The sequence below is a fragment of the Parabacteroides sp. ZJ-118 genome (genome assembly GCF_011038785.1).
Taxonomy (GTDB): domain Bacteria; phylum Bacteroidota; class Bacteroidia; order Bacteroidales; family Tannerellaceae; genus Parabacteroides.
This window is the reverse complement of sequence record NZ_JAAKDT010000002.1, coordinates 1-210,047: the sequence shown is the minus strand read 5'-3', so window position 1 is coordinate 210,047 and position 210,047 is coordinate 1. Positions and strand designations below refer to the sequence as shown.

The following is a 210,047-nucleotide window of genomic DNA, read 5'->3' as shown; positions in this document are numbered from 1 at the left end:
TCAAGTACTCGTTACGAACATTCTCAACGAATGCCAAGCATTGTGCGCTATCCGTTTCGCTCTCACCCAAAGCCTTGATGTTGAAACGACGATACAACGGAGCGTCATCGATCTCTACAGCGAAAGCGGAGTTACGAGCCTCGTGGCTGCTTGTTATGAACTTATCATCGATGTTACCGTTTACCAAATCCAACGTGTTGTCATCAACAGAGACCTTCACTGAAGCGTATTGCCAAGAGTACCTTTGATCCTCACCTGCTTCCTTCAACGCGATCTTACCATCAACGTTCTGATAAGTGTAGAAGTCTACCTTACTACCATCAACTACCAATGGCTTGCCGTCTTTATCATAGATCGGAACATCAACAAAGTCACCATTTGGATCAACCAAATATTTGGGTGCGTCCTCACCTTCCTCAGCCTTATATTCAGGGTTTTTTCCTCCATAATACTCTGCGATAGTCGGTGCGTCACCTACTTTCATACCCTCACACCATTTCGGATACCATGCCTCTGCTTGCGTCTGCGTCACTTTTACGTAACGGAAGTTAGCCTCAACCAAAGTATAATATTCTTTTCCTTCGACATCGTTATTCTCTTTCAAGAAATACACACCATAAGCACTTTTTGACAAGACATACTTCTTCGTCTTTGAATCATAACCTAAGCGACGTCCCCAGTTATCAACAACGCGGTATACATTTCGAACCAACTTGTCGTCATAACCATACTTATCATCTTTTACGACAATCTCCAAACGGAAGTTAGACTTCGCACCGTTCTCGTCTACACGTACGATAGAATCCTTATCGCTCGGTACGCTCAAGAACTTATCGTCTGCCAAGCCGTGCAAGTAGTTGAACAAGTAACGCTCTACATCTGTATCCAACTCCGTCACATACTTGTAACCCAGCTTATCGTTCTCTGCGCTTTCCTTAGATACCTTAACGAACTCCAAGGTGTCATTACCAGCGAAGAATACGTTATCCCCAGCCTTGAACAACTGGCCACTAAACTCCTCACCCCCAAACTCACGGTTATAGACCTTCACGGGAGCTGTATCGGAAGAAGAAGCCTTCTTCACCACCCACTGAGCGGCCGGCATGTGATCGAAGTTCTGATTCTTCTGCTGCGGCATATAACCACATGCACCCGCTAAGTTAGCGATGTAATAATCGCCATCGGCTTCGTAAGATCTCTTAGATCCACTCTTACCATAACCAGAAGTACGCAGCTTGATCATATAAATACCCTCAGCCAAAGTTGTCGGAACAAAAGTATTTGTGCTTACGCCGATAGTAACTTTAGTCAACATACCGTTCGCTTTGTCATCAACTCCGTCCGTCGCTGCAGTAACATCTTTTGAAGCGATCGTCAACTCACGAGCCGTAGTCAAAGTAGCCAAACGCAAGTAGTAGTTATCCTTCTCCCCTGCCTCTTCATTCCATTCCGTATAGGCACCAGCTACCCCGGTGGAGACATCAGTCTTATCTCCTTTTATCTTATAGTTCTTCACTTTGATAATCAAACGCTCATCGCTAGGAGAGTAATCAAAGTCGAACTGATAAGCATCCTTAAGACGAGCTATCTTACTAGCACTCTTACCCTCGCCCTGTTCGTCCGCATTGGCATAAGTAAACTTAACCAACTGACCTACAGACTCAGTTCCTGAATGATAAACCGTATCAACCACGATAAAAGCCTCCTTGTCATAAGCCTTCTTATCCTTAGCCATCAACATTACATAGTCCGTATTCTTCTTACTGTCTCCCGTACCCTCCGTAACCTGCACAGCTTTCAAAGCCGTATTAGCAAACAGGTTAGAACCTTCAGAAGTTACATCTTTGTCGAAAGATAAGTTGAACCAACCCTCAGGGGCCGTACCCAATTGTGTATTCAATGCATACGCATCGATATTTTCAACCAAAGCAGCCTCATAAGGAGCTACTTTGACAGCTTTATCAGCAAGATCAGAAGCATTAGCAAGCGCTTTTTTAACAAGCAAATCCTTACCATCTTTAACGTTCGAATCCTTACTATCAATTTCCAAATAAGCTACTGTATTAGCGTCCAAATAAGATCTCAAGACCTCAGCCGTCAATGTCTTGCCAGAACCTGCGTCTGTCAAGACCGTATTTAACCACTCTGAAGTCGCGCCACCAATAACTGCCGGAACAGAAGGAGTCTTGTCATCCAATTTACTAGCGTCAACCGCCAAAGTCAAGCCAGTAGCCTTGTTCACATAAGTAAACTTAGGGGCGTTACCATTCGCTCCTTGAGTAACAGCTACAGACCACAAAGAATTACTTGTGCTTTGGATTGTTTTATTAACGTCCTCCGCTCCTAAAAGCACCAATTTCCCATAGTCCTCACCGGGAGTAGATACAACAGAAATGAAGTCCTTACCATCACCTAACAAGTAAGTCTTGTTAGACTCATACTTTTGAACCGCTTGAGGCTTTGGATCCTCTTTTTGATCCTCTTTTTGATCCTCTTGAACCTTTGGATCCTCTGGAACCTTTGGATTCTCATTCTGTGCCCCTACTGACATAGCAGATGCCAACATTAAGCCGACAAGCAAAGTAGAAAACTTTTTGTTCATAATCTAAAATTTAATATTAATAATAGTGTTAATTAAGTACTTATCCACTTCTTCGATCGCCTTACCGACTTTCGAAAATGGCGAGTCTAAACGATCGTTTAAATTCGTCATTTGCAAAGGTACGCGTTTCTTTGATTCCTGCAACCCTTCCGTGTTATTTTTTTTATTCCTTATCCGCTTTCTTATCAATAGGATAGCCTATCGCTGACAAACCCGCCGCTTCCTCTGACAAACCCACCCTTTTTCCCTTTCGAAAACGCAAGATTTAAACGATCGTTTAAACTCGCCGTTTTGTCCCATATCGTATCATTCAATGTACGTGTACATATATATAGCGTAATTCCCATCGTAACGATACTCCCTCACGGCGCTTTCATTCAGGATCCAATGACCCGGACCACCTCCGGAGCCGCTCGCTTGTCGCTCCTTACAACCCTAAACTCCGTTATCGATAAGACATCCAAATCGCCCTTTTCCTTTCTTTCTGATTCGTTTTATAGGCTAATCGTGACAGCGGCGTTCCTAAGATCGGCTAAACGGGAAGCCAAGAGGTGCCGCGAAAGGCGCTTTTGGGTGGGAATATTACCGTTTTCAAGTACAAAAGGGGGCAAAAGCCTACGCGTATAGCCGCGCCGGGCGGCACAAATGCTGCCGCCGGGCATTATAAACCATCAAGAATAGGGTTGTAAACCGCCGTGAATAGGCATTGTAACCTCGTTAGAATCCAGTCGTAAGCCCATGAAATCGCCCAAACAGGTCAATGGATAGGCTTTCGGATGAGTGATTTTCGCTGGAATGAAAAGGCGTTTTTCGGTATCCGGCTAAAGATGAATTGATTAAATATATTTTAACGTAGAATTGAAGGTGCCTTGTCCCTTGACCCGAAAGAATCGATTCTCCGGGACTTCCGTTTACAAAATGTCAGAATGTCAATTCCCCATCCGCGAGCGCCTTAGGCGGGTAACAACGAACAAAGGCACCGATAATCGGATGATTATCGATGCCTTTTATCAGTCGGGATGACTGGATTCGAACCAGCGACCACACGCCCCCCAGACGCGTACTCTAACCGGGCTGAGCTACATCCCGCCTCTATTTTACGGGTGCAAAGGTAGTCTTTTCCCGTTAAATGCCAAAACTTTCACGATAAAAATCGAGAGACTCCAAGATTTTTTCTTTGGTGACCGATTGGTTGATACGTACCTCCCCCACATTTCCCAGCAGCGTGAAGTTGATGATACCGCCCTCATTCTTTTTATCATGTGTCATCAACTCGTACAAGGTATCGTAGTCCGTGCAGTCAAAGAAGAACGCCGGATAATAGGTTTTTATATAATAAACGACCTGGCTCAATTTCTCCATCGGGAAGCCACACAGCTTATGCGAGAGGTAAAGCTCGCTCACGATACCCGCCGCTACCGCGTGGCCATGCAAGAGCGGACGCTCTTTCCGGAACGACAAGCTCTCGAAAGCGTGGCCGATCGTATGACCGAAGTTCAATGCCTTACGAATACCCCGCTCTTTCGGATCCTCCGCCACAATCCGCTCTTTCACGGCGACAGACTGGCCCGCCAGACTATTCAGATACGAATAATTCATGGTGTCGATATCATAAAGCAGGACGGATGTGTAATGCTCGATCGAACTAATCAGGCCATGCTTGATCATCTCCGCGTAACCGGAAAGAATATTATCACGATCCAACGTACGCAAAAACGCACAATCAATGAAGACACGCAAAGGGGGATAAAAAGAGCCGATCTCATTCTTCAATCCATTGAAGTTAATCCCCGTCTTCCCGCCTACGGCAGCATCGACAGACGCCATCAAGGTCGTAGGGATATTGATCGTACGGATGCCTCGCTTGAAGGTAGCGCCGGCAAAACCACCCATATCCGTAATCATACCGCCGCCCAGATTCACCAGCAATGAGTTGCGGGAAGCCCCTCCATCGGACAAGGCCGTCCATATCCGGGCCAAAGCGGAGAGCCCCTTATTCATGTCACCCGCCTCGGTCACGAGGAGCGGAGCCTTCTGGAAGGCCGCTACCCCCGCCACCAAGGGAAGACATTTCTCTTTGGTATTCGTATCCGTAAGGATGAACAGCTTATCGTATTTCAGAGCGGAGAGAAAATCCCGCAGCTCCGATCTCAAGTCCTTGCAAACAACCACTTTTTGCGCTGACATATCTTTCTTGTTTATTTCTTCCGAACCGGTTTTACTGTACTCCGACAGCCTCTTTCATCGCGCCAACGGCAATGGAAAGGCCCTCCATATTCTTACCTCCGGCCGTAGCGAAATGGGGCTGTCCGCCACCACCGCCTTGAATATGCCTGGCGGCCTCTTTTACGATCTTACCGGCATGCAAGCCCTCTTTCACCAGATCATCGCTTAGCATAAGCATGAGCGTGCATTTGTTATCGTCGGTGATACCGGCGACAAAGACAAAGCTGTCGGCCGTCTCCGCCTTGATCTGGAAAGCCACGTTCTTCATAGCGTCCGGGTTCGCCTTGCCTATGAATTGCATCACCTTGATGCCGTTGCTCTCCGAGGCTGTCGCCACGATCTCCCCTTTCAGACGCATAGCCTTCTCACGGATATAATCCTCGATCTGTTTCTTCATCTCCGCGTTCTCCTCGATAGACTTTCTCATCGCCTGCGTCAAGTTCGGCATATGGTTCATCAACGCACGCAACTCGCGGATCAGATCTTGCTGGGCATATACGAATCGATCGGCTCCCTCGGCCGTAACCGCCTCTATACGACGGACGCCCGCGGCGATGGAGCTCTCTCCTACCACACGTAAAAAACCGATCATACCGGTTGCCGGGATATGCGTGCCACCACACAGCTCCACGGAGCTTCCGTATTTCACGACACGTACCTCTTCGCCATATTTCTCACCGAACAGCGCCATAGCCCCCATCGCCTTGGCCTCGGCGATCGGCATATCGCGACGCTCTTCCAGCGGGAGGTTCGCACGGATCTTCTCTCCGACCAATATCTCCACCTTGCGGATCTCCTCGTCGGTCACCTTCTGGAAATGAGAGAAGTCGAAACGTAAGGAATCGGGCGAGACATAAGAACCCTTCTGCTCTACGTGCGTACCCAATACCTCGCGCAACGCCTCATGCAAAAGGTGCGTGGCGGAGTGGTTGCACTCACACAGGATACGCCTTTTCTCGTTGATCTTCGCGGTAAAAGTAGCTGTCACATCTTTCGGAAGTTTCGCTACCAAATGAACCGGCAGGTTATTCTCTCGTTTCGTATCGATCACGTCGATCTGCTCGTCGTCGGCGATCAGCCACCCCGTATCGCCGACCTGTCCGCCCATTTCCGCGTAGAACGGGGTTTGATCCAGGACGATCTGGTATAATACTTTATTCTTTTGCTTGATCTGGCGATAACGCAAGATCTCCGCCTCGCATTCGAACAGATCATACCCCACGAACTTACAGGCGCCCTCTTTCAGCGCGATCCAATCGCCGGTCTCGATAGCGGCGGCGTTGCGGGCACGCTCTTTCTGCTGTCGCATCGCCTGGTTGAAGGCCTCGATATCGGCCTCCATGCCGTTCTCGCGAAGGATCAACTCCGTCAAGTCCAACGGGAATCCGTAGGTATCATATAGCGTAAAGGCATCTACGCCATCCAAGACCGTCTTACCGGCGGCCTTCGTCTCCTCCATTTTCTTGTCCAGCAAGCGGATACCGGTCTCCAAGGTACGAAGGAACGATTCCTCCTCCTCCTTGATAACCTTCTCGATCAAGGTTTGCTGGGCGATCAATTCCGGATAAGCGTCGCCCATCGTCTCGATCAATACGGGCAAAAGCTTATACATAAACGCCTCCTTGCGATCCAAGAATGTATAACCGTAACGAACGGCACGCCGCAAGATACGACGGATTACATAACCGGCCTTAGCGTTGGAAGGCAACTGCCCGTCCGTGATCGCGAAAGCGATCGTACGGATATGATCGGCGATTACGCGCATGGCGATATCTTGCTGTTTATCCGTACCGTAAGTCGTACCTGCCATCCCCGCGATTACCTTGATAATCGGTTGGAATACGTCCGTATCATAGTTCGAGGTCTTACCCTGCAATGCCATACACAGGCGCTCGAATCCCATACCGGTATCGATTACCTTGGCGGGCAGCGGTTCCAAGGAGCCATCGGCCTTACGGTTGAATTGCATGAACACAAGATTCCAGATCTCGATTACCTGCGGATGATCCTTATTTACCATAACGGCGCCGCTGACCGCCGCACGCTCCTCGTCCGGACGAAGGTCGATATGGATCTCGGAACAGGGACCGCAAGGACCCGTATCCCCCATTTCCCAGAAGTTATCATGTTTGTTACCGTTCAGGATATGATCTTTCGGTAAATATCGCTCCCAATAACCGGCAGCCTCGTTATCACGATCCAAGCCTTCAGCGGGGCTTCCCTCAAATACGGTGGCATATAAACGCTCCGGATCCAGCTTCAATACCTCTACCAGGTATTCCCAAGCCCAGCGGATCGCCTCTTGCTTAAAATAATCCCCGAACGACCAGTTCCCGAGCATCTCAAACATCGTATGGTGATAGGTATCATGTCCCACCTCTTCCAAATCGTTATGCTTGCCGCTGACACGAAGACATTTCTGAGAGTCCGCGACACGAGGATACTTACGGGGCACGTTGCCCAAGATAATATCTTTAAACTGATTCATTCCCGCGTTCGTAAACATCAACGTGGGGTCACCCTTCACCACCATTGGAGCGGAAGGCACGATCTGGTGCTCCTTGGAAGCGAAGAATTGCTTGAAGGATTCACGGATTTCTTTTGCTGTCAACATAATCTATTTATATAGTTCTCGTTAATATTCTGAAAAACAATTTGCAAAAGTACGGCAAATTATTATTTTCGCGTACATCCAAATAACAAAAATATAGATGAGACTCTTTAAAAACCGCAAGACATACTACTTATATAATCCGAACACGCTCAATTACGAGCGTGTATACCCATCCAGCAAAGACCGGCTGTTCGCCGTTCTCCGCCATTTAAGCACCGGGATAGCATTCGGCGTGGCCACTTTTTTCGCCATGATGCATTTGGTGGACTCTCCGATGGAATCTCAGTTACGTAAGGAGAACCGCCTGCTGCAAACTCAATACGAGGTGCTTTCCCTTCGCTTGAATAACGCGTTGGAGGTATTGGATGATATTCAACAGCGTGACGAGAATCTGTACCGGGCTATCTTCCAAGCTGAGTCCATTCCCGAATCCGTCCGGAAAGCCGGATTTGGAGGGACAAATCGTTACGAGCATTTGATGAGCCTGTCCAATCCGGAGCTTGTTGTCTCCACGACCCAAAAGATGGATATGCTGCGTAAGCAATTGTATATCCAATCCAATTCCCTGGAAGCACTGATCGCCCTCGGGAAGAGCCAAGAAGAGAGGAGTAAATGTATCCCGGCGATCCAACCGATTTCCAATAAGGATCTGCGTCGTACCGCTTCCGGCTATGGTGTACGTATCGACCCGATTTACCGCACGCCTCGTTTCCATTCCGGAATGGATTTCTCGGCTAAAGTGGGGACGGAGATCTACGCGACAGGCAATGGCGTTGTTACTTTCGCCGCTTGGAAACAGGGATACGGGAATTGTGTGATTATCGATCATGGCTACGGCTATCAGACTTTATACGGTCATCTGAGCAAGTTCAAGAAACGTGTCGGACAGAAGGTTTCCCGCGGGGAGGTGATTGGCGAGGTTGGAAATACCGGAAAGTCTACCGGCCCGCACTTGCATTATGAGGTAATCGTACGAGGGAAGTATGATAACCCATCCAAATACTATTACATGGATCTCTCACCTGAGGAATACGACCGTATGATCCAGATCGCCGAGAATCATGGTCAGGTCATGGATTAAACTTCGTTAGCGGTATGAGCCTGAAAAAGAATAAAGATCTCAAACTCTATTTTTCCATCAGCGAGGTGGCGCAGATGTTCGACGTGAACGAGTCTACCCTTCGCTTTTGGGAGAAGGAGTTCGACATCATCAATCCAAGGAAGACGAGCAAAGGTACCCGTTTTTACAGGCAGGAGGATATCGACGCCGTACGCCTCATCTACCATTTGGTGAAAGAGAGAGGGATGACCTTGGCCGGCGCACGGCAAAAACTGAAGGATAACAAGGAGACAACGATCCGCCAAGAAGAGATCGTAAACCGTCTGAAACAGATCAAAGAAGAGCTGTTAGCCCTGAAAGACGCATTCGATGCTTTTGCCCCGAAAGTGTGATTGCGCTGTTGATAAAACCGAAACAAAACCGTACCTTCGTCCCCAATTAAATAAAACATAAGTAAATCATAATACAAGACATGGAAATTGCAGGAAAAATTATTCAGGTCCTACCGGAGGTAGGTGGCATCAGCAAGGCCGGAAACGAATGGAAAAAACAAGAGTATGTATTGGAGACACACGACCAATATCCGAGGAAAGTATGTTTCCAGATTTTCGGCGCCGATCGTATCGCACAAGCGGCCATACAACCGGGAGAGGAGGTTACGGTTTCTTTCGACATTGATAGCCGCGAATATCAAGGCCGCTGGTTCACCAGCATCAACGCATGGAAAGTAGACCGTCCGACGGTGACAGTTCCTCAAACCGCTCCGGCTTCCGCTCCTACGGCTCCGGCTTCATCCGCGCCTGATTTCGGCCCGGCCAACCCTATCGATGACTTGCCATTCTAAGACGGATGATGGATATCGTATTACTAATCGGCGGTTTGCTGTTAATCTTAGTCGGAGCCAACGCCTTGACGGATGGTGCCGCCTCGGTAGCCAAACGCTTCAATATTTCCGGCTTAGTAATCGGGCTGACGATTGTGGCGTTTGGAACTTCCGCACCGGAATTAACGGTCAGTGTCGTATCTGCCTTGAAAGGAAGCTCGGATATCGCGATCGGTAATGTGGCGGGAAGCAATATATTTAACGCCTTGATGATTGTCGGCTGTACGGCCGCTATCGTACCGATCAGCGTCACGAAAGGTACCTTAAGCAAAGAGATTCCGCTTTGCGTACTTGCCTCGATCGTATTGTTTATTTGCGCGAATGACGTTTTGATCAACGGCGCGTCGCAAAACAGCATCAGCAGTAGCGACGGTATGTTACTATTGTGCTTTTTCGCCATTTTCCTTGGCTATACGTTCGCGATCGCACATAATGGAGAGGTAAACGGGGAGGGCGCGATTAAAACAATGCCCGTTTGGAAAGCGAGTTTATTCATCATCGGGGGATTGGCCGGTTTGATTTACGGAGGACGATTTTTCGTGGATGGAGCTTCCGGTATCGCCCGCGGACTGGGTGTCAGCGAGTCTATTATTGGTTTGACTTTAGTGGCCGGAGGTACCTCTCTTCCGGAGTTGGCGACTTCCGTCGTGGCCGCGTTAAAGAAGAACCCGGAGATGGCGATTGGAAACGCTATCGGTTCCAACCTCTTCAATATATTCTTCGTATTGGGTTGTAGCGCAACAATCACGCCGATGAACATACAAGGCATTACCAATCTGGATCTGGGTGTCATGATCGGTTCATGTGTATTGCTTTATATTTTCGGGCTTTTCTTCAAGGAACGGACGATCACCCGACCGGAGGGAATCTTATTGATCGCTTGTTATATAGCTTATATAACGTATTTGATGGTCGGCTGATAGCGCTTTTATACAATTGGGTGTAGCGAAACACTTCGCTACACTCAATCCGCTACACGTCCGACAGATTTGATATTCCGTATCTTCGACAAAGTCACGCACATTTTCTGGATATCTTCTACGTCATGAACTTTCATCTTTATCCGGCCTTCGAACACGCCGTCTTTCGCCTCGATCAGCAGGCGCATGATATTCACGTTGAAATCCTCGGAGATCGTTTTCGTGATCGTATTCAATACGCCTATCGAGTCTATGCCTTTCACCTCTAGCGTGGCCTCAAAAGAGGCGTTCATGTGGCTGCTCCAAACCGTATTCAAGATACGTTCGCCAAAGCTGCTTTTCAAGCGCATGGCGATCGGACAGGAACGTTTGTGAACCACTACGTTACCATCGTCATTGATAAAGCCTAAAGAATCATCTCCCGGAATCGGCTTACAACATTCGGCAATCACATAATTGCGCTCGAAAGCCTCTTCTTTCAATAGATAAGGCCTTTTCTTATCATATTTAGGTTTCTCTTTCTTGGCCTCCTCCTCCTCGGTTTGTTTCATCTTCTTGGAAGCGACACCCAACGCCTGTTTCACGTACTTAAACAAGACATTATCCGTCTTCTCCCTCAACAGCTTCTTCAAATTCTCGGGCAAAACCACATCCCCCTTCTCCACCGCATAGAAGAACTCCTCGCGTTTAGAGAATCCAAAGTACATGCCCAATTTATCCAGATGGGATGTGTTCGCCTCAAGCTCCGAACGCTTGAAGGCATCAAGGACTTTTATCTCTCCATGCTTAGCGACCTCTTTACGGATGCGCTTTAATACGGCATCGATCTTCGCGCGAGCCCTAGCGGTAGTCACGAAATTCAACCATTCCGGTTGAGGCTCCTGAGAACGGGAAGTCAGGACCTCCACCTGATCTCCACTGGAAAGCGGATGGCTCAAGGGCACCAAGCGATGATTCACCTTAGCGCCAATGCATTTATTACCGATATCGGAGTGAAGCGCATAAGCGAAATCCAAGGCGGTAGCCCCTTGGGGCAACGTCTTTATATCCCCTTTCGGAGTGAAAACAAATATCTCGGAAGTAAATAAGTTCAGCTTGATCGTATCCAGGAAATCCAATGCATTCGGGTCCGGACTCTCCAAGATCTCGGTAATGGTTTGTATCCATTTATCCAATTCCGTATCCTCCTCCACGTTGGATTCCTTGTATTTCCAATGGGCGGCGAAGCCTTTCTCCGCGATATCATCCATACGGCGGCTACGGATCTGGATCTCTACCCATTGTCCGTCCGGCCCCATAACGGTCAGATGAAGCGCTTGATAGCCATTCGCTTTCGGACGGCTCACCCAATCGCGAATACGGTCGGGACGAATCCGGTAAATATCCGTAATAACCGAGTAGATATCCCAACATTGGTTTTTCTCGTCCACCCCGGGAAGCGGATCAAAAATAATGCGAACCGCGTAAATATCATAAATATCCTCGAAAGCGACCCCCTTGCTTTCCATCTTATTCCAAATGGAATAGACCGATTTCACACGGGCACGCATCTCATACTGAAGCCCCATCGCTTTCAGCTTCTCGTCCACAGGAGTGGCGAAACGCTCGAACAATTTATTACGGTTCTCTTCTGTCGCTTTCAACTTAGCGCTGATGAAGTCGTATTCTTGCGGATGCTCGTATTTAAAACTCAAATCCTCCAGTTCCGTCTTGATCGAGAAGAGGCCCAGACGATGCGCCAGAGGGGCATACAGATAAAGCGTCTCGCCCGCGATCTTAAATTGCTTGGCGGGAAGCATAGACCCCAAGGTTCTCATATTATGAAGACGGTCTGCGATCTTGATTAGAATCACTCGTATATCATCGCTCATAGTCAGCAGCAACTTACGGAAGTTCTCAGCCTGAGCCGAGGCTTGTTCCCCGAAAATGCCGCCGGATATCTTCGTCAAGCCATCCACGATCTGGGCGATCTTGTCTCCGAACATATCCCGGATATCCTCCACCGTATACTCGGTATCTTCCACGACATCGTGTAATAACGCAGAGCAAATAGAGGTAGATCCCAAACCCATCTCCCGGCACACGATACGGGCCACGGCGATAGGATGCATTATATAGGGTTCGCCGGAACGCCGTTTCACTCCGGCATGCGCCTGATTGGCGAAATTAAAAGCTTTCGTGATCCGTTCGACCTTACGGCGGTGGTTTGATTTCAAATAATCGCCCAACAATGCATTGAACCCATCTTGTATCATTTGTTCGTCCGCAGAGCGTGCGGAGACGGCCTTGCCCGTTTCTTTTATATCTTTTGTGTCCTTTGTATCGTCCATGGTTTTACACCTCCCATATTTTATACTGTGTAGCCACAAATATATACAAATATTTGGAAGAAAAACCTGACAAAAGACAAAAATAGGATACCTACGGCTTATTTACGTTCTTCCATGGAAGTATACAACTTGAAGAAGTCATCATTAATCTGATCCCGGATACGACGGAACTCACTCATGATAAACTCATAAGAACCCTGGGCCTTGGAAGGATCCTCATAGCCCATGTGCAATTGATGCTTTACCTTACCGTTAAATAGAGGGCAAGTCTCTTTCGCATGATCGCATACCGTGATCACGTAATCCCAATCCTCATTCAGATATTCATCTACCTGACACGGAGTATGATCACTGATATCGATCCCCATTTCCCGCATCACCATGACGGCTCTCGGATTTACTCGTTTCCCAGCACTTACACCACCTGAATAGACCGCCAGATCCTTGCCATAAGAAGCCAAGAAACCATGCGCCATTTGACTACGGCATGTATTTCCCGTGCATAAAATTAATACCTTGATGCCATGCTTGCCATTTGTCCCAGTCTCGCGAGCCTCGAGATTCACCCCAAAAAACAATATGCCTAATAACGCCACCCAAATGCTTAATCCTGACTTTTTCATCTTTCCTCATTTATCTAAAACGTGATTAAGATCCTACAATCTCCGTGAAACGATGCGTCGGGCTCGGACGACCGGGTTGCAAGAAACGCCAAGCCACGACCTCCTCCTTATATTTACCGCCTATCGTGAGAAGCAACACCTCTCGTACCATCTCGTCCAACCGCTCCGGCGTAGTCTCCACCCGGGCATTTACGATCAATTTGAGATCCTCTCCCGCTCCGGCAGAACCTCTCAATGATAGGGTATCTTGTTTACCAATAAGATTTCCCACGGCGAAACGCTTGCCATTCTCAGCGATCACCTTCACATGACCTACGGCACAACCCGTCTCATCGAATTTAGCGGCAAGGCCAACCATCAAGGACTTCAAGAAATCATCCCAATTCTCGCTTGCGCCATGCAACAATAGTGTTCCGTTCAACCAGCCCAACACAGCCTCGCCATGCGCGTAAGTATCATAATCAATCTCCAGCAAACGCTTGCCCGCATCCTGGCGATTCAAGACGGCATCTATCCATTCGTCCAACCCCTCGCCGCCTGTCAGTGCACTAGCCGACAAGACCGTAGCGGAAGGAAAAGTCGCAGATAAACGGCGTCTCATAGAAGCGACCTCCTCCGCTGTCAATGTATCCGACTTACTCAACAAGATGATATCACCCTCCTCCAACTGTTTCTTATAAATATACGCCGCGTCTGGATGCAAGCCACTATTCCCCTCTTCCAAGATGGAGGCCACGCGATTCGGGTCGGCCAAGACCGTCAATGGAGAAATTCGTAACTCGGCGTTCCAATATTGCTTTAATGGTTGTATGATCGTAGCCGATAAATCCGCGCAACTGCCTACCGGCTCAGCGATAATCACATCGGCGGATACCTCGGCACGGATTGCCTTGATCGCATCCGTAAAGCCATTGAAGTTACAGCAGAAACAACTACCGCTCACCTCCGCCACCCGTAGATCGGACAACTTCAGCAATTCACTGTCCACCAACTCCGGCGCTTGATCGTTCGTGATCAAGCCCACACGCAACCCTTTCTCCATCAATCGCAAGGCGGTCTCCCATAAGAGCGTAGTCTTTCCAGCTCCCAAGAAGCCTCCTACTAAAATCAATCTTGTTTGTTTCATATCCATTTCGTTTATTACGGTCATTCTATTTTTGTTCCTCACATTCGCATGAGCTGCCCTTCTTACCAATCAGAGGCTCTATCACATAGACAAGCGCATAGGCCGCCACCACCCCACCTACAATCGGAGCTAGAATATAGACAAAGAAGAAACCTCCGCAGGCATCCGGGAAAGCCGCTCCTCCCCAACCCGCCAGCCAAGCGACTAAACGAGGGCCAAAATCACGGGCGGGATTCAAACCTGCCTGTGTCAATGGGGCGACCAAGCAGATAATAGATGATACCGACAAACCGATAAACACCGGTGCCAGGGCGTCACTCGGACGACCTACATTGCAACCTTCCGTCAAGGCAAAAATAAACATCACTAAAAGGAAAGTACCAAATCCCTCAGCCACCATCGCCAAGGGCATGGAAACCACAGCTATACCATCTCCGGGATTTGGATAAAACTCGCCGAACATGCGAGCCGTATCAACGGAAGCCTCCGTCCCGCGTACAATGCCATGTGCCAACTCATAAGCGGAAATAGTAGGCGACAGTAATCCGTATAATACGGCTCCCGCCAAGAAGGCACCCACAAACTGAGCCAACAAGTAGGGAGCCAACTTATTCGCCTTCATTCGTTTGCTCAACACCATAGCCACCGTGACGGCCGGATTCAAATGAGCGCAAGATAAATAACGGGTTAAATAAATGGCCAACGTTACCCCGATGCCCCAAACCAGAGCGATCTGAAATATACTGCCATACTCTCCGAACAATACGGCCACGGCCACAGATCCGCAACCAAACAGTGTCAATACAAAAGTTCCGATTAATTCTCCTACAAATGCTTTCATCTGGTATCTTTATATTTCGTTAGATAATCATAATGTAAATTCAACTCAAATATAACAGATCGATATAAGGGAGGAACCTAAGTGTTCTTTAAAACGAAAATAACGGATGTAATCACGAAATAAACGATGATCTTAAATATGGATTCCATACGCGTGCTTCACCTCATCCATCACGAAAGTGCTTCTCAAGGAACCAAGGCTATCGATCGTGCCTAACACATTCAAGATAAATTCTTGGTAATATTTCATGTTGGGAGCATGTATTTTCAGCAAATAATCGTAGTCGCCGGATATATTATAGCATTCCGTCACTTCAGGGATATCTTGGATAATGCGGGTGAACTCCACCGCGATATCCCGGTTTAACCGGATAAGCTTCACGCTGCAGAATACGACAAAGCCTTGATTCAGCTTCTCGGCATCCAGCACGGCTATGTATTTTTTTATATAACCGTTATTCTCCAAGCGTTTAAGACGCTCGAACACCGGCGTGGAGGACAAACTCACGCGAGCCGCCAACTCCTTGGTCGTCAGCCGGGAGTTCTCTTGAAGAATCCGGAGAATCTGCAAATCGATCTTATCCAGAGTGTCCATGGAAAAATATTCTTTTATGAGGTTCTTTTTATCTTTCTTTTACTCGCTTTATTCTTTATAAGCGTTCAAATATAGAATTATTTCCCGTATTTCCCTAATATATTGTTTGATATTTCCATCTCCTATACTTTTGCCGGAAAATAATTCAAGAACAAACAAACTATTAAAGCATACGATCATGGAAAGAAAGAATTTGCATTTCGAGACTTTACAGCTTCATGCCGGACAGGAGCAAGCCGATCCGACTACAGATTCGCGTGCGGTACCTATTTACCAAACAACCTCTTACGTATTCCATAACTCGGCTCACGCGGCCGCTCGCTTCGGTCTGCAAGATCCGGGGAATATCTACGGACGACTGACCAATCCCACGCAAAGCGTCTTCGAGCAACGTGTCGCCGCCCTTGAGGGAGGCATAGCCGCATTAGCGGTAGCATCCGGAGCTGCCGCCATTACGTATGCCTTCGAGAATATCACCCGCGCGGGCGATCATATCGTAGCCGCCAAGACGATCTACGGAGGCAGCTACAACCTGCTGGCACACACGTTGCCGGCTTATGGCGTGACGACCACGTTCGTAGATCCGAGCGATCTCTCGAACTTCGAGAAAGCGATCCAACAGAATACCAAGGCGGTCTTTATCGAGACCTTGGGTAACCCGAACTCGAACCTCATCGACATAGAGGCGGTAGCCTCGCTCGCACATAAATATCATATTCCATTGATCATAGATAATACCTTCGGCACACCTTACCTGATCCGCCCGATCGAGTATGGAGCAGATATCGTAGTCCATTCGGCCACCAAGTTTATCGGCGGCCATGGGACCTCATTAGGTGGGATTATCGTAGATTCCGGCAAGTTCGACTGGGTAGCTTCCGGCAAGTTCCCGCAACTGACCGAGCCAGACCCGAGCTATCACGGCATACGTTTCGTAGATGCCGCAGGCCCCGCTGCCTATGCGACTCGCATCCGTGCCGTATTGCTACGTGACACCGGGGCGGCAATCAGCCCGTTCAATGCCTTTATCTTATTACAAGGCTTGGAGACTCTCTCCTTGCGAGTGGAACGCCATGTAGCCAATGCCCTTAAAGTAGTGGAATTCTTGAAGAGCCACCCGAAAGTAAAGAAGGTAAACCATCCGGCCTTGGCCGATCATCCGAATCACGGCCTGTACCTGCGATATTTCCCGAACGGGGCGGGATCGATCTTCACATTCGAGATACAAGGCGGACAAGAGGACGCGCATCGCTTTATAGATAACCTGGGAATATTCTCCCTGTTAGCGAACGTGGCGGACGTGAAATCACTGGTCATCCACCCGGCCAGCACCACCCACTCGCAACTCAACGCAAAGGAACTGGCAGAACAAGGGATCTATCCGGGCACGATCCGCCTTTCCATCGGGACAGAGCATATAGACGACTTGATGGCGGACTTGGAGCAAGCGCTCACTAAAATATAGCGTATCAATCCGGTGACACCGATAGCGCATGTCTTTGATTATCGGTTAGGCGATCATCCACCAACTGTTACATGACCATCTATCAGTTGATGGATGATCATGTAACAGTCGTTAGAAGATCAGCCTCTCAAGAAGAGAACGCTAATACATAAAGGAGGGAATGCTAAAGATTCCCGGTCAAAGAGCTAAAAGCCTTTACTCTATTACTTCACCTTATATGCCATAAGAGCAAACCCGTGACGGATATACAACACGCCATTCACGATAACCGGATGCGCCCAATGCGGTCCTACGCCTTTCGTGATACGGAACTCGCTGACGATATCGAACTTCGCAGGATCCGGACGAACCAACGCCACGGCACCCCGGCGCTCATCATAGCAATACAACATGCCGTCGGCGGCGATGATGGAGCCTTTGCCCTTGCCTCCCGACCAAGTGGTCTCATAGCCTTTCTCTCCCGTATTCCAATCGATCGCGCACCAGTTGCCTTGGTTGTTGTTGATCCAGTTAGAACCATAGATTGTGCCGTTCACCTCCACGTAACCGCCATGGTGTGTGTCCAGTACGTCCGTGCGCCAAACGACTGAGACACTTTTCAGATCTTCGCTCAGCTGGAGCATGACACCGTTGATATCATAACCGTGGCAGAAGAAGATTTTACCATCCTTGAACAGCGGGGTGTTCGGGGCGATATTGGCCCATTTACCCTCTTTCGGACCCCAATCAGCGAACGACCACTCGACCGTTCCGTCATCCGGGTTCACGCCAATCACATGCTTTGCCGTGGAGCCGATGATCTGACGTTTCCCCTTATAACTGATCAACATCGGGGAGACGTAAGCCCCCGTGTCGCCAAACGACTTGGTCTTCCAGATCAGCTCACCGGTGTTCTTGTTCAAAGCCACCATCGTGGTTTGATCACCGGCCGGGGTATAAATCACCTTATCATCATAGACTAAGGGACATTCGGAAGTTCCCCAATTGCCGGTCTTACGGCCATAAAGCGTACCACCGTCTACTTTCCATACGATCTTACCCTCCTTAATATCCAGACAAACAATCTCACCGGAGCCACTGATCACATACGCCTTATCGCCATCGATAGCCGGCGTGGTACGAGTCTCCGGATAGGTATCGTCCCAAGGTGCGCTATAGGGCACCTCATACACCTTCTTTCCATCCAAGGTATAGGCGGAAAAGATCTCTTGAGTCTCATCCTCGTTCATACCCGTGATATACAAGCGATCGTTCATGATCAGCGGGCTAGAATAGCCTTTACCGGCATCCATCGTTTCCCATAACAACTCCGGGCCGCCCACAGGCCATTCTTTTAACAACCCCGTTTCCGGATAGGTACCGTTCCGTTCCGGCCCCCGCCAGCCATAAGGCGATTGCGCCTTCACGTCCGTAAGGGCAAGGCAAGCCATGACGATGCCTAGACCATACCATCTCATCTTTTTCACTGTAGTCATATTCATCTATTTTTATATTTGTTATTTAATCTTGAAAGCCATCAACGCATTGCCATGACGGATATAAAGGATGCCCTCATGGATAACGGGATGCGCCCAATGAGGACCTACGCCCTTCGTGATACGGAACTCGCTCACCACGTCGAACTTCTCGGGGTTAGGGCGAACCAAGCCCACCGTTCCCCGGCGCTCGTCATAACAATACAACATACCGTCCGCCGTGATGATAGAGCCCTTTCCCTTGCCTCCCGGCCAAGGCATATCATATTTGGTCTCACCGGTATTCCAATCCACGGCTACCCAGTTGCCGGAACCGTTGTTGATCCAGTTGGATCCATAAATCACACCATCCACCAACACGAAGCCACCATGATGCGTATCCAAATCGTTGTTCCTCCATACCAGATCCGCCTTGGTAGCATCTACGTTCAAGCGCAACATAAAAGAGCCCATGTTATAGCCGTTACAAACGAAAAGGCGACCATTATGGTAAAGCGGGGTATTGGGGGCGATCGACTCAAAACCTTTCGCCAAGTCTTCCGGAGAACGTCCCCAATCACGGAAAGTCCACTCGATCTTACCCGTTTCCGGATCCACGCCGAAAACGCTCTTCCCGGTCACGCCCACGATCTTCATCTTTCCGTTATTCATGATCAAGAGCGGGGAAGTATACGAGCTATGCTCTCCCAAAGGCTCACTTTTCCACGCGGTCTCTCCCGTCTCAGCGTCCAAGGCCACCATAGTAGTCTGAGTTCCTCCCGGCGTATAAATCACCTTGTTATCGAATACCAACGGACATTCAGACGTACCCCACTTCCCGGTCATACGTTCGAACTTCTTGCCGCCGTCTACTTTCCAGACAATCTCGCCATCCGCCGTATCCAAGCAAACGATCTCACCCGATCCGCTTATCAAATACGCTTTCCCATTCTCTATGGTAGGGGTGGTACGGGTCTCCGGATAGGAATCTGCCCAAGGCGATCCATAGGCGGTCTGATACAATTTCTTCCCGTTCAGAGAGTATGCGAAAAAGATCTCCTGCGTTCCTTCGGCATCCATACCGGTAATATACAAACGATCGTCCACGATCACCGGGCTGGAATATCCCTTCCCCAGCTCCATCGTTTCCCATAACAACTCCGGGCCGCCCACAGGCCATTCTTTTAACAACCCCGTTTCCGGATAGGTACCGTTCCGTTCCGGCCCCCGCCAGCCATAAGGCGATTGCGCCTTCACGTCCGTGAGGGCAAGGCAAGCCATGGCGATACACATGCCTCCTAAACTTATTCTCCACATTCCATTCTGTCTCATTTTATATCTGATTTAAGTTACTAATAATTCCTTTCATTAAGCACACTAGCTTTAGGCGCCTCTCCATCCATATCCAGTTTCGATCTTCTTACCTCCTGCCTCACCAGCCTGCGGACAAACCCGATGACGCATCCTACGAAGAACAGCGTAAAGCAGAAAGCCAACAGCCAAGCAGCGCTCCCTGCGTTCGGAAAATTGACGCCCACGCTGCTCAAGGCCCCGATAACTCCCGCCAAGATCGCATATAACGGGACGAGGATGTTCTCCTCGCAAAAGATCCGTTCGATCACCCGATCGGGGAAACCCAATATACGGTACAAGCGAATCTCGTCACCACGCATCGCCAGATTCTTGCGAATGACGATGATGAAACTAAAGATTCCCAACAGCAAGCCTAATCCTCCCAACGTCATGAAGATAGTCAGATAGGTATCCGTTACCGTATTGAATTGCCGTAAGCGGTCGTTCGTGGTCGTTACCTGCACACCATATTCGCTCAAGGCTTGCGAAAGGAGCGTCTTTACCTTTTCCTTCCGAGATTCCCCGATCTTTAGCAAGAACACCTCGCTACCGGTTGTCTCTGCCCAGATCTCGGAGAACAAGGCTTGGTCTATCAAGACATTCCCTTGGAATACAGAGTTAGACAAGGTACCCACCAACCGTATCGCGACCGATTGCCCCAGATCTCCCTTATAATATAGTGTATCTCCCAGATCCATACCGATACCCCAAGTCAACACCGTAGCATCCACCAAGGCCGGGTACACGTCGTCCGTACACTCACGCATCCGTTCGAAAATGAGCTCGCTTTCTCCATAAATCGTTTGCTCAATCCGGAAATCACTATTCGACAACGCTTTCATATCTACCCCTAGTACCGTAGGGGTCGTTACCTTGTTCAAGTTTAGGCAACTGGCATCATCTGCGTTATAGCGCAGGCATTGCAGGATCTCCGTATCCTCCGGTAAATCGGAAAGAGATAATTTCGCCTTACCCTCGGACGTAGACAAATCGTAATAGACAGGAACGCTACTCTCGCACCAAAGGCTGTATCCTCCCGTACCGGCACGTATCTGTGAGCTATCCCCGAATCCCTTCCGGTTCAAGCCTACCGAAAACACGATAAAGGTTCCGATAGAGAGCGCAAAGAAAGATAACAGAGCTTGTTTCCTGTTCGCATATATAGTACTCCAAACCAATTGGCTTCGGTTTAATACAGAAGAACGCTCGGATCCTTTTCTCGCAACCCAATAGTCGCCTCCTAACGCCGCCGTCACGATCCATGCGGCACCGATAAGCATGAAAAGAGGAACAGAACGCAGGAGCCATACATTTACGCCGATTATGGCGATCGTCAGCATACTCGCCACGATCACCCCGATTCTCTTCTTCCGTAAAGAGGACCGGGGCGGACAGACCTTGCGGCTTCTTTCCCGCAACGCCCGTACGATCGCCCACCGGAGGAAGCCCAAGGAGAGCCCGACGCTCACCAACGTACCGCCCACGAGCGTCCACATGCCGGGGTAGACCTTAAAGCCGTCTGTCTGCGTGACCCCTTGCCATACTCCCCCCAGCAGCCACATGACAAGCCCCGTATATAAGAGTCCCATGACCACACCCACTACGGAGACGAGCAGCACTACCGGGGCAGACTCTTTCCACAGCATATCCACAATACGTTTCCGGGAATAGCCTATCGATCGCAGCAAGTCGATCTCATGACGGCGCTGATACAACATTTCCGACAAGGGATTCAACATAAGCAACACGGCAGATACAATGATAAAGAACCCCAAGGCAAGGAACAATCCGGCGAAGTCCACCCCATTACGGGCGGCATAGATCCCCGTCTCCCGGGGATGCGTCAGCTGGATACCGAACATATCCGGATGAAGGCCCGTCAAGTCGGCGCCCGCTCCGGAGATACGGATCGCCGTAGCGTTGCCGTAGGCGTTCGCCCAATCGGTAGAGACGGCATCGTAGGCCACGATCGCTTTCGGGGCGCTACGGTATAGGTTCCAATAGCGTTCATCCTCGTCGGTGATCCGATCCATATCGATGGGGAGATCGCTATCCCAGTCCGTGCATCGCTCCACGTCGGAAAGGCCGGGAAAATCGGCGCTCAAGGAACCGTCGGCCAGCCATTCGGAGAGGGGGACGATTTGTCTCACCCGTAGCCGGAGGGTATCTTCGCCCAGCCGCTTCAATCCCTCCGATTTATAATAGCTTATCCGCAAGGTATCGCCCGGCTGCACGCCCAAGCGACCGGCGGCATAATCGGACAGCAATACCTCGTCCTTCCCGAGGGTATGATTCTTATAGCGATCCATGGCGGTAATGAAGGAATAAGGGATCGAGGCAACACCTTCCCGCTCTATGGAATTGGCCAGGTAGGAGAACAGGCGGTTCGAAGTTGGGTTATCCCGGCAGATCGTTTCCACGGCCTGCCCTAGCAAGAATATCCGGTCGGAAGAGATCTCCGTAAAGTCCGCTTTTCGCCGTATCTCCAGCCCGGATAAGCCGGGATTCCATATACTGTCCAATTCCGTAGAGGATACCTGTCTGTCCGTCCGTATCAAGTTGATCTTTCCCTCCACGTCCAGCGCTTCCGCCAAGAACTTCCGGCTCACGAAGACGTTAAGGGGGAGTGTTTGCTCATTCCTAAAACTCAGGTTGCCGCCCTCTTCCACCGAGAGGATCCCCCCGTTGAACAAGCGCAGGCTGGTCGTATAGTTCTTGGTCACAAAAAGAGAGCCAGACGGAACCATGCCAGTAGCCGGCAGGCGAAGCACCAGATCCTCGGAAGCCTCTAAGTCCAGCTCCTCCGACAAAGCCGGGTTGATCTTGGCCGAGCCTTCCGGCAGCGAAAGATCATCGACACCCCATACGGACACGGGAACCAACCTGCCGCCACGGGAGATAAAACCGTCGGTCAGCAAAACTCCCCGAGCTGATTCTCTCAGTGGGGAAGCGGAAAGGATCAAGTCAGATATAAAAGAGTTACGGGAAAAGATAACCGTCTCGGTATCTCCCAAGCGCTCCGTAACCCGCCGGACCAACGTCATGCGAACCGAATCACCGACGACCAGACTGCCTACGATGACGGCCACGGTGATCGCCGCCGCCACGGCCACCAAGCGGTAATAACGGGCGAAATAGCATATGTTCCGATACAAAAGCTGTCGTTGCCTCATCGTAAGATTCCTCCCTCCAGCGTTAGGATACGGCGGGCGAACGACGCGGTCTCGTCGGAGTGTGTCACCATTACGATGGTCGTCCCCAAGCTTCGGTTGATCTCAACGAAGAGGGATACGATGTTCAAGGCGTTCGCACGGTCGAGCTGTCCGGTAGGCTCGTCGGCCAGTAGCAACAGGGGTTTACGTATCAAGGCCCGGCAGATGGCCGCCCGGCTTGCCTCGCCTCCCGACAAGGTGGCGGGATATTGGTCGGCCAGCGCAGATATATGGGTGAGTTCCATCAACCGACGTGCGTATTCCACCTCTTCCGGACGGCTCTCGTCGGCGGTGGCCAAGGTGGGAAGCAGGATATTCTGCAACACCGTGTATTGCGGCATCAGGCGATAATCCTGAAAGACGAAGCCGATGTCCTTGTTACGCACGATGTGCAAGCAGTCTAGGTCTCGCACCTCCATATTCCCCATCCGGTAAGTGCCCTTGTCCGGAAGCTCTGCGGCACCAAGTATCCGCAGCAGGGTGGTCTTCCCCGAACCCGAAGCTCCCTTGACGGCGATAAACTCACCATCCTCCAGCTCCAGATTCACACCTCTCAGCACATGGTTCAGACGATTCTCGCCGTCCCGATAGCTTTTCTCTATTCCCTGTAATTCTATCAATGCCATATATCCTCTTATTTTACACGTCACTGCCCGCCATATGTTTAATTATTTCCAAAACAAAACAACGTCCCCTTCGCTGTGAGGATGAAGAAATGATCCTTGATGATAGCCGGAGAGCCTATGATCTGCTCGCCCGTATCATATTCCCATTCCAACACTCCACTCTTTGCATCCAAGATGGAGACGATGCCCGTCTTCGTGCATACAATCACCTTGTCGGAGCACACTACCGGTGAGCTTTCCCCGACGCGACCCTTCAAGAGATACTTCCAGCTCACCGTCCCATCGATCCTGTCGATCGCATATAAATGACGATCGCCAGACAAAACATACAGCCTGTCGTTCGTAACGGCAGGCACCGAGACGAAAGAGCCTCCCTCATCCGTCGCCACGAATACCTTTCGTTGCCGGGTAATCTTTCCGCCTTCCAGGTTTAACTCATAAATGTCCCCCGCATAGTCGCCCACATACGCATAGTCGCCCCGGATAGCGGGCGAGGCCGGGACATAAGCATCTATCAAGAGGGAATCTGTGCGCATACCGGTCTTGCAATCAATGACCCGTATCCAGGAGTCGCATCCCCCGAACAGCACATGCTTCTTCCACAAAGCCACCGCCCCGTTCAAATAATAGCCAGACTCAAAGCGGTTGATCTCTTGTCCCGTCCGCTCGTCCACACAATACAAGTAGTTATCATAGCTACCGAATACGATCGCCTTCCGTCCCTCGAAACCCACCCGGTTCGGGGAGGCAGAGATCTGCCCCATCGTCTCGAAGTTCCATAGCGTGTCGCAGGTCTCCAGCGAGATCGCACTCATCCATCCATCCATCCGGCCGATATACAAGACCGAGTCGTGCACCATCGGAGTAGCCTCCACGGGCGAGCCCAAGTCGTAAATAAAAGTCTCTTTCCCCTCCAAACCGATCCCCCGGACTTGCCCTTTCTTGTCGCACCAATAGGTAGTTCCCCCATAGACGATTGGGGAAGATACCGTACGAACTCCGCTCTTATAACTCCATAGCAAGGAAGGATTCCTTGGAAGAGACCGATCCGTATATCCGCTCAGGGAAGCGTTGCCACGGAAAAACGGCCAGTTCATGCCATCCCCACCGTCCATCGTATCCTCGCCCTCCACACAACCGGCCTGCAAGCCTGCCATACCAATCAATAGACATAACCACTTCATGATTGTCCCCCTTCTCTTAATCCGTTAGATATAAAGCACCCGTAGGACACAGTCCGGCCAACTCCTCGTTCACGTTCACCCGGCTCTCCTCCGGGATCACCACCCGCATGCCAAATCCCCGATTCCTAAAAGTAAAGCCATCCTCGCTATTATAGACGCAAAGGCCACAACGGATGCACTTGGCCGGCTCAAACCACATCCGACCCCTCACGTGTATCCTCTCCTTCACCGGCAACAAAGAAGACGCCTCGTACCGCGGACGCTTGATGCCCACCCCGGTAGCATGCCTGCGGAGTTTGCAGTCCGAGCGCCCCGAACAAGCGCAATGCAAGCACCGGGAAGGTGTGGTGATAGTCTCTTTCAGCCATTCCTTCTCGGTCGGAGTGAAACGACCCAAACGGGAGATGAAGCTGGCTTTGTCCACTTTGCTCTCCAACGGAACCTCTACCAGCAAATCTTCCTTGGCAGCCAGTTCCTTGATGATCGCACGGATCTCCACCGCCCGATCTACCGTGCCCCGGCGGCAAGCCTTCTCGCAAGGGGCCTTGCATGTATCGCACCCCACTTCTGGCAAAGGAAAGACAGAAGCCAACAACGCACGGGCCTCAGCAGGACGAGCGGCATCGTAGAGATACAATACACGCTCCACGTCCAAACCCTTCGGACAGACGACTGAGCACGGAGCCTCGCAGTCCGCCCGGTGGTCGCTCAATAAAAGTTCCAACGATAAGATACGAAGCCGCCTCACCTCCTCGCTATCCGTCTCGATACGCATCCCATCTGTAGGATATGTGGAGCAAGAAGGGAACATCCGGCCCGACACGCTATCCCTCACCACGCACACCATGCACGAGGACTTATGCTTCGCCCCTTTCGCATAACACATGGAAGGTATCTCAAAACCCGCCCGGCGAGCCACCTCAATCAAGGTCTCCCCCTCCAATACCTCTATCTCTTTATCGTTAATCGTTATTACCATAACCTTCTGATTTTAATGACACCTTCCGTATAGCGTCGTACTGACATTCCTCCATGCATAAGCCGCACAAGACACATTTCGCCACATCAATGGAATGCTTCTCGTAGGGCGTATAAGGGATTGCGTCGGAAGAACAGACTTTCGCACATTTGGTGCAGCCCACGCAATCGTCCGTGATCACTAGTTTCACCATGTCCTTGCACGTTCCCGCACGACAGAAACCCCGTACGTGCTCCTCATACTCCTCCCTGAAATACTTCAAAGTAGCCAGCACTGGATTCGGCGCCGTCTTGCCCAGTCCGCAAAGAGCCATCTCTCTCACGCTCAACGCCAGCTCTTCCAGCTTATCTATATCGGCTATCTCCGCTTTCCCGGCACACAGCTTATCGAGAATATCCAGCATACGGCGGATACCTACCCGGCAAAACGTACACTTTCCGCACGACTCATTGCATGTGAAGGAGAGAAAATACCGGGCCACGTCTACCATGCAATTACTCTCACCCAGTACGACCATTCCCCCGGAACCCATGATGGCGCCCATCTTGGTAAGGGCATCGAAATCTACTTCCGTATCACACAGCTCGGCCGGGATACAGCCCCCCGAAGGACCTCCCGTCTGGACTGCCTTCAACCTCTCGCCTCCTTCCATACCACCACCGATCTCCTCGACGATCTGATTCAGGGTAGTACCCATAGGTACCTCGATCAATCCTCCGTGGCGTACCTTACCCGCCAAGGCAAATACCTTCGTTCCCTTGCTGTTCTCCGTGCCGATCCGTCGGTATTCCTCGGCTCCATGGGTAATGATATACGAGATCTGGCTCAGCGTCTCCACGTTATTGATCAGCGTTGGACATCCGAACAATCCCTCCACCGCCGGATAAGGCGGGCGTTGCCTCGGGAACCCCCGCTCCCCCTCAATGGAAGCGAGCAAGGCAGTCTCCTCGCCACATACGAATGCCCCGGCTCCCTCGAAGATGGAGATCTCGAAAGAGAAATCACTACCGGCGATATGCTCGCCTACTAGATTTCTCTCCCGGCACAGCTCGATCGCTTTCCGTACACGGATCACGGCCTGCGGATATTCCGCACGGATATAGAAGATTCCCTTATTGGCCCCTACCGCATACCCGGCAATCAGCATGCCCTCGATCACCCGCAAGGGATACGACTCCAACAGGATACGATCCATGAACGCCCCCGGATCGCCCTCGTCACCATTGCAGATCACGTATTTCTCCGGCCGATCCGAGGCAGCTACCAGTTTCCACTTCCGTCCGGTGGGGAAACCGCCGCCTCCCCGCCCGCGCAGTCCGCTCTGCAAGACCATGTCGATAACCTCCCGCCGCCCCATCGAGGCAACGGCCTTCCGCAATGCCTCAAAACCGCCCCGAGTAACATACTCGTCTATATCCAAGGGAGATATCAAACCGTACCCCTCCGTGGAGATCCGCTTTTGCCCGGCCAGGAAGGTATTGATGGCACCAGTACGCTCTTGTTCCGATTTCCAAAGGATATTATCCCAGGTCGTATCCGTATGGAACATGTCGATATGGTTCAAGAGGGCGTTTTTCAATCGCCTTAACCGGCTGGCCGGACGGAAATGATGCAGCAAGATCTCCTTGATCTCCTCCGGCCTCACGTTCGGATACCGCACGATAGAGCCATCCGGCAGTGCCACGTCGATAAGGGGCACTTGGTTGCACGCACCGACACATGATACCGGTTTTATATTCACGTTAATCCCCAATTCATCACAAGCCTCGTTCACCGCTTGATAAATTCCAGCGGTTCCGCTGGCCTGACAGCAGTTCTCCATACCCAAACGAATCTCTCCCGCCGCCTGGCGGGTAGAGTTTTTCTTCTCTTCCTGTGCCTGCTCTTGGCTGAACGCCTCAAACTCATCAAGCACCTCGCTCACCCGCCCAGGTTGAACATGCCCGTATATCTTCTCGTCGATCTGCACCACCGGGGCCAAGGCGCAACATCCTAGACAGGCGATCTTCTCGATGGAATACTTTTGGTCACCTGTCGTAACACTATCCTCCGCAATGTTCAGTTCCCGCCTGAAAGCATCGTACACGTTGTTCGCCCCCTTCACGTGGCAGGCCGTACCGGTACATACCTTGATAATATGCCTGCCGTAAGGGATGTGGCGGAACTGGGAATAAAAGGTCGATACGCTGATCATCTGCGCCCGGTCGATCTCCGTCCGCTCATATACTCTATGCAAGGCATCCGAAGGCAGATAGCCGAACTCATCCTGTAAAGCCTGCAACAATGGGATGATAAACCGCCGTGATGTACCGACCCGGTCGATGATCGCATCCACCCGTGCGATCATCACCGCCAAGGCCTGCCCTTCGTTATTTTTACAATCATGACATGCCATATCACTTCGCCGCTACACAATAAATACTCTTTTCCGTACGCACCACGATCTTTCCATCCGTAAATGCGGGAGTGGCCATCGTACGTTCGCCGGTCTCGAAAGAGGCCAGTAACTTGAATTCCTTATCCGTGGAGAAGATATGCATCTTCCCGTCATTGCTGAAAAGATAAAGCTTACCTTCCACGATCATCGGAGAAGAATAAAACTCCACGTTCAACTCATGCTCCTTCACCAAGGCTCCGGTCTTGGTATCATAGGCCGCCAAGACACCATAACTTGTCGCTATGTAAAGAAGATCTTTCGTCGCCGCCGGACTAGACACCTCGGGCAGATAGTCCGAGCTTTCCCATAATATCTTTCCGTCCGCACCATTGATAGCCACCAGCTTCGCATACTCGTTTGCTCCGAATATCACGCCGTCAACGCTACACGGGCAAGAGCAAACCTCACCACCCATGCAATCCACCTGCCATAATTGCTCTCCAGAAGCCGGATTATAAGCGGTGATCGCAGGATTCCCCATCAAGATCAACTGCGGTTTCTGATCTACGTATGCGATCGCAGGCGAGCTCCAGCAACTCTTACCCGCCCGATTCTTCACCCAGCGCTGGTTGCCGGTAGCCACATCCAAGGCGATCAATTTCGGATCCGAATTATTATCATACTGTATGAAAAGCGTATTACCCCAAATAAGAAGCGAGGAGGCGAATCCATAATGATTATCGGGAACCCCGAGATTCTTTCCCCACAAACGCTTACCCTCCATATCAGCGCAAATCACGTCGCCAGTAGCAAAAACAGCACAAACTCGTTCCCCATCGGTCGCTACCGTGGAAGAAGCCAATCCAGTATCTTCCGTTACCTTCGGCAGAACAGAAGGCGAGCCGGGAATATCGGTAGCCTCCAAACTCCACTGGGGTTCACCGGTTGTCAAATCATAGCAATACAGTTCCCGAGCCTTATCATCAGCCCCTGTAAAGAACACATGATTACCATTGATTACCGGAGAATTATAGCCTTGACGGGGAACCTCTTTCTTCCACGCGATATTCACTCCACTCCCCAGATCCCATTTCACAGGAATACCCTTGGCAGCGGAAATACCATTCGAGTTATTTCCCCGAAACGCATTATGCGTAACTTTAGAGACAACTGGCCGAGGCTCTTCACTAACTGCCGGAAGAACCTCATTGGCCAGAGTCGCATCATTAGTGGTATCATCTATCGTATCTCTCGCTTCCGCAGGCACATGCTCGTCGATCATGTCGAGTTCATTCGCCGGGACTTCCGGTTTAAGAGGTGTCTCAGCAATCTCACTGTCATCCACCGCTTGTGCATTCTCAGCCAACAAGGTCTCTGCGGCCTCTCCATCCGTCTTATCCGTCTTCAAGAAAGGAGAAGACAAACATACAAACAATAAAGCGACTACTACCAGTCCAAGCGTACCCCACGTTATGTATTTACGAGATTTAGACTTCAGCATCCATTCATCGATCGGGTCGATCTCTTTATCTGGAATATGCATCTCTCCCTTGAAATAAAAACGTAAACTAGTAACGAACACGAGCACCATTCCCAGCAAGATATAAACACCTAGCTTCAAGTGATCCGCCTGTATAAAGTAGGCTCGGCGAGCCAATAAATCCAATTGCCGGATCTGTTCCTGTAATTCCAGATTATCCGAGCTCGTATCGTTCAATTGCTTCAAGGTCTCCACAACCTCCATCTTGAGAGGGGAGACACCTCTCACCTGAAAATAGTTCGTGATCAACATCACGGATAACGAGATGATAAATATAGCCGTAATAGCGGCTACATTTCTGTAGATATCTTTGTTCATGATTCTGATAATTTCTGCGATTCAACACTAGGCTTATTCTGGGGGCAATAACTGAAACACATTCCACAAGCGACACAATCCGCATGATGGATCTCATATCGCTTACGGGTACGCCTCACGGAAAGCCGGATCAGGGCGAGTCCAATCACCAAGCCGATGAAGGCTCCCGCTACTGTGGAGTAAAAACGGAACTCTTCTTGTTTCGCCTCATAAGTACTCGCCAGCTCCTCCATGGTACGACCTTGCCCATAGAAAGCTTCCAGCTCCAATGAGAGTTCCTCTTCCGGATTCGCCTCATGTTCCTCCACCAGATCATACAAACGTACCTCCTTATTCGCACGGCTTAAATCCGGGCTCGCCGAACGCATTAAAAATGCCCCCGATACAATCAGTAGCGGTAATATAGCCAGATAACCCACTAGCCTTCGTACACCTGCGGTACGCTTCTCCTTCACCTTGTTGGCATACGGCGCACGGATCGCATCTACCGGACAGGAGTTATGGCATAGCTCACAATTGATACAGTTTTTCCGGGTAAGACGGATCTTCCAGATAGATACCGAAGAGAAAAGACTCAACAACGCCCCATAAGGACATAAGAATCGACAAAACGGTCTTCCCGTGAAAACAGACAGGATCAACAATAAAGCCCCGAACAAGATAAGCCCCACATCACCTCCTAAACGGAAGATACCAATAAACGGATCGAACTGGCAAATGATAAAACGACTTCTCGTCACCGCATACAAAATTGCGAATATCAGATACAGCCATGGGATCATCCCCAACGCTACTGTAACCGCCCTTGAAAGTCGGTAATTCTTTACGTTCACCAATTCCTGCAAAGCTCCGAACGGACACACACCGGCACAAAACACTCGCCCGAACAGGAAAGCGAACAGCACCGGCAAGATGAAAAACAATAATACCGTCAATGGCAAATGATACGTAGAGTCTACCATAGCCAACGCTATATTCTGGATCGATCCGATACTACACACACAGCCACTCCGGAAAAAACCAAAATAGGCCACCGAGATCACCGATATCCAGAATATAGGTCGCCGGGTACGCTTCTTATAAACCGCCCACGTTACGATGCCCATTAAGAGTATCAGCATAAAGATATCCAGCCACACCCACAAGGTCTCGTTGGGCACAACATAACTCAACTCTGGATACTGATAACCGGACTCGAAATCCGGTTTCGGGAACCGGATTTGCGCTTGAGACATTCCCCTCAAGGATGCCAAGACGCTTATTGATAACAACTTCCTCATCCGATTACCCTTTCAATTTATAAGCCGTAGCGTACGGGACTCTCGTGATAGCCCCCGACGCACATACGGTAGATATTTGACATTCGTTACAATTCAAACATAAGTCTTGTTTAATCTGCAGATAGAGCGAGCCATTGCCGAAAGAAGTACATCCCTTCACGCATTTGCCGCAACCATTACATAGATCCTCATCGATCGTATACTCAAAATAGGGATCCTCCACAAACTTACGCTGGATAGCTCCCGTAGGACACATCATATTCTCGGCGGCCGTATTCAAATCCTTCACGTTCGAACGATAGTATCCACCGCATAAATCACAGTAACCGCATACCTTGTTCGCATGAATACACTTCACTGCCGAAACCGGTAATACACAATGGGTCTCGCAACGTCCGCATTGCGTACATACGTTCGGATCGATTTGCCAAAACAGGCTAGCATCTTCCCCTTTCACCTTCCAAGACATGCCGCCGGCCACCGCAAGGATCGTTCCTCCGGCTACCACCGAACCACAAAGCCGGATAAACTCCCGCCGCTTAATCGGGCTATTCTTAGGTTGATCTTTCTTCTCTTTCATATTCTTCCTTAAATCGTAACACCTGCTCTCAACGGACAATCTATCCCGCAAGTAGCGCATGCGGTCTGAACTGCCAACCTCTTATCATATTGAAATATCGATAATGCATCTTTACCCGCAACCACAAGTTTGTCATCCCAAACTCTCACTTCATAGGCCGTATGGCCACCTCCTAAGGATTTCTCATCCAGTAGCACTCCATGGAACTCACCATCCTTACCATAGCAACTGATCCGTGGAACACCTTTTTCCGAGGTGATAATCTCTCCGGTTGGCGTACCTGATAAATAGACCGGATTACAACATCCGCTAAATAATCCTGCCGCACCACCCGGTTTACCGAAAGAGGTAATATACTCCCCCTCAGATGAATAGCTTTCTACCAAATGCCTCCCCGGATTCGAGCAGTAAACCACACCGTCTATATGCGTAATACCAAAAGAGTAACTCGGGACGATAAAGCCTGCGGGACTTTGGATAAACTTTACGAAACCCCCCTCTGTCGTATACATACAAATATTTTTATTCGCCGCATCCGTCACAAAGACATTCCCGGATAAAACCGCCAAGGAACAATAATCAGACTCCTCGCTACAAGCCTCCCAATCCCGTATCCATTCACCGTCCAAATCATAGACCTCCACACGTGTGGGATACAAAAGATAAATATGATCATCATCCACCGTAATATCCCGGACAGAGCTTCCGACCGGAAAGTTGTTCACCAGCTTTCCAGAAGGCTCATACACGTATACATTATTGGGTGTAGCAACAATCAGCTGATCTTTATATAAGTCAAATGCATCGATCGGGTCAGATACCTTAAACGCAGAGACCTTTCGATAAGGGGATATGAGCGTATTCTTAAGACTACGGTTTGCAGAAACACTCTTCTTATCCACTCCGTAAAAAACATCGTCCGGCCTAGTAAACATTTTCCATAACAAGTTGCCGGTAACACCCAATATACTTCCACCCGCCATGACAGAACCACAAATGCGCAAAAAACCCTTACGCGATATCTTATTTCCATTATCTTGCTTCGGTTCCATATCTTTTATCTTTTAGAATTCATTACCTTATTCACCCAATCATATGATCTTAATACACTTAACCGTATGAGCGTCTCGCAAAACAAGCATTCCATCCGCATAGGCCATTGGTCCCCAAGCATCCACGCCGTCCATAATCTGTTGTTTCTTAACAAGCTTCATAGCCTTAGACTGTATCTCATACACATACAACTCACCGTCATCCTTGAAGACAAACAAATGCCTGTTAATCACGAGGTAAGGGCCGAGACCAAAACGTTCATCCGCTGCGGAGCTCCAAATTGGATTATGCAAATCCGAAGGAGAGAAACAAACCAGTTTACCCCGCAATCCCCCACCATCCTTCGGCATTACGCTAATGATCATATTATCATACAATATGGGGGTTTGTTGTTCACTAGACAGACCTTTATCCGCCTTATATTGATCCAGAACCGTAGCTGTCCATTTTGTTCCAGCCTTATCCACTTGCAAGAGAGCGCCACCCGTTCCGTAACCCGCCACGAGAAATATCCGGTTAGGAGACAAACGCAAAGGAGACGGAGCGATCACGGAAGGCTGCCATTTCTGGGTATTCCACAAAAGAGTACCCCGATCCTCCTTCTCGGCCGATATACCACAAACACCTCCCACACCGGCATATACATACGTTTTCTTATTACTCAAACTCATCAGCATGACAGAAGAATGCGACATCTTATAGCCTAAAGTATTCGGAGTTGTCCAGATAACCTTACCCGTCAGGCAATCCACACCGGCCAAAAGCGTCTCTTCCCCCGCCGGAGCCAAGACCAAGATGTCGTCATCCACACAAGGACACTGTCCGGCATACCAGAAAGGGACTTCTGTCTTAAACTCTTTCTGCATATCGATCCCCCACTTCAAATCCCCCGTCAGTGGATCACAACACATGACATGTCCTTGCGGACCGATCGTTATCACATACCCGTCACGAATAACCGGGATCGTACGTGAGAAGCCATGGTTACGTTTCATGGGAGCCCGATACCATCTTCGCCATAGCTCTTTGCCAGTTTCCAAGGAAAAACAACGCAAAGCGTCAGAGCTTAAGGATTCATTATAATCCAGCACATACACCCGGCCCTTATAAATCACCGGAGCCGCATGCCCTTCCCCGGTCTCAAAGCTCCATAGCACAGGATAGTCTCCCGCCGACGTATTGATCTTCTCCGAAGCCTCCACGATATTGTCAGAACGCCCCCCCCGGAACCCCGTCCATTCTCCGGTAAACCCGGCAGGAGCCTCTTCCTCGTATTTCATAAAATACTCACCGATCACCACATCGCTCGCCTTACGAGCCAATCCTTCCGGACGATTATCCGCACCGGGAGCTTGAATCGTAAGATTCTCATGAGGGACATACAGATGCCACCCTACGAGGATAGCGGTATAAACACATACCGTAGCAACCGTTATTAATAAGGTCTTTCTCTCTTTCACGATCTATCTTATTTTATTCGTTGTTTCAACTTTTTCAGCGCATTCAGTACAAACGTAAAATTATATAATTCCTCCGAATACCAGAGACGGGCAAAATAAAGTCCGATAGGTTCTGCTCGGAACAACTGTCCGTTTCGATACATTCCATACAAATAATCAAACCCCTGTTCCATCGATTCTCGATCCGTATCAGGTAAAGAAGCTAGTGCACCCAAAGCACGAGCTGTTAACGTAACTTTAGAGGGCGCTCCAGGAGCACCTCCCCATCCCCCATCCTCATTTTGAGAAACTAAAAGGTACTGAAGCCCATTTCCCGCCAATTGCCGAGCCAAAGGATTCCGGGAAGTTGATAAGTATTCCACCGCCATCGCCGTACCGTAAACAGGAGATCGCCCATCCTCCGCATCTTGATCGCCGAACCATAAAGGGTTCCAAGAACCATCCGATGCTTGTACCTTCCACATCCATCCCAGTAACCGGCAGATACTCTTCCTGCATTTGGCCCGTAAATTTCCCGGAAGCGCATCCTGCCAAAGTTCGAAAGCTAAAAGTGAATGCGCAGAGATATCGGGACTACTTCGGTCGAAAGGAAGTTTTCCCCAACCTTTACAAAAAGTAGGCATTCCCCCATCCTCATTTTGCAAAGCGAGAAGCCACTCCACTCCTTTACCTACTTCCTCACTATAAGTCCCGTCGGTTAAGATATGCAAAGCGACCAGCGCCCCCGATGTATCATCTGCATCAGGTACGGATCCGGAAAGATCACTCCATCCCCAAGCACCTTCCTTGGCTCCAGTGAACGGATGCTTAAAGGCAAAAGCATTCCGCTTTATTCGGTCGATAAAAAACTCCTTATCCTCCAAGTCATCACCCAGAGCCTTTATACTCAAAGAAGTCACCCAACACGACAGATCCGTATCAATCGGCCAAGCGCCATCTGGACGAACCGTGTCTATCAAGAACCGAACGGCCTTCCGTGTTACCACATGATCCCGAAAGCCCGCTCCATTCATACACATGCTCACAAAAGCCGTGAGAGGAGCCGCTTCCAAAAATCCTCCATGCTCAGGTTGCAATTTCTCCAATACCTGTAAGGACTTTCCGATAAAAGACTCTCGGATCGGAGAGAATAGATTTCGTTTCCCTTTCTTATAGCGAAGGATTCCTACGGCGATCAAAGCCGGTATCGCATAACTGACAACCGGCAACCGCAAAAAGCGAAACAACCGTTGGGGCAACACAGATAGTTCAAAAGGTAATTGCGGAATACGATCCCAATGCGTTATAACTCCCGCCAGCGCACACATGACTAAAATAGGAACGGAAAATGTCAAGTCCTTCCCATAATAAGAGAGAACTCCCTGTACAATATCCTCGTCCGCACTCCCCCCCAGCCGTTCCTTCAAATAGTTTTTTGTCTCATGAGGGGGCATATCCACCGCACATAGAGATGCATACGAAAGCAAGGTAGCTGTCATATTAGAAGGGCTTTCCATACTATCCCCCCAAGAGCCATCCATACGCATCGTTTTCTTCAACCATCCGACTCCTTTCCTTATATACGGTTCATAGGTGTCCGGGGCGATTTGATATAAAGCGAAAATGGCGACAGATGTCGAGATAGCACTCGAGGACAAACATCCCCGCCAGATCCCTCCGGGCGACCGTTTCTGTAAAAGTTTCCGGGTAATATCCTCTATCATCTCATTTACCAATTCTGTTCTCATAACGCTCCCAATGCCAATAATCCATAAAACACGTACTCCACATCACCACTATCTTCCAACAGCGTCGCCGAAAAACCACCTGAATCCAACCAATGAGCCTCTATAAAATCATTCGCCGCTCTAAGGGGTCGTATACCATAACATCTCATAAGAAAAAGAGCCGTAGCCGTGGAAAGGAGATCCGGCACAGGAGCTCCTTGCCCGGCCTTGAAACCTCCAGTCTCATCCTGCGTATCCCGTAAATAAAAAAGATCGTCAATCGGTTTATAGCCCTCCAATTGCCCGATAATCGCAAGAGCCGCAACCGTAGCGTTTGTCGTTGCTACTTCCCGATTCCGCAAGTTAGAGTAACCTCCTCCTTTTACATGATAATGCCCCAACTCTTTCAAGACTTCCGTTTTTTCTTTCTCCTCATTTTGCGTATCTTCCAATAAAGAGCTCCAAATAAACCGGCTATAAGGAGACCACATATCCTTATGAGGCAGATCTGCGAAAGAGGAGAGACTCCGAACCGGTATCGGGCGCATCGCACTTAACAAGAATCGCAGCTTCCCCTCCTTCATCAACCGGTGTAACAATACGCAACGCACATAAGCCGCATAATGGACCAAATCCAATGACATGACCGGCTGATTCTCCAAATAAATCCGTCTCTTCTCCCTATTTAACTTCATGCCCAATACATATGACAAGAGCCAGCCGAATGAAGTATAGTACAAATCAACCTCTCCGCTTTTGTTGATGAAAGTATCCTCCACAGTCTTCTGAGACTCCACAAAATGCGATAAGCGCCGAAGTGCCTCACCTCCTAGCCGCTTTTTCCCATCAAAAAGGGTTTGCATCAGTTTTGTCGATATCGTAGTTCTCATCTCAAACAGTCATTTATTTCAAGATTTGTTCCGTTACCCGGAAAAGAAGTCGTTTCAACTCTACATTCGTGATCTCACGCAAAGCAGCCAACGCAGCTTGATGGTAGGAATCAGCCATCTGCCCGACCCGTTCAAGAGCCGTTTGCAGAAGGGGCTTGTTCTCCAGCTGATCCAAGAAAGCCTTAAGATCCTCGCATTCCAAAAGAGAACGAATGAATGCAGGCTCTGGATTTTGTTCACAAAGCACAGCTAATATGGCAGATGGCCTTAACGCTACCGGACAATCATCCTTAAAATCCTCTATATCATCCAACAACTGATATGCGATACCCAACGCTCGGGAATACGTATGAAAAACCTGACGAAGCCCCTCGTCATCACCAGCGCAAATTAATCCCAGCATCAGTGATACCTCGAAAGCCGGAACCGTCTTGTTGCAGAATATCTCCAAAACCCAATCCAATGTCAAGGAACGAGGAGATACGCTCCATTCCAACTCCATACCTTGCCCTCTACAAAGCGCGATATGCGCATCCGCAGCCACCGCCGTTAACGTTCTCGCGTCGCATTGGGATAAAAGACGATAGCCTTCCCCCAATAAGATATCACCGACATTAATTGCTATAGACACACCATACAAAGCGTTTATCGTTGGCTTGCCATACCGTTCCTTATCATTATCTTGGATGTCATCATGTACCAAAGAAGCCTTATGGAAGCATTCAACGGCGATAGCCGCCCGTTGCACATCGGCGGGTGCCTCCGTCTCCCCCGTCAAAGCCAGATAAGTGGCAGCCAGTAGATAAGGGCGCCATCGTTTACCTTCCCCTCCCATCCAATCCAACGCAACAGAAGAAGTTTGGTCTTTAGCCGGAGAAAAACAGCTCGCTAAATTCTCTTTCGAGAACCATTTCCCTAAGTCTGCACGTAATCCGTCATAATCCAATAGCTCAACCTTCCTATCCGAACGCATGCTCATCATACGAATCACATATCCGTAATCGACTTGTGTATCCTTACATCCAGCTCGGTTTAAGGGGATAGCCAAACCCGGAACAGCATTGCCGATCAATAAAGGGAAAGCCTTTTCTAAAGAGTCCAAGCAACTCACCCCGATCACGGAATCAACCACCCGATTCTGTATCAAGCCTACCACAGAAGTAAAGCCTTCCGCTACAATGCTCATGATGCCCAAACTTTCCGCCTTATCTTGAAGATCAGGAATCGGGCAATGAGCGCATCGATGGCACAAAAGACCTAACTCATCGATTTCCGCCTGGCATTTTACCGAATTGCTCAAACATTTAGGCAATAATAATACACGCCTCTCATAGGGGATAGAAGCGATCGTTTCCTTCCATACTTGATTGTGGATCTCTACCATCACCCATCCTTTTACCGCTGTATCTAACGTATGCTCACGAATCAATTGATCCGCAAAGTTCGACAAATCGTCCAAGGACAATGGGGGCTGAATCGCTAAATCGCCCACAAATGCTTGAATCCGATTACGCAATTCATCCCGTTCAGCATAGGATGCAGGTATGTTATGTATTTGTTTATTTTCCATGCGTACCCCCCCTAATTAACCGTAAGCTCCAAAGCCAAAAAAGTATTTCTTTTTCAAGAGCTTGTAAAATACGTTCTGTTCGGGGATCTCTTCCCCTCCCATATCATGACCGGGAACTGGGTACATTTTCTTGTATTCCTCTCGTACCGTTCCCCGTGTCGTAGTATCTATCGCACCCTGTTGTTCCAAGAACCGAATCATTTTCTCCGGATCTTCCAAGAGGATACACCCCCGGGATGTCTCTGCGGTCATTTTCCGCAGATCCGCCAAGAATCTTGAATCACGGAATAGCTCCACAAGGTTTGAGGCATCCTCATTAATAAAATCTCTCGCCATCTGTAAAGGAGGGCAAAACTCGATTGCCCCGGACGGTGATATATGGTGACTCATGCCCGTCGCCGCCGGACATAGAGCATTTCCTTGATCATCCCAATAAGTATCGATAATAAACAAAGGCGCATCCCTCCGTTGCTCGACAATAAAGCGCCGAAAGTTCTTGATCTGATCCTTGGTCAACGCGTTCGTCACATTCGGGACCGCTCCTACGGGACGATAAATATAGTACCACAAATAGAGAGCACCTTCCCTTGCCATCCGATCGATATGAACCCGGCTCACTAAATCCTCATAATTACTCCGGCAGATACTGGCAGCTACTCCAAAAATCAAACGAGCTTTCCGGCAAGCACGTACTCCGCGCAGCGTACGATCCAATACATCGTTTCTCCCACGACGGATATCGCTCTCGTCTTTCAATCCCTCAATACTGATCAGCGGGGTAACGTTTCCCGTTTTTTTCAAGCGAAAGGCCACCTCTTCCGTTAATAGAGTCGCATTGGTAAACAGTTGGAAATAGCAATCCGAATGCTTCTCCATGATTTCCAACAACCCTTTATACATCAATGGTTCCCCCCCTAATATCCCAAAGAAATAAGAACCTTGTCTCTTGCTTTCCGTTATGATACCATCCAATTGAACCATCGAGAGGGCCTTTCTCCCACCACTGGAGACCCAGCAACCGCTACAACACAAATTACAACTCTCCGTTACAGAAATCATCACGAAGGCAGGAAAAAACGGAGCGCCCGATGCTTGCCGCTTCTCAAACGCCGCCATATTTCGCAAATTACGCCAACCAAAGTTATACATGAACTTCCAGACTAGACGAGGCGAACATTCCTTGAATATCCGCAAAGAGGTCTTTACTGTCGCTATATATTCGCTACATTTCATCGATCCCCTTTTTTCAGGAAAGAAACACCGGCTTTTCGTTGTGCCAAACGTGCCCGAAGTGTATCCGCATAAACGTTTTTCGCATCAATGGAAACCGCCAATTCCTCATTTATCAAACCACCATTGATCGGGGATTTCTCATATTTAGGAAATATAATCGCCTTATTCGGACACATTCGGGCACAAGCCGGACAATTGTTCTTACAATTCTGGGGTTGCTTTACCGTTACGACACCGTCTTCTATCGTATAGACACCGAACAGGCAGAAGTCATGGCATTTCCCGCAGTCTGTACAACGCTCCTTATCCAAGGTCGGATACCAAGCGTCTACTCCGGTCTTAACGGGAAAAGAAGTCAACTGCCGACGAAATTCAACCTCACCTTCTACCTCCTCGGGTACTGATTCATATTTAAGTCCAAACGAATCTAAAATATCTTGTACGCCCTCATTCCGAATGTCCAAGGCAACACCTATCTCCATTCCCACCGTATGGAAAAGAGAACGGATCGCTCTAGGGTAGCAAGCGATAATCGTAGATGAGGAGATATCCCGTAAATCATCTGATTTTCGCATCACTTTCTCGCACAGATCCGGTTCAATAACCACGTCATATCCCTCATTTCTTAACAAGGCGGCGATCTTCACCACTTTTCCCTTATCGATGAAAGACCGGGAAGCACAACCACAAATCGTAACTCTATCCATATATAGTATTTCTCTTAGGTATTATCACTCAGTATCCGCAATATTACAAACAATATTAATGCAGGGATACGATTTCAGCCGCAAGGCGAAAAATTCAACGCTTATCACGAAAAAGAGGCAATTTTCACGGGATGCTGGAATTGCCTCTTTTTCAACATCACATCGAGCCAGGGTTACACTTATTTATTCTCAGCCAAATAAATATCCCTAAATGTCACAGCACCGGTCAACCGGTTATTATTAGTAACATTCAACAGCGTAATATATTTGCGATACTGGTCATCGTTCAACACTGTTTTCATCAACTTCAAATTGCCGTAAACAGCTTTTTGCAATCGCTCCGCCTGACGTTTCGCATCTTTACTCAAACTGGCCTTTTGTTGCCCTATGAAATAGTCATTAATGTTATACACTTCATCCATTTGAGAAGGAGCCAAATTTAAGTAAGAACTCAATTTTCCAAATTCTACTACAAACGGTTCCTTATTACCATTTCCACTCACACATTGCGCTTTCGCAAAATTTACCGTGGCGCTAATACCTAGAATCGCCACTGCCATGATTAACTTCTTCATAACACCTAAAATTTACCTATTAAACGATCTATTTACAAAATAAACACCAATCTAAATCAAGATATCCCAAACATCCTCTTGCCTCCAGATGACCAATCCTTTTACTAAACCTTTAACCCATTTATATATAGTAACTCAGAGTAATATTAGCCCATATCTCGCTAATATACCTCCTTGTTTCTGTGACAAAGATGACAAATTATATAATAAGTAGTTTCACATTTTTGACGAAAGGGGAAAAACAGGGATTCAACACGAAAATAATAAAAAATGCCGGCTCTTGGTGAACCGACATTGATATTGAACGACTACTCTCGACTGACTATCCAAGACTTAAACTCGGATGCTTTATTTTTACTAACATATATACGCTCAGGTACTTCTATATCCAAAGTAACGAGTAAACGGCTATCAAACCAAATTGTTATGTCCTTCACGCTATCACGAGAGATGATGAATTGTTTATTCGCACGGATAAAATCAGCAGGATTTAAAGAAGAAACTATCTGTTCCAATGTTTTAGCATATGGATACGAATTACCACTCTTTAAATAAACATATGTAATCTTATCAGCTGTATAGAAACAAGACACATCTTTCAAGCTAATAGGCAGCAATTTATCCTTAACAGGAATCAGTAGCTTATCCTTGTATTTCGGAGCAGTAGACAACTGTGTTAATTGGGATAAATAATGGATGATATCTTGATGATTCCATCGGATAAACTTATCTAAGGCCCGTTTCAATTCTTCCGGTTTAATCGGCTTCAAGATATAGTCTATACTGTTTACTTTGAAAGCGTCGATCGCATATTGATCATACGCCGTAGTAAAAATGATCGGTGCCTCCACCTCTATCTGGTCAAAAATAGCGAAAGCGGAACCGTCCGATAAATGAATATCCATAAAAATCAAATCCGGCTTCGGATTGGCTTGCAGCCAACGAACCGTTTGATGGACACTTTCAGTATTCCCTATTATCTCCGCAGAAGCATCCAGACCGAGTATCATATCTACCAGATTCTCATAAGCGGCAGTCTCATCTTCTACAATCAATATTCTCATACAGTATTATTTAAAGGAAGATAGACCTTGAACATATGCCCATCGGATTCTACCCTTATTTGTTTATCCATTAACAATAAAAAACGGTTCTCCAAGTTATTCAGCCCCGTCCCATTGGTATCGGGAGGTGTCAACTTCGGATAAACAGGATTCGAGACGATCAATTCCATCCGCTCATTCAACTCAATCCGTATATCCATCCGGTGATCGCTATCTATAATATTATGTACCGCCACATTCTCTACCAACGGAAGCAAAGATAATACGGGAATCCGCAAGTCCCGCTGATTCTCCGGTACCTTGATCGTAAAAGTAAGCTTATTGGCGAAACGGACAACCATTACATGCTGAAAAGCTTCTATAAACGAAAGTTCTTCAGACAAAGGGACCAAACTTCTTTTATCACTTTGAAGAATGTAACGGAATATATCGGATAGCTTTGTAACATACAACAAAGTATTCTCGTCGTTTTTCTTCCGGATCAAGGAGGAGATTCCATTCAATGAATTAAAAAAGAAATGCGGATTTATCTGATTCGCCAAAGCATCGCAACGGCTCTGCAAGTTCTCGACACGCAAATTCTCGATCAATTGATCTTTTTCCCGTTGATCGTGATATAACATCTGTATATAGCCAATCAGGGTACATAACAATGCCAACACGATAAACTGGAAGATAATGATACTTAAGAAACGATCATAGCTAACCGTCAGATACGAGATCGATTTATAAATGATAAAGCCACCAAAAACAAATAAAGCATTCCGAAACAACCTCTCGAGGAAAGAGGTACAGCTTTCGTGCCTCAAGTTACTTTTCAACAAGAACCAAATAAGTCCCCAGAAATAAAGAAAACGGAATCCAAAGAAGAACAAAAACCCTTGATGATTGTCCGGAGCCAGATAACTCATGTCACACAAGATCCATGCCAAATTCGGATAGGCGATAAACACCGCGCAAACCAAACTGACCAACCCAGGTTTAGCCTTGACTACTGATATCTTTTCATCCAACGAACCCATACGATTGTATCTTTTTCACGGATACAAAGGAATAAAAAATCACTAACATCCTTCTCCAGTACACGAAGAAAGCGAAAAAAAAAGAGTTAAAGACGAATTATCCCCGAATGATCATCCTACCGGTATCCTCAGTACTTGACCCGGACGAATATCCGGACTTGACAGTCCATTCACTTTCAGCAAGGAAGAAGTGGTAACCCCGGGGTATTTCTTGGAAATCGAATAAAGCGAATCTCCCGATTTAACCTTATAAGAGACAAACTCCTTATTGGCGGAGGCCGACTTTTCCGTTGTTGTCGCGGTTGATTTCGCGGTCACGGTAGTTGATTTCGCCGGGGTCTTGGCAGCCGAGGCAAAAGCGACACCCCCATTATCTACATACAGTCTCAGCCGTTTCCCTTTCGCCACCCGGTTGGAGCCTAGTCCGTTCCATTTGCGGATATCTTTCGCCGTCACGCCATAGCGATTAGCGATCGTATAAAGATTCTCGCCACGCAATACCACATGGGTGATTTTCTCACGGGTCGCGCCGCTTGGTAAAGTGCCATTAGAGCTATTCGCGGGAATGCAATTCGCCAACAGCTCCTCGATCCGATGCGTATAAACCGTATCTTCTTTACCGATGAAAGCATAGGTTTCCGCCGCGGGTAACTTCAAAACCGAAGGGCGGATATTGCCCGGAACAATGTCTCTTTTATATTGTGGATTTAACGCACGCAATGTCTCAATATCTACGTGCAACAGATCCGACACCTGCTGCAAATGCAGGGCATTATTCACCATAACCGTATCCGTGGCTAATGGCAGGCTGGTTTGCATCGGGCAGATGTTATGCTCGCAATGATAATTCATGACGTAATTGGCGGCGATAAATAAGGGGAGATACGAACGAGTCTCTCTCGGTAAATACGGGAAGATATCCCAAAAGTCCGTCTTGCCACCCGAACGACGAATCGCTTTATTCACGTTACCCGGCCCGCAATTGTAAGAGGCCAACACTAAATTCCAGTCCCCATAGATGTCATACATATCCTTGAAATACTTACAAGCGGCCTCGGTCGCTTTCAAGGGATCCCGGCGCTCGTCCACCAAGCTGTTAATCTCCAAGCCATAGATCTTACCCGTAGGAAGCATGAATTGCCATAAACCGCAAGCGCCTACGCGAGAGAGGGCAACCGGGTTCAAGGCACTTTCCACAACGGCAAGATACTTCAATTCAATAGGCAAGCCATGCTCATCCAACACCTGCTCGATGATCGGGAAATAAAAATCTGCCATCCCCAGCATATACCGCACGAGATTTCGCTTACGCTCCGCATATAAATCAATGCAATCACGCACTATGTTATTATAGGGCAAAGCGATCACACTCGGTAGTCTGGACAGGCGATCCATATAAACCGAGTCCGGGAAATAAACATTCTCATCATCGTCATGGCAAAAGTCCTCTCTTTTTGAGAAATAGTGTACATGCCAAGTACGAAGCAAACTATCCACGTCCGCATCCAAGCTTTCCGGGATCAATCCGACCTCAGACTCCAGCGAGCTTAAGGTATCTTTTTCCTCTATTCGGGTCTCTCCCTGCGCATAGGCCCATGAGACCAAACCCTTTAAACAAATGAGTGCCAGCAGGTATTTTTTCATGTGATATCAGAATTTCAGACTGCAATTCAATCCGTAAGCACGAGGCGTGACACTCGTTTTCGGACTGACAACCGGCTCCAAATGCAAGGATAAATCCGGTGATATATCAAAATCGAACAACTGGGCATCCACGTAGGCATCCACGATGCTCAACGCATACACCCCGACCGTAATAATTATACTCAAGTCTCTGTATCGACGATAATAATCCTTCTGTCTTTTCAATTGATCCTTGAAATTGGAATCATGAATCGCCTCCTCAGGATCCATGGCAGTCAAGTCTTGCCAACTTTTGCTCCAAGCATCCGGATTTTCGAGATTCTTAGCGGCATCATACATGATATCCTTATAAGCCGTCGAATAATCCTTATAATTCTTATTATTCCAAGTCACGGCATACATACATCCCATCAAGCCACCGTAAACAATCGGTAATTTCCAATATTTCCGGTTATAGACCTGTCCCAGACCCGGTACCAAGGCGAACAAGACCGCTTTTGTCGGATTCGGCTTATAGGCCAGATTCATCTCCACTTCCGGTACACCCACCGAATCGGCCGCCATCAAGACAGCTTGTACGGTAGAATCCGGGGCAGCTGCCGCCGCGGAATCGGAGACTCTGGCCGGAACGACTTTCTCCGTCTTATCCACCTGCGCGTTACCCATCCCGGCATGGCACATGAATCCGATCAAAAGGAGTATGATTCGATTTCTCATTTCAACTTATCCAGTAATCCGATCAATTGCTCCAACTCTTCTTCCGTGGCGAAGGGAATCGTAATTTTACCCTTTCCCTTCTCGTCGCAAGTCAACTGGACTTTCGTATTGAAGAAACGAGACAAATGATCTTTCAGCAATTTAAACTCTTCCGGAAGGATCGACTTACGATCGGTTTTTTTCTTTTCCGGCAATTCCGGCCGTATACCCTCGGCTATATTACGCACCATCTCCTCCACGTTACGAACGGAGAGGCCTTGAGCCAATATCTGCTCATATAAAGCCAATTGGACCTCCGGATCATCCACCGGAATCAATGCCCGGGCATGTCCCATATCGATCTTCTTGTCCTTCAATCCCACCTGGATCTCGGCCGGAAGCTTCAATAAACGAAGGTAATTAGCGATCGTAGCGCGTTTTTTTCCAACCCTTTCGCTCAATCCCTCTTGGGTCAAGCCGTAATTGTCGATTAATTTTTGATAAGCCAACGCGATTTCGATAGAGTTCAAGTCCTCCCGTTGGATATTCTCTATCAGGGCCATCTCCACCACGTTCTCGTCGGCCGCCGTCTTGATATAAGCGGGAATACGCTCCAAACCCGCTTTAAGCGACGCGCGATAACGGCGTTCGCCGGAGATGATCATATATTGCTCGGGGCCGATTTCCTTCAACGTAATCGGCTGTATCACGCCTAACGAGCGGATAGAGGTAGCCAACTCCTCCAGGGTCTCTTCCTCAAAGACGGATCGAGGTTGCTCCGGATTAGGCTGGATCTTGCTTAACTCGATCTCACTGATAGACGATGAACCACCTGTCTTCAGGTCATCCATCGTAATTAACGCGTCTAATCCACGGCCTAGGGCCGATCTTTTTAATGCTGCCATAGTCCTTTATTTTTTTCAACAATCTCCTGCGCCAATTGCATATGGTTGATCGATCCTTTCGAATCCGCGTCGTACAGCAGGACGGGTTTACCATAACTGGAGGCCTCGCTCAACTTCACGTTTCGTTGGATCACGGTAGTAAACACCAGATCGCGGAACGGACGTTTCACTTCCTCATAAATCTGGTTCGCCAAACGCAGGCGGGAATCGTACATAGTCAAGAGGAATCCCTCTATCTCCAGAGCCGGGTTCAGTTTCGATTTGATAATCTTGATCGTATTCAACAGCTTACTGATACCTTCCAAGGCAAAATACTCGCATTGCACCGGGATGATCACCGAATCGGCGGCGGTCAAGGCATTCACGGTTATCAATCCCAAAGAGGGAGAACAGTCGATCAGGATGAAATCGTACTTCTCTTTCAGCGGTGTCAATATCTGCTTCAAGATCCGCTCGCGATTCTCCAAGTTCAGCATCTCGATCTCCGCTCCCACCAAATCAATATGAGAGGGGATGATATCCAGTCCTTCCACTTCTGTCGGTGTGATCGCACCGCTCGCATCCTCACCGTTCACCAAACATTCATAAATAGAAAGTTCTACATTACGTATATCCACACCCAGACCGGATGAGGCATTCGCCTGCGGATCAGCGTCTACGACCAGCACCTTTTTCTCAAGAGCGGCCAACGACGCGGCCAGATTAATCGTGGTGGTTGTCTTCCCGACTCCTCCCTTCTGATTTGCTAAAGCGATAATCTTTCCCATACTATACCCAATTGATTCGAGGGCAAAACTAAACATTAAAAACCGAACCAAACAGGGTTCAATCAAAACAATGCTTGTTTTGTTGATAAATCGCCCTAACTGTTGATAACTCGCGAATATAAGCAAAAAGCCCCGCCGAAGTACATCGACGGGGCTTTATCGTATGACCGGTCTCTTTCCTTACGGAAACTCGATCCGTTTTTCTACTTATTTAACGATCGCCTTAACAGCCTCTTCACCCTCAACGGCTACAGCTACGATACCGGCAGGTACAGCGATTGTAGCGTTATCGGAAGCAAGAACGGTCTCAGCGACTACCTTACCTAAGATGTTCGTGATAACAACGGACTTACCGGCGGCACCCTGAACGGTTACCGTACCGTTACCGGCTACTACGGATACGCCTTCTACAGAAACCTCACCGTTAGAAGTTACCATATCATCCTCCTCGGTCTTCTGGTATGCGTTGAAGATCAATGCACCGTCAGAACCCGTCTTAGCATCGGCAAACTTAGAATCACCGCGAGTCAATACCAAGCAACCGTTCTGCATCTTCAACCAAGCGGCATACTCAGGAGCGATTGAACCGAGAACTGCCTTGTCGTAACCGGCAGCAGCCTTACCGGCATCACCTGTAACAGCGGCATTAGCAGGCTCAGAGTAAATGTTAGACTCGAACAAGAACTCGTTCGCTTCGCCCTCTTCCGTCACAGCACCGGCCTTATCCGGATTTACATAACGGAACGACCAAGTTACGTTCTTGTGGTTGTCACCGGTCAAGTCAACGATAAAGTGAGTCAACTTATTGTCGCGATAGTTACTGAAGATCGTAGCGGTATCCAACTTAGCCGGCTCCAGCTTCTCGAAGCCATTTGTCAGGACTACCAAGCTATCACCAACCTTAATAGCCTTCACGAAACCTACGCGTGTGTAACCACCATCGATATCCATGTACGGAGCCTTGTATTTCTTAGCGATCACTGAGTCGGCGAAGCTTACCAAGTACTTACCGTAGGCGAAGCCTTCACGACCTTGAGTCGCGTGAGAACAATGCGCGGCATCAACTTTGTTACCTGCGTTATCATAGTGATTGTGCTCATACGTACAAGGAACAACCGAGATAGCGCCTTGATCATCACGAGCGACAGAGATCAAATATTGCGGTTTAACCAAACCCGAACCACGGTTAACCCAAGCTGTATCAACCGTAAACGCCAACTTACCTTTTGCCTTATCCTTGTCCCAGATACCTGCGTAATCAACCGCCTCAGTTGTCAAGTTCTCGTTCCACTCATCCATCAAGTATTCCTTACGGATCTTTTCAACGAAGATCAAGCTATCCGTTGAGTCATCCGTATTCTCGCCCAAGGCAGCGTTGTTGAAGTGACGATACAACGGGGTGTTGTCCGGAGCGATGGCGAACGCGGATGTACGAGTCTCACCCAATACCTGAGCTTTCAAGGTAGCGGTAGCATCGTAGTCAGATACACCAACCTTTTCTTGGGCAGCAGAAATGGTTCCAGTTGAAGTTGCCTCAACAATCGCATAATAGTGAATACCCTTGATATCATTATTCTCCTTGAAGTAAACAGAGTCAGCGCTTGTATTAGGATAGTGCTTGCTTAAGATATACTTGTCCTCAACAGCTCTATCGTGATTACGGAATGTATTTTCACCATCCATGATGATATACATTGTTCTTACCAGCTGAACCAAGCCCGGGATACGGCCCGTGATCTTCTTGTTACCTGCAACCTCAGGAGTCGGAGCATAACCATAAGCATGTTCTTTATAAGAGGACTTGATCGTGAAGGCCTTCTTACCATCCAATACATTCATCGTAGAGTCCTTAACACCGATGAACTTATCGTCTGCATACGGATGCCAGTAGTTGAATGTATACTTGTTAGTAATCAACTCGTCCTCCGTCAAGTGCTTGTAACCAATATACTTGTTAGTATAAATCTCCTTAGCGACAGGGATGAATTCCAATGAGTCGGTTGTTGCGATCGCAGAAACAGTAGGAAGTGCAGAAGCATACATATAGGAAGCACCTTCTGCCTTATTCAGCTGCATAGAAGCGGTGACAGTAGGGAACTCACGGTTGGTAGCCTTAACCGGAGAGATATTATTCTTATCGGTTACATTGTTCTTCAATACCACCCATTGATAAGCCGGCATATGATTAGCGTCCTGCAAATCCAAAGTTACCCATTCAGCAGAAGCACCGTTATTATGGATCGGAGAAGCCAAATACTTGTTATTCTTAGCATTCTTGATCAAATAAACGCCATCAGCAACCGTTGTCTTGGTTGTCTTAGCCGCTTCGCAGCCGGCGAAACCTAACTTGATCTGAGTGTTTTGCTTTTCAGCAACTGTCAAGATACGAACCTGATCCTTCAATAACTCTTGCAAAGACACATGATACCCATCAACAGTAGATTGAACTGTAGCAGACTTCCAATAGCCATCCGTCCCAGGCTCAGTATAAACTTGGTTCACCAAAATCTCTAAGCTATCTACAGAAGGTTTGTATTTAAACTTAAACTTGAACTGACTCGCCAAGTTTTTTACACCATCAAGGGTAATTTTACCAATAGAATCCGCCGCAGAAATAGGCTTTGCCACAGCTTGGCTCTTTTGGAGCTCATCATATTTCAAATTACTCCAATTATAGGCCAAAAACTTGCTGCCACCGATTGCATTCGTATAAGCAGTATCCACATACAGATAAGAGGAGTCTGTATTCAATACATAGAAATAACCAGCTCCAGCGTCCTCAAGCAAGATTTTCTTTGCATTGAAAGGATTAACAACTCCTTCGCCCTTTACATCTTTATCAAAGGTCAACGCAACACCAGCCTTGCTATCTTGGGTGCCAAATATGGAGTTGAAATCATCCTTATTAGAGATTGTAATTTCAGCAGCTTCAACCAATTCAAACTCAGTAAAGACAGAAGGATCGGCTTTCTCAGCACCAACTTTAACCATCTTTACATCACTACCAACTACTTTCAAACCGATCACAGAGTCATTCGTGAAATAGGAATAAATCACAGACTTCACAACGCCATTCTTAAATGTCGGAGAGAATTTCCATCCGGAAAGATCACCACCAACAACCGCATCTACAGGACTCGACTCAGCAGCCGCCTTACCCGCGATCGTACTAATGTCAAGACCTAAGAATTTTCCGATCTTGTTTGTGAAATCATACTTGGGATTTTGTCCTTGGTTCTCGGCATCAACCGTTACACACCACATCGTACCTCCTAAGTTTGCGGAGCTGTGAGGAAGCATTTGGATTTGGTCATTACCGCTTGCGTCTTCCGTAATACTCAAGAACTCAGAGCCAGCCTTAAGCTGATAAAGTCCGCTATTCGCTCCTTCATTCAGTTTAATCTGCGCATTAACCGACACCGCACTCAAAAATGCGGCACCAGCCAAAAGAGTAGAAAACTTTTTGTTCATAACTAAATAATTTAATATTAATACTAAAGTGTAATAAGCTCATTCATTGGGCTGCCCTCACAAAACCACATCCACGGCAGCCGATTTTATCCATCGCTTGCAAAGGTACGCGTTTCTTTGATTCGCGCAAATCTTCCCTATTATTTTTTTGTCAGCATATACGCTTTCTTATCAATCAAATAGGCTATTCATTACAAAACTACCGATTATAAAGACAAACCATCTCTCATTCACTGCCGCGACACCTGTTTTCAAAAGCGACCTCCTTAAACGCGTAGCGGCGGATGCTTCCATCCCGCAACGCCAGCAAAAGATGGCCCGTTGATTCTATATCATGAACGCAAGCCTCGAACTCGCCGGCCTCATCCCGATACGCATGATAGCCCTCCCCCCTGTACAAGGCAGATCGATAGCGGGTACGGATCTCCTCGTATTCCCCTTGGAGGAGAGACAGATAATAGCGATAGAATATGGAGCGGAAACGATCCAGGACCTCCTCTCGATCCACCTCCTTGCCGATTATCTGCAACAGGGAGACCGGATTCGGGGCATCGCCGCGGAACAGCGCCTGATTCAAGTTTATGCCAATCCCGATGATGGAGCAGTACAGGTGCTGCCCCGACAGGTCGTTCTCGATCAACATCCCGCAAATCTTCTTATCGTTCCGGTAAATATCATTCGGCCATTTCACGGTGATATGATCCGTATATACGTCCAACGTCTCTTTCACGCTCAACGCCGCTATCTGGGAAATCAAGAACTGCCGGTTTGCCGGGATACACGTCGGATACAAGACCGCGCTAAACGTCAGGTTCTTTCCCGCCTCAGACTCCCACACATTCCCTATCTGGCCGCGCCCCGCCGTCTGGAAATCGGCGACTACGACACTTCCCTCCGGAAGCGGCTCCTTGCCGATCAGCGCGCGGAGCAGGCTATTCGTGGAAGCGGTTTCCGCCACACGCAAGACGCGGGGAGATTCATGATCAAAGCTCATCCCTATAATCCTCCCTTATTCTCTTTGGCAGTTTCGCGATCACCTCCCGGTAAGAGTGGAGGATCCAGCGCTTAACCGCCTCGTCCTCCATATCCCGGTCCAGATAAATGCTATTCCAGTATTTCTTGTTAAAATGATAGGCCGGCTCCACCGCCGCGTAACGTTCGCGCAACTCTTCCACATAGTCCGTACCGCATTTCAAGGCGACATGAGGCTCCTCCGCGTCCAAGGGAAGCAGCAGGAACATCTTATTCTCCACCTTAAAGACCAGCGATACCTCATCGAACGGGAAACACTCGGTGACATTCCTCAGGGAAAGGCAGTATTCGCGTACTTCTTCTATATTCATAACGTTTACCTTAATTTAATGGCAAGGCGCGTAGAAAGCATCTTCGATATGGTCGATCAGGAAACCCGTCTCCTTCTTGATCAAGGTCACGATATCAAAACGGACCGGTAAGTCTCTGTTAAAATAACGGGCGTAGGCATCCGCGGCGGCGACGATCCGCCGGATCTTCTTGGCGTCTACCGCGTCTTCCGGCGAAAGCAGGAAATCCTCAGAACGAGTCTTCACCTCCACCACGACCAACACATCGTCTTTGACCGCGATAATATCCAGTTCATAATGATGCCAATGCCAATTGGTATGCAACACGTCGTATCCATGCCTCACCAGATAGGCACGAGCCTCAGACTCGCCTTCCCGCCCCATGTCGTTTTGTCTTGCCATCGCGTTCATTCGCGCAAATATAGCCATTTTCTTTGTTATTCGGCCATTCACTCGTACATTCGCGACCGTATGCGAGAAGAACGTAAATATTCACCGGCGCAACCCCATCATCCGAGGGTACACAAAGTGACCTTTATGCTGAATGACGAAGAGCATAAGGCGGTGAAGCGTTATCTTTCACGCTACAAGATCAGGAACAAGTCCCGCTGGTACCGGGAGACGATCCTTTCTCACATCCTCAAGACCTTGGAGGAGGATTATCCGACGCTTTTTAACGAAAACGAGATGAGGAGATGAATCCGTTCGATGACGAATACTTCATGCGGCAAGCGCTGGCGGAAGCCCGCGCGGCGGCGGCGGAGGGTGAGGTTCCCGTGGGAGCCGTCATTGTCTGCGACGGCCGGGTCATCGCGCGGGCGCATAACCAAACCGAATGCTTGAACGACGTGACCGCGCATGCCGAGATGTTGGCGATTACGGCCGCCGCCGGAGCCTTGGGCGCGAAATACCTGACCCGTTGCGGCCTGTACGTGACCGTGGAACCCTGCGTGATGTGCGCCGGCGCGATCGGATGGGCGCAACTAAGCACGATCGTATACGGGGCACCCGACGCGAAAAGAGGGTTCTCCCAATTCGCCCCGCGCGCCTTCCATCCGAAGGCGGTTATCAAGAAAGGAATCCTGGAAAAAGAGTGCGCGGAGGAGATGCGGCGTTTCTTCGAGCAAAGACGCTAAGCGTCATTTGACCTCCTCGTAATCCACATACTCTCCTTCGTCCTTGGCGAATATCTTCCTGCGATGGACGTAGGGGGAGGGGTCTGCCGCGCCCTCGTCGTCGCGGGCGGTGGCGCGACGTCCGGAAGTATCGCGGTTGGTCTGACGACGTCGCTCTCCCCCGCGCGCGCTGTTTCCGCTACCCAAGAAGAGGTTCTTGATGGTACGCAAGATGGAGAAGCCCATCAGAAACACCAACAGGACAAAGAAAAAGAATATTACAAACAGAAATTTAAACATAAGCCGATACTTAAATGGTTCTTTATATCACAAACACAAAGGTACAAATTCTTGTTTATCCCCTTTTGTTAAAAATAGACAAGACGATATACAGCAGAATGGTCCCGGAGATTCCCAGGCATCCCCACAACGCCACGAAAACGACGGCGCCGGCGATGAGCAGGTAACGAAGCTCGTTACCCCTCCACGCCAAGGATTTCACCTTCAGCGAGAACATCGGTATCTCGGACACCAGCAGCCAGGAGGAAACGAACGCCAGGAGAACCGTCAGCGACACGAACAAGCCCTCATTCGCGTGGACGACCGGCAGGACCGAGTAGCCCGCGGAAGCCCAGAACAGGGCATGCGCCGGAACCGGCAGGCCGATAAACGAGGTCGTCTGCCGCTCGTCGATATTGAACTTCGCCAAGCGCAAGCCCGAGAACAGGGGGATCACGAAGGCCAGGTAAGGGATATACGCGCTCCAGGCGCCGAAGGGCAAAGCCTTGGAGGCCTCTCCCAGCAACCAATAGACCACCATGCCCGGGGCGAGGCCGAAACTTACCATATCCGACAAGGAGTCCAATTCCTTTCCCATCGGCGAGTAGGCCTTCAGCAGACGGGCGGCGAAGCCGTCGCAGAAATCAAAGACCGCGGCCAGGATCACCCAGCCCAACGCGGATGAGAGATCGCCGCGCAGCGCCATCACGCTGGCGACACAGCCGGACAGCAGGCTCAGGCAGGTAATCGCGTTGGGAATATGTTTTCTTACACTCATTTTGACAAACGGGCTATGGGCGTTTGATTGCCGGTTACTTTTTGATCCATCTCGATCAGCACCTCCGTCCCCACCGGCAGGAAGACATCCACGCGGGAACCGAATTTAATGAAGCCCATCTGCTCGTCCACATGGCATTTCTCTCCCGGCTTGGCATAGGTGACGATGCGGCGCGCCATCGCCCCGGCGATCTGGCGGGCCAGGACATCCACGCCGTTCCTCGTGGTGATCACGACCGCCGAGCGCTCGTTCTCCGTGCTGCTCTTCGGCAGATAGGCCGCCATGAAACGGCCGCTCTGGTGGGAGACCTGCTTCACGGTACCGTTTACGGGAAACCAGTTGGCATGTACGTTGAAGATCGACATGAAGATCGATATCTGCAGGCACTCCCTGTGAAGGACCTCGTTCTCCATCACCTCCTCGATGGCGACGATCGTACCGTCGGCGGGAGCGATCACCAAGCCTTCCGAATCGTACGGGAAGCGGCGGAAAGGACTGCGGAAGAAGTTTAGCACCAACAGGAACAATCCGGCGGAGACGGAAGCGACCGAATAAAACGGCATACCCTTACCGGCCGTGTGGTACAACGTCATATTCGCGATGAATAGGATCGTGAACAACGTAAGCAGCAGACCGGTTCCCTCTTTATGTACTTTCATTCCTCTTTGACTCTGTATCGTTTTATACTTTTTTTACTAAGAATCTGCAAAAGTATTCATTTTTGCCGAATATCAAAAAAATATCACCCATTCACCGCCTCTATTTTACCCAGCGCCACGTACCAGAGGTATCCGTCGACCCGCTCGAAACCCATCTCGCGGATCAGCCGCAGGTAGTTTCTCACCTGCTCGGGATAGCGCTTGTCTTGCCGTTCGCCGAACTTGTAATCCACGACCGTCACCCTGCCCGCCTTTATCATCACCCGGTCCGGGCGTCTCGACAGGCCCTTCCCGAACAGGATCTCCACTTCGTTCAAGACGCGGGCGGAGCCGTCGTACCAGGCCTTGACCTCCTCCGCGCGCAACAACTCCGCCAGGCGGCCGACCAGCGCCGCCGCCTCCTCGCGGCCGATCACCCCGGCCACCCGGTAACGCTCCACCGAGGCGGGGATATCCTCCGGCGTGCGGATCCGGCTCAATATCTCGTGCAGCAAGGCGCCCTGCTTCCGCCGGGCGTTGTCGAAGAAGAAGCCTTTCCCGCGCAGGCGCAACCGCAGGCGGCCGTCCGGGGGGACGGAGCGCAGGCGGCTCATGGGGATCTCCTCGGGAGCGGCGCCGGAGGCCTTGTCCGGATCCGGATGCCACCATTCCCCCCGCTCAAACGTATCCGCCTCGATCTCCGCCTCCACTCCCGCCCAGAGCAGGTCGGCGATGGAGGCGATCTTCTCGACCTTGCCCGCGTCGTCGATCTTCCGCGGGCGGGGGGCGCATACGATCAGCTCCTCTTTCGCGCGGGTAAAGGCGACGTAGAGGGTGTTCAGGTTGTCGATGAACGCGTGCAGGCGCTCCCGGAAATAATCCTTGGCGAAGATCGTCCGCCCCAGGATCGGCCCGTAGCGGACGGGCACCAGGCGCAGGCGGTCGAAGGGTCTCTCCTCCGGGTGGCACCAGAGGATGACGGGCTTCGTCGGCTTGTGGTCGATCTCCCAATCCGCGAAGGGAAGGATCACGACCTTGAAGCCCAATCCCTTGGACTTGTGTACGGTCAGGACGCGGATCGCGTTCTGCCCGTCCGGGGTGGCGATCGTCTTGCGGCAGCCCGTCTCGTCCCACCATTTCAGGAAGCGGCTCAAGTCCGCGCTCTCCTTTTGGGCGTACTCGGCGACCAGGTCGAGGAAGGCTTGCGCGAATACCTGCTCCGTTTCCGGGAAGCAGGCGGAGAAGTCGCGGAAGAGCCCCTCGGCCAGCTCGTACAGGGATTGCCGGGACAGGGGGAGGAGGTTTTGGAGGGGCGGCTCGTCGTCCGCCTCGCGCGCGCCGAACCGCCCGGTCAGCACCTGGTAGGCGTAGCGCGCCCGCTTCCGGCACGTCGGGTCCTCCGGATCGCGCACGCAGCGCAGCAGGGCGATCAGGAAACGGACCGCCGGGGAGCGGCTCACGAACAGGGCATCGTCGGAGATGATGTCGTAGCGGTAGCGGCCGGACGGATGGGCCTCCTTGTAGGCCAGCAAGGTATCGGCCACGCGCGCGCCCTCTTGGTTGGTGCGCGCGAGTATGGCGATCTCCTTGAGCGCGTAGCCGTTGTCCTGCAGGCGCTCCAAGATGGCCGGCAGGCGCTCCATCGCCTCCTGCCTCCAGTCTTTCTCCGCGTCGCCGGAGAGGAACTCGATCCGCACGTGTCCCTCCTTCTGCCGCAGGGGGGGCGGTACGCGCTGCCGGCTCCGGTCGTAGGCGTCGGTGATCTTCGCGAGGAAGGGGGCGCGCGCGGACGCGCTGAGCGAGGAGCTCTCCAGCGCCTCGTTGTAGAGCGCTTGCAGGATCGCCGGGGCGGCGGTGAAGAAGGCGTTGTTGAAGTCCACGATCCGGCGGCAGCTTCGCCAATTGTCCGCCAGGGTCTCCTCGCGGCTCTGCTCCGGCCTGAAATCGGCGCGGACGCGCTCGTCCAGCAGCGTCCAGTCCGAGTTGCGGAAGCGGTAGATGCTCTGTTTCACGTCGCCGACGATCAGGTTCGTCCGGCCATTCGCCAGGCTCTCCGCCACCAGGGGGCGGAAGTTGTCCCACTGCATGCCGCTGGTGTCTTGGAACTCGTCGATCATGTAGTGGTCCACGCGCGTACCGGTCTTCTCGTAGATGAAGGGGGCGTCGCTGCCGCGGATGACCTTGTTCAGCAGCTCGGTCGTATCGGCGATCAGCAGGATGTTCTTCTCCTCGCGGTAAGCGGCGATCTGGCGGGAGATGTCGGTCAGGATCCCCAGCGTGTAGGAGTAACGCACGATCTGGCGGGCCGTGTGATAGGCCGTCAGGTCGGCGAAGAGGGAGACGACGCGCTTCACGCAGGCGTTCAGCCCCTCCGCGTAGGCGCGGCCGATGGCCTGCCGCAGGTCGGGCGGCGTCGAGCGGGTGGTATAGGCCTCGGGGTGGTCCGCCAGCGCCCGGAAGGTGGCTGTCGGCTCTTTCATCTCGCCGCCCGCCAGCCGCTCGAGGTAGAAAAGCGGGGAGCGGCTTCCTCCCTTGAAGTCCGCGGGGCTGAGGCCGGAGCGCTTGAGCAGCGCGGCGCCCTCCTCGCCGAGGCGCCGCGCCTCGGCCTCCGCGGAGCGGATGATGGCGTACAGCTCCTGTTTGTAGGCCTCCAGGGCCTGCTTGTCCGCGATCGCCTCGCCGGCCTCCTCGCGAAAGGCCCGGTAACGCTCCTTGAAAAGCTCCCGGCCGAGCGAGAGGATGTCTTGCCGCAGGCTCCAGCCGCCTCCCTCCTCGATCTTGTCCGCGGCGAAACGCAGCAGCCAGCCCAGCAGGTCCTTGCTCTCGGGCTTCTCCAGGTCGGCCAGCAGGCGATCGATCGCCTCGGTCAGGACCCGTTCCTGGTCCATCTCGATGCCATAGCCGCCCGGCAGGCCGATCTCGCGGGCGAAGGCGCGGGTGGTCTGCTGGAAGAAGCGGTCGATCGTGCTGATATTGAAGGCGGAGTAGTCGTGCAGGATCGCGACCAGGATCTTCCGGGCCTGCTCCCGCGCCTGCGGCTCCGTCAGGGAATAGGCGGCGGAGAGCGGCCGGAGGTAATCGGAGGGGCGGCCGGAGGCGAGGTGGTACAGCTCCCGGACGATGCGGCTCTTCATCTCGTCCGTCGCCTTGTTCGTGAAGGTGACGGCCAGGATCCGGCGGTAGGCGCCCGGCCGCGAGAAGAGCAGCGCGAGGTACTCCCCGGTCAGCTTATGCGTCTTGCCCGCCCCGGCGGAGGCTCTGTAGATGGTCAGCATGGCGATCGGGGGGGATTAGAGGATACGGCTTTTCGCGTAGCCCTCCTTCCGGAGGATCTCCAACACGCCGGCGCGCAGGTCGCCTTGGAGGAGGATCGTCCCCTCCTTGGCGGAGCCGCCTACGCCGCACCGCGTCTTCAGGAGCTTTCCCAGGGCGGCCAGGTCCTGCTCCGCGCCGCGGAAGCCGGTGATCAGGGTAACCGTCTTGCCGCCCCGGTTGCGTTTGTCCAGGGAGACGCGCAAGGCCTGTTTCTCTTTCGGCAGGGTCGGCTCCTCCTCCGCCTCGCCGGTATCGTACGTAAAATCGGGATTGGTGGAGTACATCACGCCCAATCGCGCTTTCCAGTCGTTCGTCTTCATAGCGTTCTTCTCTTTTAGCGTCCCAAAGATAGGAATTCTCGCGGGAAATCCGTAGCTTTGGGACATTGTTAAACCATTAAAACAGTTTACCTATGAACAAGAAACTATTTTTTATCTGGAGTATCTGCCTGCTGGCTATCGTGCCGCCGCTGGCGGGATGCGACAAGGAGAACGAGGAGGGAGAGGAACTAATCGTCGTGGAAAGATTCGAGGGGACGGATGGCATGAAAGGCGAGAGGATTCTCTTCGAGCTGGAAGACGCGCCAGCGATCGTCCTGCAAAACGACTCATACGAGGAATACGCGCTTATCGGCCTGGAGAAAACATGGAATTACACGTATCGCACCCCCTCGTTGATAGGAGTATCCAAGAAGCGATTGGGCATTGACGATCTCCCACCTCAGACTGAGATACGGGTATCTTTGTCGATCACCAATGTGGAACGAAACGTAGAGGCGAATATTTTTCCGATGGATCATTCTTTGGATCCCATAAGAAAAGCCTATTTGAAAGCTATTAGCATTCGTGAATAACTTGAAAACGCGTTCGCGCGTCCTTATCCGCGCCGGCAAGGACGGAGGTTTTTCCTACAGTATTCCATCCGGCTAAAACCTTCGGTCGGACAACACAAATTCCGTTCTACAAGCTTGAAATCTACAATCCGACAACGCGAATCCCGTTTTCCGATGGCGAAAGCTACGATTCGACAACGCGAATCCCGTTTTTTGGTGGCGAAAGCTGCGATTCGACAACGCGAATCCCGTTTTTTGATGGCGAAAGCTGCGATCCGACAACTTTTTTCGTACTTTTACGCGGGAACGGATCGGATCAAGCGACCGTTTTGACAAATACAAGACATCCTATGAGTACTTTTTACGACCGAGTAGAGCAGATCGCGAGACACGAGGGGCTGATCATGGCCGACTTCCTCCGGCGTTGCGGCATCTCCTATTCCACGCTCCGCTCCGCGCGCTTCCGGCGGCACGACCCGAGCCTGGAGACCCTCCGCCGGATCCTCAGCGCCTTCCCGAGGGTACGGACGGAGTGGCTGGCGTGGGGAAACGGGGAGATGCTCTCTCCCGCCGGCCCCTCGAAAGAGGTGGAGAGCGAAAAGATAACCCGACTGAGACAGCAGGTAGAGCGGCTGAAGGAGCTGTTGCTGGAGAAAGAGCGGAGGATCATCGAGCTGGAGATCGATCGGGAGCGGTAGGGCGCTGGATCAGCACCGTGGCGTAGGCCGAGATTCCCTCCTGCCGCCCGGTGAAGCCCAGCTTCTCGGTGGTCGTGGCCTTGATGGAGATATCGGCCTCGTCCGCGTCCAGCACCTCGGCCAGTGTCTTCCTCATCCGCGGGATATGGGGATTCAACCGCGGGCGCTCGGCGCAGACGGTGGCGTCGATATTGCCCAGCTCGTAGCCCGCCTCCCTCAACAGCCGCATGGTAGCCCGGAGCAGGAGCTTGCTGTCGATATTCTCGTAGGCGCCGTCGGTATCCGGGAAATGGTAACCGATATCCCGCAGGCCGGCCGCTCCCAGCAGGGCGTCGCAGATGGCGTGGATCAGCACGTCGGCGTCGCTGTGCCCCAGCAGGCCCAGCGTATGCTCGATCCGGATCCCGCCCAGCCACAACTCCCGGCCCGGCACCAGGGCGTGTACGTCATAACCGAAACCTACGCGTATCTTCATGCCCGTCTTATCGGAAAAGGTTCTTGATTCCATCCATGTCGAACGAGAGGGAGAAGCGCAGCGTCTGGTCCAGCGGGTTGCTCTGCACGGTGCTGATCAGATAGGCGGCGTCCAGCTGGAAAACGCTCATGCGGAAACCGGCGCCGACCGAGAAGTACTGGCGGTTTCCCTGGTACTTGTTCTCGTAGTAGTAGCCGCCGCGCACGAAGAATTGCTGGTTGTAGTTATACTCCAGGCCGATGGAGGCCATGATCTCCTCCAGCTCGCCCTTGAAGCCGTTGGGCGAGTCGCCGAAGGACTTGAAGATACCCGTGATCGGAGACATGTTGTTGTACTCGTCGTATTTCTCCCGGTAAGCGGCCTCATCCTCGGGAGTCGTGCCCTCCTGGATCGGCTCGGAGGGGACCAGGTACTTGCTCAGGTCCAGGTAGAGCCCGATCTGGTTGTAATCGTCGATCGGGTAGAGCAGGCCGGTCCCGATCTTCAGCGTCGTGGGCAGGAACTGGTTCGTGTTGCCCCCGTCGTAAGAGACCTTCGTACCGATATTGGAGATGTTGAAACCGAAGCTCCACAGGCACTCGCTATTCCCCAGGATCACGTATTTCTCCAGGTAGCCGGCGATGTCGGCGGCGAACGCGTTATCCGGCACCATATCGTCGTCCGACGAGGCGCCCATGTCCGAGCGGATGTAGCGCAAGGCGACCGCCATGGAGAACAGGTCCGACAGCTTGCGGCTGTAGCTGACGTCGAAAGCCATCTCGTAGGGATTCAGCAGGAGCTGGTTGCCGAGCCCGCCGTCGCGGTTTTCCTGCACCTCGCCCAGCGAGAAATAGCGCAACGAGGCCCCGACGGCCTGCATGTCGGAGTCGCCCAGCTTATAATAGCCGGCCAGGTAGGCCAGCGCCACGTCGTTCACCAACTTACGCAGCCAGGGCGTGTAAGAGAGCGCCACGCCGGCCTTGCTGTAGCTGAAAGCATACTTGGCGGGGTTCCAGTACTGGGCGTTCACGTCCGGCGTAGTCGCCACGCCGTTATCGCCCATGGAGCCTCCGCGGGCGTCGGGCGCGATCGACAAAGAGGGTATCGCCGTATTGATCGGGGCGAATTTATGCTTGATATCGTCCGCGCCTCCCTGGGCGTACGACGCCGTGAACGCCGTCAGGAAACCGAAAACCGCCAGAAACAGGCGGAACCTTGAAACTCTTACCATATATTCCATTCTTCTCATATTCTATGCTAAACCAACCTTTTACATCCATCCTCCCGGGGGGCGGGCGACCGGGGCACCTTCCTCCCCACGCTCACTTCTCCCCCCCCGTGCTTACTATAAACTCATTACCCGCTACTTTATTGTGCGAGAATGATTAATTTATTCGCCTTCGTCGCCTCCCTCGAGCCATTCGCGCGAATGGCCGCCCGATAGAGATAAACCCCCGGGCGCAACCGCCTGCCGCCGTTATCCGTCAGGTTCCACGTCACGACATAGGCCTTGAAGCCCTCGGAGGAGCCGCTCCGCTCCGTGCTCCACAGCAGCCTGCCGGTCCGGTCGTAAACCATCACCGTCACCCGCAGCTCCGTCTCCGGTCGATCGTGGCGCAGGTAAAACTCCACCTGGTCCCGCGCCGGGTTCGGGGTAGCGTACAGCTCGACCAGGTTCGGCCTCAACCCCTCCACCACCTCAAAGGCGAAGGTATGGGTCGTCGAGTTGTTCAAGATATCCCACACCTTGAACTCGGCCGTGTGCAGGCCCGGCTCCAGCTCGGGGATGGAGAAGCGGACCAGCCCCTCCCCCTCGCGATCGGGCGACAGCGCGTAGTCGTTGTTCAAGTTGTAGCTCCGCGAAGGCATGCTGTCGATCGTCAGCATGATATCATGCCCCACGCTGCTGCCCGTCAGGTTCACGCCGCTCTTGTCCCACAGCCTGGCCGCGAAGTAGGGCGTCGCGTTCACCGGACCGCCCGCCACGAAGCTCGAGTCGTTCAAGTAGATCTGCCGGATCTCGGGGCCGATCGTATCGGTCTCCGCGCGATCGGCGGTACCGCCTACGACGTAATTCAAGAAAGAGCCCTGCGCCTCGTGCCCGTTAACCGCGTCGGAGGCGTAGAGGTTCAGCTTCCCCGGCTCGTTCGAGTAGGAGATGTCTTTCGGCACCGTGAAGGAGAAACGGAACGTTCCCCGCCGCACCGAATCCTCCCCGATATAGAGCGCGTTCGGGTAATCCGTATACGAGAAGCGGACCGTGTCGCCCTTTTCATCCGTGTTATTGCCCAAGGTCGTCAGCGCGGCCCGGCTATCCAGCACCGTAGCCTGCAGGATACCGGTAAAGTCGCTCGCCCGGCCTCCGCGCGGATCCACGATCTCCCCCTCCACCGTCAGTTTCTCCAAGGCTTTGAAGGTAAAGGGCTCGTCCGATACGGCCCGGCCGTTCACGGCGGTCACCCGCGCCCGGTACTCCGGGTAGGAGATCCGCAAGGCGGGATCGCCGATCAGGATGAAATTGAGCTTGTTCACCCCGGAGAGCTTCCGCTTGGTCGCCATCAGGGCCTCGCCCAGCGTGCGGGCCCGCCCCTTGTCCTCCCGCTCGAACAGATCGCGGTAGAGCTCCTTGTTCAAGGCCGCGTTCGCGCTGGACACGACCACGCGGGTCGTCGTGAACAGGGCGATACCGCCACTCGCGGCGTTCAGGAAGACCGACTCTCCCGCCGAGGTGTTCACGTCGTCGAAACGGGTAAAGTCGCACGTGGCCGTCACCCAGACCGGCAGCCTCGGATAGGCCGATTGCTGGATATCCGCCTGCGTCCACACATACTCGTCGGACCAGGCGGTCGTATTCCCATGGCCCGTATAATTGATCAGCAGCTGGCCCCTCTTCAGCAGGTCGGCGATCCGATTACGCACGTCCGGATAGGTACCGCTGTTATCCCGCTTGAAGGCGTCGAAATAGACCTTGTTCGTCAGGAAAGCCTCCTGGTTCTCCTCGATAAACCGGGCCAGCTCGTCGGCTTGTCTCGCGTGATCGCTCGTGTAGTGATCCGCGTTGTTACCGTCGTCCGCCACGAAGGTGATCTGGTTTTTCCAGCGGCCCCTGTCCCGGTTCCGCATATAGCCGATCACCTTATCGACCATCCGGGCAGCCTCCGCCACCGTCCGCACGGGGAAGCGACCGACCCCTACGCACAGGCTGTTCGTCCGGGTAAGCGCCTCCTCGGACACATCCTCCAACAGCCCGTAATAATCGTCGGTCACATACGAGAACTCCGAGGGATGGAACGACGCTGAATACTCAAACAGGGAGGCTCTCGACTGATAGGTCAGCAACAGATGGTCTCTCGCTATATTTTTCACGTCCGGGCAGATCCCCCGGTTGTCGTAAATCCCGTCGCCAAACAACAACAGGTACTTGGGAGCGCTCCCGGCGGACGCGCTACGATCGTAGAACATTTTCAGGAACCGGCGGTAGGCGGTCGCGTCGGGCGTACCGCTCGAGAACTCGTTGTAGACCGACTGCGGATCCACCACCTCCACGGTCAGCCCGTCGGTCGCGCGGTGCTCCTCCGCCAAGCGTTCCGCCTGCGTCCGGAAGGCTTTCGCCGCCAGGATGATCATCTCTTTCTGCGCCAAGCCATGCAGGTTCTGGTTCTCCACCTCGCCGACCACCTCCGGGGAGGCAAACTCCTGGTCCGTCTGTACCAAGACGAACTCCCGCAAGGCACCGGCCGGGATGGAGAAGGTAAGCTCGGAGCCATTCCACTCCGCCTCCATCCGCTTCACCCGCCGGGCGTCCGTCACGTCGAAGACCAAGGTATGTTCGTTCGCGCCTTGCGCCACGAACCGGGAGACATTCCCGATAGAGGCGACGCTGCGGAAAAAGGTGTAGGCCCCGTATGGCCGCAAAGCCCGCTTGAAATGCAACCGCACGTAGTTCAGCCGCACATTGCTGTGGAAAGCGGAGTTATACGAGACGACCACGCTGTTCTTCTCGCGCTTCTCCCCCTTCCAGACCGCCGTGCCCACGCCTTCCAGCGCCTTCACGTATTCCTCCCGGTTCGAGCGGATCGAGACGTCCAGCACCTGCGACTGGTTGATGCTCAAGGAGGCGACGCCCGTGCCCGAGGGGACCTTGGATACGAAGCTCATGGTTACCTTCGCGTCTTCATTCGTGATCCCCGGGATCGAGGAGAATGTCGACAGGGTCCGGGGGGTGGCTCCGCTGAAATCCTCCCCATACAGCTCCCGGCCCGATTTCGCCAACGAGACCAGTTCCTGCTCATGCACCAGATAATCGTCGTAAGTCGTGATCCGGTTCGTGGCGCCACTCACTTGAGCCGCGGCGGTCATCTCGTCCGTCGGGGTGGCGTCGGTCACGAAGTAATAGCCGTGCGACGCATAGGGATTGTTCGTATGCACGAATGTCCGGCTCGACGCGTCGTAGGCCCATTTCACCGGCCCTTTCCCGTAAAATAACAGGTACTCCTTCCCGCGCCAGACCGGGGTGGAAGGGAGATCATCGATATACTCCTTGCTGAAATCCTCCTCCAAGGGCCATCCTCCGTAGCCGTGGACGGAGACTTTGGACGGATCCGGGAAACCCATGTCCCTCAGATCCGCGTAGGATAACTTGTAGATCCCGGTCTTACCCACCCGGATCTTCACCCATCTCCCCTCCGATAACAGGGACCTGGAAGCGTAACGGCTGCCCTCCGCCCAGGCATGCGGGCCCAGCAACAAGCCGATCAGGCATATATATATCAATCTTCTCATCTCACATAAAAATCCAGCAGCTTCCGCTCGCCGAGGTATCCCTCCAGATGATCGCCGATCTTCACGGGACCTACGCCGGCGGGTGTACCGGTATAAATCAAATCGCCCATTTTCAGCGTAAAGAAGCGACTTACGTACGCGATGATCTTATCTACCGGAAACAGCATCTCCGAGGTGTTGCCCGCCTGTACCTCCGAGCCGTTGATATCCAGATGGAACGGAAGCCGGTTTACATCCCCCGCTTGCTCCAGCGGGATAAACGTCCCGATCGCGGCCGAATGGTCAAACGCCTTGCTAATCTCCCACGGCAGCCCGCGCCCGCGCAACTCGCGCTGCAAATCCCGCGCCGTGAAATCAATACCGACCGTCACCTCTTGGTAATAACGATGCGCGAAACGCTCGGCGATATTCTTTCCCAGACGGTCGATCCGTACCACGATCTCCGTCTCATAGTGAACTTCCGACGAGAAATCCGGAATAAAAAAGGGTTTCCCATCTTTCAACAAAGCGGAGTCCGACTTCATGAAAATAGCAGGCTCCGATAACTCTAACGAATGATGCAGCTCTTTATTGTGAGCGGCATAGTTCATTCCAACGGCGATAATCTTCATATCTTAGTGATTCATTGCGTTCAACCGATTAAACATGACCGCCAGATGCGCGTACATGGAGGTGTTCTGTACCACGATCTGCTCCGGCACCCGTATGCGGAACGGGGTAAAATTCCAAAGCGCCTTGATCCCTCCCCCGATAATCCGGTCTGTCACCTCCTGCGCTTTCTCCACCGGCACGGTGATCACCCCGATCGTAGCGCCATATTCTTTTTGCTTGGCGGGAAAATCATCCATATGAAAAACGGGAATGCCGTTGATCATGCTCCCGGCCAGCTCCTCGCGGACATCAAAGCCCGCCACGATCTCCAAGCCATATTGACTCAGCCCGGTATCGTGCAACAACGAGGCGCCCAGGCTCCCGACCCCAAACAGGAATGCCTTATGCCGGGACGTGAAACCGAGGAAATCCTCCAGTACGTCGACCAACGCGTTAATATCGTATCCCACCCTCGTCTTCCCGGAGATATTCACGAAAGAGAGATCCTTGGCGACTTGACTGTGATCCACATTAATCTCCTTCGCGATCTGGGTCGATGAGATAAACGATTCCCCTCTCCCTTTCATCAGCTTTACAAACGCAAGGTACCACGGCAACCTCCTTAACGTAGGTTCCGGCACTTTCCATACCTGTCTCCTATCACCGCCGGTCATTGTCTAATTTCCCTATTCAAGTGTAACATTCGTGTTGTGAGTCCACAAAAGTACAAAATTAAAGAGATTCACCCAAAAAAGCCCCGATCGAGAAACCGACCGGGGCTTATTCTTGTCCGTTTTCTTGCCTCCCGGAAATACTGACGGAGAGCTTTAATTCTTTACTTTAGTATTAATATCCCCGCATGTTCAACCTCACGGCCTACTTGAAGACAAATCTCCGCACGGGAATTTTAGAATTATATATCTTCTTCAAATGCTTTTCGCATTCTATATCAATAGTGCCTATTTAACAACCACTTTCGTAGTCTCACCGTTAACCGTCACGAATACTACGCCTGCCGGAGCGGCGATCGTAGCATTGTCGGAAGCAACCACCTCGTTAGCAACGGTCTTACCAAGAACCGTAGCGATCGTCACGGTCTGGCCTGCGGCACCCTGTACGGTTACCGTACCGTTACCGGCGATAACCTCAACAGAAGACTCAGCCTCGATGCCTTCGTTAGCAGTCGGAGTAGAAGCGCGGTTGATTACGAAGATCTCGGCCTCATCTTGGTTTTCTGTCCAGAACAACACGTTATTCAATTGAGCCAAGTACAAGTCAGACTCTTCTTCATCAAAGAAATTGCTATTATCCTCACCTTCCTCAGCCTCCGGATCAAATTCATAATTACGAACCTTTTGCTTGGAAACGATGCGGTAAGCCTCATCGCTGACCTCAGCGGCAACCTCGAACGCGATCGCAGCCGGGTTCAACTCTACCCTATCGATGGTGTCACCATTGATAGCGATGGAATCCACACCACATACAGAAGCGGCGTTGAATGCAGCGTAGTAACCAGAGAAGCCACCCTTCTCAAATACATATTTTTCTTCTGCGTCAGCAACCTCTGCTTGGTCATATTCATCCAATTGATCGTAATCCTTAACGAAGTTTCTCGGGTTGATCAAGAAATTGCGAGTCTCAGCCTCCGGTGTAAATGTCTTTGTAGAGATGTAATACAACGGCATTGTCTCGTCGAATGTCACACAAGCAGTATCTAACCACATCGTCAACGTATCTGTCGTATACTCATCGCTCTTCAAGATAGATTGACCTACGGACTTCAAGGCTGCGTAACCATCTTTCTGGTTAGCGATCATCTTGTTATCATCCTCCAAAGTAGTGATCTGAACGTGACCGATAGCAGGAGCGCCATAAGTAGGAGCCTCTTTCGTAGCGAACTCGAAGATTACACGGTCTGTAGCGCAAAGTCCATCCTCTTCCAAAATACCGGTAGCGGCATTAGCCGTGATAGCCTTCTCTTCTGCTTCTTCACCTTCACCCGCTACGTAAACGATCTTGTATTGGTTCTCTTTGCCCGTGGCTAAGAAAGATACAACCAACGCCTCCTCTTCATTCTCAGCCAAGACAAACTTGTCATCCGACAAAGTCAAGAATTTCTTACCCAAACGATCCGTAACCTTATAAGTTGGCTTAACAACGTCGTTACCTACGGTCTCATAATCCTCACCCTCAGCTTCAGCAGCCACGACTTTCAGTTTCTGAGCATCTGCCAATTCGCTGTTCGCTACATACATTACATTCTTATTAGAAACCATGTACAAATCGTCAGCCAATTGAGATACCAGACGGAATGACAACGCGCCATTTACCTCGTCTGCCTTAGTTACTACCTTGTAACCCATCTTCTGAGCGTCTGCTACTTTCGGACCCTTCGTCAACTTAACCGTATCCGCATCGAATGCATAAAGACCTTCTTCCTCATTAATCAGATAGATAGAAGCACCTTCGCCAATCTGGGTTTCCGCATCCATCATATTAGCCATAACCGCATTTTCCTCCAAGTTCCACATGTAAGCCGGAATTGCCAAAGAAGACTTTGTATAGCCTTGTTCACCATCGCAAGTCAGCATGTAGTATCTCTTGTAGTTCGTATTCTTCACTAATTTCCCGACACTCTCACTAGCCTCCATGTCATACTTATTATAATCCTGTACATAGTAAGTATAGTCAGCATCCAAAGCCTCCGGAGCCTCTACCTCGCCAAATGTAGCCGTGGCGTCAACCATGTTGTCTTCGCCTTCAGCCACGATCGTAGCGGAAAGAACCTCCGTAGAAGAAGCGAACTTACCGGCAACCAAGGCACGAGCGGTACCATCAGTTCCTTCCGGATTCTTCGTTATACCATAAGACATACCCTTATGTGCTTTATCCTCTTTCGGATCCATAGGAGCGTATTTAGGCACAGCGTAAGGATAGATCGTCATCTTATAGCCAGAAGCGATATCCAATTTCACCTTGAAAGCGTAAAGCTCGACGGCACGGCCATTCTCTAAAAGATTTGCTGTAACAGCACTGTTCTTAGAATCGGCTTCAGCAGGTTTCGTGGGCAGAACGTCTGTTGTCAATTTCCAATATTCATCATCAGAAACGGCATTGTACCATTTAGCGGTATCCACCACGAAATACTTGCCGTTGTTCAAGCGAAGTGTAACGTAGTTTTCGATTTCTTCACCCTCAGCACCCTTAGCGGCAGCGGCACGAAAAGCCACGCCATCGATTGGGTTACCATCCAAGTCCTTATCGAAATCAAAAACAGAAGAAGTTCCATACAAACCATTGATCTGTCCAGCCGTCATTGCACCAACAGCATCCGGAGTCGCGATAGTAAACTTAGTAGCATTTTCATTTTTTTTCACAATCACACGAGTGTCACCATCCTCAACGGCACTCCCAACGACCTTACCCTCCTCATCCAAATACTGCAATTGGATAGAATAGGTCTCGCCGCCTTTGATTGCTTGGATTTCACCATTACTAGAAACCAACCATTTAGACTGGCCTCCACTTACGAAAGAGGTACCTTCCTTGGAAAGATCCAAACTCAATACGCTACCCGTAGCGTAGTTCGTAATTGTCCATACCTTGGCAGTCGTGTTATCCGTGCTACCTTCAACAAATTTCCATAAAGACTTCTTGTAAGCATCCTTCATGATGTCAGAAGAATTTGGAGCATCCGCAACTACCAAGCTATCAGCTGTTTTCGCTTTGTTCTTTACAACAGAAAGAACTTCATCACCGTTTCCAATTTTGATTTGATGCAACTTACCATCTGCCGGACCCGCCGCATAAGCGGTAAAAGTACCCAACAAGGCTGCTGCCAAAAGAGTAGAAAACTTTTTGTTCATAATACTGAAATTAATATTAATACTAGTGTTTATTAAGATAATCAAGCTATTACATCATTCGGAGGTATTCAATCCACCGTATAAAACGGCGAGCTTAAACCTTCGTTTAAATCTTGCATTTTTTTATCCTTTCGAAACAGCATTCGTATGAGGAAGCGATGGGTTTGTACGTGATAGGCTATTGTATTGATAAGAAAGCGAATAAGGATGTAAAAAAATAATGGATAAGGGTTGCAAGTGTCAAAGAAACGCGTACCTTTGCAAATGCAAGATTTAAACGAAGGTTTAAGCTCGCCGTTTTGAAGCTTTGTGAACATTAATGTACGCACGTGCATATCAACAGTTATTCCTCTCCCGGTCTAACATCTGCTGAAAACTTTCCCTTTTGACATTTTGACAATTTGTAAACTAAACCTCCCTAGAATCGATTTTTCCAGGCTAACGTACGACTCATCGGCAAATATGCGAGAAAAAATCGACAATTCGCTCATTGACAAGACAATGTCGAAAAACAACCTTTCATTCTAGCGAAAATCATTCATCGTAATTCATATCTATTGACTTTTTCAGGCGATTCCATTGGATTACGACTGGGTTCTAACAGGGTTACAATGCCCATTCACGGCTATCTCCAACCCTATTCGCGGCGGTTTACAATGCCCAACGGCAGGCATTGGCGTTGCCCAACGCAACTATACACGCGGGCTTTTGCCACATATCGTGCGTAAAAAACCGTACTTTTCCATGAAAAAGACCAATTATCACCTCCCCTTTCCCTCTATTTCGCGATGTCAGCGAAAAGGGATTGTCACGATTCAAGCCTTCTATCAAGCAAAAAGTCAGGATAACAGCCGTTTTCAAGACAAACCCTCCAGCCCTCGTTCCTCTAACCATTTGGTTAGCGAGAACAGGACTGGAGGGCTTTTCAATATCTATCAAGGGAAGAGAGATCCTTAGATTCTCTCCAATGTGGCTGTGATAAGCTCCCAGGTCTTCTGTACGGAATGAATATTCACTCGCTCGTCCGGTGAGTGCGGATGCTCCAAATCCGGCCCGATAGAAACCATATCCATATCCGGATAGGCGCCTTGGATGATACCGCATTCCAACCCGGCATGCATCACCTTTACCTCAGGTTCCTTACCGAACAAATCCTGGTAAGCAGATTGCATCAAATTCAAGATCGGGGAATTAATATTAGGCTGCCAGCCATTGTAATGACCGGACTCCTCTACCTTGGCCCCCGCCAAGGCGAATACACTCTCCAGACTTGAGCAAACAGAATCCCTGCGAGACTCGGATGAGCTACGCACCAAGAGCTTCACCTCAATCAACCCATCCGATGTCTTCACGATCGCTAAATTGGAAGAGGACTCAACCGTACCCGGGAAATCATGCAACATGCTGATCACACCATTCTGGCAACCTTCGATCGCGTTGATCAAATCATCCTGTATCTCCTCCGGGATCAACGTGGAGGGCAATTCAACCATCTCCGCGACGAAATCGATCGGATCCTCCACACCCCTATACTCCGTGCGGAACAGATCTTGGTAATCAGCCACCAGCTCCCAAAGAGACTCCACGTTATCACCCGGAATCGTTATCACGGCAGAAGCCTCGCGAGGGATAGCGTTCGGCAAGGAGCCACCCGCCACGGAAGACAAACGGGCGCCATAATCACAAACCGCCTCTTTCAAGAAACGGAAGATCAATTTATTCGCGTTCGCGCGCCCCAGGTGAATATCCACGCCGGAATGGCCTCCTTTCAAGCCGGCCAAGCTAACCTTGACGGCCACGTCGCCTTCCGGGATATACGTATCTTCCTTGAACTGGAAAGAGATATTCACGTTGACGCCACCCGCGCAACCTACGAACAACTCCCCTTCCTGCTCGGAATCGCAATTCAATAAAACATCACCCGTTAAGAAACGCGGTTTTAAGCCAAAAGCGCCGTCCATGCCCTGTTCCTCATCGATCGTGAACAAGGCCTCGATCGGCCCGTGGCGCAAGCTGTCGTCCGCCAACACGGCCATCGCCAGCGCGGCGCCCATGCCATTGTCCGCCCCCAAAGTCGTCTCGCGGGCCGTCACCCAATCACCGTCTATATAAGCGTCGATCGGATCTTTCTCGAAATCATGCTTTACAGAAGCGTTCTTTTGAGGAACCATATCCAGATGAGACTGCAACGTCACGGTCTTACGACCTTCCATTCCGGGCGTAGCCGGCTTACGGATCAATACGTTACCCACCTCATCTTGCAGGGTTTCCAATCCCAATCCTTTACCAAAGGATATCACAAAACGGGTTACTGCCTCCATATGTCCGGTCGGACGGGGGATTTGCGTAAGGTCATAAAAATAACCCCATACATGCTTCGGAGATAGATCTTTGATTTCTGCTGACATAGATGTTAATAATTTAGTTCAGTTCATATTTAATACATACCTTGTATTCATCGCGAAACAACGACCGGAGCCTCTTTGCTCTCCCGGTTGATAAGCGGCAGAGCCACCACGCCGAACAACCCGCACAATCCCGTCCATGCCGTCTGTACCGTATGGACGACCAGGGCGAACGCCGCGGCGTCGTTCTCGTTCACGCCGAAACAAACCAAGGTAGCGATCACCATGAAATGCCACGGCCCGATACCGCCCTGGACAGGCACCGCCACGCCGATACTGCTCATCGTAAACGTGATCAGCCCGACCACGATACCCAGGTCCTTGGTAAAGTCGAACGCATAGAACGTTATATAGAAGTAACAGAAATACCCCCCCCAAATCAATAACGTCTCTATCACGAAACGCACCTTATGCTCCATGTACCAGATACTCTTCATACCGGTCCATACATTCTTCAACATGCCTTTGGCTTTCTGTACCAGCGTAAAATTACTCATATAAGTGAATACAAACCAAATTACAACGACAAAAATTATCACCGCCCCATAAATCCACATCGAATTGAACATGGATTGGAACCCTTCGAGCAAAGCCGGGTTCTTGGCGAAGAAACTCGTAAAGAAGCTTATATTGAATATGAATATCAGCAAGGTTATCAAACCGACCATGAGCGTATCGCTCACACGGTCGATCAACAGCGTACCTAAAAGTTTGGTAAACGAGACCTTATCGTATTTCGTGATCACGCCACAACGCCAAACCTCACCGACACGGGGCAATACCAGATTCACCGCGTAATTACCCAGCACGGCGTAAATCACGTTGCTCATCTTGAAACGCTCGCCCAAGGAATTGATCAGCAATCCCCACCGTAAGCCGCGGACGATATTGGCGAATAAGCCAAACAGTAAAGAAACCAAAATAATGTCGTAACGGACCCCCTCCTTGACGACTCGCCAAATCTCGGTGATATCCATTTCCCGATACAAAAACCAAAGGAGGAAACAGCCGAAGGCTAAAGGTAGAATTATCTTCAGGAACGTACGTAGAATGCTCTTAAAATCCATTAGGCATAGGGAACTTTAAATTATTTATTGTACTTTTGCGCATCCGCGAAGATAAGCATAATATTTAAAAACAAACACATTACACCGAAAAGTGGATGAGATTAGTTAAACCCAAAAAAGCATTAGGACAACATTTCCTAAAGGATCTGCAAATAGCACAGCGTATTGCGGGCACACTCGATACCTTCAAATCCTTGCCGGTCTTGGAGATCGGGCCGGGGATGGGAGTCCTTACCCGGTTCTTGCTGGAGGCGGGGCATGATTTGACCGTTGTCGAGTTGGACCTGGAATCCGTAGGTTACCTGAACCGGAATTTCCCCGATCTGGAAGGGCGCATCATCGCCGAGGATTTCCTGAGATTGGATCTCTCGAAACTATTCCCGGGTCCGTTTTGCGTGATCGGTAATTATCCCTATAATATTTCCAGCCAGATATTCTTCAAGGTCCTCGATTATAAGGATCGGATTCCCTGTTGCTCGGGGATGTTACAAAAAGAGGTGGCGGAACGCCTGGCGGCGGGTCCCGGCAGCAAGACGTACGGAATCCTGAGCGTATTGCTCCAAGCTTGGTACGACGTGGAATACCTCTTTACCGTCAGCGAGAATGTATTCGATCCGCCACCAAAGGTAAAAAGCGCCGTATTGAGAATGACCCGTAACGACCGCGGGGAGCTGGGATGCGACGAGAGGTTATTCAAGACCGTGGTAAAGACCTCATTCAACCAACGAAGGAAAACGCTTCGTAATTCCATGAAACCTCTATTGGGTAGTGATTGCCCGGATTACGCCTTGCCGATATTCGACAAGCGCCCGGAGCAGTTGTCCGTAGAGCAATTCGTAGAACTGACCTTGATCAGCCAAAAGCACCTGGGGAAGCAGGCTGTTGATGTCCTATAATAACATAAGAGTCCCATGATCGAACTGACGAAAGATTACATCGAGAACCTGAAAAGCATCATCGAGGCCAAAGATGACGCGAAGGCACAGGAGGTGCTGCATGAACTGTATCCTGCCGATATAGCCGAGCTTTATCAAGAACTGAACTTGCAAGAGGCCATTTATCTCTATCTATTGATGGATGGCGACAAGGCGGCGGATGTCTTGATGGAGCTGGATGAGGAAGACCGTCATAAATTATTGAAGGAACTTCCCAATGAGCTTATCGCCAAGCGTTTCGTAGACAACATGGAAACGGATGACGCCGTTGACCTGATGCGTGAGTTGGACGAGGACACCCAAGAGGAGATCCTTTCGCATATCGAAGACGTAGAGCAGGCCGGCGACATCGTGGACTTGCTGAAATACGACGAGGACACCGCCGGTGGTTTGATGGGTACCGAGATGATCGTGGTGAATGAGAATTGGAGTATGCCCAAATGTATCGACGAGATGCGCAAGCAGGCGGAGGAGATGAGCGAGATCTATTATGTATATGTAGTGGACGACGACGAGCGGCTGAAAGGCGTGCTCCCCCTGAAGAAACTGATCACCCACCCATCTGTCTCCAAGATCAAGCACGTCATGAAAAAAGAGCCGATCTCCGTTCGCGACAGCGACAGTATCGAGGAGGTTACGGAGACCATCGAAAAATACGATTTGGTAGCCTTGCCCGTAATCGATAGTATCGGACGTCTGGTAGGACGTATCACGATCGACGACGTCATGGATGAGGTGCGCGAGCAACACGAGCGCGATTATCAGTTGGCATCCGGTATCTCGCAAGACGTGGAGACCTCGGATAATGTATTCACCCAAACCGCCGCCCGCCTGCCTTGGCTGCTGATCGGCATGATCGGAGGGCTGGGCAACTCCGTTATCCTCGGTAGTTTCGAGAGCAGTTTCGCCACGAACCCGAAGATGGCGCTATTTATCCCGCTGATCGGTGGTACCGGTGGGAACGTGGGTATACAATCTTCCGCTATCGTGGTACAGGGTTTGGCAAACAACACCTTGAAGGAGGGGAATATCGTACCGCAAATCCTAAAAGAGTCCGTAGTCTCGTTAATCAATGCCAGCATCATCAGCCTGGTCGTGTTCATTTACAACTTCTTCATGCTGGGAGACCGGGGGATCACAGCCTCCGTATCTTTAAGCCTATTCGCCGTCGTAATATTCGCCAGCATATTCGGCACGTTGGTTCCCATGACCTTGGATAAGCTGAAGATAGATCCGGCCTTGGCGACCGGACCGTTTATCACCATTACCAACGATATTATCGGCATGATGATTTATATGTTCATCACCTCCGCATTGGCTTGACAGGTATTACGACCGCAGGCCCGGTTCCGGTTATTCGATTGATTTGCAACTATTTTTCCATATAAATACGCAAAACTTTTTGCTACTTTAACAGGAATATACTACTTTTGCACGCGAATATTATCAAGGATTACTCTATAACATCCATAAATAAAGAAAATAAATATGATCAATTCACAAGACATTAAGAAAGGAACTTGTATCCGTTTGGACGGAAAACTCTATTTCTGCGTCGATTTCCTTCACGTAAAACCGGGTAAAGGTAACACCATCATGCGTACGACATTAAAAGATGTCGTAAAAGGCGGTCAGATCGAGCGTCGCTTCAACATCGGCGAGAAGCTGGAAGATGTACGTGTAGAACGTCGCCCGTATCAGTTCACTTATACGGAAGGCGATCATTATCATTTCATGAACCAAGAGACATTCGACGACGTGATCATCGACAAGAACCTGATCAACGGTGTTGATTTCATGAAAGAGGGAGAAATCGTGGACGTTGTCTCTGACGCGTCTACCGACACGGTTCTTTTCGCCGACATGCCTGTCAAGGTTCAGTTAAAAGTTACTTACACGGAACCGGGCGTTAAAGGCGACACCGCTACTAACACCTTGAAACCGGCGACCGTAGAGACGGGCGCGGAGGTTCGCGTCCCGTTGTTCATCAACGAAGGCGAGATCATTGAGATCAATACGACCGATGGCTCTTACGTAGGCCGCATCCGCGAGTAATCCCGCTCTTGTCAAAAATATACGGTTCCCGCTTGACAAGCAGGCGGGAACCGTTTTTTAACCTCATCTAAACCATTCCCGACTATGAGAGAAACAACGAAAAGACTTTCCATCAAGGAATGGGCCGAAGAAGACAGGCCCCGCGAGAAAATGCTTCAAAAAGGCGCTACCGCGTTGAGCGACGCCGAATTGATCGCCATACTGATCGGCTCCGGAAACAACAAGGAGACAGCCGTACAACTCGCTCAACGGATACTTCACTCCGTAAACAACGATCTGAATAAGCTGGCCAAGCTTTCTGTCAAGCAGCTTACGACCTGCTTCAAGGGAATCGGCGAGGCAAAAGCCGTCGCCATATGCGCCGCCTTGGAGTTGGGGAAACGACGGGGAGCCTCCGAGGGTCTTCAAGCGAAGCAGATACGTAGCAGCAAGGATGCGTATCTGTCGCTGCAAGCTGAATTGCGAGACCTACCCTACGAAGAGCTATGGATCATACTCACCAATCCGGCCAACCGGATACTGAAGAAATGCAAAATCAGTCAAGGCGGTATCAATTCTTCCGCCGCCGACATTCGCCTCATCCTGAAAACCGCATTGATGGAAACCGCTACCGGATTCATCCTCTGCCATAACCACCCCTCCGGAAACATCCGGCCCAGCCGGCAAGACGACACGCTGACCGAGCAGGTACAAAAAGCGGCCAAGATCGTGGATCTTATCTTATTGGATCACATAATCTTGGCCGATGGAATCTATTACAGTTACGCGGACGAAGGCAAGCTTCGCTAACCTCCGCCGGAAGGGATCAGAACGTATATCCGAACGTAAAGCTCACTTGGTGGTTACGGATCCGGAGATCATTCTGATCCTTATGGTATTTGCCCAAAGCCAAATCATAGCCGATCTGGAAAGAGACGCGTCTCACCTCGACACCCACCGAGGACGTACCTCCCCAATCGAAACGGGGAGCGCCTTTCAGCGTAATGCCATTGTCCAGCTTCTTCTCCTTAAAGGGGTTGAAATCATAGTCATGACTATAGTCTACCTTATTATCCAAGGTCTGAAAGACCGACACGGTACCCCCTAACGCAACCGCCACATACGGACCTACCGCCAGATTCAAACGGACATCATCGCAAAGATTAAATCCCCAATGCGCCATGACAGGTAATTGCAGGTTATAACGCGTCATCTCGCCGGCACTAACCCCGACGGTATGCTTGCCTCCCTCACCGCCCATAACAGCTTGACCATAGCCCCCAGGATAAAACTCATTTTGATAGCCATGATAATTGTACCCGTCATTCCAGGTATGCAGATCTCCCTTTTGCATCAACAGATACAAGCCGGACTTCAGGCCAAAAGAGGGTCTGTTTCCTCGCGCCTCCTTTATCTGGTACAATACTCCGGCACCGACCTTGAATCCCAAGGTTGTCTCACTTTTCCCCTCATTCTCCTTGTTCACGGTCAGACCGGCTTCCGGCGTAACCGACCAACGAGACTGGGCATTCACCACTACACTACTTAGGGCCGCGGCCACTAACAGAATCAACTTTTTCATATCTCTCATCTATTTTTATAAGGATGTTTTGTATCTACAAGACAAGCGCGACGGCCAAAACCCCTACTCCTCCCTCCCTCTTTTTTCTTTAAACCTTCCCTACGGACACAAGCGTTAATAGTCTCAAATAAGCATCGCCAACTCTCAACTATTTCGTAAGTTTGCAGCTCAGTACAGGATTCACGAACGTATAAAAGAAAATGAACAACGAATTTCTCCAAACAGAAGAAGCGATCGTCGCTATGCTGAAGACGGTATACGACCCGGAAATACCCGTAAACGTATACGATCTCGGCCTTATCTATAAAGTAGATATCGACGCGGAAAAGAACGTACGCATCGATATGACCCTCACCGCCCCGAACTGCCCGGCTGCCGATTTCCTATTGGAAGATGTCCGTATGAAGGTGGAGACAGTCGACGGAGTGAACAACGTAGAGGTAAACCTCGTCTTCGAGCCGGAATGGGACAAGGAGATGATGACGGAGGAGGCTAAATTGGAACTCGGTTTTCTATGAAGATATATTTCGCCTCAGACGCGCATCTAGGAGCCCGTTTTCACAAAGATCCTTTGGCCATCGAGAAGAAACTGGTGCGTTGGCTGGACAGCATCCGGGAAGACGCGTCCGCCATTTGGTTCCTGGGGGATCTATTCGACTATTGGTACGAATACAAATATGTCGTACCGAAAGGTCACGTGCGTTTTTTGGGGAAGCTGGCCGAGTTGGCGGACAGCGGCATAGAGATCCATATCTTTACCGGCAACCACGATATCTGGATGTTCGACTACTTACCGAAAGAGATCGGCGCCATCATCCATCGGGATACCTTGACGGTCGATTTATTGGGGAAACGTTTCTTTCTCGGGCATGGCGATGAGGTGGATTTCCGGAGCAAGGCCTTCCGCCTGATCCGGTCAGTCTTCCGGAACAGGTTCTGTCAATGGCTCTACGCGGGTATCCATCCTCGCTGGACGTTCGGATTCGCCTTGGGCTGGTCGCTCAACAGCCGGAAGAGCGGGCTGGAGAAGCAAGAGGCCCAGACGTATCAAGGCGAGGAGGCCGAATATATGGTCACCTTCGCCAAGGAATACCTGAAGGTGCATCCCGACATCAACTTCTTCATTTTCGGCCATCGCCACATCCTGCTGGACTTGATGCTCAGCCGTACCTCCCGCATCCTGATAGCCGGGGATTGGATGCGATACTTCTCTTACATCGTATGGGACGGCGAGAAGCTATATCTGGATCAGTTCTTGGAGGAGACAGACGGACAAGCTTGTCCCAATAAATAAGACAACGCTGTCCCAACCCATGGGACAACGTTGTATGATCACCTTATACAGTACTGTATGATCACATCATACAACGCTGCCCGGGGACTATCGGCTTACTTTACCGGGATATAGCCGACCTGCTTCACCGTCGCCTGTCCTTCGGCCGACATTACGTAATCGATGAACGGTCGCACTTTAGAGGCGTTCTTCGTCTCGTAGTAGTAGAACAACGGACGGACAATCGGATAGGTCTTGTTCCGCGCGTTCTCCGCAGAAGGCTCCACGTAAGATTTTCCGGCATCGTACGATACATGGATCGGTTTCACCTCCCGGTTCAAATAAGCCAGGCCTACATAGCCGATGGCTCCTTTCGTCTGGCTCACGCTCTGGATAATGGCGCCCGTAGCCGGCATGCTCAAGATACCGTTCATATAGTTCTTGTTTTTCAACACGCTCTCCTTGAAGAACTCGTAGGTTCCGGAAGAGGTCTCGCGGGAATAGGCCACGATCTTCATATCCGCGCCACCCACCTCTTTCCAGTTCTTGATCTTGCCGGTAAAGATGCCCTCCAATTGCTCCCGGGTCAGGTTCGACACTCGGTTGGAAGGATGCACGACTACAGCCAGGGCGTCATAGGCGATCACCTCCTCCTTTGTCTTCTTTCCGGCCTCTTGCAACTTCATACGCTCATCAAATTTCATCTTACGGGAAGCCATCGCGATGTCCGTCGTACCCTCCAGCAAGGCGGAGATACCCACGCCGGAGCCCCCCCCCGTCACCGTGATCTTGGCGGCTTTGTTTTTATTCATGAAATTCTCGGCTTCAGTCTGAGTAAGAGGCAAACAAGTATCGCTACCCTTTATCTTCTGGGCAAACACATTCGTAGCGAACAAACAGGCTGCCACGGCAGCTAATAAAATCGTCTTCTTCATTCCTTTGTATTTATCTTTTATTTACGAGACAAAATAAATACTTTGGTATTTCAACGGGATGAAACAGGTATTACAATCCGGTGAATCAAAACTTGTATTGAAGACGGACGGTCAATACGTTATCCTTCCGGTCGGTCTCGTACCCCTTCACGAGGCTGCTTTTCTCATTGAGGTTGAGCTCGTAGTAAACCTGCAGACGGATGTGTCGGTTGAAACGATAGATCGCGCCGATACCTATCGTGCTCTGCGCCAAGTCGGTCTTCGAGGTGAAGCTGTTTTCCGCCCCGACCGCATGGCCGCTCACCTCCGTATTCGGATCGTAAGTGTCATATTTCAATACGCCGGAGAAGGGAGAAACGCCTATGTCTTGTATCAAATAGAAAAAGTAGCCGAGGAAAGGGCGCTTGAACAGGGCGTTCTCCGGTAGGTTCTCCGGCCGGGAACCGTAGTTCGGGCTTTTACTGCTTCCGGCGATACCGGGTTGGATGCCGATCAAACCTTCCGCACGAAGGGTAGTCTTTCCCAGCGATGAAAGGAAGCTGAACTGAGCGTCCAGGCCCAAATACCGGCGCTTCATATAAGTACCCGTCTCTCCCCGATCCAGCTTGACGAAACGCTTGCCGCGCATCTCATACGCCTCGGCAGTCGGGTTGTAGACGAAACCATGATAATAAGAGAAACCGGCTCCCCATTTTCCCCAATCGCCTATCGCCTTCTCGGCACCCAGACGCCCGATGAAGTCTTTCCGGCTATCCGTATCCCGGTTGATGCTGTTTCCGGCAAACAGGCCGGCATCCAATCGCAAGAAACTCAACGGACTGGTGGTCTTGGTACGCAGGGTAAGCATCGCGCCCAAGTCGCGCTCATCCGGGAAGAAATACTGGATAATAGTCGCCCGCTCCGGAGATTCGAGAGCGCTCGTGGAATAACATACCTCATAGCCGAAAGGGCGGTTGAACACGCCGACCATCAACCGGCTACGCTTCGTCCAAGGATCCTTGATCCCGATATACAGATCGCGGAAACTTACGCCCTTGTCATTCACCTCGATCTGTACAGCGCCCGTCCCGATCCCATCATTGTACTCGAACTTCATACGCCCCCGGCGGATACCGATCCGGTTAAACCCTTTGTCCGAGTTCTCGTTCTTATCGCCCACCTTCAAGGCCGCCGCCTCCTGTCCATATTGGTATTGTCCCTGGATATAAGCGGAGACCTTGAATTTGCTTAGCTTCCGGACGACCTGATCCAAAGCGGTCACCTCCGTAGCCAAGGAATCGATCCGTTTTTCCAACGGCCGATCCGCCTCCTGCGCTCCCATAACCGAAGGAAGCAGCGCGAACATGAGCGCTATAACTTTTCCTAATCTCATTCCTAACTATAAAAACTATATTTGCGGCGCAAAGTTACAACGCCTCTATTTCACATGCGTTGCGATCCTATTACAGATCGTCTTGCCGGATGATCTAGGGGGCGAATTTACATAAAATAATCGGTTCGCTCCAATACATTGCACACGATTGGAATATTTGCGCGATAATTAAACTCCATTTTGCACATTTATCGGGATATTGTGCTACCTTTGCCTCGATTTTTGAAACACTCTTATTTATTTTTTTAATGAATACATTAACAATCGGAGACCTAAAGGCTCGTATTCCAATCATCCAAGGCGGGATGGGCGTAGGTATCTCTCTTTCCGGCTTAGCCTCGGCCGTCGCGTATGAAGGTGGGATCGGCGTTATCTCCGCAGCCGGTCTCGGACTCTTATACAGGAAATTGTCACCCGGCAATTATACGGAAGCGGGGAATCTCGGGCTAGCGGAAGAGATCCGCAAGGCTCGGGAGAAGGCGAAAGGTATCATCGGCGTAAACGTAATGGTAGCTCTTTCCGACTTCGCCGAACTGGTGAAAACCAGTATAGCGGAAAAGGTAGACATCATTTTCAGCGGTGCCGGACTGCCTTTGGACTTACCCTCTTTCCTCAAGAAAGATAGCGTCACCAAACTGGTTCCCATCGTTTCCAGCGCACGTGCCGTACGTATCATCTGCGAGAAATGGAAGAATAACTACGATTATCTTCCGGACGCCGTGGTACTGGAAGGGCCGAAAGCGGGTGGACATTTGGGATATAAGGAAAACCAGCTGGAGGACCGACATTTCGCATTGGAAGAGCTGCTACCCCAAGTCGTGGAGGAAGTCTCTCATTTCGAGCGAAAATACGACAAAAAGATCCCGGTAATCGCAGCAGGAGGCATTTACACGGGTGAAGATATCAAACGCATGATGAACCTTGGAGCATCGGGCGTTCAGTTAGGGACCCGGTTCGTCACCACTGCGGAATGCGACGCCTCGGAAGCCTTCAAACAGACCTATATACAGGCCGAGGAGAAGGATATAGAGATCATTAAAAGCCCCGTCGGTATGCCCGGACGAGCCATCCATTGCCGTTTCCTCGAGAAAGTGAAGGCGGGAATCAAGCAGCCGAAAGCTTGCCCCTTCAACTGTATCAAGACGTGCGATATATCACGCAGCCCGTACTGTATCGTCACCGCCTTGTACAACGCTTTCAAAGGCAATTTCGAGAAGGGATACGCCTTCGCCGGCACCAACGCCTGGCGAGCGAATAAGATCACCTCGGTACGGGAAACCATCGCCGAGTTGATGAATGAATGGAAAGCGAAGCTATAAGCAACGACGAGACAAACAATCGAATAAAGCCCCGACTGGACGAACCGCCGGCCGGGGCCTATTTTTTGCCGGCCTATTCGCCCTCGCGGCACCAGAGTACTTACTAGTACTTTGGCCATTAATACCGCTCAAAAACACGTACGTTTTTTTAAAAGCCGAACAACACCTCCTGTACTAAAAAATATTTCCTACCTTTATACGCTCATTTCAATATGCACCAATATGGAACCGTTTATTCATTTACACGTACATACCCAGTATTCCTTACTGGACGGACAGGCATCCATCGACGCATTGATCGACAAAGCGTACAAAGACGGAATGCGTGCGATCGCCGTGACAGACCACGGCGTTATGTTCGGTATCAAGGAGTTTTTCAATAAGGTTAGCAAAAAGAACAGCAAGCCGCAAGGAGTCATCAAGGACTCCGAGAAAGAACTAAAACCGCTGCTCGCCAAGGAGGCTCCAACCGATGAGGAACAACAAAGGATAACGGAACTGCAAAAACAAATCGCCGAAGCGAAAGCTTCCATCTTCAAGCCGATCATCGGGTGCGAATGTTATTGCGCACGCAATGGAAGGCATAGCAAGCTGGCCTCGCAAGACGACCGTAGCGGCTGGCACTTAATCGTTCTGGCCAAAAACAAGAACGGATATAAAAACCTGATCAAGATGGTATCCCTCTCATGGACGGAAGGATTCTACGGACGTCCGCGTATCGACAAAGAGTTGTTGGAGAAATACCATGAGGATCTGATCGTCTGCTCCGCCTGTTTAGGCGGGGAGATTCCGCAGCATATCATGCACGGACGAATCGATAAGGCTGAAGAGTCTGTCAAATGGTTCAAAAACTTATTCGGAGAAGACTATTACCTTGAGATGCAACGGCACGAGACACACGACCCGAACGCCGATCGCACGATTTACCCACATCAACAAGAGGTGAACAAGGTATTGATCGGACTTGCCCGCAAACATAATATCAAGCTAATCGCCACCAACGATATCCATTTCGTCAATGCCGACGACGCTGAGGCCCACGACCGCCTGATCTGCCTTAGTACCGGCAAAGACCTGGACGACCCCAAGCGTATGCGCTACTCCAAGCAAGAATGGATGAAGACAACCGCCGAGATGAACACCATCTTCGCCGATATCCCCGAAGCTTTGAGTAATACGCTCGAGATAGCCAACAAGGTGGAATTCTACTCGATCGATAGCGGCCCTATCATGCCGACTTTCGCCATTCCCGAGGAGTTCGGTACCGAGGAGTCCTACCGCCGGAAATTGACAGAGCGTGATTTATTCGAGGAATTCACCCGGGACGAGAATGGTAATGTCGTATTAGGCGAGGAAGAGGCGCACTCAAAAATCAAGAAATTAGGTGGATACGACAAACTATACCGCATCAAGCTGGAAGCCGACTATTTGGCGAAATTGACCTACGACGGCGCCAAGAAGCTTTACGGAGACCCCTTGAACGATGAAGTGAAGGAGCGTCTGAACTTCGAGTTGCATATCATGAAGACCATGGGTTTCCCCGGCTACTTCTTGATCGTGCAGGATTTCATCCGGGCCGCTCGCGAGGAACTCGGTGTATCGGTAGGACCGGGACGTGGTTCGGCTGCCGGATCTGCCGTAGCCTATTGCCTGGGGATCACCAAGATCGACCCGATCAAATACGACCTCCTGTTCGAGCGTTTCTTGAACCCGGATCGTATTTCCCTTCCCGATATCGATACCGACTTCGATGATGATGGCCGCGGCGAGGTATTACGCTGGGTAACGGAGAAATACGGCGCCGAGCGTGTGGCTCATATCATCACCTATGGTACGATGGCTACCAAGTCAGCGATCAAGGATGTCGCCCGGGTACAGAAATTACCGTTGGCTGAAGCGAACCGATTGGCCAAACTGGTTCCGGATAAGATCCCCGACATGAAGAAGTTCAAATTGGGCGACGCCATCAAGTATGTGCCGGAACTAAAAGAGGCGGCTAACGGAAATGATCCGCTGGCGCGGGATACCTTGAAATATGCCCAGATGCTGGAAGGCAATGTCCGTAACACGGGTGTGCACGCCTGCGGTGTCATCATCGGACGTTATGATATATCGGATGTCGTACCTGTCAGTACGGCGAAAGACAAGGATACCGGCGAGGAGATGCTGGTTACCCAATACGAGGGTTCTGTGATCGAGGAAACCGGATTGATCAAAATGGACTTCTTGGGCTTGAAGACCTTGTCTATCATCAAGGAGGCGATCGAGAACGTGAAACTGACTACCGGAGAAGATCTGGATATCGACCATATCAGTCTGGAAGATCCCAAGACTTATAAATTGTATTGCGATGGAAAGACCACCGGTACATTCCAGTTCGAGTCCGCCGGTATGCAAAAGTATTTGAGGGAGTTGCAACCTTCCAAATTCGAGGACTTGATCGCCATGAACGCCCTGTATCGCCCGGGTCCAATGGATTACATCCCTTCTTTCATCGCCCGTAAACAGGGTAAGGAGGAGATCGTGTACGATATTCCCGTCATGGAGCGTTACCTGAAAGACACCTATGGTATTACGGTCTATCAGGAACAAGTCATGCTTCTGTCCCGTTTGCTCGCCAACTTCACGCGCGGCGAAAGTGATGCTTTACGTAAGGCGATGGGTAAGAAGTTGATCGAGAAGATGAACCACTTAAAGTCTAAATTTATGGCTGGCGGTCAAACCAACGGCTATAAAGAAGAAATCTTAAACAAGATCTGGTCTGACTGGGAGAAGTTCGCCTCGTACGCTTTCAATAAGAGTCACGCTACTTGTTATTCATGGGTGGCTTATCAGACCGCTTATCTGAAGGCGAACTTCCCGTCCGAGTATATGTCCGCCGTCTTGAGCCGAAGCTTATCCAATATCACGGATATCACGAAGTTCATGGATGAATGTAAAGCGATGGGTATTCAGGTATTGGGACCGGATGTGAACGAGTCGATCTTGAAGTTCAGCGTAGATAGGGACAAGAACATCCGCTTCGGGCTGGGCGCCGTGAAAGGCGTAGGTGAGTCCGCCGTACAAAATATCATAGAGGAGCGCAAAAAGGACGGCCCATACAAAAGTATCTTCGATTTCGTTGAACGGGTGAGCTTGACCGCTTGCAATAAGAAAAACATAGAATCCCTGGCGCTGGCCGGAGCGTTCGATAACTTCGGTATCCGGCGCGAGCAATTCTTCGCCGACAATGGGAAAGGGGAATTATTCTTGGATACCTTGGTTCGCTATGGTAACAAATATCAGATGGATAAAAGCACTGCAGCCAACTCTTTATTCGGTGGAGACGACTTGATCGCTATCGCGAAACCGGAGATCCCGCAATGCGAGCGTTGGAGCGATCTCGAACGTCTGAATAAAGAGAAGGAGTTGGTCGGTATTTATTTATCCGCCCACCCGTTGGATGAATACCGTATCATATTAGAATATGTGTGCAATACCGGCATGATCGAACTTAACGAGCGGGAAACCTTACAAGGCCGGGAGGTTTTATTAGGTGGTATCGTCACCGGTTTCCGGGAAGGAATGACCAAGAACGGAAAGCCTTACGGTATCTTGAAGATCGAGGATTTCACGGGCGGTGGCGAGATCCCTCTCTTCGGGCAGGATTATATCGAATATAACAAATATGGTAAAATCGGAATGTATCTCTTGATCGCCGCCCGTGTAGAGCCTAGCCGTTGGAATTCCAATAAACCGGATTTTAAGATTGGTTCCATCAGCCTTTTGCAAGACGAGAAAGACAAGCTGATCGAGAAAATCAGCATCACGGTCCCGATCCATGATCTGGACGAGCCGACGATCAATGAACTCTCGGCATTGATCAAGAACAATCCGGGTCATAGCTTGTTATATTTTAGAGTGGTTGATGGGGAGCACAACATCTCCCTGAATCTTTTCTCCCACAATATCCGCTTGAACGTGACACGCGAGCTGGTGGACTTTTTACAGGAGAACGAGAATATCGATTTTAAAATTAACGGTTAAAGTTGTACGACGCTGAAAGAATTTGTACTTTTGACGTCATAACAATCGCTATAGATTATAATTCATACTTAAATAATACGTAATTCAAAATGGCACTACAGATTACAGACGCTAATTTCGAGGAGTTGGTGAACTCCGGAAAGCCCATGGTCCTTGATTTTTGGGCAGAGTGGTGTGGCCCTTGCCGCATGGTTTCTCCTATCATTGATGAATTGGCAACCGAGTACGAAGGTCGTGTGACGATCGGTAAAATGAACGTTGACGAGAATGACGATGTAGTCGGACAATTCGGTATCCGCAACATTCCTACCGTTCTTTTCTTTAAAGATGGTAAGATGACTGATAAAGTAGTAGGCGCTACGGCTAAGGATAAGTTCGTGGAAAAGATCGAGGCACTACTAAAGTAAGAAACGTAGTAGTACTTACTTGGCTAAGTGGGTATATATTGCTTGGTCAATACAGTACTACTGCTCTCAAGGCCCAATTACAAATAAACACATGAATCCGTAAGAAAAGAATGACATTGTTAAGGAACTACATACGATTCGTACTTTTTATCGTGTTGAGCTTGGTCTTTTCTTTCCACTTATACGCTGCAGATAATGCAGACCCTATTTTAATCATCAGCTCATACAATCCCGATACACGTAATATGGTCGCCAATATTTCTGAATTTATGGAGGAATATAAGCGGATAGGTGGTACCTCGCCGGTAGTTATCGAGAACATGAACTGCAAAAGCCTGCCGGAAGCCCCCTTATGGGACGATCGGATGAGAGATATATTGGCTAAATATGAAGGGAACGATGCCCCTCGGCTTATCATCATCTTAGGCCAGGAGGCATGGGCTTCTTATATCTCCCAAGACGATAGACCGAATATACCGGTTTTATGCGGTATGGTCAGCAAGAACGCGATCTTATTGCCCGACTCGGATTTGAATGTCGCCGAATGGGATCCGAAATACATCGATATCCAAGAGTACGTAGACAAAGGTTTACACCTTGGCGGATTCTTGTACTCTTATGACGTAAAAGAAAACATCCGGTTAATACATAAGCTATATCCCCAAACTCAAAATATAGCATTAATCACCGATAATACCTACGGAGGTTTGGCTATGCAAACCCTGGTAAAAAAGGAAATGGAAACTATCAAGGGCCTGAACCTGATCTTACTGGATGGAAGAAGGAATAACATCTACACCATCGTAGACCAGATCAAGAATCTGCCGGAGCAGACCGTGATATTGATCGGCACATGGCGTGTAGATGTTAACGATGAGTATTATGTCGGAAATGCCACGTATACGATGATGACCGCTAATCCCAAGATTCCGACATTCACATTGGCATCCGCCGGCATAGGGCACTGGGCCATTGGAGGTTTTGGGCCCAAATACAGGTCTATCGGTTCCGATTTGGCGAAAGAGGCTTTAAGCATATTGGAGAAGAGAACCGCCCTCAAAGATATCCATCCCAAAATCATCCCCAATGGATATGTGTTCGATGCTTCAAAGATCAAGGCTTTTGATATCAGCAGACTGTCATTGCCGCACGATGCTACCATTATCAATGAGGTCCCGAGCCTATTCTCCATATACAGGTTCGAGATCTTACTAAGCGTAATTACCGTATTGCTTATTTTCCTGATCATGATATTAATCTTCCTGATTCGAGCCAATAAGATGAAGGATAAGTTATTGGATCTACAGAAGGATAATATACTAATCATGAACAACATCCAGGCTTCCATCTATTTCATCAAGCCGGATTATACCGTAAAATGGAGAAATGAGGTAGAGTTCCATGACTGTATCCCTGAATTCGGGACGGCTAATTGCTTCTTGGTCAAGAACGGGGTAAAGCCTTATTGTACCCGTTGCTCGGTCGTAAAGGCCATGGAAACCAAAGAGCAGGTTGATATCACGAATGGGCTGGGTGATGGGAAGTATCTTCATACTTTGGTGAACCCTGTATTTGACGAGCACGACAACCTTATCGGGGTTATCTGCAAGAAAGAAGACGTGACAAAGCAAAAACAGGTGGAGAACGAACTGAGGAAAGCGAAAGAAAAAGCAGAAGAGTCTGATCGTTTGAAATCTGCGTTCTTGGCGAATATGAGTCATGAGATTCGCACGCCGTTGAATGCGATCGTTGGCTTCTCCGAATTATTGGCCGTAACTGATAATACAGAAGATAAAGAGGAATATATCAATATCATTAATAGCAACAACGACCTGTTATTGCAATTGATCAATGATATTCTTGATCTGGCCAAGATAGAGGCGGGTACGTTGGAATTCGTGGATTCAGACGTAGATATCAATCAACTATTCTCCGATATCGAACACACTTCCCGTCTGAAAGCGGCGGAGGGTGTGCAGGTATGCTTCGTCGAGAAGATCCCGAATTGTATCTTACGGACTGACCGTAACCGTGTTTCCCAAGTCCTTATGAACTTTATCAACAATGCCATCAAGTTCACGGCTCAAGGCAGTATCCTGTTTGGCTATCGCCGTAGAGACGATGGGTTGTATTTCTATGTGAAAGATACGGGATGCGGCATCGCCAAGGATAAGATCGATCAAGTTTTCACCCGTTTCGTCAAGTTAAATAGCTTTGTGCAAGGGACGGGTCTGGGGTTATCGATCTGCGAGACGATTGTCAAGCGTTTGGGCGGGAATATAGGAGTGGAATCCGAGTTAGGGGAAGGTTCTACATTCTGGTTTACGTTGCCCTATTCATTGGTGATCCAACCACCAATCGATCAGCTTACGGGCCAAGCTTAACTTACGGGGGATCTCCGGCAGGTTGTCTTTGGTATAGAAGGCACCCGAACTTAGTTCCTCATCCTGCAACTTAATTTCCCCACTTACATAATCCGCTACAAAGCCAACCATCAAGCCACTCGGATAAGGCCATGGTTGGTTTCCGAAATAAGTGATATTATCGACCTCTAAACCCGTTTCCTCACGGACCTCCCGGCGTACGCACTCCTCCAAGGTCTCGCCAACCTCTAAGAATCCGGCCACTAATCCATGGAAAGTTCCCCGGAAATTACGGGCATGTACCAAAAGAATCGAATCCTCCTTACGGATCAAGACGATCATCGCCGCCGAGATTGTCGGATAAATCTCGTGTTCGCAAGAAGGGCATTGTTTTGCGATCGGTGTAGTCTGCACGGTGGGAGTACCGCATACCGGACAAAAACGACTATGGCTATCCCAATAAAGCAATTGATAAGCCTTGCCTGCCTTCTCGTAACACGCTTTCGAGATATGATCCCAAGAGGCGCGCAATCCCATATGTACGTAACGATCCATATCCTCCACCGGAGTATCCAGCTCTGCCGTACGTGCGGAAAAGCCATCCCGGTAATCAACCTCCAGCGTGTGAGAAACCGAAACAGGGGGATTCTCACCATAGGGGATGGTATACGTATCATTTTCTTTTTGAAGCAATAGCTGGTCTTTATAAAAAAGGAACCAATAACAGGGTTTATGTGAAGTTTCCATGCTGATATTTCCGAATTATCTTTCTGTATTTAAAAACACCCGCAAACTTACGAATTAAAAAGGCATGTTGTTATAAGCCTGTGAGGAGGCGATGGGTATGTATTCATAAATAATGTTAACCTAATAAACATCCTTAAATATCTATTGTATGAAAAAGAAATCAAATGCATATATTTGCGATCATTTTGACAGAGAATCTCAAATAAAAATAGGAATTATGATTTCATACAAGCATAAAAAAGTCTAATAATCTTATAAAACAAAGGTTGTCCGTAGCAAATATAGGCAAACTAATAATTAACAAATTTACTGTATATGAGAAAATTTTCACTATTGGTAATCGCGGCTTACGCCGCAAACTTGATGACGTATGCCCAGACCTGTCTGGACGAAGCGTTAGCGTACCGGATCAAAAACGAGGCATTCAACAACTCCAAGATCGAGGATTTGTCACAGTTCATGACAGATGATCTGGGTCCGCGCCTGGCAGCCTCGCAAATGAAGCTTCGTGCGGAAAAAATGGTCATTAACAAATTAGAGGAACTAGGATTGTCCAATCCCAGGGCAGAATTCGCTTTCGAGTTCGCCAAAGGAGGATGGGACAACGAGAAGAATTACGTGGCTATGACCGCCCCCTATTACTGCAGCTTCGCGGCCAATCCAAAAGCATGGTCGGGCAGCACGGACGGGTTGGTGAAGGGAGAATGCGTCACGATCGACGTGAAAGAGAAAGCCGACCTGGAAAAGTACAAAGGGAGTTTAGCGGGCAAGATCGTGCTGATGCCCATACAGCAAACGTACGAGATCCGCTTCGAACCGCTAGCCTCTCGCTATACGGATGAGGAACTGACCGAATTGGAGAAAGACCCACGTCCGGCTAATGCCCGGCGACGTGCGATGCCGTCCAACTGGCAGGCCATGCGCGAGTTGCAAAGTGCCATCGGTGAGATGCTGAAAGACGAGCATGTACTGGCGGTAGTAAGCGGGAGCGGTACGTTTAACGTACCCAGCTCGCGTGGAGTACAATACAAACAAGGAGATCCGGAGCCGACCCCGGAGATCATCCTCCCGATCGAGGATCATAACCGTATGGTTCGCATGCTCAATAAAGGAGGGAAGGTAGAGATGGAGCTGGATGTCAAGAACCGTTTCACGAACAACCCGAGGATCAATAACGTGATCGCCGAGATCCCCGGTTCCGATCCTAAGTTGAAAAACGAGATCGTGCTAATCGGCGCACACCTTGACTCTTGGCACGGCGGTACCGGCGGGGCAGACAACGCCTCCGGTTGCATCGTCATGATGGAGACAATGCGCATCATCAAGTCGCTGAATATCTCTCCGAAGCGCACGATCCGCCTGGCTCTCTGGGGCGGCGAGGAGCAGGGCTTATACGGCTCGCGCGGCTACGCAAACAAGTACCTGTATGATACGGACAAGAAGAAGACACTCCCGGGCTACGAGAAGTTCGCCCTCTACCTTAATATGGACAACGGCTCCGGTCGTTTCCGCGGTATCTACCTCGAGGAAAACGACCTGGCCGTTCCCTTCTTCGAGACATGGAAGAAACCGCTGGAATCCTTAGGATTCAAGACGCTTTCCTTACGTAAGACGAGCGGGACGGATCACTTGTCGTTCACGCGCATCGGCCTTCCGGCCTACCAGTTCATCCAGGACGAGCTGGAATATGACCGCACGTACCACACGACAATGGACACATATGAGCGCCTGTCGCTGGATGACCTGAAAGTAGACGCGGCCATCACCGCCTGGCTCGTATTGAACGCAGCTATGGACGACTCCCGCATCCCTGTCAAGCCGGGTTACCCGGAGAACATACCGGCTGGATCCATGCGGTAATAAAGTAAATGTCATACAAATAACAATTCACAAACAAACATGAAAAGAAAAGCATTAACACTCTTCGCGATGCTATTCGTAATCGTTTGCGCGATCTCCGCGCAAACGATTACCGTGAACGGTAGCGTTGTCGACGAGGAAAACGAACCCGTCATCGGGGCCTCCGTATTAGTAGATGGTACCAATATCGGAACTATCACAGACCTGGATGGAAACTTTAGCCTGATGAATGTCCCACAGAAAGCGACATTAAAAATATCATACGTAGGAATGGCCACTCAGACTGTCAAGGCGGCAGCCAAGGTAAAGATCCTACTAAAAGCAGACACGCAGACGATCGATGAAGTCGTCGTCACCGCCTTGGGTATCCAACGTCAGGCGAAAGCCATCGGCTACTCCACGGCGAAAGTGGATAACGAGGAGCTAAACATGGCGAAAGGATCGGATGCCACCACCGCGTTGAGCGGAAAGGTATCCGGCTTGCAAATCAACGTCACCTCGGCTGCCCTCGACCAAGAGACCCGTGTGACACTGCGTGGCGCCCGCTCTTTCAAGGGAGATAACTCAGCCTTATTGGTATTGGATGGCGTGCAGACCCCTATCAACTTCCTGCAATCACTCAATCCCAACGATATCGACAATATATCCGTCTTGAAAGGCGCCTCCGCTGCCGCGCTCTACGGCTCGGAAGCAGCCAACGGTGTCTTGATCGTAACCACTAAGACAGGAGCGAAAGGTAAGCCGAACATCACCTACTCTTTAACGACAACCATGAACCAGGTCGCTTATCTGCCCAAGTTCCAAACCCGTTTCGGACAGGGCCATACAGATGACCTACTGGGTGTTCCCAACTTCGACTATTACACCTCAGACGAGAACCAACAGTACGGCCCCGAATTCGATGGTGGCATGATCGAGGTAGGTAGCCCGCTATACGACGGTACCGAAGAGGGGTATTACCTAACACGCCCGTATCAATATGCGAAAGACGGACGCAAGAACTTCTATGAGACAGGCCTGGGTATCCAACACGACGTGTCTTACTCTTCCAGCGACGATCATGGAAGCATGTATCTTTCTTACCAACGTCTAGACCAGAGCGGTATCATCAGTGGTGACGATTCCGACCGCCAGACCGTGCGTTTCAACGCCAGCCGTAATTACAAGAACTTCTCGGCCAGTGCGAAAGCTACCTATACGCATTCGAATTTCGACATGAATACGAACTCCTCCTCCGGAATCTACAGTTTGATTAATACACCGGCAAACTTCGATCTGTCTGATTTCAAGAACTGGCGCGAGGAAAATGGTACCGGAGCCAATCCCAATGAGTGGATCAATGACTATTATCCAAATCCATTCTTCCAGATCGACACGCATCGCCGTAAAACACGCCAAGACCGATTGGCCGGTTCTATCGAGTTGAATTACGAGGCATTCAAGTGGCTACGTTTCATGGCTCGTGCCGGCGTGAACTTGGGTATCAACAACACCAACATCACGACCGAGGCGTTCCATTACTCCACGTGGGCCGCTAACAATATCTACCAAGCTAGCACAGACCAGTACTCGGCCTATAATACGGCATCCAATCTGAACAGCCGTTTCAACATGGACTTCATGGCCTTCTTCAACCATCAATTCGGCGAGGACTTTGAACTGAAAGCGATGGTCGGTTATTCGCTACAAGACATCTACTCTGAATACAAGCAAGCGTCCGCCAGCAACCTGGCATTGGACGACTTCTACAACTTAAAGAACAAGATCGGAGAGCTGAACGGATCCAACCGCTGGAGCCGTACTCGTAAGACCGGTCTATTCGGCAGTTTGGATTTAAGCTATAAGAACTGGGCTTTCCTACAAGTCACGGGACGTAATGACTGGACTTCCCTGTTGGACCCGTCTCACTGGTCGTTCTTCTACCCAAGCGCGAACGCTTCTGTCGTATTGACTGATGCGATCCCTTCCATGAAAAGCGAAATCTTCAATCACTTCAAGGTACGGGCATCCGCGGCAAGAGTGGGAACCGTGAACGTACAGCCCTACAGCTTGGAGAATACAGCATCTATCAACAACTATTTCCCGTACGGGACATTGACGGCCTATAAGCTCAACTCCACGTTGTATAGCAAAGACCTGGAGCCGGAGTTCACGACGGAGTACGAGATCGGCGCGGAATTTGGCTTCCTGAACAACCGTATCTCTTTGGAGGCTGCCGTTTATCACCAAACGACAACGAACCAGACCGTACCTATCAGCATCGCTTCCTCTACGGGATTCGACGCACGTTATATCAACGCCGGTACGATGAAAGGTAAAGGTCTGGAACTAGACTTGCGTATCACGCCGCTCTTAAAACTAGGAGATTTCCAATGGATCGTAGGAGCCAACGCAACCTTTATCAACACGAAAGTGACGGAATTAGCCGGAGATGCGATCGAGTTAATGCTGGATGACAGCGGCGATGAAATGCCAGTCTACGCTGTATTGAACGAGAGCTTTCCCGTCATCAAGGCGACGGATTGGAAACGTAACGAAGAGGGGAAAGTGATTGTCAACAGCTCGAACGGTATGCCGACTGCCGGTGACTTGATCGCCTGCGGGACGACAGAACCGACCGTGCGCATCGGACTAACCACCAACATGCGCTGGAAAGACTTCAGTCTTGGAGCGACATTCGATTACCGTAGCGGTCACGTAACACGATTCGGCGTTGAAAGCAATATGTTGTTTACCGGATCTTCTTACCTATCTTCGACAGCAGGCCGTCAGCGTTTCGTATTCCCGAACTCCGTGATCGAACAGGTAGACGCGAACGGCAACGTATCTTACCAAGACAACACAAATATCACAGTGTACGATGGTGGCGATAATTTCTGGAACGGGACTTATAATCAATGCAAGGCCAATCAAATCGTCAGCGCCGCTTCCTGGAGATTACGCGAGTTATCCTTGAACTACGATGTTCCCAAACGTTTGATCCAGAAGATCGGTTTCATACAGAGAGCCTCTATCAGCCTTGTCGGGCGTAACTTGTTCATGTGGACTCCAAAAACCAATATCTGGGGAGATCCTGATTTCACGAGCGCAGGCAGAAACAGTAACATCACCGGAACCTCCTACAACCGGAACATTACCGGTTACGCGGGAACCGGTTCCGCATCTACACGTACTTACGGTTTTAATATATTGGTTTCATTCTAACATATCATATCACCTAGAACATGATGAAAAAGATTTTATTATATACAATTTGTTTAAGTGGTACACTTCTGGGCCTGAGCGGTTGCTCCGACTGGCTGGACGTGAACAAAAACCCGAACGAAGCATTGGAAAGCACCGTGTCAAGCGATTTGCTGCTGACTTCCGTGCAAAACGATGAATGCTATTACCGGATCTCTTCCTCCAACGTCCATTTTTTGGCCGAGCACACGACGAAATCCGGCGATTATTCCGGCACCTATCCGTTTTTGACAGGCGGTGTTATGCCACAAAGTTTCGATGACTACTGGAGACGTCCGTATAGCCGTATCGCCAATCTAAAGAACATAGAGAGAAAGGCGATCGAGAGCGGCGATACCGGTTTCGAAGCGATATCCAAGACTTTGCAAGCATACGAGTTCCGCCGTTTGGTAGACATGTTCGGCGACGTACCTTTCACCGAGGCCAGTGCGGGAAGTGAATATCTGACCCCTAAATATGATGATGCAGCTACCATCTATAACGGCTTGATCGAAATGCTAGACCAAGCGATTGGGCTATGCGACCAAACGCTAGCAAACACAACTTACAACAAAGGGGCATTAACCTCTGCCGACATCTACTTCGGAGGTGACTTTAAAGCGTGGAAACGTTACGCGGCATCCCTCCAATTGAGCTTGTTGATGCGTATCTCCAACGTGAGCGACGTATCGGCGAAGATCAAGGCCGTACAAGACAAGGTTATGAGTATCGGCGAGAACGCAACCAGTAACCCGGGATATTACAAAGGACAGTCCACTGTAAACGGCTCAACTTATGTAAAAATGAACCCACTCTACTACTTATATGGATACACCTACCTAGACAAAGAGTACTCCGGACACAAATCGTCCGTGCCGACTGAGGAAGTAGTCAGCCGCTTGCGCAATACCAACAATCCATTACTCCGTGTATTCGTAGACCCGCGCAGATATCTAGCGAACGACGCGAACGGACGGGCCAATTACGATCGCTTTGATTTAGAGGATGAATATTACATCGGAGTACCGTTTGGGCAAATGTCGCCGGCGCAAACCAACTACGCCTCAAAAATCGGCTTCGGAGTCGTATCCAAGACTTGCGATCAAGAGACCGGCCCTGCGCAGAACATCATCGTAATGCAAGGCTCATTGGTAGGATTTTACTTAGCTGAAGCTGCTCTACGCAAATTGATAGACGGTGGAGATGCCGCTGCCAAGAAATATTACGAGGAGGCTGTCATTTCTCTGTTCAACACCTATGAGACCGCTTTGCGGAGCGATGCCTCCACATGGCCAGCTCTCTCTCGCCCCGCAGGTGCCAGACCTGCCATCACCGGCACGGCTGCCGAGGCTGCCATCGAGTACTTATCGCAAAACGACGCAGCCGTGAACTGGGACTTGATGACTACTACGGAACAGAAGATGAACGCTATCCAAACCCAGAAATGGTTAAGCCTGTACATGGTAGACCCATTAGAGGCATGGAGTGAGGTCCGTCGCACAGACTTACCGGTATTACATGCATCCAACTGTGCGCAATACAGCAACAAAATGATGGCTCGCTTCCTCTATCCGAACACGGAGAAGAACTTAAACCCGGATAATTACAGAAGCGATATCGACGTTTTCACGACATTAATTTTCTGGGACAAAGAGAATCCGGATTTGCAAAAATCAACTACATTCCAATAATCAACTAAAACAGAGAAAGCATGAAAAGTAAAATAACATCCTTATTTTTATCCATCTGTACAATTGTCCTAATGACCTCGTGCCTAGATGATGAGTATTTGTATGATTTTGAGAACCAGAAGCCCGTTATCGAGCTTCCCTACGTAAATCATTCACTCAGCCTGAGCTACAAAGCTGGCAGTACGTCGATCACCACACCGTTATATGTGAATTACAGCATCGCAGACTGGAGAGATATCACAGAGGAGATCCCCGTTGTCGTAGGTATAGACGAAAGTTTGCTGCCAAACCAGGCAAAAACGCTACCGGCTTCCAGCTATAACCTCAACTTCCCGCTGATCATGACGATCAGGAAGGCCTCCGACATAGACCCTACAGACCGGACAAAGCTTAATAACCAGAGCGCACAGGCCAATCTGACAATAGACCTGACAAACAGCGAACTGGTATCCGGCGAGACATACGCACTTCCGTTACGTATCGAAAGCGCTCCTGCCCAGTACACGGTAAGTGGTAATTTCAATACCATGGTATTCTTGATTACAATTAAATAAATCATCGCAATATGAATTACAAAAGAGATGCTATTATTTTTGTCCTGACCTGGCTCGCTTTCGTAGCGAACGGACAGAACTACACGACACCATTCAACCACAGCCTGTTGAATGAGACGTATTACGACCTGCTCATCGGAGAATCGTCCGGAGACAGGGCCTATCATTACATCATAGATATCGCACCATACGAGAGAGACCGAAAACATGCGGACTACCAAGGCCTGTTCATGGAATCGAGGTACGTGGTAGATAAACTGAAGGGATTTGGCATACAGAACGCCAAGACCGAACGGGTCGGCAAGACCAAGACTTGGGATGGGATAAGCGCCTCCTTATGGGAGGTATCCCCGAAACAAGTCAAGATCGCCGATTACCAAGATCTTGCTGCCATCTTGGGGCAAGGGAGCAAGAACGCAGATATCACCGCCCAACTAGCGTGGATCGGCCGGGGGGAGGCGCATGAGATCAAGGCGGTAGACCTCAAAGGGAAAATCGCCGTCACCGAAGCCGCTGCCTCCCGGGTACATGACAAGGCAGTAGAGGCCGGAGCCGTAGGCATCATCAGCTACTACTCACCCCGTCCTTTGATTGATCCGCTACAGATCCCCAACAGCGGTATTCGCGGCCAAAGACCGACTTTCTGCTTCAATCTAACGCCTAGAGACGGGTATGCGTTGCGCGATCGTTTGTTGAGAGGAGAGAAAATCACCGTTCACGCCAAGGTAGAGACCATGGAAGAGGAAACAGACATTGAAGTCCCCACTTGCCTCATCCCCGGCACCGACCCGAATGCGGAAGAGGTCATCTTCTCCGCACACCTCTTCGAGGGATACGTGAAGCTGGGGGCCAATGACAATATCTCCGGATCGGCCGCCCTGCTAGAAGTGGCACGTACCTTAAACAATTTGTTCGATAGCGGTAAACTACCTCGCCCGAAACGGAGCATACGCTTCATCTGGGTCCCGGAATTCCAAGGAACCATACCTTGGGCCAAGCAGAACAAGGAGATACTCGACAGAACGCTTTGCAACATAAACCTGGATATGGTAGGCTTGTGGTTGAGCAAGAGCGGCTCTTTCTATTGCTTGCATCGCACCACCATGGGGAACCCGCATTACCTGAACGACGTAGCCGAATCGTTCTACCATTACATGGGCGCGACAAACAAGTCATTCGTCGCTACCGGAATGGGGCGACCGGACGCACTGAAACCAGTGTACAGCCTCACCGGGTCACAAGATCCTTTCTACTATTCAATCAACGCCCACTACGGATACTCGGATCATGAAGTATTCAGCGACTGGGGGGTTCAGGTACCGGGTGTTATCATGATCACTTGGCCGGACAACTACTACCATACCTCCGGCGACCGTCCTTCCATCTGCGATCCTACGCAATTGCATCGGGCCATCGTCCTTGCCGCCGCTACGGCTTATACGATCGCGGCCGCCGATGAGAACCAAGCGCTAGCGATCGCCAACGAGGTCGCCTCCAACGCTGCTAAACGGATGTCGATCAAAGCGAACGATGACCTCACTCTGCTGTATCAAACGACAGGAGAGCTGTTTACCGCTTCCTACAAGAAGGCGAAATTCAACCAAGATGCCTTGTTAATCAATGAGAAGGCGACATTAGAAAGTATTCTGGAATTAGCACCGTCCAGCTCCCTCTTGAGAAATCACATCGCCTCGCTGCAAAACACCCTGCAAGAGAAAAGCGCAAGTAATCACAAAGAGATCGATGCCGCGATGAAAGCACGTGCGACTGTGTTAAAGATAGTACCCATTAAGCGTATCGAACTGACAGAGGAAGAGAAGAGTGCTTCCAAAATATTCCCCCGCTCTACAGCGAAGGTGAAAGAGACCGGTTATGGCGTACTTCGATCCATTCCGAAGGAATTGACAGAAAAATATAAGCCGTCCCCCAAAACCGGCGGCACTTATACACGCACGACCTTGGCGCATGGCGACGATATCGCCAAACTGACCGTATCCGGGAAGAACAGCATATTGGATATCAAGAAAATGCAAGATGCCCAATTCCCTGACGCAGATAAATTGGAGGACATCGTACGTTTCCTTGAAATGTTGAAAGAAGCTGGACTTGTTACATTCTAGACTGATCTTCGGGAAGAAAACATTATCTTTGCTTCACGATTAAAATGTTACCACGATGAAACACTTAAAGTACTTGGCTTTTGCCGCCTGCCTGGGAGGTCTCTCCCCGACCCTTGCGCAAAACGCCTCTAAAAACCTAACAGTTGATGACCTGATCACTTGGCAACGAATCACAGACCGGGAGATCTCGGACAACGGAAAATGGGTAGCTTGCAAGATGGAACCTTGGGAAGGTGACGCTACCGTTTATTTATACGCGGGTCAAGGACAAGAGGCCGCCACTTTTTCCCCAGCCGGTCAGTTCGCATTCTCCGCCTCTTCTTATTATCTGGTCGTCACACAGACACCTAGGAAGTCTACGGTTGATTCCTTGAAAATCTTGAAGACAAAAAAGGATAAAATGCCAATGAACACTTTGGTGATCTATTCCGTCGCCGGTAAAAAGGAGACGATAGACTCCCTCAAGACCTTCAAATTAGCGGACGAGGCAGATTGGATCGCTTATCAAAGAGGGCGGAAGGACTCCACCTTGTACGTCCGCTCGCTGGATGGAAGCAAGACCTTCCGGTTTCCAGCCGTAACGGATTTCCAATTCGCCAAGAAAAGCGGTGTGCTATATTACACGAGTGCGGCGGAGGGAGAAGCGGGTATATTCACCTTGAATCCGGAGAAGGGAAGCCCGGTGCTCATCAAAGAGGGAAAAGGTGTATTCAAACAGGCCACGTTCGATGAAAAAGGGGAACGGTTGGCTTTCTTATATTGCGCCGACAAGGATTCTTCTTACAAAGCATTAAGCTTATGGCTATCCGAACATAACGCTCCCGCACAAGAAATCGCCACTCGTGGAAACAGTGCTTTCCCCGCTGAATGGGTAATCAATGAGAACGGGATGCTTCAATTCTCGAAATCCGCTTCCCGTCTGTTTTTCGGCACCTCTCCAGAGCCGAGGCAAAAAGATACGACTCAACTAGCCGAGAATCGTCCGAACGTACAGGTTTGGAGTTGGGATGAGCCCGTACAATATACCGTACAGGATTACAACAAGAAAAAAGACTTAAAGAAAAGCTATCAAGCGGTTTATAATCTGGGTAACGGCTCTATCTTCCAATTGGCGAATGAGGAATTACCGAATATCCAATTGGGTAATGAGGGTGACGCACCCTTGGCGCTCCTTTCTACTTCCCGTCCGTATTCATTGTCTTCCATGTGGGAGGCCCGCACACGCAGCGACTATTATACCGTATCGTTGGATAACGGGGAGCGCAAGCAAATCGCCCAAGCGGATTATGGCCGTTTCCGCCTCTCCCCACAAGGTAAATATGCGTATTGGTATGGCGAGACGGATAGCTGTTGGTACACGATCGCTTTGGCGGAAGGTAAGCAATATCGCTTAACTACTCCGGAAAGCTTCCCGGCCTGGAACGAGGAGAACGACGTACCCGATTATCCGTATGCGCATGGAGCCGCCGGCTGGACCGCAAACGATCAAAATCTCTTGATCTATGATCGTTATGACATCTGGAAATTCGATCCGACCGCAGCCATCCCTCCGATCAACCTGACCGTGAACGGAAGGAAGGAGAAACTTTCCTACCACTTGGAACAATTGGATAAAGAGGCTCGTTTTATCGATCTCGGTAAACCACAATTATTAAAAGGATTCAACGAGATCACAAAAGGATACGGATTTTATAGCGCACGCCTCTCCGCGCCGGCCGTTCCGAAGACTTTGCTGGCAGGTAATTACATGCTGCGATCTATCAACAAGGCGAAGAATACGGACGACGTGATCTATACGATGGAAACCTTCCAGCGATACCCGGATATCCACTATTCTACCTTGGCGTTCAAGAAATCCGTGCAATTGACTCATGGAGACAAACAGCAGGAGGGCTTTATCTGGGGTACCGCCGAGTTGGTATCATGGATTTCCTTGGACGGCCGTCCACTGGAAGGTGTCGTTTATAAGCCGGCAAATTTTGATCCGAACAAGAAGTACCCGATGATGGTAAACTTCTACGAGCGGAATTCGGAGACTTTATATAATTACCGTATGCCGGAGCCGCATCGTTCTACGATTGATTATCATTTATACAATAGCAATGAATACGTCATCTTCAACCCGGACATTCGCTATGTAGATGGTTATCCGGGGGAAAGTTGCTATAACTGCTTAATGCCGGGTATCACCATGATGATCGCCAAAGGATATATCGACGAAAGAGGAATCGGTGCGCAGGGACATAGCTGGGGAGGTTACCAAGTAGCTTATTTAGCGACTCGTACGGATTTATTCTCCGCTATCGAATCTGGGGCGCCTGTCGTAAATATGTTTAGCGCTTATGGCGGTATCCGTTGGGGTTCCGGCATGGCTCGTTCTTTCCAATACGAGCATACGCAAAGCCGTTTAGGAGCTACGCCATGGAACTCGCCGCTTCGTTATCTGGAAAACTCGCCGTTGTTCACGATGGATAAGGTGCAGACCCCAATATTGATCATGCACAACGATGCCGATGGTCATGTGCCTTGGTACCAGGGTATCGAGTATTTCGTTGCCATGAAACGGTTAGGTAAACCTTGCTGGTTGCTGAATTATACAGGCGAACCGCATTGGCCGATGCATATGGCAAACCGCATCGATTTCCAACGTCGCATGTTCCAATTCTTCAACCATTACCTAAAAAAAGAGAAGATGCCTAAATGGATGTCAGAAGGCGTACCTGCCGTAGAACAACCGTTTGAGTTGGGGTATTGATCAGGCAATTACAGCTTCATACGGAACTCGGTACGGGCATCAGGCGAGGAATCAACGGGTTAAATCACCGCCATGCAATCACGTTGTGCGGTGGGAGATACTGAGGCCGATACCGCTGCCACTGGATTTCGTAGAGAAGGAAGGCGTAAAGATGGCAGACAATAGTTCCGGAGAAATACCGGAGCCATTGTCTGTTATGGCTGTATATATATACCCTACCATCTGTCTCCAAGGCCTCTATAAAAACGATGCCATCCGTTAGCCCCTCTATCGCCTGTAATGCGTTACAGATCAAAATTAGTCAGAGCCCACACAATCAAGTTTTGGTCCGCATATGCACAGTTAAGGCTTCTGCAGAGGAGGAACGAATACGATCGCTATCCGGCTCGGCGCACAACAACTGTTCCTTCTTCCGAAATAAAGAGGTTATAAACACCTCGGCTCTTTTCGGTTCTGGGAGATGCGTCAGACTAAACACTATTCGCCCATTGGCAATTTACTTAACTGAGATATGGCTTGTAAATTGGAATAATCGTATTGGTAAAGGCCATCGTCGGCGATCATCATCAAGATATTCTTAAAAGGGATTACGTCATAACCCTCCATGCCGGCATAATGAACAAGCTGATTAGCCATCAAGGTCATAGGATCCTTCACGTTGAAGACCTTTAATCCTTCGTCGCAGAGGAATAAAGTACCGTTATCGATACCTAATCCTTTCGGGCATTTCATGCCATAAGTAACCAGCAGGTTCGGTTGATCCACATCACTTACATCTATAATCATCAACTCGTTGGCATTTTGCCCACAAGTATTTCCGGAATGCACGGTCACATATGCCAAATCATCCTCCACGACAACCGGATCGCAGCCAAAGACATGACTTACGGAAGAACGATACTTAGGTGCTAGCGGATCTTCCAACGAATAGATCAACATACCGGTCGGAGTTCCCATGAACAGCTTATCCTCATAATTGAAAAGAGTCTCAACATCACGTTGCAACCAAATGTCATTTGTCGTCAAGACAGGCTTGTCACCGGAAAGGTCGAAAACACACATAACATTCTGTTCTACCGTATATAAGTACTTACCATAAATAGAAAAACGAGCCATAGATCCGTTCTCTCCCTGTGCGGAAGTGCCAGAAGCCACCTCGTTCGTCAAACAATCGCCAGAACTCGGATAATAATAAATGGTTTCCTCCCGTTCCTTCAGCTTCCAACCAACCACGACACCTTTCGCTCTCGCTTCCTCCGAATAACACATATTATAATCGAACCCATAGTCATTCTCTATGGTCGGAAGCGCATAACGGAATGCGTTCTCCACACGGCCTTCCAATTCAGGTCTCTCCGGATCAGAGATATCGAACCAGACCAAATCCACATACGAATCCGCATACAATTTATCATCCTTGATCGAGAGATCCTCGTTACCGATCAGCTCTACAAAGCCCGCTATCCGGGGAGATGCCGGATTCCTGTTATCCACGATATGGATGCCCTTATCCGGAGAAGAAATATACAGGTAATCCTTATAGAAACAGATCTTACCCCGCTTGGTGATTGGCACCACCTCATCCGTCACCTTCACTAAGTTCCGAAACTCGGAAATCGACATGAATACCGGTTCATTGATAGCGTACCGAACGACCTCCACTCTCACTCCATCATCCTTGCATCCCATTAAGGCGCAAAGGCTAAAGGCAAATGCCCAATAAAAAAGTTTACGCATAATTATAATAGATTTTAATCATCAAAAAGCATATCGTATACCTGCGTTCAACCCAAATCCCAACGGCTTGTCCGTACGGATACTAGCCGGTTGATCACAGTCGAAATAATAGGAGAAGCGAGGTTCGAAATAGAGGCTCCAATCCCCATAGAAACGATAAGCGGCACCGACCGAGGCATTCACGGACCATTGCATACCGCGGATGTCCTCCTTTTTGCGCTTAGAGATAGTTGTCCCGTTTCCGGTGATATAGCCACTATACACGGCCTGCAAACCCTTCTCCATCATAAAGCCTCCGGAGAGATAGACATTCCATCTCTGATTCTTCCATAAATAAACCACTAGATTCAACGGAATACCCAAATAATGTAAAGACGATTTTACCTCCGACGGAGAATCCCCTCCCTTCTTAAACGTAGTGGATAAATACGTGTACATCAATCCGCTTTCCACGGCTATACACCGGCTAAAGTCCTTTCGTACCGTAAAGCCGAAAGATATCGGAAGGGAATAACTAACGTCCGGATAAGATTCGAACAAACCATTATCCAGGAAATTCTCATCCAACTTAGGACTCCGTAATACCGAGGCATTACGGAATGAGACCGTTTGGGGAGGCGTATTACCATTCTCTTTTTCATCATCGTCTTTATCCGGTTTATTCGGATCAGGGTTTCCCGTCGAATTATTCATATCTTCCGGAGGAAAAGCATCGCCATAACTCATATCTGTATTTAAAAAGCTATCTACATAACCGCTGGAGCCAACGGAGGCCGCCAATAACCATTTATTCCGTTTGCTCTTCTTGGCTTTCTTTTTCAAAGAGGCTTTTCGCTGGAGACTCCGTTCGCCTTCCGGTAAAGGAACCGTAGAGTCACCTCGCTTAACGACTATGTTCGTTGAATCCTCGGACGCTACCTCCTCAATAATCTCGATAGTTTCACGCCTCTCATCCTCCAGGATCGTTCCCTTTTCTCCAACAATAGCGGAAGGCTTAGCCCTTTTTCCCCATTTCAACACTTTCGCTATACGTTTCTTCACAGGCTCTACAGGTAAAACGGGATGCTCCGGAAGCCTACTCATTTCCTCCGCTTTCTCCGCTTTCTCTTCCTGAAAGGGATCCGATTCCTCCAATGGCATCTTCTCCGAGGAAGGTAGCTGCCAAATAACCAAGGCCAGCACAACGGCGGCAGCCAGGCCTCCCGTCCACAACCACCCCCGTGACCTCGTTCTCCGGTTCATCTGGGCCTCCACCTCATCCCAACAGCCGGCATCTACCGGCGACTGATGCTCTTCCAAGCGTTGCCGCATATAGCCGCTGAAATCATCCAACTGTTCGTTATGATCCTTATCGTCCCGCATTTTCGTGCTTTATTAAAGATTGTACACTCTTTTGCAAAGCGTTCCTCGCCCGGATAAACTGGGAGCGGGAAGTCGCCTCCTGCACATGCAGCATCTCAGCGATCTCGCTATGCGTATATCCCTCTATCGCATATAAGTTGAAGACCGTGCGATATCCCGGCGGCAATTGGGCCACGCAAGCCAACAACTCGTCCGCTGATAAACGGTCCAATACGGAGTAGTTGATATCTTCCAAACTGTCGTCATAGCCGTCCAGACCTACACTTAGCCTCGTGTTCTCTGAAGACCGGAGATATTCAAGAGCCGTAGTGACAAAGATCCGCCGTACCCACCCCCCGAAAGCTCCGGAGCCGGAATACGACCGGATCTTCGTAAATATCTTCACGAACCCGTCCTGCAGAAGATCGCGGGCCGTCTCCCTGTCACCTACGTAACGCATGCAAACACTCATCATGGCAGGAGCATATTGCTCGTACAACTCCTTACGAGCCCATGATTCACCCCGCATACATCCATTGATTAACAGTTGTTCATCCATAAGTACTTATACTCTCTATACTATGGATGAAACAGGTATCCTAAAAGTTGCATCTTATTCAGAAAAAAGTTACCTTCACGCCAAAAACAGGAGGAGAGTGTATGAGGCGAGGATTGTTTATATGTATGACATGGATATGTGTTGTTGGAATCCATGCACAGTCTGATTTTTCGTTTGTTTTAAATAAAGAGGGTAAAATCGTCGTCTTACCTAAAAACAAGACGTACGAGCTGAACATCCCGAAAACCTCTTATAAAACATTTACCCCTGCGGGGACACGGGATGCCGATATTAAATTGCGGGAGTTCACGCCCGATATTCCCCATACGTCCCTACAGGAGCGTCCGATGGATATGCAGATATCTTCCGCTGCCTATCAGCCTTTCTTTAACGTATATACCCCGATGCTTCGGGAAGTATCGCCGATGGCGTTGGATTTCAATGAGACTTATATGAAACAGCTAAACGAGAGCTTCGATCTTATCGCTAATGGTGTTCAATATACATGGCCGGGAGCCGGAGGTATGACGATCGTGAACGGAGGTATCTCTTGGCATAGCGGTAATTGGAGCCTTTATGGCGGAGGATTCGGTGGACGTTTCTTTAGTCCCTTCAATCCCAGTCCAGGAATAACAGCCGGCGCAAATGTACAAGTAGAATATCAACCTACAGACCGGTTGAAATTGAAAGGATGGGGACAATATGCTTATTACGCTGACGAGTACAACAATCCCCATATGCTCAGGAATCCTTTTTTTTACCATACGCAAGTAGGCGGTGCCATGGAGTTCAGGATCACTGATAATTTCTGGATGGGAGCCGGTATTAACTATGAATACAACCCGGTATGGCGGAAAATGGAACCGCAGTTCCTAATCTATCCCGTCTTCAAATCGGGTCGCTTCAAGATTGGAATGTGAGGAAGACGTTATTTCCGTCTCAAACATTCCTACATGACAACTGCCTAAGATACCGACACCCCCATCTATATTGCTAAATACACGGATCGGTTCGGCCAAGCCACCATCGATCAAAAGGTTCGAAATAGAATCCGTATCTTTATCTTGCAAAACTTTCAGATATCGATAGTATTCCGCAGAGATAGCATAGAGGTGTACCCGTAAGTGCTTGGGAGGAATCGGAAGGAAATCTTCCTCATTTAGATCTTCTATCCCTATCGAATCTGGAACTACTTTTAGCGGATATGATCCATAATAAGATTCATAATAATACTCATCCGTCATGCGCAAGGTATATTCTTTACCGTTGATCAATTCGTCTGAGAAGACTTTTCCCCCATATCCGGAGATCCAATCATTACCTAATATCTGATCCAAGGCTGTCAATGATTGGCCAAAAACAGGCTCAGTCGCATAATTTGGGGTCACCGAGAACCATTTATATTCTCCTGTATATCTTTTAGCTATTCCATCAAAAACAGGAATGCCCTCTTCCATACGAAGTAAATAATAATTCTCCTCGGAAGGATTATCTTTGAGCGTTACCTGATAAATCGCGTTCCGGTGAGTAGGACCAAAAGAAGCAGCTACCGTGGTATAGGTTACCCCCGCTTTCAAGACTCGAGCAGGCTCAGGCATAACTGTCTCAGCGCTTGCCACTCCATATTCCGGGTAAGAGGCTTCCACACGGATACGATCTCCTTTCACCGGTATAAAATCAGACTTGAAATAACCTTTCGTGTTAAATACCTCATCCCCCTCCTGAAAGCTCATACGCTCCTTAAAAACGCCATTCACGAATAAATTCACCTCGGCTTTATCCAAGACCACGTTCGAATGATCATCCGTAAAAAACCAAGTACGGGAGACACTTACAGTCAAGGGTTCGCCGGTTATAGCGACACAGTTCACAACCAAAGTGGGATCCGGTCTCAACGACTCAAGATCGATCTCCCTGATGCAAGACATCAGACAGAATAGACCCACCATACAAATCGTGTTTATCAGGATATTCTTTATCGGTTTCATCTTCCTAGAATTTATACGTATATGATATGGAAGGGATGATGGGCATAATACCAATCAGTTTAAAACAAGGTCTATTTTGACCGGACTGAGAAGAAGAGTCCGGGGTCAAATGAATAATCGGTGCCCAGCTCTCGCTTTTATAGACCATAAACGGATTCATCCGGCTGTATACATTATAGATACTGATATTCCAGATGCCCATTCGCCCCTCCTTCTTCGGGCGATAAATAGCAAGTCCCAAATCCAGACGATGATAAGCCGGCATCTGGTAGTTATTACGGCGTGTATATAGATCCACCACTTCCCCGGATGATTCCGACCAGTTATCCTGTCCGTACGGATCAAGGATAGAAAGCGTGCCAACTTGCGCTTGCTCATAACTTTCCAACGACAAGGTCATACGATTGCCGGAAGTGTACGTCCAAGCAGCAGTCAGTTCCACCCTATCCGACAGTTTATGCGAAACCACTATATTCAATTTATGCCGGTTATCGTAACGTGCCGGAAAGCGTCGTCCGTTATCGATCTCATCGAAACATCGATCCGACCATGAAAGTGTATATCCAATCCAACCGGCCGTACGTCCGCTTTCCTTGCGGGCCAAGAACTCCACGCCATACGAACGCCCCTTGCCGACTGCCATTTTCTCCTCCCAAGCCGCCGTACCGGGCAAGAAGGAATAGCCGTCTTTATAATCCAACAGGTTCTTCATCCATTTATAATATCCTTCCACCGAGAAGCTATAAGAACGCATCAGGTTATAATAGAAACCGGCGGAGACTTGATCGCTGATTAAAGGTTTCAACTTACGAGTGACAGGCATCCACGCATCCGTCGGCAAATTTATATAACTGTTTCCCAATAAATGGATATATTGCCCCATGCGAGCGTATGAGGCTTTGAAACTAAGATCGTCGCGCAGCAACCATCTAAAGGAAATGCGAGGCTCCAATAAGGTATAAGTCTTCCGCTCTACGTTGAACAGGCTAAACCGAAGCCCCGCGTTCAAACGCAAACCAGGTAATACATTCCAATCGTCCTCTCCGAAAACAGCCGCCTCACGAGCCCATAGCAGATCATTCGTATATATTTTCCCTATATTCGAAAACCCCGGCATGCCGGAACCGACAGCTTTCACTTCATTATACTCCGGGCGAAAACGATGCATCAAGAAATCTCCTCCAAAACGGATCACATGCGACGTAGAAGGCGTGTAATCAAATGAAGAACGGATGCCCATATCCAAGATAGAGGTGGAACTACTCGTTTCCGATGAAGAAGACAGGAAGTCATCTTCCCCCTCCACACCATAGCTATATTCTTTTGAACTCCGGACATTCGAGCGATATCGTGAGAAAACCCCGGAGACCCGTCCGAACAGGCGGTTATTGATGACATAAGTCCAGCCCAAGGTCCCCATCAAATTACCCCAGCGCAGCGACGAATAGGTACCATCCGTATATGGGACTTGCTCCTCTTTCGTTGAGAAATCCGTTCCCCCTCCTAATACATCATTCCCATTATATAAGCTGAAGAACATCCGGCTACGATCGCTGAAACGATGATTAAGCTTTACATTCAAGTCGTGAAAAGCGTAACGAAAATTCATTTTATAACCGTCTTTTCGAACCTTATTTGCTATCGCTATCGCCGGGGCAGAGAGTACATCCAGCCACGAACGTCTGAGCGCTACTTGAAAAGCCGTGCGATCCTTGATGATAGGACCTTCCAAGCTCAGGTTTCCGGAGATCAGCCCGATCGTAGCGCTACCACGGTACTCTTTCATATTGCCCTCTTTGGTATGGATATCTACCACGGACGAGAGTCTCCCGCCATATCTTGCGGGGAAACCCGCCTTGAAAAATTCCAGATTGCGGATCGCCTCCGGATTGAAAGCAGAGAATAGCCCACCGACATGATTGATCTGGTAAACCGGGTTACCGTCTATCAAAAACAGATTTCCATCTTGGTCGCCGCCACGAACATATAAACCAGCCAGTCCCTCTGTCCCGGTGGCTACACCCGGAGTCAGTTGCAGGGTCTTCACGATATCAGACTCACCAAACAGGGTCGGTGTCGCCTTGATCGTCTTCTGGCTAAACCCCATCGTTCCCATCAAGGTGTTATTTACAGACAAACGATCCCGCTCCGAAGCGGTAACTACCACTTCCTCCAGACGAGCGTTCGGACGCAACTCCATATTTAACAAGGTATCCTTATCCAATTCCGTGAAAGAAAAGGAACAGCTCTCATAACCAATGTAAGAAGCCTGCAAGCGGATATTCCCCGGCGGAAGCGTCAAGCTGAAAAAGCCATAGCTATTCGTAGCCGAGCCTTTCTGACCGGCGACCTCATAAACAGAGGCTCCGATCAGAGGCTCCGAGGAGGCTTGATCCCTCACGAAGCCGCTGACCGTCACCTGCCTCTGTTTACGCTTCAGAATCACGATCTTTCCACTCACCTTATACACGATCGGATACGGCTCGAACAAGCGGGTCAAACAATCCGTCAATGTCTCATCTTCCACTTGGAAACTGATCTTCGGAAGCTCTTTCAACAAAGAAGACTCATACGAGAAGGTCACGCCTGCCTGTTTTTCGATCTCCGACAAGATCTCCGGCAACGAAACCTCCTTCATACGCAACGTAACCCGAGGATCATCCTTCGTCTTGGAAGATTGAGCCAAGAGCTCCGGTACGGGCATAAAAATCATCCAGCAAAAAATGGGCATAAGCCATTTATTCATCCACTCTGTCATCATTCTACCTTATTGCATTCACTTATAAGACCAGATACTCCTGAAATACCCCTATCTGGATAAGGCTATTTTTTCAGGCTCCCGATAGATCTCACAAAATGACCTGATTTTATTTCTTCGAAGTGGAAACCAGACGTGCGTCCAATGTCTGGTTAACCACCTGCAATACATCCTCCAAAGGCAGATCCGTAAAGGTAGCGGTCAATTTCGCCCCCTCATTCTTTATCCGGTTCGTAATCTTGACTTGATAATAATCACTCAGATCCTCGATCACCTTATCCAGCGGCGTCTCCATAAAACGAAGTTGCCCCGTTCTCCAAGCCAACTTGTTCATATCTTCTTCCGTCACTACCGTTATCTCCTTGTTCTCCATAGAATACTGAGCCGACATTCCGGCGGTAAGTATCACATTCTCCTTTTCCTCCCCGGCGATAAAACATACCTTGCCGGCAACTACATTGACTTCCGTAACGGTAGGCCTCTCATCTATCTGGAAACTTGTTCCCAGCACCCTGACTTCCGTTTGGCTCGTTTTCACGGAGAAGGAGCGTGCCTCGTTCCGCGTCACTTGGAAAAAGGCCTTTCCATTCATCTCCACGGCACGCCTCTCTTTATCATATCTCTTCGCGTCATACCGGATCCAGGAATCGCCGGCCAAGGCGACCAAGGTACTATCCGGAAGGTAAACATCTTTCATTTGCCCGGAGGCGGTAGTAATCGCGACCCAATCCGGGGCGTTTCTCTCTACCACGAACCATGTCCCCAAACCTACGAGCACTAACACGACAGCGGCCGCCCCGATCCAGTACCGACGAAACGAGGCCTTCCGGCTAATCGCATGCTCGGAAGCGAACCGCTGCCATGCCTTATCCGTATCAAGGCTTCCTTCCCGATAGTGTTTCGCTACGAAACGGATACGTTGATCCAATTTATTGCCATGCTCGTTGTTCATTGCTATTCTTTCTATTTAATAAGACCTCCCAGTCTCATACCACTGGAATCCGACATTTGGGGCCTGCCCCTTCTTCAATGGAACTCCTACACTCATACTGGGCGAGATCCTAGACGATACGCAAGATGAGCAAATCATCAGCGATACCGCGCCTACAAACACCCACTTTATACAAACCATCGCTTTCATGCTATTTTCGCTTTTTAAAATGTATATCCCAAGGTAAAACTAGCCGTATGATAGTTCAGGTCTATGTGATAAGCATATCCCTCGTATCGATTACCTGCTCCAAGATCATAGCCAATCTTGAAAGCGACCCGTTTCACCTCTATGCCAGCCTCTATGGTAGCTCCCCAGTCAAAACGAGGCACCACCGCGTATCCTTGGCCGGGATTAAATGGATTCCATGACAATTCCTTATTGTAAGGTAACCTTCCCCCCAAGGGATAATCTTTCTCTCCATACGTAGTATTTCCTCCCAAGCCGACCGCCAAATAGGGACCGACCGCCAAATGTAACCGAACATCCTTAATTGCCTGCCAATCAAAACGGGCCAAGATCGGTAATTGGATATATTCACGGTGTTCCTTCTGGCTGCGATACCTTATACCTTCTACATCAAAATCCTCCGTATCATAAATATTAGGACCCATATTATTCAGATCACTAGACGAAGGATCGAGAAACAGACTCATGCTTACTCTATCTCCGTATAAGTTCTCAGCCGTTCCATAAATCTCACCCCAAGAGGACAGCCCCTTCCCCCGTCGCACATAATACAAACCGGATTGAAGCGAGAACCAGCCCGATCTGAATGCATAAGAGACCGCGGCCCCAGCCTTAAAGCCCACCTTGGCGACATCTCCCTTATACTTTGTCACGTTCATACCGGCTTCCGGAGTCACTTTCCATCGCGCTTGGGTCGAGATCGCACACGTCATCAACATCACAAACACCACCAACTTCCTCATACACTCTCCATGCTTTAGTGAAATAAACAAGTAACCTTTATCTCTAAGACAGAGATACATGAAAAACCCCCATTCCTTTCCATGAAATTTATCCGAAAAAGAACATATAGACACGGATAACGGTCTCTCGCAAAGCTTTCAATGCCTTGCTCATCTGGTTCTCAACCGTCTTTACCGACAGATTCAATTCCTCCGCGATCTCTTGGTATTTCAAGCCATCCCGTTTGGATAGCAGGAAGATCTTCTTCCGTTCGGGAGGTAGCCGATCGATAGCGTCCCACAGGCGGGCGTCACGCTCCGATCGCAGGATGTCTTCCTCTTCCGAGGTATCTTCTACGTCGGGTAACTGCTCGGTAACCTCAACGCTTACCGACTGCGAGGTAAATGAAAGAGAACGGTTCCTCACCGTTTGATATAAATACGCCTTGAGGTTCCCGATCACATTACCGGCCCGGTTCTTATCCCACACATCCGCGAAGGCCTGTTGCACGATATCCTCGGCATCGTCTACCTGATCGGTATAACGAAGCGCGAATAAACACAAGGGCTTATATAAACTCTTGAAATGATATTCAAACTCTTGGGTGGTGATAGCAGCCATACGTTTGTTGTCTGTAACAATTCGCCGCGAAGTAACAACCTTTTCTTTTTAACGAAATCGCTTTTCAGTTTCTTTATAATGGTTTTAATAAAAAGAAAGCGTTTAGGGGCTTTATTCCTAAACGCTTTTTCTTATTACGAATTAATGAGTATCAATACGGACGAAAACCGATAATCCGGCGTACCTCATTCAAAGTCTTCGAAGCGCTCTCGCGCGCTTTCTCTGCACCCATACGGGCTACCTTGTCCAGATATTCCGTATTGGCGCCCATATCCGCGATACGCTCGCGGATCGGAGCGCAGAATGCATTGATATCCTCGGCCAACTGCTTTTTCATATCACCGTAACGGATCTCGCAATTGTTGTATTTCGCATTGAAGAAATCATAGGTCTCTTTCTCCGAGACAATTTCCATCATCGTGAATAAATTGGCGATCGGCCCGGGCTTCACGCTATTCGGCTCGGTCGGGCCTGCGTCGGAAACCGCTTTCATAACCTTCTTCTTGATTGTTTTCTCATCGTCTATCAAGTAGATCGCATTACCCTCACTCTTCCCCATCTTGCCGGAGCCATCCAAGCCCGGCACCTTCACGGACTTATCGCCCAAATGGAACGACGCGGGTTCCGGGAAGAAATCCACGCCATACGTGGAATTGAAACGACGGGCGAAACGACGGGCCATTTCCATGTTCTGCTCCTGATCCTTACCTACAGGGACCTTCAACGCCTTATGGATAATAATATCGGCGGCCATCAAGGTCGGATACGTCAGCAGACCAGCGCTTACGCTATGTTTATTACCTTCGTTAAAAATCGCTTGCTCCACATCGCCCTCACATCCTTCCCGGCTGATATGCAACTGCTGACGGGCCTTATCCTTGAAGGAGGCCGTACGCATCAACTCGCCGATACCGGCGTTCATATTCAAATACAGGTACAACTCTACCACCTCCGGCACATCGCTCTGGATATAAACGGTAGCTTTCTCCGGATCGATACCGCAGGCCAGATATTCCGAGAGGATCGTCTTTACGCTATTCCGTATGTTGTCAGGATGCGGGTGAGTAGTCAACGAGTGCCAATCAGCGATAAAGAAGAAGCAATTATACGCATCTTGCATCTGCAAGAAACTCTTTACCGCGCCAAAGTAATTGCCTAGATGCAGATTACCTGTCGGTCTGATTCCACTTACTACTGTTTCCATGTCTTGTTAATTTTAGTTTTCAAGTGGCGGCAAATTTAGATATAAATCTCGATTTATAGGCTAGCGGGATCAGAAAAGATACGACTTATTTTCTCCGCCTCTTCCGCGTTCCCTCCCCGTAACATAATTGTAAAGAAAATGAAGTGTAGCTGTTATTCGCTCCCTCTACTTTCGCGGCGGAAAAGAGAGAACAAACGATGAAGCAATTAGCACTTGTTTTATTCCTGGCGTTGGCCCCGGCCGCTTGCCTGACCGCCGCGACCGTGAAGGGCCGGGTAAAGGACGCACGGACAGGCGAAGAGCTGATCGGCGCTGCCGTGTATGTGAAGGAACATCCGGCGATAGGAACGACTGTCGGGCTGGACGGTTCTTTTGTCTTGAAAGAGGTGCCGGAAGGGAAGGCGGTCACGCTGGTATGCAGCTATATCAGCTATGAGACACAGGAGCTGCGAGTGAACGCGCTGTCCGCCGGGGAGGTGCGGTTCAACATGCAGCCTTCGGCGGTGAGCCTGGAAGGGGTGACCGTCATCGCGTCCAATCCGGGACGTACGGAAGCCGGCGCCCGCGGGATCGAGAAGCAGGCGATGAACGTGGTGAACGTCATGAGCGCGAAAGCGATCGAGCTGTCGCCGGATATTACGGTCGCCCATGTGATCCGGCGCATGTCCGGCGTGACGGTCGAGCGGAACAGCAGCGGAGAGGGCCAGTATGCCATCTTGCGGGGGATGGACAAGCGGTATAATTATACGTTGATAAACGGCGTGAAGATTCCGAGCCCCGATAACAAGAACCGTTTCGTGCCGCTGGACATCTTCCCCTCCGAAATGCTGGATCGCCTGGAGGTGACCAAATCCTTGACGGCGGATATGGAGGGAGACGGCATCGGTGGCGCTGTCAATCTGGTCATGAAAGACGCCCCTTCCGAACGCCAATTCACCGCCAACCTCTCTACCGGTTATAACGCGATGTATTTCGACCGGGATTTCCAGTCGTTCAACCGGGGCGATATCGTAAAAGAATCCCCCTACGAGGCATTGGGAAAACCGGAGGATTACAAAGTGACGATGGACGATTTCACAACATCCAACCTGCGGATGAAATGGAAGAAGCCGCTGCCGGACCTGATGGCGGGGCTTTCGTATGGCGACCGCTTCTTCGGGGATCAACTGGGCGTCATGCTGGCAGGGAGTTTCCTGAATACCCACCGCGGAAAAGAGAGCCAGCTGTATTATCAACCGGGAACCACCCACGACGGGATCGAATACCGTAATTACTCATCGGAGCAGACGCGTATCGGCGTGCATGCCAAACTGGATTACTCCTTGAACGAGCGCCATAAGCTGACGTGGTATAACGGCTATATGGATATGAGCGAGGCCGAGGTGCGCGACAGGGAAGATGAGAAGGAGCGGGCGGTCCGTATGCGTTGGAACCATCAGTACATCATCAACTCGACCTTAAAGGGAGAACATCTGTTCCTGCCCGGCGGCGCGTTGCGGTTGAGCTGGTCGGCTGTCCTGTCCAAGGCCTTCAGCGAGACGCCCGATAACGCAGAGATCTATCTTCTGGGCTCTCACGTCTCTACCACGGATGCCGCCAAACGCCGTTGGGAGCATAACTCGGATAGGGACAAGGCCGGATATGTCGGCCTGTCATACAAGCTGAGGCTGGAGGGCGGGGCGACCCTGAATTTCTCGGCCGGAGGGGTGTACCGGGACAAGCGGCGTGACAGCTTCTTCAATGAATACACGTTCAACTCGGCTACCGGCGCCAAAGATCCGCAATATATCAATCAGGATTGGTTCAATTTCGACGAGATCCTGTTCGTCCCCCGCCCCTACGGCAACATCGGAGACCCGCTGAACTACGACGCGACGGAGAAGATCGGTGCCGGATATGGGATGGTGAAGTACACCTTGGAGCGATGGGAACTGATCGCCGGGGCGCGTATCGAGCATACGAACCAAGGGTATGTGCTAAAATTCCCCCGCGACGTCGATCCGGAAGGCAACCAGGTCTATACGGATGTGTTGCCCAGCTTCCATGCCAAATACGCTGTCCACCGGGACGCCAACTTGCGTCTCTCCTACACCCGGGCCATCAATCGCCCGAGCTTCTTCGAGATCGTGCCTTACAGCATCATCAATGAGGACTATAAGGAGAAGGGGAATCCGGACCTGAAGCATACGGTCGCCGACAACATCGACCTGCGCTACGAGTTCTTCCCCCGCTCTTCCGAGCAGTTCATGGTCGGTCTGTTCTACAAGAACATCCAGGACCCGATCGAGTACGGGTTGCTGAACGAGGGGCAGGATACCTATTACAAACCGATGAACTTCGGCGACGCCAAGAACCTTGGGGTGGAGGTGGATGTGATGAAATACTTCAGCTGGTTCGGCTTGAAGGCGAACTACACCTATACGCACTCGAGGATCACGACAGACAAGCGTATCATGGAGGGATCGGAGGTAAAGTCGGCGCGCCAGTCCCGTCCGCTGTTCGGGCAGGCCGCCCATGTGGCGAACCTCTCCCTGCTTCTCAAGGAGGCAAGGCACGGCTGGGAGGGCCAGCTCTCTGCCGGCTACACGGGGAAGCGGCTGAGCGACATCTCCAACTGGCTGGATGATGATCTATGGGAGGACGGGTACCTCCAACTGGATGCTTCGATCGAGAAAAGCTTCAAGAACGGCATCTGCATCTTCGGCAAGGCCTCCAACCTGTTGGATATCCCGCTCTTGCGCTACATCCAGAAAGGGCCGCACACGGAGAACGTGGATTCGGACCGGAAGGACGGGAACGTGATCGAACGGAAAGAGTGGAACGGGCAATCCTTCCTGCTCGGCATCCGGTATAAACTTTGAACATAGCAATTTACATTAATATTCACACTAAGCATCTATTTTATGAGAATCAATGCATTATTAGCGGGCGCAGCCATCATGGCCATGACGTTGGCGGCTTGTGGCGACGACGATCCTATCAATCCGGGTAATAACCAGGGTGAAAACGAAGAGCCGGGAACGGGAACGGGAACGGAGACAGAGACGGTAGAGGGAGCTGTCGAGGGGACGTGGAAGGCCAATTCCATCATCTGGGTATCCGGCCACATCACCGTTCCTGCCGGGAAGTCCCTGACCATAGAGGAGGGGGTGCAGGTTATCTTTGACGACAAAGGGGTAGGCGCCAACCATGTCCCTGTCGAGTTCACGGTAGACGGCAACCTCTACTGCAAGGGGACGGCCGAGAACCCCGTCCTTTTCTCCGTGGCGGAGGAGGACCGCACGAAGGCGAATACGTTCGCGGGCTTGTGGGGCGGCATCGTCGCCTCGAGCAGTTGCGAGGAGATGTTGATCGACCATACCATCATCGAATATACGGGTGGACAGGTGGTGGAGGGTTCTCCGGCTGCCGCCAACGGGGTGTACACGGCCGGTGACGACGCCTATCCGCAGATCACGACCAACAATATCAAGGGAAAATATGTCATCACCAACTCCATCCTCCGCAATGGCTGGTCGGACGGCATCTACCTGATGGGTGGCCAGGCCATCATCGCCGGCAACAGGTTTGCCGCCAACGGCTACGACGGGGCGGAAGCGGTCAATGTAAAGGCAGGATGCACGGTGGACGTCGCCGGCAACCTCATGTTCAGCCCGAACACCAACGGATTGAAGCTCTCCAGCTCCGGGCAGAGTGAGACGCGCGGCCAGGCGAAGGTACAGGCCTACAACAATACGATCATCAACGCCGGCTGGCGCCGCGACGGCGAGAAGGGCGGCAGCATCTATGTGGAGAAGAACGCGCTGGCGAATGTATTCAACAACCTGATCGTGAACTGCAAGTTCCGTGCCATGACCCCAAAATACAAGACACCGAACAACCCCGAAGAGGGCTATTGCGACCAGTCGGTGATCGATTATAACCTGTATGCCTCCGGCAGCCAGAAAAGCGATATCGTATATGAAGAGGAGAGCGGCGTCGCATACGCTTGGGCCGGGTATAACTACGAGCATAAGAATTACAACACCGCTGCGGTGGATGTGCACAGCCTGATCGCCACCGAGAAGGATCTGAAGGATCCGCTGTTCGTCAACTTCCCGGTCAACGAGGTAGGTTTGACCGAATATGCGTATGACGAGGGATGGGATTTTCATGTCAAATCCGGCTCTCCGGCATTGACAGGAGCGAATAGCGGGACAGAGGCTAACCTGGCGCCCTTCTTCTCAACCGGCGGGCTTTCCGTAAACGGGGCCACTTACCGTTCGCCGGCGGTGATAGCGCAATTCGGAGCCTTCGGTTTAAAATAGGAGCGGCGCGATGAATAGAAGACACTATTTGCAAGCCCTGTCGGCGCTGTTTGCCGCCTCCCTTCTCGGGGGCTGCGCGCCCGACGGCAAGCAGAAAGAGATACCGGGGACGGGAACGGCCATGGCCGCCCCCGCCCCGACCGGGAAAGCATTCGACATTCCGCCCGTATCGGAGAAGAGCAAGAATTTCTACCTGGTCAGCGACCTGGGGCGGAACGGCTATTACGAGCAGAAGACGATCGCCGAGCTGATGGGCAACTTGGCGGAAAAGATCGATATCGAATTCATCGCCGCCGCAGGAGACACCCACCATTTCGAGGGGGTGGCCAGTGTCGACGATCCGCTGTGGATGACCAACTACGAGCTTGTCTACAGCCATCCCGAACTGATGCTGGAGTGGTACGCCGTCTGCGGCAACCATGAGTATCGCGGCAACACGCAGGCGGTATTGGATTATAGCAAGAAAAGCCGCCGTTGGATCGCCCCTTCCCGCTATTATGCCAAAGTGGTGGAGGCGGGCGAGAACGAGAAGGCCCTGCTGCTGTTTATCGACACCTCGCCCTTGATCGACAAATACCGGAACGATACGGCGAAATATCCCGACGCCGGCAAGCAGGACCGGGAAGCACAGCTGCGATGGATCGAACAGACGCTGGCCGCTTCCACGGAGGAATGGAAGATCGTGATCGGCCACCATCCCGTCTACGCCGATACACCGAAGGAGGAGAGCGAACGCGCGGATATGCGTAAGTACCTGGAACCGCTGTTGGACAAGTACGGGGTCGACATCTACTTTTGCGGCCATATCCACAACTTCCAGCACATCCGGCCGGCCGGCAGCGAGGTAGACTATCTGGTCAACTCGTCCGGCTCCCTGCCCCGTAAGGTAAAGGCTATCGAGGGCACGCAGTTCTGCAGCCCGGAGGCCGGATTCACGGTCGTCAGCCTGGAGGACGGCAAGTTATCCTTCTACCTAATGAATGGAAAAGGGAAAATCCTATACGCATACAGCCGGACAAGATCTTAGCGTAACAAAGCTGAAAAAAGAGCGGCATTAAACAGGAATACGTATCTTTGACGGGTAAATCGTTAATCAAATTCATTAAACGTATGAGACACATAAATTATTTGGTATTGTTCCTGGTGGCTTGTTGCGCAGGTGCTTGCAGTTCCCCGGGAAATGACGCGAAGGATGCTTATCCGATGTTCTGGACTTGGCAGGATTACCGACCCGGAATGAATTTTGACTCCATCTGTACGATCATGCAGGAGGCAGGGATAGACGGTGTCATGCTAAACGCCCCTACCCCGGATGATTATCGGGCCGCTATTCCCATCGCCCGGAAACATGGGATAGAGGTCTACGCTTGGTTATGGACGATGAATCCGGAACATGACCGGGACGCTATCTTAAAAGAACATCCCGAATGGTTCAGCGTAAACCGTAACGGACAAAGCTTGGCTGATACGACCGCTTACGTGGATTACTACAAATTTATGTGCCCCGCCTTACCAGAGGTACGGGAGTTTATCAAGAAGAAAATAGAGGCCTACTGCGAGGTCGAAGGCTTGAACGGCATCGCTATCGATTACCACCGTCTCGTAGACGTTATCCTGCCGACTACCCTTTGGCCGAAGTACGGTATCGTGCAAGACCAGGAATACCCGCAATGGGATTTTGGCTATCACCCGGCTATGATCGAGAAGTTCAAGGCCGCCTACGGATATGATCCCAGAGAACAAGAAGATCCCTCGCGAGACGAGAAATGGCTCCAATTCCGTTGTGACCAGATTACCGAGGTTGCCAATATGATCGCCGACGCGGTTCACGCTCATGGGAAGAAAATGGCGGCCTCTCCTTTCCCGACCCCCAAGATGGCTTCCCAAATGGTTCGTCAGGACTGGGGAAAATGGGACCTGGATATTGTCTTCCCTATGGTGTACCACAACTTCTACACAGAAGATATTAGTTTTATCTCAGACTGTATGATCGAGGATGTTCGAGACAAGAACCCGGGAACTACGCTTTACTGCGGCTTGATGGTTTCAGACGATATGCAAGCCAGCATGGACGCCGCGCTAAATCATGGGGCGGAAGGAATCTCCATCTTTACCGTATCGGCTTTACGGACTCCGGAAAGCCGTGCGATGTTCAAGGCCTACGCGGATAGTGTCCGTGCGGTCCGTGCCGAGAACAATGGACTGAATCCGGCTTTATCCAAGAGCACCCGAGTAACGAATCCTTTCGAGAACATGGATATCTTGAATCGGATAAACGCGAAGATCAAGGAGCTCGCCAACGTACCCATCCCGAACATCGCCGATTACAAATTGGTAAAAGAGCGAGGTGCCACGAAATACTACGAGGTGAAAGAGCTGAACACCGGAAAGACGTTCCGCGTAGATTTCTACTTCTACGGAGGCATTCTTTCCGGGTGGAATGTGGCAGCCAAGTAGCCTTCCGGGATCAGCCTCCTCCAGCCACCCGGAATCGTACGACAGCCTTCAGGGGCTTACCGCCTTGAGTGAGTCCCTCTACGGTCACGGCATACTCGCCCGGCAGATCGGAGGTAGAGAAAGGGATCTCCAGCTCGCTCGCTCCACCGGTCTCGACGGAGGGCAGCCACAGCAAGGTATGCCGATAATCGGGCACGCGGCTCTTCCGGCTCGCCTCGTCCGGGTAGGCGGGGGCATAGAACAGACGGTGAGGCTGTGTGCCCTCATAGTCGAACAGCTGCGTGGAGGTATCCACTTTTAGCCGGGGATAGTCGTTCTTGTAGGTATAGAACGCCAGGATTCCCTCAAACACCTGCCCACCGAAGGCATACCGCTCCCGGTACACATCCAGGCGCTTGATCAAAGAGGGATCATACGTATAGATCAGCTCATGATCCATGATCGGAATCCCATCCAGCAACACGAGCGGGGTATTCAGGGAAACCGTCTGGTTGGAGAGATCCGACAGCAAGACAAACAGCGAATGGCCGCCATCCTGCCGGCTCCGGAAAGAGACCGACTCCACGAACTCGAAGACAGACTCGCCCATGGTGGGGAATCGGGTCCACTCCTCCATCACGTACGTCTTGTAAGGGCGGCTCCGGAAATGCGCCAGCGCCGGAGCCACATGTCCCAAGGAATCGGCCGTAAACAAGCGAGTCGCCTGCAAGCCCACGTATCGCTCCGTCAACGCGGTACGCCAAGCGGGATTCAAGCGGAACCGAGGCATCTCCGCGGCCGCGTGTACCGCGAAGGGCGACTGTATGTCCACCCGATACGTCTCCCCCGTATTCGAATACGTAGAAGTAGCCAGCTCACGCATGCCGCCGATCCGCGTCGTATAGAACAGGACGGAGGCATCCGCTTGCCGTTGTCCGCCAAACACGCGTATCTCATCCCCCACGAAACCCAGCAAGGTAGACACGCCCGTCTGCTCGGCAGGCTCGCCGGTACGGGCATTCACCAGCTTGGCCGCTATCAGGTGTCCCTCATATTCCGGAAGGAACCGCTCTTCCAGCCTACCTTCTCCCAAGGCAGGCAACGCGGCCTTCCAACGCTCGACCGACATAGCGTCGGGCACCGGGATAAACTCCCGTCCCGCCACCGAGACGGATAGTGTACGCGTATCCTTCGGGATCCCCCGCAAACGGATCTGTCCGTTCTCCCGGCGGGAGAAGTTCTCCTTGTCCAAGGAAAGCTGAAGCGTATTCCCCGAGGAATCCGCGGGATCAACCGCCAGAAGCGTATCGGTAGGCACACGCTCATCCTTCCGGAAGGTATTCACCACGCCGATCGTTTTCCTGAAAAAGACCGACTCCCCCTCATTCCGCATATAACGGGTATAGGCCACCAACCGGTAATACCCCGTCGGCAACACCGCGGGCAGCTCCAGCCAGCCCTCTCCTACCCCATTCCGGATCTCGATCTTCGCCTGGACCACCGCCGCCGTCTCATCCAGCAGCTCCACATACCCTACCTTGCTAAAGGAAGCCGGCACGCCCGACGCATCGGTCAGGCAGAGCTTCAACCACAGCAACTCGCCCGCCAGATAAACCTGTTTATCCGTCTGAGCGTACATACGCTCGCGGAAATCCTCCGCCGCGCGCAGACCTTCCTGCCCCAACAACAAAGCCACCAACAACGTTATGATCTGTCTCATGCTCCAAGCTTTTTAGAATTTAATATTATACGAGATATAAGGGATCGGCGCGCCGAAGATCGCGAGCTTGTAGCCCTTCAGCCGCCCGTTCTCGGCCACGTAATACACGGAATAGGCGTTATCCCGTCCGGTCACGTTGTAGACCCCCAGCGACACGGTGCTATGGGTAAGCAACGTCAGGTGGTGGCTCGGCTCAATGTTGATCGACAAGTCCATCCGGAAATAATCCGGGATCCGATACTGGTTCCTGTCCGAGAAATAGACGAACTCACCCCCGGCGTAGTTGTACTTGCTCACCGGAATGGAGACCGGCCGTCCCGTACTGTAATCGCAGTTCATCGACACGCTGAAACGCTGCGTGAACTTATAGTTGCCCACGAACTTCAAGTCGTGCGGCTTATCATAATCCGCCGGATACCACTCGCCCCGGTTCACGGGCTTCAAGATACGGGGATCCTCCTGGCGCAACCGCGTGCGCGAGTAGGTATAGCTCACCCAGCCGTTCAACCTCCCTTCCGGCTTACGGATCATCAGCTCCACGCCATAGGCCCGTCCCGTCGTATTCACCACGTCTTGCTCGATGTGGTGGTTCATGATCAGGTTCGCCCCGTTGCGATAATCCAGGTAATGATCCATCGTCTTGTAATAGCCCTCCACGGATGTCTCCAAGCCCGCCTTCGCGAAATTCTTGTAAAGGCCCACGGCCACTTGCGAGCCGGTCTGCGGCTCGATGTTCGCGTCGCTCAGCTTCCAGGTATCCGTAGGCGACATGATCGTGGTGTTCGACAGCTTGTGGATGTTCTGCCGCATCGTGTTATAGCCCGCCTTCACGGAGAAACCATCCACGAACTCATACCGTGCGGAGACCCGAAACTCCGGCCCCTGGTAGGTCTTGTAGATCCCGCTTCCCTCCTCGCGCGTCTCGATCAAGCTCGAGGGCGAGGGTAACTTATCCGGCTCATACAAGGCATAGGTACGCGGCCCCATCACGTTGAACAGGCTGTAGCGCACCCCCGCCTCCACCGAGAAGGAAGAGGTTATATCCCAACGATCGCCTATGTAGAGAGCCGATTCCAACGCCTTCTCCCGCTGCATCCGGTCGTCGAGCACCAATGACTGGTCGCCCTTTCCCAGGTATTCCCCGGGGTTCAAGTTGTAATAGAGCGAGCTTAACCCGAAGCTCAGCAGATGCTGATCGTGCGCCTGCCAGTTAAAGTCGGCCTTACCGTAAAACTGGTCGATCCCGAACGACAGCTCGTAGGCCGTAGCCGGGTTGTCGGTATTCTCCGTATGGTTGCGATAATGGTCGTAGCCGGCGGAGAAGACAGCGGTCAAGTCCGGATGGAAGGCATGCGTCCATCGCAAGGAACCACTCGCGTTCTGGTAGGCGTACCGCTCTGCCTCGTCGAAGCGGAAGCGGTCATGGCTGAAATAGCCGGTCAGCGCCAGGCTGTTGCCCGGGTCGAAGCGATGGTCGATCGAGGCGTTCAAGTCGTAGAAGCCCGCCTGCCCGTCCTTATAGCCGCTCTTCTCGGGCAAAAGCCCCAGGAGCCAGTCGGAATAGGTGGTACGCGCCCCGATGATATACGAGGTCTTCTTCCCCGCCAGTGGTCCTTCCAAGGTCAGGCTACTCGTCAGCAGGCCGATACTGGCCGATCCCTTGAATTCCTCCTTGCTCCCCGTCTTCGAGTTGATGTCCAGCACGGACGATATACGGCCGCCGAACTTCGCGGGGATGCTGCTCTTATAAAGCTCCATGTCCTTCACCACATCCGCGTTGAAGATGGAGAAGAGTCCGAACAGGTGCGTCGGGTTATACACCGTCCCGCCATTGAACAAGATCAGGTTCTGGTCTGTGGCACCGCCCCGCACGTTAAACCCGTTCGAGACCTCGCCCACCGATTTCACGCCCGGCAAGGCCATCACCACCTTCAATATATCCAGCTCGCCAAAGGCGGTAGGCACATTCTTGATCTCCTTCACGTCCAGGCGTGTCACGCCCATCGCCGTACTCCGCACGTTCTCCACCAAGTTGGCCGATACCGACACCTCGTCCAGCACGTATACCTGTTCCTCCAGCTCGATATCCAGCCTTCCCGAGGCATGCAGCATAACCTGGCGCTTGGTATCCTTCAGGCCTACCGAGCGGATACTCAGGGCGTGCCTGCCCGCCGGAAGCCGGATCGAGTAGTGTCCGGCGGCATCACTCGTAACGCCGATGGCCGGATCCGCCACCTGCAAGGAGACTCCCCTCAGCGGCTCGCCGGTCTTGAAATTCGTGACCGTACCCGCCAGCGTTACCCATTCCTCCGGCTGCCCGCTTGGAGTACCTACCTCATACACCTTATTCTCGGAGGAGGCCCGTTGCTCGCGGCGCAGGGAGGTGTAAGAGAGCGTATCCCCCGTCTCCCGGATCTCCACCGCGTTGAAATACCCATCCGGCAAGGAGGCCACCAGCTCATCCCCCGCCGTTACGATCAAGTCGTTCGCGAACCTCGTCACGAACAACGAGGCCGGACGGAACGCGTCTCGCAAGACCTGCTCCGCCTCCGCGTCCTTCACGTCTACCGTGACCGTCAGCGCGTTCAGCACCGCCGTATCCCCCAACACGCGGAGCCCCGCCTGGCGCTCGATCACGTCGATCAATTCCATGGCCGGACGCCTGTCCAGCCGGATCGTCACCCGTCGCTCGGCAAAAGCCATCAGCGCCACAAGCGACAAGATCATCCCTATATATCTCCGTCTTCCCATCCGCGCTGATTTAAGGTTTCACAATATTCCAGCACACGGACCAACGACCGTTCCCGCCCGTCGCCGAACGAGAGCCCTTGCTCCTTGATATACCGTTTCAATTCCGCGCCATGCTCCTTGAACAGCTTCAGCAGCGACCGCTTGCCACTCACCGGATAATACACGCCCTCCTTGCAGACCCAGAAAGAGGTACGCTCCACGAAGCGGTTCGTCATCGTCAGCCCCTCCATCTTCCGTTCCAGCATCTTCGAGGAGCGTTTCCACAAGGCATATTTGCCGTCATGCAAGCGGGCATAGAAGCCCTTCGGGAGAGTCTCCTTTTCCCCCATCGGCTCCATATAGAACAGGTCGTAGTCCGGCAGCGACACGAAATCGACCCGTTCCGAGGGGATCAGCACGTGCAGCTTTCTGTCCGGCGAGAAAACGACCAGTCTGTCCAGCCGCACGTTCAGCCGCATCGCCACGGCGGGATACACCACCCCATCGAGCGCCAGCGTCCCCGTCCGGTACTCCTTCGTATCCAGATAAGGATGCCCCTCCAGGCGGTTCAAGTACCGAGGCTCCAACTCCCCCGTATAGAGCAAGGACTGGTTTGCCGCCCTCTCCACATACTGTCCCTCCTTGCCGGCGGACGGCAAGCGATCTGCCACGGCAAGCTCCTGCGCCGCGGCGATGCCTCCGTTAAGGAGGCTGAGCAGATAAATGATGTTTTTTCTCATTCGCATCACCAGATTCAGATTTATGTTAACTGATATCCTATCTTTTTATAAATGATCCGTCGGCCACCAAGAGGGCTTGTTCTTCGTGGCGTTGTAATGCTCACGGCAATCCACGCAGCGAGGAGTAGCGACCACCGACGGATAAGTATACCAAGGAAGAGAGGGATAGTCTTTAGCCGGATAAGTCCAACAAGCCTCCCCGCGACCCTCATAAATATCACGGCTGAAAGGGATGTAAAGAGCTTTTTTCGTCACATTACAGACTTCCACATACCCCACTGTCACCTCTTCCGGGTTGGACAAACAATAGACATTCCCATTATCGCCGGCCGACATCACCACATTGAACAGGCCTCCCGTCCGCTCGATCTCGTCTTGCAAAAGACGGTAATACTTATACGAGTCCTCACGCAATTGCATTTGCGAGACCTCTATGTAATACAATTCCGAGAGCCTTTCATCCACACAAGGGATCTCCAGCAGCTTTTTCTGAGGGATTACATTGTCTGCCAACCGGGTAGACTCATCAATAATTATCATCTTGGACGAGTCCCTGCCCCAGCAATAGTAGGTATTCATAGGCGTATTCCTGTCGAACATCATAAACTTACCATCTATATAGCCGGCGTTGGCGAACAACTTCGACCTTATCTCCCAAACCTCCTGGTAACTCCAGCGATAATAGGGTGACTCATTGCGGGAGGCATGCGTGGTGACATGGATGGAGACCGGTTTCTCCAACCCGGCCTTCTGCCAGGAAACGCTGTCTATCTCCGCGGTTCGCATCGGCTTCAGGAAGGTGGATTGATAGTCTTTCTCTCCCAAGGAGAAGTTTAAACGATACTCCAAATTAAAATCAAGATCGCCTGTCTGGATACGATACGAACCATTTCCCTCATAAACCGCGGGAAAAAGCATGCCATTACTGCACTCTACGTTCATCAAGGCGTCGGCGATCACCTCATCTCCCCGCAAGGTGTCCAAGATACCCACGCTCCGGCTCAAACGAATAACTGACTCGCCATTCGTGATCATCCCGTCCACCACGAGGATACCACTCGTACCTTTCACTTCCGGAGTAAAGTCGGAGAGACAAGAAACCACTGATACCAAACAAAAAGATACAAGGAACAGCGCCAAAAGGTTCAACTTGAGCCTTCCGGGGATTAAGGGAGATTGTACATTCTTGCTCTTCATAAAACCACCGATTTAAAGTCGTGCCACAAACACGTTCACAATATAGGCATTATTTCCCAAATCACAAAAAATTAACGCACAAATATTTACCAAAATTTTCCAAGTCACTGGAATCCGTCTCGCATTCCATTGACTTAGCGCCGTATCTCAATGGTTTTCCGGTCGGGTCTCAATGGGAAAAACGGGGGAGCCAGGGCGCAAAGGGCGCATCTTTACGTGCCTTTATAAAAACTTTTATATATATATATAAATTTACATCGTACTTACACAGTAAGATGAATATTTTTATATATATATATTTTTTAGCGGAGGTCTTGTTTTTGCGCCCTTTGCGCCCTGGATCCTTTTAGGAAGGCGGCGTTGATCCCGGCTTATCCTTTTGATCCTTAATGCTTTCGGGTTTCTCAGGGTCGCTATTCTCCTCCTCCCGCCCAGGGCGCAAAAAATTGGCTTTTACCTGTTCCGACGTGATCCCCGTGATCTCGAAAAGGCGTTTTTTCCGGCGATTTCGTGAGCAAAAAAGCCTGTTTTTTCAGCACCTCGCTCGACGTAAGTAGACGGAAACGCGTCGGCGCGATACGTAAAAACGCTCTTGTTTTCGCCTTAATTTCGATCTGCGCAAGATACAGTGGCGCGTCGAGACGCTCAAAAAAATCCACGACACCATACTACAAATTCAAGAAAACAACTTGCTCTTTCAAACAAAACCCCTATCTTTGCCAAAATTTTGGAGAGAGAGCAGATGACAAACAAGACACATAAGGATAATCCGAAGTTCCGTTCCGGTCATATGTCGGAGGCTGAGGCTCTTTTCTCCATTTTACGGGATTATAATTGGGGTACATAAGATGCGTTGGTTACTTTCACTGACGCATTTTTTGTGTCCATCGGCCCGGTGATAGAATCTGTTGGATGTAACATTCTGTAAAACCATATATAACAAATAAAAACAACCCGAATTACTATGTCGAAAAGTGGTATCAAAAAGGTGATCGTCCTGGGCTCGGGCGCCCTGAAGATCGGACAGGCCGGCGAGTTTGACTACTCCGGCTCGCAAGCGCTGAAGGCCCTGAGAGAAGAAGGGATCAGCACCGTATTGCTAAATCCGAATATCGCGACTATCCAAACATCCGAGGGAGTGGCCGATAAGGTATATTTTCTGCCTATCACTCCTTACTTCGTCGAGGAGGTTATCAAAAAAGAACAACCGGACGGGATCCTGTTGGCGTTTGGTGGGCAGACCGCTTTGAACTGTGGCACTCAACTTTACACCGACGGCACGTTGGCTAAATATGGCGTGAAAGTATTGGGTACATCCGTTGAGGCTATCATGTACACCGAGGATCGCGACCTGTTTGTCAGGAAACTGAACGAGATAGAAGTGAAGACTCCGATCAGCCAAGCCGTCGAGAACATGGACGACGCGGTGGCTGCCGCTCATAGAATCGGTTTCCCTATCATGATCCGTTCCGCTTACGCGCTAGGTGGTATGGGCAGCGGTATCTGCAGGGACGAGGCTGAGCTTCGCGCGCTGGCGGAAAGCGCCTTCACTTACTCGTCCCAGATCTTGGTCGAGGAATCTTTGAAGGGTTGGAAAGAGATCGAGTTCGAGGTGATCCGCGACAAAAACGACCATTGCTTCACGGTAGTGAGCATGGAGAACGTCGACCCGCTGGGCGTACATACCGGCGAGAGTATCGTAGTAGCTCCGACCTGCTCCTTGAACGAGAAAGAATTAGACCTGCTGAAGGCGCTTTCCACCAAGACGATCCGCCACCTGGGAATCGTAGGCGAATGTAATATCCAATACGCTTTCAACTCCGAGACTTGCGATTATCGCGTGATCGAGGTGAACGCTCGTCTGAGCCGCTCTTCCGCCTTGGCATCCAAGGCCAGCGGTTATCCATTGGCGTTCGTCGCCGCCAAGTTGGCGTTGGGCTACGGACTGGACGAGATCGGCGAGATGGGCACTCCGAACTCCGCGTACAAGGCGCCGGAGGTGGATTACATGATCGTGAAGATCCCGCGCTGGGACTTGACGAAGTTCGTCGGCGTCAGCCGCCAGATCGGTTCCAGCATGAAATCCGTGGGCGAGATCATGTCGATCGGCAAGAGCTTCGAGGAGATCATGCAGAAGGGGCTTCGTATGATCGGGCAAGGCATGCATGGTTTCGTAGGCAACAACGATATCCATTTCGACAACTTGGACGAGGAGCTGGCGAACCCTACCGACTTGCGTATCTTCGCCGTGGCGCAGGCCTTGGAGCAGGGATATAGCGTAGACAGGATACACGAGCTGACAAAGATCACGCGCTGGTTCTTGGAGGCCTTGAGGAACATCGTGGATTACACCCACGTATTGAAAGGCTACAACCGGATCGAGGACCTTCCGGAGGATGTATTGAAAGAGGCGAAACGCCTTGGTTTCTCCGACTTCCAGATCGCTCGTTACGTAGAGAACCCGGGAGGCAACATGGAGAAAGAGAATATCCGCGTACGCAACCTGCGTAAGAAAATGGGTATCCTCCCGAGCGTGAAACGCATCAACACGGTCGCTTCCGAACATCCGGAGCTGACCAACTACCTGTATATGACTTACGACGGCACGCCGCACGATATCTCCTACTACCCGAATGAGAAGAGCGTGATTATCTTGGGTTCGGGAGCTTACCGCATCGGGTCGTCCGTCGAGTTCGACTGGTGTTCGGTGAATGCCGCCCAGACCGCCCGTAAGCTAGGCTATAAATCGATCATGATCAACTATAACCCGGAGACCGTATCTACCGATTACGATATGTGCGACCGTCTTTACTTCGACGAGCTTTCATTCGAGCGCGTGCTGGACGTGATCGATCTGGAATTGCCGAGGGGCGTGATCGTCTCCGTAGGGGGACAGATCCCGAACAACCTGGCGATGAAACTGTACCGCCAGAATGTTCCGGTATTGGGTACATCCCCGCTGTCGATCGACCGTGCCGAGAACCGTCATAAATTCTCCGCGATGCTGGATTCGCTGGGCATCGACCAACCGCGTTGGGCAGAGCTTACCAGCATGGAGGAGATCGACGCGTTTATCGAGAAAGTAGGCTTCCCGATCTTGATCCGTCCGTCTTACGTATTGTCCGGCGCGGCGATGAACGTTTGCCATACGAAAGAGCAGATGATCGAGTTCTTGGATTTGGCCGCTAAGGTATCCAAGGAATATCCGGTGGTCGTATCCGAGTTCATGCAAGGGACGAAAGAGATCGAGTTCGACGCTGTCGCCATGAATGGCGAGGTGGTTGAGTACGCGATCTCCGAGCATATCGAGTTCGCCGGTGTTCACTCCGGCGACGCTACCTTGGTGTTCCCGGCTCAGAAGATTTACTTCGAGACAGCCCGCCGCATCAAGAAAGTAAGCAAGATGATCGCGAAGGAGCTGACGATCAGCGGCCCGTTCAATATCCAGTTCTTGGCGAAGAATAACTTCGTGAAAGTAATCGAATGCAACTTGCGTGCCTCACGCAGTTTCCCGTTTGTATCTAAAGTATTGAAACGCAACTTCATCGAGACGGCTACCCGCATCATGCTGGATGCTCCGTACACGAAACCGGACAAGAGCGCGTTCGATATCGACTGGATCGGCATCAAGGCCTCCCAGTTCTCATTCGCCCGCCTGCACAAGGCAGACCCTGTATTGGGCGTGGACATGAGCTCCACCGGCGAGGTGGGTTGTATCGGCGACGATTTCAACGAGGCTTTGCTTTCCGCCATGATCGCCGTAGGCAACCGTATTCCCAAGAAGAACATCTTGGTATCTTCCGGCGCCGCCAAGAGCAAGGTCGATTTACTGGAGCCTTGCCGTGTGCTGGATGCCAAGGGTTATACGATCTATGGCACGCACGGAACCGCCAAGTTCCTGAACGATAATGGCATCAAGGCAACCACCGTATGCTGGCCGGATGAGGAAGGTGATTTGAATGTCATGGATATGTTCAGCAATCACGCTTTCGAGCTGGTGGTAAATATCCCGAAAGATCATAGCAAGCGCGAGTTGACCAATGGCTATAAGATCCGCCGTGCGGCGATCGATCATAACGTCCCGTTGATCACGAACGCCCGCCTGGCCAGCGCCTTCATCGACGCTTTCTGCGGGATGAACGTAGAAGATATTCAGATTAAGAGCTGGCAGGAGTACAAATAATCAAAATTTGATTACATTCGCGTGAGTGTAATAAGAGACAAGGCTTTATGCCTTGTCTCTACAGTTTAAAGGCCATGTACAGACGACTGCTTTTTACCCTGTCATTATCCATCGTGGCGATTCTCGCCTCGCGTGCGTCTGTGGTCGCTCCCTCTATCCTCGTACAAAATTATTCCGTAGACGATTATAAGGCCAGTTGCCAAAATTGGGATGTAGCGGTTTCTCGCCGTGGCATCTTATATGTCGCTAATAATTCCGGCCTGGTCACATTCGACGGGAATACATGGAGAACGTATCCATTACCGGATAAAACCCCTGTTTATAAAGTATCGTCCCGGAACGATTCGATCTATACCCAAGGCAAATCATCGTTAGGCTATTGGCTTTACGACGGGCTCGGGAATCTGGAATACCATCCGATCGATACGCTCCCGCCGCACATACGTTTCGATGATCCTGAGACGAATTACACGATCCCGGAAGAAATCGAGGAGAAACACCCAACTTCCTTCGCCAGCGCCGGAGGTCTCCATTTCACGGGCACATCGACGTCCGGTATTTATATCACCGGCGACGCGGGGGAAATCTTTCAACATCTCAACATCAACAATCAGTTACAAGATAACATCGTACGCTCCATCTGCGTACAGGATGATAATTTAATCTGGGTCGCCCTGGATAATGGTATCTCCCAGATAGATATCAACCCTCCCATCGCCATGTTAGGTAAAAGAAGCCGGATCGGAAAGTTGGAAGACGCTGTAAAAGAGGATAACCGCCTCTATATCCGGACAAATATCGGCTACTTCAGCCGGAGCCTGATGTTCGGAGATCCGTTTACCCCGGTATCCGATGAGACCGGACGTTCATATATCCATCCGGATACGACCGACAACCATTTATCGGTAAGCACTTTATTTAAGAATAAGGAGGTATTGGGCGTATTCGCCAACGCGGAAAGTATCTACCCGGTTCCAGACGATTTGTATTGGCTCACGACCGGCAACGAGGCAGGGCTCTTCCATCGGGAGAACGGCACGGGGACTTTAAAATGCCGGATCTTATTCGATAATTACGATCTGAATCTGGTGACCAACGGCAAACGGATCATCCCCTTGAATGATTCCCTTGATCTGGTATCGGCCATGCAAGGGACCCTATTGATCAACACCCGCCAATTAATAGAGGGAAGCCTGGGAGGATTAACGATGCCGTGGTTTACGCGCATCGAGTATCAAGATCAAGAAGGCACGCATTATCTGCATCCGGACACGCAAAGCATCGACCTGCCCCATAACTTCCAAGAGCTCTCGCTATACATCGGGACAACGGTATTCACCCTCAACCACCAAATCAGCTATAAGCTGGAGGGGGTATCCGCCGATTGGTCTTCTTGGCAGAAGGACGGCCGCGTTACCTTCTTGCAACTTCCGGAAGGAACCTATGAGCTAAGGGTACGCAAGTATGTAACCCGGGGTCCGTTTCCCGAGATCACGCTGCAAATCACGGTTCGCCCTCCTTGGTACAATACCGTATGGGCCTATTTGATCTACGTCGCTTTGATAGGGCTCGCCATTCAAGAAGGGCTTCGGTATCATTTACGGAATTTGCGGAAAAAAGAACAAGAAAAGCTGGAGGCTGAACGACAAGCCGAACGGCAAAGGCTTCAACAAATGAAAAGCGAGATGCTGGAAACGGAGTTGCAAAACAAAAACAATGAGCTGACCCTCCAGACCACGGCCCTGCTAAAAAGGAACGAGGCAATCCAGGCCCTACTGGAAGAACTCGATAAGCAGAAAGAGACCTTGGGCGACCGGTATCCCAATAAATTATACACCCGTTTGCGTTCTTTGATGGAGTCTACCTTGAACAATCAAGCGGATTGGGTGCGGTTCGAGAGCTATTTCAATAGCGCCCACCAGAATTTCATGGATCGTTTGCGGCAACAATACATGGATATAACGGCAGGAGATTTGCGTATTTGCTGCTTGCTCCGCATGAACCTTTCCACGAAGGAAATCGCGTCGTTAATGAATGTATCCGTACGGGCGATCGAGCTGAGAAGGTATCGCTTAAGAAAGCGATTAGCCCTTGATGGGGATACGAATCTTGTCGATTTCTTGATGAACTACTAAAAATATTTTCTAGAATATGCCTAATATATAATATTCTATATAATAGCCTATTAAATACTCGTGAAAAGGGGATGAGAAAGTCGTGTAGTAGTCTTGTCCCATAAAAAAAACATTTGCGCAAGTCGTGTAGTAGTCATTTTCATGGCTCCCGTGATTTATTGTGTTTCCTTTGCCGTCGAATAAAATCTTAAATTCTTTCAATATGATGAAATACGAACTGGAGAAACAATTGGATGCGCTGGAAAAGAAGGGCATCGACAGACGGCATTTCTTTAAGTTATTGGCGGCGACAGGACTGATCGCAGGAGCCAATACCGGAAAAGCAAACGCTGTCTCAAGCAACGCAAAAGGTAAAATCGTCATTATCGGTGGAGGAGCCGCCGGTATCAGTATGGCCGCCCGATTAAAACATTGGCTTGATGAACCGGACATCACCCTGATTGACCCCAGCGATCGTCAGTTTTATCAACCGGGATTCACGCTGATCGCCTCAGGAGTGTATCAACCGGAAGATGTTTGGAAGAAGCAAGAGGATTGTATACCTAGCGGTATAAAATGGATAAAGGACTCGGTCGCCGCGGTTGATCCTGTATGGAATCAGGTAACGACCCTGAATAACGGAAAGATTCCGTACGACTTTTTAGTCCTGACCCCGGGATTGCAATGTAACTGGGAAAAAGTAGAGGGTATTACCCTCGATACCTTGGGACAGGGAAACGCGAACTCCATTTACGACTTCGAGGGCGCTCAAAAGACATGGAAAGCCATTCAGGAATTCGTGAAAAAAGGAGGCAAAGGTATCTATACCGATACCTATACAAAACATAAGTGTGGCGGCGCTCCCAAAAAGATCTGTTTATTGTCCGAGCATTACGCGAGGAAACAAGGGACTCGCGACAAACTGCAATTGGATTTTTTTACCGCGTCGAAGCAACTATACGATGTCCCGTATTTCACGCCTCGCCTGCTGGAAATATACGATGAACGTAACATACCTATCAACTTGAATGTACGTGTGAAAGGTGTAGACACATCCGCGAAACAGGTGCACTTTGAGAAGATAGAGACAAAGGGCGAGGAAAAGATCGTAACGCCGTTCGTAGAGGATTACGATTTCTTGCACTTCACCCCGCCTATGTCCGCCCCCGATTTCGTCCGTGACGCGGGGTTAGGTTGGACAGAGGGTAAATTGGCCGCGGAGGCGTGGGTGATGGTCGATAAAGAGACCTTGATACATAAGAAATACCAGAACATTGTTTCTTTGGGTGATGTAGCCGGTATCCCGACCAGTAAGACATCTGCCGCTATCCGTAAGCAAGTGCCTATCGCCGCCAAGAACCTGATCGCCCTCATGGAAGGCAAAGAGCCGACCGAGAAGTACAACGGCTATGCCGCGTGCCCGATCGTTACGGATTACGGCCATGTGTTGCTTTGTGAGTTTGACTACGATAAGAAACCCGACATTTCATTCCCATTCTCGATGATTGATACATCAAAAGAGCAATGGCTCGCCTGGATCTTGAAGGTATATATTTTAAAACCGATGTATTTCATCGGAATGCTCAACGGTTACGCCTGATATGGATAAAGAATCTATGAAATAAAACTCCCTATAATTTCGAATGCCAAACTACAAAGCCCCTGGTTTCAGTTGCACGAAACCGGGGTTTTTGATTTTTAACGGGTAGCCTTTTCCACCAAATATACGATCGACTTATAGGATATCCCACTATTCATCGTCAAACCGATCTCGCACGTACGGCTATTGCTATAGCCTTCGATCACTCCACGCAGGTCCGGTTTCAGATAATGAAGGCCGGAAGCATTTAGTTCCGGATAGAAGAAACTGCGGTCTCCCGCCCAACCGCAGCAAGTGACTCGAGCGGGAGAGACCACCCGGTTCGCGCATAAGCCTGCCAATCTCACCAACTTGTCTTGTATCCACATCTTCATAATCAGCCGAAGCGCCCATCGTACGGGTAATACAAGCCGGGAAATAAACCATTTCCATCCCATTCTCTACACCCGTCCGTCTCTTGAACCTCGACGTACCGGAAGGTGTATGCCGAGTCCAAAGCGGGAATTTGTGGGCGCGGAAAGCGATATCCTCAATAATAGATACCGTCCCCCGCGGGCGTCTTCCCGCGGCGGAAGTAAACAAACCGTTCCGTACCCGCCAATACGTGGCGTAGAGCTTCGGATCGGTCGTAAAGGATACCGGATATAGGGTTTGTACATCTGCCAACCGCTCCTCTATATCCCGGAATTGGATTTGAAGTTCTTCTTCTCCATTGGAAGCCGTGTCGATCAGCAACGCTACCGCGTCATCGGGTAAAGCGCGCAATATCTCCGGCATTCCCGGTTCATCCTCTACCGCATGTAAAGCGTTTCGATCCATCAACTCGGCGGCAGACACCTTGCACTGGCGTAATGGGCCTATGGCTCTGCTTGCTTCCATCAAAGAGGGGAAATAAATCAAGGCGGAAGCTTTTAAGGGCTCATCGGGGACCGTCTCGAAAGTAACCGAGGAGATAAACCCCAAGGTCCCTTCCGAACCAACCATTAGATGCATGAGTATATCGTATGGATCGGAATAATCCAAGAAAGAGTTCATGCCATAACCGCAGGTGTTCTTCAACTCATATTTAGAGAGGATCCGGTCTTGCATGTCCGGATTCAACAAGATCTCCAAACGGAAATTCATCAGCCTCTCCAACAAAGATACATGCGTTTTCATGAAATTCCTACGGCTCTCCGACGAAGCGGTGTCCAGGAAAGTTCCATCCGCCAACAGAATCTCCATATCCTGAATCGTATTGTAGGAATTATAGATGATACCGTAGCCAGAGCCACTCGAGTTATTCGCTACGATTCCACCGATACGCGCGGATTTGATGGAGGCTGGGCTAGGCCCCAGCTTACGGCCGTAAGGTTTCAGCAATCGGTTGGCCTCCTCTCCGGTTATACCACAAGGGAACTTCGCCAAATGTCCGTTCAAGGAAATCTCAACTTTCCCATAATCAGGACCGATTTCCATCAATACAGAATCTGTGATCGTCTGCCCGGACAGGGAGGTTCCCCCGGCTTTAAAGGTTACGGATTTACCCGTCTTCTCACACTCCGCGAGAACACGCCTTACATCTCGTACGCAATTTACGATTTCAACTCGTTCAGGATTCAACTTGTAAATCCCGGCATCTGTTCCTTTCGCTAATGTAGTTAGAGCGTCAGCATATACTTTTTTTATCTCCATCGTCTAATGCCTTTATTTGCCTGGAAACGAAATTTCGACAAAGATAGGAAACCGCTGAGACAATCAAAGCATTTTCCTGAAATAACGGGGGAAATAACCGGGTACTAGCTCCGGATGGAAAATCCAGATTAAATCTTTCAATAGATATTCAGGATGCAAAGGGAATTCCTCGTAATAGGGAACTGCCCCTGTATTACAGGTATAAATCCGTTGTTTTTTAAAAGCGCCGAAATTCTCGTAAGGGGTATACTCGGCGCGCAAATCGGCATAGGTCATCTCGGAAGGCTGATTGTATTTAACGAGCCAAATATCCGCATGGATCGCTCGATCAAACACGGTCTCAAATGCCAAGGGAGTACTTCCGGCACCCGGTAAATCCTTAAACATATAATCGGCTCCGGCATCCTCGATAAGATGAGCCATATAACCATCTCCGGATGGTACATACCACGAAGAGCCGAACCTCTTCTCCGACAAGACCGTGGGACGATTGTCCACATTCGCGGTTAAGTCCTTTAGAGACAGATAGGCTTGTTCCGTCGCCCTAAATATAGAATCGGCCATTTCTTCCTTGCCGAATAGCAAACCGTAAAAGCGAATCCATTCCGTACGCCCCAAAGGGAATGCCTCCATGTAGTCCGCCCCTTCGATAATGGGTATCCCGATCTTCTCAACAGGCCCATAGCTGCTGTTCTGGAATGGGGAAGCGATCACCAGTTCGGCGCCTATCTCTATCATTTTCTCTATATTCGGGGAGGTAGCCTCGCCTAAATCCGCGATTCTGCCGGTCTGTATGCCCTCTTGTATGGCAGGGGTATCCATATAACGAGGCTCACAAACGCCTATGACCTTATTGATCTCGTGCAGTTGATCAATAATAGCCGCATGGACAGAGGTATAAATCACAATATCTTTTACCGGGACCTTCACGATCGTCCCTTTGGGTAATCCGTCCGGGACCGACTTTTCCCGGTCTATCAATAAATAACGTTGAAGAAGCCGTGTATGATCCCACGGATCACGCACTTCCACCATCGTATAGGCATCAAAATGCCGGATCGTGAAACCTTGGGCATATTGAATGCTATCGGCGGAGAGAGCTTCCTTGGAAGAGGTTTGCTTCCCGGATGGCGTACATGCCGTCATCCAGAAAGCAAACCCCATAAGAATCAGAAATCGCATTAGATATTATCTTTTTGAGCGAGAACTACTTTCATGGGATTCAGACCGGCCCCGAACTTCTTGGACAATTTACCGTCACTTCCAAAACAATAGATATCGCCATTATTCTTGTAATCAGACTCCGCGACATAGACATTTCCACCCGCGGCACTGATCGAATAAGGAGACTGTACCGCGGTTCCATCTGTAATAAAGCTCGTACCCGCGGATTGGCTCTTGGTATCAAAAGTTAAAAATGAAGGACTGGGCATTCCCCATTGCGCATAGAACAGGAACAGTTTGCCACCCTCGTAGGCCATCTCCGTCGCGTTCGGACAATTCGTAAGGGAAGTAACCTCATACGTCTCCGCGTTTATCTTTTGTACCGTATTGGGGATATCCGCGTAGTTTCCCATAGAGATCACATATACATTTCCTTGCTCATCCGCCTGTATCCGCGTGGGATTCAATACGACATCCAACTTCTTTATCTCTGTAAAGGTAGACAGATCGACCACTGATACCGTTTTATCATACCCAACCTCGGTGGCGTAATCCATACCTCCGGAGTTAGAGACAAACAATTTATCAGAAGATACCGCCAATTGTTCCGGATTCCGCCCGACCTTTACTTTCGCCTCAACCTCCAAGGATGCGGTATCCAAACGAGCGACATATCCATCATAATACGTAACATAGACTTTTCCACCCTCTGATACCATATAACGGGGCTGTCCCTCTGTCTTGATTTGCTTAATGGATTTTGCCTTCAGGTCCGTCACTTCTATCGTAGACTCTCCATATACCGCGATATACATCTTATCGCCATATACGATTATATCCTGTGCCGTATCTCCCAGCCCCCTGCCATTTTGAGCCAAGAAATAATCGGGGACTACCTCATCCTTTTCCATGTCGTACATATACAAGGAGGCATTGTTGTTGCCCATTTTCCCCGAGTTCAAGAAATACAAAGCCTTGAAGGAAACGGCCTCCGCAGGCTGTTCGGGAGTGGGATCAGGGTTCTCGGGTATTTCCGGGATCGGATCCTCATCATCACCACAACTCATAAACGAGAAAGACATCAATGCGCATAAAGCGGAAACGTAAATAAAGTTTTTCTTTTTCATTGCTTTACTATATTATTTATTAATAAGACAAACATACACTTAATCGCCAGGAACGTCCCGGCATCGGATAATACTGGATCACATCGTAATTCACGTTCGCGAGATTCAATAACTCACCTTGCAGGCGTAAGCCAAAATGACGGAAACGGAAATTCCTGTTTAGGGAAATGCTTTGCTCCATATAGGAGTCAATCCTGTTCCGATCGATATTTTGTGGCAAGGCATAACGATCTCCTACCGCGGTTAATATGTAAGAGAGATTCACCCACGGATTCTCCAAGGAAACGGACACCGTTCCCGAATGACGAGGCGTATAGGGTATCTGATCCTTATAGTTCTTGGCCTCCGGATCCGTTATATCTACCGCATACTGATACGAATAGGTAGAAGCTAAAAGCAATTCCATCTTCAACGGTAACGAGAATTGTGCCGAGAGATTCACATCCGCCCCCTTAATATCTACCTCCCCCATGTTCATCATCCGCCAGATATACATTGTAGGTAACGCCACGATCTTATCTTTCACGGTGTTATAATATCCATCCGCGGAGATCGCAAAATGCCGCGACCCATCATCGCAGGAAGCGCTCCAGGTTACGCCTACATTGTATTGGGAGGTCTCTTCCGGCTTCAAGTCGGTATTTCCCATACGCAGATAATATAGATCCGTAAAAGTCGGGACCCGGAAGATATCCTTATAAGAGGCTCTTACCCGTAACGTACTCTCCGGAAAAGGCCTCCAAGATAGGCTCACCGCCGGTGACAAACGTTTTCTATCCGCCGGTTTCTCGCCTTGCTTTACCTTATCCGTAATGTACGTCCCTAACAGACTTCCGGTGGCCGTGAGCCGGCTATCCTTATATTGCGCCGCCAGTACCGATTGAGAGGCCATCCGCTTCGGATCGGGACCGTTCACGAAATTATTGTCCAGCATGGAGCGAGTTAAATCCGTTGTTAACGTCGCCGAGACATGCTTTATAGGAGTATACAGCAAACCCACGGAGCCATAATACTCATTCTGTGTATTCAAATCGACTTGCTCCCCTGCCGCATACTTGTCATTTACATCCAGATAGCGAGTAAAAGCATAATTATACTTAGCCAGGGCCCGCAGCGTGAATTTCTCATCGAGCCTGTTCTTATACCCCGATTGCACGAAGAAATTATTATCCCACAATCGCTCTGAAGTGTTCTTGTTGTATAAATTGATAGAACCGGGAAGCCCCCGCTCCGAATCAAAATAGTAGGCCTTAAAGGAAAATTCGCCTCCCTTCCCCAAATCGCCGAAGAGATTGCCTTCCAAATGATAAGAACGGATATCGCTATTTCTGCGCTTCTCTCTCGTCTCCAAATCCCCATTGATTAATGTATAGGGATATCGCCCGTCCGCACGTGCGAAGTCGCCTTGTAAGGACGCGCTCCAACGCTTCCCTAATTTCTGATCATGATGCAGCACGGGATTGAAAAGCCCGAAGGAACCGCCCTTGACCTTGAGATAAGTATTAAACGATTTATCTTTAAACGCGGGTTTCCCGGTTTGTATATTCAAGGCTCCTGCCGAGGCATACACCCTTGCCGTTTGGAAGATGTCATCCGATTGTCCGATGGACAAGGAAACCATCTCCACGTTATCCAAGGAGAAACGGCTGATATCGACTTGTCCGCTTTGCGCGTCCGTAATCGTTATCCCATCGTAGCTGACGGCGGTATGTTTCGCCCCCAGGCTACGTACCGAGACCGTTTTCAGACCTCCGATCCCCCCATAATCCTGCACCGTAACTCCCGAGAAGCGTTTCACGACCTCGGATAGGTCTTGCACTCCCAAGCGATCGATTCCCGCCCGGTCCATGATTTGCAAAGGCGCGCCTTCGCGAGTGACCGACGGACGCACCTTCTCCACCACTTCCACTCCGGAAAGTTGGTGGTAGGCCGTCGTATCAATCTGCTGACCGGAAACGACTCCCAAAGACAATAGCCATACGCTGAAAACGCACAGGCACCTTGTAAGATATAAATCCCGCATAATAATTCCCAGGTTTACCAACGTCTTCACCCGAAACGTCGCATAACAAGATCATGGCAGGTTTTCTGGCTCGTCCACCCTCTGTCGGCTACCTTCCCACCTATCCGATATAGGCAGTGGCAACAAGATTCGCCGGGGCTACAAGGACTTACAGCTACGGGTACAGCTCCGGACTCGCACCGGATTCCCTTTTACTAGCCACTACCGGAACGGATAGCGGCTACACCTTGACCGGACGCGAAGGTAAGAAATGTTTTTTAAAATCCGATTAAAATCCGCGCCCCTTCGATCAAGCCTTCGTTGTGTTTGAATCAGGAATTTGACATTTTGACATTTTGTAAACGGAAGTCCCGGAGAATCGATTCTTCCGGGCCAAGGGACAGGGCCTCTTCAAATCTACGTTAAAATATATTTAATCAATTCATCTTTAGCTGGATACCGAAAAACGCCCTTTTGTTCTAGCGAAAACCATTCATCCGAACGCATATCCATTGACCTCTTCGGGCGATTCCACAGGGTTACGGCTGGGTTCTAACGAGGTTACAATGCCTATTCACGGCGGTTGACAACCCTATTCATGGCAATTTACAATGCCCGGCGGCAGGCATTGGAGTTGCCCAACGCGACTGAATGTGTAGGTTTTCGTCGCCTTTCGTACCTGAAAACGGTAATATTCCCACCTAAAAGAGCCTTTTGTGGCCCCTCTTGGCTTCCGGTTTGCCCGATCTCAGGAAAGTCGCTGTCACGATTTGCCCATAAAAAGAGGCATAAAGAAAGGAGAAAGGCGATTTAGGCGCCTTATCGATAATGAGGGTTAGCGATTGTATCGTACCCGCCTTTCACATTTGCATATCTCCCGTTTTTTTACGAATATCGCGCATCGGTAATCAACAAATGAGATAAACAGCAATATGGGTATCGGAAAATGGATAGGCGGTGTCTTGGGATTCATGGCATTCGGGCCACTGGGCGCTTTAGCCGGTGTTATATTAGGCTCTTTCTTTGAGGAAGGGGCAGACATGACGGGACAGCCCTTCGGCGGCGGGACCAATTACGATGATCAATCTACACGAAGAGACTCATACGCCGGGGAGCGTAACGGTTTCCTTTTCTCCATGTTGGTAATGGCCTCCTATATCATCCGCGCCGATGGGAGAATCATGCACAGCGAGATGGAATATGTCCGTCAATTCCTCCGGAGGAACTTCGGCGAGATCGCCGTAAGCCAAGGGGAGGAGATATTGCTAAAGCTTTTCGACCAAGCCAAGCGCATGGAGCAAGAGAACAGCCTAGGATTCAAGAATACCATCCGGGAATGCGGGACCCAGATCGCGTACAACCTAAGTTATGAGGAGCGGCTGCAACTGCTCGCGTTCCTCGCCGAGATCGCTAAGAGTGACGGCAACGTGTGCACAGCCGAGATCAATGCCTTGAAAGAGGTAGCGATGGTGATGGGAATGTCTGACAAAGAGGCAGAATCCATGTTGAACCTAAAGGGAAACTCCTTGGACGATGCCTACAAGGTGTTAGAGATAGAACCGACCGCCACGGACGAGGAAGTCCGCGCCGCCTATCGCCGGATGGCCGTCAAGCACCATCCGGACAAAGTAGCCAGTTTGGGAGAAGACATCCGCAAGGCCGCCAATGAGAAGTTCCAGAAAATAAATGAGGCGAAGGAAAGAATCTATCAATCGAGAGGATTGAAGTAAGATTCGGCAAACGATCTCGCGAAAACGTAATGCTGTTTATAGAAAAACTTTTTTCATGTATATTTTCTAAATATTAGAAAACATTTGTACTTTTGCCCCCGATTTTAGCAACCGGGCTACCACGTAGCCTGGCGTAAGGGAATCCGGTGAGAATCCGGAGCTGTTCCTGCAGCTGTAAATCCTCTTTAGGTTGGTTAGAAGTTCGATGACCACTGTTCCCTTTCGGGGAATGGGAAGGTTTCTAACCAGAGGAAAGCCAGAATACCTGCTAAGGTCTTACAATAACATCAAGCTTCCAGGATAGAAGTATGTGTCATACAAAAAACGATTCAATTTATTTTTTGAGGCATTATCGATAGAGGCTTGTTGTTTTATTTCGTGTACAAATGAAACACTATATGAGGCTTTTTGCATTCGCTATTTTGGCGGCGTGCGTACAATCCGTGTGCGCCCAAAGCATATTGAAAGATCCGAAGGAGCTTTCCGTGCTGTTGAACGAGGTCGTGGTTACCGGTACAGGTACCGAACACTACCTGAAAGACGCCCCTGTACAAACAGAGGTTATCACCGGGAAGGCCCTTGACAGTTACCAAGGACGTAGTATGCAGGATATCCTGGAAGGATTGAACGCGTCCATCACCTTTAATCCGAGTGATATGGGCAGTGGTATCCAGATGAACGGATTAGGCAACGATTATATCTTGATCCTTATCAATGGCAAAAGGATCAATGGAGATACCGGTGGACAAAACGACTTAAGCATTATCAACCCCGCGAATATCGAGCGTATCGAGATCGTAAAAGGAGCCGCTTCTTCCCTGTATGGCTCGGATGCTATCGCCGGTGTTATCAATATCATCACGAAAAAGAACCGGGATAAAGTGAGTGTGTCGAATACGACTCGTGTCGGATCGCATGGAGATCTGTCGGAAAGCGTACAAATCGGCTTCGGACATAAGAGGCTGAATTCCACGACCTCGCTCAGCGCGACCCATACGGACGGCTGGCGAAACACAACCCAGGAATGGGACCATCACGAGATCATGGACGGAAGCGTGACACGGACCGTAAACCGATCCACGAACTTCACGCTAAGGGAGAACTTGATCTATAAAGTGAACGACCGGCTGAGCCTTTCGGCCGATGGCTCTTTTTACCAGAAATGGAATTATCGTCCGCACGGCGCGTTCAAGTATTATACCTATGACCAATTTTACCGGAACTTCGATGTGGCCGGAGGGGCTAAATACACGTTGGGCGGGCTGGATTTCCTTTCGGTAGACCTGACGTATGGTAACTACAGCTATTTCTATAATTACCACCACAAAGATGTCACGAACTTCTTTGATCCGGAAACAGGTTTACGCATCACCCGCTATCCGGGGGAACATATCCTGGAAACCTCTCAACAACGTTTCCTGGGACAGGCAAAAAGCGTATTCCACCTCGGTGAGAGCAATATCCTAAGCGCCGGACTCGAATATCAATACGATCATTTGGAATCTCCCCGGCGCATCGAGAACGGGACAGCCTCCGTATTCACGGCTTCCGCTTATGTACAAGACGAGTGGAACCCGACGGATCAGTTGAACATGACAGTAGGCGGACGCTTTGTCGTACACCAGGAGTTCGGGGCCACGTTTACCCCCAAAGTCTCCCTCCTGTATAAATTAGGAGATTTCAACATCCGAGCCACATACTCAAATGGATTTAAGGCTCCTACTTTAAAAGAGTTACACGATGATTATATCACGCAGATCGGAGGCGGCCCGTGGAAGCATTACTACGGCAATACGAATTTAAAGCCGCAAAAGTCCAATTATTATTCGGCGAGCGTGGAATACCATGCGTCGAACCTGCAAATCACGGTAACAGGGTTCTACAACCGTATCAAGGGCATGATCGCCTTGATCGAGATCCCGACAAGCGCCGAAGACCGATTGGATGAGATAGAGGCCAGCATGCAACACAAGAACGTATCAAAAGCCCGCTCTTTCGGGGGAGATCTATCGCTGACCTATCAAATCCTATCCTCCTTGGCTATTGGTGGAGGCTATAGCTATACAGATGCCAAAGCGCAATATACGGATGATCCGGACGACCCGAACTATATGCTCTACACCCCGATCAACGGAACCTCATTCCACAATGCCAATTGGAAACTGGCGTGGAACCATGCGTGGGAAAGGTATAAATTGGATGTCACCTTATTCGGCCGATATCAGTCCACCCGTTTTTATCTCATGGACGGTAATGGGAAAAGCTATCAGTTATGGCGGTTGAATACCCGTCATAACCTATTGAGAAAGGGAAAATGGAACCTGGATATCCATGTCGGAGTCGACAATATCTTCGATTATGTGGACCGTACCCCGTTCGGACGCCATCGCGGGACCACGTCTCCCGGACGAACTTGGTACGCCTCCGTTATCGTGAAATTTCAGAATAAACATAAATTGTAAACAACCTTAAAAGTTAAATGCAATGAACAAATTCAAGTACCTTTTGCTTGCGGCGAGCCTATTTGCCTCGAGCGCAGTTTTTACCTCCTGTGATGATGGAGACGACGACAATACCGCGAACCCGGCGGAAGAGGTCGTAAAAGCGAGTAAGAAACATGACACGGCGATTTTGTTGTGTACATTCGGTAGCACATTTAAAGAGTCTATCAAGACCTACGACGCTACACTCGCCGATTTTCAGAACGCATTCCCCGATGCGGACATCTATTTGTCTTTCACCTCCCGCACTTGTGTGAATCGCGTAGAGGCGGAGACCGGTATCGCACGTTACCAACCGGACCTTTGGCTACAAGCTCTAGGAAATGCCGGTTACAAGAAGGTAGCGGTACAGTCCTTACACATCATCCCGGGTGAGGAGTATCTAAGCCTGATGAATACGGACGTAAAGAAGAAATTCATGATCGAGTCTTTCCCCAGTGTTCAAGTCGTAAAAAGCCCTTGTTTGGTATACGACGAGGATGATGTGGAGGCCGTAGCGAAAGTTCTGTACAGTCATTACAGTGATAAATTGGCTGATAACAAAAACATCCTTTTATTAATGGGACATGGTAACCCGGATAAAAACTATAACGCGAACACGAAATATACGGAAACAGAAAAGGCTATGCAAGCTTTGACCGCTAACAAGAATGTATTCATAGGCACCGTAGATTACGGAGATATGTTATTCTGGCCGGAAGAGGGTGAACCCAATCCGGAATGTGTTTATTCCAAACTTACCAAATACTGCGAGGATCACAACTTAAGACCGGAGGAGATCACGATCTCTTTAGCGCCGTTCATGTCTATCGCCGGAGACCATGCGCATAATGACCTTTGGGGTATCGAGGAGGGTGATGATTCCAGCGCTGCCGCTCCTGACGCTGACGCTTGCTGGAGACTGAAACTTTTGAAGATGGGCTTCAAGATCGACACGGAAGAAAGCCACAACGGAAGCTTGGAGAATTGTAAGATCATAGGCTTAGGCGATTACGACGCTGTTCGCCAGATCTGGGTGAACCACCTGAAAGCATTATATAACGACGCTGAGGCTTGGGAAACGGGAGAAGACTACCAGTAAATCATTGAGAATTGAGAATTGAGAATCGGGGAATACTGTCTGAACCGATTTTCAATTCTCAAAATCTCCCCTATACACTATTATATAAGTTGGCCGTTTACCGCTTGAAACGAACAAGGAGGCTGACGTAATAGGTACGTCCCGGAGTCAACGTCGCATAATTATAGTTAAACGGACGATCGTCTACATAATCAAAAAGGTTCTCGATACCTACTCCCGGTTCCAACAAGAAATCACCGGCTCTGAACGTATGGCTCGTATTGAGGTTCCACAAGGAGTATTTCGGCGCGTATCCATAAGAAGTCGAATAACGTTCCCCTTGGATACGTCCGTTGAAATTCACGTTCAGCTTATACTTGTTCCAAGTATGAGACCACATAGCCGCTACCGTACCGCTATGTTTAACGGTTTTATCCAAAGGCTCATCCGCGTATACGTTTTTCCCATCCACGAAACTATAGCCGCCATTCAAGGTAAAACCCGCGCCCAGGTAACTATTGAAGGTGACGTTAATACCTTTGATCTTCGCCTTATCGATATTCGCACGCATCTGTATCTCATCATAGTCCGTACCATGAGCGGCGTTATAGGCATCCCGTTCCGCTGTATCCAACATCTTATAGTTAATCATGCTACGCACGTTATTCATAAAAGCGGATACGGACAAAGAGAAATACCGCATCGTATATTCAGCGCTCAACGTGAAATTGTCGCTCTTTTCCGGGTCCAGATCCGGATTACCGATCACAAGGCGAGTCGCTCCGGACGCTTTCTTCTCCGACTCCGTATACAACTCCTTCAATTCGGGTGTCCGGAAACCGCCCGCATACGATCCGCGAAAATTAAAACCGCCTATCTTATACAGCAAAGCCACGTTGGGAGTCGCATAACTCTTAAAATTCTCATGATAAATATAGCGCAAACCCGCGTACGCTTGGAAATGCTCATTGATATTGATCTCGTCTTGCGCATAAAGAGCGGTTGTGTACATACTTTTGCCCGTTATGTTATCGGTCTCGCTACTCAGCAATTCTTTAATGAACTCCGTACCTGCCGAAAGCTTATTATACTTGCCCAGACGGAAGATTCCCTTGACATTCAAGTTATGGTAATGAATCCGCTTCGTCATGTCACTCTCCCCACTTTTCTTTCCGTCAAAGAAGTCCTTGTACGTACTATGATTGTCCGACAGATAATCCGCGTTCAAATAAGAGTTCTTATGAATCATATACTGAGCGCCCGCCCCGTAAGTGAACGTCTCTCTTCTCATGTCATAATTGGTCGTATTCACTTTATCCATCGGCATCGGACGATCGCTGGAACGCCCGAAGAAGGTACCGCGCAGATAAAAAGACAAACGATCCGTAGCGTCGTACGTGAAACGCTGGTTGACCACGTTCCGGTGGAATCCTTCGGAAGCTTGCTTATTGGTAGGAACCAACTCTCCTTTACTCTCCGTATAGGGATTTAACTGCCAGCCATCGGCCCGTTGATATTGATAAGAGGTATACGAACCGAACTTCCCGACATTCACGTCCGCGTTGACCGTCTGCAAGAATTGGTTCTTGCTGCCATAGCGGCTATTGCTCGTTACGTTCACCCTATTGCGGGAATCATCCGTGATGATATTGATAACGCCGGCGATCGCATCGCTACCATACAAAGCGGAAGCGGCCCCGTTCAAGATCTCTACCCGCTTTACGTCAGACATATCGATACGGGAATAGGTATCATCGCCGGCCAAACGCTTACCGTTTTCCAGGATAACCACGTATTTCTCCGTCAATCCGTTCATATTCATCGTGGCACCCTGTCCGTTTTCCATAAATACGATACTCGGATTCAGCTTGGTCATCGCGTCTTGGAAGTTGGTTACGCTCGCCTCTTTCAAGTCTTTTCCCGTAAGCACTTTCACGGGAACAGGGGAATTACTCATGCGGCGATGCGAACCGGTACCGGTTACCACCACCTGATCGATATTCACATACTTCTCCTTCAACTTAATGACGACCTCTTTTTCTGAGTGATCCGTTTGATACACACCCTGCTCATAGCCAAGGTAAGTCACGCGAATGCGATAGTTACCATCCGGAAGGTTCAGCTCAAATTTTCCGCCGGCATCCGTGGTCGTACCATTCAATGACTCCGACACACGGATATTTGCGCCCGGGATGGGTTCATTACTTTCATCCACGACTTTACCCTGTAAACGTACCTGCGCGAGCGACACGTTTATCGCACAACTTACAGCTAAAGCCGTGCACAAACACTTTCTTTTCATAAACGATTCTTATTATGTATATATTTCAGCTTTCCTGACCCCGAGAAAAACAGCAATAAAAAACGTTTGGCAGGTTTCCTGACTTACCTCGTAGAAAACGGCCTTCCCGCCCTTCGCGGACAGTGGCATGAGAAATGTTCTCTACTTTACAAAGGCTTACAGTAGCGGGCACTGCTCCGGATTCGCACCGGATTCCCTCTTTATGACAAAACCGAATGGTCTTACGTCATCACCAAAGCGGGGGCAAAAGTATAAATTATTTTATATAAACAAAAACATATCCCGGTTTATGTGCTTTCAAAGCTTTACAAAGGGAAGTCTTTAATGTATCCTATCGCCAAAAAGGGAAAGAAAAACAACCATACAAGACATAGAGTTTTCCAAAACTTTTTTCAACACACTATCCATTAGGCGATTAACATATTTTAATTAGTAAAAAGTTTTCCAAAAAGAAAATCATACGCAGTAATAAGATACCTTTGCGCACATAATCAATCACAAATTAATCGACACCATGATACAGACAGTTGTTAAACGGGACGGGCGCATCGTCGGCTTCAACGAGGAGAAGATAGTAACCGCTATCCGTAAAGCCATGCTGCATACAGACAAGGGAGAAGATATGCAACTGATCCGTCAGATCACGGATCATATCTCATTCAAGGGAGAGCCTCAAATGACCGTAGAGGCGATTCAAGATGCCGTGGAACTGGAATTGATGGCCAGCAGCCGGAAAGATGTAGCGCAGAAATATATCGCTTACCGGAATCAACGAAGTATAGCCCGCAAGGCGAAAACACGGGACATGTTCTTGGAGATCATCAATATCAAATCCAACGACATCACCCGTGAGAACGCGAACATGAACGCTGACACCCCCGCCGGCATGATGATGAAATTCTCCAGTGAGACCACCAAACCGTTTGTCGATGACTATTTATTGAGCGAAGAGGTCAAGGAAGCCGTATCTAACAACTATCTCCATATTCATGATAAAGATTATTATCCGACTAAAAGCTTGACCTGCGTGCAACACCCGTTGGACCGCATCCTGAAATGCGGGTTCTCCGCCGGCCATGGCGAATCACGCCCGGCTAAACGAATCGAAACCGCAAGTATCCTTGGCTGTATCTCTCTGGAGACTGCCCAAAACGAGATGCATGGCGGACAGGCGATACCGGCGTTCGACTTCTACTTGGCTCCTTACGTACGTAATAGCTTTATCGAGGAAATAAAGACCTTAGAGGATTTATACGGACAGGATTTCTCCCACTTATACAATAAACCTATCGACGATTACCTAACCCAGACCCTGGATGGACTAAGCGGTGACAAACGCATCATACAACATGCCGTCAACCGCACGGTAAGCCGTGTACACCAATCGATGGAGGCATTTATCCATAATATGAACACGATCCATTCACGGGGAGGCAACCAAGTGGTATTCAGCTCCATCAATTATGGAACTGACACCTCCGCGGAAGGTCGTTGCATTATCCGGGAGTTATTAAAAAGCACTTACAGAGGCGTAGGTAACGGCGAGACCGCTATCTTCCCGATCCAGATATGGAAGAAGAAACGAGGCGTAAGCTATCTGCCGGAAGACCGCAACTACGATCTTTACCAATTAGCCTGTAAGGTTACCGCCCGTCGCTTTTTCCCGAACTTCTTGAATCTCGACGCGACCTTCAACCAAAGCGAGGATTGGAAAGCGGACGATCCCGGGCGCTATATCCACGAGGTAGCGACCATGGGATGCCGTACCCGTGTGTTCGAGAATCGTTTCGGGCCGAAGACTTCTATCGGACGAGGCAATCTCTCTTTCTCGACGATCAATATCGTACGATTAGCGATCGAGTGCATGCCGATCGAAAGCAAGGAAGAGCGTATCGCCCTGTTTTTCGCCAAGCTGGATCATCTGTTGGAACTCACGGCCCGTCAGTTGCATGAACGTATGGAGTTCCAAAAAACCGCTTACGCGAAACAATTCCCGTTGTTGATGTCTTCCTTGTGGATAGGCTCGGAGAAATTGAAGCCGAACGATACGATCGCCTCCGTCATCAACCAAGGCACCTTGGGCATCGGCTTTATCGGGCTGGCCGAATGCTTGGTAGCCCTCACAGGCAAGCATCATGGCGAAGACGAGGATTCGCAGGCCTTGGGCATACGGATCGTTACGTATATGCGGGATCGCGTCAACCAATTCTCGGAGCGATACCAACACAATTATAGCGTATTGGCAACTCCGGCTGAAGGTTTATCCGGCAAGTTCACGGGAAAAGATCGTAAGGAGTTCGGATCGATTCCGGGCATCACGGATCGGGATTATTATACGAACTCCAATCACGTCCCGGTATATTATAAGTGCAGCGCCCGTCATAAGGCTGAAGTGGAAGCGCCCTATCACGACTTGACCCGCGGCGGCCATATCTTCTATGTAGAGATGGATGGCGACGCCACGCATAACCCCGAAGCGATCATGCGTGTCGTGGATATGATGGACAAATACAATATCGGATACGGTTCCGTAAACCATAACCGGAACCGTTGCCTGGATTGTGGCTATGAGAACTCCACCCCGAATCTAGTGGCCTGCCCGAAATGCGGCAGCAAACATTTGGATAAACTGCAACGCATCACCGGTTACTTGGTAGGAACCACTGACCGTTGGAACAACGCCAAGCTATCTGAGCTAAACGACCGTGTCACCCACAACTAAAGTTCAATTACCATGTTGTCTATCCTAGATATCATCGAAGATACCACCGTAGACGGTCCGGGATTCCGGACCGCCATCTATGCGGCGGGTTGCCCGAACAAATGCCCGGGTTGTCATAACCCCGAATCGTGGGACATCCATAAAGGGAAGAACGTAAAAACGGAAGAGATCGTGGAGAAAGTATTGGCCGACGAGTTCGCCAACGTCACCTTCAGCGGCGGGGATCCCATGTTCCAGCCGGAAGGCTTCACCGAGGTAGCCAAGGCGATCAAGGCAAAAAGCCAAAAGACGATCTGGTGCTACACGGGCTATAAGTTCGAGGACCTGATAAAGAATCCGGCGCAAGCCGCCTTGTTGTCCTATATCGACGTATTGGTGGATGGCCGCTACAAACAGGCCCTTCGGGATGAGGGCCTTTTATTCCGGGGAAGCAGCAACCAACGGTTAATCGACGTACAAGCCTCTTTGCATAAAAAGGAAGTCGTGAACTACCAGTACGATCCTTTCATTTAACCTCGTCCATGCCCTTGGGGTTTCCTTTGTCGCGGACGTATTCAATCACGTAGTATCTTGCAATGGAGGTGAAATATATCATGTTCCCTTGTTGATTATAATCAGCTACTTACTTTGGGCAAAGGCCCTATTTCACCAATTGGAAATCAAGTTGCTTACGTTCCAAATTCGCTTGCGCTACTTTGATCGTGATCGGGTCTCCCAAACGATATTGATGTTTCTTGCGACGGCCTAATAAGCAATAATTCTTCTCATCAAACTCGTAGTAATCATCATCCAGATCACGGATAGGTACGAGCCCCTCGCATTTGTTCTCGTTCAGTTCTACGTAAAGCCCCCATTCGGTGACACCGGAGATAACGCCGTCGAATACCATGCCGAGTTTATCCTGCATGAATTCCACCTGCTTGTATTTGATAGACGCACGCTCGGCGTTGGCGGCTACTTGCTCCATGCTGGAACAATGGTCGCATAAATCCTCATACTTCTTTTGTATAACGCTACGGCCACCGGCTAGATAACGTTCCAACAATCGGTGTACCATCATATCCGGATAACGACGGATGGGAGAGGTGAAATGCGTATAATATTCGAAAGCCAAACCGTAGTGGCCGATATTCTCCGTGGAGTAACGGGCCTTTTGCATGGCACGGATCGCTACTGTCTCGATCAGGTTCTCTTCGGGCTTTCCTTGTACGTTGTCCAATAAGGAGTTGATTCCTTTGGAGACATCCGTCTTCGTGCCGTCTATTTTCAACTTATAGCCGAAGCGTCGGATGAAAGAGGCGAAATTCTCCATCTTATCCGGATCCGGAAGCTCATGGATACGATAAACGAATGTCTTCTTCGCCTTTCCTTTGGGAGGACGGCCTACGAACTCGGCTACGGTACGGTTTGCCAATAACATGAATTCCTCGATTAACTTATTCGCGTCTTTTGAGACCTTGAAATAAACACGGATCGGTTTCCCTTGCTCGTCGATCTCGAATTTAATCTCGTAGCGGTCGAAGTTGATCGCGCCACTCTTGAAACGGCGTTCTCTCAATTTCTTGGCAAGATCGTTCAAGGCTAGGATCTCCTCCTTATAATCTCCCTCGCCGGTTTCGATCACTTCTTGTGCCTCCTCATAGGTGAAGCGGCGGTCGCTCTTGATGATCGTGCGGCAGATCCGGGAGTTTTGTACCATGGCATCGCTATTTAACTCGAAGACCGCGGAGAAACATAATTTCTCTTCGCCGGGACGTAAAGAGCATATTTGGTTGCAAAGTCGCTCGGGAAGCATCGGTATCGTACGGTCTACCAGATAAACGGAGGTCGCACGGCTTTGCGCCTCTTTATCGATGATGCTATCCGTTTTCACATAATGCGTCACATCGGCGATATGTACGCCAACTTCCCAGTTCCCGTTATTTAAACGGCGTGCGGAAAGGGCATCGTCGAAGTCTTTCGCATCTTTCGGGTCGATCGTGAAGGTCGTTATCCCCCGGAAATCCTCCCGATTCTCGATCGCTTCCGGAGAGATCGCTTCCGGAATCTTATTCGCCGCTTTCTCTACCGAGGAAGGATATTTGTAAGGCAATCCGAATTCGGCAAGGATCGCATGCATCTCGGCGGTATGCTGTCCGGCGATGCCTAAGATATCGATGACCTCACCCAACGGGTTCTTGGCTTCATCCGGCCATTCCACGATACGTACGATCGCTTTGTCACCGTTCTTTCCTCCCTTCAGTTTATCTTTGGGGATGAAAATATCGTTTGCCAACGTCTTGTTTTCCGTGATCAAGAAGGCGAATCCCTTGGCTACTTGGAGTTTGCCTACGAAAGTACGTTCCTTGCTCTCAAGGATTCCCACGACCTCACCTTCCGGCTCGGCGCCTTTACGTTTGGCGAAAAGCTGTACTTTTACTTTGTCGCCATCCATGGCATGTCCGGAATTACGTTCGGCGATAAATACCGGTGTGCCTCCGTCTTCGGGAATGAAAGAATTCTTTCCATTGCTGCGACGTGTGAAAGTCCCTACGGCCGTGGTTCCCAATCCATTCAGACGGTAGCGGCCACGATCGATCTCGGTGATGATGTCTTCGGCAGACAAGTCATACAGAATATCTACCACCTGTAATTTCTGCACTTGGTTCTCGATTCCGATGATCTTGCTGATTTGTTTATAGTTGAAAGGTTCCCTGGGAGAGGATTGGAAAACGGAAATGATGGCTTGGATCATCGCTTCTTTTTTCATACGTTTACCAGATCCTTTGCCCTTTTTGCCTTTTTTCTCCTTGTTATCTTTCTTTACGGGTCTATTCTTTGCCATTCTGTGTAATCATTAGCATTTGTTACGTGTGGAGACAAGAGTATGCCTCCGTTCTGCATGCTATGCCTGCAAAGTAAACAATTTAAATTGAGATTAAGTTTACGATCCTGTTAATTTATAATCCAAAATACGGATTATTAATGGAAACAATTCACCGGTACCCCTTTTACTCCGGGCTTGCAGCAAAATACGCTACCGCTTAGTGGATATTCCTCAAGCTGTTCCTCGCTCAATCCGGCACGGGCGGTCGTTATATAAAGCGTGTCGAGCGTATTCCCTCCAAAAGCGCATGACGCTACGTGGGGAGCCGGTACGACAATTTCCGCCAACAGGTCGCCGGTATAGGGATTATAACAATAAACACCGCCACCTCCCCATTGAGCCACCCAAAGATTGTCGTTGCAATCGATCGCCATTCCGTCCGGGGAGCCGGTGCCCTCGGGTATATGTACGGCTACACCATCGTACAATATACTCCCGGAACTATCGTCATACCGAAAACGTATGATCTTACGGGTAGGCGTGTCGTTGTAATACATGTATTTCTTGTTGGCGGACCATACGATTCCATTGGAGATCGTGACTTTTGTCAACTTTGTCTCGACGGTTCCGTCTGCCCATACACAATAAAGGCAGCCAGCCTCTTTGGGCGCACCAAATCCCATGGTCCCGATCCATAAGCGTCCGGATGGGTCGCATTTTCCATCGTTGCAACGAATCTTCCCATTATTGTCCGGGATTGGGGTGATAGATGTCGTGTTCCCATCCGTTAGATTTACACGTATGATCTCGTTTTGTAAAGCGACGACTACCGTACTGTCCGTCTCCGGCACGATGGTAGAGACCATGCGGTCGAATTGCCATGAACGGCAATTCTGTAAGTCCGGTATATACTCATATAACGTTTTGCCTTCTATATCTACCCAAAAAAGAGTATTGCGATCGGGATGCCAAATCGATCCCTCCCCTGTAGTAGCTTCCGCCCGGAACGCTAAGTCAGGATGGATTATGACAGGATCGTTTTTGCAAGAGGTACCTTCAATCATGATAAATGCCAATAATAATTTAATAACTATCTTTTTCATGGAATGCTATGAATCTGGGGTTACAAAGGTATAAATTTGTTTTATAATGCCATGATAAAAGATTATTTGAGTAACTTTGTCGCTTAAATAAATTACCGATGAGCGTAGAGATAAGAGAAGTTACCAGTAAGAAGGAGCTTAAAAAGTTTGTCAAGTTCAATATCGAATTATACAAGGGTAATCCTTACCACGTACCGGGTTTAATGGAGGAAGAGATGGTGACGCTGGATAAGAAGAGAAATCCGGCGTTTGAGGTGTGCGACGCTATTTACTTCCTTGCCTATAAGGACGGGAAGGTGGTAGGCCGTATTGCCGGTATGGTGAATCGCCCGAGTAACGAGACGTGGGGACAGAAACGTGCCCGCTTTGGTTTCGTTGATTTTATTGATGATGATGAGGTGGTTGATGCCCTTTTTGGTGCTGTCGAGAAATGGGCCCGCGAACAAGGCATGGAGGAGATCCATGGTCCGATGGGCTTTACCGATATGGATCACGAGGGTATGCTGATCGAGGGTTTCGATCAGATCGGCACGATGGCTACGATTTATAATTATCCCTATTACCCCAAGCAAGTGGAGCGTATCGGATACGGAAAAGATCAAGATTGGCATGAATTTAAGATCTATATACCGGATGGCGTTCCCGAGAAGCATTTGCGTATCGGCGAGATCGTGAAGAAGAAATACGGCTTGAAGGTGCTGAAGTTCAAAAACGCTAAGGAGATTATGCCTTACGCCCGTCCGGTATTCCATACATTGAACGCGGCTTTCGCTCCCCTGTATGGTTTCGCGCGATTGACCGAGAAGCAGATCGATTATTATATCCACATGTATATCCCTATGCTGCGTTATGATCTGGTAACGCTGATCGTAAGGGAAGAGGATAATGCGGTGGTTGGCTTTGGCATCTCCCTGCCCAACCTGTCGAGAGCCTTGCAAAAGGCTCGCGGGCGTATGTTACCTTTCGGGTGGATTCATTTGCTGAAAGCGTTGAAAAGTAAGCCGAAAGTAATTGATCTGTATTTGACGGGAGTCTTGCCGGAATATCAAAGTAAAGGCGTGAACGCTTTATTATTTAATGACTTGATTCCGGTCTATAAGCGTATCGGCGCCGTTTATGCCGAGAGCAACCCGGAACTGGAGACGAATAGCGCCGTACAAGCGCAATGGAACTATTTCAAGCGAGAGCATCATAAATCAAGAAGAGCGTATATTAAAAAGTTATAGGAGATATGGATGAGCTGAATCCAACGATACAACAGCCTACAAAATATAACGATGATGACATCAAGACACTGGATTGGATGGAGCATATCCGCCGGCGTCCCGGTATGTATATCGGGAAACTGGGGGACGGCAGCTATGCCGATGATGGCATCTATGTGTTGTTGAAGGAGGTGCTGGATAACTCTATCGACGAGTACATGATGGGGTACGGCAAGAGTATCGAGGTGACTATCGAGGAAGGGACGGTAGCCGTGCGGGATTATGGCCGTGGTGTCCCTCTGGGTAAAGTCGTGGATGTGTCTAGCAAGATGAATACCGGCGCTAAATACGATAGCAAGGCGTTTAAGAAATCCGTGGGTTTGAATGGGGTGGGTATCAAGGCGGTTAATGCCTTAAGTAGTTATTTCCTGATAACCAGTTTCCGTGACGGGGAGTGTAAGCGGGTGGAATACAGCAAGGCGATCGTCACCGAGGAGTCGGATATCCAACCTACCGGAGAGGCAAACGGTACGCGGGTGTTCTTTATCCCGGATCGGGAGATTTTTAAGGATTATCATTATAAGGACGAGTTTGTCGAGGGGCTATTGAAGAACTATGTCTTTTTAAACTCGGGACTTTCCATTATTTACAACGGCAAGCGTTTCTATTCTCGCAACGGCCTGGTGGACTTGTTGAACGAGAATATGACCACCGAACCCCTTTATCCGATTATCCACCTGAGGGGGGAGGATATCGAGGTGGTTATCACGCATAGCAACCAATATGGAGAGGAATATTATTCGTTCGTGAACGGCCAGCATACCACCCAAGGCGGTACGCACCTTTCCGCTTTCAAGGAGTCTATAGGCCGTGTCATCAAGGAATATTACAATAAGAATTTCGAATATTCGGATATTCGTGCGGGTATCGTGGCCGCCATCAGCATAAAAGTGGAGGAGCCTGTATTCGAGAGTCAGACAAAGACCAAGCTCGGCTCGAAAGATATAGGACCGGACGGCCCTACGGTAGCAAAGTTTATCGGTGATTTCATCAAGAATGATCTGGATAACTATTTGCACAAAAATATGGAGACTTCGGAGCTTCTGCTGAAGAAGATCTTGGAGTCCGAGAAAGAGCGCAAGGCGATCGCCGGTGTTACGAAGCTGGCTCGCGAGCGTGCGAAGAAAGCGAATTTACATAATAAGAAACTAAGGGATTGCCGGATTCACCTGACCGACTCGAAAGGGGATCTGCTAGAGGAAAGCAGTATCTTTATCACGGAGGGTGACTCGGCTAGCGGTTCTATCACGAAAAGCCGTAACCCCAATTACCAAGCTGTATTTAGTTTGAGAGGCAAGCCTTTGAATAGTTACGGCCTGACAAAGAAGATCGTTTACGAGAACGAAGAGTTTAACTTGCTTCAAGCGGCCTTGAATATCGAGGATGGCTTAGAGGGCTTACGGTATAATAAGGTGATTATCGCGACAGATGCCGACGTGGACGGGATGCATATCCGTTTGTTGTTGATTACTTTCTTCTTGCAATTCTTCCCCGACTTGATCAAGCGTAACCACGTTTATATCTTGCAAACTCCGTTATTCCGGGTACGTAACCGGCAGAAAACGTGGTATTGTTATTCGGAGGAGGAACGTTTGGCGGCCATAGCCGTTGCCGGGAAGAATCCGGAAATCACCCGATTCAAAGGTCTGGGAGAGATCTCACCCGATGAGTTCAAGCATTTTATCGGCAAGGATATACGCCTGGATCCGGTGACGATGAAGAAAGAGGATCTCGTGAAAGAGATGCTGGAGTTCTACATGGGAAAGAATACCATGGAGCGGCAGAACTTTATTATCGATAACTTAGTGGTTGAAGAAGATGTTATCAATTGAGAATAAACGGATCGCGCTTTTCCCCGGCACCTTCGATCCTTTTACGATCGGGCACGAATCCTTGGTAAGGCGTGGGTTGGATCTGGTGGACGAGATCGTGGTCTCGATCGGTATCAACGATAAGAAGCTTACCTATTTCTCCTTGGAGAGACGGATGGAGGCGATCCGGAGTCTATACAAGGATAACCCAAGGGTGAAAGTCATGTCATATAACCAATTGACGGTGGATTTCGCGAAGGAGGTCGGAGCCGGCTTCATCTTGAGAGGGATCCGCACGGTCAATGATTTCGAATACGAGAAGACGATCGCGGACGTGAATCGTAAATTGACAGGTATCGAGACTTTTATCTTGTTTACGGAACCGGAGCATACGCATATCAGCTCAAGCATTGTCCGTGAGTTGTTACGTTACGGTAAAGACATTTCCCAGTTCGTCCCTAAAGAGACGAGATTGTATTGAAAATTATGAAACGAATATATCTGATGAAAAGAATCGTCTTATCCCTGCTGATCGTCTTAGGCGTGTTTACCGGAGCGACAGCGCAAAAAGCGAACGTGGATGCCCGGAAGCTCCAATTGGCTTTATTCGCTATCTCTAACCTATATGTCGACTCTACCAGCGAGACGAAGTTGGTGGAGGACGCTATAGTCGGCATGTTGGATAAGCTGGATCCTCATTCCAATTATATGGACCCGGAGGAGACGAGGGAGATGACCGAGCCTTTACAAGGCAACTTTGATGGTATCGGTATACAGTTCAATATGTTGACGGATACGCTTTACGTGATTCAGGTGATCCCCGGAGGTCCCTCTGAGAAGGTGGGGTTGATGGCGGGCGATCGTATTATCCAAGTAGACGATACCTTGATCGCCGGCGTGAAGATGAAGACTACCGATATCATGAAAAAACTACGCGGACCGAAAGGTACTGAGGTGCGTGTGAAAGTAAAACGAGGCAAGTCGCCGGATTTGATGGATTTCAAGATCGTTCGCGGTAAGATCCCCGTGTATAGTCTGGATGCCGCATATATGGCGGATAAGAATACCGGTTATATCAAGCTGAACCGTTTCGCCGCTTCTTCCGCCGATGAGTTCAGGGAAGCGTTGGAGAAGCTCCGGAAACAGGGCATGAAGAACTTGATTCTGGATTTGCAGGGAAATGGCGGGGGCTATTTGAATATCGCCATAGAGCTGGCGGATGAGTTCTTGGATAAAAACCGGTTGATCGTTTATACGAAAGGGAGTAGGCAACCTCGTGAGGAAGCGAACTCTACCGCCCGCGGACAATTCCAAGGGGGACGTTTGGTCGTGTTGGTGGACGAGTCCTCGGCTTCGGCCAGCGAGATCGTCTCCGGCGCTGTTCAAGATTGGGACCGGGGCGTGATCGTAGGCCGCCGCACCTTTGGTAAAGGATTGGTACAGAAACCGATTCCCCTGCCGGATGGTTCCATGATCCGCTTGACGGTTTCCCGCTACTATACACCCACCGGACGTTGTATACAAAAGCCTTACGAGAACGGGAAGATCGAGGAATACCACCATGACCTGATCGACCGTTATAACCGGGGTGAGTTGATGAGTGCCGATAGCATTCATTTCCCGGATTCAATGAAGTATAATACATTGGTTACCGAACGTACCGTATACGGAGGTGGAGGTATTATGCCGGACGTGTTCATCCCGGTAGATACGACTCGCTATACGGATTATCACCGGAAACTTGTAGCTTCCGGTTTGGTCAATCGGGTGTCCATGAATTATCTGGATCGTAATCGGAACCAGATGATGGCTGAATATCCGAAGTTCCAGCCGTATAAACGAGATTTCATGGTTGGGGAAGATATCATGGAGGAGCTTCTGAAGATGGCCGGGGACGAGAAGATTGAGTTTGAGGAAGAGGCCTATAATCGTTCGAAGCCGTTGATCATGCTTCAGATCAAGGCGCTTATCGCACGAGATCTCTATGATATGGCGCAGTACTTCCAGATTATCAATGATGATAATCCGAGTTACCGGAAAGCGCTTCAGATTATTAATGATAAAGAAACTTACAATAGGCTTTTAGGACGTTAGCCAACGTAGACAGATAAGGGTATGTATTGGACGCTTTTTCTGACATTCGTGAAGATCGGTATGTTCACCATCGGAGGCGGATACGCTATGTTGCCGCTGATCCAACGGGATGTGGTAGACCGGGGGTGGATGACGAAAGAGGACTTTATTGATGTTTTCTCTGTAGCCCAGTCGTTACCGGGTATTTTTGCCGTGAATATAGCGATCTTTGTGGGTTATAAGTTGAAAAAAACATGGGGTGGTGTTGTTTGTGCCTTGGGCACGATTCTCCCCTCTTTTGTAATCATGCTTTTGATCGCGTTATTCTTTACACAGGTTAAGGATAATGTATGGGTGGAGAAGGCGTTTATGGGGTTGCGTCCAGCGGTGGTTGCCTTGATCGCCGTGCCTTGCCTTACGACCGCACGTTCTATCAAGTTGAGCTACGCGCAAATGATCATACCCGTTGGGGCGGCATTGCTGATCTGGATGGGTGGGGTATCTCCCGCTTGGATTATTTTGGCGGCTATAGCCGGAGGTTTGGTGTATGGTTTAAATAAGAAGAGCTGATATGATTTGGTTGCAACTATTATGTGTATATCTGAAGATCGGCATATTGGGCTTTGGTGGCGGGTATGCGATGTTATCCTTGATACAGGCCGACGTGGTGGATCGTTACGGTTGGATCTCCTTGCAGGAGTTTACCGATATTGTCGCTATCTCTCAGATGACACCCGGACCGATCGGTATCAATAGCGCCACCTATATAGGATATGCGGCGGTGCATAACGCAGGGTATTCGGAGACGATAAGTATCCTAGGGTCTTGCCTGACAACATCCGCTGTCTGTCTGCCCTCTTTCTTATTGGTCTTTCTGATCTCTTACTTTTTCGCTAAGTTCCGGAATAATAAATATGTAGAGGCGGCTTTCCTTGGATTGCGCCCGGCTACGGTGGGACTGATCGCCGCCGCCGCCTTGCTACTGATGAACAAGGAGAACTTTATTGACTGCAAGAGTCTCTTGATCTTTGCCACCGCCTTCATCCTGACTTGGAAATTCAAGATACATCCTATCTTAATGATCATTTTAGCTGGTATCGCCGGGGTCGTTTTGTATTGGTAATTTTTGGGTAGGGGTAACGTGTACAGCCGATCAAGCAACAGGAGTAAGCCCGTAAGGACTGATAAATAACAGGAACTCGATATAACCGAGAAGATCGAATTGGCGATGCTCCCGCTTGCGTTACCCCGGGATTTGCTTATATTCGCGAGGTACTAATTAAGAGGATAATAATATGGATGACACACCACAATCTCCCCCTATCAAGGGGCTGGGGAAGTTGATACATATCTCGGGGTGGGCGATCTTGTTCTGCTCCCCTTTCTTCTTCACCGGGAGGGAGTCGCAGGTCACGTTCGAGGGGTATCTGTGGAGCATCATCGTGCCGCTTTCCTTCATGCTCGTCTTCTACCTGAATTACGGGTGGCTAGTGAGGCGGTATTTGTTCAACCGCCGGACAGGGCGTTTCCTGTTGATCAACCTATTGCTTATCGGGGGTACGATGTTGTTCGTGCATTTCTGCATGCGCTATTCCTACCCTCCGGAGATGTATTATCCGGCTCGTCCGCCCCGCCCGTTGAACAAGATGGTGGGGTTCTTTGTCGTCAACGCCGTTATCTACTCCTTGATAGCCGGCCTTAGCGTGGCGATCAAGATGACGAATGGATGGTACCGGGTGGCGGCTATCCAGCGGGAGCTGGAAAAAGAGCGTGCCGAGGCGGAATTGCAGAACCTGAAAAGCCAGCTTAACCCGCATTTTCTGTTTAACACATTGAATAATATCTATAGCTTGATAGCGTTCAGCCCGGAGAAGGCGCAGGAGGCGGTGCACGATTTGAGCCGCTTGCTTCGCTATGTATTGTATGAGAGTAGCCAGCCCTTTGTCCCCTTGGAGAAGGATTTCGACTTTCTTCGTAATTATGTGGAGCTGATCCGTATACGCCTGCCCAAACATGTGGAGTTGAAAACGAGTATCGTCGCTTCCTCCCCGGGAACCTTGATCGCACCTCTGCTGTTTATCTCCTTGATCGAAAACGCGTTTAAGCATGGGATAAGCAATAATAAGCCCTCTTTCATCTGTTTGGATATCCATCAGGAGGGGGCGGAGGTGGTTTGTGCTATTTTGAACAGCTACTTCCCGAAAAGCCCGGACCAAGATAAAAGCGGTTCCGGTATCGGGCTGGTGAACCTGGAGAAACGCTTGGGTTTGCTCTATCCGGGACATTTCTCGTTCCAATGCGGTCGGGAGGGGGATAGCTATCGTTCTTATCTATCAATTACCATAAACGAGACTGAGATATGAAATTGATTTGCGCTATTATTGACGATGAACCTTTAGCGGTTAGCTTGCTGGAAAGCTACGTCTTGAAAACGCCGTTTCTGGATTTACAGGGGACTTATAATAGCGCTTTGGACGCTCTTTCCGACTTACGGGATCGGCCGGTGGATCTGCTCTTCCTGGATATCCAGATGCCGGGGTTGAGTGGATTAGAGTTCTCCCGTATCTTGAACGGCGATACCCGTATCATCTTTACGACGGCTTTCGATCAATATGCCGTGGATAGTTACCGGGTAAATGCGTTGGATTATTTGCTGAAGCCAATCAGCTATCCGGACTTCCTTGCCTCGGCGAATAAAGCGTTGCGATGGTATGAGTTGCTCCGTAAATCGGAGTCTTCGGAAGAGAAGGAAGAATCCGAGCCAATCGCGGAGAAGGGAGAGAGGGAGAGCATTTTCGTCAAGAGTGAGTATAAACTGTTGCAAATAGAGTTGCGAAAGATATTATATATTGAGGGATTAAGGGATTACGTGAAGATATTCGTGGAGGATGAGCCCCGGCCGGTCCTTTCGTTGATGAGCATGAAAAGCTTGGAGGATATGTTACCTTCGGATCGTTTTGTGCGGGTCCATCGCTCTTTCATCGTCCAGCCGGAGAAGATCAAGGTGATCGAGCGGAACCGGATTGTCTTTGGGAAGGAATATATCCCGATCTCCGACAATTATAAACAGCACTTCCTAGAGATAATAGAGCGTAGATCGATTCTACCGAGATAACCGCTGGCTAGTTGAGCAACTGAAGCAATAATCTCTCTATCGCTACGGTCATGGGACGTCCGTCGCAGGCATAATTGTTTACGAATAGGGCGATGGCGTATTGCTTATCGCCTTTGTTTATATATCCCGCATATCCTTTTACCCGGCTCATGCTTCCGCTTTTAAGACGGGCTTTTCCTTGGAGGGAGGAGCCTTTTAAGAAATTCCTCACCGAGCCTTCCACACCCGCTACGGGCAATGACTCGTAGAAGGCTGTGTACTGTTGTGAACGGGTTTTCATATAAATCAATAAATCAACCACAAAGGCTGTTGATAACTTGTTGGTAACCGCAAGTCCGCTACCATCGTACATCCAGACACAGGAGAGATCGAGACCTTTCTCTTGCCAATATTCCCGAAGCAGTTGGATACCCCGGTTAAAAGAAGACAGAACCTCTCCTTTACGGGGAGTATAGCGCAGGCCGATCGTCTTGATCAAGGCATCGGCGAATAAATTATGGCTGACACGGTTGGTTACTTCCACGATTTCCCGAAGGGTCGGGGAGTAAGTGGTAACAATCTCGGTCCGTTTCCCGGATTGCCACCTGCCGGCCTCCCGCAAGATACGGAAACAAGAGGGTGATTCGCCGACCGAGATCCCCTCATGCTCCAATTGCCTAGTGAGATAATCCGCCAGGAAAAGAGCCGGGTCGGGAATATCTCCTTTGAGCGGATACCATTCACGGTTAGCGGGGACAATACCATATAAGTAACGGTCCGTGGCAAATGGCGCCCCTACGATAAAAGAACTATCCGAGGATACTTGCTGGGCCGTTAAGTAATTATGGAAATGGATGCCGGGTAATTCCGGTTCGGTTCCTTTCAACCTCGGGCGGGTTCCGGGGACTCCGGTTTGCAATCCTAATTTATAAAGATTGTCAAATACACAAAGCCCATAGCTCCCGGCGCCATAATAACTACCCATATCTTCGCCAACCCATTTAAGGGAAGTACCTTCCGTGTCGAATATACTTTCATCCGCGATTACGGCACCTTGTATTTTATGGATACCCACCTTTCTCAAGGCGGAGATCCATTCCTGTAGGAACCGCTTATGATCCGGGGCAAAATGCGCTGAGCCAAGGCTGGGATCGCCGCTTCCCTTGATATATAGATTCCCTTTCAACAAGCCATTCTCGATGGAACCGTCGTATTCTAATGTCGTGGGAAAGCGATAATCCTCGCCCAGCAGCTCCAATGCGGTAGCGGTCGTAATCGTTTTCATGACCGAGGCCGGGGTCAATTGTCGGGTTGTATCGTAAGCGAAGAGCGTCTCGCCACTGTTAACCTCTTTCACGATCAAGGAAAATGAAGCTCCTTCCATATAAGGCTTGCGCAGGAATTGCTTGATGGGTTGCGGAGTCTGCGCTCCTATTGAAAAGCATAGGCAAGAAATGAGGAAGAAAAAGGATATTTTACGTATCATGGTATTTATGTATTCTACTTTATTCTATCTTTGTCGCGAGCAAAGATATAAAAAATAATATGAATCCATTGTTTGACAAGCCTTTTACGTTTGACCGTGTAATACGCATAGTGTTCGGTATACTGGTCATCTCAGGAATTATTTATTTGATAGCCTTATTACGAAACGCACTGTTACCTTTCCTGATCGCTTGGTTACTGGCTTATATGATGCAACCGTTCGTAAAGTTCTTCCAATATAAATTACGTTTCAAGAGCCGTATCCTATCGATCATGGCGGTATTGGTGACTTTAGGGCTATTGATAACGCTACTGGTTGTCATGGTCGTACCTTCCATAGCCGCAGAGGCGGATAAGACGCTGGAACTAATCCGTACACATGATCCCGGTGAAGGCCATGTCCCTTTGATCCCGCGTTCATGGATGGAAAGTCTGGAAAGTAATGTAAACTTCGCGCAGATCATGGAGTTATTGAGTAAGGAGAACTTGTTGAAAGCGGTGAAGCAGATAGCGCCCCAGTTGTGGTCCATCTTATCGAACACCTTCTCGATCCTATTCAGTATCACGATCGTGTTCGTGATCTTGCTCTATTTTATTTTCATCCTTTTGGATTATGAGAAGATCGCGAATGGTTGGATCAATTTGATACCGGAGCGTTACCGCCCGTTCCTCCAAGGTTTGGCAGAGGATGTGGAATATAGCATGAACCGTTATTTCCGCGGACAATCGTTGATCGCTCTCTCCGTAGGGGTTCTGCTCGCGATCGGTTTTAAGATCATTGATTTCCCGTTGGCGGTCACGCTGGGTTTGTTTATCGGCGTACTGAACTTAATTCCCTATATGCAGGCGATCGGTATCGTCCCGATGATTCTATTGAGCTTATTGCGTTCGGCCGAGACTGGCGAGAACTTCTGGTTGATCTTTGGTATGGCTATTTTAGTCTTAGGTATCGTACAATGTATACAAGATTTATACCTTACCCCCCGCATAATGGGTAAGGCAATGGGATTGAATCCCGCCATCATCTTACTCTCATTATCCATCTGGGGAACGATCCTAGGGTTTATAGGCTTAATAATAGCCCTTCCATTGACAACATTGTGCTTATCCTACTACAAGCGCTTTATCTTGCGTGGAGATAATGAGTTAGATCCCGGGAACCTTGCTCATCAACCTAAGCGAGGAAAATAAATTCAGGTATAAACGCAAAAAAATAGCCCTATCTATTGCGGATTTAAAAAAATAATCCCACCTTTGCACCCGCATTACGGAAGTAACGCACAGGATGATTCGCTAGCTCAGCAGGTAGAGCACAACACTTTTAATGTTGGGGTCCTGGGTTCGAGCCCCAGGCGGATCACCAAGGAACCAAGCGGTTATCTAATTCAGATATCCGCTTTTTTCTTTATAGACACTACCGTTTGCCCCGTTTGTGGGGACACCCGCAAAAGTCCGTGGCATAAACTAACCTTCAATAGCACCTTGATTCTAATCTTCCGCATACGCCCGGTTGTCGTACCTGCTGCTCCCGGAGTCAAGGTCTCGAGACACTGCACTCGGACAAAGCCAAATGTAAGGGCGCGGATGTGCCGGAGAAACCGATTCCAATACCACACTTCGCAAGGTGAAACGCCACACTTCGCAAGGAAAAATACCACACTTCGCAGGGAAAAATACCACACTTGGAGAGGGCTAAGGTGTGGCATTCCCGGAGGCCAAACTGCATGGATGGAACAACCGTCCTTTCATGCCTTACCGTTCATACTTTTATACAAAAATAGCTACATGAATGTGCTTTCAGAACTTTCCGTTCATCCTTTCATAACTGTTTGGAAGCACTGGTATATAGTCGTTTACGAATGAACGTACATTGGCATTCCCTCCTTTCAGACGTTTTTTCAGATGTTTTTTCATTTACGCGGAATAATTTTATTTGACAGTACCAACGATAATGATTCCTTTGGATTTTATCTGATATAATAGGGTTATTCCTTTGGATTTTATCTGAATTTAGCGGTTTATTCCTTTGGATTTTTCTAAAATACTGATTATCTTTGCAATACAAAACAATAAATAGACTATGGCATATCTTGCAAGAAACATAGATGCAGAACTCCTGAAATGGAAAGGATCGCCGCGCCGTAAGCCCCTTATTGTGCGTGGAGCCAGACAGGTCGGCAAGTCCTGGGCCATAAGGCATCTGGGAGAGACATTCCGACACTATCTTGAAATCAACCTTGAAGAGGAAAAGGATCTGTGCAGACTTTTTGAAGAAATCCCGGATGTAAGGGAACTCAGCCAGCGTCTGGGAGCAGTGCATAATGTGCAGGTGATCCCGGGAGAGACCCTGCTGTTCATTGATGAGATCCAGAATTGTCCGGCGGCATTGAAGAGCCTGTGGTTTTTCAAAGAGAATTACCCGGAGCTGCATGTCGTGGCGGCAGGCTCGCTTCTGGAGTTTGCGTTGAATGAGATGCCTTCATATGGTGTCGGGCGTGTCAGGTCAGTGTTCATGTATCCGATGTCGTTCAAGGAATTCCTGATGGCAAGGGGCAAAAATATGTGGATAGAGGAAATTGCAACCGTTGATTGGAGCAAACCTGTGGAGGAAAGTCTTCATTCACGTCTTGTCTCGGAGTTTCGGTCGTTTTTGATGGTGGGAGGTATGCCGGCCAGTGTTTCCGCATGGGTTGAGACTCAGGATTATTCAGCCTGCCAGGACGAACAGAACGATATCCAGCAAAGCTACTATGATGATTTCGCCAAATATTCAAAAAAAGTTGACCCGCAGCTGCTCCGCAATACATTGTCGGCAGTAGTTCGACAGTCGGGTCAGAAGTTTGTCTACAGCAGAGTGGACGGAGGATACAAAACTGAAGATGTCAAGGAGGCTCTGAGGCTCCTACGCGACGCCGGGATAATCATTCCGGTGCAGATGACAGCGGCCAATGGTCTTCCTTTGGGAGCGCAGGTCAATCCCAAGTTTACCAGATATGATTATCTCGACACCGGTCTGCTGCTTCGGGTACTGGCAATGAACTACGATGATGACAGGGAGCTGACAAGACTCATACTTGCCGGAGAAGCACCAGACCTTGTGAACAAAGGTATAGTGGCGGAACTGACGGTAGGACTCGAACTTATGAAATCTTCCAATCCGCAGAGCAAATATGATTTGTTTTATTGGGAGAATCTGGAGCGAAACGCCACGTCTGAAGTGGAATACATTATAGCCAAGAACGCAAGGTGCCTACCCATCGAGATTAAGGCGGGAACATCCGGAAAGATGAAGAGCCTGAGGCTTTTCATGAATAAAAAAGGACTTACAGCCGGCATACGCTGTTCGTTGGAAAATTTCGGCCTCCTGGAGGTATCAGACACTGATGATAAAGGACAAACAATCAGGCGTGCCATCGGTATCCTACCGCTTTATGCTGTATGGAGACTCCCGGATCTGCCGCTTCCAGATCTTTCCTGAGCATTTACGCCTGTGCCTAACATGGTCGTTGAGCCGAGCAATACCCGTACTCTTCCGCTGTTCATGTCGGCAAACAGCCTCATGTCAAGAGACATTAAGGAATCTGCCAAATAAATTCTGCTTTCAAGACTTAGGGGATTAGGATATATTTGATAGCTTCGCGGAGGGATGTGGGATTCGTGCCTCTTTCCTAAATAGATGATAACAATAAAATTAACTGATAATGAATGAAAAAATGAGTACTCCATTGAGTAGCGCTTTTCCCAAAGAACGGATTCGTTATGCGATGCTTTCTTTCTTTTTAGCGCAAGGCCTTTGTTTCTCTAGTTGGGCTAGCCGTATCCCGGACGTGAAGGATATTTTTGAGGTGAATTACGCTTTCTATTGGGGCTTGGTCTTGTTCTTGATCCCGGTAGGTAAGTTTGTGGCGATACCGTTAGCGGGTTATTTGGTGTCGAAGTTGGGGAGTCGTGTTATGGCGCAAGCCAGTGTGCTGGGATATGCCTTGGCCTTATTCGCGATCGGCACGGCACATGATATTTATCTGCTGGGTGTTTATTTGTTCTGTTTTGGCGTGTTCTGGAATCTTTGCGATATATCCTTGAATACGCAAGGAATTGGTATCGAGCGACTCTATGGACGTACGATCATGGCCTCATTTCATGGAGGCTGGAGTTTGGCGGCTTGTTTAGGCGCTTTGATCGGGTTTATCATGATCGTATCCGGCGTCACCCCGTTCTGGCATTTTACGTTGATCGCTTTATTGATCGTGATGATCGTCTTGATAAGCCGGAAGTATTTGCAGGAGGACGTGGCGGTTGAATCACCGGAGGAGGGGAAGGAAGCGGAGAAGAAAGAGGCCCCGGCTTTGTTGAGTTTTATCCGTAAGCCGGAAATGTTGTTAATCCAGTTGGGTATCGTCGGGCTGTTTGCCTTGGTGGTGGAAAGCGCGATGTTTGATTGGAGCGGACTTTACTTCGAATCGGTGTTGCAGGTTCCCAAGTCCTTGCAGATTGGGTTCCTGGTCTTCATGATAATGATGACGGTAGGCCGTTTCCTCACGAACTCTGCCTATAGTGTTTTAGGAAAGCAGAAGGTGTTGCAATTAGCGGGTTTCTTTATTTTTGCCGGTTTCTTTACCTCGGCTTTGTTGGGGGGGATGTTCGAATCGATGACGGTAAAGGTGCTCGTGAATTCCTTAGGCTTCATGTTGGTAGGCTTGGGTATTTCATGTATGGTGCCTACTATTTATAGCTTGGTGGGCGCTAAATCGAGAACTCCGGTGGGAATTGCCTTGACAATCCTTTCCAGTATCAGTTTTATCGGCTCGTTGATCGCGCCTTTGTTGATCGGCGCGATCTCGCAGGCTTTCAATATGAAATACGCTTATATGGTGGTCGGCCTGTTAGGGCTTTGTATCTTGCTAATGACTACATTCAGCAAAGCGTTCAAGAATAAGTAAAGACAGGGCATTGAGCATTGAGAATTATTCGCGCTCTCGATGCTCAATGCTCAGGTTACTCAGGCATTCGTTGTCCCGCTGTCTCTAAGCATCGCGACACATCTTCCTTGGTGCCGTTGAACGGGCCTATGCCTTCGATCTTCAGGGTTGTCATAGCTGCCGCGAAACGTCCGGCTTCCTCTATGCGCGCGCCCTTTGCGCGTTTATAGAGATACCCGGCCATATAAGTATCGCCCGCCCCGGTAGCGTTTACGACCTCCTTCGGTATGTAAGCGGGGATCTTATAGAAAGTGGAACCATCGTAAATGATAGATCCCATGCTCCCGAAGGTCAGCAATACCTCTTTCACGCCCCAATCGTAGATCACCTTTCCGGCGTTCACGGCATCGGTATATCCGGTTAACACCTCCATCTCATGTTCGTTAGCCTTGAGGAAATGCACATATTGAAGTACTTCTTTTTTCTCCGGCCAATCCACGGCAAATACATCCTTGTCTCTCACTTCCCGCAGATACCCTTGCGAGTCAATGGATACCTTGCCTTTTCCCGCCAAATATCTCACCACTTCCAAAGAGAAATCGTCGGCAAGCAAACTACCTAAGTGGAAGATCTTGGAGTCGATGTTCTCCAGATATTCCGCGGTGAAAGGATCAGCCTTCGCCAATACGCGTTGCGTACGGTTATCTTGGTTCTCTCCATAGATATTCTCGAAATAAACGGTGTGCTTACTTGGCATCACGGCAACGTCGATACCTTCGGCTCGTAGTTGCTCCACCGTTTTCATCTCAGATTCGGCCAAGGCCGTCACCAGTGTATAGTCAATATCGTCGAAATGTTTTATCGCGTGCGAGAAATAGAAGGATGTTCCTCCCGGCATATGGACGGTGTTCTTAGGTGTCACTACCTTATCCAAGGTGATGTGTCCTACGCAGCAAAGTTCGTGTGTATTCATTTTTTAATCAGTTTATTACAGGGCGACAAATTTATGAAAAAAGCGTTCAAGTACATAGGATAGTCGTTATTTTGACCAATAAAAGCGTAAACGAGGCGTAGATGTTGAGAACCGCCTTGTCCGGTGATAACTCTCATAGGATATCCGCCACTTTCTCCAGCCCCATGCTATGAGAGCCTTTGATCAGGATATGATAGCCCTTTAACGGCTGCTTCCGGAGCTCTTCCACCATCGCCTCCGTGGTAGCGAAGGGAGAGAACGCTTTGCCTACCTTGGAGAAATGCGCTCCGCAGAGGAAGACCTTGTCGAATTGGCCTCTCTTGATCTGCTCGACAACCTCCGCGTGTAATTCGTCGCTGGTTGGTCCAAGCTCGCGCATATCCCCGAGGATAATCGCCTTGGGCTGTACGGACAGGGCAATGAAATTGTCCAGCGCCACTTTCATGCTACTCGGATTCGCGTTGTAGGCATCGATAATCAATTCGTTGTTATCGGTTTTCTTGAGCTGGGAACGGCTATTGGCAGGCCTGTAAGCGGCGATGGCACGGCTGATACGCGCCGCCGGGATCTTGAAGAAGCGGCCCACGGCAACGGCAGCCAATACGTTATCCAGGTTGTAACTGCCGATCATCTGTGTCTCGACGGTATGCGACTCTCCTTGTTGCCTCCAGTTGAACACCAAGAAAGGATCGCAACGGACCACCTGCCCGGAAGCGAAAGCATCATCCCCGTTTCCATAGGTGACTTGTTCGATGCCCTTGGCGATAGACTGAAGGTATTCGTTCTCTTTCTTGATAAATAGCTTGCCTTTGGAACGACGGATATAATCATATAACTCCCCTTTCGTCCGGATCACGCCCTCGAAAGAGCCGAAACCTTCCAGATGGGCACGACCCACGTTCGTGATGATACCGTAATTCGGAAGAACGATATCGACTAATTCCTTGATATCTCCGGGGTGGCTGGCGCCCATCTCGATAACCGCCATCTCATGGGCATGAGTCAACCGGAGCAAGGTCAGGGGAACGCCAATGTGATTGTTGAGATTTCCCTCGGTGTATAGCAGATTGAATTTCGCGGAGAGCACGGCCGCCAATAACTCTTTGGTCGTGGTCTTGCCATTCGTGCCGGTGATGCCGATGATCGGCAAGCCCAATACCTTACGGTGATGGCGCGCCAATTGTTGCAGGGTCTTCAGTACGTTATCAACAAGAATGGTGCGTTCACCGCTATAATAATCGGGATTGTCTATGACGGCACAGACACAGCCCGATGCCAAGGCCTTCCCGGCATATTGATTTCCATCGAATGTATCACCTTTTAAGGCGAAGAAGATAGAACCCTTCGGACAGTTCCGGCTATCTGTCGTTATCCGGGGGTTATGTACAAATAAATCATAGAGATCGATCATACGCATGACGGTATCGCGTTAAATAGTTATTCCTTTCTAATCCGGGGCAAATGTAGCAATTAAATAAAGAATCCTCAAATCCGCGACGGTTCAATCCACCGCCGTTGGGCTTGCGTCAGGGGTATCGGATTTCCGGCCTCAGGTATGAGGATAACGGAAGAAAAGCTATCTTCGCGCTGATGAATGACTTTATCGGAGCGAGCGGCAGCGATGCCGCCGACCTGCACGACGAATATGGAACTTTATACTCGAATCTTGTTGCCGAAAGCGCGGTTCTCTTTCTCGTACGAGGACCGGGTCGTGATGGTGGGTTCCTGCTTCGCCGAGAATATCGGGCGGAAGCTGGAGGAGAATAAGTTCGCCGTAGATGTAAACCCATTCGGGACCCTCTATAACCCGGCTTCCGTGGCGGAGGGATTGCGGAGGCTGCTCCGCCCGGAGCGTTTCACGCCCGGCGACCTGTTCCGGCATGAGGGCGTATACCACAGTTTCGCCCATCATAGCCGTTTCTCCGCTCCCTCGGAGGAGGAATGCCTGGAGCAGATAAACAGCCGCCTATCCCAATCCGCCGATTTCCTGCGGAAAGCGACCCGGTTGGTGATCACGTGGGGGACTGCTTTCGTCTACCGCCTCAAGAGCGACGGGCGAATCGTGTCGAATTGCCATAAGCTGCCGGAAAAGCAGTTCGATCGGCGGCGCCTCTCCGTGCGGGAGATCGTCGCGGAGTGGGAAGCCCTGTTACAAGCCCTCTGGGAACAACGTCCCGCCTTGAAGATCCTGTTTACCGTAAGCCCGATCCGCCACTGGAAAGACGGGGCGCACGAGAACCAGCTCAGCAAGGCCACCTTGTTGCTCGCCGCGGACGCCTTGCGGAAAGAGGCTCCCGACCGGATCGACTACTTCCCCGCTTATGAGATCCTTATGGACGAGCTGCGGGATTATCGCTTCTACGCGGACGATATGCTCCACCCCTCCCCATTGGCCATCGACTTTATCTGGCAACGTTTTACCGGGAATTTCCTGTCCGCGGAGACCTTGGCGATCCTCAAGGAATGGGGCGACATCCAAAAAGCGATCCACCACAAGCCCTTTCAGCCGGGTAGCGAGGCCTACAAGCGGTTCATGCTTCAAACTTTGTTAAAGATGGAGCGAATTAGCGGGAAAATGCCTTCCTTTGATCTCGGAAAAGAGATCGAAATAGTAAAGTCTAAACTGGAATAAAAGAATGGAATACGCAATTAAAGAAATAGCCCGGATCATCGGCGCTAAAACGGACCAATTGCACGACGACAAGATCGGCCACCTGTTGACCGACAGCCGTCGCCTCTCCTTCCCGGAGCAGAGCCTCTTCTTCGCCTTGAGAACCCGGACAAACGACGGACATAGATACATCCGGGAGCTCTACAAACTCCGCGTGCGCAACTTCGTGGTCAGCGATCTGCCGCCGGAGTCCGCGCGTATGGACGACGCGAATTTCCTGGTGGTAAAAGATACGTTACGCGCCTTGCAAAAGCTGGCCGCCCACCACAGGAGGCGATTCAACATCCCCGTGATCGGCATCACCGGCAGCAACGGGAAGACGATCGTGAAGGAATTCCTCTATCAACTGCTGCATAACGAGTTCGACATCGTACGCTCGCCCCGGAGCTACAACTCCCAGCTGGGGGTCCCGCTCTCGGTATGGCAAATGAGCGAGAAGAACACGCTCGGCATCTTCGAGGCCGGTATCTCGCAACCGGACGAGATGGAACGCCTGCAGCCCATCATCGCCCCCACGATCGGCATCATCACGAATATCGGGGAGGCGCATCAGGAGAATTTCCTCTCCTCCAACCAGAAGTGCATGGAGAAGCTGACGCTCTTCACCGATTGCGAGGCCATCATCTACGACGGGGACGACCTGTTTATCGCCAATTGCATCGAGTCGGCCTGCCTCTCCCACAAAGCGATCGCGTGGAGCCGCACCGACTCCGAGGCCCCGCTGTTCATCGATTCGATCGAGAAGCGGGAGCTGACGACGGTCATTCACTGTACGCTGCTGGGCTTCCGGCGGGTCGTCACCATCCCCTTCACCGACGACGCCTCCATCGAGAATGTGATCCATTGCATGGCGGTCATGCTCTACCTGAAACCCACCAGCGTAAACGACGTGGAGAAATTCGCGCGCCTCGAGCCGGTGGCCATGCGGCTGGAGGTCAAGCAGGGGATCAACAACTGCCTGCTGATCAACGACACCTACAACTCGGATATCAATTCCCTGGACATCGCGCTCGACTTCCAGCAAAGCCGCCGGGTAGGCAAACCGTTGAAGAGCACGTTGATCCTCTCCGACATCCTGCAATCGGGGACCCTGCCCAAGTCACTCTACAAGAAGGTCGCGGACCTGGTCCGCCGCAAGCGGGTCGACCGGATCATCGGCATCGGCCGCGACCTGAAGGAATACGCCTCCGCCTTCGAGATCGAGAAGGAGTTCTACACCACCACCGAGGCATTCATCCAGTCGCCCTCCTTCCGCCGGTTCAAGGATGAGCTGATCCTGATCAAAGGCTCCCGCCATTTCCATTTCGAGCGGATCTCCGAGCTGCTGGAGAAGAAGGTGCACGAGACGATCCTGGAGGTGAACCTGGACGCGGTCGTACACAACTTCAACCAGTACCGCGCCAAGCTGAGGCCGGAGACCCAGATGGTCTGCATGGTAAAGGCGTTCGGCTACGGGGCCGGCTCCTACGAGCTGGCGAAGACCCTCCAGGAGCATCGCTGCGACTACCTGGCCGTGGCGGTAGCCGACGAGGGAGCCGAATTGCGCAAGGAGGGCATCTCGATCCCGATCATCGTCATGAACCCGGAATTCAGCGGTTTCAACGTCTTGTTCGAGAACCACCTGGAGCCGGAGGTCTATAGCTTCCGCCTGCTCGACGCCCTGATCCGCGAGACCGAGCGCAGAGGCATCCCCGCCTACCCCGTCCATATCAAGATCGATACCGGCATGCACCGCCTGGGGTTCCAGCCGGAGGATGTCCCGGCGATCTGCGAGCGCCTGCGGGCGCGATCCGGGGTTGTCGCCCGCTCGACCTTCTCGCACCTGGCCGGCAGCGACTCGCCCCTTTTCGACGATTTCACCCACCGGCAGCTGGAGCGGTTCACCCGGGCCGCGAGGGAGCTGGAGGAGGGGCTGGGTTACCCGGTGATCAAGCATATCCTGAACTCCGCCGGCATCGAGCGTTTCCCCGCTTACCAGATGGACATGGTGCGTCTGGGCATCGGCCTGTACGGGGTAAGCCCCTCCGGGCAGGGAGGCCTGCGAAACGTCAGCACGCTGAAGACGACGATCTTGCAGATCCAGGAGGTACCCGCGGGCGACTCGATCGGCTACAGCCGCACGAGCTCCGTGAAGCGCGATTCCCGGATCGCCATCCTCCCGATCGGATACGCCGACGGGCTGGATCGCCACCTCGGCAACGGAGGCGGGGAGGTCCTGATCCGGGGGCAACGCTGCCCGATCATCGGCAACATCTGCATGGACGCCTGCATGATCGACGTCACCGACATTCCGGCGCAGGAGGGCGACTCCGCGATCATCTTCGGCGAGGGGCTGCCGGTGAGCGAGCTATCGGACAAACTGGGGACCATCCCTTACGAGATCCTGACCGCTATCTCGCCCCGGGTAAAGCGGGTTTATTTCCGGGAATAAAACGATAACCCTATACCCGAGAGGGGGTTGTTGGGCCCCTTCTCAACCGTGTGTTTTACCAAGATGATGCTCCCTCCTGTGCGTTGATGTATCGGAGGGAGATTTTTTTGCCCCCCCGATTCGCGACCGCCCCGCGTTTGGCTCGACATTGTCCCGTCCTCCCCGCTGAGCCAAGAAAAGGGCTTGGACGATCCCAGCGGACTCCGCTGAGCCGAGAAAAGCGCTTGGACGATCCCGGCGGCGCCCGCTGAGCCGAGAAAAGCGCTTGGACGATCCCAGCGGACTCCGCTGAGCCGAGAAAAGCGCTTGGACGATCCCGGCGGCGCCCGCTGAGCCAAGAAAAGCGCTTGGACGATCCCGGCGGCGCCCGCCCCCACCCGCTCGTTTGCGCATGTCGCGCATTTCGCGTACTTTCGTGCCGTAATTAATAAAACAAGGTATGAGTCATCATTTATTGAAAGGCAAGAGAGGTATTATCTTCGGCGCGCTGAACGACAAGTCCATCGCGTGGAAAGTGGCGGAAAGAGCCGTCGAGGAGGGCGCGGCCATCACGTTAAGCAACACGCCGGTCGCCGTCCGCATGGGGCAGGTAGACCTGTTGGCGGAGCGGCTGGACGCGCCGGTGATCCCGGCGGACGCGACCAGCGTGGCGGATCTGGAGAACGTATTCACGCGATCTGTGGAACTGCTGGGGGGTAAGGTCGATTTCGTCCTGCACTCCATCGGCATGAGCCCGAACGTCCGCAAGAAACGTACGTACGACGACCTGGACTACGACCTGCTGGAGAAGACGCTGGACATCTCCGCCGTCTCCTTCCACAAGATGCTGCAGGTAGCCAAGAAACAAGACGCCATCGCCGAGAACGGCTCCGTGGTGGCGCTGAGCTACGTGGCCGCCCAGCGCACGTTCTTCGGATACAACGACATGGCGGACGCCAAGAGCCTGCTGGAGTCGATCGCCCGCAGCTTCGGCTACATCTACGGCCGCGAGAAGGGCGTACGCGTGAACACGATCTCCCAATCCCCCACCCTGACCACCGCGGGCAGCGGCGTGAAGGGCATGGAGCACCTGATGGACTTCTCCAACAAGATGAGCCCGCTGGGCAACGCCGACGCCGACGCATGCGCGGACTATTGCGTCATGATGTTCTCCGACTTCACCCGCAAGGTGACGATGCAGAACCTCTACCACGACGGCGGCTTCTCGAGCATGGGCATGAGCCTGCGCGCCATGAACCAGTACAGCAAGGGAATGGAGGAATATACCGACGAGAACGGGCACATTATCTACGGCTGACATGTTAGTAAGGATCTATCCGGAGAACCCGAATCCCAAGGAGATCGACAAGATCGCCAACGTCCTGCGCGACGGCGGCCTGGTCGTCTATCCCACCGACACGGTCTACGCCATCGGCTGCGACGCGCTAAACGTGCGCGCGGTCGAGCGGATCTGCCGGATGAAAGGGGTGAATCCCCAGAAAAGCGACCTCTCCATCATCTGCTACGACCTGTCGGATCTCAGCGAGTACGCCAAGGTAAGCAACGCCGCGTTCAAGCTGATGAAGAGACACCTGCCCGGCCCCTTCACCTTCATCCTGCCCACCGGCGGCGAGCTGCCGAAGCTCTACAAGAAGCGGAAAGAGGTCGGGGTCCGCGTGCCGGACCATGCCATCGCCCGCGCGCTGGTACACGCCCTGGGGAACCCGCTCCTGACCATGTCCATCCGCGACGAGGACGAGGTGATCGAGTATACGACCGACCCGGAACTGATCCACGAGAAATACGAGCACCTGGTGGACATCGTGATCGACGGCGGTTTCGGGGGGTTGGAGGCCTCTACGGTGGTGGATTGCACGACGGAGCCTTTCGAGATCGTACGCCAGGGCAAGGGGACGCTGTAGATTTCCCGCCCCCGATGGAACGACTCGGGTAAATTATCCCTACCTTCGCGACATATATCATGTATCGACTGTTAGAACGTATCGACTATGGACTGGACCCAGCTATTATCCGGCAAGCGTTTCGGGATGGAGGCGTATCACGAGCGGAAACATGAGCGAACCGATTTCCAACGGGACTACGACCGCTTGATCTTCTCCTCCCCCTTCCGGAGATTACAAAACAAGACCCAGGTATTCCCGCTCCCGGGAAGTATTTTCGTGCACAACCGGCTTACGCACAGCCTGGAGGTCTCCTGCGTAGGACGCTCCCTGGGCAACAACGTGGCGAAAGGACTGGCGCGGAAATACCCGGACGGCAGCATCAACTTCCCGGAGATCGGCTCCATCGTCTCGGCCGCCTGCCTGGCCCACGACATGGGGAACCCGCCGTTCGGGCATTCCGGAGAGCGGGCGATCTCCGCCTACTTCTCCGAGGGGAACGGGCGGAAACTGGAGGAGAGCGTGCGGACGGAGGGCGGACGCTGGGAAGACTTCATCCACTTCGAGGGCAACGCGAACGCCATGCGCCTGCTGACCCACCAGTTCGTCGGCCGCCGGGAAGGCGGTTTTGCCTTGACGTATAGCACCCTGGCCTCGATCGTCAAATATCCCTACGCCTCCGTTCATTCCGGGCAGAAGGGCAAATTCGGCTTCTTCCAATCGGAGGAGGAGAGCTACCTGCGGATCGCCCGGGAGCTGGGAATCGGACAGGATCCGGAGACCCCGGGCAAATTCCTCCGTCACCCCTTGGTCTACCTGGTAGAGGCAGCCGACGATATCTGCTATCAGATCATGGATATCGAGGATGCCTGCAAACTGCATATCCTGACCACCGAGGAGGCCCTGCGGCTCTTGTTGGGATTTTTCGAGGGAGAGCGGCTGGCGCATATCCGCGCGATCATGCGGCGGGTAGACGACACCAACGAGCAGATCGCCTACCTGCGCTCCTGCATCATCGGGCTATTGGTGGACGAATGCTCCCGCGTCTTCCTGGAGAACGAGGAGCGCATCCTCGACGGCACCTACAGCACCCCCCTGATCCGCGCCATACGCGACCAGGCCCAACAGGCCTACGCGCGTTGCTCGGCCACGGCATACCGGAAAATCTACAAGGCCAAGGAGGTGCTCGACATCGAGCTGGCCGGTCACCACATCTTCAGCCACCTGATCGACAGCCTGACCGAGGCCGTGATGAACCAGGAGCATGCCTACAGCAAACTGCTCCTGCGACGGATCCCGGAGCAATACGACACCCACGCGCCGACTACCTATGGCAAGATCCAATGCGTGCTTGATTATATCTCCGGCATGACCGACGTATACGCGCTCGATCTGTACCGGAAGATCACCGGCATGAGCCTGCCGGCCGTTTGAGGCAGTCCTCCTCGCTGGCAAGCGCGGTCAGAATTCCTCCCGGTACTTGCTTTCCAGGCGATCCTCCAGGATGTTCAGGTAGCTTTTATAGCGGGACTCGCTGATCAGCCCGTCGCGAACCGCCTGAATGACGGCGCAGCCCGGCTCGTGACGGTGCGTGCAGTTATTGAAACGACACGCTTCCGCGTATCGAAACAGCTCCCGGAAGTAATGGGAGATCTCGGCATCCGCCATCTCGACCGTCCCGAATCCTTTGATGCCCGGGGTATCGATCAGATAGCCGCCGCCGGGAAGGGGGATCATCTCGGAGAAGGTGGTCGTATGCATCCCTTTGTTATGATATTCGGAGATATCGCCGGTACGGAGATTCACGCCCGGCACCAGCTTATTGATAATCGTGGATTTCCCGACCCCCGAATGGCCGGACAGAAGCGTGACCCGGTCTTTCAAGTCCGCTCTCAAGGCATCCAGCCCCTCCTCCGTCCGGGCGCATAGCGTCGAGCATGGATAGCCGATCGAGGTATACAGCTCGATCAAATCCGCCAACGCCTTTTGATCCTCCTGATTGTACCGGTCGATCTTGTTGAAAACCAATTTGACGGGGACGCGGTAGGCCTCGGCGGTCGCCAGGAAGCGATCGATAAAGATCGTGGTGGTTATGGGATAATTGACCGTGACGATCAGCATCGCCCGGTCCAGGTTCGCGGCGATGATATGCGCCTGCTTCGACAGGTTCGAGGCGCGGCGGATGATATAATTCTTACGTGCCTCGATCGCTGTAATAAAAGCGGTCCCCTCTTTGTTTATATCGATCGCGACACGGTCTCCTACCGTGACCGGATTGGTACTCTTCAGGTCTTTCAAGCGAAAGTTCCCCTTGACCTTACTCGCTATATCCCGTCCGTCCTCCGTACGGACCGTATACCAACTACCCGTGTTTTTTATTACCAGTCCCCTCATGATCAGCAGACAGCGGAGAGCTGACCTCGGTCAGCTCTCCACTCGTTTTAAACGGTCATAACTTCTTTTTCTTTGGCGGCGTAAAGCGCGTCGATCTTCTTGATAAACTTATCATGGATTTTCTGCACCTCTGCCTCGGCGTCTTTCTCCACGTCCTCGGGAACCCCGTCGGACTTGACGCTTTTCTTCAGAGCCTCGATGGCGTCGCGGCGCGCGTTGCGGACACTGATCTTCGCATTCTCCGCCTCCTGCTTACATTGCTTCACCAATTGGCGGCGACGCTCCTCGGTCAACGGAGGAATACCCAGGCGGATCACCTCGCCGTTATTCTCCGGCGTGATACCCAGCTCGGAATTCAGGATGCCTTTCTCTATATCGCGGATGATCTTCTTCTCCCACGGAGTGATCAGGATCGTCCGTGCGTCCGGAACCGTCACCGTGGCCACGTTCGTAAGCGGAACAGGCGCCCCATAATACACTACCTTCACACAATCGAGGATTTTCGGATTCGCCTTACCGGCCCGAATGTGAGACAATTGCTCGTCCAGATACTCAATGGCGAACGTCATCTTCTCTTCCCCTGCTTTGATCAATTGTTTCGTATCTATCATAAATTATACGTTTTTTGTTTGCTAATTTTTTGATTAACAAAAGTAATAAAGATTTCCAACTTCGCAAACATATCCTTAAAAAAGCGGATCGCCGTTCACGGTTTGCCCAGCTTGGGCGTAAAGAACAGCAAGTAGGCTACCCCCACGCACAACACCAGTACCGCCCCTGCTTGAGAGGCCAATAGATCGGACGCCACTCCCATAAAAAGCGGGAAGATGGTGCCGCCAAACAGTCCCATGATCATCAAACCGGACACCTCGTTCTGTTTATCCGGCATAGAGAGCAGGGCTTGGGCGAAGATAATGGGAAAAACATTCGAGTTCCCAAAGCCGATCAAGGCAATACTGACATAGATGATCTCTTTCGAGTGGAACAGCAACAGACCGATCATCGCCAATAACATCAAGCAGACACTCACGGCAAAGAATCCTTTCGGAGAGACCTTTCGCAAGATAAAAGCCCCGGAGAAGCACCCCGCCGTACGGAAGATGAAATACAGGCTCGTGGCGAAACCGGCATCGGCCAAAGTCATACCCAGACGTTCCATCAGGATCTTCGGGGCGGTCGTATTCGTCCCCACATCAATCCCCACATGACACATGATACCGATAAAACAAAGCAGGATGAAGGGCTTGCCCAGCAAAGCCAGGCATTCGCCGAAAGTAGAGGGTCGCCCCTCCTCTCGGGTCTCACGGATCGAGGTAGATCCCAACAGCAGGATCGCGATCGCGGCGATCACCATATAGACCGGGAACAAGACGCGCCAACCGAGTCCCATCGACGGTAGCGCCTGGGTAGCGCCCCACATGGCGATATAAGGCGCCAAGAAGGAGGCGATCGCCTTCACGAACTGGCCAAACGTCAAGGAGCTGGCCAGCCTATCCCCGCTTACGATGTTCGACAGCAACGGGTTCAAGGAGGTCTGCATCAAAGCGTTGCCGATACCCAGCAGGGAGAAGGAGAGCAACATGACCCCATATGAGTCGTCGAAGATCGGGATCACCAGCGAAAGGAAGGTCACGACCAAGCTCAACAGCACCGTCTTCTTCCGCCCGATACGGTTCATCAACATCCCCGTCGGGACGGAGAAGATCAAGAACCAGAAGAACACGAGCGACGGGAAGATATTCGCCTCCGAGTCACTCAGGCCCAAATCCGCTTTCAGGTAATTGGAGGCGATCCCCACTAAGTCTACGAATCCCATGGCGAAGAACGCCAGCATCACGGGGATCAATCTCAAGGATGAAGTCTTCTCGCTCATGGCTTATAAATCTTTCGGGTAAACAGGCCACGCGCCGCTTCGCGTGCAAACATAAGCGGCTACTTTTACCGCTTTCTCATGCGCCTCGCGTAAAGGCTTCCCGGCTAAGATCGACGCGACAAACGCCCCGGAGAACGAATCACCGGCACCTACCGTATCTACCACCTGTACCTTCGGGGTGGGAATCGTGGAGACCTCCTCCCCGGAAAAGATCGTACTATACTCCGCCCCGGCTGTAAGTACCAGATAGCGTAAACCATATCGCCGCATGAACCGGCGGCACAGATCCTCTACCGTGCCTTCCAGGCCGAACATCGGGCGAAGCATTTCCAATTCCTCGTCATTGATCTTGAATATGTTCGCCCATTCGAGCAACGATTCGATCAATTCCTTCGAGTAGAAATGCTGACGGATGTTGATATCGAAAAAGCGCAAGGCATGACTCGGCATATACGAGAGCAAGGCCCGGAGCGTCTCGCGAGATTCCGCGGCACGTTGCGCCAACGTCCCGAAGCATACGGCATCCGCACGTTTCATCAAGTCGATCGACGCTTGGGTAAGCGGGATATGGTCCCATGCCACCCCTTCGATGATCGTATAGGTAGGGATTCCGTTCTTTAGCTCTACCTTCACGCTTCCGGTCGGATATTCCACCGTACTGATATAATGACTGTCGATACCGTTCTTATCCAGTTCCTGGATAATCTCGGTCCCGAACACGTCGTTGCCCACGGCGCTGATCGCGTACCCTTCCGCGCCTAATCGGGTAGCGTGATACACAAAATTGACCGGCGCTCCACCGGCTTTCTTTACATCCGGGAAAATATCCCACAATAATTCACCGATGCCTACTACTACAGGTTTACTTTTTTCCATGACCTATGTTGTTTTTAATTATTTGAGGGGATAAATGGTTAATGAGGTAACCGTGAACGCTCCTCCCTTCGCGTTGAAACGAACGCGATTGTACGGCTCTTCCGGGAAGACCAGGTTGGTCATGGCAAACGCGCCATTCCCGTCGAAGGCCTCTATACTGCAACGGTCTACCAACAAACGCAGGGTATATTCCTTAGCGGCGGAGATCGGGGCCGAGGTAACCGTGGCGAATGTCTTGCTAAAATCCGTAGCCCCACTGTCGCGGCGATCCATCGTGAACGTATTCTCCAGGAGATTATAATGCATCTCCACTTCCTCGCCCTTCGTGTTAAACAACTGGAGACTCATGATGTCGGCTCCGTTATTCATAAACTCGATCTCGATCTCATAGGCTCCCGTATGATCGGGAAGTATCGGGTAGACCTCCCGGGAACGGTCTACCCTGAAGGTCCCTTTCCGCTGAGCTTTTCCTCTCAATTTCAACACTTCGGGAGACGGGGTACTGCTCAAATACGTCTGTCCGTTTTTCGTATAAAGAATCAAGTCGCGCGGGACTGAGTTCGCGCTCCGGTATTGCAAGGTCGGCACGTTATTTGCGTATTCCCAATTGCTCATCCAAGCCAAAGCGATCGTTCGGCCCTCCGGAGCGTTGCTCCAAGTTACTGTGGCGTAATGATCCTTGCCGTAATCCATCCATTTGGTCAAGGCCGGGGATTCATTCACGAACTGTTTCCCATCGAACGTCCCCACAAAATATTGGGTAGCTGAGCCGCCAAACGGACCGCCGGGATTGATATTACAGATCAAGACCCATTTCTTCAGCTTTGTACCCTTCACCGGAAGCTCGATCAAGTCCGGGCATTCCCAAACGCCCGCATGCGCCCCTTGTCCTTCCCCGAAACAGCTCTCATACGTCCAGTCCTTCAGATTGGGAGAGGAATAGAGCTGCATCTCCTGCCCTACGGCGAGCACCATGATCCATTTACCGGACTCCTTATGCCAGAAGACTTTCGGGTCGCGGAAATCGCGTCGCGCGGAGGTAAGGATCGGGTTCCGGTCATATTTCTTAAACGTCCGGCCGTTGTCCAAACTATAGGCCATACTCTGCATTTGCCGGCTGTCGGCCGAGGTATAGAATGCCACGATAGCGCCAGCGCCAAACCCGGCGGTATTATCCTTATCCACCACGCAGCTACCGCTAAAGATCGTGCCCAAGGCATCCGGAGCGATCGCCACCGGCTGATGCTCCCAATGGATCAAGTCCTTGCTGATCGCATGCCCCCAGTGCATATTCCCCCACATCGAGCCATACGGATTGTATTGATAGAACAAATGATACTCACCATCCTTGTATACCATGCCGTTCGGATCATTCATCCACCCCCAAGCCGGCGAGAAATGGTAGGCCGGACGAAATTTCTCCCGGTTAGACGAATCAAACTGATCGGATAGCTTCATCTCTTTCCAGCAAAGGGCCGATTCCGGAGTAAACCGGAAGTTGAAGGAGATCGTCTTATCCGCATATCCTGATAGATCTACCGGAACGAAATAATCCACCTTGTTCACCGCCAAACGGACATTGAAAATCCGTACCACGTCATTATCGACAATCATATATAACTTGGATTCCGGCGAGGACTCCTCGACCGGAAGCAACAAATACTTGGCTCGCGCATCCACGCGGACAAGGCTTTGTCCTTCGCCCAGATGCTTTATCTCGATAGCACGTTCTGCCGCATATCCGACCGACGGATCGAGCGTACTCAGTAAAACGACTCCGACAGCCATGCATAAACGCTTAAGAAGTCTCTTTGCTTGTTGTTTCATAAACGAATGGATTAAAGGATAATACTGTTTGATTCTCCGCCAAAATTAATAGGATTCTTCCGGGTAGAGAGACACGTACTCCCTAAAGAGGAGGATGCTACGAAGAATCGGATTAATTATGTACCAACGTCCCGATATTCTCTCCGCACATCACCTTCTTCAGGTTGCCGTTGGTGTCCATATCGAATACGATGATCGGGAGGTTGTTTTCTTTACACATCGTGGTAGCGGTCAAGTCCATCACCTTCAGGCCACGGGTATAGATCTCATCATATGTAATATCGGAGAACTTGGTAGCCGTAGGATCTTTCTCCGGATCAGCGGTGTAAATACCGTCCACACGGGTACCTTTCAACATGACATCCGCCTCGATCTCGATGCCTCTCAAAGAGGAGCCAGTATCCGTAGTAAAGAACGGATTACCCGTACCGCCGGACATGATTACCACGTTGCCCTGTTCCAGCGACTCGATCGCACGCCATTTATTATAGAACTCTCCGATCGGTTCCATGCGGATAGCGGTCAATACCTTCGCCTTCACGCCCTGAGCGACCAAAGCGGAACTAAGCGCCAGGCTATTAATCACCGTTGCCAACATACCCATCTGGTCTCCTTTTACCCGATCGAAGCCTTTGGAAGCGCCACTCAGCCCACGGAATATATTACCGCCACCTATCACGATACCGATCTGTACACCCATCTCGGCGATCTCCTTGATCTGTGCCGCATATTCATTCAAGCGAACCTCATCGATTCCATATTGTTTACCACCCATCAGCGACTCCCCGCTTAATTTTAATAAGATACGTTTGTATTGAGCCATGTTTCGTATGTATTTATATGTATTTAATTGTTATTCCGCAAAAGTAACGAATAATCCGATATCCGCACAAAAAAGATCACCTCAACCGGTGTCGAGGCGATCTAAACACTAATCCCGTGTTTTGTAAGCTGCGAGGATTAGCTAAATTCTATGAAACCTTACCGGTTACTTTTTATTTAAGATCTCCAAGGTATCGGCGGCGATCATGAATTCCTCGTCTGTAGGAACAACGATAATGGTCACCTTACTGTCCGGAGTACTGATTACCATCTCCTCGCCACGCATACCCTCGTTCTTCTCGACATCGATCTTCATACCCATGTATTCCATGTTCTCGCAAACCGCACGACGAGTCGCCCATTGGTTCTCGCCAACACCACCGGTCCAAACCAAGATATCGCAACCTCCCATAGCAGCGGCATAAGCGCCGATATATTTCTTGATGCGGTAGTTATATACGTTCAGTGCCATGATCGCACGCGGATTTCCAGCTGCTACGGCAGCCTCGATCTCACGCATATCGGAAGAGATACCGGAAAGACCGGCAACACCACTTCTCTTATTGATCAAGTCGGAAAGACCGACACCATCCATACCTTCCTTATCCATGATGAAAGACAAAGCACCCGCATCCACATCACCGCAACGAGTACCCATCAACAGACCCTCAACCGGAGTCAAGCCCATGGAAGTATCCACGCTCTTACCATTCTTGATAGCGGTAATAGAGCCACCGTTACCCACGTGAGCCGTGATAATCTTCTGATCCTCATAAGAAACGCCTAAGATTTCGCAAGCACGACGGGAAACATAGCGATGACTGGTTCCGTGGAAGCCATAACGACGTACGCCATACTTCTTGTACATCTCGTAAGGCAAACCATACATATACGCATAATCCGGCATGGTCTGGTGGAAAGCCGTATCAAACACCGCTACCTGAGGAATACCTGGGATCAAAGCCTCCATCGCCCGAATACCCTTTAAGTTGGCCGGGTTATGAAGCGGAGCCAAATCAGAGCACTCGATTACCTTATTGATTACATCCTGATTGATCAATACGCTAGAAGCGAACTCCTCGCCACCATGTACCAAACGATGACCAACGGCGTCGATCTCCTTATAGTCCTTGATACAACCATAAGTAGCGTCGGTCAATACGCTTAAGATAAACTCGATGCCTTGTTGATGACCGGGGATCTCTCTCTCGATAACCACCTTCTTGCCCTCCTTATCCGTCAATTTCAGGAACGCACCCGGCAAACCGATTTTCTCGATACCGCCTTGAGCCATAACCTCGCCGGAGGTCATATCGAATAACTTATATTTAATAGAACTACTACCACAGTTCAATACCAGAATCTTCATATTATTAAGTCGTTAGGATTATCTATTATTTTGCGGATCTCAAACCGATGGATTGATTACAAGCGATCGCCACCATCTTATAAATATCATCTACGGAGCAACCGCGAGACAAGTCATTCACCGGAGCGGCCATGCCTTGAAGGATAGGACCGACAGCCTCAGCGCCACCCAAACGTTGAACCAGCTTATACGCGATATTACCCACCTCCAAAGTCGGGAATACCAAAACATTCGCTTTACCGGCGATCTCGCTACCCGGAGCTTTCTTCCTACCTACAGCCTCAACCAAAGCCGCATCGGCCTGCAACTCTCCGTCGATCTTCAAGTCCGGAGCCATCTCCTTTGCCAAGCGAGTAGCCTCCACTACCTTGTCTACCATCTCGTGAGAAGCGCTACCCTTCGTAGAAAAGCTCAACATAGCCACACGAGGCTCAACGCCTACGATATTACGAGCCGTAGCGGCGGTAGCGACAGCGATGCTAGCCAACTCTTCCGCATTTGGGTTTGGCATAACCGCACAATCAGCGAATACCAAAATGCCGTCATTCCCATATTGAAGAGTCTTCGTGAACATAAGGAACGCGCCGGAAACACACTTCATGCCCGGAGCTGTCTTGATAATTTGCAAAGCAGGACGCAACACATTACCTGTCGTATTCTCAGCGCCGGCGATCTCACCGTCAGCGTCACCCGACTTAATCATCAGGCAAGCCAAGAACAAAGGATCCTCAACTAGAACCGCAGCCTTCTCGGGAGTCATACCCTTCTTTTGGCGAAGTTGGAAAAGCAAGTCTGCGTATGCGGCTTTCTTCTCGTGATTTTTCGGATCGACAAGGGTTGCCTCACCGATATGATCCAATCCGAAACCGGCCGCCAACTCCTTGATCTCAGTGGGGTTTCCAATTAAGATAATGTCTGCTACACCGTCGGCCAGTAATCGGTCGGCAGCCTTAAGGGTTCTTTCCTCGGTACCTTCGGGGAGAACGATACGCTGCTTGTTAGCTTTAGCGCGCGCAATAATGTCTTGCATTAAATCCATAGCGGAAGATATTTTATATTATTTAATAATTGTAACCGTAACTTGGCTACAAAAGTAGGCATAATGCAATATAGAGTTTACAAAATAGGCAAAAGAATTACAGGTGGAGATGCCGGTTTCAGATCTTTTAACAGTAATTCGTCACTTCTCGTTCCCCCGAAAGTATTTGTTGCAGCTCTTCCGCTGTCACATTCACACTTAACTTACCTTCATGGGCCACGGAGATCTTTCCTCTCTCCTCCGAGACAATAATAACCAACGCATCTGTCTCCAGCGCCATCCCTAACCCGGAACGATGTCGCAATCCCATATCCTTGGGAAGGGTAGCGTTCTGGGCGACCGGCAAGATACAACCGGCAGCCTTGATCCGGTTATCGGCGATAATCATGGCACCATCATGCAAAGGACTGTTTTTGAAGAATATATTCTCGATCAAGCGGGCATTTACATCGGCGTTGAACATCTCGCCCGTATGCTCATAGATCGTCAAGTCCATATCTTGCTGGATCACGATTAGGGCACCCGTCTTTTTCCGGGCCATATTCATACAGGCCAAGACAACAGGGGCGACAAACTTTCCCTCTTTCTCCGGCTCGTCTCCTCGTTTGGAAAAAAGTTTTCCTAGAAATTTCCAGCCCCGGTGCGAGCCTAACGCCAATAGGAAACGGCGGATCTCGTCTTGGAAAAGGATTACCAAAACCACGAAACCTACGCTAATAAACTTATCCAAGATGGCCCCCATCAACCGCATTTCCAACACTTGCGAGATCAAGATCCATACGACGATGAATGATACGACTCCACTGAATATAGCCAATGTACCCGAGCTTTTCATCAGCTTATAGGTCTGGTACAGGAAGAAAGCCACCAGCAATACGTCAATCAAGTCTTTTATACCGAAATGCATCCACATAATTAATCGAAAATTGAAAGTTGAAACTTAGTTGTTGGTCATTTGACCTATGACGCGAATGGCTTCCACGGCTTCCCGCACGTCATGTACACGGAGGATATTAGCTCCGTTCAAGAGAGCGTACGTATGCAATACGGTCGTTCCGTTCAGGCTATCCGCAGGGGTTCCACCCAGTAATTTATAAATCATGCTTTTACGGGAGACTCCAATTAATAAAGGCAACTCAAAAATAGAGAACTCCTTTAAATGGCTCATCAATTGGTAATTCTGCTCCAATGTCTTGCTAAAGCCAAAGCCGGGATCGAGGATGATATCATTCACCCCTAAAAGCCGAAGCTGGCGTACCTTCCGGGAGAAGTACAGCATGATCTCCTCCATCATATCCAGGTAATCGGTATCCCGCTGCATAGTCTGAGGAGTCCCACGCATATGCATCATGATATAAGGAACCTTTAAATCCGCTACGGTTTGGAACATATCCGCATCCAACTCACCTCCGGAGATATCGTTAATGACAGCCACCCCATATTCCTCTACGCAACGACGAGCAATCCCCGCACGAAACGTGTCTACGGATACCGGGACATCCGGGTAATGCTTATTTAATATATGTAAGGCGAACGCCAAACGTCGCATCTCTTCCTCCGGCGCGACCTCCGCGGCATCCGGACGGGAAGAATAACCACCGATATCGATCCAATCTCCTCCCTCCGATAAGATTTCCCGGATACGGTCCTCGATAGCGGTCTCGGTCTGTTTGCGGCTGCCCGCATAAAAAGAATCAGGGGTAATATTCAAGATTCCCATCACCAACGGTGTCGCCAAAGAAGTAAGTGTCCCCTTAATATTGAGCGTTTTATCTAACATCATCTTTCCTTATTTCCAGCAAATTTAGATATAAATCTCGATTTATACACGCCAGTGAGATAAGAAAACGTCAAGATCCGCCTGGAATAGGGAAGCTAAGTCAATGGAATCCGTCTCGTGTTCCATTGACTTAGCGCCGTATCTCAATGGTTTTCCGGTCGGGTCTCAATGAAAAAACGGAGGGTGATACGTAAAAAATGTCTTATTCTCGCCATAATATCGATCACTGTAAGATACAGTGGGGTCGAAGCGCTCCGGCTAAAAGCGTGAGACTATAAGAATACAAGCTTATCTCATCGCCAGTAAACCAGTCCCAACGTTCCACAAACAATCAAGCCAATCCCGAGTAACGCGTAGAAGATACGTGCGCCACCACGACCAAACCAGTTCACGAAGGTCATCGCCCCGCTGGTCTTAAAGTACCAATCCAAATCAAAGATCGCCGCTACGATCGAGAACAATCCCAGAGCGATAAATAAAACTAAGATAAAGTATTCAGAAGGATCCATAGACTTACTTAACCTCTACGGTACGCGAACCGTCCGGATTCTCCGAGATCGTTACATTTACTACATCTCCGGGCAACAACTCGTCTATCTTCTCCGCCCATTCGATAAAACATAAAGCCCCGCTATAGAAATAGTCCTCCGTTCCGATATCCTCCGCCTCACTCAATTTATGGATCCGGTAAAAGTCAAAGTGATAGATCAATTCGCCCGTCGTATCGCTGCGGTACTCATTGATAATAGCGAATGTGGGACTGTTGATCACGTCCGTCACACCCAATTCCTCGCAGATCGCCTTGATAAAGGTAGTCTTGCCGGCCCCCATCGGGCCATAGAATGCAAAGACCGTACGATCATCCATCCCGGCGATAAACTCCTTAGCCGCCTCATGGATCTTATCCAAACTTTCTATTTTCAGTGTGCTCATAGCATTCATGCTTACAATTTATACGGACCGCGAAGTTCCGTGATATTTATGATATACGCAACCTTTCGGCATATTATCATTTCGGTTCCATCGTAATAAACGGCACCAACATCTCCTCCATCGAGATTCCTCCGTGCTGGAATGTGTTTTTGTAATAGGAGACGTAATAGTTATAATTATTCGGATAAGCGAAGAAATTCTCTCCGCAGGAAAATACATACTTACTGCTTAGGTTCGGGGAAGGAAGTCCTACTTTTTCCGGATCCCGTATCTCGAATACCTCTTTCGGATTGTAGTTCAAGTTCTTGCCTACCTTATAGCGTAGATTGGTGTTCGTGTTCTTATCACCTATCACCTTGATCGGATTCGTTACCCGGATCGTTCCATGATCGGTCGTAACGATTACTTTTCCGCCCCGCTCAGCGATTCGTTTGAACAGCTCGAGCGTAGAAGAATGCTGGAACCATGATTTAGTCAAGCTACGATAGGCCGCCTCGCTTTGCGCCAGCTCGCGGATCATCTTACTCTCCGTACGAGCATGCGAGAGCATATCCACGAAGTTCAGCACGATCACATTCAGTTGATTACGAGCAAGCGAAGGGATCGCGCCCAACAATTTCTCGCCATATTGGGAATCGTGCACCTTATTGTAACAGAAGGTATATTTCTTACGGAACCGATCGATCTGGGTTTGAATCAGTGGTGCCTCATTCAGATTCTTGCCTTCCTCGCTCTCCTCATCCACCCACAAATCCGGAAACATCTGCTCTATTCGCAAAGGCATCAGACCCGAGAATATGGAGTTGCGGGCGTATTGCGTGGCGGTTGGCAGTATGCTGTAATACAAGCTCTCGTCAAACGTAAAATACTCAGTAAGTAATTCTTTCACCACCCGCCATTGATCCAGCCGGAAATTATCGATCAATATAAAGAATACCTTCTCGTCATTATCCAGCATCGGGAAGACCTTCTTCTTAAACAGGTCGGGGCTCATCAACGGGCGATCGGCCGGATTTTGTATCCAGTCCACATAATTCTTCTTTACGAATTTGGCAAAAGCGTTGTTCGCCTCTTCCTTTTGCATACGGAGCATATCGGTCATTGCCACTTGGCTGCTTTCCAACTCCAGCTCCCAGTAGACCAGTTTCTTATATACCTCCATCCAGTCGTCCGTGGTCAAGGAATCATTGATTTGCATACCAATACGACCGAATTCCTGCCGATAGCCCACCGTAGTCGTCTCGGAGATAATCACGTTCTTATGCACATTTTTCTTAATGGAGAGGAGCAATTGGTTGGGATTGACCGGTTTGATCAGATAATCCGCGATCTTATTCCCGATCGCTTGGTTCATGATACTTTCCTCCTCGCTTTTAGTTACCATCACGACCGGTACATTCGGAGCGATCTCCTTGATATGCGACAACGTCTCCAGCCCTGTCAAACCGGGCATATTCTCATCGAGAAAAATAATATCAACCGATTGTTCCTTACAGCAGTCAATGGCATCCTGACCACTCACCACCGGAACGACCTCATACCCTTTGTCCTGCAAGAACAAGATGTGCGGTTTCAACAAATCAATCTCGTCATCTGCCCAAAGTATCCTATCTTTCTTCACTGCCATACGCTTACTAGTTTATTTACAAATGTAACTATAATCCTTCATATAACGACGAAACAAACCTGTTGTTTCGTATTTGATCTCGTAATTTTCCCAAATCCAGATAAGCGAATGGACACTTCTTTACTTTGATTTATACGTTCGCGGATACGAGATTTCTTTTTGGTAACGGAAGGACTGGAAATACAAAAAACATCCGCAATCTGAGAAGTGGTAAGACCAGCCTTTATTAGGCAACAAGCTTTTTTTAATTTTTCTTCATCGTATACTCCTTCACTCCCAAGGAATCATAGGCCTGCAAAAGTGCCTCGTCATTATCGGAGATCATTAACAACTTGTCATTCTCCTTTAATTCCGTATTTCCTTTCGGGATGAAATAGCGACCTTCCCGTTTCACCATTACCGCTAATGTATGATCGGGTAAAGTCAATTGCATCAATTTATTCCCATGGGATAATACCGCCGGAGTAATGTCGATCTCGCTCATAGCGCTCTTGATTTCCTCGGGAAGTTCGATGCCAAACTCATCCTTTCGCTCCGGCTCATCTACCATATCCAGCCATTTAGCGGCTTGGGTAACCGTGGTTCCTTGGATCAGCAAAGAAAGAATCGTGATAAAGAATACGATATTAAAGAACATACCGGCATGCTCGATCCCGGTGATCATCGGATAGGTAGCGAAAATAATCGGAACCGCCCCGCGTAATCCCACCCATGAGATATATAGTTTACCCTTGACAGAGAAATTCTTATAGGGTATCAAGCAAAGGAACACGCCAATCGGACGGGCGATCAAGATCATAAATATTCCCACCAGCACACCCACGCCTGCCACCGGCAATAACTCATGTGGATTCACCAGCAAGCCTAACGTGAGGAACATCACGATCTGCCACAACCAAGCGAAACCGTCAAAGAACGTCCCTATACTTTTCTTGTGAACAATCTTAGCGTTACCAACCACCAAACCGGCGACATAAACTGCCAAATAGCCATTACCCTTGCTTAAGGTCGTAGCGGCGAAGGTGAAGAAAGCCGTAGCCAATAAAAGGATCGGATACAAAGACTCGTTATCTATATTGATCCTATTGATAATCAACACAGCCAGTTTCCCCGACAAGAAACCGGCGATAGCCCCCACCGATAATTGAATGACCAAAGAGAACCCGGCCTCCCAAATATTCATACCCCCGTTTTGTATGTAAGCGATCAGAAGCAAGGTAAGCATATAAGCCATCGGGTCATTGCTTCCACTCTCCAGCTCCAAGGTAGGACGCAGACGCTCTTTCAAATAAACTCCTTTACTGCGCAAGATGGAGAAGACCGAGGCTGAGTCCGTAGAAGACATAACTGCCGCCAGCAACAAAGACTCCGGGAAAGTCAACGTGATATATCGACCGAACAAACCAAATAACCAATAGATAAACCCGCCCGTGATGAAAGTCGTAGCCAGCACCCCGAGCGTGGCCAATACCACACCTTGCGAGGCGATCGGTTTAACCTCCGCCACTTTCGTATCCATACCACCCGAGAACAAGATGATACTCAACGCCAACATACCGATAAACTGAGCCACATTCGGATCGCTGAACTGGATACCCAAGCCATCGCTGCCAAACAGCATCCCCACGCCCAGGAACAACAACAAAGCGGGTAAACCGAAACGATAACCGGCCTTACCGGCGAATATACTTAAAAACAGGATCACGGAGGCTGTTAATAGCACTTGCTCAGGATTTTGAAACATACACAAAACGTTTTTTTATGATTCGTGACTTGATACTTCATTGCAAAGTAAAGCAAACTTTTTGTAATTTCGCATAGAATCATTACTTTTGGCGGACATACATATCCGCTTTATGAACAAAAAACATCTATTCGCACTGTTGTTTACATTACTCGCATGGACGGGTTGTAACAACCAACAACATTTTATCACCGACGCCGCTTACCGAGCTGAGGTTGAGAACGATTTCCAAGCGAAACAGGCCGCCCTGCCTAACGGAGACCTTTTCGCAGTATTTAACGGTCAAATGACTCCCGAAGAGAGGGAGGCGTTAACCTTCATGTACGCCTATATGCCGATTGGAGACATCACGGACTATAGCGGCGATTTCTATTTGAGAAACATCCGTTCCTCTTTCCAGGCACGGAATGAGATGCCTTGGGGTGATAGCATCCCGGAGGATATCTTCCGCCATTTCGTATTGCCGGTACGAGTCAACAATGAGAATCTAGATGAGAGCCGCATGGTTTTCTTTGATGAATTGAAAGATCGGGTGAAGAGTCTCTCGTTGTACGACGCTGTATTGGAGGTGAATCACTGGTGCCATGAGAAGGTCATCTATACGCCTTCCGATAGCCGCACAAGTTCCCCTTTGGCATCCGTAAAGACCGCTTACGGTCGTTGCGGCGAGGAGTCGACCTTCACGGTAGCCGCCTTACGCTCCGTGGGTATCCCCGCACGTCAGGTATATACGCCTCGCTGGGCGCATACGGACGATAACCACGCGTGGGTAGAAGCTTGGGTGAATGGTAAATGGTATTTCCTCGGCGCTTGCGAGCCGGAGCCAGTATTGAATCTGGGCTGGTTCAACGGCCCGGCTTACCGGGGTATGTTGATGCATACGAAAGTATTCGGTAAATACAATGGTCCGGAGGATGTCATGGAATATACTGACGGGTATACCGAGATCAACGTGATCGATAATTACGCGCCTTCGGCTAAAGCGATTATCACGGTTACGGATATCGATGGCAAGCCGGTGCAGGAGGCTTTGGTAGAATTCAAGATTTATAACTATGCCGAGTTTAACAGTGTAGCTCGCAAGAAGACGGATGCAGATGGTAAATGTTCGCTATCCGCCGGAAAAGGCGATATGTTGGTATGGGCCAGCAAGGATGGCACGTTCGGCTACAGCAAGGTTTCTTTCGGGAAAGACGGGGAGGTTACGATCGCCTTGAATAAGAAACCGGGAGATGTGGAGACGATCGTCCTAGATATCGTACCACCGGTAGACGGCTCTATCCCCGCAGAAGTTACACCGGGACAAAAGGAAGCGAACGCCAAACGTTTATTGGAGGAAGACGCTATCCGTAACAAATATGTGGCTACTTTCTATACGGAAGAAAAAGCAGAGGCTTTAGCGAAAGAATTGGGTATCGACCCGATGAAGACGAAGGATTTCATGATCGGTAGCCGCGGCAACTGGATGGAGATCGAGAAGTTCTTACGGGAAACTCCCGCCGAGAAGCGTGCGCAAGCGATGGCTTTATTGGATGTCATATCCGCCAAGGATCTACGTGATACACCGGCGTCTGTTCTCGCGGATCATTTGAATCATACGCCGGCCGTTCAAAGCGAATGGTTCAGTGAATATGTCATGAATCCTCGTGTGGTCAATGAGTTCCTGACTCCTTATAAGAGTTTTTTTGCCGCGAATATGGAGTCTTCCTTGGCGGAACAAGCCGTAGAGAATCCACAAGCATTGGTGGATTGGGTAAAGAAGAACATCTCCATCAACGATGCCTTAAATGCGCAACGTATTCCGATCATGCCGGCGGGTGTCTGGAAATCCCGTATCGCAGATAAGGGTTCACGTAATATCTTCTTCGTGGCCGCGGCTCGCAGCTTAGGTATTCCGGCACGTATCGAGCCGGTAGCCCGCAAGATCCAGTACTTCAAGGATGACACTTGGGTAGACGTCGATTTTGAGGCTGCCGTACAAACGACCGCCAAACAAGGCAGGGTAATCGCTTCTTACCAACCGATCAAGGCGCTGCAAGACCCGAAATATTACAGTCACTTCACGATCGCCAAGGTTTTGCCGAATGGCACTTTACAGACCTTGAATTTCGAGAGAGGCGGCAATGTGGATATGGGCTTGGGAGATACTTGGAGCGGACTATTGAAAAAACCGTTGTCTATGGATGAAGGTAATTATATGTTAGCGACCGGTACACGTATGGCAAACGGTAGCGTATTGGCCGAGATCGAGTTTTTCAATGTGGAGGCAGACAAGACCACCCCGATCAAGTTGGAGATGCGTGAAAGCAAGGACGAGATACAGGTAATCGGCAACTTTAACTCCGAAAATAAATTCAAACGTACGGACAACGGCGAGGAAACCAGTTTGCTGGCGACTACCGGGCGCGGTTACTATATCGTAGCGCTTTTAGGCTCCCGCCAAGAACCGACGAACCATGCGATGCGTGATATCGCCGCCGTGAAGAAGGAACTGGAGGATTGGGGACGAGGCATCGTGCTTCTCTTCCCGGACGAAAAGGGATATAAGAACTTCGATCCGAAAGAGTTCGGCGATTTACCGGGAACGATCACCTACGGTCTGGATATCGATGGAGCGATCCAAAAGGAAATGGCTACGGCGATGAAATTGCAAAACGCCAATACCTTGCCGATCTTCTTGATCGCCGATACATTCAACCGTGTCGTATTCGTCTCTCAAGGCTATACAATTGGCTTAGGCGAGCAGTTGATGAAAGTGATACATAAGTTATAACAGATCGTTTCACAAGTGTGATCTGATTGTTTTACCTATGTAAAACGATCGGATCACGACTGTGATCGATCAGGCACTGTGTCATTATAACCCCGTTTAATGACCGGTGGCTTATGCTAATCGCATTTTTTATGTAAGTTCGCGGTAAATGGCAAGGTCTCGTTGCCCAATGATAAAAAGGAATGCAAATACTACCAAAGGTTTATACATTACGAAAAGGGTCGCTCTTGTATCGCAGCATCCGCTACCGTAAAGGATTCGGAGTGCATTCGCCCTTCGTTTTTAACCTCATCACGAAGGTCATCGAGGAAAAATGCGCCTATTATAGTTTCTATGATATAGAGCTTTTGCGTAAGCAGTTATTACAGACCCGCCCTATTGGCGAGATCGTGAAACGGGAAGCCATCCGACCCAAGCATGGCGCTTTATTGTTCCGTTTGACAAACTATTTCAAGTCCCGGAATATCCTCCAGATAGGAACCTCGATGGGACTCTCTACCTTATACCTAACCTCCTATGCCACGGGATTGGGATGTGTCGCCTTGGAGAATATACCGGAATTCGCCGCGATTGCCCGTCAAGCATTCGCTAAAGAGGGACGTAATCCCGTCGATTTGCGTATCGGTAATTATAAGAATCTGCTTCCCAAGGCCTTAATAGATATAAACAGCTTAGATTTTGTTTTTTTCAACACTTTATATGAACAACATAACAATCTATGGCTGTTTAATGAATGTGTGAAATATGCGCACAACGATACGGTATTCGTTATTGAGGGAATCAAAGCGAGCCGTAAGATGCGTGAATTTTGGGAAGGGATCTGTACGTGCCCGGAGGTGACGGTCACCTTAGACCTCTACTCGCTAGGGATTGTTTTATTCAACAAGAAATTGCACAAACGAGATTATATTGTTTATTTTTAGGATTCAAAACAAGTCTGATATGAAGAAGAGTATTATCTATACCGGAACAGGCGATAAAGGGACCACTTCACTGGTAGGTGGGCAACGCGTGTCGAAAGCGCACGATCGGATCGAGAGCTATGGCACCGTAGATGAGCTAAACTCCTTTATCGGATTATTAATCACGGCCTTGGATGAAGAGAAAGACACCGATTTCTTATCATTCATCCAGCATAAGCTATTCACGATCGGTTCTTACCTGGCCACGGATCAAGCGACTACGGAATTGAAGATCGAGAGCAAGGTAACGCCCGAGAGCATCGAGCGTATCGAGCGGGAGATAGACCGTCTGGATAACGAGCTGCCGAAAATGCATGCGTTCATCCTGCCGGGAGGATGTCGATCGGCCGCCCTCGCACACGTTTGCCGAACCGTTTGCCGCCGTGCCGAGCGACAAATTTATCGCTTGGCCAAGGATTACCCCGTTGAGGAGCCTGTATTGATACTTATGAACCGTTTATCGGATTATTTCTTCGTACTGGCACGAAAAGAATGCATAAATAATAACGGTAAAGAAATTATTTGGGATTATACTTGCGTATAATAAATAAAATCATATTTTCGCGAAGAAAATAGGAAACCAGATCGCTTCGGCGATTATTAATACTTGACAGCTATGTATTGGACATTAGAGTTAGCTTCAAAATTGGAAGACGCACCCTGGCCTGCGACGAAAGATGAACTTATTGATTATGCACAACGTTCCGGTGCGCCATTAGAAGTGATTGAGAATCTGCAGGAAATGGAAGATGAAGGTGAGATTTACGAGTGCATGGAAGACATTTGGCCGGATTATCCAAGTAAAGAAGACTTTTTCTTCAACGAGGAAGAATACTAGTTCAATTGAGAACTGAAAACTAAGAAATAGAAGAACGAGGTGGCGGACGGTCGGGTTCCCCTGCCTCGTTGTTTTTTATAAAAATACAATTTATCCGAATTTGCTGCGTTTGTAACTACAGCGTGAAGTGAATGTTTAAATGAGAAGATGTCTTCTTTCGGTCTTGATTCTTTTGTGTGCCCGCGCGGGAATCGTACGGGCGCAGTATGACGCACGCCTAAGCCAATACTACATGGCGAAACCGTATTATAACCCAGCGGTGGCTGGAGCAACGGAGGATTTGAATATATTGGCTCTCGCTCGCATGGAGACGGTCGGCGTGCAGGGGGCGCCCATGTCGTTTTTCATTACGGCGGATATGCCGCTCACTTTAGGCAAGACGAATCACGGTGTCGGATTGGTTGTATTTACCGAGGCGATCGGACTTTTCCAGAATACGCATGTAGGGGCGCAATACGCCTATATGTATAAGTTATTCGGGGGAGTCTTGAGCGGAGGTCTGCAAATCGGCTTAGTCAACCAGTCGTTCGACGGGACCAAGGTGATAAAGGTTGAGTCCGAATACCATCAAGAGACCGATGCTGCCATCCCTGTAGAGCAGGTCAGCAGCATGGGGTTGGACATGAACTTCGGTATTTGCTATACCCATAAACGGTTTTACGCCGGGTTTGGCATGACGCATATCACCCAACCGGAGCTTCAACTGGACGAGAACGCCTATACCTATGTAGGTCGTTCACTTAATTTAATGGGTGGATACAATATTCAATTAAAGAATCCGTTGATAGAGTTACAGCCTTCGGTGTTCTTGCTGACAGACATGCAAAGTTTTCATGCGGATATTACCGCTAGGCTGGAATATAATAAGATGTTTAACGGTGGTTTTTCCTATCGAGTGAATGAATCGGTGGGCATCATGTTCGGTATAAAGCTAGGTCGTATCCATGCGGGTTACGCCTTTGATTTCCCAACCACGGCTCTAGGCCGGGCTAGTAGCGGAAGCCACGAGCTATGTGTCAAGTATGCCTTAAAGCTGAACAAAACGAAGACAGGAAAAAATAGACATAAAAGTGTACGCATATTATAGTATATGAAGAAAGTATTATTAGTACTTGTGACGGTAGCCTTGTTTACCTCCTGCGGTAAGTCTCTCCGGAGTGCCGGCGGTGAGGTAACAGGTGTCAGATCGGTAGCGTTCAATGAACCTGCGCCGTATGGAATGGTCCTGGTTAAAAGAGGTTCGTTCGAGATGGGTCCCGCCGACAAGGATTCCTTGTGGGGAATCATGCCGGAGACAAAAGGGGTCTCTTTTGATGCGTTCTGGATGGATCAGACAGAGGTAACGAACGCCAAATACCGCCAGTTTGTTTATTGGGTGAGAGACTCTATTATCCGTGAACGCTTGGCAGACCCAGCTTATGGAGGCAACGATCTGTTCAAGATCACGGAAGACCGATACGGGGAGCCTGTCACTCCGCATTTGGATTGGAACCGTCCGATCCCTTGGCGACGGGCGAACGAGGATGAGCAACGTGCGATAGAAAGTGTCTATTACACGAATCCCGTTACCGGAGAGAAAGGTTTGGATCCCAAACAAATGATCTATAAATACGAGTGGTACGACTATACCGCCGCCGCCCTCCGCAAGAATCAGTTGAACCCGATGGACCGGGTTCGTAATACGGATATTCAGGTAGATCCGAACGAGGCAGTCATGATCTCCAAGGATACCGCTTACATCGACGATGAGGGACGTGTAGTCAACGAGACGATCACCCGTCCGTTAAGTAGCGAATGGGATTTCCTGAACACCCGTATCGTCAATATCTATCCGGACGAGAATTGCTGGGTGAACGATTTTAAGAATGCGTATAACGAGCCCTATACCCGCATGTATTTCTCGCATCCAGGCTACGATGATTATCCCGTGGTCGGCGTTTCCTGGGAACAAGCGACTGCCTTCTGCGTATGGCGCACGAATTTATACAAAGAGTCTTTGAGCTTGCCACCGGGACAATTGATAGAGCCGTTCCGCCTTCCGTCCGAGGGAGAATGGGAATATGCCGCCCGCACGGGTAAGAACGAAAATAAGTTCCCTTGGTCTACCGACGAGCTTCAAGACGGCAAGGGTTGTTTCTTGGGCAACTTCAAGCCGGGTAAAGGCAATTATACGGAGGATGGCCATTTGATCACGTCTCGCGTAGGCTCTTTCGCCCCGAATGAGTTCGGGTTATACGATATGGCAGGCAACGTGGCGGAATGGACTTCAACGTCCTACTCCGAGTCCGGTCCGAGCCAGATGAGCGACATGAACCCGGATCTGCGTTACAACGCCGCCAAGAACGATCCATACGCCATGAAAAAGAAAGTAGTGCGAGGGGGTTCATGGAAAGATGTCTCACAATTTATCCGTTCGGACATGCGTACTTTCGAGTTCCAGAACGAGAGCCGTTCTTACGTCGGTTTCCGTTGCGCACGTACCCAAATAGGATTCTCTCGCTCCAAGGGGAAGAAATAAGCGGGATTTATAAATTTAAAGTTTTGAATCATTTAAGACAATAATACGACGATGGGAAAATATAGAAGATATAAAAACAGACTGGAGATGTTTCTCTCCAGCGAAAGAGGGAAACGAGTATTAAACTTCCTGTATAGTTGGGGTGCGTCCATCGTAATCCTCGGTGCGTTGTTTAAGTTATTACATTTGCCATACGCTAACCAAATCTTGTTCGTGGCGATGATCACCGAGTCTATCGTATTCTTTATCTCGGCGTTCGAGCATCCGAACAAGGAATATCATTGGGAAGATGTTTTCCCCGTATTGAAATCAAAGAACCCGATGGACCGTCCGGATTTCACCGGTACGCCGATCTCAACCAGGATCGATTCTACGGATAATGTAGAAGACGATGAGATAGTGGGGGGAATAAATATCGGTCCGGCAGCGTCTAAGGCGAATGTGCGAAGAGGAGGATCCTTGAATATCGCAGGTAGTCTGGATGTGACGGAAGCAGATACCAGGAACTTATCCGAGAGCATCAAGAAATTAAGCGGAGCGGCCGAGCAAATCTACAAGATGGCAGAATTGACGGAAGCTACCCAAAAATACCTGGAGCAATTATCCGGCATTTCCGAGAGCATGGAGCGTTTTAGTCAAGTGACAAATTCGCTTACGAACGTATCCGATACGCTGTTGAACTCTTATAAGAGCATCACAGATAATTCCGATGGCATCAGCCAGAACTCCCGCGGTTACGTACACCAAATGGAGCAATTGAATCGTAATGTGTCCGGACTGAATACGATCTATGAGATCCAGTTGAAGAGCATCAGCTCGCAGATCGAGTCTATCGAGCATATCAACAGCGGCTTGAACCGTATCCGTGAGATGTACGACGGATCGGTGGTAGATAGCTCCGCATTCCGTAACGAGACGGAAAAGATGACTCGCCAATTGACCGAATTGAACCAAGTATACAGCCGTTTATTGCAAGCGATGACAGTAAATATGGGTTACCAACAACCGCCGCGACAACAACCTCAACAACCAATGTATCAGCAGCCACAACAGCCCAGTTACCAACAGCCCTATCAGCAACCGTATGGTTACCAACAGCGACAACAGGCTCCGTATACAAACAACCCAATGAAGTAAAGAAATATGGCAGGAATATCAAATAATCCCAATTCTCCCCGTCAGCGGATGATCAACCTGATGTATCTGGTGTTCATCGCCATGATGGCACTGAACGTGTCATCGGAGGTGCTGGATGGTTTTGAATTGGTGGAAGGTAGCTTGCGAACCTCTATCGATAACACCTCCCGCCGAAATAAGATCGTAGCGGACGAGATGGAAGCTTATTACCAAGAGAATCCCCAAAAGGTGGGCGAGTGGGCGTTGAAAGCCCGTGAGGTAAAAAGAGCCTCGGATAACCTTTACGCATATATACAAGATTTAAAGATCCGTATCGCAAAGGTAGCTGATGGTGAGAATGCCAACGTGAACAGCATTGAGCACAAGGATGATTTGGAAGCCGCCTCCCGCGTAATGCTCTCTCCGGTAAGTGGAGAAGGTAAAAAGCTGAGAGCGGAAATCGATAAGTATCGTATCTGGATGGGCGGTTTTATCGAAGATTCGGCGAAGACAGCCGTATTGGAGGCGAACCTAAGCACGACTCCCCCTCGTAAAGCGGGAATCAATACCCGTACTTGGGAAGAGGCTCTGTTCGAGAATATGCCCGTCGCTGCGGCCGTTACCTTGTTGACCAAAATGCAAAGTGACATTCGCTACACCGAAGGTGAGGTCTTATCGAACTTATTGAATAGTGTAGACGTGGGCGATTACCGTGTGAACCAGATCACGGCGCAGGTGATCCCAGAAAGCCAGATTGTTATGCGGGGAAGCCAGTACAAAGCGAATATCGTATTATCGGCGGTAGACTCCACAAAACGTCCTACGATTTATGTAAACGGGAACGAATTACCTTACGAGAATAAAGGTGTCTTCACGGTGAATGCCGGAGCAGCCGGTACATTCCCCATCAAAGGTTATGTCGAGATGCCGAATAGCGACGGCAGCATCATGCGCCGGGATTTCGAAAGCGAGTATTTCGTGACGGAGCCGACAGCTACCGTAGCCCCGACATTGATGAACGTATTATATGCCGGTATCGCCAACCCGATGCGTATCGCCGTCCCGGGTGTACCGAGCGGAAACGTGACGGCTACCATGACGAACGGCACATTAACCCGTAGCAAGGATGGCTGGGAAGCCCGCCCGTCTAAAGTAGGGACGGAAGCCGTGATCACGGTAAACGCTCGTATGGCAGATGGCCGGAACATAGAGATGGCAAAGACGAGTTTCCGCGTGCGTGCCCTCCCCGATCCCCTACCTTATATCGAGTATAAGGATCAAAACGGCAACGTCCGTAAGTTCAAGGGAGGTATGATCTCCAAACGTAGCTTGGTAGAGGCTGACGGTATTTTGGCCGCTATCGACGATGATTTGCTAAATGTAAAATATACGGTATTACGTTTTGAGCTGACTTTCTTCGACTCCATGGGTAACGCTATCCCGGAAGTGGCCGAAGGAACCAACTTCTCGCGACGTCAGAAAAACTATATCCGCAATCTAAGTAAGGGAAAACGTTTTTATATCACCCGCGTGGTCGCGAAAGGTCCGGACGGTATCGAACGTACCATACCGACTATCGAAGTAATCGTAAATTAAGATTCGCAGTATGAAACATCTGTATTACATAGCCGCTTTGGCCGCCACTTTTTTAACAGCGATGCCTCTTCACGCACAAGAAGAAGTTGAGAACGAAGCTACGCAGCAACAACAAACGCGTCGCCGCTCGCCTCAAGCCAGCCGTGGGGAAAGAAACGATAAGAAAGATACCGGTTTACCCGAACTGACCGTACGAGCCCAAGATATGAACGAGCGTTTGACGCAAGAGATCGGGAACGCTCGCTGGATGCGTATTATCTACCGGCAGGTAGACTTGATGAAAGAACAGAACGCTCCGCTTTATTACCCGACCCGCCCGATGAACGGACAGATGAATCTTTTCTCCGTAATCTTCCAGCTTTTAGGAGAGAACAAGCTCAAGGCCTATGAATATCTGGACGGATATGAAGAGTTTGACGAAGCCCATTTGATCAACTTCAAGGATTTGCTAGATCGCTTTTATATTCTTTATGAGGAGGTGCCGGGAAGAGCGGGCGAGGAACCGACCTTCGTAATCAATGAGAGCGATATACCGGCAGCCGACGTACGGTCGTATTATGTAAAAGAAGCCTGGTATTTCGATCAGAACAATTCCGCTTTTGATGTCAAGATATTGGCGATTTGCCCGATCCTTTCCTCTACAGGTGATATAGGGGAGACTACCATGCCCATGTTCTGGTTGCCTTACGAGAACATACGTCCGTATATCAGCAATTCATATATCATGACGTCTAATATAAATAACGCCATGACTTTCACGATGGACGACTATTTCCGTCGCCGTATGTTCGAGGGGGATATCATCAAGACCCAAAACTTGATGAACCTACCGTTGCAGGCGTATTGCCCGACACCGGATTCCTTAAAGAACGAGCAAGCTCGTATCGAAAGCCAACTGACCGGATTTGAGAAATCACTTTGGTATCAACCGGATACGACTCAAGTAGCGGCAGATAGCAAAGCCGCAAAGAAGGCTGCCAAGAGAAGCGCCCGGAAAGACAAAGGCTCCACCAAGGAGGCCGCTCCTGAGAAAGCGGCTAAGGTAAATGCACCGAAAGCAGAGAAATCCGCCCCTGTGCGCAGCGTACGACGCAGAAGATAAAAAGAAGACACATACGCCTGTCATAGGCTACTTTTGCAGAGTAACTTTTTCTACCGATCATGAATATCAGACAAACACGACAAGAAGAACTGGCCGAGGTGATGGCTATTTACGATTATGCACGCAGATTCATGCGGGAACATGGCAACGGCAATCAATGGATCAATGGATATCCTTCCGAGGCCTTGATCTCCAACGAGATCAAGGCTGGCCATAGTTTCGTGTGTGAAAATGAGCAGGGCGATTTAGTAGGAACCTTTTGCTACATCGAGGGGATCGATCCTACCTACCTAAAGATCTACGAAGGCGAATGGCTGAACGATGAGCCTTATGCCGTAATCCATCGCATAGCCTCCAACGGCAAGCAAAAGGGAATCTCCACCGAATGTCTGGAATGGGCATTCGCTCATCACAATAATATCCGTATTGACACCCATCGGGATAATATCGTCATGCAGAACGTATTGAAAAAGCATGGTTTCGAACGATGCGGTATCATTTACATAGCAAATGGTACGGAACGCATCGCTTTCCACAAAATAGTAAACCCAACCGATAAAGAATCATGAAACATCCTATTGACTTGGAGCATTGGAACCGGAAAGAACATTTCCTGTTTTTCAGTTCCATGGACGACCCTTTTTTTGGGCTGACCACTCGGATAGACGTGACCTCCATCTATAAAGAGGCAAAAGCGGATCATGCCTCTTTTTTCCTCTACTCCTTACATAAGATTATGACAGCCGTTAATGAGGTGGAAGTGTTCCGGTACCGGATCATCGACAACCTCCCTGTCTGCTTCGACCGAATCCACGTGGGAACAACGATCGGGCGGAAAGACGGAACATTCGGCTTCGGCTTCTTCGAATATACCCCGAACCGACAGCTGTTCCTTCGAAACGCACAGAGAGAAATCGAGCGTGTGCAAGCTCTCACCGGCCTTTGCAGAGACAGGGAGTCTGACCGGCAAGATCTAGTCCGTTTCTCCCCGGTTCCATGGATCGCCTTCACGGAGATGAAACATGCTTCCTCTTTCCGTACAAGCGATTCTGCCACCCGCATCTCCACCGGAAAGCTAGTCGAGCAGAACGGGCGTCAGATGCTCCCTATCTCCATAACGGCTCATCATGGATTGATGGACGGCAAGCATGTATCGATCCTCTTAGATCGTATAGCGGATAAAGACTAAATAATGCACCGGACAGCACAACACACAGCCATGGCGAAGTTATTCGCGCATCGACAAAAAACGCCTTGCCAAATATCTACGGAACGGCTCATCGTATAGCTTCAAGCTAATGTAAGCCAATACTATACTTCCGATAACCAAGGTCAACGCTTCCGGCCATGCTTCCGCAAATATCAGGTTCTCCTTCTTCACCCACCCAAAATACAGGTATATGAGCGGATAATGTACCATATATAAAGGATAAGAGATATCACCCAAGAATTTACAAATACGAGCGGAGTGTTTATCGGTTGTTTTCCCGGACGCCCCCAGATAAACAAGCATAGGAAATATTAAGATCGCACATACAGAATCATAGATCCCATTCATCCATAAAGCCTCACTGTCACCGACATAGGGCATGGAGAGTAAGAAAACAATCGCCAAACTACAGATCCAAAAGGCTCCTTTAACAGGAATGGGCTTAAATACGTGCGACATTAGCAATCCCATAGAGAAAGAAAATAACACCCGTAAAAAGCCACCGATCAGGTTGTACTCTTCCATCGTCCACCCCACACCCAAGTGCCCCGCACCGGAAAAATTGAATATAGCGAACGAAGCCAATCCAATTCCCGCCGAGACAACAAGTGCCGTAAGGGCCTTCGTTGACATCCGACGAATCAACAAAGCGTACATAATATTCCCGATATACTCAAAGAACAAAGACCAACTAGGGCCATTCAAAGGAAACATCTCACCATTCCCTCGGATCTCAGGTCCAGAGCCAGGTACAGCCGGTATCAAAAAAAGATTGATAAGCAATGCCAGCATCACCATGGGAATGGAGACCTGCGTACCATCCCACTTCTCACACCCTTGTATGTAAAACGCAATAACTCCCAAAACGGCCCCTAGGATAACCATCGGATGCAAACGGATCAATCGACGTTTGATAAAATCCTTTGTGACCATGGTTTTCCATCGGTCATCATAAGCGTAACCAATCACGAACCCAGACAGGATAAAGAAGAAATCAACAGCTAAATAGCCGTGATTAAATTGTTGATCAATGGGACTCGTCGCAAATGCCTCGAATACATGATAAAATATAACCATTAGCGCAGCGACACCTCTCAATCCATCAAGAAGGTCGTAATGAGGTTTTGTGTCTGCAAATGCGGCCGCTGAGATTTTTGTGTTTGACATCAATTTGTTTGAGCTCATTTTTGATAATTTAGAATATAAAACTAACCCCCCTCTTTTGTAAAGCATTGAGTCGTTCCCTCTCCAGAGAGAGGGATTTTTTCAACTGCCCAGCCATAAACTCCAAGAAAGGCTAGCTGGTTTCACTAAGAAAAGAAAGAGGACAAAACCTCTAAGCAATGACAAAGTTAGAAAATAAAACGAAAGAAAACCTTAGTCTGTATCTGATATTTTTTCCAATGGGTTAAGTTATGAGTAAACACTTGAAAAAAGTATCGGCTCGTTGAAAGGCTAAAGAGAATTCATGATTATTCTTAATCCTGTATCGCAAAATGCGATAGGGTTTAATTATCTTCGCGGTATGTAAAATATAACCAATATGAACCAACTGCAAAAATACACTTGGCTGATAAATACAATTCGTCGAGCAGGAAAAATTTCGCATAAAGATCTTTCCGACCGCTGGTCGCGAGACAAAGATTTCAGTGATGGACACGGGCTACAACGTGCCACGTTCAACCGTTGGCGTGACGCAATCTATGAGCAGTTCGGCATCACTTCGCAAGACCATGAAGGAGTGGATTTCGGAAATGTACGAACTTTATAAGAACGACTGACAATGCAAGATTTTGTAGCGATAGATTTTGAAACCGCCAATGGTCGCCGTTCCAGTGTATGCAGTGTCGGTATAGTCATAGTACGAAACGGTGAGATTGTTGATAAATTCTACAGCCTTATTCAGCCAGTTCCCAATTACTATACATATTGGACTACTGAAGTTCACGGCCTCACCCGTCGTGACACCGACGGGCAACCGACATTCCCGGAAGTGTGGGCACAGGTGGCGGATAAAATCAAAGGTTTACCGCTCGTAGCACACAATCGTCCCTTTGATGAGAGTTGTCTGAAAGCGGTATTTCAAGAATATGATATGGAATATCCCGGGTACGAGTTTCATTGTACCCTTGCTGCTTCCCGTCGTTGTCTTGATATACCCAGCCATCAGCTCCATTTGTCGGCGGCAGCCTGCGGCTATGACATGGAAAACCACCATCACGCGCTTTGTGATGCCGAGGCTTGTGCAGCGATAGCATTGAAACTTTTATAAAAAATTAGGTGACACCAAATCTGATACACCGCTGTCTTAACTTTGCGAACAGTTCTATGCAGTAATAGCCAACCCTTAGCTATCACTGCATATTAAGTGAGTCTGCGACAAAAAAATTATTGCTTCAACGCTTCAATCAAATCGGTAAAGTCTGTGAAGGTAGAAGTTAATTTACCTGCATCAAGTGATGGGAATAAACGGATGAAATCACGCACTTTATGATAATTACGTCCATTATCCTCATAAACTCTCCCCACAAGGTCGCAGGGATTGGAAATGCGAGTCAAATCAGTCCGATTATACGACAGGTTCTTCAAGCCCTCTTTCTTCAAGACATCAGGCTGAGACAAAATCCAAGTTTCTGCTTCTTGAATCATAAAAAATGTATTGGAGGAAACGATATCCGTCACGCGGTTAGGCTTTGTTTTGTATAAAAAGCATCTTAGGTCCATCCCTCAAGTATCTTAGGTGCGTTGGCAAAGCATCTTAGGTGCGTGGCGCAAGTATCCTAACCTACTTTTTGCTCAGCCTTCGTCGCATTGGGGGCGTGTTGGTAAGCATGACCTTCTCAAAAGATAGCCCCCACCCTCACAACTTTTCTATAGAGTCGAAATGTTTCGGAATACCTAGTCAAGCCGCTGTGCCGTAAAATAATTTCCGAATTATGTAAATATACATAAATCATTGAGATACAGTCTATTTTGATAATTCTAATAAGTACATAGCTTTGCGGTGTTCGTTTACAAAATCCCATTTATTAATACTTCGTTAAATTTCAGTTTAGTCCGTTGAGAATAAGCGGCTCAGTAGAAAATTAATGGGGATAAAAATTTCACGTACTCAAAAGCAATGACGAACTTTGTTGGAAAAACCGGAGCAGACTGGGACAGTGCGCCGGAGGAGGCTGGGACACTTTTGATGCGGCAAAGTTAATGATTTTTTCTCAGACTATCTCCTTTCAGTTCAAAACGTATGGCAGAGTGCACCATCCGGTCGAGTATTGCGTCGGCGGCGGTGGTGTTGGTCTCCAGGCAGTCATACCAGTCTGCGACCGGTATCTGCGAGGCGATTATGGTTGATTTGCGCCCGTGGCGGTCCTCGATGATTTCCATCAGGTCGAGTATCTGCTCGTTATTGAGCTTCTTGATTCCGAAGTCG

General features: G+C 49.9%; 162 protein-coding genes, 2 tRNA genes, 1 pseudogene and 3 riboswitches. Of the genes and pseudogenes, 68 read left to right on the top strand and 97 right to left on the bottom strand.

All coding sequences use genetic code 11. From position 1 onward, the window contains the following. The 4 genes from G7Y39_RS01735 to alaS form a co-directional block, all read right to left on the bottom strand. Positions 1 to 2,602 (bottom strand): hypothetical protein (locus G7Y39_RS01735; RefSeq protein WP_165154455.1); only part of this gene is annotated, 2,602 nt, incomplete at its 3' end. A gap of 1,014 nt (positions 2,603 to 3,616) precedes the next feature. Beyond that, positions 3,617 to 3,691: transfer RNA gene (locus tag G7Y39_RS01730), tRNA-Pro, on the bottom strand. A 36-nt stretch (positions 3,692 to 3,727) separates the two neighbouring features. Continuing rightward, complete coding sequence (aroB, locus tag G7Y39_RS01725; RefSeq protein ID WP_165154453.1) at positions 3,728 to 4,789, bottom strand: 3-dehydroquinate synthase; 1,062 nt, start codon at positions 4,787 to 4,789, stop codon at positions 3,728 to 3,730. Between the two features lie 31 nt (positions 4,790 to 4,820). Beyond that, a complete protein-coding gene (alaS, locus tag G7Y39_RS01720; protein WP_165154451.1) occupies positions 4,821 to 7,442 on the bottom strand; it encodes an alanine--tRNA ligase in 2,622 nt (873 codons plus the stop codon). A 97-nt stretch (positions 7,443 to 7,539) separates the two neighbouring features. Between alaS and G7Y39_RS01715 the strand changes: the two genes are divergently transcribed. From G7Y39_RS01715 to G7Y39_RS01700, 4 genes are all read left to right on the top strand, one after another. Continuing rightward, complete coding sequence (locus G7Y39_RS01715) at positions 7,540 to 8,523, top strand: M23 family metallopeptidase (protein WP_165154449.1); 984 nt, start codon at positions 7,540 to 7,542, stop codon at positions 8,521 to 8,523. Between the two features lie 14 nt (positions 8,524 to 8,537). Further along, positions 8,538 to 8,894, top strand: a complete 357-nt coding sequence (locus G7Y39_RS01710; RefSeq protein WP_165154447.1) for a MerR family transcriptional regulator — start codon at positions 8,538 to 8,540, stop codon at positions 8,892 to 8,894. Positions 8,895 to 8,974: 80 nt separating this feature from the next. Beyond that, positions 8,975 to 9,346, top strand: a complete 372-nt coding sequence (locus G7Y39_RS01705) for a DUF3127 domain-containing protein (RefSeq protein WP_165154445.1) — start codon at positions 8,975 to 8,977, stop codon at positions 9,344 to 9,346. A gap of 8 nt (positions 9,347 to 9,354) precedes the next feature. Next, on the top strand, positions 9,355 to 10,305 hold the full coding sequence (locus G7Y39_RS01700) for a calcium/sodium antiporter (RefSeq protein ID WP_165154481.1): 951 nt from the start codon (positions 9,355 to 9,357) through the stop codon (positions 10,303 to 10,305). Positions 10,306 to 10,349: 44 nt separating this feature from the next. Here G7Y39_RS01700 and G7Y39_RS01695 read toward each other — a convergent pair whose 3' ends face one another. The 5 genes from G7Y39_RS01695 to G7Y39_RS01675 form a co-directional block, all read right to left on the bottom strand. Then, the gene (locus tag G7Y39_RS01695) at positions 10,350 to 12,635 is read right to left on the bottom strand and encodes a bifunctional (p)ppGpp synthetase/guanosine-3',5'-bis(diphosphate) 3'-pyrophosphohydrolase (RefSeq protein WP_165154443.1); all 2,286 of its coding nucleotides are present in this window, start codon (positions 12,633 to 12,635) and stop codon (positions 10,350 to 10,352) included. A gap of 98 nt (positions 12,636 to 12,733) precedes the next feature. Continuing rightward, a complete protein-coding gene (locus G7Y39_RS01690) occupies positions 12,734 to 13,156 on the bottom strand; it encodes an arsenate reductase ArsC (protein ID WP_165154479.1) in 423 nt (140 codons plus the stop codon). Between the two features lie 127 nt (positions 13,157 to 13,283). Then, positions 13,284 to 14,384: a GTP-binding protein gene (locus G7Y39_RS01685; RefSeq protein ID WP_165154441.1), complete on the bottom strand. Its 1,101-nt coding sequence runs from the start codon at positions 14,382 to 14,384 to the stop codon at positions 13,284 to 13,286. Between the two features lie 25 nt (positions 14,385 to 14,409). Then, a complete protein-coding gene (locus G7Y39_RS01680; protein ID WP_165154439.1) occupies positions 14,410 to 15,225 on the bottom strand; it encodes an MIP/aquaporin family protein in 816 nt (271 codons plus the stop codon). 132 nt (positions 15,226 to 15,357) lie between these two features. Further along, positions 15,358 to 15,819 carry an Lrp/AsnC family transcriptional regulator gene (locus tag G7Y39_RS01675; RefSeq protein WP_165154437.1) on the bottom strand — a complete coding sequence of 154 codons (462 nt, stop codon included), beginning with the start codon at positions 15,817 to 15,819 and terminating at the stop codon, positions 15,358 to 15,360. Between the two features lie 178 nt (positions 15,820 to 15,997). On the opposite strand from G7Y39_RS01675, the gene G7Y39_RS01670 reads away from it, so the two are divergent. Continuing rightward, complete coding sequence (locus tag G7Y39_RS01670) at positions 15,998 to 17,284, top strand: O-acetylhomoserine aminocarboxypropyltransferase/cysteine synthase family protein (RefSeq protein WP_165154435.1); 1,287 nt, start codon at positions 15,998 to 16,000, stop codon at positions 17,282 to 17,284. Between the two features lie 203 nt (positions 17,285 to 17,487). Here the strand turns inward: G7Y39_RS01670 and G7Y39_RS01665 are convergent, their stop codons facing one another. From G7Y39_RS01665 to G7Y39_RS01530, 28 genes are all read right to left on the bottom strand, one after another. After that, complete coding sequence (locus tag G7Y39_RS01665; protein ID WP_165154433.1) at positions 17,488 to 18,759, bottom strand: PQQ-binding-like beta-propeller repeat protein; 1,272 nt, start codon at positions 18,757 to 18,759, stop codon at positions 17,488 to 17,490. 21 nt (positions 18,760 to 18,780) lie between these two features. Continuing rightward, entirely contained in the window at positions 18,781 to 20,070 is a 1,290-nt protein-coding gene (locus G7Y39_RS01660; protein WP_241159940.1) for a PQQ-binding-like beta-propeller repeat protein, read from the bottom strand. A gap of 20 nt (positions 20,071 to 20,090) precedes the next feature. Next, positions 20,091 to 23,264 (bottom strand): FtsX-like permease family protein, encoded by a 3,174-nt coding sequence (locus G7Y39_RS01655; protein ID WP_165154431.1) that lies wholly within the window; start codon positions 23,262 to 23,264, stop codon positions 20,091 to 20,093. Continuing rightward, on the bottom strand, positions 23,261 to 23,929 hold the full coding sequence (locus tag G7Y39_RS01650) for an ABC transporter ATP-binding protein (RefSeq protein ID WP_165154429.1): 669 nt from the start codon (positions 23,927 to 23,929) through the stop codon (positions 23,261 to 23,263). Before G7Y39_RS01650 ends, G7Y39_RS01655 begins: the two co-directional genes overlap by 4 nt. A 38-nt stretch (positions 23,930 to 23,967) precedes the next feature. Next, on the bottom strand, positions 23,968 to 25,113 hold the full coding sequence (locus G7Y39_RS01645) for a PQQ-binding-like beta-propeller repeat protein (protein ID WP_165154427.1): 1,146 nt from the start codon (positions 25,111 to 25,113) through the stop codon (positions 23,968 to 23,970). A 16-nt stretch (positions 25,114 to 25,129) separates the two neighbouring features. Continuing rightward, entirely contained in the window at positions 25,130 to 26,092 is a 963-nt protein-coding gene (locus tag G7Y39_RS01640; protein WP_165154425.1) for a 2Fe-2S iron-sulfur cluster-binding protein, read from the bottom strand. Beyond that, positions 26,076 to 28,487 carry an NAD(P)H-dependent oxidoreductase subunit E gene (locus G7Y39_RS01635; RefSeq protein WP_165154423.1) on the bottom strand — a complete coding sequence of 804 codons (2,412 nt, stop codon included), beginning with the start codon at positions 28,485 to 28,487 and terminating at the stop codon, positions 26,076 to 26,078. The genes G7Y39_RS01640 and G7Y39_RS01635 overlap by 17 nt, the downstream gene beginning before the upstream one ends. Before the next feature lies 1 nt (position 28,488). Then, the gene (locus G7Y39_RS01630) at positions 28,489 to 30,327 is read right to left on the bottom strand and encodes a PQQ-like beta-propeller repeat protein (RefSeq protein ID WP_165154421.1); all 1,839 of its coding nucleotides are present in this window, start codon (positions 30,325 to 30,327) and stop codon (positions 28,489 to 28,491) included. Next, a complete protein-coding gene (locus tag G7Y39_RS01625; protein WP_241159939.1) occupies positions 30,324 to 31,607 on the bottom strand; it encodes a 4Fe-4S binding protein in 1,284 nt (427 codons plus the stop codon). Before G7Y39_RS01625 ends, G7Y39_RS01630 begins: the two co-directional genes overlap by 4 nt. Before the next feature lie 4 nt (positions 31,608 to 31,611). Further along, positions 31,612 to 32,187, bottom strand: a complete 576-nt coding sequence (locus G7Y39_RS01620; protein ID WP_165154419.1) for a ferredoxin — start codon at positions 32,185 to 32,187, stop codon at positions 31,612 to 31,614. 8 nt (positions 32,188 to 32,195) lie between these two features. Continuing rightward, on the bottom strand, positions 32,196 to 33,239 hold the full coding sequence (locus G7Y39_RS01615) for a hypothetical protein (RefSeq protein ID WP_165154417.1): 1,044 nt from the start codon (positions 33,237 to 33,239) through the stop codon (positions 32,196 to 32,198). Positions 33,240 to 33,278: 39 nt separating this feature from the next. Beyond that, positions 33,279 to 34,700 carry a PQQ-binding-like beta-propeller repeat protein gene (locus tag G7Y39_RS01610; protein WP_165154415.1) on the bottom strand — a complete coding sequence of 474 codons (1,422 nt, stop codon included), beginning with the start codon at positions 34,698 to 34,700 and terminating at the stop codon, positions 33,279 to 33,281. An 8-nt stretch (positions 34,701 to 34,708) separates the two neighbouring features. Continuing rightward, positions 34,709 to 36,427: a prenyltransferase/squalene oxidase repeat-containing protein gene (locus G7Y39_RS01605; RefSeq protein WP_165154413.1), complete on the bottom strand. Its 1,719-nt coding sequence runs from the start codon at positions 36,425 to 36,427 to the stop codon at positions 34,709 to 34,711. Then, positions 36,424 to 37,296: a hypothetical protein gene (locus G7Y39_RS01600; protein ID WP_165154411.1), complete on the bottom strand. Its 873-nt coding sequence runs from the start codon at positions 37,294 to 37,296 to the stop codon at positions 36,424 to 36,426. The genes G7Y39_RS01605 and G7Y39_RS01600 overlap by 4 nt, the downstream gene beginning before the upstream one ends. 13 nt (positions 37,297 to 37,309) lie before the next feature. After that, complete coding sequence (locus G7Y39_RS01595; RefSeq protein ID WP_165154409.1) at positions 37,310 to 38,866, bottom strand: polyprenyl synthetase family protein; 1,557 nt, start codon at positions 38,864 to 38,866, stop codon at positions 37,310 to 37,312. A 15-nt stretch (positions 38,867 to 38,881) separates the two neighbouring features. After that, positions 38,882 to 40,099: a radical SAM/SPASM domain-containing protein gene (locus G7Y39_RS01590; RefSeq protein WP_165154407.1), complete on the bottom strand. Its 1,218-nt coding sequence runs from the start codon at positions 40,097 to 40,099 to the stop codon at positions 38,882 to 38,884. Next, positions 40,096 to 40,806 (bottom strand): ferredoxin family protein, encoded by a 711-nt coding sequence (locus G7Y39_RS01585; protein WP_241159938.1) that lies wholly within the window; start codon positions 40,804 to 40,806, stop codon positions 40,096 to 40,098. Before G7Y39_RS01585 ends, G7Y39_RS01590 begins: the two co-directional genes overlap by 4 nt. A 179-nt stretch (positions 40,807 to 40,985) precedes the next feature. Then, positions 40,986 to 41,381 (bottom strand): hypothetical protein, encoded by a 396-nt coding sequence (locus G7Y39_RS01580; protein WP_165154405.1) that lies wholly within the window; start codon positions 41,379 to 41,381, stop codon positions 40,986 to 40,988. 308 nt (positions 41,382 to 41,689) lie between these two features. Beyond that, on the bottom strand, positions 41,690 to 42,445 hold the full coding sequence (locus G7Y39_RS01575; protein WP_165154403.1) for a LytTR family DNA-binding domain-containing protein: 756 nt from the start codon (positions 42,443 to 42,445) through the stop codon (positions 41,690 to 41,692). Continuing rightward, positions 42,442 to 43,467, bottom strand: a complete 1,026-nt coding sequence (locus G7Y39_RS01570) for a sensor histidine kinase (protein ID WP_165154401.1) — start codon at positions 43,465 to 43,467, stop codon at positions 42,442 to 42,444. Before G7Y39_RS01570 ends, G7Y39_RS01575 begins: the two co-directional genes overlap by 4 nt. 111 nt (positions 43,468 to 43,578) lie before the next feature. Beyond that, a complete protein-coding gene (locus G7Y39_RS01565; protein WP_165154399.1) occupies positions 43,579 to 45,111 on the bottom strand; it encodes a lytic transglycosylase domain-containing protein in 1,533 nt (510 codons plus the stop codon). Positions 45,112 to 45,117: 6 nt separating this feature from the next. Further along, a complete protein-coding gene (locus tag G7Y39_RS01560; RefSeq protein WP_165154397.1) occupies positions 45,118 to 45,828 on the bottom strand; it encodes a DUF5683 domain-containing protein in 711 nt (236 codons plus the stop codon). Then, a complete protein-coding gene (locus G7Y39_RS01555; RefSeq protein ID WP_165154395.1) occupies positions 45,825 to 46,712 on the bottom strand; it encodes a ParB/RepB/Spo0J family partition protein in 888 nt (295 codons plus the stop codon). The genes G7Y39_RS01560 and G7Y39_RS01555 overlap by 4 nt, the downstream gene beginning before the upstream one ends. After that, entirely contained in the window at positions 46,700 to 47,479 is a 780-nt protein-coding gene (locus tag G7Y39_RS01550; protein WP_165154393.1) for a ParA family protein, read from the bottom strand. The genes G7Y39_RS01555 and G7Y39_RS01550 overlap by 13 nt, the downstream gene beginning before the upstream one ends. 207 nt (positions 47,480 to 47,686) lie before the next feature. Next, positions 47,687 to 50,950: a DUF6383 domain-containing protein gene (locus tag G7Y39_RS01545; protein ID WP_165154391.1), complete on the bottom strand. Its 3,264-nt coding sequence runs from the start codon at positions 50,948 to 50,950 to the stop codon at positions 47,687 to 47,689. A gap of 226 nt (positions 50,951 to 51,176) precedes the next feature. Then, positions 51,177 to 51,944, bottom strand: coding sequence for a biotin--[acetyl-CoA-carboxylase] ligase (locus tag G7Y39_RS01540; RefSeq protein WP_165154389.1), 768 nt, complete (start codon positions 51,942 to 51,944; stop codon positions 51,177 to 51,179). Next, positions 51,934 to 52,293 (bottom strand): MmcQ/YjbR family DNA-binding protein, encoded by a 360-nt coding sequence (locus G7Y39_RS01535; RefSeq protein ID WP_165154387.1) that lies wholly within the window; start codon positions 52,291 to 52,293, stop codon positions 51,934 to 51,936. The genes G7Y39_RS01540 and G7Y39_RS01535 overlap by 11 nt, the downstream gene beginning before the upstream one ends. Before the next feature lie 15 nt (positions 52,294 to 52,308). Then, positions 52,309 to 52,674, bottom strand: a complete 366-nt coding sequence (locus tag G7Y39_RS01530) for a YraN family protein (RefSeq protein ID WP_165154385.1) — start codon at positions 52,672 to 52,674, stop codon at positions 52,309 to 52,311. 69 nt (positions 52,675 to 52,743) lie between these two features. Here G7Y39_RS01530 and G7Y39_RS01525 point away from each other — a divergent pair, with 69 nt between their 5' ends. Then, positions 52,744 to 52,971 (top strand): hypothetical protein, encoded by a 228-nt coding sequence (locus G7Y39_RS01525; protein ID WP_165154383.1) that lies wholly within the window; start codon positions 52,744 to 52,746, stop codon positions 52,969 to 52,971. After that, positions 52,968 to 53,408: a nucleoside deaminase gene (locus G7Y39_RS01520; RefSeq protein WP_165154381.1), complete on the top strand. Its 441-nt coding sequence runs from the start codon at positions 52,968 to 52,970 to the stop codon at positions 53,406 to 53,408. The genes G7Y39_RS01525 and G7Y39_RS01520 overlap by 4 nt, the downstream gene beginning before the upstream one ends. A 3-nt stretch (positions 53,409 to 53,411) precedes the next feature. Here G7Y39_RS01520 and G7Y39_RS01515 read toward each other — a convergent pair whose 3' ends face one another. The 5 genes from G7Y39_RS01515 to G7Y39_RS01495 form a co-directional block, all read right to left on the bottom strand. Further along, a complete protein-coding gene (locus tag G7Y39_RS01515; protein WP_165154379.1) occupies positions 53,412 to 53,687 on the bottom strand; it encodes a DUF4834 family protein in 276 nt (91 codons plus the stop codon). A 55-nt stretch (positions 53,688 to 53,742) separates the two neighbouring features. Further along, entirely contained in the window at positions 53,743 to 54,444 is a 702-nt protein-coding gene (locus G7Y39_RS01510) for a phosphatidylcholine/phosphatidylserine synthase (protein ID WP_165154377.1), read from the bottom strand. After that, positions 54,441 to 55,103 (bottom strand): phosphatidylserine decarboxylase family protein, encoded by a 663-nt coding sequence (locus G7Y39_RS01505; protein WP_165154375.1) that lies wholly within the window; start codon positions 55,101 to 55,103, stop codon positions 54,441 to 54,443. Before G7Y39_RS01505 ends, G7Y39_RS01510 begins: the two co-directional genes overlap by 4 nt. Before the next feature lie 83 nt (positions 55,104 to 55,186). Then, a complete protein-coding gene (locus G7Y39_RS01500; protein ID WP_165154373.1) occupies positions 55,187 to 58,357 on the bottom strand; it encodes an exodeoxyribonuclease V subunit beta in 3,171 nt (1,056 codons plus the stop codon). A 15-nt stretch (positions 58,358 to 58,372) separates the two neighbouring features. Next, complete coding sequence (locus G7Y39_RS01495; RefSeq protein WP_165154471.1) at positions 58,373 to 58,717, bottom strand: translation initiation factor; 345 nt, start codon at positions 58,715 to 58,717, stop codon at positions 58,373 to 58,375. Positions 58,718 to 58,809: 92 nt separating this feature from the next. Between G7Y39_RS01495 and G7Y39_RS01490 the strand changes: the two genes are divergently transcribed. Together G7Y39_RS01490 and G7Y39_RS01485 are read left to right on the top strand one after the other, a co-directional pair. Continuing rightward, on the top strand, positions 58,810 to 59,250 hold the full coding sequence (locus G7Y39_RS01490; RefSeq protein WP_165154371.1) for a hypothetical protein: 441 nt from the start codon (positions 58,810 to 58,812) through the stop codon (positions 59,248 to 59,250). A gap of 308 nt (positions 59,251 to 59,558) precedes the next feature. Continuing rightward, positions 59,559 to 59,927 carry a hypothetical protein gene (locus tag G7Y39_RS01485; RefSeq protein WP_165154369.1) on the top strand — a complete coding sequence of 123 codons (369 nt, stop codon included), beginning with the start codon at positions 59,559 to 59,561 and terminating at the stop codon, positions 59,925 to 59,927. Here the strand turns inward: G7Y39_RS01485 and ispF are convergent. The 8 genes from ispF to G7Y39_RS01445 all read right to left on the bottom strand — a co-directional run bounded on the left by ispF (position 59,896) and on the right by G7Y39_RS01445 (position 73,092). Next, a complete protein-coding gene (gene ispF, locus G7Y39_RS01480; RefSeq protein ID WP_165154469.1) occupies positions 59,896 to 60,402 on the bottom strand; it encodes a 2-C-methyl-D-erythritol 2,4-cyclodiphosphate synthase in 507 nt (168 codons plus the stop codon). The two genes, G7Y39_RS01485 and ispF, sit on opposite strands and share 32 nt — an antisense overlap. A gap of 7 nt (positions 60,403 to 60,409) precedes the next feature. Beyond that, positions 60,410 to 61,612, bottom strand: a complete 1,203-nt coding sequence (gene porV / locus G7Y39_RS01475) for a type IX secretion system outer membrane channel protein PorV (RefSeq protein ID WP_165154467.1) — start codon at positions 61,610 to 61,612, stop codon at positions 60,410 to 60,412. A gap of 137 nt (positions 61,613 to 61,749) precedes the next feature. Then, positions 61,750 to 65,163, bottom strand: a complete 3,414-nt coding sequence (gene porU, locus G7Y39_RS01470) for a type IX secretion system sortase PorU (RefSeq protein ID WP_165154367.1) — start codon at positions 65,161 to 65,163, stop codon at positions 61,750 to 61,752. Next, entirely contained in the window at positions 65,160 to 65,774 is a 615-nt protein-coding gene (locus tag G7Y39_RS01465; protein WP_165154365.1) for a fumarylacetoacetate hydrolase family protein, read from the bottom strand. Before G7Y39_RS01465 ends, porU begins: the two co-directional genes overlap by 4 nt. 3 nt (positions 65,775 to 65,777) lie before the next feature. Next, a complete protein-coding gene (locus tag G7Y39_RS01460; RefSeq protein ID WP_165154363.1) occupies positions 65,778 to 66,428 on the bottom strand; it encodes a redox-sensing transcriptional repressor Rex in 651 nt (216 codons plus the stop codon). 285 nt (positions 66,429 to 66,713) lie between these two features. Then, entirely contained in the window at positions 66,714 to 69,620 is a 2,907-nt protein-coding gene (locus tag G7Y39_RS01455; RefSeq protein WP_165154361.1) for a DUF6383 domain-containing protein, read from the bottom strand. A 953-nt stretch (positions 69,621 to 70,573) separates the two neighbouring features. Then, positions 70,574 to 72,028 carry an aminoacyl-histidine dipeptidase gene (locus tag G7Y39_RS01450; protein ID WP_165154359.1) on the bottom strand — a complete coding sequence of 485 codons (1,455 nt, stop codon included), beginning with the start codon at positions 72,026 to 72,028 and terminating at the stop codon, positions 70,574 to 70,576. Positions 72,029 to 72,075: 47 nt separating this feature from the next. Beyond that, entirely contained in the window at positions 72,076 to 73,092 is a 1,017-nt protein-coding gene (locus tag G7Y39_RS01445; protein ID WP_165154357.1) for a lysylphosphatidylglycerol synthase transmembrane domain-containing protein, read from the bottom strand. Positions 73,093 to 73,187: 95 nt separating this feature from the next. On the opposite strand from G7Y39_RS01445, the gene rsmA reads away from it, so the two are divergent. The 4 genes from rsmA to radC all read left to right on the top strand — a co-directional run bounded on the left by rsmA (position 73,188) and on the right by radC (position 76,871). Then, the gene (gene rsmA, locus G7Y39_RS01440) at positions 73,188 to 73,988 is read left to right on the top strand and encodes a 16S rRNA (adenine(1518)-N(6)/adenine(1519)-N(6))-dimethyltransferase RsmA (RefSeq protein WP_165154355.1); all 801 of its coding nucleotides are present in this window, start codon (positions 73,188 to 73,190) and stop codon (positions 73,986 to 73,988) included. Positions 73,989 to 74,003: 15 nt separating this feature from the next. After that, positions 74,004 to 75,350, top strand: a complete 1,347-nt coding sequence (gene mgtE / locus G7Y39_RS01435) for a magnesium transporter (protein ID WP_165154353.1) — start codon at positions 74,004 to 74,006, stop codon at positions 75,348 to 75,350. A 165-nt stretch (positions 75,351 to 75,515) separates the two neighbouring features. Further along, positions 75,516 to 76,082, top strand: a complete 567-nt coding sequence (gene efp / locus G7Y39_RS01425) for an elongation factor P (protein WP_165154352.1) — start codon at positions 75,516 to 75,518, stop codon at positions 76,080 to 76,082. An 84-nt stretch (positions 76,083 to 76,166) separates the two neighbouring features. Continuing rightward, a complete protein-coding gene (gene radC / locus G7Y39_RS01420) occupies positions 76,167 to 76,871 on the top strand; it encodes a DNA repair protein RadC (RefSeq protein ID WP_165154350.1) in 705 nt (234 codons plus the stop codon). Positions 76,872 to 76,887: 16 nt separating this feature from the next. Here radC and G7Y39_RS01415 read toward each other — a convergent pair whose 3' ends face one another. Further along, on the bottom strand, positions 76,888 to 77,643 hold the full coding sequence (locus G7Y39_RS01415) for a porin family protein (RefSeq protein WP_165154348.1): 756 nt from the start codon (positions 77,641 to 77,643) through the stop codon (positions 76,888 to 76,890). A gap of 200 nt (positions 77,644 to 77,843) precedes the next feature. Between G7Y39_RS01415 and G7Y39_RS01410 the strand changes: the two genes are divergently transcribed. Together G7Y39_RS01410 and G7Y39_RS01405 are read left to right on the top strand one after the other, a co-directional pair. Next, positions 77,844 to 78,161: a metal-sulfur cluster assembly factor gene (locus tag G7Y39_RS01410; RefSeq protein WP_165154346.1), complete on the top strand. Its 318-nt coding sequence runs from the start codon at positions 77,844 to 77,846 to the stop codon at positions 78,159 to 78,161. Further along, on the top strand, positions 78,158 to 78,937 hold the full coding sequence (locus G7Y39_RS01405; protein WP_165154335.1) for a UDP-2,3-diacylglucosamine diphosphatase: 780 nt from the start codon (positions 78,158 to 78,160) through the stop codon (positions 78,935 to 78,937). The genes G7Y39_RS01410 and G7Y39_RS01405 overlap by 4 nt, the downstream gene beginning before the upstream one ends. 95 nt (positions 78,938 to 79,032) lie before the next feature. Here G7Y39_RS01405 and G7Y39_RS01400 read toward each other — a convergent pair whose 3' ends face one another. Continuing rightward, positions 79,033 to 79,851: a PstS family phosphate ABC transporter substrate-binding protein gene (locus G7Y39_RS01400; RefSeq protein ID WP_165154333.1), complete on the bottom strand. Its 819-nt coding sequence runs from the start codon at positions 79,849 to 79,851 to the stop codon at positions 79,033 to 79,035. 85 nt (positions 79,852 to 79,936) lie between these two features. Beyond that, a complete protein-coding gene (locus G7Y39_RS01395; protein ID WP_165154331.1) occupies positions 79,937 to 81,223 on the bottom strand; it encodes a hypothetical protein in 1,287 nt (428 codons plus the stop codon). Positions 81,224 to 81,471: 248 nt separating this feature from the next. Between G7Y39_RS01395 and G7Y39_RS01390 the strand changes: the two genes are divergently transcribed. The 4 genes from G7Y39_RS01390 to G7Y39_RS01375 all read left to right on the top strand — a co-directional run bounded on the left by G7Y39_RS01390 (position 81,472) and on the right by G7Y39_RS01375 (position 89,359). Next, positions 81,472 to 82,542, top strand: a complete 1,071-nt coding sequence (locus tag G7Y39_RS01390) for a nitronate monooxygenase family protein (RefSeq protein WP_165154329.1) — start codon at positions 81,472 to 81,474, stop codon at positions 82,540 to 82,542. Between the two features lie 222 nt (positions 82,543 to 82,764). Then, positions 82,765 to 86,568, top strand: a complete 3,804-nt coding sequence (gene dnaE / locus G7Y39_RS01385) for a DNA polymerase III subunit alpha (RefSeq protein WP_165154327.1) — start codon at positions 82,765 to 82,767, stop codon at positions 86,566 to 86,568. An 89-nt stretch (positions 86,569 to 86,657) separates the two neighbouring features. After that, a complete protein-coding gene (trxA, locus tag G7Y39_RS01380; RefSeq protein ID WP_165154325.1) occupies positions 86,658 to 86,975 on the top strand; it encodes a thioredoxin in 318 nt (105 codons plus the stop codon). A gap of 110 nt (positions 86,976 to 87,085) precedes the next feature. Further along, positions 87,086 to 89,359 (top strand): ATP-binding protein, encoded by a 2,274-nt coding sequence (locus G7Y39_RS01375; RefSeq protein ID WP_241159937.1) that lies wholly within the window; start codon positions 87,086 to 87,088, stop codon positions 89,357 to 89,359. Here G7Y39_RS01375 and nudC read toward each other — a convergent pair. Further along, complete coding sequence (gene nudC / locus G7Y39_RS01370) at positions 89,312 to 90,085, bottom strand: NAD(+) diphosphatase (protein ID WP_165154323.1); 774 nt, start codon at positions 90,083 to 90,085, stop codon at positions 89,312 to 89,314. The genes G7Y39_RS01375 and nudC overlap by 48 nt on opposite strands. Before the next feature lie 315 nt (positions 90,086 to 90,400). On the opposite strand from nudC, the gene G7Y39_RS01365 reads away from it, so the two are divergent. From G7Y39_RS01365 to G7Y39_RS01340, 6 genes are read left to right on the top strand one after another with little or no spacing between them, the layout of a single operon-like run. Next, positions 90,401 to 91,945 (top strand): M28 family peptidase, encoded by a 1,545-nt coding sequence (locus tag G7Y39_RS01365; protein WP_165154321.1) that lies wholly within the window; start codon positions 90,401 to 90,403, stop codon positions 91,943 to 91,945. 39 nt (positions 91,946 to 91,984) lie between these two features. Further along, positions 91,985 to 95,149 carry a SusC/RagA family TonB-linked outer membrane protein gene (locus G7Y39_RS01360; protein ID WP_165154319.1) on the top strand — a complete coding sequence of 1,055 codons (3,165 nt, stop codon included), beginning with the start codon at positions 91,985 to 91,987 and terminating at the stop codon, positions 95,147 to 95,149. Positions 95,150 to 95,169: 20 nt separating this feature from the next. Then, positions 95,170 to 96,858, top strand: a complete 1,689-nt coding sequence (locus G7Y39_RS01355) for a SusD/RagB family nutrient-binding outer membrane lipoprotein (RefSeq protein ID WP_165154317.1) — start codon at positions 95,170 to 95,172, stop codon at positions 96,856 to 96,858. 20 nt (positions 96,859 to 96,878) lie between these two features. Continuing rightward, positions 96,879 to 97,412: a DUF1735 domain-containing protein gene (locus G7Y39_RS01350; protein ID WP_165154315.1), complete on the top strand. Its 534-nt coding sequence runs from the start codon at positions 96,879 to 96,881 to the stop codon at positions 97,410 to 97,412. A gap of 11 nt (positions 97,413 to 97,423) precedes the next feature. After that, a complete protein-coding gene (locus G7Y39_RS01345; protein WP_165154313.1) occupies positions 97,424 to 99,532 on the top strand; it encodes a DUF4910 domain-containing protein in 2,109 nt (702 codons plus the stop codon). Positions 99,533 to 99,587: 55 nt separating this feature from the next. Continuing rightward, on the top strand, positions 99,588 to 102,287 hold the full coding sequence (locus tag G7Y39_RS01340; protein ID WP_165154311.1) for a prolyl oligopeptidase family serine peptidase: 2,700 nt from the start codon (positions 99,588 to 99,590) through the stop codon (positions 102,285 to 102,287). 78 nt (positions 102,288 to 102,365) lie between these two features. Here the strand turns inward: G7Y39_RS01340 and G7Y39_RS13590 are convergent, their stop codons facing one another. From G7Y39_RS13590 to G7Y39_RS01320, 4 genes are all read right to left on the bottom strand, one after another. Continuing rightward, positions 102,366 to 102,509 (bottom strand): ATP-binding protein, encoded by a 144-nt coding sequence (locus tag G7Y39_RS13590; protein WP_241159936.1) that lies wholly within the window; start codon positions 102,507 to 102,509, stop codon positions 102,366 to 102,368. A 255-nt stretch (positions 102,510 to 102,764) separates the two neighbouring features. After that, entirely contained in the window at positions 102,765 to 104,024 is a 1,260-nt protein-coding gene (locus G7Y39_RS01330) for an LVIVD repeat-containing protein (protein ID WP_165154309.1), read from the bottom strand. A gap of 21 nt (positions 104,025 to 104,045) precedes the next feature. Next, positions 104,046 to 105,386, bottom strand: coding sequence for a porin family protein (locus tag G7Y39_RS01325; protein ID WP_165154307.1), 1,341 nt, complete (start codon positions 105,384 to 105,386; stop codon positions 104,046 to 104,048). Next, positions 105,373 to 105,924, bottom strand: coding sequence for an RNA polymerase sigma factor (locus G7Y39_RS01320; protein ID WP_165154305.1), 552 nt, complete (start codon positions 105,922 to 105,924; stop codon positions 105,373 to 105,375). Before G7Y39_RS01320 ends, G7Y39_RS01325 begins: the two co-directional genes overlap by 14 nt. Before the next feature lie 125 nt (positions 105,925 to 106,049). Here G7Y39_RS01320 and G7Y39_RS01315 point away from each other — a divergent pair, with 125 nt between their 5' ends. Beyond that, positions 106,050 to 106,844: a hypothetical protein gene (locus G7Y39_RS01315; protein WP_241159935.1), complete on the top strand. Its 795-nt coding sequence runs from the start codon at positions 106,050 to 106,052 to the stop codon at positions 106,842 to 106,844. Here G7Y39_RS01315 and G7Y39_RS01310 read toward each other — a convergent pair. From G7Y39_RS01310 to trpS, 6 genes are all read right to left on the bottom strand, one after another. Next, a complete protein-coding gene (locus tag G7Y39_RS01310) occupies positions 106,797 to 107,912 on the bottom strand; it encodes a DUF4249 domain-containing protein (protein WP_165154301.1) in 1,116 nt (371 codons plus the stop codon). The two genes, G7Y39_RS01315 and G7Y39_RS01310, sit on opposite strands and share 48 nt — an antisense overlap. 4 nt (positions 107,913 to 107,916) lie before the next feature. Continuing rightward, positions 107,917 to 110,673 carry a TonB-dependent receptor gene (locus tag G7Y39_RS01305; RefSeq protein WP_165154299.1) on the bottom strand — a complete coding sequence of 919 codons (2,757 nt, stop codon included), beginning with the start codon at positions 110,671 to 110,673 and terminating at the stop codon, positions 107,917 to 107,919. A gap of 106 nt (positions 110,674 to 110,779) precedes the next feature. Next, the gene (locus tag G7Y39_RS01300; RefSeq protein ID WP_165154297.1) at positions 110,780 to 111,622 is read right to left on the bottom strand and encodes a FecR family protein; all 843 of its coding nucleotides are present in this window, start codon (positions 111,620 to 111,622) and stop codon (positions 110,780 to 110,782) included. 203 nt (positions 111,623 to 111,825) lie between these two features. After that, positions 111,826 to 112,593, bottom strand: a complete 768-nt coding sequence (locus tag G7Y39_RS01295; RefSeq protein ID WP_165154295.1) for a porin family protein — start codon at positions 112,591 to 112,593, stop codon at positions 111,826 to 111,828. A gap of 88 nt (positions 112,594 to 112,681) precedes the next feature. Then, the gene (locus tag G7Y39_RS01290) at positions 112,682 to 113,194 is read right to left on the bottom strand and encodes an RNA polymerase sigma-70 factor (RefSeq protein WP_165154293.1); all 513 of its coding nucleotides are present in this window, start codon (positions 113,192 to 113,194) and stop codon (positions 112,682 to 112,684) included. Positions 113,195 to 113,345: 151 nt separating this feature from the next. After that, positions 113,346 to 114,398 (bottom strand): tryptophan--tRNA ligase, encoded by a 1,053-nt coding sequence (gene trpS / locus G7Y39_RS01285; RefSeq protein ID WP_165154291.1) that lies wholly within the window; start codon positions 114,396 to 114,398, stop codon positions 113,346 to 113,348. A 197-nt stretch (positions 114,399 to 114,595) separates the two neighbouring features. Between trpS and G7Y39_RS01280 the strand changes: the two genes are divergently transcribed. The 4 genes from G7Y39_RS01280 to G7Y39_RS01265 all read left to right on the top strand — a co-directional run bounded on the left by G7Y39_RS01280 (position 114,596) and on the right by G7Y39_RS01265 (position 121,162). Next, positions 114,596 to 117,259 carry a TonB-dependent receptor gene (locus G7Y39_RS01280; RefSeq protein WP_165154289.1) on the top strand — a complete coding sequence of 888 codons (2,664 nt, stop codon included), beginning with the start codon at positions 114,596 to 114,598 and terminating at the stop codon, positions 117,257 to 117,259. A 42-nt stretch (positions 117,260 to 117,301) separates the two neighbouring features. Continuing rightward, positions 117,302 to 118,705 carry a hypothetical protein gene (locus tag G7Y39_RS01275; RefSeq protein ID WP_165154287.1) on the top strand — a complete coding sequence of 468 codons (1,404 nt, stop codon included), beginning with the start codon at positions 117,302 to 117,304 and terminating at the stop codon, positions 118,703 to 118,705. A gap of 121 nt (positions 118,706 to 118,826) precedes the next feature. Continuing rightward, positions 118,827 to 119,732, top strand: a complete 906-nt coding sequence (locus G7Y39_RS01270; protein WP_241159941.1) for a metallophosphoesterase — start codon at positions 118,827 to 118,829, stop codon at positions 119,730 to 119,732. Between the two features lie 83 nt (positions 119,733 to 119,815). Then, the gene (locus tag G7Y39_RS01265; RefSeq protein ID WP_165154283.1) at positions 119,816 to 121,162 is read left to right on the top strand and encodes a family 10 glycosylhydrolase; all 1,347 of its coding nucleotides are present in this window, start codon (positions 119,816 to 119,818) and stop codon (positions 121,160 to 121,162) included. A 10-nt stretch (positions 121,163 to 121,172) separates the two neighbouring features. On the opposite strand, the gene G7Y39_RS01260 is transcribed toward G7Y39_RS01265, so the two are convergent. From G7Y39_RS01260 to G7Y39_RS01240, 5 genes are all read right to left on the bottom strand, one after another. Next, the gene (locus tag G7Y39_RS01260) at positions 121,173 to 122,861 is read right to left on the bottom strand and encodes a hypothetical protein (RefSeq protein WP_165154281.1); all 1,689 of its coding nucleotides are present in this window, start codon (positions 122,859 to 122,861) and stop codon (positions 121,173 to 121,175) included. Between the two features lie 12 nt (positions 122,862 to 122,873). Then, positions 122,874 to 125,612 (bottom strand): TonB-dependent receptor domain-containing protein, encoded by a 2,739-nt coding sequence (locus tag G7Y39_RS01255; RefSeq protein WP_165154279.1) that lies wholly within the window; start codon positions 125,610 to 125,612, stop codon positions 122,874 to 122,876. Further along, positions 125,591 to 126,331 (bottom strand): hypothetical protein, encoded by a 741-nt coding sequence (locus G7Y39_RS13485; RefSeq protein ID WP_206225133.1) that lies wholly within the window; start codon positions 126,329 to 126,331, stop codon positions 125,591 to 125,593. Before G7Y39_RS13485 ends, G7Y39_RS01255 begins: the two co-directional genes overlap by 22 nt. Before the next feature lie 45 nt (positions 126,332 to 126,376). Further along, positions 126,377 to 127,528 (bottom strand): DUF4249 domain-containing protein, encoded by a 1,152-nt coding sequence (locus G7Y39_RS01245; RefSeq protein ID WP_165154277.1) that lies wholly within the window; start codon positions 127,526 to 127,528, stop codon positions 126,377 to 126,379. A 413-nt stretch (positions 127,529 to 127,941) separates the two neighbouring features. Next, positions 127,942 to 128,187, bottom strand: coding sequence for a hypothetical protein (locus G7Y39_RS01240; RefSeq protein ID WP_165154275.1), 246 nt, complete (start codon positions 128,185 to 128,187; stop codon positions 127,942 to 127,944). A 305-nt stretch (positions 128,188 to 128,492) separates the two neighbouring features. On the opposite strand from G7Y39_RS01240, the gene carB reads away from it, so the two are divergent. The 3 genes from carB (at position 128,493) to G7Y39_RS01225 (ending at position 135,425) form a co-directional block, all read left to right on the top strand. Beyond that, positions 128,493 to 131,711 (top strand): carbamoyl-phosphate synthase (glutamine-hydrolyzing) large subunit, encoded by a 3,219-nt coding sequence (gene carB, locus G7Y39_RS01235; RefSeq protein WP_165154273.1) that lies wholly within the window; start codon positions 128,493 to 128,495, stop codon positions 131,709 to 131,711. Positions 131,712 to 131,785: 74 nt separating this feature from the next. Next, positions 131,786 to 133,846 carry a transcriptional regulator gene (locus tag G7Y39_RS01230; protein WP_165154271.1) on the top strand — a complete coding sequence of 687 codons (2,061 nt, stop codon included), beginning with the start codon at positions 131,786 to 131,788 and terminating at the stop codon, positions 133,844 to 133,846. A 202-nt stretch (positions 133,847 to 134,048) separates the two neighbouring features. Then, a complete protein-coding gene (locus tag G7Y39_RS01225; RefSeq protein ID WP_165154269.1) occupies positions 134,049 to 135,425 on the top strand; it encodes an NAD(P)/FAD-dependent oxidoreductase in 1,377 nt (458 codons plus the stop codon). A gap of 189 nt (positions 135,426 to 135,614) precedes the next feature. Here the strand turns inward: G7Y39_RS01225 and G7Y39_RS01220 are convergent, their stop codons facing one another. The 4 genes from G7Y39_RS01220 to G7Y39_RS01205 form a co-directional block, all read right to left on the bottom strand. After that, on the bottom strand, positions 135,615 to 137,099 hold the full coding sequence (locus tag G7Y39_RS01220) for an FAD-binding oxidoreductase (RefSeq protein ID WP_241159934.1): 1,485 nt from the start codon (positions 137,097 to 137,099) through the stop codon (positions 135,615 to 135,617). A gap of 63 nt (positions 137,100 to 137,162) precedes the next feature. Continuing rightward, complete coding sequence (locus G7Y39_RS01215) at positions 137,163 to 138,281, bottom strand: ABC transporter substrate-binding protein (RefSeq protein WP_165154267.1); 1,119 nt, start codon at positions 138,279 to 138,281, stop codon at positions 137,163 to 137,165. After that, positions 138,281 to 139,390 (bottom strand): DUF5074 domain-containing protein, encoded by a 1,110-nt coding sequence (locus G7Y39_RS01210; RefSeq protein ID WP_165154265.1) that lies wholly within the window; start codon positions 139,388 to 139,390, stop codon positions 138,281 to 138,283. The genes G7Y39_RS01215 and G7Y39_RS01210 overlap by 1 nt, the downstream gene beginning before the upstream one ends. 19 nt (positions 139,391 to 139,409) lie before the next feature. After that, positions 139,410 to 141,413: a TonB-dependent siderophore receptor gene (locus tag G7Y39_RS01205; protein ID WP_165154263.1), complete on the bottom strand. Its 2,004-nt coding sequence runs from the start codon at positions 141,411 to 141,413 to the stop codon at positions 139,410 to 139,412. Positions 141,414 to 141,450: 37 nt separating this feature from the next. Further along, positions 141,451 to 141,658: riboswitch (cobalamin riboswitch) on the bottom strand. A gap of 666 nt (positions 141,659 to 142,324) precedes the next feature. Between G7Y39_RS01205 and G7Y39_RS01200 the strand changes: the two genes are divergently transcribed. The 3 genes from G7Y39_RS01200 (at position 142,325) to G7Y39_RS01190 (ending at position 146,704) form a co-directional block, all read left to right on the top strand. Next, positions 142,325 to 143,122, top strand: coding sequence for a DnaJ domain-containing protein (locus G7Y39_RS01200; protein WP_165154261.1), 798 nt, complete (start codon positions 142,325 to 142,327; stop codon positions 143,120 to 143,122). A gap of 88 nt (positions 143,123 to 143,210) precedes the next feature. Continuing rightward, positions 143,211 to 143,410, top strand: a riboswitch (cobalamin riboswitch). 110 nt (positions 143,411 to 143,520) lie between these two features. Next, positions 143,521 to 145,584, top strand: a complete 2,064-nt coding sequence (locus G7Y39_RS01195; protein ID WP_165154259.1) for a TonB-dependent siderophore receptor — start codon at positions 143,521 to 143,523, stop codon at positions 145,582 to 145,584. A gap of 22 nt (positions 145,585 to 145,606) precedes the next feature. Further along, a complete protein-coding gene (locus G7Y39_RS01190) occupies positions 145,607 to 146,704 on the top strand; it encodes a sirohydrochlorin cobaltochelatase (protein ID WP_165154257.1) in 1,098 nt (365 codons plus the stop codon). A gap of 97 nt (positions 146,705 to 146,801) precedes the next feature. Here the strand turns inward: G7Y39_RS01190 and G7Y39_RS01185 are convergent, their stop codons facing one another. After that, complete coding sequence (locus G7Y39_RS01185; protein WP_165154255.1) at positions 146,802 to 148,985, bottom strand: TonB-dependent receptor; 2,184 nt, start codon at positions 148,983 to 148,985, stop codon at positions 146,802 to 146,804. A 50-nt stretch (positions 148,986 to 149,035) separates the two neighbouring features. Continuing rightward, a riboswitch (cobalamin riboswitch) is annotated at positions 149,036 to 149,237 on the bottom strand. A 262-nt stretch (positions 149,238 to 149,499) separates the two neighbouring features. Here G7Y39_RS01185 and G7Y39_RS01180 point away from each other — a divergent pair. Both G7Y39_RS01180 and nrdG read left to right on the top strand, forming a co-directional pair. Next, complete coding sequence (locus tag G7Y39_RS01180) at positions 149,500 to 151,707, top strand: anaerobic ribonucleoside triphosphate reductase (RefSeq protein WP_165154253.1); 2,208 nt, start codon at positions 149,500 to 149,502, stop codon at positions 151,705 to 151,707. Between the two features lie 12 nt (positions 151,708 to 151,719). Further along, entirely contained in the window at positions 151,720 to 152,220 is a 501-nt protein-coding gene (nrdG, locus tag G7Y39_RS01175) for an anaerobic ribonucleoside-triphosphate reductase activating protein (RefSeq protein WP_165154251.1), read from the top strand. A 127-nt stretch (positions 152,221 to 152,347) separates the two neighbouring features. Here the strand turns inward: nrdG and rnr are convergent, their stop codons facing one another. After that, positions 152,348 to 154,531 (bottom strand): ribonuclease R, encoded by a 2,184-nt coding sequence (rnr, locus tag G7Y39_RS01170; protein WP_165154249.1) that lies wholly within the window; start codon positions 154,529 to 154,531, stop codon positions 152,348 to 152,350. 137 nt (positions 154,532 to 154,668) lie between these two features. Continuing rightward, complete coding sequence (locus G7Y39_RS01165) at positions 154,669 to 155,577, bottom strand: SMP-30/gluconolactonase/LRE family protein (protein WP_165154465.1); 909 nt, start codon at positions 155,575 to 155,577, stop codon at positions 154,669 to 154,671. 137 nt (positions 155,578 to 155,714) lie between these two features. Here G7Y39_RS01165 and G7Y39_RS01160 point away from each other — a divergent pair, with 137 nt between their 5' ends. The 8 genes from G7Y39_RS01160 to G7Y39_RS01125 all read left to right on the top strand — a co-directional run bounded on the left by G7Y39_RS01160 (position 155,715) and on the right by G7Y39_RS01125 (position 163,880). Next, positions 155,715 to 156,842, top strand: a complete 1,128-nt coding sequence (locus G7Y39_RS01160; protein ID WP_165154247.1) for a hypothetical protein — start codon at positions 155,715 to 155,717, stop codon at positions 156,840 to 156,842. 5 nt (positions 156,843 to 156,847) lie between these two features. Continuing rightward, the gene (locus tag G7Y39_RS01155; RefSeq protein ID WP_165154245.1) at positions 156,848 to 158,713 is read left to right on the top strand and encodes a DNA topoisomerase IV subunit B; all 1,866 of its coding nucleotides are present in this window, start codon (positions 156,848 to 156,850) and stop codon (positions 158,711 to 158,713) included. Continuing rightward, positions 158,700 to 159,173, top strand: coding sequence for a pantetheine-phosphate adenylyltransferase (gene coaD / locus G7Y39_RS01150; RefSeq protein WP_165154463.1), 474 nt, complete (start codon positions 158,700 to 158,702; stop codon positions 159,171 to 159,173). The genes G7Y39_RS01155 and coaD overlap by 14 nt, the downstream gene beginning before the upstream one ends. Positions 159,174 to 159,196: 23 nt before the next feature. Next, a complete protein-coding gene (locus tag G7Y39_RS01145; RefSeq protein ID WP_165154461.1) occupies positions 159,197 to 160,786 on the top strand; it encodes a S41 family peptidase in 1,590 nt (529 codons plus the stop codon). A gap of 21 nt (positions 160,787 to 160,807) precedes the next feature. After that, positions 160,808 to 161,335 carry a chromate transporter gene (locus G7Y39_RS01140; RefSeq protein WP_165154243.1) on the top strand — a complete coding sequence of 176 codons (528 nt, stop codon included), beginning with the start codon at positions 160,808 to 160,810 and terminating at the stop codon, positions 161,333 to 161,335. 1 nt (position 161,336) lies between these two features. Beyond that, the gene (locus G7Y39_RS01135) at positions 161,337 to 161,888 is read left to right on the top strand and encodes a chromate transporter (RefSeq protein ID WP_165154241.1); all 552 of its coding nucleotides are present in this window, start codon (positions 161,337 to 161,339) and stop codon (positions 161,886 to 161,888) included. Positions 161,889 to 162,060: 172 nt separating this feature from the next. Next, the gene (locus G7Y39_RS01130) at positions 162,061 to 163,128 is read left to right on the top strand and encodes a sensor histidine kinase (protein WP_165154239.1); all 1,068 of its coding nucleotides are present in this window, start codon (positions 162,061 to 162,063) and stop codon (positions 163,126 to 163,128) included. Further along, positions 163,125 to 163,880, top strand: a complete 756-nt coding sequence (locus G7Y39_RS01125) for a LytTR family DNA-binding domain-containing protein (RefSeq protein WP_165154237.1) — start codon at positions 163,125 to 163,127, stop codon at positions 163,878 to 163,880. Before G7Y39_RS01130 ends, G7Y39_RS01125 begins: the two co-directional genes overlap by 4 nt. A gap of 7 nt (positions 163,881 to 163,887) precedes the next feature. Here G7Y39_RS01125 and dacB read toward each other — a convergent pair whose 3' ends face one another. After that, positions 163,888 to 165,345, bottom strand: coding sequence for a D-alanyl-D-alanine carboxypeptidase/D-alanyl-D-alanine-endopeptidase (dacB, locus tag G7Y39_RS01120; protein WP_165154235.1), 1,458 nt, complete (start codon positions 165,343 to 165,345; stop codon positions 163,888 to 163,890). Positions 165,346 to 165,404: 59 nt separating this feature from the next. Here dacB and G7Y39_RS01115 point away from each other — a divergent pair, with 59 nt between their 5' ends. From G7Y39_RS01115 to G7Y39_RS01100, 4 genes are all read left to right on the top strand, one after another. Continuing rightward, positions 165,405 to 166,535, top strand: coding sequence for an AI-2E family transporter (locus G7Y39_RS01115; RefSeq protein WP_165154233.1), 1,131 nt, complete (start codon positions 165,405 to 165,407; stop codon positions 166,533 to 166,535). Between the two features lie 96 nt (positions 166,536 to 166,631). Beyond that, positions 166,632 to 166,707: transfer RNA gene (locus G7Y39_RS01110), tRNA-Lys, on the top strand. 717 nt (positions 166,708 to 167,424) lie between these two features. Next, complete coding sequence (locus tag G7Y39_RS01105) at positions 167,425 to 168,822, top strand: ATP-binding protein (RefSeq protein ID WP_165154231.1); 1,398 nt, start codon at positions 167,425 to 167,427, stop codon at positions 168,820 to 168,822. A gap of 223 nt (positions 168,823 to 169,045) precedes the next feature. Beyond that, positions 169,046 to 170,284 carry an MFS transporter gene (locus G7Y39_RS01100; RefSeq protein ID WP_165154229.1) on the top strand — a complete coding sequence of 413 codons (1,239 nt, stop codon included), beginning with the start codon at positions 169,046 to 169,048 and terminating at the stop codon, positions 170,282 to 170,284. 55 nt (positions 170,285 to 170,339) lie between these two features. Here G7Y39_RS01100 and G7Y39_RS01095 read toward each other — a convergent pair whose 3' ends face one another. Both G7Y39_RS01095 and murF read right to left on the bottom strand, forming a co-directional pair. After that, positions 170,340 to 171,236, bottom strand: coding sequence for a PfkB family carbohydrate kinase (locus G7Y39_RS01095; protein ID WP_165154227.1), 897 nt, complete (start codon positions 171,234 to 171,236; stop codon positions 170,340 to 170,342). Positions 171,237 to 171,369: 133 nt separating this feature from the next. Further along, positions 171,370 to 172,653, bottom strand: coding sequence for a UDP-N-acetylmuramoyl-tripeptide--D-alanyl-D-alanine ligase (gene murF, locus G7Y39_RS01090; RefSeq protein WP_165154225.1), 1,284 nt, complete (start codon positions 172,651 to 172,653; stop codon positions 171,370 to 171,372). 228 nt (positions 172,654 to 172,881) lie between these two features. Here murF and G7Y39_RS01085 point away from each other — a divergent pair, with 228 nt between their 5' ends. The 5 genes from G7Y39_RS01085 (at position 172,882) to dgt (ending at position 179,652) form a co-directional block, all read left to right on the top strand. Continuing rightward, complete coding sequence (locus G7Y39_RS01085) at positions 172,882 to 173,868, top strand: GSCFA domain-containing protein (RefSeq protein WP_165154223.1); 987 nt, start codon at positions 172,882 to 172,884, stop codon at positions 173,866 to 173,868. A 4-nt stretch (positions 173,869 to 173,872) separates the two neighbouring features. Beyond that, positions 173,873 to 176,338 carry a bifunctional UDP-N-acetylmuramoyl-tripeptide:D-alanyl-D-alanine ligase/alanine racemase gene (locus tag G7Y39_RS01080; protein ID WP_165154221.1) on the top strand — a complete coding sequence of 822 codons (2,466 nt, stop codon included), beginning with the start codon at positions 173,873 to 173,875 and terminating at the stop codon, positions 176,336 to 176,338. Positions 176,339 to 176,777: 439 nt separating this feature from the next. Beyond that, complete coding sequence (locus G7Y39_RS01075) at positions 176,778 to 177,635, top strand: enoyl-ACP reductase (RefSeq protein WP_165154219.1); 858 nt, start codon at positions 176,778 to 176,780, stop codon at positions 177,633 to 177,635. Between the two features lies 1 nt (position 177,636). Then, the gene (locus G7Y39_RS01070; protein WP_165154217.1) at positions 177,637 to 178,239 is read left to right on the top strand and encodes an L-threonylcarbamoyladenylate synthase; all 603 of its coding nucleotides are present in this window, start codon (positions 177,637 to 177,639) and stop codon (positions 178,237 to 178,239) included. An 87-nt stretch (positions 178,240 to 178,326) separates the two neighbouring features. Then, complete coding sequence (gene dgt, locus G7Y39_RS01065) at positions 178,327 to 179,652, top strand: dGTP triphosphohydrolase (protein WP_165154215.1); 1,326 nt, start codon at positions 178,327 to 178,329, stop codon at positions 179,650 to 179,652. 27 nt (positions 179,653 to 179,679) lie between these two features. Here dgt and rsgA read toward each other — a convergent pair whose 3' ends face one another. The 14 genes from rsgA to G7Y39_RS00995 form a co-directional block, all read right to left on the bottom strand. After that, on the bottom strand, positions 179,680 to 180,612 hold the full coding sequence (rsgA, locus tag G7Y39_RS01060; RefSeq protein ID WP_165154213.1) for a ribosome small subunit-dependent GTPase A: 933 nt from the start codon (positions 180,610 to 180,612) through the stop codon (positions 179,680 to 179,682). Between the two features lie 47 nt (positions 180,613 to 180,659). Then, entirely contained in the window at positions 180,660 to 181,223 is a 564-nt protein-coding gene (gene frr / locus G7Y39_RS01055; RefSeq protein WP_165154211.1) for a ribosome recycling factor, read from the bottom strand. Between the two features lie 95 nt (positions 181,224 to 181,318). Beyond that, positions 181,319 to 182,485, bottom strand: coding sequence for an MFS transporter (locus tag G7Y39_RS01050; protein WP_165154209.1), 1,167 nt, complete (start codon positions 182,483 to 182,485; stop codon positions 181,319 to 181,321). A 3-nt stretch (positions 182,486 to 182,488) separates the two neighbouring features. Beyond that, positions 182,489 to 183,361: a carbohydrate kinase gene (locus G7Y39_RS01045; RefSeq protein WP_165154207.1), complete on the bottom strand. Its 873-nt coding sequence runs from the start codon at positions 183,359 to 183,361 to the stop codon at positions 182,489 to 182,491. Between the two features lie 18 nt (positions 183,362 to 183,379). Next, positions 183,380 to 185,188, bottom strand: coding sequence for a DUF4980 domain-containing protein (locus G7Y39_RS01040; protein WP_165154205.1), 1,809 nt, complete (start codon positions 185,186 to 185,188; stop codon positions 183,380 to 183,382). Between the two features lie 112 nt (positions 185,189 to 185,300). Continuing rightward, complete coding sequence (gene pyrH / locus G7Y39_RS01035) at positions 185,301 to 186,011, bottom strand: UMP kinase (protein WP_165154203.1); 711 nt, start codon at positions 186,009 to 186,011, stop codon at positions 185,301 to 185,303. Between the two features lie 165 nt (positions 186,012 to 186,176). Then, entirely contained in the window at positions 186,177 to 187,379 is a 1,203-nt protein-coding gene (locus G7Y39_RS01030; RefSeq protein WP_165154201.1) for an acetate/propionate family kinase, read from the bottom strand. Positions 187,380 to 187,404: 25 nt separating this feature from the next. Beyond that, on the bottom strand, positions 187,405 to 188,418 hold the full coding sequence (gene pta / locus G7Y39_RS01025) for a phosphate acetyltransferase (RefSeq protein ID WP_165154199.1): 1,014 nt from the start codon (positions 188,416 to 188,418) through the stop codon (positions 187,405 to 187,407). Between the two features lie 127 nt (positions 188,419 to 188,545). Beyond that, positions 188,546 to 189,331, bottom strand: coding sequence for a diadenylate cyclase CdaA (cdaA, locus tag G7Y39_RS01020; RefSeq protein ID WP_165154197.1), 786 nt, complete (start codon positions 189,329 to 189,331; stop codon positions 188,546 to 188,548). Between the two features lie 27 nt (positions 189,332 to 189,358). Then, on the bottom strand, positions 189,359 to 190,198 hold the full coding sequence (folP, locus tag G7Y39_RS01015) for a dihydropteroate synthase (RefSeq protein ID WP_165154459.1): 840 nt from the start codon (positions 190,196 to 190,198) through the stop codon (positions 189,359 to 189,361). 293 nt (positions 190,199 to 190,491) lie between these two features. After that, positions 190,492 to 190,707: an immunity 17 family protein gene (locus G7Y39_RS01010; protein ID WP_165154195.1), complete on the bottom strand. Its 216-nt coding sequence runs from the start codon at positions 190,705 to 190,707 to the stop codon at positions 190,492 to 190,494. 4 nt (positions 190,708 to 190,711) lie between these two features. Continuing rightward, positions 190,712 to 191,131, bottom strand: coding sequence for a tRNA (adenosine(37)-N6)-threonylcarbamoyltransferase complex ATPase subunit type 1 TsaE (gene tsaE / locus G7Y39_RS01005; RefSeq protein ID WP_165154193.1), 420 nt, complete (start codon positions 191,129 to 191,131; stop codon positions 190,712 to 190,714). Between the two features lie 76 nt (positions 191,132 to 191,207). After that, positions 191,208 to 192,758: a PglZ domain-containing protein gene (locus tag G7Y39_RS01000; protein WP_165154184.1), complete on the bottom strand. Its 1,551-nt coding sequence runs from the start codon at positions 192,756 to 192,758 to the stop codon at positions 191,208 to 191,210. Positions 192,759 to 193,002: 244 nt separating this feature from the next. After that, a complete protein-coding gene (locus G7Y39_RS00995; RefSeq protein ID WP_165154182.1) occupies positions 193,003 to 194,502 on the bottom strand; it encodes a potassium/proton antiporter in 1,500 nt (499 codons plus the stop codon). 112 nt (positions 194,503 to 194,614) lie between these two features. On the opposite strand from G7Y39_RS00995, the gene G7Y39_RS00990 reads away from it, so the two are divergent. The 11 genes from G7Y39_RS00990 (at position 194,615) to G7Y39_RS00940 (ending at position 206,596) form a co-directional block, all read left to right on the top strand. Continuing rightward, complete coding sequence (locus tag G7Y39_RS00990) at positions 194,615 to 197,275, top strand: transglutaminase domain-containing protein (protein WP_206225131.1); 2,661 nt, start codon at positions 194,615 to 194,617, stop codon at positions 197,273 to 197,275. A gap of 182 nt (positions 197,276 to 197,457) precedes the next feature. Beyond that, positions 197,458 to 198,198 (top strand): O-methyltransferase, encoded by a 741-nt coding sequence (locus tag G7Y39_RS00985; protein ID WP_165154178.1) that lies wholly within the window; start codon positions 197,458 to 197,460, stop codon positions 198,196 to 198,198. A 19-nt stretch (positions 198,199 to 198,217) separates the two neighbouring features. Further along, entirely contained in the window at positions 198,218 to 198,781 is a 564-nt protein-coding gene (locus tag G7Y39_RS00980) for a cob(I)yrinic acid a,c-diamide adenosyltransferase (protein WP_165154176.1), read from the top strand. A gap of 72 nt (positions 198,782 to 198,853) precedes the next feature. After that, on the top strand, positions 198,854 to 199,075 hold the full coding sequence (locus G7Y39_RS00975; protein WP_005633363.1) for a DUF2795 domain-containing protein: 222 nt from the start codon (positions 198,854 to 198,856) through the stop codon (positions 199,073 to 199,075). 139 nt (positions 199,076 to 199,214) lie between these two features. Next, complete coding sequence (locus G7Y39_RS00970) at positions 199,215 to 200,162, top strand: type IX secretion system membrane protein PorP/SprF (protein ID WP_165154174.1); 948 nt, start codon at positions 199,215 to 199,217, stop codon at positions 200,160 to 200,162. Positions 200,163 to 200,165: 3 nt separating this feature from the next. Next, positions 200,166 to 201,593, top strand: a complete 1,428-nt coding sequence (locus G7Y39_RS00965; protein WP_165154172.1) for an SUMF1/EgtB/PvdO family nonheme iron enzyme — start codon at positions 200,166 to 200,168, stop codon at positions 201,591 to 201,593. Positions 201,594 to 201,644: 51 nt separating this feature from the next. Continuing rightward, positions 201,645 to 202,730 carry a gliding motility protein GldL gene (gene gldL / locus G7Y39_RS00960; protein ID WP_241159933.1) on the top strand — a complete coding sequence of 362 codons (1,086 nt, stop codon included), beginning with the start codon at positions 201,645 to 201,647 and terminating at the stop codon, positions 202,728 to 202,730. Between the two features lie 6 nt (positions 202,731 to 202,736). Then, positions 202,737 to 204,305 carry a gliding motility protein GldM gene (gene gldM, locus G7Y39_RS00955; RefSeq protein ID WP_165154163.1) on the top strand — a complete coding sequence of 523 codons (1,569 nt, stop codon included), beginning with the start codon at positions 202,737 to 202,739 and terminating at the stop codon, positions 204,303 to 204,305. Between the two features lie 10 nt (positions 204,306 to 204,315). Continuing rightward, a complete protein-coding gene (gldN, locus tag G7Y39_RS00950) occupies positions 204,316 to 205,407 on the top strand; it encodes a gliding motility protein GldN (protein ID WP_165154161.1) in 1,092 nt (363 codons plus the stop codon). Positions 205,408 to 205,466: 59 nt separating this feature from the next. Beyond that, a complete protein-coding gene (locus G7Y39_RS00945; protein WP_165154159.1) occupies positions 205,467 to 205,976 on the top strand; it encodes a GNAT family N-acetyltransferase in 510 nt (169 codons plus the stop codon). Continuing rightward, a complete protein-coding gene (locus G7Y39_RS00940; RefSeq protein ID WP_165154157.1) occupies positions 205,973 to 206,596 on the top strand; it encodes a chloramphenicol acetyltransferase in 624 nt (207 codons plus the stop codon). Before G7Y39_RS00945 ends, G7Y39_RS00940 begins: the two co-directional genes overlap by 4 nt. Before the next feature lie 39 nt (positions 206,597 to 206,635). On the opposite strand, the gene G7Y39_RS00935 is transcribed toward G7Y39_RS00940, so the two are convergent. After that, positions 206,636 to 207,784 carry an acyltransferase gene (locus tag G7Y39_RS00935; protein WP_165154155.1) on the bottom strand — a complete coding sequence of 383 codons (1,149 nt, stop codon included), beginning with the start codon at positions 207,782 to 207,784 and terminating at the stop codon, positions 206,636 to 206,638. A gap of 28 nt (positions 207,785 to 207,812) precedes the next feature. Next, positions 207,813 to 207,911 (bottom strand): annotated as a pseudogene (locus tag G7Y39_RS13845) (cell filamentation protein Fic); the annotation flags it as partial. 249 nt (positions 207,912 to 208,160) lie between these two features. Between G7Y39_RS13845 and G7Y39_RS00925 the strand changes: the two are divergent. Both G7Y39_RS00925 and G7Y39_RS00920 read left to right on the top strand, forming a co-directional pair. Then, on the top strand, positions 208,161 to 208,388 hold the full coding sequence (locus G7Y39_RS00925) for a hypothetical protein (protein ID WP_206225130.1): 228 nt from the start codon (positions 208,161 to 208,163) through the stop codon (positions 208,386 to 208,388). Between the two features lie 12 nt (positions 208,389 to 208,400). Next, entirely contained in the window at positions 208,401 to 208,889 is a 489-nt protein-coding gene (locus tag G7Y39_RS00920; protein WP_165154153.1) for a 3'-5' exonuclease, read from the top strand. Positions 208,890 to 209,005: 116 nt separating this feature from the next. On the opposite strand, the gene G7Y39_RS00915 is transcribed toward G7Y39_RS00920, so the two are convergent. After that, on the bottom strand, positions 209,006 to 209,266 hold the full coding sequence (locus G7Y39_RS00915) for a hypothetical protein (protein ID WP_165154151.1): 261 nt from the start codon (positions 209,264 to 209,266) through the stop codon (positions 209,006 to 209,008). Positions 209,267 to 209,818: 552 nt separating this feature from the next. Then, on the bottom strand, positions 209,819 to 210,047 hold a 229-nt coding region (locus G7Y39_RS00910), incomplete at its 5' end, for an ATP-binding protein (protein ID WP_165154149.1).

What these genes read in the sequence shown, in the direction of transcription:
- aroB (WP_165154453.1), bottom strand. Translation starts at nt 4,789, where the DNA reads ATGTCAGCGCAAAAAGTGGTTGTTTGCAAGGACTTGAGATCGGAGCTG.
- alaS (WP_165154451.1), bottom strand. Translation starts at nt 7,442, where the DNA reads ATGTTGACAGCAAAAGAAATCCGTGAATCCTTCAAGCAATTCTTCGCT.
- G7Y39_RS01715 (WP_165154449.1), top strand. Translation starts at nt 7,540, where the DNA reads ATGAGACTCTTTAAAAACCGCAAGACATACTACTTATATAATCCGAAC.
- G7Y39_RS01710 (WP_165154447.1), top strand. Translation starts at nt 8,538, where the DNA reads ATGAGCCTGAAAAAGAATAAAGATCTCAAACTCTATTTTTCCATCAGC.
- G7Y39_RS01705 (WP_165154445.1), top strand. Translation starts at nt 8,975, where the DNA reads ATGGAAATTGCAGGAAAAATTATTCAGGTCCTACCGGAGGTAGGTGGC.
- G7Y39_RS01700 (WP_165154481.1), top strand. Translation starts at nt 9,355, where the DNA reads ATGGATATCGTATTACTAATCGGCGGTTTGCTGTTAATCTTAGTCGGA.
- G7Y39_RS01695 (WP_165154443.1), bottom strand. Translation starts at nt 12,635, where the DNA reads ATGGACGATACAAAGGACACAAAAGATATAAAAGAAACGGGCAAGGCC.
- G7Y39_RS01685 (WP_165154441.1), bottom strand. Translation starts at nt 14,384, where the DNA reads ATGAAACAAACAAGATTGATTTTAGTAGGAGGCTTCTTGGGAGCTGGA.
- G7Y39_RS01680 (WP_165154439.1), bottom strand. Translation starts at nt 15,225, where the DNA reads ATGAAAGCATTTGTAGGAGAATTAATCGGAACTTTTGTATTGACACTG.
- G7Y39_RS01675 (WP_165154437.1), bottom strand. Translation starts at nt 15,819, where the DNA reads ATGGACACTCTGGATAAGATCGATTTGCAGATTCTCCGGATTCTTCAA.
- G7Y39_RS01670 (WP_165154435.1), top strand. Translation starts at nt 15,998, where the DNA reads ATGGAAAGAAAGAATTTGCATTTCGAGACTTTACAGCTTCATGCCGGA.
- G7Y39_RS01665 (WP_165154433.1), bottom strand. Translation starts at nt 18,759, where the DNA reads ATGACTACAGTGAAAAAGATGAGATGGTATGGTCTAGGCATCGTCATG.
- G7Y39_RS01660 (WP_241159940.1), bottom strand. Translation starts at nt 20,070, where the DNA reads ATGAGACAGAATGGAATGTGGAGAATAAGTTTAGGAGGCATGTGTATC.
- G7Y39_RS01655 (WP_165154431.1), bottom strand. Translation starts at nt 23,264, where the DNA reads ATGAGGCAACGACAGCTTTTGTATCGGAACATATGCTATTTCGCCCGT.
- G7Y39_RS01650 (WP_165154429.1), bottom strand. Translation starts at nt 23,929, where the DNA reads ATGGCATTGATAGAATTACAGGGAATAGAGAAAAGCTATCGGGACGGC.
- G7Y39_RS01645 (WP_165154427.1), bottom strand. Translation starts at nt 25,113, where the DNA reads ATGAAGTGGTTATGTCTATTGATTGGTATGGCAGGCTTGCAGGCCGGT.
- G7Y39_RS01640 (WP_165154425.1), bottom strand. Translation starts at nt 26,092, where the DNA reads ATGGTAATAACGATTAACGATAAAGAGATAGAGGTATTGGAGGGGGAG.
- G7Y39_RS01635 (WP_165154423.1), bottom strand. Translation starts at nt 28,487, where the DNA reads ATGGCATGTCATGATTGTAAAAATAACGAAGGGCAGGCCTTGGCGGTG.
- G7Y39_RS01630 (WP_165154421.1), bottom strand. Translation starts at nt 30,327, where the DNA reads ATGAACAAAGATATCTACAGAAATGTAGCCGCTATTACGGCTATATTT.
- G7Y39_RS01625 (WP_241159939.1), bottom strand. Translation starts at nt 31,607, where the DNA reads ATGAGGAAGTTGTTATCAATAAGCGTCTTGGCATCCTTGAGGGGAATG.
- G7Y39_RS01620 (WP_165154419.1), bottom strand. Translation starts at nt 32,187, where the DNA reads ATGAAAGAGAAGAAAGATCAACCTAAGAATAGCCCGATTAAGCGGCGG.
- G7Y39_RS01615 (WP_165154417.1), bottom strand. Translation starts at nt 33,239, where the DNA reads ATGGAACCGAAGCAAGATAATGGAAATAAGATATCGCGTAAGGGTTTT.
- G7Y39_RS01605 (WP_165154413.1), bottom strand. Translation starts at nt 36,427, where the DNA reads ATGAGAACAGAATTGGTAAATGAGATGATAGAGGATATTACCCGGAAA.
- G7Y39_RS01600 (WP_165154411.1), bottom strand. Translation starts at nt 37,296, where the DNA reads ATGAGAACTACGATATCGACAAAACTGATGCAAACCCTTTTTGATGGG.
- G7Y39_RS01595 (WP_165154409.1), bottom strand. Translation starts at nt 38,866, where the DNA reads ATGGAAAATAAACAAATACATAACATACCTGCATCCTATGCTGAACGG.
- G7Y39_RS01590 (WP_165154407.1), bottom strand. Translation starts at nt 40,099, where the DNA reads ATGAAATGTAGCGAATATATAGCGACAGTAAAGACCTCTTTGCGGATA.
- G7Y39_RS01585 (WP_241159938.1), bottom strand. Translation starts at nt 40,806, where the DNA reads ATGGATAGAGTTACGATTTGTGGTTGTGCTTCCCGGTCTTTCATCGAT.
- G7Y39_RS01580 (WP_165154405.1), bottom strand. Translation starts at nt 41,381, where the DNA reads ATGAAGAAGTTAATCATGGCAGTGGCGATTCTAGGTATTAGCGCCACG.
- G7Y39_RS01575 (WP_165154403.1), bottom strand. Translation starts at nt 42,445, where the DNA reads ATGAGAATATTGATTGTAGAAGATGAGACTGCCGCTTATGAGAATCTG.
- G7Y39_RS01570 (WP_165154401.1), bottom strand. Translation starts at nt 43,467, where the DNA reads ATGGGTTCGTTGGATGAAAAGATATCAGTAGTCAAGGCTAAACCTGGG.
- G7Y39_RS01565 (WP_165154399.1), bottom strand. Translation starts at nt 45,111, where the DNA reads ATGAAAAAATACCTGCTGGCACTCATTTGTTTAAAGGGTTTGGTCTCA.
- G7Y39_RS01560 (WP_165154397.1), bottom strand. Translation starts at nt 45,828, where the DNA reads ATGAGAAATCGAATCATACTCCTTTTGATCGGATTCATGTGCCATGCC.
- G7Y39_RS01555 (WP_165154395.1), bottom strand. Translation starts at nt 46,712, where the DNA reads ATGGCAGCATTAAAAAGATCGGCCCTAGGCCGTGGATTAGACGCGTTA.
- G7Y39_RS01550 (WP_165154393.1), bottom strand. Translation starts at nt 47,479, where the DNA reads ATGGGAAAGATTATCGCTTTAGCAAATCAGAAGGGAGGAGTCGGGAAG.
- G7Y39_RS01545 (WP_165154391.1), bottom strand. Translation starts at nt 50,950, where the DNA reads ATGAACAAAAAGTTTTCTACTCTTTTGGCTGGTGCCGCATTTTTGAGT.
- G7Y39_RS01540 (WP_165154389.1), bottom strand. Translation starts at nt 51,944, where the DNA reads ATGAGCTTTGATCATGAATCTCCCCGCGTCTTGCGTGTGGCGGAAACC.
- G7Y39_RS01535 (WP_165154387.1), bottom strand. Translation starts at nt 52,293, where the DNA reads ATGAATATAGAAGAAGTACGCGAATACTGCCTTTCCCTGAGGAATGTC.
- G7Y39_RS01530 (WP_165154385.1), bottom strand. Translation starts at nt 52,674, where the DNA reads ATGGCAAGACAAAACGACATGGGGCGGGAAGGCGAGTCTGAGGCTCGT.
- G7Y39_RS01525 (WP_165154383.1), top strand. Translation starts at nt 52,744, where the DNA reads ATGCGAGAAGAACGTAAATATTCACCGGCGCAACCCCATCATCCGAGG.
- G7Y39_RS01520 (WP_165154381.1), top strand. Translation starts at nt 52,968, where the DNA reads ATGAATCCGTTCGATGACGAATACTTCATGCGGCAAGCGCTGGCGGAA.
- G7Y39_RS01515 (WP_165154379.1), bottom strand. Translation starts at nt 53,687, where the DNA reads ATGTTTAAATTTCTGTTTGTAATATTCTTTTTCTTTGTCCTGTTGGTG.
- G7Y39_RS01510 (WP_165154377.1), bottom strand. Translation starts at nt 54,444, where the DNA reads ATGAGTGTAAGAAAACATATTCCCAACGCGATTACCTGCCTGAGCCTG.
- G7Y39_RS01505 (WP_165154375.1), bottom strand. Translation starts at nt 55,103, where the DNA reads ATGAAAGTACATAAAGAGGGAACCGGTCTGCTGCTTACGTTGTTCACG.
- G7Y39_RS01500 (WP_165154373.1), bottom strand. Translation starts at nt 58,357, where the DNA reads ATGCTGACCATCTACAGAGCCTCCGCCGGGGCGGGCAAGACGCATAAG.
- G7Y39_RS01495 (WP_165154471.1), bottom strand. Translation starts at nt 58,717, where the DNA reads ATGAAGACGAACGACTGGAAAGCGCGATTGGGCGTGATGTACTCCACC.
- G7Y39_RS01490 (WP_165154371.1), top strand. Translation starts at nt 58,810, where the DNA reads ATGAACAAGAAACTATTTTTTATCTGGAGTATCTGCCTGCTGGCTATC.
- ispF (WP_165154469.1), bottom strand. Translation starts at nt 60,402, where the DNA reads ATGAAGATACGCGTAGGTTTCGGTTATGACGTACACGCCCTGGTGCCG.
- porV (WP_165154467.1), bottom strand. Translation starts at nt 61,612, where the DNA reads ATGGTAAGAGTTTCAAGGTTCCGCCTGTTTCTGGCGGTTTTCGGTTTC.
- porU (WP_165154367.1), bottom strand. Translation starts at nt 65,163, where the DNA reads ATGAGAAGATTGATATATATATGCCTGATCGGCTTGTTGCTGGGCCCG.
- G7Y39_RS01465 (WP_165154365.1), bottom strand. Translation starts at nt 65,774, where the DNA reads ATGAAGATTATCGCCGTTGGAATGAACTATGCCGCTCACAATAAAGAG.
- G7Y39_RS01460 (WP_165154363.1), bottom strand. Translation starts at nt 66,428, where the DNA reads ATGACCGGCGGTGATAGGAGACAGGTATGGAAAGTGCCGGAACCTACG.
- G7Y39_RS01455 (WP_165154361.1), bottom strand. Translation starts at nt 69,620, where the DNA reads ATGAACAAAAAGTTTTCTACTCTTTTGGCAGCAGCCTTGTTGGGTACT.
- G7Y39_RS01450 (WP_165154359.1), bottom strand. Translation starts at nt 72,028, where the DNA reads ATGTCAGCAGAAATCAAAGATCTATCTCCGAAGCATGTATGGGGTTAT.
- G7Y39_RS01445 (WP_165154357.1), bottom strand. Translation starts at nt 73,092, where the DNA reads ATGGATTTTAAGAGCATTCTACGTACGTTCCTGAAGATAATTCTACCT.
- rsmA (WP_165154355.1), top strand. Translation starts at nt 73,188, where the DNA reads ATGAGATTAGTTAAACCCAAAAAAGCATTAGGACAACATTTCCTAAAG.
- mgtE (WP_165154353.1), top strand. Translation starts at nt 74,004, where the DNA reads ATGATCGAACTGACGAAAGATTACATCGAGAACCTGAAAAGCATCATC.
- efp (WP_165154352.1), top strand. Translation starts at nt 75,516, where the DNA reads ATGATCAATTCACAAGACATTAAGAAAGGAACTTGTATCCGTTTGGAC.
- radC (WP_165154350.1), top strand. Translation starts at nt 76,167, where the DNA reads ATGAGAGAAACAACGAAAAGACTTTCCATCAAGGAATGGGCCGAAGAA.
- G7Y39_RS01415 (WP_165154348.1), bottom strand. Translation starts at nt 77,643, where the DNA reads ATGAAAAAGTTGATTCTGTTAGTGGCCGCGGCCCTAAGTAGTGTAGTG.
- G7Y39_RS01410 (WP_165154346.1), top strand. Translation starts at nt 77,844, where the DNA reads ATGAACAACGAATTTCTCCAAACAGAAGAAGCGATCGTCGCTATGCTG.
- G7Y39_RS01405 (WP_165154335.1), top strand. Translation starts at nt 78,158, where the DNA reads ATGAAGATATATTTCGCCTCAGACGCGCATCTAGGAGCCCGTTTTCAC.
- G7Y39_RS01400 (WP_165154333.1), bottom strand. Translation starts at nt 79,851, where the DNA reads ATGAAGAAGACGATTTTATTAGCTGCCGTGGCAGCCTGTTTGTTCGCT.
- G7Y39_RS01395 (WP_165154331.1), bottom strand. Translation starts at nt 81,223, where the DNA reads ATGAGATTAGGAAAAGTTATAGCGCTCATGTTCGCGCTGCTTCCTTCG.
- G7Y39_RS01390 (WP_165154329.1), top strand. Translation starts at nt 81,472, where the DNA reads ATGAATACATTAACAATCGGAGACCTAAAGGCTCGTATTCCAATCATC.
- dnaE (WP_165154327.1), top strand. Translation starts at nt 82,765, where the DNA reads ATGGAACCGTTTATTCATTTACACGTACATACCCAGTATTCCTTACTG.
- trxA (WP_165154325.1), top strand. Translation starts at nt 86,658, where the DNA reads ATGGCACTACAGATTACAGACGCTAATTTCGAGGAGTTGGTGAACTCC.
- G7Y39_RS01375 (WP_241159937.1), top strand. Translation starts at nt 87,086, where the DNA reads ATGACATTGTTAAGGAACTACATACGATTCGTACTTTTTATCGTGTTG.
- nudC (WP_165154323.1), bottom strand. Translation starts at nt 90,085, where the DNA reads ATGGAAACTTCACATAAACCCTGTTATTGGTTCCTTTTTTATAAAGAC.
- G7Y39_RS01365 (WP_165154321.1), top strand. Translation starts at nt 90,401, where the DNA reads ATGAGAAAATTTTCACTATTGGTAATCGCGGCTTACGCCGCAAACTTG.
- G7Y39_RS01360 (WP_165154319.1), top strand. Translation starts at nt 91,985, where the DNA reads ATGAAAAGAAAAGCATTAACACTCTTCGCGATGCTATTCGTAATCGTT.
- G7Y39_RS01355 (WP_165154317.1), top strand. Translation starts at nt 95,170, where the DNA reads ATGATGAAAAAGATTTTATTATATACAATTTGTTTAAGTGGTACACTT.
- G7Y39_RS01350 (WP_165154315.1), top strand. Translation starts at nt 96,879, where the DNA reads ATGAAAAGTAAAATAACATCCTTATTTTTATCCATCTGTACAATTGTC.
- G7Y39_RS01345 (WP_165154313.1), top strand. Translation starts at nt 97,424, where the DNA reads ATGAATTACAAAAGAGATGCTATTATTTTTGTCCTGACCTGGCTCGCT.
- G7Y39_RS01340 (WP_165154311.1), top strand. Translation starts at nt 99,588, where the DNA reads ATGAAACACTTAAAGTACTTGGCTTTTGCCGCCTGCCTGGGAGGTCTC.
- G7Y39_RS13590 (WP_241159936.1), bottom strand. Translation starts at nt 102,509, where the DNA reads ATGGTAGGGTATATATATACAGCCATAACAGACAATGGCTCCGGTATT.
- G7Y39_RS01330 (WP_165154309.1), bottom strand. Translation starts at nt 104,024, where the DNA reads ATGCGTAAACTTTTTTATTGGGCATTTGCCTTTAGCCTTTGCGCCTTA.
- G7Y39_RS01325 (WP_165154307.1), bottom strand. Translation starts at nt 105,386, where the DNA reads ATGCGGGACGATAAGGATCATAACGAACAGTTGGATGATTTCAGCGGC.
- G7Y39_RS01320 (WP_165154305.1), bottom strand. Translation starts at nt 105,924, where the DNA reads ATGGATGAACAACTGTTAATCAATGGATGTATGCGGGGTGAATCATGG.
- G7Y39_RS01315 (WP_241159935.1), top strand. Translation starts at nt 106,050, where the DNA reads ATGACATGGATATGTGTTGTTGGAATCCATGCACAGTCTGATTTTTCG.
- G7Y39_RS01310 (WP_165154301.1), bottom strand. Translation starts at nt 107,912, where the DNA reads ATGAAACCGATAAAGAATATCCTGATAAACACGATTTGTATGGTGGGT.
- G7Y39_RS01305 (WP_165154299.1), bottom strand. Translation starts at nt 110,673, where the DNA reads ATGATGACAGAGTGGATGAATAAATGGCTTATGCCCATTTTTTGCTGG.
- G7Y39_RS01300 (WP_165154297.1), bottom strand. Translation starts at nt 111,622, where the DNA reads ATGAACAACGAGCATGGCAATAAATTGGATCAACGTATCCGTTTCGTA.
- G7Y39_RS01295 (WP_165154295.1), bottom strand. Translation starts at nt 112,593, where the DNA reads ATGAGGAAGTTGGTGGTGTTTGTGATGTTGATGACGTGTGCGATCTCG.
- G7Y39_RS01290 (WP_165154293.1), bottom strand. Translation starts at nt 113,194, where the DNA reads ATGGCTGCTATCACCACCCAAGAGTTTGAATATCATTTCAAGAGTTTA.
- trpS (WP_165154291.1), bottom strand. Translation starts at nt 114,398, where the DNA reads ATGGAAACAGTAGTAAGTGGAATCAGACCGACAGGTAATCTGCATCTA.
- G7Y39_RS01280 (WP_165154289.1), top strand. Translation starts at nt 114,596, where the DNA reads ATGAAGCAATTAGCACTTGTTTTATTCCTGGCGTTGGCCCCGGCCGCT.
- G7Y39_RS01275 (WP_165154287.1), top strand. Translation starts at nt 117,302, where the DNA reads ATGAGAATCAATGCATTATTAGCGGGCGCAGCCATCATGGCCATGACG.
- G7Y39_RS01270 (WP_241159941.1), top strand. Translation starts at nt 118,827, where the DNA reads ATGGCCGCCCCCGCCCCGACCGGGAAAGCATTCGACATTCCGCCCGTA.
- G7Y39_RS01265 (WP_165154283.1), top strand. Translation starts at nt 119,816, where the DNA reads ATGAGACACATAAATTATTTGGTATTGTTCCTGGTGGCTTGTTGCGCA.
- G7Y39_RS01260 (WP_165154281.1), bottom strand. Translation starts at nt 122,861, where the DNA reads ATGAGACAGATCATAACGTTGTTGGTGGCTTTGTTGTTGGGGCAGGAA.
- G7Y39_RS01255 (WP_165154279.1), bottom strand. Translation starts at nt 125,612, where the DNA reads ATGGGAAGACGGAGATATATAGGGATGATCTTGTCGCTTGTGGCGCTG.
- G7Y39_RS13485 (WP_206225133.1), bottom strand. Translation starts at nt 126,331, where the DNA reads ATGAGAAAAAACATCATTTATCTGCTCAGCCTCCTTAACGGAGGCATC.
- G7Y39_RS01245 (WP_165154277.1), bottom strand. Translation starts at nt 127,528, where the DNA reads ATGAAGAGCAAGAATGTACAATCTCCCTTAATCCCCGGAAGGCTCAAG.
- carB (WP_165154273.1), top strand. Translation starts at nt 128,493, where the DNA reads ATGTCGAAAAGTGGTATCAAAAAGGTGATCGTCCTGGGCTCGGGCGCC.
- G7Y39_RS01230 (WP_165154271.1), top strand. Translation starts at nt 131,786, where the DNA reads ATGTACAGACGACTGCTTTTTACCCTGTCATTATCCATCGTGGCGATT.
- G7Y39_RS01225 (WP_165154269.1), top strand. Translation starts at nt 134,049, where the DNA reads ATGATGAAATACGAACTGGAGAAACAATTGGATGCGCTGGAAAAGAAG.
- G7Y39_RS01220 (WP_241159934.1), bottom strand. Translation starts at nt 137,099, where the DNA reads ATGGAGATAAAAAAAGTATATGCTGACGCTCTAACTACATTAGCGAAA.
- G7Y39_RS01215 (WP_165154267.1), bottom strand. Translation starts at nt 138,281, where the DNA reads ATGCGATTTCTGATTCTTATGGGGTTTGCTTTCTGGATGACGGCATGT.
- G7Y39_RS01210 (WP_165154265.1), bottom strand. Translation starts at nt 139,390, where the DNA reads ATGAAAAAGAAAAACTTTATTTACGTTTCCGCTTTATGCGCATTGATG.
- G7Y39_RS01205 (WP_165154263.1), bottom strand. Translation starts at nt 141,413, where the DNA reads ATGCGGGATTTATATCTTACAAGGTGCCTGTGCGTTTTCAGCGTATGG.
- G7Y39_RS01200 (WP_165154261.1), top strand. Translation starts at nt 142,325, where the DNA reads ATGGGTATCGGAAAATGGATAGGCGGTGTCTTGGGATTCATGGCATTC.
- G7Y39_RS01195 (WP_165154259.1), top strand. Translation starts at nt 143,521, where the DNA reads ATGAGGCTTTTTGCATTCGCTATTTTGGCGGCGTGCGTACAATCCGTG.
- G7Y39_RS01190 (WP_165154257.1), top strand. Translation starts at nt 145,607, where the DNA reads ATGAACAAATTCAAGTACCTTTTGCTTGCGGCGAGCCTATTTGCCTCG.
- G7Y39_RS01185 (WP_165154255.1), bottom strand. Translation starts at nt 148,985, where the DNA reads ATGAAAAGAAAGTGTTTGTGCACGGCTTTAGCTGTAAGTTGTGCGATA.
- G7Y39_RS01180 (WP_165154253.1), top strand. Translation starts at nt 149,500, where the DNA reads ATGATACAGACAGTTGTTAAACGGGACGGGCGCATCGTCGGCTTCAAC.
- nrdG (WP_165154251.1), top strand. Translation starts at nt 151,720, where the DNA reads ATGTTGTCTATCCTAGATATCATCGAAGATACCACCGTAGACGGTCCG.
- rnr (WP_165154249.1), bottom strand. Translation starts at nt 154,531, where the DNA reads ATGGCAAAGAATAGACCCGTAAAGAAAGATAACAAGGAGAAAAAAGGC.
- G7Y39_RS01165 (WP_165154465.1), bottom strand. Translation starts at nt 155,577, where the DNA reads ATGATTGAAGGTACCTCTTGCAAAAACGATCCTGTCATAATCCATCCT.
- G7Y39_RS01160 (WP_165154247.1), top strand. Translation starts at nt 155,715, where the DNA reads ATGAGCGTAGAGATAAGAGAAGTTACCAGTAAGAAGGAGCTTAAAAAG.
- G7Y39_RS01155 (WP_165154245.1), top strand. Translation starts at nt 156,848, where the DNA reads ATGGATGAGCTGAATCCAACGATACAACAGCCTACAAAATATAACGAT.
- coaD (WP_165154463.1), top strand. Translation starts at nt 158,700, where the DNA reads ATGTTATCAATTGAGAATAAACGGATCGCGCTTTTCCCCGGCACCTTC.
- G7Y39_RS01145 (WP_165154461.1), top strand. Translation starts at nt 159,197, where the DNA reads ATGAAAAGAATCGTCTTATCCCTGCTGATCGTCTTAGGCGTGTTTACC.
- G7Y39_RS01140 (WP_165154243.1), top strand. Translation starts at nt 160,808, where the DNA reads ATGTATTGGACGCTTTTTCTGACATTCGTGAAGATCGGTATGTTCACC.
- G7Y39_RS01135 (WP_165154241.1), top strand. Translation starts at nt 161,337, where the DNA reads ATGATTTGGTTGCAACTATTATGTGTATATCTGAAGATCGGCATATTG.
- G7Y39_RS01130 (WP_165154239.1), top strand. Translation starts at nt 162,061, where the DNA reads ATGGATGACACACCACAATCTCCCCCTATCAAGGGGCTGGGGAAGTTG.
- G7Y39_RS01125 (WP_165154237.1), top strand. Translation starts at nt 163,125, where the DNA reads ATGAAATTGATTTGCGCTATTATTGACGATGAACCTTTAGCGGTTAGC.
- dacB (WP_165154235.1), bottom strand. Translation starts at nt 165,345, where the DNA reads ATGATACGTAAAATATCCTTTTTCTTCCTCATTTCTTGCCTATGCTTT.
- G7Y39_RS01115 (WP_165154233.1), top strand. Translation starts at nt 165,405, where the DNA reads ATGAATCCATTGTTTGACAAGCCTTTTACGTTTGACCGTGTAATACGC.
- G7Y39_RS01105 (WP_165154231.1), top strand. Translation starts at nt 167,425, where the DNA reads ATGGCATATCTTGCAAGAAACATAGATGCAGAACTCCTGAAATGGAAA.
- G7Y39_RS01100 (WP_165154229.1), top strand. Translation starts at nt 169,046, where the DNA reads ATGAATGAAAAAATGAGTACTCCATTGAGTAGCGCTTTTCCCAAAGAA.
- G7Y39_RS01095 (WP_165154227.1), bottom strand. Translation starts at nt 171,236, where the DNA reads ATGAATACACACGAACTTTGCTGCGTAGGACACATCACCTTGGATAAG.
- murF (WP_165154225.1), bottom strand. Translation starts at nt 172,653, where the DNA reads ATGCGTATGATCGATCTCTATGATTTATTTGTACATAACCCCCGGATA.
- G7Y39_RS01085 (WP_165154223.1), top strand. Translation starts at nt 172,882, where the DNA reads ATGGAACTTTATACTCGAATCTTGTTGCCGAAAGCGCGGTTCTCTTTC.
- G7Y39_RS01080 (WP_165154221.1), top strand. Translation starts at nt 173,873, where the DNA reads ATGGAATACGCAATTAAAGAAATAGCCCGGATCATCGGCGCTAAAACG.
- G7Y39_RS01075 (WP_165154219.1), top strand. Translation starts at nt 176,778, where the DNA reads ATGAGTCATCATTTATTGAAAGGCAAGAGAGGTATTATCTTCGGCGCG.
- G7Y39_RS01070 (WP_165154217.1), top strand. Translation starts at nt 177,637, where the DNA reads ATGTTAGTAAGGATCTATCCGGAGAACCCGAATCCCAAGGAGATCGAC.
- dgt (WP_165154215.1), top strand. Translation starts at nt 178,327, where the DNA reads ATGGACTGGACCCAGCTATTATCCGGCAAGCGTTTCGGGATGGAGGCG.
- rsgA (WP_165154213.1), bottom strand. Translation starts at nt 180,612, where the DNA reads ATGAGGGGACTGGTAATAAAAAACACGGGTAGTTGGTATACGGTCCGT.
- frr (WP_165154211.1), bottom strand. Translation starts at nt 181,223, where the DNA reads ATGATAGATACGAAACAATTGATCAAAGCAGGGGAAGAGAAGATGACG.
- G7Y39_RS01050 (WP_165154209.1), bottom strand. Translation starts at nt 182,485, where the DNA reads ATGAGCGAGAAGACTTCATCCTTGAGATTGATCCCCGTGATGCTGGCG.
- G7Y39_RS01045 (WP_165154207.1), bottom strand. Translation starts at nt 183,361, where the DNA reads ATGGAAAAAAGTAAACCTGTAGTAGTAGGCATCGGTGAATTATTGTGG.
- G7Y39_RS01040 (WP_165154205.1), bottom strand. Translation starts at nt 185,188, where the DNA reads ATGAAACAACAAGCAAAGAGACTTCTTAAGCGTTTATGCATGGCTGTC.
- pyrH (WP_165154203.1), bottom strand. Translation starts at nt 186,011, where the DNA reads ATGGCTCAATACAAACGTATCTTATTAAAATTAAGCGGGGAGTCGCTG.
- G7Y39_RS01030 (WP_165154201.1), bottom strand. Translation starts at nt 187,379, where the DNA reads ATGAAGATTCTGGTATTGAACTGTGGTAGTAGTTCTATTAAATATAAG.
- pta (WP_165154199.1), bottom strand. Translation starts at nt 188,418, where the DNA reads ATGGATTTAATGCAAGACATTATTGCGCGCGCTAAAGCTAACAAGCAG.
- cdaA (WP_165154197.1), bottom strand. Translation starts at nt 189,331, where the DNA reads ATGTGGATGCATTTCGGTATAAAAGACTTGATTGACGTATTGCTGGTG.
- folP (WP_165154459.1), bottom strand. Translation starts at nt 190,198, where the DNA reads ATGTTAGATAAAACGCTCAATATTAAGGGGACACTTACTTCTTTGGCG.
- G7Y39_RS01010 (WP_165154195.1), bottom strand. Translation starts at nt 190,707, where the DNA reads ATGGATCCTTCTGAATACTTTATCTTAGTTTTATTTATCGCTCTGGGA.
- tsaE (WP_165154193.1), bottom strand. Translation starts at nt 191,131, where the DNA reads ATGAGCACACTGAAAATAGAAAGTTTGGATAAGATCCATGAGGCGGCT.
- G7Y39_RS01000 (WP_165154184.1), bottom strand. Translation starts at nt 192,758, where the DNA reads ATGGCAGTGAAGAAAGATAGGATACTTTGGGCAGATGACGAGATTGAT.
- G7Y39_RS00995 (WP_165154182.1), bottom strand. Translation starts at nt 194,502, where the DNA reads ATGTTTCAAAATCCTGAGCAAGTGCTATTAACAGCCTCCGTGATCCTG.
- G7Y39_RS00990 (WP_206225131.1), top strand. Translation starts at nt 194,615, where the DNA reads ATGAACAAAAAACATCTATTCGCACTGTTGTTTACATTACTCGCATGG.
- G7Y39_RS00985 (WP_165154178.1), top strand. Translation starts at nt 197,458, where the DNA reads ATGCAAATACTACCAAAGGTTTATACATTACGAAAAGGGTCGCTCTTG.
- G7Y39_RS00980 (WP_165154176.1), top strand. Translation starts at nt 198,218, where the DNA reads ATGAAGAAGAGTATTATCTATACCGGAACAGGCGATAAAGGGACCACT.
- G7Y39_RS00975 (WP_005633363.1), top strand. Translation starts at nt 198,854, where the DNA reads ATGTATTGGACATTAGAGTTAGCTTCAAAATTGGAAGACGCACCCTGG.
- G7Y39_RS00970 (WP_165154174.1), top strand. Translation starts at nt 199,215, where the DNA reads ATGAGAAGATGTCTTCTTTCGGTCTTGATTCTTTTGTGTGCCCGCGCG.
- G7Y39_RS00965 (WP_165154172.1), top strand. Translation starts at nt 200,166, where the DNA reads ATGAAGAAAGTATTATTAGTACTTGTGACGGTAGCCTTGTTTACCTCC.
- gldL (WP_241159933.1), top strand. Translation starts at nt 201,645, where the DNA reads ATGGGAAAATATAGAAGATATAAAAACAGACTGGAGATGTTTCTCTCC.
- gldM (WP_165154163.1), top strand. Translation starts at nt 202,737, where the DNA reads ATGGCAGGAATATCAAATAATCCCAATTCTCCCCGTCAGCGGATGATC.
- gldN (WP_165154161.1), top strand. Translation starts at nt 204,316, where the DNA reads ATGAAACATCTGTATTACATAGCCGCTTTGGCCGCCACTTTTTTAACA.
- G7Y39_RS00945 (WP_165154159.1), top strand. Translation starts at nt 205,467, where the DNA reads ATGAATATCAGACAAACACGACAAGAAGAACTGGCCGAGGTGATGGCT.
- G7Y39_RS00940 (WP_165154157.1), top strand. Translation starts at nt 205,973, where the DNA reads ATGAAACATCCTATTGACTTGGAGCATTGGAACCGGAAAGAACATTTC.
- G7Y39_RS00935 (WP_165154155.1), bottom strand. Translation starts at nt 207,784, where the DNA reads ATGTCAAACACAAAAATCTCAGCGGCCGCATTTGCAGACACAAAACCT.
- G7Y39_RS00925 (WP_206225130.1), top strand. Translation starts at nt 208,161, where the DNA reads ATGAACCAACTGCAAAAATACACTTGGCTGATAAATACAATTCGTCGA.
- G7Y39_RS00920 (WP_165154153.1), top strand. Translation starts at nt 208,401, where the DNA reads ATGCAAGATTTTGTAGCGATAGATTTTGAAACCGCCAATGGTCGCCGT.
- G7Y39_RS00915 (WP_165154151.1), bottom strand. Translation starts at nt 209,266, where the DNA reads ATGATTCAAGAAGCAGAAACTTGGATTTTGTCTCAGCCTGATGTCTTG.